The following is a 230,686-nucleotide window of genomic DNA, read 5'->3' as shown; positions in this document are numbered from 1 at the left end:
GCCCGTAGGTTTCTTCAACAATCTTACACCACACTTTTAAATCTTCCACCAGCTTATCACGGGTTTTCCGTCTTGGGATTTTTTCAATATCCAGGATAGGAGGGAGGTCTCCGCTCTCCAGCCTCACATTATCCAGGAAATTATTCGCCTGGATGACGGGATCTTCATCTGCACGGTAAAAATGATACGCTCCGCGGATCAGTTCATGTTTTTTGGCTTGTTGCCAGAATTCATCAAAATGCCGGTCTGCGCTGCGGTTTCCCATAGTGGCTCTCATGACGACAAATTCAAGCGGGATTGTCCTGTTTCCTATACTCAGGCTATCCCACTGGATGTCTTCTTTATTCTGGTAATGTGAAATATCGAAGCCGTATGTTTTGTCCAGGTTATCCGTGATGATCCTCTGTATTCTCAAGGATTCCGTTTCTGTGTTGTGCAGCTTCCTGTGCGTGAATTTATTAAAGTAGAGGGCGTAATAATAACTTACCGAATGCTTAAGATAAAATCCCGTTCCGATCAGGGCTAAAATAAGTACGACCAAAACCACCCCGCGACGGAACAAATAATTCTTCCGTCTGGCCTTATATCTTTTTCCGGCAGTGTTTTTGAAGGACTTTTTCCTGGGCATAAAGTTTTACAAAACTAATTCTTTCACCAGTAAAATGCTAAATAAAATCAGTAAATTTGTCTGCTATGGAAACACGCGAAAAAATCATCATTATCGGAGGAGGATTTGCGGGACTGCAACTTGCAAAGAAGCTTAATAACAAGAATAAAAAAGTGATCATCCTGGACCGGGTGAACCACCATATGTTTCAGCCGCTCTTTTATCAGGTTGCATGCGGAAGGATAGAGCCGTCCAATATTTCCTTTCCTTTCAGGAAGATTTTTCAGCGTTCCAGGAATACCCAGTTCCGCCTTACGGAAGTCAAGGAAATTGACACCGTTAATAATAAAGTAATTACCGATGAAGCAGAGTTCAGCTATGATAAAGTGATCATAGCTACCGGCTGTAAAACGAATTTTTTCGGTAACCGAGATTTGGAAAACCGGGCTTTCGGTATGAAGAATACCCAGGAAGCTATCAGCATCAGAAACCATGTGCTCATGACCTTTGAAAAGCTGATCCTGGAGAAGAGCCGCAGCGATGACGGAAACTGGAACATCGTTATTGTAGGCAGCGGACCTACCGGTGTTGAACTTGCCGGCGCTTTTGCTGAAATGAAAAAGGAAATTTTACCGAGAGACTATCCTTATATGAACTTTAAGCATCTGGATATCATTCTCATAAGTTCCACGGAAAAGCCTTTGGCCGTTATGAGCCAGGAAGCCCAGGACAAATCTGAACAATACCTGAAGGAATTGGGCGTAACTTTCATGAGCGGTGAATACGTAACGGATTACGACGGTGATAAAGTGATCATGAAAAGCGGAAAGGAAATCCCTTCCAATAATGTGATCTGGGCAGCGGGCGTTACCGGAAATGTAATTGACGGATTTCCTCTTGAAAAGCTGGTTAAAAACAGGTATATCGTAGACCGTTTCAATAAAGTGCAGGGATACGATAATGTTTATGCTATAGGAGATATTGCCTATATGGAAACGCCTAAATATCCGCAGGGGCATCCTCAGGTAGCCAATGTAGCCATTACACAGGCACGGAACCTGGGTAAAAACCTCCTGCGAAAAAGCAGGAATGAATGGAATGAGTATGAATATGAAGACAAAGGTTCCCTGGCAACCATAGGTAAGCACAGGGCGGTGGTAGATCTTCCGTTCATTAAGTTCCAAGGGTTGCTGGCCTGGTATTTCTGGATGTTTTTACACCTTATGCTTATCCTGAGCGTAAGAAATAAGCTTGCCATCTTCTTTAACTGGATGTGGAGCTACTTTAATAAGGATTCGTCCTTAAGACTGATTATTTTACCCAATAAGAAAAACGAAACGTTACAATGAGAATTGATATTATAAGTGTACTTCCGGAACTGATGGAAAGCCCGTTCAGGACATCTATTTTGAAAAGGGCAATGGATAAGGGGCTGGCAGAAGTACATTTTCATCATTTGAGAGACTGGGCTGTAAATAAGCATAAGCAGATCGATGATGAGCCTTATGGAGGCGGTGCGGGCATGGTGATGATGGTGGAGCCGCTGGATAAGTGTATTTCCGAACTCAAGTCCCAAAGGGAATATGATGAAGTGATTTACCTGACGCCTGACGGACTTACGTTAAACCAGAAAATAGCCAATTCTTTATCCATAAAAAATAATCTGATATTCATCTGCGGTCATTATAAAGGAATTGACCAGCGGGTGAGGGACCTTCATGTAACCAAAGAGATCTCCATAGGCGATTATGTACTTACAGGAGGCGAGCTGGCAGCATGTGTGCTGGCCGATTCTGTGATCCGCTTGCTGCCCGGTGTACTCAATGATGAACAAAGTGCCCTTACAGACAGTTTTCAGGATGATCTTTTGTCGCCGCCAATTTATACACGGCCTGAAGTATATAAAGGTCTTGAGGTTCCTAAAATCCTTCTCAGCGGGAATTTTCCTAAGATAGAAGAATGGAGGCATGATGAAGCGGTAAGGATAACCAAAGAGAAACGACCTGACTTATTATAAAAACAACCCCGTTGCATTAATCAACGGGTTTTTTTTATTTCGGAGAGATTAAATTTTTCGTATTAGAATAAAAATCGGATTTTTAGCCTGGATATATTGATTTTACCTGTTTATTTTAAAATTAAATAGATTATTATTCTTTAAATCTGTTTGTTTATATGTATTTTTTAATTTTAATTGTTTCAAAATATCATCGTGTGATAAATAAAATAAATTTTAAATCATTTTTTGATTGATATTATTCATTGGTATTCTATTTAAAACATATAAATTTAATATCAATATCTTGTAGATTAATAGAGTATATTAGAAAAAAAATAATAAATTTACATTCTGAAAATTAGTGTAAGTTTTAAGACATGCGTATTAATGCAGTTGTTCACTTTTTATAATGTAGAAAACTTATTTCTGCCTGATCCGAAACCTGTTCATCCGTCTGATCCTACTGCATCAGGATTGCGGAACTGGGATGAAAGGAAATATCAGAACAAGATTTTTAAGATTGCACACGTTTTTCAGATGATGCAGGAAAATTATGGCGAACTGCCCTTCATCGCGGCTCTTTCTGAAGTATCCGGAAAGAAAGTTTTAGAAGATCTTGTTTCAATGCAACCCTTCTACAACCGTTACGGGATTGTACATTACAATTCTAAGGATGAGCGGAAAGTGGATGTAGCCATGCTGTATAATAAAATTAAAGTCAGCGTAATCGATTCTGAAGCCATTACGTTTCTCTTTGATATTAAAAACAAAAACACAGGAAATTACGACACAACAAGGGATGTTCTTTACTGCAAAGTAAAATATGAAGAGGAGTTGATCAACATTTTTATTGTGCATCTCCCTTCACAGAGAGAAAAAAACATCAATAAGCCTAAAAGGAATGTCATCCTCAGGGAGATCCAAGACCGGATTTCAGGCAGGATAAAGGAAGGGGAAAAGGTGATTTTGTGTGGTGATTTTAACGAAAACCCGGATGATGAAAATTTAGTTAAGGTTCTCTACGGCAACAGCGGTGAAAAAATATTAGTCAATCCTTTTCAGGAGCTGTTTTACAAAAGAAATTATTCTACTTTTCATTACAAATCTGGATTGCTGTTTGACCAGATCCTGCTGTCGAAATCTTTTTTTGACGAAGATGGTCTGTGTTTTCAGGGCGCTGAGGTATTCAGGCCTGAAAAGATCAGCAGCCGGGACAAAAGGTTTCAGGGAAGACCTTTCCGGACGTATGCCGGTACCCGGTATCTGGGAGGATACAGTGATCATTTTCCGGTTTTGGTAACATTTAAATAAAATGGAATAAAGGTTTAAGCAAAAACATAAATAGCAAAAAGTAGAACAGATGAAAAATTCAGCTAACACTAGTTATCATTTAGATTCAATCGACAAAGAAATCATCTACATGTTGATGGACAACGCCAAAACTTCGCTGGCACACATTTCTAAGAACGTAGGTATTTCTACCACTGCAGTACACCAGAGGATTAAAAAACTGGAACAGGCAGGGGTGATTGAAAATTCAATTTCTTTCCTGAATCCAAAAAAAATAGGGTATAAGGTGACCTCATACATTGGTGTATTCCTGGATCAGCCAAGTCATTATCCGGACATGGTAAAATCCCTGAATGACATTAATGAAGTGGTGGAAGCCCATTATACCACCGGAAATTATACCATTTTCCTGAAAGTTTTGTGTAAGGATAACGATCACCTGATGCAGATCCTGAGCAAACTTCAGAAGCTGAAAGGAGTAACAAGAACGGAAACTTTCATATCTTTGGAGCAGGGTATTTACCGACAACTGAAAGTGTAATCGAAGACGTATGAACATCGCTCAATATTTGGATTCAACCTACCTGAAAACTCCGCAACAGTCGGGGATTTCTGAAGAAGAAACAGTACAGAAAGACAGGGAACTCGCACAGGAAGCCATAGACCATGGTATTTTTGCCGTGATGATCCGTCCGGACTATGTTTCGGAGATCAAAAAATACATTCAGGAAAGGAATTCCAATGTTGCAGTAGGAACGGTCATCGGTTTTCATGAGGGCACTTACAGCATTGAAGAGAAGCTTACCGAAGCCTCTAAAGCCATTGAAGACGGTGCGGATGAACTAGACTTTGTGATCAATTACAAAGCTTATCTTCAAGGGAATCACGAACTTGTAAAAGAGGAATTCCTTAAATGTACGGAACTTGGCCTCAGGCATCATAAAATCGTTAAGTGGATTATTGAAATAGCGGCTCTTACCGATACCCAGATTGCGGATCTTACCCAGAAAATTTCAGGCTGGGCGGAACATCATTTCGATGAGCAGGATTTGCCGCGTATTTTCGTGAAATCTTCAACAGGTTTCTATGAAACCCAGGGAGGAAAGCCTAATGGGGCTACTTTCGAGGGAATCCGGATTATGCTTGATCATGCAGGTAAACTTCCCGTAAAGGCAGCCGGAGGAGTCAGAACTCCTGAGGATGCTGAAAAAATGATCAGAATGGGCGTAAAAAGAATCGGTACTTCCTCTGCACTCGCATTAATGAAGGATCAATCTTCTGCAGAAGATTACTGACGGAAAGAAAAACTCACAAAACAAAACCCATCATGAAATGATGGGTTTTATATTTTATACCTGTTCCTGATAATGGGTGTAAAATTCCTGTGTTTCCGAGATTAATGCATCCATTTCTGCGAGGGTGAAAACCTCAAGGAATTTTTTCCTGAATTCTTTGAAATGAGGAACGCCACGGAAATAATTGCTGTAATGCTGTCTCATTTCTACAAGTCCCAACCGTTCTCCCTTCCATTCCACACTCCATTCCGCATGCTGCTTCACCGCAAGAAGACGGTCGGAAATGGTCGGCTCAGGCAGGTGTTCACCGGTCCTGAAGAAATGCTTGATTTCATTAAATATCCATGGATACCCTATGGCTGCACGGCCGATCATAATACCGTCGCATGCATATTTCTGTTTGTACTCCAACGCTTTTTCCGAGGAATCAATGTCACCGTTCCCGAAAATAGGAATTTCAATATTCGGATTCTGTTTAATTCTTGATATATGCTCCCAGTCTGCTTCACCCTTGTACATCTGAGCACGGGTCCTTGCGTGTATGGTCAGCGCTTTAATTCCGGTTTCCTGAAGACGTTCAGCAACTTCATCGATATTGATGGATGTACTGTCCCACCCCAGGCGTGTTTTTACGGTAACCGGAAGATGAGTAGAACGCACTACTGCCTTGGTAAGCCGGACCATCAGGTCGATATCTTTAAGCACACCCGCTCCTGCACCTTTGCAAACTACTTTCTTTACCGGACAACCGAAATTGATATCCACAAGATCAGGATTTACGGTTTCCACAATCCTTGCTGACATGGCCATGGCTTCTTCATCACCTCCGAAAATCTGTATCCCCACCGGTCTTTCATAATCAAAGATATCCAGTTTCTTGCGGCTTTTGATGGCGTCGCGAATCAGTCCTTCGGAAGAGATAAACTCTGAATACATCAGGTCTGCACCGTGCATTTTACACAGCCTTCTGAAAGGTGGGTCACTAACATCCTCCATCGGCGCCAGCAGAAGCGGGAATTCCGGAAGCTCTATATTGCCAATTTTTATCATGGTGCAAATTTACGAAACTTTCGGATAATGAAAAAAGTGATGATTATGTTAAATAATGGATCATACAGAAAGTCCTGTTTAGGCTTTCTTTGTATCGGACAAAATATCAGAAACTGGCCTTTACCTGCATGCTCCCGATATGAATGGTCCTGTCCCCAGAATTCCTGCCTTCATAATTCAGGTTCAGCTGTAGGAAAGAATTGATGGCCTGCTGAATGAATACACTCCATACTTCATTTCTTCCCGGTTTCAGGCCGTCCAGCATCTGGTTTCCAACAATGCTGAAGCTGTTTCCTGTAAAATCATTGTTGATGAATGAGAAATTTCCCCTTATTGAAGTTTTCCTTCTTTCCCATTGTATGGTTCCTGTAACATCAAAAGCTTTCAGGAATTCTTCCCCGTCAAGACGCTGCTTCTGGCGGTATCCTGAAGAAAGCTCAGCCTGAATGGCATCGGTGAATTTATAAGTGGCTTTTGGCTTGGTTTCAATATTGCTGAGCCTGAAATCCCGGGTAGCAAACAATTGAGATGAATTCTGTATTGCATGTACGGAGTTTTCCCAGTCGACCCTGAACTCTTTGTTGAACCAATACCCAATATTCAAGAACTGCGAGGTCTGCTGCCTTTCTTCATTGCTGAAGTTGGCGTTAATAAGGTTGTCATTGGCAATGAAGCGGTAATTTCCGTTCCATCCGGACTTATCCGTAGGACTGAACTGAACCGAGGCGAGGATATTCTGGTTTTTGAGGATCTGGTCCTGGTTTTTTTCAAAAGGATTCAGAACCAATACTTTATCCCTCTTGTAAAATGAATTTTGTGAATTCAGGGAAATATTGAAATTCCAGCGTTTTAAAAATGCATTTTCAGAATTAAATACTACCGACGGATTGACGAACAGGGCCAGCTGTATTTTGTTCTTGTTCGATGGAATGTACCGTACTGAATTCGTATAGATCCTTATGTATTGGGCGAGATCCGAATATTCAGCAATCTCGAATTCGTCCAGCTGCTGCACGCCGTCTCCGTTGTAATCCGTCCATTTATAGACTCCCTGTCCGTCTGTTACCTTGATGTACTGGAATTCCCGCTGTGCTTCCTGACCGTTTCCGAGTTCATAAAATGCCTGGAGGCGCATACCATTCCGGAAAAGCTGTTGGTTGTAAAGAATATTGCCGACAACAAAATCATTATTCCTTGAAAGGTCCACGTCCTGATTCTGGTAAAAGAACTTCCTGTAATGCAGTAAAGCATTCAGGGTGGTTTTCTGTGTTTTGATGATCTGGCTTTCCGCCATGAAGCCGAGAATGTTGTTCATATTCTGGAGCCTGTTGTCCCGTACGGAATCATTATCCCGCATATATACTTTGGCCAGGAGTTTTGTGCGGGTACTGTCACCGATTTTCTTCTGTACAAATACCTCTTTCCAGCTGAAACTGGTAACATCCATTAGTTGGGTGTCATTGTATTTCTTCTCATTGTGCTCCATGCTTCCCCCGATCGCCCAGCTTCCTTTTTTACCTCCATATTCCGTAGAGACGCCTCCTCTTATAAACTTGGTGTCCTGTACTATGGAATTTGTATTTAGGTAGGAGAGGCTTCCCTTGGTAAGGAACTTGCTTTTCAGCCAGCTGAAGTCCAGGTCGTTTTTGATTCCTTTATAAGAATCTTTTTCATCCAGGTAGTTGATCCTGTAATTAGCGGATGCAGTGGTGCCCCATTTATTCAGGAAACTGAAGATGAACCTGTTCTGAGTGATCTGGTTGAACTCCTGTGTTAAGTTGAAGTCTCTTGAGAATTCCACATCATTGATCCGGTCCAGGATGTGGAACTGATGATTGATATACTGATATTCAAAACTTGGGGTTCCCTTCCAGCTGTTCTTTTTGAATGTCTTATTCCCGAAGACCCGGTATGCATATCCTGTATTCTGGTCAGCATCTTTAGACGAGAAAAGGTTAATATCATAGTTGCTCAGTGAAATATCAGCGCCTACCTTCCCCTCTTTCAGCAGGTATTCCGTATTAAATGAATACACTTGTGACTTCTGAGGGGAAGGAAGTTTCCTTACTGCTTTATAGTCTCCTGCATTTGGCCCTGCATACTGAAATACCCTTCCGTTATTGGTGGTCTGCGTAATTTTATAGTCTCCCAGGTTGGCCCCGAAATAAGTAAAGGAAACCTGATACAAAGTTTCATTGGCATTGGTAGAGAATTCATAATAATTACCGTTTGGATCCTGGACAAGTCGGTAAAGGATTTTGTTGACATCATAAGGCGTTACCACACCCGAAGGAGCATACATCAGGTTCTGGTTGTTTCCTGCATTGGCCAGAATCTGTTCATCTTCTGAAGAAAGGTTCAGGGACAAAGGAGCATTTTTATTGTCATTTTCCATGAACCAGTTGAATCCCAGCCGCAGTTTTTCCCGCGTGTGTTCCACCTTTCCGGTAAAGAGGTACCTGGAATAATTCCTGTTGGTGTAATTATAGGAGATCGTAATGAAATTCTGCTGGAAAATTGGCCGGAAACTGGTGAAGGTGACCTCACCGGTATTGTAATTGATGACGTAATCCTGGTTTTCCCCGCGCTTCATAAGTATACCGTCAATAAATACCTGCTCGGAACCTGAAATCAGCGTAATGAATTGTTCGCCATTTTTTCCGGTAAGCCGGTAAGGACCCTGGTTACCCTCAACCCCCTGGAAACGGACTCTGTGAAATTCACTTCGGGCCACACCCATAGAGACGTCTACGAATGTTTTGTTTTCTTTCCCGAATTGAGTCTGAAATTCTAGGCCCATGCTCCGCCGCTGGTATTTGGCAAAATAATTTTTGGCTTCCACCAGATCCAGGTGCCCCGCTCTTAATATGGATTTGTCCTTGATATTAAGCTGCATGTAAATCTTGTCAAACTCTTCCAGCGTCTGGGTATACCCGTCTGCCTGGATGGGCAGGTTATGGTCTGAAATACTTGCCAGGATGGTCACATCTTTAGACAGGCGGCCGGAAATCTGGAGGTCCATGGAACTCTGTACCGACTGTCCCTGATTATTCCCGAATGTAATCCCACGGATAATAGATCCTTTGGAATTCAGCTCGCCGAGAAATCTTTTCTTATCATTTTTAGCCAGTACTGCTTCATCTACGACAATCCTGTTGCTCTTCTTTACAAAATCAAGGGTATCTTTGGAAAAAATATCCTGTTCAAGCCTTGCGGCAAGGATACTGTCTTGTTTCAGGGAGTCTTCCGGAAGGTTGGGGTTTTTCCATGAAAAGATCTGGGCATTACTGAAAAATATGCCTGTAAAGAAGAGAACGAATATCAGAATGTAACCCCGCAAGTCCTGTTAAAATAATTCGTAAAAATACTTAAAAAATCGTTGATATAAGGACATCAGTATTATTAACATAAAATTAATCTCTTTATTGTTTTGGCTTTAAAAAATGCCTTAATTTTGTTGTATAAATCATTAATAATTAAATAAATATACTATGAAAAAGATCTTTACATTATTGAGTATTGCAGGTTCATTGCTTTTTACCAATGCTCAGAACCTGGTTCAGAACCCAGGTTTTGAAACAGGGACATTAGCTCCTTGGGCAGCCGGCTGGAACACTTCTTATACTGCTCCTACAGTTGTATCTGATGCTCATACGGGTACTTATGGTGCCAACTACAATGCTACTGCAACAACTGGTTTTTTCCAGAATATTAATGTGACGGCAGGTGTACAATACACATTAAGTTTCTGGTTCAAAGTGAGTGGTTCCGGTACTGGGGCAAGGCTTTGGAGTAGTTTTTTGGATGCTTCTGATGGAGTTATCAATCTTGCTACAGATGCTTCTAGTGATCCGTTAAGAAATAATAATCAGTACCTTCCTAAAGACGGAACATGGCAACAGAAGGTAGTTACTTTTACGGTTCCTGCTAATGCTACCAGATTACAGCTTCATGTAAGAGCTTACAATAATTCCAATGCCACATTCGATGATTTTTCATTAACAACAGGAACTTTAGCTGTAGGAGAAGTTACGGAATCTAAATACAGATTAATTAAGAACACCTTTGTTAAGGATGAAACCCTTACTTTCGGCGCTCAGGCTAAAGATGTTAAGATTTTCAATATGTTCGGACAGGTGGTGAAGACAGCTTCGGTAAAAGAAAATCAGGCTTTAAGTATTGCCGGACTTGCAAAAGGAAACTATATTGTTACGGGTACTATAAATAACGAGCCGGTTTCTCAGAAAATTTTAGTAGACTAAAAGATCTGATATCAAACAGAGGATAAAAAATGGGAGCCGTTCTAAAGAATGGCTCTTTTCATTTGTTGTGAAAGAGTCTTAGTACCAGCCCCGCCTCGCGGCATTGATGACAGAGCCTAAGTTCAGCACCAGTGTATATCTGATTCTGCGTGCATAGTCTTTGAATGAAGGTTCAAAACCGAGGGATGACTGTACGGGAAAATAAATTTCTAGGAAGTCCGGAATGATACGTACTTTCACTCCGGTATCCCAGATGAACTTAGCCGGCTGGTTTTTGTTTTTATACATTCCAGCATCCGCATAGACATGGAATATTTTCCATACACTTGAATCCACGTTGAATGAAGTAATCCATTGGTTGACCGTGCTTGGAATAAATGATTTGAATCCCCCGTCGGCCAGGATGAACTGTTGGGAAAGGATTCCGCTTGTTGCACTTTCACCCAGTAAAGTATATGAAAATGCATAATTGGATACCCTGGATATTCCGTAGTTGAAAGTATTGTTTCGGGTTTCGTTTTTAATGAAGTATCCGGCAAACAGCCTCAGGCTCAGTTTTTGTCTCGGTGCAAATTCCCAGCGGTAGAATCCTTCTGCACTTACTTTGTGGAAATCTTCCATCCATTGTGTACTTACGCTCAGGCTTTTCTCATGGATCATCTGGTTGTCGGTATACGCATAACCGGCACTCCATAAGTTATATTTGCCGTAATCATTTCTCGCGATCATGGCAGGGCTCAGGTCCCTTTCAAGGTAATTGTATGAAATTCCAATGCCCCGGCTAACGGTACTTCTTGGGTTTTTCTGGAAATTAATACTTGAATAGACGGTTGCTTTACGGTATGCCAATTCATAGTCATAATGAAAATATGAACCCGAAACGCCAAACGTCAGACTGCGTATAGCACTTTCCGCTGGGAGGAAAGAATAAGACACCCCTCCTGATCCGGTAAGTTTCCCGGTTCCGGTACTGTAAGTTGGGGTAACGGAATACAGGAATTTCTGATCAAAAAGAGACTGGTTCTTAAAATTCATCCCGATCAGGAATTTGTCATAAGTATTGCTGAAACGAACCCTGGGACTAATATAAATTTCGTTGAATTCCGGATTGGGAATATCCTTTATGAATTTAATCTTGATCTTCCGGGTATTGGAAAAAATTCCTTTGGTGTACAGAAAATTATCTCTGAACGTGGATTCCGGGAAGATATAATCATCATTGAGGGTGATCTTGTATACGTCAGCAGAAGGTACGGAAGTCATCTTTACTCTGCCGTCACCTGTCTCCGTCCAGTATCCTTTTGTTTCTCCCGTACGGTTTTCGGTCTGTAGCTTTACCGGAATCGCTGCATCCGTATTTTTGGATATTTTGATCAGCAGGGAATCATCCTCTTTCCTGAATCTTTTCAACTTAAAATTAACCCGGTGCTTCCTATCCATGAAATCAGACAGGTAAGTGCTGGTTGGATCTTCCGCTGAAATTTGCTTCAGTAATTCTTCCGGGGCCGCCTGCCGGTCTGTATTGTCCCTGATATAATTCCTGACGATGGCATTGAATGTTTCATAGCCCATTTTATCTGCCGTATAGCTGAACAGTGTGCCGGTTTCGAAGCTGCTGATCGCCATATCATTGAAGTTGCTCAGTAAAGTGTATTCCTGCTTTATCTTCTGGTCCAGGTTCTGAGACATGATGTATTGGTAAGCGAGCCCGTAACGTTCTGTAAGCTTCACATGGGAGGCATGGAAAAGTTTTAAAGGCTTAAACCCTAAAATTTTAGTTTCCGGTAAGGCCCCCAGAATTTTGGTCTCCGGATAAAACTTTTTAAGATACTGCATTTCCAGGTAGGATTTCAGTCCGTTTTTAAGCCAGTGGTCTTTTTGTTTGTCGGTAATCACTGTTTCATCCAGGATTTTCTTAGCCATGATCCCAAAATAATCCTGGTCTGTTTTTTCTGCGTTGGTAAACAGCCTGAACTTGAATTTCCAGAAAGAAATATCATTATTGCCGAAAAAATCTTCTTTACTCCTGAATTTATCCGAAATAAAAAGTTTTTCAGGAATATTGCCTGTTCTTTCTTTAATGAAAGCAAGCTGTAAAGGAAGGAAAAATTCAAGGTTCTGCTTTTCTTCAGGTTTCAAAGGATATCCGAACTGAACTTCGGTGTGGATATCATCTTTACTGATGCTGATGGAAGGGTAGTCCTGATCTGAAATGAGAAACTCCGGATCTGAATCCAGATAGCCCCGGAATAAGTTGGCCGATGCTTCTGGGAGATTACTTTTGGCACGGTTGCCTGAGGGGAGCTCAAAACTTACGGTCCAGAAGGTATTGAAACTTACGGCCTCTTCAATGTCATAATAATCCCGTCTGAAATTATTGTCCGGATCAAAATGATCCGGGACAATAAAAAAATATTTTAAGGCAATATCATGATCTGAAGTTCCGTAGCCTGTGAATCGTCTATCAGGAAGCTGCAACTGATATTGCAGGTGTAATGTGATGGGTTTACCGGGCTCCAAAGGCTGGGGCAGCACGAGGAAAATATTTTCACCGGCAGGGCTGTTGACAGGAAGGGAATGACCTGAAGCTTCTGAAATGCTCAGATCTGAAACCTGTCCCAACTGTTCCTTGCGGGCAAAATGTAGGTCATTATTCCGGTCTTCCAGTTTACGGTATACCAAAGAAGTATTTCTCTTTTGGTATGCAGCGACCCAGTTCAGCAGCTTAACAGAATCCAATGGTTTTCCGGAATGATTGTAATAGACAATCTTCTGATCAATACTCATTGTTTTCCTGTCCGGAGCGAGCCTGGCTTCCACAGCAATGCTGTCTTTCTGTGCAGATACCTCTGCAACACCCAAAAGCAAAATAAGACTTATACTAACCTTTTTCAATATCCTGATAAAGTGTCAAATATAACTTATTTTAAAGAAATTAAGAAAAAAATTACACTTCTGCGGGATTTTTTTCCAATGACTGCAAATAGGCATTCCACCCTTCATTTTTATAGGTCAGGGCGGCTTTTTCGGCATCTTCAGCTTTATAAATACCTCTTCCTACAATAATGAAATCAGTGTGAAGTGTTTTGAATACATGCTGGGGAGTATTGTACTGTTGTCCCTTTCCGTCTCCGGAATCGGCAAGGTTAACTCCGGGTGTAAACAGAAGGATATCTTCCGGAACTTTGTGCTGGGAAACAGCACCGATAACATTTGGATGCGATAAGGCAATCTTCAGGGCTTCTTCACGGTAGCTGTTGGTGGTAAGCGTACCTTTGGATGACATTCCGACGATGGCTACAACGCCTACATTTCTGAAGCAGTCCAGGGACTCAAAGCCTCCGATTACCTGTGAAGTCACAAAGTCTGCCCAGTCCGTGATTTTAAAGACACCGCTGGTAAATTGAAGTTCCTGCGTGTTTCCGATATCTGCAAATTTACGGTCTTCCATCAGTAAGAACTGATGTTTAAGAGCAAGTTCCTTCAGTGGAAGGATAGTCTTTTCATAGTCGAAATCGGAGATGATATCGATATGGGTTTTAAGGGCGATAATGTGCGGCCCTGTTTTTTCAGCCAGGTCCAGCAATTCCTGTGTTGTGGTAACATCTGCCGAGGCAATCAGGTTGGATTTTTTGGCTAATGCAATTTCCAATAATTTTTTAGAAACGGAATGCTGTGCACATTTCAGTTTACTTTCATAAGACAGGCGGTGCTCTTCTTTGAACTGAACATGGTTACCTTTAAGGAAATCCTGTATCCTCTGCACCTCATCATCAGCAAGCTTGCCGGCATCCTTAAGGATAGAGCATACTTCTGATATGCTGAATAAGGTATGTACACGGTAACCCTTGCTTTCCAGAAGCTGCTTTCCACCCTGCTCACGGTCCAGAACCACTACGATATCCGCTACTTTAAGGTCTTCCTGCTCAATTTCCGCAATGGTTTCCAAAAGGGATTTTCCGGAAGTAATGACATCTTCTACCAACAGGCAGTTATGCCCTTTCTGATAAATGCCTTCGATCATCTTTTTAGTCCCGTATTCTTTAGCTTCCTTTCTCTTGATGATCAGCGGGATATAGCTTTCCAGTGACATCGCTGTTGCCATTGGAAGCGCCGCGTAAGGAACACCGCAGATCAGGTCGAAATTATCCAGCGGAAGCATGTCCAGAAGATAATTGGCCAGGTTTTTAAGGATTTTAGGATCAGAAGCAAGGGGTCTTAAATCCACATAAAACGGACTTTCTATACCGCTTTTAAGGGTGAATCTCCCAAACTTGATGATACCGAGTTTGTAGCATTCTAAAAAGAAATCTTTTTTACTTTCCATTATTTATTATTAGATGTTGCAAATTTAAGGATTTGAAAGTGAATAGGGAAATCTGCCCTAAAGGTTTGTGATGGTATATCCCACCTTACAAAAAACATTCAAACAATGTCAGTGTCCAAAAAAACCATTCCGTAAGGAATGGCTTTATAATGTCTGTCGCTTTATTTTATAATTTCGGCATCAATGACCTTGGTTGGGGAAGAGGAATATTTCTGCTCAGCTTCCCACAGCAAAAATTTATCGACTTCTTTAATGAGCTTAGGGATGGTGAGTGATAAAACGGCCAGGTCATCCATTACCCCAAGCACCGGTATTGCTACCTCCGGAAGAAGATCGATAGGAGAGATCACATACAATAATCCCAGCAGTGGCAGGATCATGTCTATGGATCTGATAGGATAAAGTCCTTTTCTCCACATATTGATCATTCTGAAAATGTCAGGTATCTTTCTGACAAATCCTTTATGGTTAATAGCCTCCTTAGCAAGGCTCAGTTTAGAATACTTCATTTTGTCTTTGGTTTAAAACGGATTTAGATTCAGAAATTTCGCAAATTCTGTACCAAATAAGTATAAAATTTAGTTAAATCTTATTGGGTTACCGTATCTATAAACCGGTGTACAGACTCTGTATTCCAGTCTTTTGAAGCATCTTCTTTCATCAGTATCCTGCCGTTTTTCCCCAGTAAGTACGTAGTAGGGAAAACCTTTGGCAACAGCTTTTCAGAGATCGGGCTCTGGGCAATATATACAGGAACAGAATAGTTGTTTTCCTTCAGGAATTTTTTTACGGCGTCTTCCTGATCATTCATCGCAATCAATACGAAGTCTACCTTGTCCTTTCTGCCTTCGTATAGCTTCTGGATGGTAGGCCACTCTTTCCGGCATGGCGGACACCATGTTCCCCAGAAATTGAGGAAAACCGTTTTATCTTTAAAGTTCTTAAGATTGCTGTCCGGCACATTGATGCCCTGCAGCTCTATATCATAGTCTTCGGCAGGAATGGTCACTGCATTTTCAATTGTTGCTACAGGAAAAAACTGTTCCTGAAGAAAGCTTTTCACTCCCGTTATCAGTACGATACCCGCAATCAGTAGTATAATGACAATATAGATGATTCCTTTTTTCATAGCAGTTCCAGAATTTCCTGCACCGCATCTTTGCCTCTGTTCTTAGCATAGTAGATCTGCAGGTCATTGTAAAAATGTTCTTTAGGATAGTTTTCAGGATCAGCTTTATGCTTCATCAGTAGCTCCCTTCCGTAAGCCGGTCTTGGACCCCAGGAAGCTTTTACTTCATCGTTTTCATTCAGGATGATCACTTTCGGGATAGATTCCGTACCATTGGTAAGGAACTGGTTGATCAGACTTTTATCGGAATCCCTGAGGAAAATTTTAACTTCATTATGGCCTTCAAAGAATTTTACCAGTGCGGGGACTGTGGCGCTGGCATCGCCGCACCATACTTCAGAGATAATCAGTATCTTTCCTTTAAACTGCTTGCCTTCAAGTTCAGCGATCTGGTCCGGGTCCGGAATGTATTTCTTTAGTGTCCTTTCAATCCTCTGAAGCCCCAATTCATAATACGGCTTATATTCCAGGTCTTTTTCATTGCCGGGATACTCCAGCCTCTGTTTTCCTATGGCCACATACTCTTCAAATGTAATGGCGCTGTCCCAGTAATTTTTCATTACCTAAAAAAATATTTAATAATGGTTGATATTTCTTGTTTTATCGATCAGGTACAGATCGGCAAGAACGAAAGCAGCAAGGCTTTCCACTACCGGTACAGCCCGTGGCAGGACACATGGGTCATGCCTTCCTTTACCTTCTACCGTTACAGCATTACCATCACGGTCAACACTTTCCTGGGGCCGGAGGATAGTAGCTACAGGTTTGAATGCTACCCGGAAATAAATGTCCATTCCATTTGAGATTCCGCCCTGGATTCCTCCTGAAAGGTTAGACTGAGTCGTAAAATCAGTATTGAAAAGGTCGTTATGCTCTTTTCCGGTCATTTTTGCGCCGCAGAATCCACTTCCGTATTCAAATCCTTTGCAGGCATTAATATTTAGCATGGCTTTGGCCAGTTCAGCCTGGAGTTTTGAGAAAACAGGTTCCCCAATGCCGGCAGGAACGTTTTTAATAACACAAGTAATTGTACCTCCGATGGTATTGCCCTCTTTTTTGATTTCCTTGATTCGGGCAATCATTTTTTCTGCAGTTTCCGCATCGGGGCAACGGACTTCATTGGTCTCCGTGAGAGAAAAGTCCAGAGCCTGGTAGGGCTTTTCACAGAAAATATCACCAACGGAAGAAACATAGGCATTGATTTCAACAGTCTTTAAAAGTTGTTTTGCCAATGCACCTGCTACTACCCAGTTTATGGTCTCGCGGGCAGAAGACTTTCCGCCACCTCGGTAATCCCTGATCCCGAATTTCCTGTCATAAGTGAAATCCGCATGGCTCGGGCGGTAGGACTGTGCAATATGATCGTAATCTTTTGATTTTTGATTTTCATTTTCGATGATAAACCCTATCGGGGTACCGGTGGTTTTTCCGTCAAATATACCGGAAAGAAACCTTACGGTATCACTTTCTTTTCTCTGGGTAACAATAGCAGACTGCCCTGGTTTTCTGCGGTCCAGCTCATACTGGATCTGATCCTGATCTATCTCCAGCCCGGCCGGGAAATTATTGATGATGCCGCCATAAGCCGGCCCATGACTTTCCCCAAATGTGGTAAGACTGAGAAGATTGCCTAAAGTATTCAACATAGGTACAAATTTACAGCTTTTTTTTAACGAAGCGAAAGGAGGTACCTACCGATAGCTTTTTTCGATGATGTGCATAACCTGCTTTACCTGAAGTTGTTCTTCTTCAGTGAGTTTTTGATGTGTAAATCCTTTCCGGATGTCTTTGCCATCTTTTAACTGAGGAAATACATCTGCCCGTGCATATTCAAAAATATAGCTTTCTGAAATGGCGGGAAGGGGAGTGTCGAAATTAAAAGGATATTTTTCAGATACATGAAAAGAGAGGTTGCCAACCTTAAAGGATCTGAACCTGTTGTAATGATAAACGGACGGACGATACAGCTGTTCTTTTTCAAAATTTCCCATAAAGCTTCCTGGCCTGAAACTGGGAACTACGGACTGAAGTGCCGACGGGAAAGTAAGACAACCCAATAAACCTATACTTAATAACAGACATATTCTGACAGAAGCTTTTTTGCTGACATATCCTCTGCACAGAATGAAAAATACGACAAAAAATACATCAATAAAAAAACGGTATTGTGCGGAAAATAAAATGATAAGAATACATTTGACAATAACAGCAATGCAGATCAGGGTGATCAAAATCTTTTTTCTGATTGCTGTATAAACTATAAGTAAGATCAGTGTCATCACGAACAAGATATGAATGACAGATTTGATCCCTTTAAGGAAAAGCCAGCGGCTTATGGATTCTGTCACTGAGAACTGCCGGATAGACCTGTAAGAATACTGCATGTCATAGGTTTTCTGCGTTGCATATTGTGAGGACAGTTTCAATACTTCAGGATCCGGCTTCCAGGCTGTTCCAAAATCTGCGAATGCAAGTGGAAATACAGGATATCCGAATGTCCAGATGTTTTTAACGAAAAACAGGACCATAATACCAATTCCGAAGATCAGTTTCCTGTAGGAGGCCTTGAGGATGAATACCGAATAAAGAAAAGTCAGTACCGGAAGCCAGATCATGGTTGGTTTTATGGTGAAAACCCATACCGAAAATCCGAAAAGGACTGCTAAATTTTTGTTTCCATTCAGGATTTCATTCAGGACAATCAGTGAAAATACCAGTACAGGCAGGTCCGGACTGGGAGATTGGATGAACAGCAGAAGAAACGGGATCAGGCAAAGCTGTATCCAGCTTTTCTTTTCGATACTATAAAGTGCATAGATAATAAGCAGTACCGAGTTCATTCTTAAAAATGGATCTGCAATCCCTGAAAAACCTGCCTGGAAGATATGCCAGACCGACATTTGACCAAGGATTAAATCCAGATTGGAAATTCCCTTAACGAGTCCGTAATTTTGAAGCCATTGAATTGTAGGGACATAATAGCCGAAATGATCAAGGATGAAAGGATAAAAGGAACTGCTGAACAGGATGATAAGCGTGATTATGCTTAAAAGAAGGCTATCTTTTTTGGGCAGGTGATACCATTCTATATAAAGCTTTTCTTTAAAGAAGAAAAACAATCCCAATGCGATAACCGGTATTTCAGTATAACTATTTAACGGAACAAAAAATGCGGCAACTGTCCATATCAAACTGATTCCTGCTATTCCCAAGCTTATTTTTGCTGCTATCCCTTGTGATAACGTGCATTGAAGATAATGTTGTATGGCGTGGCCAAGGCCCATAAGGACCGGGAGAATCAGCATGCAGGAAAGAATAAGTAGAGCCATAAAAAAAGATTGCTTAAAAATAAGCAATCTTTTAATGATTTATGTGAAATGTTAGTTTCTGGGTGTTACCCGTCCATCTTTTCTGTCCTGTGACCTACCGATAGTATATCCCGTAGCTCCACCCACGACTCCGCCAATTACAGCACCCAGACCTCTGTTCTTTCTGCTGATAAGGGCTCCGGCTGCTGCACCACCTACAGTACCGATGATGGTTCCTTTAGCCGCTTTACTCATCCCTCTCTTTTGCGTAGTTCCTTGGGAAGCACTGCTTCCGTTATTGGCATACGATCCATTTGATCCGGAATTGTAGTTTCTGTCACGGTAAACAGTTCTGGTTTCTCTGATGACTTTTGGAGAAGAAGTGGCTGCTGCAGCAGTTTTAGCTCTCTGAACTTCAGCAATACTGTCTACTTTTTTCTGCGTTTCATACGCCATTTTTTCTTTTTCTATCGCCAGTTTCTGTTTTTCTATTTCAAGCTGCCTCATCTGAAACTCAATTTTTTGCTGTTCCAGAGATTTTTCAGCAATCTGATCGTCTTTTTTACAGGCTGTCAGCAAAAATACTGATACTAGCCCTGTGAGCATTATACGTTTCATAATTCAAATTTTTTAAAAAGGAATAATTGCTAGCGCATATAGTCCATACTTAAGAATTTCAATAATGAAGCCAAACATGAGTTAATTAAATGTTAAATTGGATAAGATCATCTAAAGCAAATCATTATGATATTTCTCTGATTTCACCCTTTAGATCTATGGCTCACTAATATAACATTAAATTAAAGATTTATTTTAATCTGATATAGTGTAATTGATTATTTTTAAAAAACCAAAAAATAATATTATATGAAAAATCAAATTTTTAAATTTCTGGCTGTTGCCGGGATACTAGGTTGTATGGGAGAATGTACTTCCGATCGTGATTGGGCTGATCATCCTGTACATAAGCCTGCTCCAAAGCCTGCTAATACGTCTAAAACCAAAACTTATCAGATACGGTATGGCATGATGACGCAAAGTGGTGTCAAAACACTCTCAGGAAGCTATGATGTAGGAAGCTTTACTGCAACAAATATCCAAACAGCAGAATCTTATGATACCTATGCTGGTGGAGGATTACAGGCATTACCGGTTTATATGGACGGGATTCCGGCAGGTACCTATACTTTTACGGCCCAGCAGGGACAGGGCGGATGGGTAGGTTATGGCTCGGTAACAGGGACAGTATCCGATGAACAGGTAGATTCTGAAGGATATATCACCATTTACATTCCGATTGCCTGGGCAGAATAAGGCAATATGACAACAAATTGTTGATAAAATTTTTATATTAGCACTTTCGAATTAAAAAATATGGTCATCCTTCTGCCGGTGTCATTCTATATGTACGGCAGTCATCTTATACAACGGCTGCTAAGCCTTACAAGTTCTATTCAGGACTTCTGAATAGTTTTTTTTTCATCATTTGTGTTTTACGGTCTCCTGAAAATGGAGACCATTTTTATAATAACTCATTTTTTCATTCAGGCTTATGATTTCAAACATATTACGGTAAAATTATAGGTTATAATTTTGAAATAACGTTAAAAATCAAACAGTCAATAATCACTTAAAATTATTATATGAAAAAGTTAGTGTTAATAATGGCGGCAGCGGGTCTGTTTGCTGTAAGCTGCAAAAAGCAGGAAGTGGAGAATGATAACCATACAATTAGCGATTCTACGAGCACGGGAACAATGTCTGATTCCGCAGGAACAATGAATACTATGCCAATGGACACCACAGCAACAGTAAGGGATAGCAGTATGAATCAAAATAATACATCTCCTCAAGGTTCACAGGGTACTCAGGAGGGAACACAAGGACAAGGTGCACAGAACGGGAGAGCTACTCAAAACAGCACAACCAATGCTGCAAATTCTGCTCCTACTTCTTCAGAATCCGGTACAAGATAACATTTTTAGATTCCAACATATCCCTTATGATCAACTCCTCGAAAGAGGAGTTTCTGTTATTGTATATTCTGATATCAGGGCTGTAAAAATAAAAATTTTACACCGTTATGACCATGGTCATAAAATTGTGGTATCTTCTTTATTATCTTTGTTAAAGAATTAATTGATAGATAAATAGATAATTTACTTCTGTATAAAAAATTTTTTTTTCATCATTTGTGTTTTTGGGGTCTTCTTTATGAAGATCCTTTTTTTTGGTTGTAAGTAAAGATTATCAATAGGTATTTATTTTGCTTTTAGAGATGTTTTTGTCTGTTAATCAGCACACCATAAAGGCATTCTATGATTTGAATCATATGTTCAGTTTTATAGATGTAATATCTTTGATACAGAATCAATCCATTTATATTTTCATCTTTATTTTCTTAACAACAAAACTTCCCGCTCAGCGGGAAGTTTATTTTTGGCAGGTAAATCAGTTTTCAAAGATCAGCCTGCCGTCAAAAGGCTCACTCCATCGGATAAACATACTGTCATCAACTCTTGTCATTTCAGGTTGTATAACTTCATATTATCCTTGTTGATTTTTCTTTTCAACAATGAGATTGGCTCCTATACCTATTTCACCTATTCGATATTCAATCTAATATTCATTACTGTTATTCTTGATAAAGTCCTCTATAGTAAACGTCTTTTGTGACATATGATAGATTTTTATAATTATGTATCATTCTAAATAAAGCGTACGCAATTAATTTCTTTATCAGTGGGGCCTGAGGCACGATGTTTGCTAAAATCAGATCACACCAGATACTTTAATATAATTACTATTTTGTTAATCGACCTCCGATTAATTTGTCCCCGCAAATGCCGGGGATTGTTTTTTTATACTGTACAAACCTTTCTTTCAAGGGATTTATATCAAAAAGGTAAATCTCATATGATTCCTAGTTGGAATCTTCCGTTTCCTTTCTGAAACTTACTACCTCGTAATTATCATCTGTACAGTATTTTTTACAGCTTGCATCATCATACGCCTCAGGATTTTTTGAAAAATCTTCAATGTATTTCTTGCTCTCATCTGTATTGGCCGGAACAATAATAATATGATAATCTCTGATTATAGACTCATGCGCATTTTGTATGGATTCTTTTTTATGCGCTACTGCTTCATGATATTTCATAAAAAATATTTTAGTTATTGCTTTATTTAACCAAAATATATGCCTGTTTAACAATAAAATATTTATTTATTAATAGGATAATATATTATACCAATACGACTATTAAAATATGCAATACATATAATGGGTGTTATTTTTTAATATTATTCTTATATCATGTTTCAAAAGTTAATAATAATTATTTTTTTAGATAAGAATATTAGCTTACTTTTACACCAATTTTAACTCCTGTAAATAGTTCTGAATTTCGCCTATGTATAGACCGGTTAGAAAGATTTAACACTCATTTATCAGAATGAATATTACCAATTGCAATGAAATAGAAATTTATAACCCTGGCTTCATACAGGATTTCGGTTACCTGATCGGAATCAATTCAGAAAGCAAAATTATTGATTTTTACAGTGAAAACATATCGGAGCTTTTTCCGGTGGACAAAAGCGTTTTACAGAAGAATATTTATGACTTGGCCTGTTTCTCCTCTATTGTAAGCAGTCCGCAGTTTTATGATGTTGACCGAAACAGTAAGGAAGAAATTAAGAACAGCGACAAGATTGAAATTAGTGGCAGAGAATATCATATCAGTGTATATAAATATAAAGATACCATATTTATAGAGCTAGAAAAATGCCTCTTAAATGGTCTGTCCAACAGTTCCCTTCTTAAGGGGATTAAAAATCTGCCCTCTCTTAAAAAAGGCAAGGATATCTGGAGAGCACTGGTGAAAAATATCTGCCAGATCACCGATTACGACCGGGTGATGGTTTATAAATTTAACAGCGACGGCAGCGGGAAAGTAGTCGCTGAAGAGAAGCTTGCTGCAATGGAGAGCTATATGCACCTGCATTATCCTGAAAGTGATATTCCAAAACAAGCAAGGGCTTTATATCTGAAAAATCATAAGAGGATCCTCAGTGATATCAATGCTGAGCCGGTAAAGATTATCAGCCAGGTAAAAACCGTGGATCTTACCCTTTCCGGGATCAGGGCCATTTCTCCCATTCATATCGAATATCTTAAAAACGGAGGTATCTCTTCGAGCTTCAGTGTTTCTATTATTATCGATAATGAGTTATGGGGACTGGTTACCTGTCACAGCACACAACCGAAGCATATTGATTTAGACAATCGTATTCTTGCGGAGATTGCCACATTCATTGCTTCCAATGCCTATTCTTCTTACCAGGCAAAAAAAGCGTCCCGGTATGAATCCGCGCTGAATAAAATCTGTTATGACCTCAAGAAAGAACTTCTGAAATTCACGACTATTAAAGATTCACTCTTCAATAATGTGGGAAATATCCGTAATGTTTCAGAAACGGATGGATTTGCCATCATTGCGGATAATACAGTGAAATCTTATGGTAAAGTCCCGAATGACAATATCATTCTCAGAATCTACCAGTGGGCAGTACAGAATATTGAGGATAAGACTTACTTTGACGATTCATTTTATAAAACATACCACGACTCAATGGGTCTGGATAAAAACTGCTGTGGTGTAGCCTTATCTTTTATTAATAAGCAGAACGGACATCTTCTTCTGTGGTTCAGGCAGGAATTTAAAGATCATATTTCCTGGGCTGGCAAAGATAAAAAGGAAATCGAGACGCTAAATTTCTATAATGAACAGAAGCTGGTTTACTCACCCAGGAAATCATTTCAGGTATTTTACGAGGAGATATCGGATAAGTCTCATTACTGGTCCAGCAAAGATAGGCTGAGAATCAACAAAATCAGAGATCTGGTTAACCATACCATGCAGGAGCAGCTTCACAATATCAGCAGGATGAATGATGAGCTTACCAAGATTAATGCAGAACTGAACCGCATCAATGATGAGCTGGACAGCTATTCCCATACGATATCCCATGACCTGGCAACGCCCCTTACGGTGATGAAGCTGAATGTACAGATGATGGCCCGGTATAATACCGATGAATACAACATCAAAAAAATACAGAATGTCCTCAATGAGATTGATAATATGTCCGGAATGATGTCCAATGTCTTAAGACTGAGCCGGCTGAAACATTCTGAGTATATATTTGAGACAGTGGATCCTACAGAGATCATTGAAAAGGTCTGTACAGATGCTAAGCTTTCCTATAATGAGAAAGCAGCCATCAATGTCCTTAATATTTATCCGGTGACCGGGGAAAAAAGTCTGGTTGCACAGGTTTTCCAGAATATCATCACCAATGCGGTTAAGTATTCTTCTCAGAAAGATAATGCTGAAATCACTGTGGACTCGGTTCGTGACGGGAATCATATTTTATATACTGTATCTGATAATGGAATCGGAATTCCTTATCAGTCAAAAGAAGAAGTATTCAAAGTTTTCCAGAGGATGGGCAATACACGGTCTTTTCTCGGTAGTGGGGTTGGGCTTTCTATTGTGAAGAATATCATGAAAAAGCTCAGCGGAAATGTTGATTTTGAAAGTGTGGAAAATCAGGGGACTACTTTTTTCTTACGTTTCCCTGCTGACAAAAGCGCGTAACAGATGTAAGTTTATACAACCTTTCATAGGAATAAATAAAAACCTCAGTTTTGCTGAGGTTTTTTGGTACGGGAACAAAGACATCATTGTGTTACATCATTATTTAACTTTTCTTAAGTTCCGGGACATCTGGCCCGGATGCCTCATGTTGTTTCTTATAGGGGCAATCCCATGAAAAGTATTATATGTATGATAAAGATCGGTGAAATAATAATCGGCATCTATCCTCTGGTGGTCATACCATGAAACAGGATCAGATCCAATATAATCTTCTTCTGCTACTGAAGCTGAAGACGTAGTGATGGTATTTTTGTGGCACATGCAATACCTGTGGTCATTTTCTGTATGTTCCTGAAGACTGATTATTTTCACCTCGGTATCCTCCAGGTTTTTAAGGGCCTCAAATGTATCATGATCCAAAGTGAACCATGGCTCTCCGTGGTAAAAGAAATGATCGATGATATCAGGATGATTAATATATTTTTTTTCTGCCGGAGTTGCAGCAGAATACCCTTGACATTGTGTACAGAATGCGACTTTAATTTTCATATTCATAATTCATGATTTTAGGCGTGTGGTTTTATGTATATCAGAAGTTGTGCCAGAAATAGGGTATCTGGAGCGTATTTTTTATTATTTTCTTAAGAGTCGGGGAATCATAATCATAAAAAATTCATAAAACCTCTGTAAGGCCTGTTTCGCATAGGAAATAATCAATATCTTTGCCTCCGATTCTCATGTTTAATTGAGTTTTCATGGTTATTAGTTTTTGATCCCCGGAGATATCCGGGGATTTTGTTTTTTTATGGATTCGGTTAAACAGATGGTATTATTTGTGACAGATCTTCAGACATCAATACTTTGAATTACAACACATACTAAAATATGAAAATTGAAATCAAAACCCCTACAAAAAAATTTACCCTGAAATTCGAGAGTGAAGAAGCGTTAAAAAAATCCATACTGAAATTACAGAAGCCCTGACTGATGATATGAATATCAGAGGGAGGATGACGTATCGATGATGTTTCCTGCCTTATTGCTGAAAAACACTGTTATTATCATTCATAAAGAAACATCGGTAAGAACCTTATTTTCTTCGATTGCATCAATGATATGATACTTTTCCTTAAATTACTATGATAGCTTATCATAAATTTCTTTAGAAATGACTCATTATTTACGATCCTGCCTCCATGGCATAATAATTTCAAGCAATGTTGCTTAAACAAAGCATCATGAATGAAAAATTAATGCAGATTCTGGGCTGGATTGCCACGGTGACGGCAATGGCGATGTACTTTTCCTATATTCCGCAGATAAGCGGTAACCTTAAAGGTGACAAGGGGGACTGGCTTCAACCGCTGGTTGCCGGAATCAACTGTAGCCTTTGGGTGGTTTATGGACTTATCAAAAAGCCTAAAAAGGACTGGCCGATCGTTGTTGCGAACAGTCCTGGCGTATTTTTCGGGTTCTTTACGTTTGCAACCGCCATGTAGTAAGAAATCTCTGTAATCTGAAATTTAGATTATGCAAGAGATGTTGCTTTAATAAGGGATTATTGAATAATAAATAATATGTATTAGATTTATTGTAAGAAAATAGAAACAAAGAAATGTCAGATACATCTATGATCTGTGTATCTAATAATAAAACCGCTCTCAAAGAAAGCGGTTTTATATAAAGTAAAGTTAATGATTTATTGTCATTAAAGTTTCCTCAGAAACTTTATACTCGCCTTTTTGGTAAATATCTTTACTGGAAAGTAAAACTTCATAAGTATAGATTCCTTTTGGCAAATTGTACGTACACTCTTTTTCGTCTTTTTGGATGACGAATTCTTTTTTTATTTCTTCATCTTCTATTTTCCCATTGAAGTTTGTATTTTCCCAAAGTACAAAAGGCTTTCATATTCCTGACTCTTTAAAAAAACAAAAATTTCGAACAGCTAAAGAAGTCTTATGATAGAGTTTTTAAAATAGATAATAAAAAAGCCGGAAATCGATATTAAACCGATATTTTTGCGGTATTTTGTTCTAATTTCATTAATAATTTAGGTTGCAAAGATAGCCTAAAATAAATACCTCAACCGAGTTTCTCATCCTCTCAATGTGTTTGAGAGTTAAAGTAATAAAAAGGCTCTTCTTATTCAATTTTATTTTAGTAAATACAATTTTAAAATATTTGTATCTTAGCATCCAAGATTTTAACGAAAAAATATAAAGCATTAGCTTTCTTGTTCTGGAAAACTGGCACTTTTCAAAGACAAACAAGGTTAGACAATGCTCACGTTTTGGCGTGGGCGTGTTTATTTGTTTGTCGGGTATGCCAGTACCTCCGGAACAGTAGACATTGCTCCACGCTTTCTTATTTTTTACAATCCAACCAAAGTATATAAACATCTATAATTATAATACGACATAGTTTGTCGCTGTGTGATCGTAGTTTTGAATTATTGATTAAATATGATTAAACTAAAATATAACGCCTATGAAAAAGAAACCGCCTACATAATTACCGTAAAAATACCTAGATGATTAATGCATGATTTTATTTATAATTGTCGGAAAATCAAGAATTAATCTATGAAAAACAAAAGATATTCAGAAGACTGAAAATTATTAATAGTTTAATTAATTCAATTAATGATGAAAAAAAATATATTTAACAATCCAAAACAAACATTAAATGAAAAACAATTTTAATTCGAGGTTACTTTTACTCGTAACAATCTTTTTTGTTTTGTGTTCCTGTCGAAATGAACTCAATGAGCAAAATATATCCAATAATCTCAGTGCTTCAAAATTCAAATTTGTAACGCTGAAAGATATACCTGAAGTTGCAAGATATATTCATGCAAAAACAGGAAGGGAAGATTTTCAAATCCCAAACCATCACCAGAATACAGCAAAAACATTTGACTTTTCTACTGTTAACCTTTCTACTATTGTAAAGAAAACAGAAGGGGAGATAACTTATTATGTATTTGGTATTGATCCTGCTATACCAGATGAGAAAACAGTATACACCCTTGAAATAAAGGAATTAAGGGGGCAATTGGAAAGTATGAATATTATTACCTATCAATCTGCACACCCTTTGTCTGATGATCCGAAAACCAGATTTGATTATTTTACAGGGACAGTAAGCTCAACAGATATTGAAGGAAAAACAGGCTCAACCGTAGATTATTCCGATGGTGTTGGTGATTGTCCCGATGCTGGTGGAGACGGTGGAAATTCAGATTCAGGTAGTGGCGATATCGGATCAAGTGATATACCTCCCAATGGAGGTTGGTATGACGGGGGAGGTAGTGGTCATAATGGTGAAGAGCCGTGGAGTGAAGATCCTACTGGTTGTTGGGACATAATAACAGATCCTGTTAAACCGTGGATAACATTAGGTTGGTCTAATCATTGTAATGGACAGTACATTTCTAATGTAAATAAAATGGCATCAAGAGGAGGATTTGGAAAGCTAACTGCGGACTGTAGTGGTGATGGCTCTGGGGTTATTGTTATAAATCCTACAACACCTTGTGAGAAAATAAAAGCAGTGACAAATAATTCAACCTATAAAAGTAATATCTTGACTTTAGAGGGAAAAACGTCAGATGGCTATGAAAGTGGCTTTAGAATAAATTTACCAACACAGAATGGAAGTATTAATCAGATATTACAAAATAAACCTGGTACAAAAGAAGTTAATATAACTTTCTTTGCAAATACTGTTGGTGCAATGCATTCTCATTATGATGGTTTATATCCAATATTTTCGCCAGGAGACATCTATTTATTTAATCAATGGGTAACTATGGTTTATAATAATAATCAAGTCACAAATCCTAATGTTCCAATACCACCTTTAGAAGATATTTTCTTTACCTTAGTCACAAGCAATGGAAATTATATGCTGAAATTTGATACGAGTATGATGCCAAACCAGCTTCCAGTTTACACTCAACAACAATTTGATGATTTAAATAGGAAGTATATAGAAGATTATTTAGATAGTGCAGTAACTGTAGGAAATGTGAGTGGTAATATAAGTTATGATACACATAAATTGGAAAAAGAATTTCTTACATTCGTTAAAAAAGAAATGAATATGCCTGGACTAAAACTATATAGAACAACAGGAAGTGAAAATATAGAACTCAGCTTGGTTAATGGAAACCTAAAAGAAACTACATGTCCTTAATATTAAAACAAAAATTATGAAAAATATAATATTAATCATACTATCAATTATTACATTTTCATGTAATGCACAAATTTATCCACTAAATACTAGTCCAGGTGATATACCGGACAATGCTTATATAAAAGACATCAATAATGAATTAGATCAGTACGTAGGTTTATGGAAAGGAACGTGGGAAGGTAAAACTCTTTATCTTGAATTAAAAAAGGTGAAAACGTCTTCCATTTCTGGAAGCACACATCCATATTACAAAGATAGAATTTTAGGGGAACGAAAAGTTATAGCTTCAAACGGAACTGTAGAAATTGACAGAATTACAAACTTTGATACTCAATCACCTGAATTTAGTGGTATAAGTAAAAGTTTAAAAAATGGAAATTGGAAACGTATAACATTTTATCCTAAAGATATGTGTAAAAAAATGGCAACATTGGATATTACAAATTTTACAGGTAGTCAAATGACTTTACATTTGGAATATCTCCCAAGTTTTGTAGATTCTAATTGTCAGCATAATGCATATGTTAATCAATATGGAGATTTTCCAATCAATTTTCCAAAAGACATTGTTTTAACCAAACAATAAAGAAATTATAATGAATAATTTTTTCACTTTTCTTCTACTATTTTTGAATATATCTATATTTTCTCAATATAGAATTAAAGTTTATGATCATGATGAAAAAGATAGTATAATTTATATTTTAGAAAATGATAAAATATATGCTTGTCCCATAAAAAAGAATATAGGTAAGACTAACAAATGCGAAGCAAAAGAAGAGTTATCTTTTAATACAAATAAATATTTGATATTAAAAAACATATTCAAAAACAATCTTAAAGTTACGTCAATAATGCCGACTTTTAAAATATCCTCATATTCACCTAATGTATATTATGGTTATGATTTGCCTTATAAAAAAGGAGAACAATACAAAGTAACACAAGGATATAATGGTGATTATTCTCATATTGGTATAAATGCCCTAGATTTTGACATGCCAGAAGGAACAAAAGTAGTAGCTGTAAGGGATGGAGTTGTTATTGAAATGGTTGAGGATAATAATAAAGGATGTCCTACTGACAATTGTGCAAAATATGCAAATTATGTTAGCATATTGCATTCTGATCAGACAGTTGCAAAATACTCTCATTTGCAATATAAAGGGATAAAAGTAAAAATTGGAGATAAAGTTAAAAAAGGTGACTTAATAGGATTCAGTGGAAATACAGGAAAAAGCAATGGTTCTCATTTACATTTTTCTTGTCATCTAAATCCTGCTAGTAATGAAACTTTAAAAACTCTTTTTAAAACGGGCAAAGGAAATAGATTAGAGTATTTAAGAGAAGGAGAAACTTATTTAAAAAATTATTAAATTTAACTTTAAAATAATTATGAGCAGGTAAAATAATACCTGCTCGTTTTGTTTTAACTTATGTTGCCTTTACTAATAGTAAATATTATAACCATAAAATGGAAGAGTTTAATAATAAGTATAAATGATATGCTGAATGTTGAAAAAAGAAGATAAAATATTGTTGAAGTCAAATTATAGAAAGCAGGACATTTTGTTCCGCTTTATTTATTGTTAAAGTTTATAGTTTTTTAGATTATCGGGAAAATATCGGGAAAAATGGAAACTAAAAAACCCTAAACTACTAATAAATAGAATAGGGTTTTATCAAGAGGTACCTAGCGGATTCGAACCGCTGTAGATGGTGTTGCAGACCACTGCCTAGCCACTCGGCCAAAGTACCGTTTTGAGGTGTGCAAATATAGCGAATTTTCTTAATAAACAAAAAAAACTAGGCAATTTCTTTCTGCCCGATCCTGTTGATATCGTCTTTTGCCTGTTTTTCAGAGATATAATTTAGCCAGTTGACAACGCGTGTATCGCTGAAGCTGTCGTGCCACCCTTCCCGTCCGAAAAAAGAAAGAGGCTCAAAAGGAATCACCCTGTACAGACTTATGTATAAGATTTGTTTTCTGTCAGATTTTTTCCCATCAACACTGATTACCCTTGTTCCGGTAACATATTTTCCGGGTGTCATGCCCTGGGTATAATATTCCCAAATAAAAAAATAGATAAAGGCTACCACAGCGCCAATGAATATATCCCATAAAAAGCCGCCATCGTTATAGAAGTAAAAAAAACATATAGAGGTAAGGGCATACAGAAAGCCGGAAATAAAGGTTAAGATCACGTGGATGATCATTAACACAATCGTATCAATAAGGTTATTAACAAAACGTTTTCCTAGCGACGCTTTATTCCGGTCGATAATCAGTAAATATTTTCTCATGGTTATAGTTGAATATTTTATATTCCGTTGATCGTTAATTGTAAAGAAGCACTGATGTCAATCACAGCCGTCAGGCCCGAAGGACTCAGCAGGATTATTCCCGGCTGCAGGGTTATGACTTTTCCGGACATCTTTATCCCTTTGTAATATTCTGTATTAAAAGACTGCTCTATGCTTTTTCTTGCATTGGTTTCCATGTCCAGGGTAGGAATTCCATACTCATTTTCAATGGTTTTTATAATCTGTCCTTTGAACAGCAGGGTTGCCGTTTTCTGGAGGATATTGGAGGTCCTGAGATTAAACTTCGTTCCGGTTAAAATAATTTTATGTTTACCCGGATCATAAACGGGAATTCCGGAAATGAATACTTTCCCTTTGATATAGCCCTCTGTTTCCGCTTCTATCATCACCCGGTCTTCTGAATTATATACCTGTATATTCCTGACTTTTACAGAAGATCCCCTTATGTCATATTCTTTATTCAGAAAAAGGTTGCGGGCTATTTCCGTTGCAGAAGCATAGGGGATATTAGCCGTGGTCTGAAGCAGAAAACGGTCAGACAGCGAAGGAGCGGAATTGAAGTCCGGTACAGTTTTGATCAGGGATGTTGACTGAGGTTTTTCACCGGTAAACGTTTCGGAATAAACAGTCACTCCAATATTGGTATTGATCTGATTCGCGTAAAACTTCAGCGGAGTAGTGGTAATGCTTACCGGGCTAATCTTAAGCCAGGTATTATACTCTTCTGAAATATTGAACGGTTGCGAAAAAGCATTCCATGCCATCATGACGTATTGCTGGAAATTCAACTGGCCGGCAACCTGCTTGTCAATGGTTTCACAGAATTTTTCCTGTTGTTCCCTGAGGCTTTTTTCAACCAGTGATGTAATCGGAATCTTTATTCTTCCGTAGTCCAGTACAGGTTTCACCACCCACCGGAATCCGTTAGGCTGTGTTTTGGTTCCCAGTGTCCAGTTGTTTCTGAACTGCAGGTTCATATTAAAAGACATGACGGTTTCGAAAGTGGTATTCTGATAGGTGTATATACCCAGGGTTCCGATGCCTTTTTCAGCCCATATTTTCAGCGGGACTTCAATGAGGATGTTATTGCTCGTTCCGCCTACCAGCCGTATCGGCCGGGTTTTCCAGACTTTTACTTTGAACTGGTCATTCTCATTGTCCGTATAAGAATCATCTTCATAAATCAGGTCTTTTACTGAAGCGTTGATCATGTTGCTGATGCCGGCAAGCGGAATCGTAACAGGCATGGTAATGCCGGATTTGATCTTTGGAAATTGATAGGTGTCAAGCTGACGATCCAGATTGGTTTGTCCGGATGCATATAAAAAAGTAAAAAGAAATGCAAGTACAGTGAATTTCAGTCCTGATTTTTTAAAACAGATCTTCATTTTGATTATGGTTTGAACATCTTGTCAAGCTCTATGGATGCCCCCCTCATTTCTCCCTGCATCGGCGGGCTGGTCTTGGTGATTTTTATTTTAATATAGTCAATCTGGGAGAATTTTTCATGAATCCTGTTGATAATCCTGCCGGCAACATGTTCCATGAGTTTGGAAGGGATGCCCATTTCATCATGTATGATGCTGTTGATTTCGGCATAGCTCACTGTGTCATTCAGATCGTCCGATTCCGAAGCTTTCCACAGGTCCGTATGGAGTTCCGCATTCACGATATAATATGTCCCGACAAGATTTTCCTCAGGAAGGACGCCGTGGTAGGCGTATATTTTCACATCTTCAAGAAATATTCTGCTCATAGGTATGGTTGTGATTTACAAAAATACTATATTTATAAGGCAAACAAAAAAAATAAATCAGTATGAAAAATTTAAAAAAATTAAACAGAGTAGATCTGAAAAGCATTAATGGAGGCGACACATGTAATTTCGCTTGTCCTGCGGGTCCATACGGACCTGGATTCCCTAAATCCTGTGCCGATTTCAACGCATTGCCTGAGTGCTGCAAATCAAAAGTTTTGGTAAGTGCAGATTGTTTTGAGCAGTAAAAAATAAAACACTGACTCACTATTGAGTCGGTGCTTTTATCAGTAAGATTAATATTAATCGTTTTAATCAAAGGTTTCAAGGACTGTTAATTTTACTTTCCGCGCAGTAGAAACTTTTTCAGTGCTTTAAATTCCGGAGCTATTTCAAAGCTCTTTTTTTCTTTTTTCATCAGGTTTTCCAGGGCATCAGGCAGGGGTATTTTAGTTTTTACCGCCCTTTCAACGATGCCGGAAAATTTTACAGGATGTGCCGTCCCCAAAATTAATCCTTTTTTATCCAGATTTTCCGTAAGGTATTCTTCAAGCGCAGCATAGGCCACGGCACTGTGTGGTTCAAGCAGATAGCCGTAATTTTTATATACTTCCTGAATGGTCTGTAATGTCTTGTCATCATCGACAGAGGTTCCGGAGATGCTTTCTGTTAGATTTTCAAACCGATGGTCAAAAAGTTCCAGGATCCGCACAAAGTTGCTGGGATGGCTTACATCCATGGCATTGGAAAGGGTCGCAACAGTCTCTTTAGGTTTAAAATCCTGGGTCTTTAAATAATGGGGGATAACATCATTTTCATTGCAGGCAGCAATAAAGTGTTTAGCAGGCATTCCTCTTAGATGTGCCAGTAATCCTGCGCATAGGTTTCCAAAATTTCCACTGGGAACGCTGATAACCGGATCTGCCGCTTCAGTTTTCTGCCACTGTTTTAATGCCAGCAGATAATAGATCTGCTGGGGCAGCCATCTGGCCACATTGATGGAATTGGCAGAAGTCAGTAACAGCTCTGCATGAATCTCCTCGTCTGCAAAAGCCTGCTTTACCAGGGACTGGCAGTCATCGAAACTGCCGTTAACTTCCAATGCGTAAATATTTTCGCCGAGGGCAGTCAATTGTTTTTCCTGAACATCGCTCACCCTGTTTTTTGGATATAAAATGACTACTTCAATACCTTTTGTTTTTAAAAAACCGTTTGCCACAGCTCCTCCGGTATCTCCTGAAGTAGCCACCAACACGGTAACTTTTTTATTGTTATTATTCAGGAAATAAGATAGGCAGCGGCTCATAAACCTTGCTCCCACATCTTTAAACGCCAGGGTAGGACCATGAAAAAGTTCCAGGATATACATCTGGTCATTAATTTTCTTTAGGGGAATCTCAAAATTGATGGTTTCCGTAATGATTTGTCGCAGGATATCCGGCGGAATTTCTTCTCCTGTGAAATCTTTCATGCATTGAAATCCAATTTCCACATCTGTAAACTGGTCCAGGTTTTTAATGAATTCCGGATCGAACATCGGAATGCGTTCAGGAAAAAATAAACCTTTTTCTTTGCCCTGACTTCTGATCAGAGCGGTTCTAAAATCGACAACTTCTTTTTTATCTTTTAAATTATAGTAATTCATTGGTGCTTTTTTAATCTTTAACTATCCGGATTCCGGATGGATTTACTTTGGAAACATAAACAAGACTTTCAATGCCTGTACTGTCATAGGCGGACTTCATGATTCCGGCGATGGTACGGGAAGTTTCTTCTTCTTCTGAGAACATGAAAACAGAAGGCCCTGAACCTGAAATACCGCCGCCTAAGGCCCCAGCTTCTAAGCTTTCCCGCTTTATATGATCAAATTTTGGAATCAGGATGCTTCTTACGGGCTCGATGATGACGTCATTAAGGCTCCGCCCGATCAGTGCATGATCATTATTCTGAATCCCCGCTACCAATCCGGCAATATTTCCCCATTGCTGTATGGCATCCTTCAAAAGGATGTTTTTCCTTAAAATCTCCCGGGCGTCGGAAGTCTTTACTTCAACCTGCGGATGGACGGCAGTTACCCATAAGTCGGGTGCATTCAACGGAATGATATCTACCGGTTCGGAAGATTTTACCAAAGTGATTCCTCCGTAAATGCAAGGTGCAATGTTGTCTGCGTGACGGGCTCCAGAAGCCAGTTCTTCTCCAAACATGGCGTAATAGACCATTTCTTCCCTGGTGAAAATATTTCCCAGCAAAAGATGCGCTCCCAGGGCGGCTCCCGCGGCACTTGCCGCGCTGGAGCCGAGCCCGCTTCCCGGTTTGATGTTTTTATGGATGATCACCTCAAATCCATGCTTCAGTTTCAGGCGTTCCATAATTTTCAGCAGGACAACACCTGCAACATTTTCAGCCGGCTCTTCCGGCAACCCGAATCCATCGGTATGCCTGATGATGATTTCAGGAGTTTCCAGCAATCTCATTTCCATATCATCTGCGGGTTCATTAATGGCCATTCCCAAAATATCAAATCCGCATACCAGGTTGGCAATGGTTGCCGGAACTTTTAATGTAACTTTTTTCATATCCTATAGATTAAACGGAACGTACAATATCTGCAAAAACACCACTGGCCGTTACTTCTGCACCTGCTCCGGCCCCTTTGATCACCAATGGCTGATCAGAATACCTTAGGGTTTTAAAAATCACGATATTATCCTTGCCATACAAATGGAAAAGATCACTTTCAGGCGCAATATGGTGTAAGCCCACTTTAGCCTTTCCATCCCTGAATTCAGCTACATATTTTAAAATGTTTCCACTGTTTTTAGCATTGTCGAGCAAAGTTTTAAAATGACTTTCATATTTGGATAATGTCCTGTAGAAATCTTCTACATTGCCCTGCATGCATTCTTCCGGAAGGAAGCTTTCATTTTCAATATCGTCAAACTCAAGCGCATATCCCGCTTCTCTTGCCAGGATCAATATTTTCCGGGCTACATCTGTGCCTGCAAGATCCAGACGCGGGTCGGGTTCTGTATAGCCTTCTGCCTGAGCCTGGGCTACCGTCTCAGAGAATGTTCTGGTACCATCATAATGATTGAAAACAAAATTCAGTGTGCCGCTGAGCACGGCCTGGATCGAAAGAATTTTGTCCCCGCTCCTCATCAGGTCATTGATAGTGCCAATAACAGGAAGACCTGCCCCGACATTGGTTTCAAAAAAGAACCTGCAGCTGTGGTTCCTTGCCGTTAATTTCAACTGTCTGTAATGCTCGAGCGAAGAGGATGCGGCAATTTTATTGCACGCTACAATATTCACACTTTTTTTCAGGAGTTCTTCATAGATTTCCGGAACTTCTGAACTGGCTGTAACATCTACCAGGACAGAATTCCTCAGGTTACGGGAAACAATTTCAGCGGCAAATGTTCCGGCAGAAGCTTCTTGTCCGTTCTCATGCAACTGGGATAGCTCATGTTCTGAAATCCCTTTTTCCGAGAAGAGCATTTTGCGGCTGTTGCACACCCCGGCAATCCTCAGGTTCATAAGTAGATTTTCCTTAAGGTAATCATTTTGGGCATAGATTTGCCCGATGAGTTTTTTTCCTACATTCCCTGTCCCGCAGAGGTATAGGTGCACCTGCTTGATTGCAGATTCAAAAAATTCTTCGTGAAGGACGTTCACCGCTTTTTTAATGTCCGCTTCCGAAATAACGATGCTGATATTTTTCTCTGATGAGCCCTGTGCAATAGCCCTGATATTGATTCCGTTATTTCCCAGGCAACCAAACATTTTTGCACTCACACCACTTCTGCTTTTCATATTTTCTCCTACGAGGGCAACAATGGCAAGACCGGTTTCGATGATTACCGGTTCTACTTTTCCTAGCCTAAGATCATCTTCAAATGAAGAATGGATCGCATGCTGTGCATTGGCAGTATCTTTTTCACTGATGGCGAGGGTGATGGAATGTTCCGATGAACTCTGGGTAATGAGGATAACATTGATGCTTTCATTGCTTAAGCATTGAAACAGCTTGGCTGAAATTCCCGGAATACCAATCATTCCGCTTCCTTCAAGAGTTAATAATGCAATCCGGCTCATGTTCGAAATGCCTACGGCAAACTCCTGCTGTTCGGCGTCTGGTTTTTCCAAATGATTACCAACCAGCGTCCCGGCTGCTTCCGGGTCAAAAGTGTTTTTAATCCTGAGGCTGATTTTTTTTGCCATGACCGGCTGGAGCGTAGGCGGATACAGGACTTTTGCCCCAAAATGGGAAAGTTCCATTGCTTCTGCATATGAAATCTGAGGAATTGGTTTTGCCGCGGAAACCAGCCTGGGATCAGCAGTCATCATACCGCTCACGTCTGTCCAGATCTGAAGTTCTTCAGCATCCGCGGCGGCAGCAATAATAGAGGCTGTATAATCTGAACCGCCTCTTCCTAAAGTCGTAGGATTGCCTTTTTTGTCACTGGCCACAAATCCGGGAGCTATGACCACACGATGCTGATTTTTCTGAAAGAAGTCTTCCAGATTTTTTTCTGTGGCTTCAAAATCCACTTTGGCATTGGTGAAATTGCTGTTGGTGATCACATATCCGGCAGCATCCATCCAGATAACATCCAGTCCTTCCGATTTCAGCCGTGCAGCAATAATATTAGAAGAAAGGAATTCACCGTAAGAGGTGATTTTATCTTTAATCCTTCCGGTAAATTCTTCTAAGGCGTAAATTCCGTTACAGAGGTCTTCAATGGTGTTGAACTGTTTTTTAACAAAGCTAAGCAGCGAACTCTGTTCCAAGACCGGGATCAGTTCTCTAACAAGTTTCAGGTGCTTTTCTTCAAGTTCTTTGACGATACTCAGATAATTGGCGTCATTCCTGGATGCTGATTCCGCTGCCTGGATGAGTTGGTCTGTAACTCCATGGAGTGCTGAAACAATAACAGTCACCGGGTTTTTAATGGATTCTTCCTTTATGATATGCCCAACCTTTACGATATTTTCAGCATTGGCGACTGAAGTTCCGCCAAATTTTAAAACTTTCATGATGTGTAATTTAAATGGTAGAAAAATGAAATTTACTCTTAAAAAAAGAGTACATGCCTTTGGATGATATGTGAAAATTTACCCCGTTATGGGGTAGTAATAGTTGTTGTAGCAATAATAGAAACAGAAGATACTTCCGGAATAGAGAAATCCGGAGCAGAAATATCAGCTATGTTTCTTGAAAATTTCATACTTGCTTATGCAAATCTACAAATTATTTTGAAACAGCAATGGAAATCATTACGAATTATTACGCTTAGCTTATTTAAATTGAAAAAGAAAGCACTGATGAAATAGGCCGCATCTACTTTTTATTTTTATGATAATAACACTAGAAATTTATAAGCAAGCATTAAAATAAAATTCTGGTATTTATAAAGACATTTTGAGACAATAGATTTAATTTTTTAAATATCAGGTATTTGTACATAATAAATCTAATTTTTGATCAATAAAAAGATAAATTATGTAAATTTTAATTTTATCCCATTAAAAATATATATATTATGTTAAAAAATGATTAATTGATGCTTATTTTGATGAATAATTATATTTATGATAATTTTAATATAAAAAAGTTAAATTATTGTTAATTTTTCTTTGATATTTTAATAAAGTTTTACAATTTTGCATCAGCAAATTTAATAGATATGAAGAAACTCACAGTTGGAGTTCTATTACTCGTTATGTCTTCATCCCTAGCTGTTGCTAAGGCTCAGCAGAAGAAAGACACAGTAAAGACAAAAGAGATCGAAGGAGTAGTAATTACTGCATTAGGCATCAAAAGAGAAAAAAAATCTTTGGGATATGCCTCACAGGAAATTAAGGGAAGCGTACTTTCGGACGGTACTACGAATACCGGAAATATTGCTTCTCAATTATCAGGAAAGGTAGCAGGCCTCACTGTTACAACAAACAATAACTTTGGAGGATCCTCTAATTTATTAATTAGGGGAATAAAAACATTAGGAGGAGGAAATCCTTTAATTGTTATTGATGGTTCACCCGTTAACAATACTTATACCCAGGAGAAAAGTATCGATTATGGAAACGCTCTGTCTGATATTAATCAGGAAGATATAGAATCTATAAACGTTTTAAAAGGAGCTGCTGCATCAGCTTTGTATGGAGAAAGAGGATTAAACGGTGTTATTGTCATCACAACAAAGAACGGAAAGGGAAAAGATGATGGATCCTGGGGGGTAACGCTATCTTCCTCTATGCAAATCGGATTTATAGATAAATCCACTTTTCCGGAATACCAGACCAGATACGGAGCAGGTTATTCTCAAAAATTCGGAACACAAGCTGCTGATGGACTGAATAATGCCAACTTTGGAGCAGATGCCTCCTGGGGCCCAAAATTTGATCCGAATTTAATGGTATATCAATGGGATTCGTTTGATCCTACCTCTCCCAACTATAATAAAGCTACTCCCTGGGTAGCACCTAAAAATGGACCTATAAAGTTTTTTGATAATCCATCTACATTCAGTAATAGTGTTACCCTGGAAAAAGGGCAGAAGGGTAAGAATATCAGCTTTACCTATGAAAACATGATGTCGGACGGCTTGATGCCTAATTCACATCTTAATAAAAATAATTTCTCCTTAAAAATTAATTATGATCTGACCCCAAAACTTCATACCTCTTTTTATTCTACAATGACTCTACAGGATACAAAAGGGCGTAGTATTACAGGATATTCCAATAATATAGCCACAGGTTTCAGACAATGGTGGCAAACGAATGTTGATATAAAAGAACTGGAAAGAGCATATTTTGCTAATGTAGGGGCAGATGCTGCGAGTGCTGCAAATAATTATGGTAATGTAGTTTGGAACAGGAAATCTGCAACTAACGGATTGCCCGCATATTGGAACAATTCTTATTTTCAGGCTTACCAAAATTATACTTCAGACAACAGGTTTAGAAATTTTACCTATGCGCAAGCAACGTATGACATAATTAATAATATTTCAGTTACAGGTAAAGTTTCTTATGACAGATCTAACCTGTTGGCGGAAAGCAGACTGGCTGTAGGTTCTCTACCGCAGGCTTTTGGGCAGTCTAATAATGCTGTTACTTCAGGATATGCCAGACGTGATGTATTGAGGACGGAAACCAATTATGATTTAATGGTAAACTATAAGTTTGACATTACTGATGATATTAATATTTCCGGAGTCGTGGGTGGAAATATCCGTAGAAATTATTTTAATTCTGTCTATGCTTCCACAGAAGGAGGCTTGGTAATTGCCGGAATTTATGCATTGTCGAATACTAAAAAAGCACCGTTGGCCTCCGATGAAAACCAATTTACGACTCAGACAAATTCAGGGTACGTTACCGCTTCGTTCGATTTCTTTAAAAAATTCTATATAGACGGAACATGGAGAGTTGACCAAAGTTCTACATTGCCTGCCGGAAATAATGTATATAATTATCCTTCTGTAACGGGATCAGTAATCATGTCTGAAATCTTAAATACTAAAAGCTGGATGAATTTCTGGAAACTAAGAGCGAATTATGCAGAAGTTGGGGGAACGGCAGATCCTTACCAGCTAGCCAATAATTACAGATCTGCAGGAATTTTATCGACAATAGGAATATACAATTCAATTCTAAATCAGCCTAATCCTAATTTAAAGCCTCAGAGATCCAAGGAATTTGAAATAGGAACTGAAGCTCATTTTTTGAAAGACAGGGTTACAATTGACTTTGCTTATTATAAAACAAAGACAATAGATCAGATTATTCCTCTTCCGGTTTCTTCAGGAACAGGATTTACTGCAAAAGTGATTAATGCAGGTAGAATTGATAATACCGGTTATGAGGTACAGTTAGGTTTAGTACCACTAAAATCAAAAGATTTCTCTTGGAATATTGATGTCAACTGGTCTAAAAATGAAAATAAAGTAGTTGATCTGTATCCGGGAATTACCAACCTGTTACTGAATACTTTTCAGGGAGGCGTTTCTTTAAACGCAAGAGTAGGAGAAGCTTGGGGAACATTGGTTGGGGCTGATTATACTTATCTCAATGGAGAAAAAGTAATTAATCCAAAAACAGGTAAATATTTACAGAACCCAAACCAGATTATCGGAAATACTACACCTGACTGGATCGGTGGTATTAGAAACAGTTTGAGCTATAAAGCCTTTTCTTTAAGTTTCTTAATTGACATACGTAAAGGAGGCGATATATTCTCTACGGATATGTATTATGGTTTATCCTCTGGTCTGTACAAAGAAACAGCCATAGGAGATTACAGAGATAATAACGTTGTATTGCCGGGAGTTCTTCCTGATGGCACGCCTAATAATATTGCCTTATCCCAGTTTGATAACGGAAGCTCGATGGGGTATAAAACACAGCCTTCTCGTGAGTTTGTGTATGACGGTTCCTTTGTTAAACTTAGGGAAGCGAGCATCGGATATACCCTTCCTAAATCTTTACTTGCCGGAACTAAAATTTATGATGCCAAAATTTCACTTGTAGGACGAAATTTATGGATTATTCACAAAAACCTACCGTATGCAGATCCTGAAGCAGTAGTAGGTGGCGGACTGAATTCTTACGGGTGGTCTATCGGTTCAATGCCTACCACTAGAGATCTTGGCGTTAATGTAACATTTAAATTCTAAATTGATAAAAATGAAAAATAGTATAAAAATAAGTTTAGTTTCTTTGTGTATTGGATTAGGAGTAAGCTCATGCCAAAGCGATTTAACCTCGCTTAATGATGATCCTAAGCATCCATCGATTCTGCCATCAGAAAATTTGTTGGCCACCGCCTTATACCAATCTTCCTATTATATGGATAATCCAAGTGTGAATTTTAACAATTACAGGTTCTTCACACAACAAATGTCCGAAACTCAGTATCCGGATGAAACTCAATATAATTTAGTGACCCGTAACCAGCCGCGTAATCATTTCAACAGGATGTATGTATACAGTCTCAATAATATTAAGCAGGCAAAAACTAATTTGAAAAGTGAGGTAGAAGCAGACGAAAACGTGCGCAACAATAAACTGGCAACTCTAGAAATTGAAGAAATTTTTATCTGGGAGAATCTGGTGGATACTTATGGCGATATTCCTTATTATGATACATTTAAGCCTGACGAAAATTTGACGCCAAAATACGATGATGCCAAAACTATTTACCTTGACTTAATCAAGAGAATCGATCTTGCTGTTGCGCAGATAAAATCAGGAGTGAACGGCTATGCGCCGGTTTCCGGAAATTATTCTGGAGATCTGGTATATTCCGGAAATATGACTAAATGGAAAAAATTTGCTAATTCTATTAAGCTAAGGCTAGGAATGAATTTGGCAGATGTTGATCCTTCATTATCAAAAACTACTGTAGAAGCTGCTGTAGCCGCCGGAGTTATTTCTTCCGATGCTGAGGCATACAAATTTAATTATGACGGCAATACATTTTCAAACCCTGTTTTTGATAATTTAGTGGCATCCGGCAGAAATGACTTTTTACCAAGTGCCCTAACGATCAATACGATGACTTCTCTTTCAGATCCGAGGCTGGATGTTTGGTTTACTAAAGTATCAGGTGTTTATAAAGGAGGTGTTTTTGGGGAAATAAACGATCCGTATACTGGTTTTTCGCAATTGGGTTCTTATTTTAGAAGTGCTACAGCACCATCGAATCTACTGAGCTATGCAGAAGTAGCATTCTTAAAAGCTGAAGCTGCTGCAAGGGGATATTCTGTAGGAGATACAGCGCAGAACCTTTATAATGCAGCGGTAACTGAATCTATGAGAGAAAATGGAGTAAGTGCTGCTAATACCACAGTATATTTAGCCACAAATCCTTACAACGCTGCAAACTGGAAACAGTCTATCGGAGTACAGGCTTGGATTGCAATGTTCAATAAAGGATTTGCAAGCTGGAATTTTACACGACGTCTTGATTATCCTGTTCTGGTGAATCCTCCAAAATCCAATTTATCTTCTGTTCCTTATAGAATGCCATATTCGGATCAGGAATATGTACTGAATGGGGATAATGTAAAAGCTGCCGGAGATAAGATAGGTGGTGATAAAGCCACTACCAAATTATTTTGGGATAAGTTTTAAGAGACATTTCACTTAACAGATTCATATTTAAAAATTAGCTCTTAAGCTAACTATGGCCGGAAGACCTCTTCCGGCCTTTTATTTTGGAATAAAAAAAATGGTCAGAAATTGATTCCGACCATTTTTATTTTTGAATGATTTATCTTTTTAGAATATATCTTCGATAAGTTATGAAAAAATTACTTGATGCTTTTTGAAAGATCGAGCATAGCTTCAATCGGTTTCAGTGCTTTTAACCTGAGTTCTTCATCAATGATGATTTCAGGGAGCTCATATTTCATGCACAGATACAGCTTCTGCATCGTATTGCGTTTCATGTAGAAACATTCCGAGCAGTTGCAGCTTTCGTCAAATACCAGCGCAGGAATCAAGGTTTTATGCGGCGCGCGCTTTTTCATTTCGTGAAGGATGCCTTCTTCAGTAGCAATGATAAATTTCTGGCAGTCTTCTTTTTCCACATAATTCAGCAGGGCAGAGGTGGAACCGATGAAATGAGCCAGCTTTAATACGGCTTCTTCACTTTCCGGGTGGGCAATCAGCTTGGCATCCGGGTTGTCTGCTAACTGCTTTGCAATCCTTTCCATTGAAAATGCTTCGTGAACAATGCAGCTTCCGTCCCAAAGGATCATGTCACGGCCGGTTTTCTGGGAAAGGTATCTACCCAGGTTTTTATCCGGGGCAAAAATGATCGGACGATCCTTCGGCAGGGCTTCAATAACAGTTTCTGCGTTGGAGCTGGTTACTATAATATCGCTCTCAGCTTTGGTTTCCGCATTACAGTTGATGTAAGTGGCTACCAGGGCATCTGGATACTGTTCACGCATTTTCCTTAATCCTTCTCCCGAACATCCGTCTGCCAGTGAACATCCGGCCATGGTATCGGGAAGCACCACTTTTTTGGTGGGGTTGAGGATTTTAGCGGCTTCGGCCATAAAATGGACCCCACAGAATACAATCATGTCGGCATCCGTGTCTTTGGCCTGTCTGGCCAGCTGTAAGGAATCGCCAAGGAAGTCAGCGATATCCTGAATATCTCCCGGCTGATAATAATGGGCGAGGATCACAGCGTTCTTTTCCTTCTTAAGTTCCAGAATAGCTTTGACCAGCTCGTCTCCTTCCGGAATGACAAAATCTTTTATATCTAAAAATCCCTTTACAGGAATGGCAGATTTGGCTTTTTCTAATGTTTCGGTACTCATATCCACTTAATGTTTTGTTGATCAGAAGTTAGCAATTTGAATTGAGAAATGGTATTTTACCAGGTTAAATTTTGCCTCTCGGATTCTTTTTGAAGCTTGCTTTCTGACTATGCTATAAAATTCCTTATTAAAAGTTCTATTTCTTTTTTTGCTTTCTCCAGATCATCATTGACCACAATGGTATCAAACTGATCGGCGTAGGACATTTCCTCCTCGGATTTTTCAATCCGGATCCTTATGGTTTCCGCATCATCGGTATCTCTTGAAACCAGCCTTCTCTCAAGTTCTTCAATGCTTGGAGGCTTGATGAAAATGGACAATGCCTGTTCACCGAAATATTTTTTCAGGGAAACTCCGCCTTTTACATCTACATCGAAAATAACCACTTTGCCCAAGTTCCAGATTTTTTCGACTTCAGATTTCAGAGTTCCATAATACTTATCGGTGTATACCTCCTCATATTCTACGAAAGCATCTTCTGCGATCTTCTGCCTGAATTCATCCGGCGAAAGAAAATGATAATCTACGGCATGTACCTCGCTGCCTCTCGGCTGGCGTGTTGTGCATGAGATGGAAAACTGAAGTTCGGAAATGGTTTCCAGGGCATGTTTTACCAGTGTGGTTTTACCGCTTCCGGAGGGGGCTGAAAATATAATAACCTTATTCATGAATGATAAGAGATAATTGATTTACATAAAGTTTCACTTATTCGCTGATACGTGTCTTATAAAACGTTCAGGGTCTGCTCTTTAATTTTTTCAAGATCATCTTTCATCATCACCACCAGTTTCTGGATCGCCGCGTGATTAGCCTTTGATCCCAGGGTGTTGATCTCCCTGCCGATTTCCTGTGAAATGAATCCCAGCTTTTTACCGTTAAAATCTTCTTTGTCCATCACCTCCTGATAGTATTTAAGATGTTGTGCAAGGCGCACTTTCTCTTCGGAAATGTCCAGTTTTTCAGTAAAATAGGCCATCTCCTGATAAAAACGGGTCTCGTCTACATTTTCAAATTCTTTGAGGGACTTCTGGTATCGGTCTTTCACGCTCGCGATACGCTCTTCCTCAAAAGGAATCACCTCAGAAAGGTACCGGTCAATATTCTGCAAATTCCTTTCCAGTTCCTCATGCAGGATTTTACCTTCTGCTTTCCGGAATTCTTCGAATTTATCAACTGCATTATGAACAATACCGGCCAGATTTTCCCATTCACCTTCAGTAAGTTCATCAGGTCTTGAGGTAATGGCATCGGGAAAACGCACTGCCATTTTCAGGTATTCGAAATCGGGTCCGTCCGAAGCAATGGCACGCAGTTCCGTAATGTAAGAGTCAATAAGTGTCTTATTGATTTTCACATCCGTGGTTTCCTGAAGGTTTTCTACGGTAACATAGCAGTCTACCTTTCCGCGGATGATCCTGTCGTTAAGGATTTTCCTGATTTCAAATTCCTTTTCCTTATAGCGTAACGGAACTTTAATATTCAGGTCAAAACTTTTGCTGTTCAGGGATTTGATATCTACGGAGATTTTTTTTCCTTCAAAAACACCTTCGGCTCTACCAAAGCCGGTCATGGATAAAATCATACTTTTCTATTGTTGTACAAAGATAAACATTTAAATTAGCACTGTGAAATCTGTAAAGATTCTATCTGACAGATATAATAATGAGCGTGAACAGATGAAAAATTTGATTTCTGTAGTAGGCCCCACGGGAAGTGGTAAGACAAGACTGGCTATTGATCTGGCAAAATATTTAGGGACTGAGATTGTTTCCTGTGACTCCAGGCAGTTTTTCAGGGAAATGAAAATCGGTACGGCAGCTCCTTCTGAGCAGGAATTGGCAGAGGCAGTGCATCATTTTATAGGCAATCTTTCCATTCAGGAGTACTATTCCATCGGGCAGTATGAGCATGATGCTGTACAGAAACTTCAGGAACTTTTTCTCTCTCAAGATACCGTTATCCTGGTCGGCGGCAGCATGATGTATGAAAAAGCCGTACTGGAAGGGCTGAATGACCTTCCGGAAGCTAATGATGAAAACCAGAAAAAGCTCCAGGCTATTCTTGAAAACGAGGGTATCATAAAACTGCAGGAAATACTGAAAGATCTGGATCCTGTATATTTTGAAGTGGTAGACATCCATAACCACAGGAGGCTTTTGCGGGCCATTGATGTCATCTGGCAAACCCAAACCAAATACTCTGATCTTATTTCCGTTTCTCAGGGCTCCAGGGATTTTAATGTAATTCGGATCGGTATTGAAGCTCCCAGGGAAGCATTATATGAGAGGATCAACAAAAGAGTGGATATCATGATGGAAAACGGACTGCTGGAAGAAGCAAAGGGGCTGGAAGACTTCAGGCATCTGACCGCATTGAATACTGTAGGCTATTCCGAACTCTTTAAATACTTTGACGGTGAATGGGACCTGGATTTTGCTGTTTCTGAAATCAAGAAAAACAGTCGGAGGTATGCCAAACGCCAGCTAACCTGGTACCGGAAAGCAGATGATATCTATTACCTGCCTTTAGGATATGGGCCCAATGATTTTGAAAGCCTGATTTTGCATATCAAAAGCCTGATGAAGTGACATCATCATTAAAGCAGAAAGATTGATACAGATTATTAATCTGGAATTCAACGGCAGGAATCAACTGAAATAGTATTCTAAAAATAAAAATGCGGCCCCGGAGGGCCACACTTTCTAACAATATAATCAATAGTTTGGATGCGTTCGTGCACTACTTCCAGCCTCCGCCTAAGGCTCGGTAGAGATCTACGATGCTGCTCAGACGCTGTCTTTTTACGGATGCCAGATTCAGTTCGGCCTGTAGCGAATTTCCCTGTGCCGTAATGACCTCCAGGTAATTGGCCATTCCGCCTTTATAAAGCATTTCGGCGCTTTTGATCCCATCTTTGAGGGTATTCACCTGTTCAGATGCTTTCTGTTCCTGGACTTTCAGGCTTTCATTGGAAACCAGGGCATCAGAAACTTCACCCACAGCATTTAAAACCGACTGCCGGAAGGCCAGTACATTTTTCTCCCTTTGGATCTTAGCGACATTCAGGTCTGTTTTCAACTGCCTCTTTTGGAAAATGGGCTGGGTAAGCCCTCCCAGAACGGAGCCGAATAAGGATGCAGGCATCTGGAACCAATTATCAAATTTAAATGAATTGACGCCACCATTGGCAGTAATCCTCAGTGCAGGATACATATTGGCCTGGGCAATGCCTATCATAGCGTTGGATTCCAGAACGGCCAGTTCCTGACGGCGGACATCCGGGCGGCGGCTCACCATTGCAGCAGGTAGCCCTGCAGAAATATGCTGGGGCAGGGAAGTATCAGACATTTCAAGCGTCCTGTTTACCTTACCAGGATTTTCCCCTACCAGGATGCTCAGTGCATTTTCCTGGATGGCAATATTCTGCTCCAGCTGGGTAATCAGGAGTTCCGTAGATTGCTTCTGTGCAGTAGCCTGCTGAACACCCAGAGAGGTAGTGTCGCCGCTCTGCCACATTTTCTCCGTAATAGATAAGGTATTCCGGCTCAGTTCCAGATTCGATTGTGCGATCTGAAGCTGTTTATCCAGCATCAGCAGATTGTAATAGCCTTGGGCAATGGCCGCAACCACCTGCGTCTGGATGGCCTTGGTCGCTTCATATGTCTGAAGGTACTGCATCCTGGATACTTCCTGCTGGTTTTTGATCTTTCCCCATATGTCCGCTTCCCAGGAAAGGTTAAAGGCTGCGTTATAATCTTCCACATGGTTCTGACCGAGGAACAGATTCAGGCTCTGCCCGTTCATGCTGTTCTTTGAAGGCTTTGAAATCTGTGCGGCAACACCGAACCCGATGTCCGGATACTGGAGGTATTTGGCCTGCATCAGCCGCTCCTGTGAAGAAGCAACCTGCTGTAAGGCAATCTGCAGGTCGTAATTGTGCTGAATACCCTTTTCAATAAGTTTCTGGAGGACCGGATCACTGAAAAACTCTCTCCATTGGAGGTTGGCAATACTTGCGGTATCCGCTGTTGCCGTATACTGGAATTGTTCCGGTAGATTGGTTTCCGGCTCTTTAAAGGCCAGTTTAGACACACATGAAACAGACCCCAATGCCAGCGCAAATGTTATGATGATATTTTTTACTCTTTTCATAATGTTAAATAGTTTAGTATTGGTTTAATTCCGAAATACTCTGATGATGGCCGAAGGTTTAGTATGTTTATAAATAACTTTTTGATCAGCCATAATCAATCTCAGTGGGCTGCAGCCAATAATTTCTCTCTATGCAGCCTTTTCTTTTTTCTGCTCGGCATTTTCTCGTGCAGGTACTGAAAAATCACGTACATAACAGGAATAATGAAAATTCCCAGGACTACTCCGGTAAACATTCCGCCTACCGTACTGATCCCGATGGAATGATTTCCCTTGGCAGCAGCTCCCTGCGTCCATACGAGCGGAAGCATACCGATAATAAAGGCGAATGACGTCATCAGGATCGGTCTCAGACGAAGCCTGGAAGCCTGTAAAGCAGATTCAATCAACGTTTTGCCAGCCTTTCTCCTCTGGACGGCAAATTCTACGATCAGGATGGCATTTTTAGCCAGTAATCCTACAAGCATGATCAGTCCGACCTGAACGTAAATATTATTATCAATTCCTGCTAAGCCTGTAAAGGCGAAAACTCCGAAAATCCCTGTCGGAACGGTAAGGATCACAGCAAACGGAAGGATATAGCTTTCGTATTGTGCAGCCAGCAGGAAATAGACGAACATGATGCTCAGCAGAAATACAAAGGCTGTCTGGCCTCCGGTCTTGATTTCTTCGCGCGTAATACCTGTCCATTCGTAACCGTAACCTCTTGGCAAAGATTGCTGGGCCACTTCTTCTACGGCTTTAATGGCATCCCCGGTACTGTAACCAGGTTTAGGGGTTCCGTTGATGGTTACCGCATTGAACAAGTTGTTCCTGGTAACGGTTTCCGGCCCGAAAGTCCTTTTCAGGGTGACAAGCGTTTTTACCGGTACCATTTCTCCTAAATTGTTTTTTACATAAATGCCTTCCAGCGAATTCGCATCCGTACGGTAAGCAATATCCGCCTGAGCCATCACGCGGTAATATTTACCGAACCGGTTGAAGTCTGACACAAAGCTGCTTCCGTAATAGATCTGCATGGTCTGCATCAGTTCAGTTACCGAAACACCCAGCTGGTTGGCTTTGTCCGCATCTACATCAATGGTATACTGAGGATTTCCTGCGGCATATGTTGTGAAGGCAAATGCAATTTCCGGACGTTTCATCAGCTCGCCGATGAAAGCCTGCGTGGTTTTTCCCAGTTGTTCAAAAGATCCGTTTGTTTTATCCTGAAGCATGAACTCAAAACCGGAAACATTCCCGAATCCCTGCACTGTAGGGAAGTTGAAGAAGAATGCGCTGGCATCTTTTACCTGGCCTACCTTACCTGTCAATGCAGCGGCAATCTGGTCCGGATCTTTCATCTCGCCACGGTCTTTGTAATCTTTAAGTTTTATGAAACCTGCAGAATACGGAGATGCGTTGGCATTGCTGATAAAGTTGAGGCCGTCGGCAACCCAGAGGTGGTTTGTAGCCTTTTCCCCTTTTACAATGGCGTCGATCTGCTCCGTTGCCCTGTGGGTCCTTTCCAGTGAGCTTCCTGGAGGTGTATTCACCGCATACAGTACAAATCCCTGGTCTTCCGTAGGAATAAATCCTGAAGGTGCCTTCCTGATCAGGAATATACTGGCTAAGGTAATAACTGCAAGGCCTCCGACAGCTATCCATTTGTTTTTGATCAGGAATTTGAGGCTGTAGATGTATTTGCCGGTCATCTTATTAAAGCTGGTATTGAATGCCCTGAAAAACCTGGCTCCGAAACCTTTTTTATTTCCATGTCCTTCATGGCCGTCCTGTGGATCATTTAGAATCAGTGCACATAAAGCCGGGCTTAAGGTCAAAGCGTTAACCGCTGAAATCATAATCGCAATAACCAGGGTGAAAGCAAACTGCCTGTAGAAAACCCCTGCCGGGCCCTGCATGAATCCTACAGGAATAAATACGGCACACATCACTAGGGTGATTGAAATAATAGCCCCTGAAATTTCGCTCATGGAATGCGTGGTTGCATGGTCTACTGCCATTCCTGTATGTTCCATTTTTGAATGGACAGCCTCTACCACAACGATGGCATCATCTACAACGATACCGATCGCCAGAACCAGTGCAAACAGGGTTAACATATTAATGCTGAACCCAAACAGCTGAAGGAAGAAGAAAGTACCGATAATCGCTACCGGAACCGCAATCGCCGGGATTAAAGTGGATCTGAAATCCTGCAGGAAGATATACACCACAATAAATACCAGGATGAAGGCAATCACAAGTGTTTCCACAACCTGATGGATGGAAGCATCCAGGAAGTCTTTGGAATTATACATGATGATCGGTTTTACCCCTTTGGGCAGCGTGGTAGAAAACTGGTCCACCTGCTTTTCAATTTCAGTCAGGATATCATTGGCATTGGATCCTGCCGTCTGCAGTATGGCAAAACCGGATACAGGCTTCCCGTCTACTCTGTTGGCAGCAGTATAAGTGTAGGAACCGAATTCCACCCTGGCTACATCTTTCAGCCTCAGAAAAGATCCGTCATTATTCGCCTTAACGGCTATATTTTCATAATCTTCGTTTTTATTCAGTTTTCCCTTGTATTTAAGGATGTATTCATACGTTTCCTTACTTCCCTGCCCGAGGCGGCCGGGTGCAGCTTCCAGGTTATGATCTTTTACCGCAGCAAGGACTTCCTGAGGCGATAAGTTGTTGGCAGCCAGTCGGTCCGGCTTCAGCCAGATCCTCATGGAATAATCCCTCGTTCCGAATACCTGGGCCTGGGCTACACCGGGGATACGCTGTATCTGAGGAATAATGTTGATCTTCATATAGTTCTGAAGGAAGAGCTCATCATACTGTTTAGGGTCATCGCTGGTTAAACCCATAAACATGATCATACTGTTCTGTACCTTCTGGGTTGAAATTCCGGCCTGCACCACTTCCTGCGGGAGTTGGCTCATGGCTTTCGATACCCGGTTCTGCACATTTACGGCAGCATTGTCTGCGTCTGAACCCTGCTTAAAGAATACGCTGAGGGTCATGGTACCGTCGTTGCTGGAATTGGAGGTCATATATGTCATGTTCTCCACACCGTTTACCGCTTCTTCAATAGGCGTAGCCACAGAACGGGCCACAACTTCGGCATTGGCACCGGGGTAGAAGGCAGTTACCTGCACGCTTGGCGGGGCAATATCCGGAAACAGGGTAATCGGAAGATTGAATACCGACAAGGCTCCAAGCAGCAGCAGGATAATGGAGATGACGGTTGAAAGTACCGGCCTTTCTATAAATTGTTTTAACATGGGATGGTTTAATTTTTAATGTTGTTAAAGCTTAGGAATGCTTACAAAGGTTTAGCTTTCAGCAGGCTGTCTGAAGAAATAGGTTTTTGCTTGATCAAAACGCCGTCTTTCAGGTTGCCGATGCCGGTGAATACTATTTTATCCCCTTTGGCCAGTCCTTCTGAAATGAAATAATAGCTTTCCGTTTTGCCGGAAATTTTCACAGGCTTCCCGGTCACTTTCCCGTCTTTTCCTACAACGTAGACATAGGTTTTATCCTGGATTTCAAATGTAGATTCCTGAGGAATCACCATAGTGTTGGAAAACAGCTGAGGCATTCGGATTCTTCCGGTATTTCCTGTCCTGAGAACCCCGTTTGGATTAGGGAAAACAGCTCTTACGCTGATTGCTCCCGTAGATTTATCAAACTGCCCGTCCACAATCTTCATCACGCCTCGATGAGGATATATGCTATTGTCAGCAATAACAAGATCTACCATAGGCATTTTTTTCAACTTTTCCTCCAGGGTTGCTCCTTCATAAGTTTTCTGAAAACCAATGAAGTCCAGCTCGCTCAGTGAGAAATACGCGTAAATTTCACTGATGTCCGAAAGGAGTGTTAGCGGGTTAGCATCAGTTCTGGAAATCAGGCTTCCTTTTTTGTACTGGATTCTTCCGATGTATCCACTTACCGGAGCGGTAATGGTGGTGAATCCTACATTGATCCTCGCTCCGCCCACTGATGCTTTGGCCTGGGAGGCAGCGGCAACAGCAGCAGCGTAATTGGCTTTAGCCGTCCTCAGTTGGACATCAGAAACCACTTTGGCGGCAACCAAAGGTTCCAGGCGATCGACTTCCACTTTAGCTTTCTGGATGTTGGCATTGGCAACCTGAAGGTTAGCCTGTGCCATATGCATCTGTTCTCCGTAAGCTCTGGAATCTATTTTAAACAGGGGCTGTCCGGCTCTCACGTATGCGCCCTCTTCCACGTAAATTTTGTCAAGGTAACCGTCTACCTGAGACCTGATTTCAACATTGTTCTTTCCTTCAAGCGCAGTTGGAAACTCCTGGTAAACAGTAGCGGGAGAGGTAATGACAGTATATACGGGCAATTCAGGCGGAGGAGGCGCAACAGCAGTATTCTCTGCTGCTTTGGTGCAGCTCTGCAAAAGAATGATACCGGATAAGAGAAGGATGATCCTGGTTTTTACAGATTGTTTCATAATAAGTTCAGGTTTTTAATGTATGTTATGGATTATAATAGTGTACTGTATTAATCTAATGTTAATTTATCTAACAGTGTTAATTAATAACTAAAAAAATAATAATTAAGAAGATGATATCAATGACTTTTCATGGTTAAGTGGTAAATAAGTAATAATTATAAATAATATGGTTTAATATATAAATTGCGTGTTAATATTTCTAACAGTGTTAATTTAAACGTCAAAAAAATTTTATAATGACTTAATGAAAGCCGAAACGGTTTCATCAAGAGTGGTTTTATTCATAGTAGACGGAATATCGCTGTTACGCATCATCATAATGGATATCAGACCATGTACTGCTGAAAATAAGGCATGGGAAGAATGGCAGGCACTTTCGGGATTGGAACCTTTTTTCTTCACGATCTCAAAAGTACAGTCGTACAGCATATCCTGGAAAGAGGAAAATTCCTCCTTCATCTGGCCTTTACCACAGCATTGCATGCCTACACCAAACATCAGCTGGTAATATTCCTTATTTTTAAAGGCAAAATTCCAGTAAGCGTCTACAATGGCAGTCAGCTGATCTTCCGGAGTTTCAAATTGGTCTCTAGCATGCACCAGTTCCTTATGCAACAGATTGAACCCTTTCAGTGAGATGTCAAATAAAATCGCTTCTTTATTTTCAAAATAATCATAGACTACAGGTGCACTGTATTCAATAGCATCAGCAATCTTCCTGATGGATAAAGCGCCCCAGCCTTCCGTTTTAGCTAAAGAAAAAGCCGCATCCAGAATATTGGCGCGTATAGATTCTTTTTCCCGCTGACGACGTTCGTGTAAGCCCATAATAATTTTACTAACAGTGTTAGCAAAACTACGGACTTTTTACCATAGCCTCCAAATAAATTTTAAATTTTAACAATCCGGGATAAGTTGTAAACTCCTGCAAATGCAATTACTGAAAGAAATCTTTATCTTTGCTGATAAAATAAATTAAGATATGGACACGCCCTCAAATATGGTGGAATTAGGTACAAAAGCACCTTTTTTTGAACTTCCCAACCCATCTGCAACCAATGAAATACAGTCTCTGGATGATCTGAAAGGAGAAAAAGGGACTTTGGTGATCTTCATGTGTAACCACTGCCCGTTTGTTCTTCATGTGATCGACAAACTTAATGAACTGTATGAAGATTACCATGAAAGAGGAATCGAATTCATTGCCATCAATGCGAACGACGCAGAAAAATATCCTGCTGATTCCCCTGAAAAAATGATTGAGTTCCAGATCGAAAGAAGATTTGATTTCCCATACCTGTATGATGAAAGCCAGGCTGTGGCCAAAGCATATGATGCTGCCTGCACTCCTGATTTCTATTTCTTTGATGATAAACTGGACCTGATCTACAGAGGCCAGATGGATGATTCCAGACCGGGGAACCATAAAGAAGTAACCGGCGAAGACCTGATTATCGCTTTTGAAAACCTGCTGTCCGGAGAACCGCAGGAAGAAATCCAAAGGCCAAGCATGGGATGCAATATCAAGTGGAGGTAATGATTCTCACTTTTAAGCTTACAGGCTGTTCAGTTTTCTGAGCAGCCTTTTTTTAATCCATAATTTACCGGCACGTTGCCAACACTTATCCACACCCTTATCCACACCGGATTGTGGATAAATATTGGAAAAAATATTCTTGCTCTACAATATTTAAATGATTTGATAGTCAGTTGATTATTGCTGTTTTTTAATCGTTTTTCGTATAAATATGCCTATAAGCCTCATTCAGAGTTATCCACAATTGTTCACAAAATAATTTCTTCAGAAACCAACTCTGGCTTTCGCTTCTTTTTCAGGATTTAAGTCCATATTTATTTTGTTATGCGAAAAGTTTTTCATGAACTCTGAAGGGGTTTTCTCAGTATACTTTTTGAACATCCTGTTGAAATAGGTGACATTATTAAAACCGCAGCTGTAGCTGCATTCTGAAATCGTCTTATCCTGGGCCATCATCAGGCATGCCTTATTGATGCGGTAACGGTTTACGAATTCCGTAAATGTGATCTGTGTGGCTTTTTTGAAAAAATTACAAAAAGCCGGCAGGGTAAGGTTCGCCAGCATAGCTACTTCTTCGATATTGATTTCCTGGTCATAATGATGTTCAACGAAGGTGAAAATATTTTCCAGTCGGGTTTTGTTTTTGGAAATGATCGTGTAGGGCATGATTTCTTTGTTTAGGAGATCATAATCAGTACACTGTGAAAGCTCAAACAGAATTTCCAGCAGCATCAGATATCTTTTGTAGCCTTCTGTTTCCACCATCAGCTTCAGTTTGGGAAGGATGTCATTTTTGATATTCTGATGAAAAAGAATGCCGTATTTGGACAGTTCCAGAAGGTCTTTGATGGATCTGGATTCAACTTCCTGCGGGGGAAACTGGAGGATCTCTTCCTTGAACTGAAGCACAATTTCCTCGTGCGGATCAATCGAATTCAGTCCGAATCCGGAATGCGGGATATTAGAACCGATTAAAACCAGATCTCCGTCTGTATAATTGCTTTTATGGTATCCTACATGCCGGGTTCCGCTTCCGGCAACTACATAGACCAGTTCGATTTCAGGATGGTAATGGTATTCCCAACGGAATCCTGAAATAGGAACAGTATTGTGCAGCGTGCGGAAAGAGTTCTTTTCATCGGGAATAATTCGCTCAAAAGCAACTTTCATTATTTTAATCTTATTTGAGTGGCTAAAATAATAATTATATTAATATAGTTCAAATATTGATTTACTGTGTTAAATTAATGTTAAGTCAAATGCTTCTATCTTAGTCGGCAAGAAAGTACGTGAATGAAAAATTTCAACATCAAAGCCGTCTTATTTTTAAATTATTTTGTCTTTGCCATCCTTCTGAATTCGGTGGGAACTGTGATTTTGCAGGTGCAGCAGAACTTTGGAATTTCTAAGTCCCATGCAAGTGTGCTGGAGGGTTTCAAAGACCTGCCGATCGCTATCTGCTCATTCATCCTGGCGTCTTTTCTTCCGAAGATAGGAATCCGGAATTCCATGCTGGCTGCTTTGCTGATGGTCACATGCATGTGCTTCATCATGCCTTTTGCCAATGCCTTCTGGTTTTTTAAACTTTTATTTGCTGTGGTAGGAGTATCTTTCGCGTTGATCAAGATTTCAGTTTTCACATCTATCGGACTGGTAACCACTAATGATAAAGAACATGCCAGTTTCATGGGATATCTGGAAGGGTTTTTCATGATTGGCGTATTGATGGGAAATGTGGTATTTAGTCTGTTTACGGATGACCATGATCCCGGATCAACCCATTGGCTGAATGTATACTGGGTTCTGGGAGGGCTTTCCGCTTTATCATTCATATTCCTGTTTTTCTCAAAACTGGATGAGCATGAAGCAAAAAGTGAGAAAACCGATCTTATCGGAGATTTAAGGAACAGTGTAAGCTTGTTCAGTTATAAAAAAGTACTGTTTTTCCTGCTTTGTGCATTCCTTTTTGTTTTGGTGGAACAAAGCTTCCAGACCTGGACACCGACTTTTTACAAAGAGATTTTAAAGGTACCGACCTCCATGAGTATCCAGGCAGGAGCGGTTCTGGCAGGAGCCTTTGCATTGGGGAGGTTTCTCTCGGGATTTTTCTCTAAAAGATTCAGCTGGATCTATGTAGTTTCTTTCTGTGTGGTAGGGTTTGCGGTAAGCATCCTGCTGGTATTGCCTTTAACGCATCATGTGCATATCGATGCCGGGACAACATGGTTCAATGCTCCTGTGGTTGTGTACCTTTTTCCTTTGATGGGAGGTTTGCTGGCACCTATTTATCCGAGCATCAACTCTGTGATATTGGCTTCCATTCCTAAATACCTGCATAGTTCAATGTCCGGGCTGATCGTGGTTTTTTCTGCCATAGGAGGAACGATAGGATCTATGATCACCGGATTTGTATTTCAGGAATTCAGCGGACAGCAGGCTTTTTACCTTTCGCTAATCCCGCTTTCCCTTCTCATTTTTTCTGCCGTGATCATGAACAAATTAAAAATACAACCTAAAAATTAATAATGTATCAACCGCTATATATACACGAAATTCAGGACCTTTTTGATGATGTCCAGAGATCTGAGATTTTTGAAGACCAGAAAATGATGACCGATGCTGTTCCGCTGTTTCCGATTGCTGAGATCAATAAGAAATACCTTATGGAAAAGCAGCTGAAAGATTTCAACCTGAAAAAGTTTGTCCTTTCACATTTTGAATTCCTGGGGGCAAAAGTTTCCCTCCAGAAAGAGGATCACTTACCTATTAAAGACCATATCGAAAGGCTTTGGGATGAACTCACCAGGACTTCATATGAAGAAAAAGGAACTCTGCTTAAGCTTCCCAAGCCCTATATTGTGCCCGGAGGACGCTTCAACGAATTTTTTTACTGGGACAGTTACTTTATTATGCTGGGCCTGCAGATTTCAGGACGGGTGGAAATGATGGAGCATATTATTGAAAACTGTGCTTATCTCATTCAGACGTATGGTTTTGTGCCGAACGGAAGCCGCACGCATTTCCTGACCCGCTCTCAGCCGCCTTATTTCTCGCTCATGTTGGATCTGCTTTTTGAGACTACAGAAGATGAATCAGTATACATCAAATATTCCGATACGCTGGAAAAAGAATATGCTTTCTGGATGGATGGAGCGGTAAAGCTGAAAAACGGTTCGGCAATAAAACGGGTGGTGAAAACGGAAGCTGGTGATATCCTGAACAGGTATTATGACGCTGAGAACGAACCAAGGCCTGAAAGTTATCTTATCGATATCAAAGACAGCGAACATGCAGGAAAAGAATTTTACCGGAATATCAGGAGTGCCTGCGAATCAGGCTGGGACTTTTCCAGCAGATGGTTTGCAGACGGAGAACACATCCGGACAATTGAAACGCTGAATCTGGCGGAGGTTGATCTCAACTGTCTTTTGTGGCATCTGGAAAAAACGCTGGCCAGGTCTTCTGCGCTTCAGCAATGGACTGAGAAAGAAAAAGTATTTAATGAAAAAGCAGCTTTAAGGAAAAAGCTGATCGATGTTTATTTCTGGGACGGGAATTCAGGGACTTATAAAGATTATCACACAGAAAAAAACACAGTAACGCCGTCCGAGCATATTGCTGCACTCTATCCTCTTTTTCTGGGTCTGGCCAGCGAAGAACAGGCAGAATCGGTTGCTGAACATATCAGGAAGAATTTTCTTTACCATGGCGGGCTTGTAACTACCACTAAAAACAGTGGGCAGCAGTGGGACCTTCCGAATGCATGGGCACCGTATCAGTGGCTGGGTTTCAAATCAATGAAAAATTATGGGTTTGATGAACTGGCAGAACAGATCAAAAATCATTGGTGCGGAAATGTAGAGAGAATCTACCGGAATACAGGAAAACTGATGGAAAAATATAACGCTATGGACATGGAAAGCATTGCCGGAGGAGGGGAGTATCCTAACCAGGACGGTTTCGGGTGGACTAATGGCGTTTACCTCAAATTAAAAAACAGCTGATCAAATAACAAATATATAATATAGCTATGAGAAAAAAATCAATCCTATTGATTGCAGGGACTGCTACGCTTTATTTTAATAATGCTTACGCTCAGGAAGTCCCTAAGGATTCTACACGATCTGCATCCATTGAACAGGTGGTGATCACGGGAAATTCAAATCCCAAAAAGAAAATAGAATCCAGTACCGCGATTTCCACATTTACCGCAAAAGAAATCCAGAAACAGAACCCGATCAGTGCAGCCGCTCTGTTGCAGCGGGTCCCGGGGTTTGCTGTGGAGACATCAGGAGGTGAAGTAGGAAACAACCTTTTTGCCAGAGGGATTCCATCTGCCGGTGCTTATGAATTTGTACAGGTACAGGAAGACGGCCTTCCGGTTTTTGAAGATGGCGCTCTGCAGTTTGCTAATGCCGATAACTTTTTCCGGGTAGATAATTCGGTGAGCAGGCTTGAAGCCCTGAGAGGAGGTTCAGGATCTATTTTTGCCAACAATTCTCCGGGTGGGCTTATCAATTTCATTACGAAGGAAGGGAGTAATGACTTCAGAGGGACCGCAAAGCTGGAAACCAGTACCTACGGACTGATGCGTACGGATATTAATGTAGGCGGAGCTTTGGTTAAAGACAGACTGTTTTTCAATGTCGGAGGTTTTTACAGGACCGATGACGGAATCCGGAAAACAGGGTTTAAAGCCAACAACGGAGGTCAGATCAGAATGAACCTGAAATATGTTTTCGATAAAGGATATGCTAAGATTTACTATAAAAAGCTGGATGACCGAAATACTTTCTTCCTTCCGATTCCTCTGATGCAGGACGGGAATAATCTGAAAGAGTTTCCCGGCTTCGATGCGAATTACGGCACCTACAGCTACAGGAATATCAGCCAGCTGAACATCCCTCAGGCAGGCGGCGGTTTTTTCAGCAGGAACCTGGAGGACGGAATCCATCCTAAAGTAGATGTTCTGGGAGCGGAATTCAAATACGATCTTGGGAATAATTTCTCTGTGGTGAATAAAACCAGGTATACCAATATTAATATGAATTATACCGGGATTTTCCCTGCTGGCGGGCCACAGAGCGCTGCTGATTATGCACAGGCAAATGGGATCAGCGGAAATACATTTCAGTATTCCCTGGTAAGCAATGCAGCAATTGTAAACCCCACTTATGTTCAGAAACTGGGATTCTGGGCCATAGACAAGCAGATGAATAATTTTGTCAACGATGTGCAGTTTAACTATAAATTTGACCAGGGAAATGTGACGGCAGGATTTTATAAATCTAACTGGAGATCGCACCAATACTGGAACTGGAGCAATATTCTGACGACTGCCTCCGACAGACCTGAACTCCTGAATCTTGTAGATACCTCATTAACTCCGAACAGTACAGGATATTCAAAAACATACAATGGCGTGGCTAATATGTCATTTTTACTCAGGGATTCCCAGATCCAGGGAAGTCTGAATGACCTGTACCTGAACCTGGACTATAACATCACCGATGATTTAAGTTTTAACGGGGGAATCCGCTACAGCCGTGATTTTTATAAAGGCTATGGCGTCAATACAACCACCGGGAATCTGAATAATTCAGGACTGACTACCGATGGAACACACAGCTTTGCTACCACTACAGCGGATGATAATATGTCGGTACTGGGGAATAAATACACGTACTGGAATTATGATGTCGATAAGATCTCTTTTACTACAGCCCTGAATTATAAGATCAATACTGAAAATGCGGTTTATGCGAGGTTTTCCAATGGCTTCAGGTCCCCGAATGAAGAAGCGTATTATAATAATATGAACAGCTTGTCTGCTATCAAACCTGTAACGACCAATCAGGTGGAAGTGGGGTATAAATATTATTCCAGGACTTTTGATATTGCCGTGATTCCGTTTTATTCTGCCCTGAAGAACCTATCATTTACTGATGTCTACTCTGACGGGACTTCTGAAAATAAGTTTGCCAACACCACCAATATAGGAGTGGAGCTGGAAGGGTATGCAAGGTTGTTCAGCAATGTTCTTGAGGTAACATTCAACGGAACCGTGCAGAATCCGAAATACAAAGATTTTACAGGAAGAAATGCTGATGGAACGGCTTTTAATTATGACGGAAACACTGTACGGAGAATACCGAAGATCTACTTCAATATTGCTCCGGCTGTGAATATTACCAAATCCTGGAGAGCCTATGTGAGTATGAATTATTATGGGAAGCGCTTTCAGGACGAGGCTAACTCGGATAATAATACCCTTCCTTCTTTTTCAGAATTTGGGGCAGGGACATCCTATCAGTTAGGTAAAATCCGTTTTGCAGTTGATGGCACGAACATCTTCAATACAATCGGAATTACGGAGGGCGATCCGAGGTCACCGCTGACCGGAGCAGGAGATATCCGTATGGCAAGGCCGATCATGGGTGCTGCCGTACGGGCCTCCATTACCATGGATTTCTAATATAATCATCAATACCATAAACAAACCGCCGGAAATATCCCGGCGGTTTGTTTATGGTAACCATGATGGAGTTTCTGTATTTATTGTAGAAATGGATTGTACTGCTTTTCAAAACCAATGGTTGTGGGATTTCCGTGCCCTGAGAAAACCTGTGTTTCATCATCGAGAATAAAAAGTTTATTTTTGATCCCGCTGATCAGTTGTTCGTAATTTCCTTTGTACAGATCGGTCCTTCCTATGCTGCCCTCAAAAAGTACGTCACCGGAAATCATGAATTTCTGATTTTTATTATGGTAGACGATGCTACCGGGTGAATGTCCCGGAACATGATAGACTATAAATGCCTCACCGTCCAGGTCGAGTTCGTCACCTTCATTAATGTATTCAAGGTCTACCTTAATATGGTTAAGATTCATTCCGAACCTCATCCCGCTGATCTGGAACATATCAAGAATTTCTTTATCTTGCTGATGGATGACTACGGGAACTTTAAACGTATCAAAAGCCCATTGCAGCCCGAGTACATGATCAATATGGGCATGGGTAAGCAGGATTTTCCTGATTGTTAATCCGTTTTCACTGATGAAGTTTTCTATGGCTTTTGTCTCCTGCTCGTTGCTGTTTCCAGGGTCAATCAGCCAAGCATTCTTATGTTCGTTATAAAGGATATAGGTGTTTTCACCTGCGAAATTAAATACGAAGCCCTGAATCTGAAGCATGATCTAAAATTTTTGATAAAAATACGATATTATTAAGAAAATGCTGATTTTTCGTTATCTTCGTCATAATGAAAACTTTGCGATTACTTTTACTTTCTTTCAGTGGGTTGGTCTTCGGGCAGAATATCCAAAGCATCCAGCTTTTTAATCCGCAGACCAATGATGAGACACCGGTCGTAAATCTTGGACAGCAATTGGTGCTGAGCTTTGATGACCTGACCAATGCCAGTGAAATTTACCGATATACGCTTAAACATTATGACCGTAACTGGAATGAGGATAATCTCTTTTTTACAGAATTTGCCAACGGGAGCTTAAACGGGTTGCTGGATAAGTTTCAATATTCTTTCAATACCCTGCAGTCTTACACTCATTATACGCTTACCATACCCAATGATAAAATGCAGCCCAAGATTTCCGGGAATTTTGAGTTGGTAGTCTATAAAGATTCTGCGGACAGGCCGCTCTTTACAAGGAGGTTCTATGTTGTGGAAAATGCTGCCGTAATTGGCGTGAATGTTTCGCGTATTGCAGATGCCAAAAACCCGGATGTTAACCAGAGAGTAGAAGTGCAGGCTGTATCACAGGGTGGAGACCTGAATTCCAATGTGAATTCCATAAGCCTGAGTGTTATGCAAAACAATAACCCGAATATGATGATCGGAAACCTCAGACCAAGCTCGACTTTAGGCAATAAACTGCTTTTCCAGCAGATGAATCTGGTTTTCCCGGGAAATAATGAGTTTTATTATTTTGATAATAAAAATATAGATATGGCGGCCGATATGGTCCGTGCTACAGAAATTAAAGACGGCGTCAATCAGACTTATCTTCATCCGGTTTGGGCATTTCCGCTGAATTATCAGTATCAGCCTGATGTTAATGGTGCATGGTACTACAGGAGGAATGACCTGGGCATTGAAAGGAATGCTGAGCGTGAGGCAGATTATTCGTGGGTATATTTTTCCCTTGATTCAGATCCTGTAGATAAGGAAATTTATGTGTTGGGCGGTTTCAACAATTTTAAGCCCGGTAAAGAAAATATGATGCAGTATGATGCGGCAACCAAAAAATACGTTGCCAGAATTTATCTCAAACAGGGGTTTTATAATTATATCTTGGCAACCAGGTCTGCAGGCGGACCTCTGAATTTTGGCGAAATCAACGGTAATTTCTGGCAGACCGAGAATCTGTATCAGGCGTTCTTATATTATACTCCTTTCGGCAGGAACTATGACGGTTTAATGGGTTATGGAGAATTTAGGACACCGGTGAGATAGTGGATCTGGAGTTTTTATGGGTGAGACGTTGGAGAGTATGAGAGTCTAATTGAATATAAATCACTATCAGATGGATGGATGTAATTAACTCTAATCCAAATCAGGGCACTAATGCTACTGAAGCTCCGATAGCATGATTTTATAAAGCTTTATATTTTAAAAATGGCCGTGATCAGCATATGGTTTTCATCTTCCACAATATAATGAACTTTTACAGGGAATCTCTGCATGCTGACTGTAGAAATTTCCTGATAATTCTGGGTATGGCTTGAAGCGTTCTGCACAAGACAGCTGATCGATTCTTTCAGCTCTTCTAAAAAATCTGAACCATGATGTTCTTTTTCTGCATTAAAGACCCGCATAAGGAGCCTTATGTCGTTTTTTGCAATAGAAGAAAGCAGTACTTTCATTCAGGCATAGTACTTTTTGAGTTCAGAAATGTTTTCGTAGAAATCCAGCTTCGTATGAGGGTGTTCGTTATGAAACTGAATCCTGTATAAAATTTCGTCCCGGTGAAAAGATGGAATGGCGGGCCTGTTCTTGGCTTCAAGCTTTTCCACAACCTTTGCTAAAGTTTCCAGCATGTCCGGATGGAAACTGTCTATTTTCTTTTTAAGCATTTCAACAGTTGTATTCATCATTTCCTAATATTTTATGATAAACATGTATTTTGATGGGGTAAAGGTAGGGAAAATATTTAATTTTAAACAAGTAGTACTAAAATAAAAGGGGGTGTAATCTTAATTTTTATAATTTTTTATGATTTATATGTTTTTTAATGGGGGGGTAATAGTAATTTTAAAGAAATAACCTCCGGATCCGGAGGTTATACATTATACCAGGTAAAATTCGTTTAGTTTTTCGTCACAAAGAGTCTGAATCACATCAATCCACCGGTCTTCATCGTTGAGACAGGGGATATAATGGAAATGCTCTCCACCCGCATGAAGGAACTGTTCCTTACCCTCAACGGAAATCTCCTCCAGGGTTTCAAGACAGTCGGATACAAATGCTGGACAAACCACTGCTAAGGTTTTCACGCCTTTTTTAGGAATGGTTTCAAGAGTCTCATCTGTGTAGGGCTCGATCCATTTGTCTTTCCCGAGTCTTGACTGAAAGGAGACGATGGTTTTCTCTTTAGGAAGTCCCAGCTTTTCAATAACGTCATTGGTTGTTTTGTAGCACTGATGGCGATAGCAAAACTGGTGGCTCGGATTGCTATCTCTTGAACAGCAGTCGTTAAGGTTACAGGTCTTGGTAGGGTCAGTTTTGTAAATATGCCGTTCGGGAACGCCATGATAAGAAAACTGCAGCGCATCAAAATGTTCCGGCAGTTTTTCGCGGATGCTTTCCGCAAGGCAGCTGATGTAAATATCCCTGTTGTAAAACGGCTGGATATAGCTGATCTTCACTGTCGGAAAATTCTTTTTTCTTACTTCCTCCGCTTTTTCAATCACCGTTTCCGTAGTACTCATGGCATACTGAGGATATAACGGGAAAAGAACAATTTCCGAAACCCCCTGTTCCACAAGCTTGCGGATTCCGGCTTCAATGCTTGGCTGTGCATACCTCATCCCGATTTCTACCGGGATATCATAGCGTTCCTGAAGTTTTTTCTGAATTTTTTCTGTAATAACGATCAGTGGCGATCCCTGATCAGTCCAAACCGTTTTATATGCCGCAGCAGATTTGGCCGGCCTTGTATTTAGGATAATTCCTCTTACCAGAAGGGCGCGGAATATCCAGCGGTAATCAATAACCTTTTCATCCATGAGGAATTCATCAAGATATTCCCTTACATCATTAACAGCTGTAGATTTCGGTGAACCAAGGTTGACCAGTAAAATTCCTTTATTATTCAACATTTTAAATTTTAATTATGAAACAGAAGCTATAAAATCTGTTACTAATTTTGACACTTTGGCAAAGGTATCAGTTTCCAGTGAACCATTGATGTCAAATTTGCCTTTTATGCCTTTTATTAATGCCTGATGTTTATTATCTGTTATAGCACCAAGAGTTTTTAAAATCAACAATAACTCTTCATGTCCTTTTTCTCCGTTAGCAGAAGCGGTAATCACAGCAACCGGTTTTTCGGAAAAAACCGTTGTGGAAACACACCACTCCAATAGATTTTTTAATCCTGCCGGGATACTGAAAATATATTCCGGTGTGGAAAATATTATCCCTGCTGATCTGTTGATATCCTCCCTGATTGTCAGAACTTCTTCAGGAGTATGGTCATCCGTTAATGCCGTATCAAAATGAGGAAGGACAGAAAGGTCACTGTACATCAGGAAATCTGTATTGCCAGTTTTTTCCAGAATCTGCTCCATCAGTTTCAGATTGCTGGAATTCCTAGAAGCACTTCCAATAACAATCAGGATTTTAGTTCCGGAAGACATTTGCAGATATATTATCCGTTAACCGCTTCCACTTTTTCTACCAGATCCGGTACGAATTGTTTCAGGATATTTTCAATTCCGTTTTTGAGTGTTGCTGTAGAGCTTGGACATCCGGAACATGCGCCCTGTAAAAGCATTTTGGCTGTTTTGCTGTCCTGGTCGTATTCCATCAGCGAAATTTTTCCGCCGTCGTTTTCCACTGCAGGAGCAACATATTCATTCAGGATATCGGATATTTTCTGCTCGTTATCAGTATAATCCCTGTTAATGATTTTTTCTACAGGATTTTCGTGCTTCTGTGGCTCAAGACGGGAAATTTCACCCCCGTTCTGAAGGTATTCGGCAATCAGGGCGCGGACAGCCATCATTACCTCATGCCATTCCACGGAATTGTCTCGGGTTACCGCAACGAAATTATCAGAGATAAAAACTTCGGAAACAAAATCAAATTCTTTATATATCGCCTGGGCTAAAGGAACTCCCTCCGCTTCTTCTCTGGATTTCACTTCTGCAAAGCCGTCCAGCAAAAGCTTGTTGGAGACAAATTTCATCACATTAGGATTGGGCGTCATCTCCGCATAAATCTGGTACATTTCCTTTTTCTTCTGGAGGTATACCCTCGGATTGGCCAGCAACTCATCCTCGATAACATTTTTAAGGCTTTCCGCCACATGTTCCCATTCTATCGTATCCTGTTTGGCTACAGCTACAAAATTCGCCGTTATAAAAATCCTTTCCACAAAGGGATAGTTGAATAATTCCTGTGCCAGCGGTATTTCTGATATATCTGAATTCCTGTCGAGCTCAAGAGATCCCGGGATTAAAGTGTAATCCGCAACGAATTTCATCACTTTCGGGTTTTCGGTGGGCTCTATAATTATTGTACGCATTTTTTCGTTAAATTTGAATACAAAAATACGCAATTAGAACTAGGAGTCAGAGATTCGAAATTAGATTTTTGCTATCGCTGCCATTTAAAATGCACAAATACGGAATCTTGTTTCATAATCTGCTCATTATTAAACTTCAACTGAACTATGGCAATTATAAGAGAACTTTTAGGCAAAACTCCTCAGATAGGGGAAGATACTTTTCTGGCAGAAACAGCAACGGTGATCGGAGATGTTACAATGGGCAAGGAATGCAGCATCTGGTACAATGCCGTGATACGGGGCGATGTAAACTACATCAGGATGGGTGATAAAGTCAATGTGCAGGACAATGCCATGCTGCACTGTACCTATGAAAAACATCCCCTGAAAATCGGCAATAATGTTTCCATAGGCCATAATGCGATTGTACACGGCTGTACTATACAAGATAATGTACTGATTGGTATGGGTGCTATTGTGATGGATGAATGCCTGGTGGAAGAAAATTCCATTGTTGGAGCCGGTTCGGTTGTTACCCAGGGAACCCATATCAAATCCGGAGAAGTCTGGGGCGGTGTTCCGGCCAGGAAAATCAAAGATCTTTCTGCTGCATTGCTGGAGGGGGAAGTGAACAGGATTGCCGATAATTATGTGCTGTATTCTTCCTGGTATAAGGAGTGATGTTTAGAGCGTAGATACCAGATGTCAGATCTGAGATGTCAGTCTTTTAAATGTTTTAAGGGTTCTGAAGACTTCTGGACAACGGATTTCGATTGTAAATGATACAAATAAACAGGCTGTTTCCATTGGAAACAGCCTGTCCATTTATAAGAATTCGTGTGTTTGTAAGACCAATCTTAAGTGGATGGAACCAATTCCGGCTTTCCGTCAACACATTTTACTGATTTCGGAGGCATCACCATCATGCAGTCTGATATCAGTTTGTATTTTTCGTTGAATGCTTTCACCTTTTCCGTGTAATCATTAATCTTAGGTAAAATTTCATCCTCTATTTTTTTAGGATAAGCAATATAAGACTGGGGACCGCCGCATGCTTTTGCACCTATAGGGCTGAAGGTCCATTCATTGCTTCCTGTGCAATCCACTTTATTGATTTCATTCTGAATAGACGCCTTAAGTTTGTCCAGTTGAGCCTGGTCATACTTCTGGCTGTTCTCATCAACAGGGCGCTCAGAAATATCTTTAGGCAGGTTTGCATCTGTATTCTTTGTTGTGGTGCATGCTGTTAAGGCTAGTGCAGCACAAAGGATACAGGTTTTAAGATAGGTTAACTGATTTTTCATATTCATATTTTTTATCCACGGGATATTTTTCAAAACATATGCCAAGACAAAAAATCCAATTCATTTCCGTAAATTTGGCAGGCAATGAACAATTATTTTTTCGACTTAATAGAGCATACCAACAGAAGTGTCTTTCTTACAGGAAAAGCGGGGACAGGGAAAACCACTTTCCTGAATGATTTTGTGAAAAAGACACGGAAAAAGCATATCGTTGTGGCGCCCACAGGTATCGCAGCCATTAATGCGGGCGGAGTCACCATCCATTCCATGTTCGGCCTTCCGCTAAGGACATTTCTGCCGACCACAGATCGTATCGATGGCAGCATGGCCAACAATATTGCGGATCTTATGCCTCATTTTAAGTATCGGAAAGATAAGCTGAAGCTGCTGAGAGAAGTAGAGGTGATCATTATTGATGAAGTATCGATGTTGCGTGCGGATGTGCTTGACATGATGGATTTTTCACTGCGCTTCATCAGGAGGAATAACCAACGCTTCGGTGGCGTTCAGATGTTGTTTATAGGTGACCTGTATCAGTTGCCGCCTGTAGTGAGGGATGAGCATCTCCTCAGGCAATACTATCAGTCTCCTTTCTTTTTCGACAGTCATGCTATTAAGGAAATCCCACTGATTACGATAGAGCTGACAAAAGTCTACAGACAGTCTGATGAACAGTTCCTGGATATCCTGAATGCCATCCGGGACGGAGATGTTGCCAACATCGATTTCAGCCTCCTGAACCAAAGGTACGATCCTGATTTCAAAGCAGGAGAGGATTCATATGTATACCTTTGCTCACACAATAAAATGGCCGATGAAATCAATCAGGAAAAGCTTGCAGAAATCAAAGTGGAAGCTACTACCTATGAGGCTAAGCTGTTTGGTGAATTTAAGGAGAACCAGTTCCCGAATGATCAGTTTTTAGAACTGAAGCCCGGTGCACAGATCATGTTCATCCGTAATGATGTTTCTCCGGATAAAAGGTATTTCAATGGTAAGCTTGGTGAAATTTCCTCACTGGATGAGAATGAAATTAAAATAATCCTGGAAGGCAGCGAACGCGAAATTACCGTAAAAAGGGAAGTCTGGGAACAGAAAAAATACTTCCTGGATACCGATAAAAGCATTAAGGAAGAAGTTCTGGGAAGCTTTGAACAGTTTCCGGTTAAGCTGGCATGGGCGGTAACCATCCATAAAAGTCAGGGACTTACATTCGACAGGGTGATCATAGATGCCGGAAAAAGCTTTACAGCCGGCCAGGTATATGTGGCATTATCCCGTTGCAGGACGCTGGAAGGTATTGTACTGAAATCTGAAATTACCCCTGAAGTGATTTTTAAAGACAACAGGATTCTGCAGTTCCAGGGGGATACCCACGCCAATGATCATGTAGAATCAATTCTGAATAAAGAAAAATACGATTACAGCATCAGGAAAGTGTTACGCACACTGGATTGCCTGTGGTTCTTACAGGAAGCGGAGGAATGGAACAAACGTTCCATAGCGGCCAAAAGCATTGACCATGGCAAAGCCAATCAGTTGTACACGCAGATAAAACATGAAATCGTAGCCCTCGGAAAGGTTTTTGAGAAGCTTGAAAGGGTTATTTTCAAAAAAGTAGACCACTTCATCAGCCAACAGGAAGAATGGACAGAAATTGAAAGCAAGGCCAAAGGCGCCGTAAATTTCTTTTTTACCGAAATCAGGGATAAAATATTCAGCCCCTTAAAAGATTTTTATGCAGAAATCAAAGGCGTGAAGGGCCTTAAGCAATACAATGAAGATTTTAAAAGCTGGCTGGAAGACACCGAGGAATACCTGAACAGCCTTAAAGATATTCATCTGCTGGAAACCAAGCTTCTCGACGAGAAAAATGATAAGGAAGTCAGTATGAAAATCGCAAAAGTCCCGTCACAGGTCCTTACATTCCAGTTATTTGAGCAAGGGAAAACCATTTCTGAAATTGCGCTGGAAAGGGGATTGGTAAAGGAAACAGTTATCGGGCACCTGGCTAAGTTTGCAGAACAGGGATTGCTGGATATTTCGAGGGTAATTACTTCGGATAAGATTAAAACTTTTGAAGAACTGTTTAAGAAAGATCCTAAAGAAACCTTAACGGAATGGAAGAATGCGCTTCCGAGCCATTTTGAATTTAACGAAATAAGGATACTGATCAATCATTTTAATTATTTCAGAGAAAAGAGCAGGCAGGAATAATCAATTATAAATTCAATAGTTTTTCGCTAAAACACTCCATTAATCCTATCAATTACAAAAAGTAACTAATGCAGATTATAAGCTTTAGCTTTGCATTGTATTTTCTCTAAAAGAAAATTGAGTGTAACATGAAAAATTTTGAATTATCCGTGCTGGACCTTGCTCCTGTAAAACAGGGAAAAACCATCCATGATACTTTTCAGGACAGTTTATCGCTGGCCAACTTTGCGGAAAACCTTAACTATAAAAGATTCTGGCTTGCAGAACACCATAATATGGAAAGCATTGCCAGCTCTGCTACATCAGTCCTTATCGGCTTTATTGCTAATGGAACGAAGAAGATAAGGGTTGGTTCAGGAGGTATTATGCTTCCGAACCACAGTTCGCTGGTTATTGCTGAACAATTCGGTACTTTGGAATCGCTTTTCCCGGGAAGAATTGACCTGGGATTGGGACGTGCTCCGGGGACAGACGGATTAACAGCTCAGGCTCTGGGAAGAAATCCTATGACGATCAATGAACAGTTTCCCAGGCAGATCCTGGAATTGCAGACGTACTTTTCAAAGGAAAATTCAGATGCGATGGTCCGGGCTATTCCCGGCGAAGGCCTCGATATCCCGCTGTATATTTTAGGTTCCAGCACAGACAGTGCATGGCTTGCGGCTGAACTAGGACTTCCTTATGCTTTCGCAGGACATTTTGCCCCGGAGCAGATGGAAATGGCCTTTAAAATTTACAGGCAGCAATTCCGGCCATCCCGTCAGCTTAAACAGCCGTATGTAATTGCCTGTGTAAACGGAATTGCGGCATCTACGTCAGAAGAAGCCAGAGCCATTTCAACGACATTGTATCAGGCATTCATCAATATCATCAGAAATGACAGAAAGCCGTTTGCGCCACCGGTAAAGGATATGGATGATATCTGGTCGCCTATGGAGAAATCTATGGTTCTGCAGAAGCTGAAATATACACTGATCGGTGATCAGGCTGAAATTGAGGAACAGCTTCAGAGCTTTCAGGAAAAGTTTGAAGTGGATGAACTGATGGTGAATGCCCATATTTACGACCATCAGAAAAGACTGGAGTCTTATCATATTTTCAGTGAGGCAAAAAACTCTGTATTGGGCGTATAATAAACCGTTTATATTAATTGGGAGATGCATTTTTTTATAAGTATCTTTGCGAAAATTAAAAGTAAAAATGTCAGATATCAAATTGAATACGATTCCGGAGGCTATAGAAGATCTTAGAAACGGCAAAATAATCATTGTAGTGGATGATGAGGACAGAGAGAACGAAGGTGATTTTCTTTGTGCGGCTGAACTTACAACACCCGAAATCATCAACTTTATGGCACTTCACGGAAGAGGGCTGATCTGTATGCCGCTTCCTGAAAAACGATGCGATGAGCTGGGCCTTGAAGTAATGGTAAGCAGAAGCAGCGACCCGAAAGAAACCGCTTTCACGGTGTCTGTAGACCTTCTGGGTAACGGAACATCAACAGGAATTTCTGCCAGCGACAGGGCTAAAACCATTCTTGCACTGATGGATGAAAAGTCCAAACCGACCGATTTTATGAGGCCGGGACATATTTTTCCGCTTCGTGCCAGAAAAGGGGGTGTCCTTAAAAGAGCAGGACATACGGAAGCAGCGATCGATTTAACTTGTCTGGCAGGTTTGAAGGAAGGAGGAGTAATCTGTGAGATCATGAATGAAGACGGATCCATGTCACGTCTTCCGGAGCTATATGCTTTTGCCCAGAAACATGATATGAAAATCGTTTCTATCGAAGACCTGATCCATTATCAGCTTAAAAAAGGCAACCTGATTGAAAGAATTGAAGAAAGAAAGGTGAAGACCGCTTACGGCGATTTCGATTTCTATGCCTTTCGTGAAACTTCCAATGATCAGATCCATTTTGCTTTAACAAAAGGAAGCTGGACGGTAAATGAACCGGTATTGGTAAGGGTACAGTCTTCCGATTCGTATTTTGATGTACTGACCCGGCTGAATAATGGTGAAAAGCCTTTGCTTGAGAAAGTAACCAATATGGTAAATGAAGCCGGAAAAGGGGCTATTATCTTCATCAATAATGTTTCAAATTCTGAAAATACGCTGAAAAAATTACAGCAGTTCCTGAATTATCAGGATGGACAGCAGCAGCATCCGACCCTGGCGTTCAATTACAGGGACTACGGGATAGGGACACAGATCCTGAAAAATCTTGGGATCAATAAATTTAAGGTGATTACACAAAATCCGAATATCAGACCTCAGGTAGGAGGATATGATGTGGAGGTTACAGAAATGGTGCAGCTTTAGAAATGGATGGTGAATGGTCAATTCACTTTGTTTGTGAATTTTCCATTACACTAAAAATTGCCGGTCTATCTTTAAGATTCACCATTCACTTGCAAAGCAAATTCACTATTGACAACACATAACAATGGCTTGAGAATTTCTCAAGCCATTGTTATGTGTTCAAAGCTTTTGAATCCATTCAGAAAATCTTTGATGTTCATTCTTTTCTTTCCTTCCAGTTGCAGTTCTAAAGGAAAGTAAATTCCGTCTCCGGTATAGATTTTAAATTCATTTTTAGAAATGTCCAGGCTTCCGGTTGGTTTTCCATGTTCTGAAATCTCAAATTTGCCGCCAAAAATTTTTAATCCTTTTTCTTCTTCCCCAATCTTCAGGGTCGTAAAAGCTGCCGGGTAGGGCGACATTCCCAGGATAAACTGATGAACCTCTTTTGAATTTTTGGCCCAGTTGATTCTTGTATCTTCCTTGAAAATCTTATAGGCATTCTTAGGATGCTCAACCTGTGGCTGAGGTTTCTCTTTAATAGAACCATCTGCCAGCCCGTCCAGGGTCTTAACTACAAGTCCGGCTCCCATTTCCATCAGTCTGTCATGGAGGCTGCCTGCATTTTCATCGGGTAAGATATCAAGCTCTTCCTGCAGCAGAATATTTCCCTCATCAATTTTCTCATTGATAAAGAATGTGGTTGCACCGGTCTTCTCCTCTCCGTTAATAACTGCATAATTGATCGGGGCGGCTCCTCTGTAATCGGGAAGCAGGGAAGCATGGAGATTGAAGGTGCCCATTCTTGGCATTTCAAATAGAATCTTAGGCATCATTCTGAATGCTACTACCACAAAAATGTCGGCATTAAGCATTCTGAGCTCTTCCAGGAATTCCGGATTTCTCAGTTTTTCAGGCTGAAACACAGGGATGTTATGCTCCACAGCAAATATTTTTACAGGTGATTGGTTAACCTTTTGGCCCCTTCCGCTTGCTTTATCAGCTACTGTAACTACGCCTACTACTTCATGACGGGATTGATGAATGGCTTCCAAAGAAGTTTTGGCAAACTCCGGAGTGCCCAGGAAAACTACTTTTAATGATTTCATGGTGCAAAGATAAGAGGTTTTCAGTTATGAGTTAAGGATGATGAGTTAGGAAAGATACTTTATTATGATTCATGTTGGATCGTGAGAAAAGATCAGGCATAACAAATCTTATAGCATCAATCAGTACTAGGCAATTGTATAGGTTCTGAAGTTCAGCATTTTGATTTTACCGGAGTCAAGCAAGAAAATCAGGTTTTCCAGGATATTTTCTTTCGGATGGAAACTTAACCTTACTGAAAGCTCTTCTATGGTACAAGGCTGTTTGGTAAGGATGTCAACGATCTGTGCAGAAATATCTTTGCCGAAAACCGATTGTTTGTTTTTTTCGCATACCGAGCACCGGCCGCAGCTTTTTGAGTCTTTTTCACCAAAATAAGCCAGGATAAGCTTCATCTTACAGTGCTTTTTGTTTTCAAGGTAGAATTTCATCTCTTCCCATTTCTGCACTTTATTTTTCTGAATGTGCTGAAAAAGATTCCAATACATACTTCTGATAGCCCTTTCATCACGCGCTTTAAGGAATTTGATGCTGGACAAGGCTCCATCTACATATTCCAGGTAGTTTTTTTGCTGGAGCTCTTTCAGCCTATCCTTGATCAGCGGAATGCCCACTCCGATTTTATTGCTGACCTGCTGCTCACTGAACAGTACTTTATGGGTAGTAATTCCGGATACAGTACGCAACATCAGTTCAATAAAGTAAGCATCCTTTCTTGGCAAAAGCTCAATTTCTTCAGGTTTTATGAGCAATTGAAGCGAAGACAGGCTTTTGTGGTCATTATGATAAATCAGTTCCTGATTGTGCAGGAAATTCAATACATTTTTGATTTTTGCTGAAGATAGCCGTGTGAAATTCTGAATGCCCCGCATATTGAGCTGAAAAGATTTTTCGGGTAATTCATATTCTGCGACCTGAAAAATAGAGTAGAGGTAGGTAACAATCGTTATAAATTCATCTTTTCCCGGGATCTGATTTTTCAGGATCTGATCAAAGTTGGAAAGTTCCTGTTGATTCCACAACAGAAATGCAAAGCTGTTTTTCCCGTCCCTTCCGGATCTCCCGATTTCCTGGTAATAATTTTCAAGGGATGGCGATGGCGAATAATGGATCACAAAACGTACATTATCTTTATCGATTCCCATTCCGAACGCATTGGTTGAAATCAGGACATTGCGGTTGCTGGTATTCCATTCACTCTGCTTCCTGTTTTTTTCTTTTGCGGTAAGACCAGCATGAAAGAAATCAACATGGGTCATCTGGTTTTTGTGGAGGAATTCTGTCAGCAGTTCTGCTTCCTTTCTGGTACGAACATAGATTATCCCTGATTCCTGTGTGTATTTCAGGATGTCAAAAATCCTCTGAAACTTATCTGAAACTTCTTCGGTAAAGATTTTTATGTTGTCTCGTCTGAAACTTTTCTGAAATACCTGTGGGTTTCTAAGTTCAAGCTTGATCTTAATTTCTTCTAAAACTTTAGGCGTAGCTGTTGCCGTTAGTGCAATACATGGAATTTCCGGATTGTTTTTCCTGAAATTTTTTATATTCTGGTAGCTGGGTCTGAAGTCCTGCCCCCATTCTGAGATACAGTGGGCTTCATCTACGGCGATAAATGACAGGCTTATAATTTCTATATTCCGTAAAAACTGTGTATTGGTTAATCTTTCGGGAGAAATATACAGCAGTTTCGTTAATCCTTCCTTACACCGGTTATAAATTGCTTCAGCGTCATATTCATCCAATTCCGAAGATAAATATTCGGCCTCTATTCCACGGGATTTCAATTGGCTGACCTGATCTTTCATCAGGGCAAGAAGCGGAGAAACCACCAGGCAGGTCCCTTCTTTCAAAAGGGCAGGCAACTGGTAACACAGTGATTTTCCGGCCCCTGTAGGGAGCAGGACCAGGGTATCTTTTTCGTTGATAATAGAATCTATGATTTCTTCCTGTGAATCTCTGAAACCATCATGCCCCCAAAAATACTTCAGGGTTTCCGATTTTAATTTTTGAAAGTCTTGCTGAGAAATCATAGGGTAAAAATAAGCAAAGTATCACAACAAAAAAAGCCACGCAAGGCGTGGCTTCAATTTATTAACAAATTTAAATTATTTTGCTTCAAAATAAACTCTTCTGTTAGCTCTGTTTTTCCATTCAGGACATTTAGTAGCCGGATCACACTCAGGATATTTAAGGTCTTTTTTACCTCTACCTATAGCGTTTAATTTAGAAGATTCAACTCCGTTTTTGATTAGATAATCTTTTACGTTGTTTGCTCTTCTTTCAGAAAGTTTTTGGTTGTAAGCTTGTGAAGCTCTTGTATCTGTAGCACCAATTACATTGTAAGATCCGTTTGAAGAATTGATGTAACTTACAGCATTGTTCAGGATCGGTGTATTTGAAGGTAAGATTCTGTCTGAGTTCAGATCAAATTCAATTCCTTCTAATTTTGTTTCAGTTTCAACTACAGGACCATTGTTGGCAGCTGTAGTAGGACATCCGTTATTTTCAACAGGTCCTGGAACGGTTACACACTTATCGTAAAGGTCAATTACTCCATCTAAGTCAGTGTCTAGTGCAACACCGGCACCGTCAACTCTTGCTCCTGCAGGAGTATCAAGCTGTCTGTCCCAATCATCACAAACTCCGTCATTATCAGCATCTCCTTTCTTGCAAACTTCAATATCCTGGTTTTTATTAGCCAACACATCCAGTTTGTAATAGATTTCCTGCAATGGGTCATGCCACATCAGGTGAGATTCATGCTTCCCTAGCTTCAAAGAAATACCTAAAGTAGCATTGATGAAGTTGTCAGAAGTCTGCTCTTCACGTTGGTTGATGGCACTGTAGTTAGCACCTCCACCGTCAAATTCATCATCACCGGTTACCACGTACATTACTCTACCTTCGATGTCTAATCTTCTGTTTACTTTAAACTTCAGACCGGCACCTGCTTGTCCAAACATCGAACCAAATTTAAATGGTTTTACTTCTGTAGCAAGTCTTTGTCCGTTGATATCCTTCTGGTATGCTCTATAAGCAAGTGTTCCTACACCAGCATATCCGTGTAAAGCCCATCTATACGGAGAATGATTATCAACTCTTCTTAAGAGATTGGAAAAGTTGATGTCTCCCAAAATAGAAATCGCATCATACTGTGTTCTGGCAGCAACTTGCTCATAAGGAGAAACATTGGTTGGTACAGGATCTTTTGTATTGAACCATCCTTGTCTTGTCTCACCTCTGTCATACTGTAACTTTAGACCAAAAGCATGAGTGATAGCTTTGTCAATACTAACATACGCAGAATAACCGAATACATTTTTACCGTTACCGTTTTTGATAGATGTTAAATCTGCACCCTGTACTAAAGGTACACCAGCACCAATTGAAATTGACCAGTCATTGAATCTTTTCGATTGATTGGTAAATGGCGAAACATTGGCAGAACCGGATGTAAAAGTGTTAGGGTACTGTCCATTTGAAACTGCTGTTGAGTCTTGTGCGAAGCTTGCTGTAGGTACAGCCATTGCCAAAGCAACAATTGCTAAACTTAATTTCATAGTGTATTTTTTTATTTAGTTAATTATTTTATTATTTGATCCTAGTAATAGTAAAATTCAATTTTACATGTTCTGTGTGTAATTACAATAACCGGGCCAAATGTAGAATTAAACAGTTATTTGCTTGTAGGACATCCGTTATTTTCCACAGGACCTGGTACAGTAACACACTTATCATATAAGTCTATTACTCCGTCGAGGTCCATATCCAAAGCTACCCCTGCACCATCCACTCGTGCTCCGGCAGGCGTATTAAGCTCTCTGTCCCAATCATCGCAAACACCGTCATTATCATTATCTCCTTTTTCGCACACAACAAGATCAGTAGATTTTTCATCGAGAACCTGGGCTCTGTAATATGCTTCCTGTAAAGGATCATGCCATGCCAAATGAGTTTCATGCTTACCAAGTTTGAATGAAAGTCCAAGATTCACCGTCCACATATTGTCAGATCTTCTCGCACTGATCATATTGTATTTGGAAACTTTAGAATTCACGTCGTAATCAGCAGGACCTGCCCATCCGCCGCCATCAAATTCATCGTCACCGCTTATGATATACATTGTCCTTGCCTCAATGTCAATAAGTTTTGAAACATTGTATTTAAGACCGACACCGACTTGATAATAGAGCGAGCTGATATCAAAATCCTGCTTGATGAACAATGGGATTCTTGGAGGATTGCTACTCCATCTGAATTCATTATTATCGTGTAAAGAAGTTTTATAGCTCATAAGACCTACACCTCCGTATCCGTGGAATGCCCATCGATAAGGAGAGTGGTTGTCAACCCTTCTTAAAAGGTTTGAGAAATTAATATCTCCAAGCAATACTACCTGATTGTATTTTGTGTTGGCTTCTGCCACACCAGCCAGCTGACCTGGTACTCCGGCTAATTGTGCTCTCTGATTGGTTTCACCTCTCTGGTACGCAATACTTAATCCAAAAGTATGGGTGATTTGCTTATCAATACTTGCATAAGCATTATACCCCCAGTTGACTTTCTTGTCATAAATTGAAACAAGATCTGCATGTGCCATAAAAGCCGCACCACCACCAATGGAAATAGACCAGTCATTGAATCTTCTGGAACTGTTGGTAAATGGTTGAACATTGGCTGAGCCTGACGAAAAGGTATTAGGGTATTCAGTTGAATGTACTGCAATACTGTCTTGAGCATAAGTAGCTATTGGCAAGGCTGCCAAAATTAATAAACCTAATTTCATACAATATGTTTTATGTGTTAGATAAATGCATTTAATAATATCTTGGAAAAATCTCTTTCATAAAGGTTTTTCTGATGAGGGATTTCCAGCCTTTCTGATAAAAATTTTAATCCATTGAACTTAACGATATCAATGTCTATAATCCTGTCGCAATATGCTCCGGACGCTTTAGAATCGTTAGTTCTGCCCATCTCCACTTCAATATTTTTAACAAAATCAAGCAGTTGAATCGGTGAAAGGGCTGTAGATATTATTAGTGCAATATTACAAAAAATATTGGAACTAACAAATTCTACAGGTTCAGATGTAAGAAATTCACTTATATTTAATATTTCACATCGTCCTTTAATTTTTTCGATGGCGGTTTCTAAATTTTTTTTTTGATCCCCCAGGTTACTTCCGAGTAACAAAATGACCTTATGTTGCGACATATTGAAAAATGATTGATATTTATGAAAAGCTTCTTAAAGAATGTACTGGCAAATATAGTGGCAATTGTGCTCTTATGTGTCGTGTTTTTTTTCTTTTTCATTATTATACTGGTGGTCAGCTCAACGAGCGGTGATAAATCTGTGGTGGTGAAAAACAATTCTGTACTTACCATTAACCTTAAAACCAATATTATAGACAGTCCTACTGAAGAGCGTACAGGGCTTTTCAATATGGATAAAAAGAATAAAAATGTTTTAATCTACGAAGCACTTGAAGCTATTGACAAGGCGAAGACAGATGATAAGATCAGAGGAATTAGTATCGAGGTAGATAACCTGAATGCAGGTATTACTCAGATTGATGACCTCAGAAGTGCTCTGGAAGATTTCAAAAAGAGCGGAAAATTTGTTTATGCTTATGGAAATACCGTATCGCAGGCATCTTATTATTTGGGTTCAGTTGCGGATAAATATTACCTAAATCCTGCCGGAATGATCGAACTGAAAGGGTTGGCTACAGAAGTGGCCTTCTTCAAGGATTTTGCAGATAAATATGGTATTGGCATCCAGGTGATCCGACACGGGAAATTTAAATCTGCTGTTGAACCTTTTATAAGGAATGATATTTCGCCTGAGAACAGGGAACAGTTAAGTACATTGTTAAATGATATCTGGAGAAACACTTCTTCAAAAATAGCTGTGTCGAGAAAAATGGATACGGCGCAGTTCAGAACGGTTGTGGATAGCCTTTATGGGATGATTCCTGAACTGGGGCTTAAATACAAACTGGCTGATCAGCTGATTCAGAAAGGGGAGTACGACCAGATCATCAAATCCAAGCTTCATCTGAAAGAGGATGATAAGCTGAATAAAGTTTCTTTGGCAAAGTACATTGATTCCTATTCTGATGACGAAAAGTCTGGTGACAAGGTTGCGGTACTGTACGCCTCAGGTTCTATCAACAGTGGTGATGAATACAATGAAATTTATTCTGAAAAATACATTAAGTATATAAAAGATCTCCAAGAGAACGATAAAGTCAAAGCAGTGGTTTTCAGAATCAATTCTCCGGGAGGAAGTGCCAATGCATCTGATGAAATCCTGTTTGAACTCCAACAGTTGAAGAAGAAAAAGCCGCTTATTGTTTCCTTTGGGGATTATGCAGCCTCCGGCGGGTATTATATTGCTATGGCAGCAGATAAAATTTATTCAGAGCCTAATACGCTGACCGGATCTATTGGTGTTTTCGGCGTCATCCCTTATTTTAAGGAACTGGCCAATAAAAACGGAGTACGTTCAGATATTGTAGCTACCAATGCCAATTCGCAGTATTTTTCCACCCTGCATGGGGTAAGCCCGTATGGAGTAAATATGATTACCAGAAGTGTGGAGGGCACCTATAAAAGATTTGTGCATTTCGTAACCCAAAACAGAAAGCAGACTTTTGAGCAGATTGATCAGATAGGGGGCGGAAGAGTATGGAGCGGAGTAAGGGCTAAGCAAATCGGACTGGTTGATGACCTGGGTACCCTTAAAGATGCCATACGTTTTGCTGCACAGAAAGCTGGGCTGAAATCTTATGATGTAACTTCTTACCCTAAGAAGATGAGCACCTTTGAACAGATTTTCCAGAACCTTAATGGTGAGGATATCGAAGCAAGGGTTGTTAAAAGCAAAATAGGTAAAGCTAACTATGAAATCCTTCAGCAGATTACTTCGGAGAAGCTGCAGTCTGAGGTAAAGATGCAGATGCCATATCAGATTAAAATCAACTAAACTAAATTATATTGTAAACAAAACCCCGGATCTGATTGCAGATCCGGGGTTTTAATTTGTATTCTTTTTTATCCTAACTTTTTCTCGTAGCCATTCCGTAAATCCAGAGGACAATCAATGCACCTCCGATGGCCAGAATCCAGCTTCTTGGATTCCAGAAACTTTCTACATCACCCCAATGAAGGACGTATACTCCGATGGCTCCTCCTACAAATGCTCCTACAATTCCCAGAATAATGGTTAAAAGCCAGCCACCTCCCTGGTTGCCCGGCATAATCATTTTTGCAATTGCTCCTGCAATAAGACCGAATAAAATCCATGTTAAAAATCCCATAGTTGTAAACTTTTTTAATTGTTAATATTTGAATTGGTTGTTACTCAAGCGGATAATAGTATTACCGCTTTTTGAAAAAAGAGTCAACAAATTCTATACCATTAAACAACTGCAGGTCCTGCATCTTTTCACCGACGCCGATGTACTTAACAGGGATCTGGAACTGGTCGGAGATACCTATGACTACACCTCCTTTAGCAGTTCCGTCCAGTTTGGTTACGGCCAGCGCATTAACTTCCGTAGCCGCGGTAAACTGTTTTGCCTGCTCAAAAGCATTCTGGCCGGTAGAACCGTCAAGTACCAGGAGGATTTCATGAGGAGCGTCGGGAATGACTTTCTGCATCACACGTTTGATCTTGGAAAGCTCGTTCATCAGGTTGACTTTATTATGGAGCCTCCCTGCCGTATCAATAATAACAACATCAGCATCCTGCGCTACGGCACTTTGTACAGTATCAAAAGCTACCGAAGCAGGGTCGGAACCCATATTCTGCTTTACAATAGGAACACCAACTCTTTCACTCCATATCGTTAGCTGGTCTACAGCAGCGGCTCTGAAGGTATCCGCAGCACCAAGTACTACTTTCTTGCCTTCAGATTTGAACTGGTGTGCGAGCTTACCAATGGTAGTGGTTTTTCCCACACCATTCACCCCAACCACCATAATGACATATGGTTTCTTGGAGGAATCTATATTTCCTGTTGTGGCGTGAGGATTTTCCAGAAGCAGTCCTGAAATTTCTTCACGAAGGATTCTGTCAAGCTCACTTACACTTACATATTTATCTTTGGCAACACGTTCTTCTATTCTCTGGATAATTTTGATGGTAGTAGATGCGCCTACATCGGATGCAATAAGAATCTCTTCCAGATCGTCCAGAACTTCATCATCTACCTTGCTTTTCCCGACTACCGCTTTAGTCATTTTTTCAAAGAAACCCTGACTGGATTTTTCAAGGCCTTTGTCTAAAGTTTCTTTTTCTTCTTTTTTAAAAATGTTTTTAAACCAACTCATATCCGAATTCTGATTTTATAAGACGTGTTGTCTTAACAAAGATAACAAAAAAACTACCCAAAAGCTGAGTAGTTTTTATATTGTAAATAAAGCGTAGATTATTTTTTTAAATAACCGTCAACTTCGTCTGCATTCATTACTTTTTCTTCGAAAACGTAAGCTCCGGATTTGGAAGACTTCACCATTTTCACCACTTTGGTCATTTTCTTAGACTGACCGCTCTGTAGGGTTGCTACTACTTTTTTTGCCATGGTAAATTATATTTATAAATTACTTGATTTCTTTGTGAAGCGTATATTTCTTAAGAACCGGATTGTACTTTTTAAGCTCTAATCTCTCTGTTGTGTTCTTTTTATTTTTTGTAGAAATGTATCTTGACATTCCCGCCATTCCGCTTTCTTTGTGCTCTGTACATTCAAGGATTACTTGAACTCTGTTTCCTTTTTTTGCCATGATTTAGTTCTTTTTAATCAATCCGTTTCTAGTAGCTCTTTCAATAGCTTCTTCGATTCCAATCTTGTTAATCACTCTCAATCCATGAGCTGATACTTTCAGTGTTACGTGCTTATCTTGCTCCGGAAGGTAAAATTTCTTCTCTAATAAGTTAATTTCAAAACGACGCTTCGTTTTGTTATTAGCGTGAGAAACGTTGTTACCAACCATTGCACGCTTTCCTGTTATTTGGCAAATTCTTGACATATCTCGATGTTCTTATTTGTACTATAATATTTGAGAGTGCAAAATTACGAAGTTTTTTTTAGTTAGACAAGTTTTGAATATTTTTTTCTTATAATTATTCAACAGATTTACAGACTGAAAATGAATTAACAACCCTGAATGTCCTTTATAATTGGCCAGATGATAAATATCAGTCTAAAGTTAGTCAGGCATATATTATTTGATATTATCTTTGTTTTTAATTAATCTAAATAAAAACAAAGTGAAAAAATTTTATATTCCGATTCTTTTCGTTCCTATGATCTTCTCATCCCAGACTTTTTCTGAAGTTCAGACCAGCATTAAAAATTTCTATTACGGATCAAACGATATAGGGGATTTTGATAATGACGGAAAACCGGATGTGATCCACAACGGTGCCATAGACTATGATAATGATGGTACTGCCGATGCCACCTTCAATGAAATTTACATCAACAATAACGGCAGTTTTTCAGCGTACGGAAATTTAGGGACAGAGGCGACACATTTAGGGGATATCAGATTTATAGACTGTAATAATGACGGTTTGCTGGATATTGTTTCCACAGGGCTGAGCTATCAGGATATTGTCAACTATAAACACTACCGCTTTCTAAATAACGGAACAGGATTTTCAAAAGTAGAGGATACGGCCGGGAAAGTATACGGCTCCATAGAAGTTTTTGACCTTAATCACGATGGAAAGCAGGATTATGCGATTAACGGCACACAATACATCAACGGAACGGGTTTTGTCAATGATCTGAGCCTTTATCAGAATACGGGCAATGGTTTTCAGCTGACCCAATCCTGGCTTGAAGGAACTCAAAATGGCAGCTTTAAGGTAGCAGACCTGAATAACGACCAGCTTTTAGATGTTGTTATCTTCGGTTATGATGAAAATACGGCTCCGTTTTTTAAAGTATATCTGAATTCAGCTAACGGACTTCAGGTATCTCAGTCCCTTCTGCCTTTAGCCAACGGGAAATTAGCATGCGCGGATTTTAACGGTGACGGTTTCCTTGATTTTGCAGCCATCGGCCGCAATGAAAATGATGAAGAATACCTCGGTGTTTTTATGAATGACGGAACCGGACAATTCACTGCTCAGGAAATTCCGGGAGAAGGCCTTTCCGATTCCAGTATTGATGCAGGAGATCTTAATAATGACGGATATTATGATTTTATCGTCATTGGCAATACGGCAGGTTATGAAGGCACAGTCAATGTATTTTTATACAATCCTGCATTGCAGTCTTTTACAAAAGCAGGCAATACATCTCTGTATCATCTGGGCGGAGCTGGTAATATCAGGCTTTTTGATTATGATGGCGACCATCAGCTGGATGTCCTGATGACTGGTTTTGATTGGGAGGACCCGGATTTAAAATCATTCACCAAACTCTATCACAATACCTCCGGAGCTACAAATGCAAAACCCAATGCCCCGACCGGTTTACAGGTGATTAAAACCGGAAATACATTTAATTTTACATGGAGTGCTGCGTCGGATGACAAAACTCCGGCAAATGCATTACAATATCAAATTAAAGTCGGGACAACGCCCGGAGCACAGGATGTGGCAAAATATGTCGTTACGACCCCTGCATGGTTTCTAACATTAGATCCTGCAATTCAGAATGTGTACTGGAGTGTGCGGGCAATTGATGCCTCAAAAGTTTATTCTGATCCGTCGGCTGAAAGTACACTAAGTGTTAATGATTCCCTTGTGATGACGCAGCTGTCTGTATACCCAAACCCGGCATCTGAAAGCGTATTCATCATAGGTGAAAAAGTATATGATCTGGAGCTGTATTCGATGGATGGTAAAAAGCTGAATGTTACCCTTAACCATGATCAGTCAGTCAATGTTTCGGGTCTTTCAAGAGGCATGTATATTCTGAAGATCAAACTTAAGAATAATTGGGTGAGCAAAAAACTAATGATCAAATAACCGAAAATAGTTTGAATTTGATTTTTAAAACTCATTAAACTGAGAAAACCAGCCGGAAGGCTGGTTTTTGTTTATGATTAAATAATATTGAAAGCAATATTTACTTCATGAACCTTTTCTGAAAGCGTTTGATCAGATGGTAAAACAGTAAAAAGCCTAAGGCGAAAATACACAGTCTTGAAAGAAAATCTCCGGATCTTACATAGAATGTTTCTCCTTCATACAGGTTTACTTTCGCAAACAGAGCCGTCTGGTCGCCGTAAAAAGTATCGGCGGTAATTTCTCCTTTGGCATTGATATGGGCGGATATCCCGCTATTGGCGGCCCGGGCAATTTCCCTTCTGGTTTCAATAGCTCTTAATCTTGCGTAGGATAGCAGTTGCTTGTGGCCTTCCGTAACGCCCCACCAGGAATCGTTGGTCATAATCGCTAAGAAATTGGCGCCCTTTTTTACATAGTCGCCTACAAATTCGCCATAAATGCTTTCATAGCAGATGATCGGAGCCAGTTTGCCTTTGTTGTATGGGTTTGAAAAAGCAACCCTTTCTTTGTCTGTTCCCAGTGAAGCTACGGTACCGCCGAGGTTGAGCATGGCATTGCCTAACAATGGTTTGAGGACATTCATATACGGGAAAATCTCAACACCCGGAACCAGCTTGCCTTTGTGATATACCTCTACTTTCCGGCCGGGAACTACCTGGACAGCGGAATTATAACTTTCTACCCAAAGCCTTGGGTTAAGCTGGTAGGCATCCTTTGGCAGAAGATCCGTATTCGAATAAAAACGGTGGGAAGAAATTCCTGTTGCAAATACGGAACCCGGATGCTTGATGAGGAAATCTTTAATATTGTTCAGCATCAGGCTTTTATCAAAAGCTGTTTCTGAAATAGAGCCTCTGCCCGGAATGGCGGTTTCAGGAGCGATATAATAATCAATTTTTCCGGTGGAATTTTTTCCGGCCAGATTTAGGAGGTCATTTTCTATAGCTATGCTGTCTTTGGAGTATTTTTCTGCGTATGGATCAAGGTCGGGCTGGAGCATCAGCACATTCACCTGTCCCACAGGTTTTTCATCAAAGGTATTGTATCTGATAGCGGAAATGATCATAGGTAAAGCGATAAGGGCGGTTACCACAAGGGTATTGATGATCAGTCTTTTCCTTTTTCTTCCGGCTTCCCATATCCTTACCGTGTAAAAAATCATGATGTTTACGGCAAGGATCCAGAAGCTTCCGCCTGTAGCTCCCAGAGTATCATACCACTGGATCAGTTTCGGGTATTCCGAAAATGCATTGCCGAGGTTCAGCCAAGGCCAGGTGAGCTCCCAGCTGAGATGGAATTTTTCAAAGCCCATCCAGATAGCGATGAAAAAAGCCAGTCCCCAATAGGTCCCCTGGGCATTTTTATACCAGTGATAACACTGGAATACCAATGCATATAAGAAAGAATTAACAAGCACCGGAAACAGGACTGCCATCAGCGAATGGCTGCCGTCAGGGTTTTTAGACCCGTAAAGCCATCCAGTCGTTACTGCGTTCCAGATCACAAAGCATAAGTAGGACAGCCCGAAGACTACCCAGCTCTTCCTGTCGTAACCTGAAAATTTGGAAACACCATGCTCCATCATCAGAAGAGGCACCAGTGCAAAGAATATAAAGAACGGAACTCCATACGTCGGCCATGAAATAGATAAGAGCATGGCTGAAATAAGGGTGAGTAAAACGTATTTCATGAATATGATTTAAGATACAAATTTACTATTTTTGAAGCGAATACCCTTGTCCGTTGATGTTAAAGAAATTTTATCAGTTTATTATTTATCCGTATACGCTGTTGCTGCTGTACCTTATGCTTTTCGGTTTTGGTAGGATCGATGCCAGGTATCCTGATCCTACGCTGAGGCTTGAACCTGTTATCTCAACGGTTCAGTTCACAAAGTCCGGGCTTCCCTGGATCTATATTGTTAAGATTGTCTTGGGAAATATCATTATGTTTATTCCATTTGGATTTTTAGGATGGTCATTTCCAAAGCTCAGAACGCTTAAAAATCTTATGTTTAATTTTCTGTCGGCCATTATTATCGTGGAGGCTCTTCAGTATTTTACACGGCTTGGGATTTTTGAGGTTGATGATATTATTCTGAACACCTTCGGTGTTTTTCTGGGATGGAAAATATACCGGTACATCGAAACACATTACGGCCGGTTCGTTACTAAATAATCAGAATAATTTATGATGCTATAGCTTTGATATAGACTATTAAAACTATTCTACCGGGATTTCAGGTCTCCTCATTTTGTATCGGGTTCCTGACATGGACTTTAAAAAGGCAGCCAAAGCTTTCTTTTCATCCGGAGTAAGATGCAGCGGTTTCAGAAGAGAATCCGTTACAGGGTGAAGAGGATCATTCCGTTTTACTTCCGGAGCAGGGTCTATCTGATGCATTCCGCTGTTATAGATATTAATGACGCCTTCAAGCTCATTAAACAGGCCGTTGTGCATCCAGGGCTGGGTGAGCATAAGGTCCCTGAGCTGGGGCGTTTTAAATTTCCCCGCATCTTCCGGTTTTTTAGTGATGTTGTAAAGTCCCAGGTCTTCATATTTCCTTTTGTAATAGGTTAAGCCGATATTGTGAAAAGATTCATCGGTGAGATACTGCCCATAATGGCAGTTCATGCATCGGGCTTTTGTTCTGAAGATATGCATGCCGTAAATTTCCTCATCCGACAGGGCATTATACTTTCCTTCCAGGAATCTGTCGAAGCGGCTTGGCTGGCTTTTAATGGTCTTCTGGAAATCGGCAATGGCTTTTACAATTCTTTCATAAGTTACTTTTTCACTTCCATATGCATTTTTAAAAAGGGGGGCATAGCCTTTGATCGCCTGGATCTTTGCCGGTAAGGTTTTGATATCCATAGCCATTTCATGATGCGCTCCCAGCGGACCGGCTGCCTGTTCTTCAAGGGATTTTGCCCTGCCGTCCCAAAAAAAAGATTTCCTTTCCGAAACATTGAACAGTGAAAGGGTATTCCTGCCTCCCTGCAAATGATCATTGCCCAGAGCTACCCTTCTTTTGTCTGACCATCCGATTTCAGGATCATGGCAGCTGCTGCAGGATATCTGGTTGGATTTTGATAATTTAGGATCAAAGAACAGCATTTTGCCCAACAATATGTTCGGCTTATCTTGAGTGGTGAAATAGGCGGAGTCTGACTTGATGGGCATGAATTCTTTCCATTCCACACCTTTGTCAATGGTAGGTTTCGGCCATTCTGAAATAGCTTTTTTATAGCTTTTCACAATATCTTCAATAGTCGGGTCCTGAATCGCTGAAAGATCCCGGCTTACTTTAGGCGCAAAACTCCATAGTATGATCAGAATACAACCTAAACCCCAATATATACCTCGCTTCATATGCTAAAATGTTATTCCTAATCGAATGCTGATCAGGTGATTGTTTTTTTGCAGCATCTTTTGGGACTGATACTGGGTGCTGACAAAGAAGGCCGGAAGCTTTTCTAGTTTGACATCATATCTTAAAGACGCTCCGAAAGTAGAAATACCAGCTGCCTGAAAATAATAGTCCTGAAGTATCCAGTCATTGATGGCTGCATTAGCTGTGTAAGATAGTGCCGATATGGAACGGTTAACCATCCGCTTAATGAAATAAGGGCTAAAGCTCAAAACCTGGTTTTCATTAAGTCTTTGCTGTAAATCTGCACTGATTCCAAAATAATTATACACGAATTTCTGCCCGGATACCGGATATAATTTTCTTTCCTTGATGTCCTGGTGTCCAAAAAACGGAGTTGCATTCAGCGTTAAACGGTCTGTGGAGTATTGATACATCAGCTTTACCATAGAGGTGTAATCTTCTTTACGGTAAGCTTTCCGCCTGAAAACCTGCTCCGTAAATTGGGTGTTGACAGAATATCCGAATTCTGTACCTGTTTTTACAGAAGCGGTATAATTGGCAAAGATACCAAATCTGTGATGGGCATTCAGATTGAAGAATTTGGCGCCTTCAAAAATAAACTGTTCATTGGTGAGGTATGATGCTTCATAATAAGGATTGCTGATCTGGATATTTTTGGTGTTTTTGGAGTTTCCTGCTATGGCATGAAGGTAAAAAATCCCTTCCGTCTTTATTCATGATCTGCACACCAACCTGATAGCCCAGTTCCTCAAAGGCAACGGCATTTTTTCCTCCATTGAAGAAATTGTTGGAATATCCAAGTCCTGACATCTGGTATACGTAAGGATTTCCCAACAGGCTCACAAATGATATGGTGCTGTTTTGGGTATATTTATTGAGGCGGGTAAAAATACCGATTTTGTATTCCCTGAATGCTTTGTAGTTCACACCTGCATTCACCCAGAGGTCAGATGCGGAATTATTGATCCTGGGATCCCGAGACCGGTAACCAAGCTGTGCAGTGTAGCTGGCTTCAAGCCCAAGGGTAAAGCGATTCATTTCTTCAGAATAACCTCCTGCAAAGGAATACCGTTCAAGTTTCAGGTCTCCGCCTACGGAATCTGCTAAAACATAGGGAGCCACCCGGTTGAAATCAAGGTTTTCATTCCATTTGGGCTTCAGTTGCTTAAGGCTTTCATAGCTGGCCCTGCCCCAGACGGCTCTTCTGCTGTTCAGCTTCTGGAAAGAGCGGGCATCAATTTCCAATCCCCGCTCTCCCGCGCCCATTTGCTGCCGGTAGATGTCTTTATGTTCACTCCGATATCCTGTTCCGAATTCTGAAAAAGAGGCTGTACTATAATCCGACATTGAGGCCGGATTATAGTACAACTGGGATTTTAAAGTTCTTTCTGTGCTGTACTGATTTCGGTATTGATTAAAAAAATCAAGGCTGTCCTGGGCCTTCACCAAAGAACAGGCGATGATAAAAAGTACTGTGAAAGAAGTTTTATTACTGAACATAGGAAGGTTTTAATAATTTTAGGTCAGAATTAATGGGTAATTCCGTTTTTAAGGCTCGGCTGGGAGTCCTTTACAAAATCCAGGGTAGAATTGTTGGTGTCTTTATACACATTTTTCCCCTTTGAAGTCTGCCCGATCACTTTACGCCTTACTGATTTTCCATAGCGGGTGGCATCGTTGTTCATGGAACCTACCGAAGTCCAGCCTGCGTCAATGCTGGCTGACGTAAGCGTTTGTACGAAATCTGTCGGGATACTGTTGTTCACTCCGTCTACGATCCAAGAATTCGGGATCTTATAAGCACTTCTTGATACCGTATTTCCTGCGCTGTTCACGAATGTATAATTGTATTTCTGGTTCTGCAGGAATGTATTCTTATCTTCTCCTGCTGGAAAGCGGGCAATAACATAGCTTTCAAACCCTCTGTTGTGCAGGAAGAACATATTGTAGGTCATCTGAGTATAAATGACTTCCGCATTCGGCACACTCGGGTTGTCTACCTGTCCCAGAGCAGGATTGTTGGAAGGGAATTCCCAGTCCGCATTTTGCAGGTTGTAAGCGGTTGAAGTATTCTGTGAGTGATTGATCGCGTTATCAGCAACCACGATGAAGTCTCCCGGTTCCACAAGTTTGGGGGTTGTGCTGGTAAGGATCATCACGCCTTTCACAGGGAAATAGGTATTGGTGTCATAAGGAGTAGGATTATCGTTGGAAGTCGTAAGGAAGTTAGACTGGCCAATGATCAGGTTGGCTGCATCCAGCACCTTATCTGTGTTGTTGGTGATTTTAAAATACCTTCCTGAGTTATAGTTCTTGTTATCCGGTGTCCTTACGCCGGTAAAAAATACCTCCTCAATAATAAAGTCATGGCCAAACTGTTTTACCAAGAGAGGGATGGTGATGTTGGTAACATTTATTTTGATATCCGTATTGGCAGAAGCTCCAACATTTACCTCTTCTGAATCTGTTTTGATAACAGATCCGTTTACTGTAATAATATAAGATCCGAAAGGAAGCTCAACGGAATGGGCATTGGTGTTTTTGATCGTGAGCTGGGTAACCGTTCCGGTGTTGATCTCTTTAATTGAAATGTCCAGAGTCTGATAGGTTGCAATCTGGTCTCCGGTGAAATTCATGGTTAACACACCTGTCTGCGAAACGGAAGAGCCGAAATCATCATCGCTTGAGCAGGAGGTTACTGTAAATCCCGTGGCCAGAGCGACCGCAAGGCTTAATAATAAAACAGTTTTCTTCATGTGGGTTGTATTTATATGGATTATGTTAGAAATTATAGGTAAGTTCCATTCCGAAATAGGGTCTGTTGGCTGCTTTTCTTTCTATCAAAAGATTATTGAAATAATAAGGCGCACTGTAATTAAAAATCCTGGTGACGAACATGGAGGTTTTAATATCCCTGTAAATGCTTTTGGTTACTTTTAAATTAGCTGCAAAAGTGAAAGTGAGCTCAGTGGGCATATTATCTGTTACAGAAACATTTCTTACCAGCCATTGCTTATAAATGTCGGTTCTGTCGGCATCGGTAAAAGGATGCAATACACCATCAATGCCATAATAATACATCGGTTCTGCAATACGCTGGTCTTTTCTCATATAGTCGAAAAAACTGCCCTGGAATGAAGCAGAGATCGTAAGGTCCATTTTCGGAATATAAGTATCAACAAAAAGATTGTAATTCATATTGGAGTTTACATATCCTTCATCATTCTGATAAATTCCGTAATAAGGATATCCGTCCGGACCAACGGACAGAGCAGGGCTTTCGGTCACAGGCATGGAGTTCCTGTACTGGGTTTTGAAGTAAGCCCCGCTCAGGGTAAATCTTGTATTGATCGCTTTGAAACGTGGTGAAGTATATCCGAATTCAACACCGCTTTTTATGGTGCTGCTACCGTTTTCGGTAAGATAATAGCCTGCATTGGTCTTTTTTTCCACATAAGAGGTATTTGCGAGGTTAGGACCGTTATTCCATTGGGAAAGATCTACCTGTGAGGCATCATATTGTTTGTAAGTGTGCAGCACGGTATGGAGCATCTGACGGAAACCGTTGGCCATATCTTCCTTGAAATAGGTAACGAATACATTATGGTTGCGATAGGAGAGATCCAGCCTTATTTCTTTCTTGATGCTTTTGGCCGCAGTGAGCTCTTTGTTTTCCAGGTCCTGCACATAAGTCATGAAATTCACATACCGGTACCGTTCGTCATTATGGTAGTAATTGAGCTGGGTATAATCCCAGAATTTCCTGTTCGGATACAGCATTAAAAGCGTAGGCTGCTTATAAAACTGCCCGTATCCCAAAGTAATGTCTGCTTTTAGCGGGGCATCATGGATCATAATATGCGGAAGATTGTACTGAAGGTTGATCCTCGGTTCTGCAAATACTTTTTTGCTGATTGCGTACGAACGGTCCATCCCCAATTGTTTGGAAAATCTTACACCTGCATATAATGTGAAGATATGGCGGTCCACTGCATAGCTCATCCGGTCGCCCATAAAAGCTGCCATAAGATTAGATGCCGGAATATCATTAAAAGGTCTTGGCCTTGTGTTGCTTAATGCTGCTGAATAAGGTGAATTCATATCATAAACCAGCCCTTTTCCGTTATTTTTTGAATATCTCCAATCCAGTCCGGCTTCGTACTGATGCCTGATACCCCAGGTATTTCTTGTTTCCTGTGGTCTGTAAAAGCGCGGTAATATCCAGTGGTTTTCCGTCTGTAGAGAAATCACTTATGTATCTAAGGACAGGAAATACACCGATATTTTCGCCCTGTTCAGTAGCCAGCGAGAACGACCTCGGGCCGGATAGCTGGACAAGCTTGGTCTGGTCGATTTTTTCAAACCCCTGCCTGATAGCAGTATTGAGTATGACATTATTAAAGAAATAGGCTTTATCCAGGGTATAGATGAAGTTATTGGTCAGGCTGATCCTGGTCCGGGTCTGCCTATAACGGTCAATTTCAGGTGCTCCATTGTCGGGGTCGTTTTTCTTTGAATCAATATTGGTAGAAAAATCAATACTGGAACGCCATTCCAGAGGATTGGACCAAAGTGTGCCTTTTTTTCTCGATCGGACTGATGCCGTTATCCTTTGGTAATTTTCAAAGTCGTCTGTGGGGGTAGCCTTGGAATCAAGGAAATCTGCCCCGGCACTAATCTGCCAGTTATTATTGATTTTAAAGCCTTTTCCTACATAGTACTGTTTACTGAAACCGTCTGCTTTAAACCTTGCCTGCAAAGGCGACTGGCCAATCTTGCGCTCAATTTTGATCACTCCCGAAGTCAGGTCTCCGTAGGAGGCAGAGGGAATTCCTCGGATGATTTCCACTTTTTCGATATCATTGGTGGAAATGGTCCGCATATCCACACCCGTTGTTGCGGTCTCGCGGTCTCTGGGTCCTTCTGCAAATTGTTTATTGTCGAGTGAGACCTGCATGTCTGCATTGGTATTCAGTACATTTTCATCTACGATAAACTGCACTCCAAGAGAGGTGGTATTATATGCCGTGGTGGCTGCAGAGAAATTTCCTCTGTTTTCACGGAGCAGCGGCCGGTTATTGGCATTCAGGTCAGGGACTTTGGCCAATCCTCCCGGTAAGAGTTCCATCAGGTCTGTAAAGCTTGACGGCTGCAAGTGCTCCATAGCCTTTCGGTCAATAACGGTTTTCGTGGTCAACCCTTTACCTTCTTTGGAAAACATGACCACCTCTTCCAGCTTATCCACCGGCTGCAGCTGAATCGTAAGTGTTGTGGAAGTTTTTAACTCGATATCAGATTCTTTTTCCTGATAGCCGGAGTGGCTCAACTGTAAATGATGTCTGCCTGCTTTTAAATACAAAACAGCACGGCCGTTTTTATCTGTGATAGCAGAATGTTCTGCAGAATTAACCGTTACACCGGATGTTTTTTCACCTGCTTTCCCTGTAGTATACACAATGAGTTCTAATGGATCACTTTGGGCTAATAAAAGCTGAGAACTGGATAAAAGTAGGATCAATAATGTTAAAAGCCTGATCATCATTTATTTACTGTATTTAAAATAAGCAGAGCGCAAATCTATTAATTTAATTTGCACTGAGTAAATCTTATTTAGAATAAATTAAAATAAATGATAAATGTCAGATTTTTTAGATATGAATCTTTAGACCATATACTGACCTTCTTTATTAATATTTGGATTTTCTTACCTACTTATTGACCTCCGGAGGCTTTAATCAGCCATTCAGCTCTTTGGCGCGTTTTTCCGCATTCAGGATTCCGCTTTTCAGGATATCTTTCAGGTTGTTCTCATTAAAAGTGCTTAGGGCAGCTTCAGTGGTTCCGCCTTTTGATGCAACATCACTAATGAGTTCTTCCAGATTTTTGTCAGAATTGTTAATCAGATGATAAGCACCCAGCATGGTCTGTTTCACAAAAAGCCTGGACAGGTTTTCCTGGATTCCCATTTCAACGCCCGCCTTTATCATGGCATCGATGATGTAGTAAAAATAGGCGGGCCCGCTTCCGGAAAGCGCCGTCACTCCATCCAGCAGTCCTTCATCTTCCAGATACACTGATCTTCCGGTTGAATTCAGCAATCGCTCAATATTCATCAGCTGACTGAAGGAAATTCCTGCTGCGGCAGTATAACCCGTAATTCCCATGCCAAGAAGGGTGGGAGAGTTGGGCATGGCTCTGACCACCATTGGATGGTTCAGCAGATTCTGGATTTTTTCAATTTTAATTCCTGCCATAATGGATAATACCATCTGGTGTTTCTTCAGTGTAAACCGAAAGTTTTCAGCAACGTGAAGAAAGTCCTGAGGCTTTACTGCAATAATGATAATGTCAGCATCCAGTTCTGTAACCTGGTCGAAGGTAGAAATTTCCGATTTTGGAAATTCTTCGGCTATTTTAGGAAGCTTAGATACGTTCCTGGTGATTAAATGAAGATTTTCCGGTTTTATGAGTTCATATTTCAGGAACGATTTTGAAAATGATAGGCCCATATTTCCGGCTCCGAGAATCGCGATTTTCATATTTGTTGTTTTAATGGTGTAACCCGTTTGTCAGGTGCTAGTGCAGATAGAATAAATTCGGTCAGAGATTAGCCAGCCTTATAATCGGCAGTGTATGGCTGTTTCAGATAATATTGACTTCCCGTTCCAGCTCAATACCGAACTTTTCCCGTACAGAATCAATGATCAGGGTGGAAAAATCAAAAATTTCCCTGCCTGTTGCTTTTCCGGTTGCGTTGATGATGACCAGGGCCTGTAAAGGATGTGAAGCTACATTGCCGATCTGTTTGCCTTTCCATCCGCATTGCTCAATCAGCCATCCGGCAGGAACTTTTACGCTATCTCCATTGGGATACCCCTGAATATTGGGAAAGCGCATCTGCAGTTCCTCAAACTGCGGAAGAGGAATCGTAGGATTTTTGAAGAAACTTCCTGCATTTCCCGTCTCTTTCGGATCCGGCAACTTGCTTTTTCTTATGGTGATCACAGCCTGGGCAACATCACGGATGGTAGGGTCTGCTATACCAGCACTGTTCAACTCACTGCGGATGGCGCCATATTCTGTTTTGATGCTGTGATGCTTAGTTGTCAGCCTGAAGGTTACGTTCAGAATAATGTATTTTTCTTTTCCTTCCTGCTTGAATATCGAATCACGGTATCCGAAACGGCATTTTTCAAGATCAAAATTTTCCGTTTCCATGCTGCTGAGGTTCAAAACACGGCATCGTACAAAAACATCTTTGATTTCAGTTCCGTAGGCTCCTATATTCTGGATCGGGCACGTCCCAACATTGCCGGGGATCAGGGCAAGGTTTTCCAGTCCGCCGTAATTTTTTTCCAGGCAGTACATGACAAATTGATGCCAGTTTTCCCCTGCCTGTGCAGTAACCAGGATGTGGTTGTCACCATCCGGCTGTTCAGAAATTCCTTTCAGGTCCAGCCTGATCGCCAGTCCGTTAAAATCCCCGGTCAACAGGATGTTGCTGCCTCCTCCCAGCAATAAGGTTTTCAGGGAATGGGAAGAAGAGAAGTTAACGGCTGCCTTTAATTCTTCTGGTGTATGGACCTCAGTGAAATATCTGGCTTTAGCTTCAACACCGAAGGTATTGAACGGCTGTAAGGAAACGTTTTCTTGCATGGTTTAATAATGGTCTTTCGGAAGAATCTTTTTTAACTCAATTTTAAATTTTTCCAACTGTCTGTAATGAATTGTATCGGCATAAGCGTTTACATATACATGGACTTCGGCGGGAGTCCTGACCTGAAATGTTTCATCGGTGCGGTCTACAGATTGTTTGCTTGGGGAACTCCGGATCCTATTGAGCGTACGGATGTCGATAGGTTTGATGAGGCGTTGCCACGTTGCTTTACTGATGGCTACATTTTTCTCCGCATGCTTTTTGTTAATGGTATTGCCTTTTTCCACATGAAGAGAGTCAGGACTTACCTTAATGATGGTATAAAATCCCCGGTTCCCGCCGATATAAGACAGTACGATCTGGGTGATTTGGCCGGAGGAGATGTGCCTGGATTTTTCAGGTTCTTTTCTGCAGGAGAAAAACATCAGCAATACAATGATGGGGAAGATATGCTTCGTCCTTATAGCCTGTATTGCTGACATCTTAATTTATATCAATTAAAGACTGAATTTTACCTTGTATTTCTCAAGTGCATCCTTTAGGATCTCTACACTTCTCCTCAGATCTTCTTCTTTTAAAACGTAGGCAATTCTTACCTGTTTCTTGCCAAGTTCAGGATCGCTGTAGAATCCACCCGCCGGAGCAACCATAATGGTGTCTCGGTTGGTGTTGGAATAACTTTCCAAAAGCCACTGGGCAAATTTTTCTGTATCATCTACCGGAAGTTCTGCCACGCAGTAGAAAGCACCTTTCGGTTTCGGGCAGATGACACCAGGGATAGCATTAAGAAGGTCTACAAGTACATTTCTTCTATGGGTATATTCTTCTCTTACGGCTCTGATGTAAGCTCCGTCATTCTGATGGGCGGCTGTCGCTGCAATCTGACCTAAGAGTACAGGGCTTAATCTGGCTTGGGCAAACAGCATCGCAGCATCACGTATTTTTTTAGATCGGGTAATCATACTTCCGATCCTTACTCCACACATGGAGTATCGCTTGGATTCAGAGTCAATAATGATGCAGTTTTCGCTCAGTTCAGGGAAAGCCAGCATGGAAATCTGCTGCTTGCCGTCATATACATATTCCCTGTATACTTCATCCGAAATCACAACAATGTCATACTTCAAGGCAATTTCTGCCAGTTTCTGAAGTTCTTCACGGGTGTACAGGTAACCGGTAGGATTCCCTGGGTTACAGATCACGATGGCTCTTGTTCTTGCGGTGATCTTTTTCTCGAAATCTTCAATCGGAGGAAGGGCAAAACCTGTGTCGATGCTTGAAGGTACAGCTACCACATTTACATTGAATGTGCTGGTAAATCCGTTGTAATTGGCGTAATAGGGTTCAGGAATAATCACTTCATCCCCGTCATCGCATAACGTTGAGATCGCAAAATTCAGGGCCTCAGATCCACCATTGGTCACGATGAAATTGTCTGGCGTCAAATCTGTAAAACTCAATGAATGATAATATTCGGTAAGAGCTTTCCTGTATTCCAGATTTCCTTCGGACAATGCATATTCCAATACTTTTAAATCAATGTTCTTTAAAGCATTCAAAGCCGTTTCCGGAGTTTCAATATCGGGCTGACCGATGTTGAGGTGATATACTTTTATTCCTTTTTGCTTGGCCTGTAAAGCGAAGGGAACCAGTTTTCTTACCGGTGAAGGTGGCATGTGCAGTGCTCTGTTTGAAATGTTCGGCATTGTTTAAAATTTGTATGACAAAAATAAGATTTAATTTTCCAATAAGAAAATAATCCTGTTTTGAAATGAACTATCTGTAAATTTTAATAATTTTAGCCTTTTAAAAACGGCAATACATGCAGACTACAGCTTTATCGGCAGAAGAATACCTGTCACAGATCCCTGAAGAACGGCAGGACATCTTCAAAAAACTTTTTGATACGATCCATACCCACCTTCCTGAAGGATTCAAGTTCGGGATGGGTTATGGAATGCCGGGTTGGGGTGTCCAGCTGGAGCTATATCCTGCGGGTTACCATTGTAGTCCCGGTACGCCATTGCCGTTTATCAGTATTGCTTCACAGAAAAATTTCATTGCACTGTATCATATGGGAATGTATGCCCAGCCCGAGCTCCTGGAATGGTTCACCAACGAATATCCTAAATATTCAAAACGGAAGCTTGATATGGGGAAGTCCTGCGTCAGGTTTAAAAAGATGGATGATATTCCCATGGAACTGATTGCCGAACTCTGTAAGAAAGTCACCGTCCAGGACTGGATTGAATATTATGAGAAGAACTTTAAGAAAAAATAGCCTGCTGAGATTCTTCCTGACTGTCTGTATGACAGCGGCTTTGTACAGCTGCAGGAATTCGCGGGTTACGGACCTGAAAAACGGTGACTTGCTGTTTGTAACGGCAAAGCCGACCGGACTTTCCGGTGCCATCAATAATGTAACCCAAAAGCAGGAACAGGCTTCCTTTGACCATATCGGGATTCTTGCCTGGTACGGTCGCCACCCTTATGTACTGCATGCGGCACCAGAAGGCGGTTCCCAAAAACAGCCCCTGGAAGATTTCCTGAAGGACCAGTCTGATGAAGGGCAAAAAGTGGTGTTGTACCGATTAAAACCTCCATATCGTAAAGCCATACCTGCTGCACTGGAAAGAGCAGTTTCAATGACAGGCAAGCCTTATAATTTCAACTATATTCTTAATGAAAATTCCTACTACTGTTCAGATTTTGTTGAACGGGCATTCAGGAAGGATCATATCTTCAAACTGGAGCCAATGACTTTTATCGATCCAAAAACCGGAAAGACCAATGAATTCTGGCATAAATTCTATCAACAGCGGGGTGTGAAAGTTCCTGAGGGCCAGCCTGGCTGTAATCCAAACGGGTTGGCGGGTTCGGAAAAATTGGAAAGAATCCGGGAATTGTAGAAGACTTTTTTTAAAAAATCAGGAATAAAAATGTTAAAATTGAAAATTATTAGTCTACTATTTTTGTAGAGTAATAATTTTTTATATTTTTGTTACAGATTTATGACAGAAAAATAATGACCTAATAATGCTTTTACTATGATAAGATCTGACCGCGAACTGCATGTGCTGCAAAATCCGCCTCTACAGGAAACCAAAGAATTGATACTCGAAATCGAGCTGAACGGTAAAATGAAGCTGGAGCATCTGATGAATGCTATGTACCGTAAGTTCGGAATCTGCCACAGGGTCTTATCTGCGCAGATAGAGTATATGGATGGCCGTGATTTCGGATATGTGCAGCTGTACATCGATGTAAGTCCGGAAGATCATCGTCGGCTGGAGCATTATCTGGTACAGAACAGGTTGCTGAGTACTTCAGTAGAATATACCTGCCGGAAATATACCTGAGATTCATATTGGTTTTGATTATAATAGCCGTCCCAACATTGTGTGGGGCGGCTTTTTTATTACGATATTTTAGTCATGAATAAGTACTGAAATTGATTTAATTAAATAAGTAAGTTTATATTTAAGCCTTTGTTAGAGAAATGTATACTAGCTCTGACCAAATAATTGTATTATACTGGATTGAAAAATGGTTTAATGCTCAATGCAATGAAGATTGGAAGCACGGTAATGCTATTATTAGACGAACATGAATAACCAGAATTTAAAATAAACAAAATATTTTTGAGAGTAAAGACATCAATAGAAAATAAAGTTATCTAAATATCAATCAGGTTTTACAGTATTATGCACCCAGAATTCAAAGAAAGAGTATTAGAACTATCAGATATTGACATGCAGAAAAAGTTGTGGCTCAATATCAATAATGATTCAGGTCTGATTTCATCATATTCAGATTTGTACGACTCATTATATAATGAATTGGATTGTGAAATTCAAGAAGCTGAAGTCAGTGAGTTAAAAGAAGGATTATCTCAATTGAAGACAATGCTGGATACTTATCAGGAGCCCGAGCTATATAAAAATAAATATGATGATACTGTTATTCTTGATGATCCTAATTGGCAGGAAATAGTACGAAAGACTAAGGAATTAGTAGATCATTTGGATATAAAATAGAAAAACTATTCAGTAATTAATACGTTAAAACTTCAAATCAGAGCATTAGTGTGCTCTGATTTTTTTATTAGGAATTATGTATCAGAAGAAAATGAACTTCTCGGTATAGTATAACAAAAAAGGCTGCTCATGAAGCAGCCTCTATTTATAAAATGTAAATACCAATCAATTAAATCCGCTCAATATCTGCACCGATGGCTTTCAATCTGCCGTCGATATTTTCATAGCCGCGGTCGATCTGTTCGATATTGTGGATGATGGATTTGCCTTCTGCAGAAAGGGCAGCAATAAGAAGAGCATTTCCGGCACGGATGTCAGGGGAAACCATGGTGGTACCTCTGAGCGGAGCCTCCTGGTTGAGTCCGATTACCGTTGCCCGGTGCGGATCGCATAAAATGATCTGTGCGCCCATATCGATCAGTTTATCCACGAAAAATAGCCTAGATTCAAACATTTTCTGGTGGATAAGAAGGCTTCCTTTGGCCTGTGTGGCCACTACAAGCACAATAGATAATAGATCCGGTGTGAAGCCCGGCCATGGAGCATCCGAAACCGTAAGGATGGATCCGTCAATGAATTTCTGGATTTTATAGTTTTCCTGAGCAGGGATATAAATGTCGTCATTGCTCTGTTCAAGCTCGATGCCGAGTTTACGGAATGTATTCGGGATCACGCCCAGCTGATTCCAGTTGACGTTTTTAATCGTGATTTGAGATTTCGTCATGGCAGCAAGTCCGATCCACGAACCGATTTCCACCATATCCGGAAGCATGGTGTGCTCAGTTCCGTGAAGGTATTCAACACCTTCAATTGTAAGGAGGTTAGAACCGATACCGGAAATATTGGCGCCCATTCGGTTGAGCATTTTGCAAAGCTGCTGAAGGTAAGGCTCGCAGGCAGCATTGTAGATTCTGGTTTTCCCTTTCGCCAGGACGGCAGCCATTACAATATTGGCTGTTCCGGTTACTGAAGCTTCTTCCAGAAGGATGAACTTTCCTCTCAGCTCTTTGGCTTTCAGGGAATAATAGTATTCTTCCTCATCATAATGAAATTCAGCACCAAGTTCCACAAGGCCCTGGAAATGGGTGTCCAGCCTTCTTCGTCCGATTTTGTCTCCACCCGGAGTCGGCATATACGCCTCTCCGTAACGGGCAAGCATGGGACCCATCAGCATAATGGAACCGCGCAGTTTGGCACCGTCCTTTTTGAACTCATCGGACTTGATATAATTGAAGTCTACTTTATCTGATTTGAAGGTGTAATCGCCTTTTCCGTTCTGGGTAACGCGAACACCGAAGTCTCCCAGGATTTCAATCAGCCTGTTGACATCATGGATGTCCGGGATATTATTGATTCTTACTTCATCATCGGTCAGCAATACTGCACATAAAATCTGCAGGGCCTCATTTTTGGCCCCCTGTGGAGTGATTTCACCTTGCAGTCTTTTTCCTCCCCGTATTTGAAATGTCCCACTCATCTTATTTTCTGTTTTTATAATTGTGTCTTTTTTTATTGGGCTGATTTTTATTATTGTTGTTGTTTTTGTTGTTGTTATTGTTGTTCCTGTTGTTATTGCTGGTGTAATAGATCTTGCTCTTTTCCAGCGATTCTATTCCGGTCAGGTCCAGCCTGTTTTCAGAGAGTTCTTTCAGGTGACGGAAAATGACGTCATCCGTTACATGTTCTTTATTGTAAACATTATAGGACTTCTTCATATTGTTGGCGATCACTTCAATCAGGGCTTCCTTCTCATCGCCGGGTTCCAGCTCTATAGCCTTATCGATCAACTGTAGGATACTTTTCCCGTAGAATTTGAACTCTCCCTGAAGCTTGGGATATTCCATGCGCTTAGGTTTTTCGGCCAATTGTTCACGCGTAGGGAAAGGGTAAGGGGAGTCTACATCCAGGTCATAATCAGACAGGATGAAAAGATGGTCCCAAAGTTTATGATTGTAGTTTTCTTCGTCACGGAGCTGAGGGTTTCTCTGACCCATAAAATCGATGATAGCCGCCGCCATTTCATTCCTTTCCGTTTTGTCGGAAACTTCTTTGCAGCGCTCAACCAACTGTTGTATAATCCTGCCGTATTCCGGCATGTAAAGCTGAGTTTTTTGGGTGTTATATTCCATAATGTGCAAATATATGGATTAAAAGAAAACCTATCCTGAAAATCTTAAAAGTTTATCATTTCTTAATAAGAAAACAGACCGGATCATTCTATTATGATTGAATAAAAGTTGTTTTTTTTCATTCCGGTCAGCATTTGTTTCAATAAAATTGTAATTTAGGTATAGGCTTAATAATTAAATCAGCTTATGAAAAAATCAACTTTACTGTATTACTGCCTGGCCTTTGGATCCGTGATTTCCTGCCGGAGCAACGATGAAATATTACCTGCTTCACAGGCAGAGGTGCACAATAAGACCGTGGATGTCACCCATCATGACGGGCGGCCTTTCAGTACGGGAAATGGATCTTCAACAGCAAAATTTGTTGCCGGACCTGGCGGCGGAGTACTGATGCAGGGCTTCTATTGGGATGTGCCTGCAGGCGGAACCTGGTGGGACACGGTGAGAGGTAAATTAACCGACTGGTCCAATGCCGGAATCGGTGCCGTATGGCTGCCACCGGCCTCAAAAGCTCAGAACGGGCCTTATTCCATGGGATATGATCCTACAGATTATTACGATTTCGGAAACTTTAACCAGAACGGAACTGTGGAAACCCGTTTCGGGTCTAGGACCGAACTGGAAGCACTTATTACCAAAGCCCACGAGGAAAATATGCAGGTGTATGCAGATATTGTCATCAACCACAACAGCGGCGGGCAGTCTGAATACAATCCGTACACCGGAAGCAATACATGGACTAATTTTTCAGGCGTAGCCTCCGGAAAATTCACCAGGAATTATAACGATTTTTACAAAAATTCTTATGGCAACAATGATGAAGGCTCCTTTGGAGATTTTCCGGATCTGTGCCATGCCAATCCTTACGTACAGGACTGGCTTTGGGGAAGGGATGATTCGGTGGCAAAATACTATAAGAATGTCATGAAGTTTGACGGATGGAGGTTTGATTATGTAAAAGGTTTCGGACCTTGGGTAGTTAACAACTGGAATTCCAGCGTTGGCGGATTTTCTGTTGGTGAGTTATGGGACTCCAATGTCAATACCCTTGAATCATGGGCGAATAATGCCAACAGTTCTGTATTTGATTTTGCGGCCTACTATAAAATGGATGAAGCTTTTGACAATAATAACCTGAATGCACTGAATGATGATATGATGTGGAAAAGGAATCCCTACAAGGCAGTGACCTTTGTGACTAACCATGATACGGACATCATCTACAATAAAATGCTCGCTTATGCATATATCCTGACCCATGAAGGGTATCCTACCATTTTCTACCGTGATTATGAAGAGTGGCTGAATAAAGAACGCATGAACAACCTGATCTGGATTCATAATAACAAAGCAACGGGAACCACTTCCATCCTGTATACGGATAATGATGAATATATTGCCAGACGGAACGGGTATAACGGAAATCCGGGACTTGTAGTATACATCAATAATTCCTCATCCTGGCAGGAACGATGGATCCAGACCAACTGGGCCGGGAAGCAGATCAAGGATTTTACAGGAAACTCGAGTTGGTATCCTACCACACAGGGAGATCAGTGGGTGAAAATCCAGAGCCCTCCCAACAGTTATTCCGTATGGTCCCTGAATCAATAAACCAAAGGCTGCTTTTTAGGAAGCAGCCTTTATTTTGATGTTAATTTTATTTAAACTTCGATAAATTTTTTCCTCTGATGAGGAGTAGGAAGGTAGCACTTCTGGTTGGCCAGTTTCATCCGGTTTTTAGAAACCACATCATACAGTTTGTCTCTTAAAAACTGAGGAATAATTTTTCCGATGGCTGAAAGCTGATAAATCCCACCCAACAATCGGGCAATCTCCAGGACAGCAGAAGACTTGATCAGATAATATGAATTCGGTTTCCAAAGATACATCGTATTGAAAACCTGGGTGTCAAGACCTCTTTCAGATAAGAATTTCTGCCCGAAATCAGATTGCAGGGAAGCAAACATAAATTGATCTTTAGTATCCCTTTCCAGGATCCATTGCACCCAGAAATTGCATACTCCGCATTCGCCGTCGAAAAAGACAATATATGTATTGGTGAATTCCTCCTGCATGGCCATTATTTTAAAAGCATTATTTTCCTTTCGGTATCATCCTTCATTTTTCTGAAGTATGCCGCAAGTCTGTTGCGCTGCTCATCCGTGAGTTTGGCTTCCTGATGACCAACGATATAACTTTCCAAAGGCATCTCTTTGTTGGTTACCACCTCTATGCATTCCTGCAATTTGTGTGCCTGCACCTTAGCCGGATATGATGAAAAGGTTGAAAAATTAAGTTCTTTACGGCCTTCATCAATATGGTTTTTAAGGAACCATGAAGCAGGAGCTATATTTGCATACCAAGGGTAACGTGTTTCATTGGAATGACAGTCATAACATGTTGTTTTGATCATTTTTGCCGTTTCAGCCGGTGTTTTTTTGATGTTGATAAAATCCATTCCCTTATTGATCGGCGGATTTGTTTTATCAATCGGGAAAAACTGCATCATGATAAAGGCAACCAAAATAATAGTTAATATTTTTTTCATACTTAATGTTTTGACATGATATAAAAATACTTAAATTTATTTGTACGGAAAAATATTGAATTGAATTTATACTTTTAGGTCACTATACAATCCTTATACCGACAGAATGAAGGAGTTTAATTATAGTTTTTGGCTATTGTTGATATTAAAATTAATAGATTGTATTTATGATTAAACTGATGTATGTTTGCGACATCAATAATGATATCTGAACAATATAAACAAGAACTATAATGGAAGGAAAAGATTTGAATGACATCAGCAAATGCCCGTTTCATAACGGGACCATGAAAAAAGAGAACGTAGCCGGCGGCGGTACCCAGAACAAAGACTGGTGGCCGGATCAGCTTAGGGTGGATATCCTGAGGCAGCACTCATCAAAATCCAATCCGATGGATGAGGATTTCGATTATGCGGAAGCATTTAAAAGCCTTGATCTCGAAGCTGTTAAAAAGGATCTTCACGAACTCATGACAGATTCACAGGACTGGTGGCCGGCAGATTTCGGGCATTATGGTCCTTTGTTCATCCGTATGGCTTGGCATAGTGCAGGAACCTACCGTGTAGGCGACGGAAGGGGAGGAGCCGGAGCAGGCCAGCAGAGGTTTGCCCCGCTGAACAGCTGGCCGGACAACGTAAGCCTTGATAAGGCAAGGCGTCTGTTGTGGCCGATCAAGCAGAAATACGGCAAAAAAATATCATGGGCTGATCTTCTTATCCTTACCGGAAATATTGCACTGGAATCGATGGGCTTTAAAACTTTCGGGTTTGCAGGAGGCCGTGCAGATGTGTGGGAGCCGGATCAGGATGTATACTGGGAGAGCAGAAAAAACCTGGCTGGGCGGTGATTTAAGGTATTCTCACGGATCGGAAGGAGTAGAGGGCCACGGCGTATTGTCAGCAGATGATGATGCGGACGGAAAGATCCACTCCAGAGACCTTGAAAAGCCATTGGCGGCGGTGCAAATGGGACTTATCTATGTAAATCCGGAAGGACCGGACGGAAATCCGGATCCTATCGCCGCGGCAAAAGACATCCGCGATACGTTCGGCCGCATGGCTATGAATGATGAAGAAACCGTAGCGCTGATTGCAGGAGGCCATACATTCGGGAAAACACACGGTGCCGGACCGGCAGATCATGTAGGAAAGGAACCTGAAGCAGCTGGTATAGAATCACAGGGGCTTGGATGGGAAAATACCTATAAATCTGGAAAAGGCCCGGATACGATTACCAGTGGACTGGAAGTGATCTGGACGGAAACCCCTACCCAATGGAGCAATTATTTCTTCAAAAACCTTTTTGAGAATGAATGGGAACTTACGAAGAGCCCTGCAGGAGCCCATCAGTGGGTAGCAAAAAATGCAGAAGAAATTATCCCCGATGCCTTCGACCCTTCTAAAAAACACAGGCCAACGATGCTTACGACAGACCTTTCGCTAAGGATGGACCCTGAGTACGAAAAGATTTCAAGACGTTTTTATGAAAATCCGGATGCTTTTGCTGATGCCTTTGCGAGAGCATGGTTCAAGCTTACCCACAGGGATATGGGACCCAAGGCAAGATATTTAGGACCGGATGTTCCTCAGGAAGAATTGATCTGGCAGGACCCTGTTCCGGCTGTAGATCATGAGTTGGTGGATGAATCTGATGTAAAAACCCTGAAAGAAAAAATCCTTAATTCCGGATTGAGTATTTCAGAACTGGTTTCTGTAGCATGGGCCTCCGCTTCAACATTCAGGGGAAGCGATAAGCGCGGTGGCGCCAACGGGGCAAGAATCCGTCTTGAACCTCAGAAAAACTGGCAAGTGAATAATCCGGCACAGCTGCAGAAAGTATTGGGCGTGCTGGAATATATCAGGAAAGAATTTAATGGTGCACAAAGCGGAAACAAAAAAATATCCATTGCCGACCTGATCGTGCTGGCAGGAAGTGCAGCTGTTGAAAAGGCCGCCGCCGAAGCGGGTCATTCTGTAGAAGTTCCTTTCACGGCAGGGCGTACCGATGCTTCCCAGGAACAGACGGATGTAGAATCTATGGGATACCTTGAGCCTGTTGCAGACGGATTCAGGAATTATCTGAAAAAGAAATATTCCGTATCTACGGAATCCCTTCTCATTGATAAAGCGCAGCTTTTAACCCTTACCGCACCGGAATTAACCGTGCTGATTGGTGGAATGCGTGCATTGGGTGCTAATTACGACGGTTCTTCACATGGTATTTTCACACAGAAGAAAGAAGTATTAACCAATGATTTCTTTATCAACCTGCTGGATATGAATACCCAATGGAAATCCGCTTCGCAGGACAATGAAGTCTATGAAGGAAGAGACCGCAAAACCGGTGAACTGAAATGGACCGCTACGCGTGCAGATCTGGTATTCGGTTCCAATGCGGAACTAAGGGCTGTAGCAGAAGTGTATGCCGCTTCAGACGCCCAGGAAAAATTCATAAAAGACTTCGTTTCGGCATGGGTTAAAGTGATGAATCTAGACCGATTTGATTTAATCTGATTTGATAAAATTTTAATTATTTAACATAATCAATGAAAGGCAGTTTAAACAACTGTCTTTTTTTTATGGTATTTTTAATTTTAACAGTTAAAAATTGGAATCTATTTAAATATGAAATAGTTTTGTGCATAAAAACAATTTTATGACAAAAAAACTATTACCTTTTTTAGTGTTAGGATCTTTTACATTTGCACAAGTAGGAATAAACACCCAAAATCCAAAGGCAACATTAGAAGTATTAGGAAATCCATCTGACACAAACAAGTTTGACGGAATTATTGCTCCGAGAATTACCGGAAATCAATTAAGATCCAAAACTTATACAGATCTTCAGACTGGGGCTTTGGTGTATGTAACAACTGCCGATTCTGCTCCTGCCGGTCAGACTATTGATGTAACTTCTGTAGGATATTATTATTTTAACGGAGATTTAAGTAAATGGATAAAAATCTCGTCCGGAAATTTGTCGGAGCCCTGGAAAGTTCAGGGATCCAATGCGGTTTCCACTCAGAATACGGAGAACATCTATCAACAGGGGAAAGTAGCGGTTGGCACAAATTCTTCATCAGCAGTCAGTACAAAACAGTTGGATGTTGCCGGTGATTTCAGGGCAAAATATTCAGACGGAACAAATTATTATGGTCTTGAGACCAACTCTTCAGATGTTGGAATTCCTGTTAATATGATGTATTACTCCAATAATGCAGATTTGAACTCTGCTACAGAAAGCAGCTCTGTTTTGGTATATTCCGGAACAAGTGCTTTGCAATCATCTAGCGGTTCCGGAGCAGTAACTGCAGGTGTTTTTTCCAGTTCTACAGGAAGCAATTTCGCATTGGTTGCCAATAATCAGAATCAAAGTATATCATCATCAATTTGGGGGCATAATGATGCTAATGAAAGCAATTTATATTTAAGTCACAGCAGGACAAATGGTGAATCTGCCAGTATGACCATCGATAAAACTAATGGCGTTACTTTTAACTTTTCAAATTCTGCAGGCAATGCTCAGGGAGCTTATACTTTTCCGAGAACAAACGGTTCTGCAGATCAGGTGTTAGTGACTAACGGTGGGTCAGGAAGTGCCAACCTGGCCTGGAAAAGTGTTTCATCGATTACTCAAAAAATAAGGACTCTGGCTTCCGGAACTGTTGCTGCCGATGATTTTACTATTCTTGTAACGGGAAACATAATGCTTCCCGCTGCAAATAGCTCTAATTTAGGTAAAGTGTACAACCTGATCAATGATACAACCGGAAATGTTACTGTAAGCGGAACATTCAGGATTAATGGCGGAAATTTTTCCAACTACGGACTGACTGCCAGTGATTCAGGAAGAGGAGTCGTTGTGCAAAGCACCGGGGCTGCCTGGGTACTTATATCCAGGTATTAATCATTGGTACTTCATCTGCAATACATTATTTTTAAATAATCTAAAGATCAACGGATTAAAATGTAAAGCGTTTAGACCTGAAGCTTTCTATTGCCACAGTAATCAAGTGAAATAAAAAAACTATCTTTGCAAAAAAATTGGGCTCCAAAAGTTGGAGAAACCCATTAATAATCTTATCCTGAGCTTTGTCGAAGGATTATTAAACATTTTTTATGTCGAATATTGTCGCAATCGTTGGGCGTCCCAACGTAGGAAAATCAACACTTTTTAATCGTTTACTGGAAAGAAGGGAGGCCATCGTAGATGCTACTGCCGGGGTAACCCGTGACCGTCATTACGGAAAGTCTGACTGGAACGGCGTAGATTTCACGGTGATTGATACCGGAGGGTATGACGTGAATAACGATGATGTTTTCCAGGGAGAAATATCAAAGCAGGTTCAGCTTGCTGTAGATGAGGCTACTTCAATCATTTTCATGCTGAATGTGGAAGAAGGCCTTACTGATACCGATTATGAAATCTATGAGATGCTCAGAAGATCGAATAAGCCGGTGTATATTGTCGTGAACAAAGTAGATTCGGCGAAAGAAGAATTGGCCGCAACAGAATTTTACCAGCTGGGTATCGAAAAATATTATACGCTGTCTTCTGCAACAGGTTCAGGAACAGGGGATTTGCTGGATGATATCGTTAATGATTTCCCAACTACAGAATATAAGGATCCGTTTGAAGGACTGCCTAAAATCACCATTGCCGGCCGGCCGAATGTGGGAAAATCCACGCTTACCAATGCTTTGCTGGATACAGACCGGAATATTGTAACCGATGTTGCAGGAACTACTCGGGACAGTATTCAGACCTTATATAACAAATTCGGACATGAATTTGTACTGGTGGATACGGCAGGGATGAGACGAAAATCAAAGGTTTCTGAAGACCTGGAGTTTTATTCCGTGATGCGTTCCATCCGTTCCATTGAGTTTTCTGATGTGGTGATCATCATGGTGGATGCCACTCTGGGCTGGGAATCCCAGGATATGAATATTTTCGGGCTCGCTCAGAAAAACAGGAAAGGAATCGTGATTGTGGTGAATAAATGGGACCTTATTGAAGATAAGCATACCAATACCGTAAGGGATTTCGAAAAATCCATCAGAGATAAGATCGGCCAGTTCAGCGATATTCCGATCCTTTTTGTTTCAGCGTTAACGAAACAGAGAATCCTGAAAGTGGTGGAAACTGCAATGACGGTTTATGAAGACCGCAAGAAGAAAATTAAAACTTCAAAATTAAACGAAGTGATGCTTCCTATTTTTGAAGGGACACCGCCGCCGGCCAACAAAGGGAAATACATCAAGATCAAATATTGTGTACAGCTGCCTACGCCTTCTCCGCAGTTTGTGTTTTTCTGCAACCTTCCGCAGTATGTGAAAGAGCCTTATAAAAGGTTTACAGAAAACCAGCTGAGAAAAGAATTCGGGTTTACCGGAGTTCCGATTGAAGTGTATTTCAGGCAAAAGTAAAAAGCCGGTTATGGAAATTTGGGTCGCATACAGTTTTCCTGATCGAAATGATGAAGAACGGCTGGAAGCGCTTTTCGCCCAACTTCCTGCTCCTATTACGGAGCCGGTGAACAGATATAGAAATCCTGCTGACAGGAAAGGCAGGATAATCTCAAAATTATTATTAGAAACCCTGGTAAGGAAACATTTTCCTCACCAGGGTTTTTCATGGGACCGTTACCGGAAAGATGCCTTATCAAAACCTTATATGCAAGGATTAGACATCTGTTTCAGTACTTCCCATCATGATGCGCTAAGTATTGTATGCATAACCTCAGGAAAAGCATGCGGAGTGGATTCAGAACTCGCGAGACCTGTAGACCCTGAGCTTTACCATGATTTTCTCCATCCTCATGAAAAAGATCTTATCGCAAGCAATACAGATCAGGCAACATCTTTTTATAAGATCTGGACCCGGAAAGAAGCAATTCTGAAAGCTTTAGGTGTTGGGATATCGTATGAAATGAATTCCATAGATGCACACAAGGATATTGTTATGGCAGGAAATCATTCATATGTTACCACACCCTTATTTTTATCTGCAAGCATAGTAACTCATCTGGCTACACCTGAAGCCATCAGTACACTACATCTCGAGGAAATATCCTTCTGAGATTCAGAGCCACTTTTCATACAGCAACCTTACCGGACTGTAACCCTGTTTCGAGAGCCAGCTCTGCATGATATGGTTGCTGCATGAGGTGAAACGGTAAATCCTTCTGATAGAATATTCTTTATAAGCTTCTTCAAAGGCTGCGTTCAGCGCAGAGTAAATTCCCTGTTTACGATATTCCGGTTTTACATAACCATCCGAAACATAAAGGTCATCCTGATCGCCCAGTTCGAAATTGCTGTCATCCTTTTCCTCCATATATCCGAATATAAATCCGATAGCTTTGCCTTCAGTTTCGGCAATCATGAATGTTCCGTTATTTTCTTCCTCACATTCAGCCATAAACCGGAGATAATTCTTCCGGATCAACGGCCAGTCAGCTGTATTGGGATTCATTTCCTTTTCAGAAAGATGCAGTTCGCCTACCAGTTCATCTACAACCTGGAGGTTTTCATTAATAAGTATTTTCCGGATCGTGTACTCCATTATTTAAATTTTAAATAGTTCACCAATTGACATTTTAAACTAACCCGCACTCAGTTAACTCCATTATTTAATCGATAAATAAGAATAAAATCAATCATCAATCATCATCCATTACTCACTGCCCATACCTCACTTCCCCCGCACCGGGCTTCCATACCAGGAAGTATTATCGGACAATACCTCTCCCTTCATCACCAGGGATAAGGCATCCACGGTAACATGGTCACCGATTTCAGTATCATACAGGATGATCGTTCTTGTATTGATGGTGGTCTGCTTTCCGATCTTAACGGGACCTACTTTCATGATCCGGTCTTCAAAAAGGTGCGTTTGCGGGCCGCAGTCTTCATTCAGCATGGCTTCGTCGCCAATGGAAACCATATCATATTCTGTAATATCGGTGGTGTTCAGCCATACTCTTTTACCGATCTTCACACCCAGGAATCTCATAAAGAACGGCAGCCATAAAGTTCCGCGGAGGAAATCAAGGAAAAACTGAACGGGAAGCGCCTCGTATAAGGTGGTAATTCCCTCGCTAAGCCATACTTTAAGACTGTACATAGGCATTTCCGATTTTTTATATTTCCCTACGAAAATCCACTTCAGCAAAGCAGTGAAGAAGAAACACGGAAGTGCAACGATTCCCAGATAATAAAAAGGAGAAAACAGCAGCAGGTGATGGATCCTTCCTTCCATATATGTACTGGTATATGCCACGAACAGTACGCTGCAGATGATCACCACGGTTTGTGGCAGGATGATTCTGATGCCTTCTACCAAAGCTCTTGCGATTTTCAATCGTACAGGCGGATTATAGGTAAGGTTGTCCTGGAATACATCCGATTTCTGCCTGGAGGGCAGTCCGATCGGAGGAGAGCCGAACCAGTCTTTTTCCTGGGAGTTTTGAAGCTGTTCTTCTGTGGGAGCTTTGCTCAGCACGCCGATCAGCATGTTGTCTCCCAACTCATAACCTTGGGGAATCAGTCCGCTATTGCCCACAAAACTGTTGTTGCCAATTTTTGTTTTTTCCAGGATCAGTTTCTCATTCCGCACATCATGTTCGCCAAGGATCACTGCATCGGCAATGAATGAACCTTCACCGATTTCCAGCAGGTTATGGGAAACATCGCTGGCGGTAGAAATTTCTGAATTCCGGCCTACTTTTGCTCCCATCATCCTGTAGAATTTGCTGATGTATACCGAAGCGAAAAGAGGATGGATGACAATTAGGGAGAGATTGAAAATCTGGTCTTTCACCCACTTTCTGTAATACGTAAAACTATATACAGGATAAATCCCCGGCTCCATCTTATATTGAAGTACCCTGGTCACCAGGCTTACGATCAGAATGAAGAGCAGGATATACACGGCTGACAGCAGCGGGGCCTGCCAGAGATAGTAAAAGCTGTAATCCGGTGACTGTTCGTCAAGATAGTACAATGTATACAGGGTAGGGGCCAGCGGTAAAACGATGAGCAGCGGGAAGAAAAATAATGAGCATGCATATAAAAAAGCAAACCTGTTTCTTTTTCCTGCTGAGGAAAGTTTTGGAATATCCAGCTCTTCACCCGATTTTATTCTCAGCTTTTCAGCCGGGCTTCCGTTCCAGATTTCACCGTAACCGATTTTTTGCCCTTCATTAAGGCAGCTCAGGTCCTGGAGCTCTCCAAACTCTTCAATAACCGTATCTCCGCATAGGATGGCTGAGGAACCAAGGTATGCGTGGGCTTTGATATGCACTTTCCTGATCCTTAATATTCCGTTTTCCACAGAAGCATTGTCTATACTGCATCCGGAACTGGTGTTGACGTTGGCATCAATCGTTACCAGGTCTTCCGCCGCTATCGGAAGCAAGCTCAGCTGTGCGCTGGGATGTACTTTTACGCCCAGCAATCTCAGGTATTTAGGGTATAAAGGTGTTTCAACAATGAATTCCGAAGGCATCAGCCTTTTAACGGTTTTCCACAGCCACCACCTGAAATAATACCAGCCCCAAAGCGGATAGTCACCTTCTTTAATTTTTCCTATGACCAGCCATTTAACAATGATGATCACCAAAGAATATACGGGCGGAATAAGCGTGTACAGCAATATGGCGCTGAGCAGTGCAAAACCGGTCCCATAGTCATTCAGCTGAAAATAATAATAACTTAGGTAAGGGAAAAATATCTGGAAGCTCAGCAAAGAAAATATCGCGAACAGGCAAACCGTCTGCGCAGCATTGCATAGGTAATATTGTAGCGTGGAAACCCTCGTAAAAGGCTCCTGGTGCTGATTTTCAGCGGGCTGTTTGTGGCTGAGGCACTCTGCGAAGGCAGAAAGAGGCCGGTTTTCATAAATATCTTTAAGAGAAGCGTAAGGTATGCCTGCTTTTTGCCTGAGATGGGATACCAGTGTCGCTGCCAGCAGGGAATGTCCGCCCAGATCTGTAAAGAAATCCTGTCCCAGGCTGATCGGCTTACCCGGAAATACCCATTGCAGGGTCTGGATCAGTTTATCTTCCAGGGAAGCTCCGGGATCAATGGAAATCTCTTCACTTTTTTCATGGACGGTAAAACTTTCGGGAAGCGGAAGTTTCTTGCGGTCTATTTTTCCGCTCGGCATCCTCGGCATTTCTTTCATGCTGATGATGGCAATCGGCACCATATAGGGGGCCAGGAATTTTGCAATTTCCTTCCGCATTTCGTGTTCATCAAATGCGGCATTATGATTCATTACCGTATAGCCTACAAGCTGCCCCTGCCCGTTGGCGTCTTCCTTTACGGCCACGGCGGCAGAGGAAACTCCGGGAAGCTGGTTCAGCCTGGATTCTATTTCGCCCAGCTCGATCCTGTAGCCGCGGAGTTTGATCTGATCATCGATCCTTCCCTGGAAATCGATGAATCCATCTTCACGGAAGATAACAGCGTCCCCGGTTTTATAAATCGTATCACCCGGCATTTCGGGAAAAGGATTGGGGAGGAATTTCTGTTCGGTAAGCTCAGGAAGGTTAAAATATCCCTTGCTTACGCCCGGGCCGGAAATGATCATTTCTCCGCGCTCTCCACGGGGAACAATATTAAGCTGTTCATCAACGATCGCGATATGGTAATTCGGTAAAGGGCCTCCGATAGTCAGTTCCTGGTCACGGTTCAGAATCGCCATATTGGAAGAAACCGTAGTTTCCGTAGGTCCATAACTGTTGATGAATATCCGGTAGGGTTGTGCCCATTTTTCCTGTACCTGCTTAGTGCAGGCTTCACCCCCGGTATTGATAAGACGGATGGAAGGCACTTCATCAATGATGGCCAAGATACTCGGTACAGCATGAAGAACCGTGATTTTATTTTCGGTTAGCACCTTGCTTAATTCATCAATGGCCTTTACTGTTGTGGCATCGGCCACCCAGATGGTTGCTCCGGAAAAAAGACTGATCCATACTTCTTCGCACCACATGTCAAAGGAAACCGAAAATCCCTGGTATACCACATCCGTATCTTTGATCCCGATGAAATCCTCTTCGGAACGGATGAGGTGGCAGATATTACGGTGGGAAATGGGGATCCCTTTTGGGTTTCCGGTACTCCCTGAAGTAAATAGGACATACGCCCAGCGATCCGGATCGCTATCCACCGGTAAAGGAGGAACGTCTTCCTGTGGCTGTGGAGCAATGGGTATCGGTTGGCAATGGATGTCGGCATCTGTATCAGAAAAATAGGCCTTGACATCAATGTCCGTAAAAACTTTTTTGATGCGGTCTTCCGGCATTTCCCGGTCAAGAGGAACGTAAGTGGCACCTGCTTTCAAAATCCCCAGAATGCAAACGGGGAGTTCAAGGCTCCTGGGATACCAGACGCCAACACGGTCGCCGGGCACCACACCTTCCTGATGGAGCTGCCGGGCAATAGCATTGCTCCAGCTGTCAAGCTCGCCGTAAGTAAGCTTTTTATCCTTGTAAATAAAAGCAGTTTTATGCCTGTACCGTTCAAATACAGGGCTTAATAGATGAGGGAGGGTTTCGTCTTTAATAAATTCCGGACAGATTTTTCCTAAAATTAAACTGTTCATTATTTGTGGGTCTCTGTTTGAGTCTTTTTAATGTTTAATCGATTGCTAAATATACTGCATTTGTGTTTACATTCCGTAAGTAAATTTTGTAGTTTTGCAGAATCAAACAGAGATATTCATGCGTACGATTTTATCACAAGAATTTTCATTAGTAAATCAGTGGATCAATGAACTCAGGAACGTTAAAATACAGCATGACCGGCTGCGTTTCAGGAGAAACATGGAGCGCATCGGGGAGATTGCCGCTTTTGAAATCAGCAGGACACTTGAATACAGGGAAGTGGAAATTCAGACGCCTCTTGATACTGTTACCGTAAAAGAAATTGCTGTACAGCCTGTTATTACAACGATCCTGCGGGCAGGTGTTCCTTTGTTCCAGGGCCTTCTTAGTTATTTTGACCAGGCAGACTGTGGTTTTGTAGCTGCATACCGTAAGCATGACGCCAATGATTATTTTTCCATCAAGCAGGATTATCTGACGTGCCCGAGCATTGAAGGAAGGCCGCTTATTGTGGCAGATCCTATGCTGGCGACCGGTGCTTCTCTTATTGAAGCCATAAAAGACCTTCTAACCCATGGCACGCCTACAGAACTGCATATCGTTGCAGCAATTGCATCCAGGCAGGGCGTTGAAACCATAGAAAAGCAATATCCGCAAGCTAAAATATGGATAGGTGCCATTGATGAAAACCTGACTTCCAAAGGATATATTACTCCTGGATTGGGCGATGCCGGAGACTTGAGCTACGGCGAAAAACTTCAGCGCTAAACTCTAAGTAAAGATCTGTAATATCATCAAGGCTGCATTTTCAAGGATACAGCCTTTACTATTTCGAAAAATCTATCTCGTCCTCCCCAACACTCTCACTCTCCCACTCTAAAAACCCTCCAACCCAAAACCCTCATTCATCCATCGCCATCACCAGCACACTCACCGTATTGCCGGGCCTGTTTAAGATTTCCCAGGCAATAGTGGCCAGCGTATTTCCGGTGGTGAATACATCATCAATAAGAAGGATGTGTTGCCCGGTAATGTTCCGGGTCAAAGAAAAAGTATTTTCTGCCTGCAGGCGGTGCTGTTTGTCTTTCAGGGCCTGTGCCTTTGAATAATGGTTCCTTTTAATAAGGCTGTGATCGGCGGGGATACCGTAGAATTTAGACAAAGCATCAGTAAATGTATGGAGCTGGTTGTAGCCTCTTTCCCTCTGTTTCCTGGGATGGAGCGGCACGCTTACCAGCAGGTCGGGCTTTTTGTTTTTAAAGTCGAGGTGTTGTGGGATCCATCCTGCAATGATTTTCCCTGTCTTTTCCCGGTTCCTGTATTTGAGCTCGTGAACGATTTTACGGCTTAGATTTTCTTTTTCAAATTGCATAAGGGCAAAGGCGTGCTCAACCGGAAAAAGCAGCCGGCACCTTTCCTTGAGGAGATTATGCCCAAAATAGTCGAAATGGGTAAAGTGAATCTGGCTGAAACATAGATTGCATACCAGAAGATCGGCTTCGATAATCCTGTTGCATTCCAGGCAGCGGTTAGGAAATAAGAGGTCTAGCATCATTTGTGTGTGATATATTTAGATGCTAAAATACTAAATTGGATCGAAATAAGGAATTCGTAATCAATGCTTTTGTGGTTGATTACCCGATTATGATTCGGGAATCTTTATCAAAAAACGACGATCAGTCATTCTACCAGGATGTTCATGTTAAACTAGAAATCTTTTCGGATTTTTTCAATTGCATTTTTCATATTAGAGTTGAAGTATTCCTTTTCAAGCCGGATGGGAGGGGCCTGTCTCACTTGGCAATCTGCGACGCTGCAGGATTCACAGGTTACGCCCACATTAATGGTTTTCAAGGTGGGCGATTTGATGAAGTTAATCTTTCTGATCGTTTGTGTATTCAATAAAATCCCCAGGCAATAACTTCTGTTGCTTCCATCGGAGAACGGATTCTTTTGAGATGTCGAAATCACCAGGTAGCTTGTGCCCTGGTCTTTGTAATGGGAAATCTGCGCGTCTGTCAGCGTTTCATTTTCTTTCAGGTGGTGCAGGTTTTTAACGGCAATCCATCTTCGGCAGTAATGTTCGTTGGTGGCATTGGCATGCGGAGCTTGCTGATGGTTCAGATGCAGCTCCTTTAGGATCTGGATTTTATCTGAATGGTTCTTTTTAACCAGGCACAGGTAAAACAAATCCTTAATTCCCAATTCGGAAGAAAGTATATTGGTAAGGCGGTAATAAAAGGTTTCGGGAGATTGGGTGAAATGTTCGGTTAACCGTTCAAAACCAGACGGATTCCATATGTTTTGCAGAAAAAATTCTGCCGTCCTTTCCTTAATTTTTTCTTTGGATATTAATAAAGCACCGGCAAAGTAAGATGCATAAAAATTGTTTAAAATTTCCTCAAAACTTCCAAAATCCAGCCATGAATAGGTATTGGGACGATTTTTTAGTTCCAGGACATTAAATCCGACTTCCTTAGCGAGGATGAAGGTCTTCTGGTCTTTTTCCAATTTTCGGTTCAGGAGCAACAGCATTTTTTCAGGAATAAACAGGGACCGGAGATGATCCAGTGTTCCGTATCGTTCAAAATCTTCAGACCGGATGGTATAATTAAACTTTCCGGTCAAAATGTTTTCTAAAACTTCAGATTGCAGGTTTTTACTGATTTCCATCTGGTTTTCCTGTGCAAACTGTATTGCTTTTTCTTCGATTTCAGGGAAATAATTATCATAAAGTTCCTGAAACGAACGTAGAACTGCAAAATAAAACCGTTCTTTCCCCAGGTTGTAATTCTGAGAAATTTCAATCAGGGCATTGATGAATGCCGTTACTTTTTTCGGGGCATCACTGATGATGCTGATGAGGTTGTTTTTGTTGATTCCGAAAAGTTCAAGAGGAATTTCCTTAAAAAAATCTGATTGCAGGATTTCATTGAACGGCATCAGGCTTTTGTCGAGCTTCGTAGAGACCAGATCATCGAAGGTGCAGTTCAGCGCTTCCGAAATCTGAATGATTTTGTCATGCTTAGGATATTTTTTACCATTCTCAATTTCATTAAGATAGGATTTTGACATACCGGTCTTCACGGCAAGATCCTGGAGAGACCAGTTTTTCTTTTGCCTCTGCTGCTTTAGTTTAAGCCCGAAAACCGTCTTGATATAGTCACTTTCATGATTCATGAATCAAAGATAGAAATTAACTGCGATTTTTCGCATAATAATTTTTTAAATATTTTAGCGAACGTTCGCTGTATGTGAAAATTTTTATTTATGTTTGTCAGGTGCAATTACAAAATCAATGCTTATGGAAACCAAGACTCAGTTAAAAATAAAAGCTCAGGAAAAGTTTGAGGAGGTATTTACAAATGATTTGACAGATTTTCTGGTAGAACTCCATCGAAATTTCAATCAGAAAAGACTGGAACTCTTAAAATATAGAGAAAAAGCTCAAAATGAGTTTGATGCCGGCGTCCTTCCCGGATTTTTGCCCGAAACCGAAGAAATCCGAGACGGAAGCTGGATCTGTGCACCTCTTCCCGAAGATCTTTTGGACAGGAGAGTGGAAATTACCGGGCCTGTTGACCGCAAAATGATTATCAATGCCCTTAACTCGGGTGCGCTGACCTTTATGGCAGATTTTGAAGACAGCAATTCTCCTACCTGGAAAAACTGCATGGAAGGGCAGCTTAATCTCTCCGATGCGGTTAACCGATGCATTGATTTTAATAACGAACAGGGTAAATCTTATCAGCTTGGTAAAAACACCGCTGTCTTAATGGTCCGTCCGCGGGGCCTGCATTTAAATGAAAAGCATATTGAGATTAATGGTGAGCAGGCTTCAGCCTCTTTAATTGATTTCGGAATTTATTTTTTCAGGAATGCTGAGCAGTTGCTGAAGAACGGAAGCGGTCCCTATTTTTATCTTCCAAAACTGGAGCATTATAAAGAAGCCCGGTGGTGGAATGATGTTTTCGTCTTTGCCCAGGATTACCTCGGGATTCCGAAGGGAACTGTAAAAGCGACGGTTTTGATTGAAACCATAACCGCTTCTTTTCAGATCGACGAAATTCTGTTTGAATTGAAAGACCACAGTGCCGGCCTGAATTGCGGGCGATGGGATTACATTTTTTCATTCATTAAAAAATTCAGGAATCTTCCCGGATATATGGTGCCGGACCGAGATCAGGTAACCATGGCTTCACCTTTTATGAGTGCTTATTCAAAAAGGGTGATTGAGATCTGCCATAAGAGGAATGTTCATGCTATCGGCGGAATGGCAGCACAGATTCCTATTAAAAATGATTACGAAGCGAACAGCATTGCTTTTGGGAAGGTGCGCGCAGACAAGGAGCGGGAAGTGAAGAACGGGCATGACGGAACCTGGGTAGCCCATCCGGCTTTGGTATCTGTGGCCAAAGATATTTTCGACCAATTCATGCCGTTGAAAAACCAGATCCATAACAAATTTGATTATCAGATCATCGAAAAAGACCTGCTTGAGGTCCCTAAAGGTGAAATCACGGAAAAAGGAGTTCGTAAGAACATTAATGTAGGAATTCTTTATCTGGAATCCTGGTTGATGGGAGTGGGGGCTGCGGCAATTTATAATTTGATGGAAGATGCGGCAACCGCTGAAATTTCAAGAACACAGCTATGGCAATGGCTGAAAAACGATGCGATTTTGGATGATGACCGCAAGCTGACCAGGGCAATGGTCCTTCAGTGGGAATTCGAGGAGCTGGAACGAATCGAAAAGTATGTGGGGGAGGAACGTTTCAGAAACGGAAAATTCAACCTCGCCAAAGAGCTCTTCAATGAACTGATCTTCTGCGAAAAATTTGAGGAGTTTTTAACATTGAAGGCTTATCCGTTTATTTAAGCCGAAGTAATAGTGTCAGAGGAGATAAGAGAAATGTAGTAAAGCAGATAAAAATAATCACAAATCAAAATAACCTAAACAAAAATAGTATGAAAACAAGACAAGATCAAATCCTGGAAATAGAAAAGGACTGGCTTGAAAATCCTCGCTGGAGCGGGATAAAAAGGCCGTATACAGCTGAAGATGTTCTGAAACTTCGGGGGTCCTATAAATTAGATTATACCATTGCGACTGAAATGGCCGGGAAATTTTGGAACCAACTGAATCAACAGGAGTATGTGGCAGGATTGGGAGCTCTAACAGGAAATCAGGCTGTTCAGGAGGTAGATGCCGGCCTGGAAGCCATTTACCTTTCGGGATGGCAGGTGGCTGCGGATGCCAATTTATCCGGTGAGATGTATCCCGACCAGTCTCTGTATCCTGCCAACTCAGTGCCTTCTGTGGTCAAGAAAATTAATAATGCTTTATTGAGGGCAGACCAGATCCAATCCGTAAATGGGGGAGGAGAGAAAGAATATCTGGTTCCGATCGTGGCAGATGCAGAAGCCGGATTTGGCGGAAACCTCAATGCGTATGAATTAATGAAACAGATGATTGAAGCCGGAGCTGCGGCCGTGCATTTTGAAGACCAGCTGTCTTCTGCCAAAAAATGCGGCCATCTGGGAGGGAAAGTGCTGGTACCGACTCAGGAAGCGGTCAATAAGCTGATTTCTGCCCGTTTAGCGGCGGATGTCCTGGGCGTGCCGACCCTGATTATCGCACGAACGGATGCGGATGCCGCAGATTTGTTAACGTCTGATATTGATGAAAGGGATAAGAAATTTCTGACAGGGGAAAGAACTTTCGAAGGCTTTTTTGTAGTGAGAAACGGATTGGAGCAGGGAATTGACCGGGGCCTGTCTTACGCTCCGTACGCAGACCTGATCTGGATGGAAACCTCAAACCCGGATCTGGAACAGGCCAGAAGATTTGCAGAAGGAATTCATGCGAAATTTCCCGGAAAAATGCTGGCATATAACTGTTCGCCTTCTTTTAACTGGGCGGCAAGGCTTTCTGAAGAGGAGATGCTCAATTTCCGTGAAGAGCTGGCAAAAATGGGGTATAAATTCCAGTTTATAACCCTGGCCGGTTTCCATGCTCTGAATACGGCTATGTTTGAGCTTGCTCTGGCATACAAAGAAAAAGGAATGGCCGGTTATTCTGAACTGCAGGAACGTGAGTTTGCTTTGCAGCAGAGAGGATTCAGGGCGGTGAAGCATCAGTCTTTCGTGGGTACAGGATATTTTGATGAGATCCAGAATATCGTTACGAGCGGTTCTTCAGCAACCGTCGCGATGAAAGATTCTACAGAGACGGCGCAATTTCATTAGCAGAATCCATTGTAAGTTAATTATATTGTTATAACCTTCCTGGTTTTGGGAAGGTTTTTTATTCTTATAACTTACTTTTGTATAAATATTTGAGAAGATGAGCCTCATTTTTGAAAAGCAGATCACAGTAACGCAAGCCCATATCGATGGAAATAATCATGTTAACAACGTTCAGTATGTACATTGGGTAGCAGAAATTGCCGGGGAGCACTGGGACTTGGTCAAACATGCAACAGCATATCCTGATGACGTCTGGATGCTTCTCGATCATCATATAAGTTACAAAAAGCAGGTGTATCATGGTGATGTGATTACCGTGAGAACCTATCCCAAGCCTCCGGAAGGAGTCAGGCAGCCCAGGAAAGTGGAATTTTACTGCAATGATCAGCTTGTTGTTGATTCTGAAACGTGGTGGGTTCTCATCAATAAGGAGACCCAGAGAATCAGGAGGCTGGAAAATGACTGGCTCGAAAAGCTGTAATACATTTGTTGTTTTGTCATATCTTTGCACCATGATACGTATTACAAAAATTTTTACATTTGAAACCGCCCATGTATTGTACAATTACGACGGTAAATGTAAAAATATGCACGGGCACTCCTATAAACTGTTCGTAACGGTGAAGGGAAGGCCTATCAATGATCTGGAGAACCCCAAAAACGGGATGGTAGTGGATTTCGGTGATATTAAAAGCATCGTAAAATCTGAAATAGTGGATGTGTGGGATCATGCGGTTCTTGTCAATGCGCTTTCCCCTCACAAAGAACTCGGGAACAACCTTGAAGAACAGGGGCATAAAGTGATCTACTGCACCTTCCAGCCTACCTGTGAAAATATGCTGTATGCCATTGCAGCCAAGATAAAATCAAAACTTCCGGCCGGTATCAGCCTGGCATACCTTAAGCTTCACGAAACGGAAAACTCCTACGGCGAGTGGTTTGCAGAGGATAATCAGTAATTTATTCAAAACGTCAATCGGTGTTAAAGACCATCATCAATTTAGAACCCGGGAAAAAGGTTTATTTTGCATCAGACCAGCATTTCGGAGCTCCGGATCCTAAATCAAGCAAGGTACGGGAAGAGAAGTTCATCCGGTGGATGGATGGGATCAAGAAGGATGCGCAGATTCTTTTCCTTATGGGTGATCTGTTTGATTTCTGGCATGAATGGACGTACGTAATTCCGAAAGGATATGTAAGGGTCCTGGGAAAAATCGCGGAACTGAAGGACAGCGGCGTACAGATTTACTTTTTTGTTGGCAACCATGACCTGTGGATGAAGGATTACCTGGAAGAAGAGATCGGATGTACCGTATTCTATCAGAAACAGTATTTTGAAATCAGCGGGAAGCAGTTCCTGCTGGCGCATGGTGACGGGCTCGGTCCCGGTGATAAAGGGTATAAGCGGATGAAGAAATTATTCACGAATCCCCTGGCCCAGTGGGCATTCAAATGGCTGCACCCGGATATTGCCATGAAGATTGCATTGTATATGTCCCAGAAGAATAAAATGATTTCAGGGGAAGAGGATAAAGAGTTTCTGGGTGAGGATAAAGAATTCCTGGTCATATATTCCAAGGAAAAGCTGAAAACAATGCAGATTGATTATTTTATCTATGGGCACCGGCATCTTCCTATGGTCCTTACCCTGCAGGATAAAGCAAAATACATTAATCTGGGCGATTGGATCTCATACTATACGTATGGGGTTTTTGAACAGGAGTTTGAGCTGAAAACTTTTGATGAAGCATAAAAAAAATTACCCCTTTCGGGGTAATCTTCGGATAAAAAAAAATTACCCTTGTTTTTAATCCATATTCCGCATTGATTGTTGCAAGAAGCTTACCAAAAACTAAATTCTGAAGTAAAAAATCAATAAAAAACAATACCTTTATGATAACTTATTCATACTGAGTATTAAATATCATATTTCTATGTTGATGAACCAGATATTCGATATCAGAACAGAACAGGAATTTTTAAATGCCGCACTGGAAATTTTTCGTTATCAATATGACCATGTTGATGTATACAGGAAATTTGTGGACTACCTGAAGATCAACCCGGATGACGTAACAGAGCTGTCAAAAATACCTTTTCTGCCGATAGAAATGTTCAAGAATCATTTTGTTTCAGACCAGCAGGTATTGCCGGAACTGTATTTCCAGAGTTCTGGTACAACCCGGATGAATCTTTCTAAACATTATATTGCAGATGAAAACCTGTACCGGGAAAGCATTGAGAAAAGTTTTGGGCAATTCATAGGGCCGCCCGAAGACTACATTTTCCTCGGATTGCTTCCCAGCTATCTCGAACGGCAAAACTCGTCGCTGATCTATATGGTGGATTATCTGATGACAAAGTCAGACAAGCCTGAAAACGGGTATTTTCTATACAACCATTCCGAACTTCTGGATCTGCTGAATACACTCACTGATAGGAAGGTCATTCTTTTTGGAGTTTCCTTTGCGCTGCTCGATTTTCTGGATTATTGTGCTGCTCATCCGGAAGACAAGATCTTAAAGCCATCCGAACAGCTGATCGTGATCGAAACCGGAGGTATGAAGGGCAGAAAAGAAGAAATGACCAAGGATGAGCTCCTCAGCATATTGCAGCAGGGCTTTAAAACAGATAGGATTTATTCTGAATATTCCATGACGGAACTGCTTTCCCAAGCCTATTCACTGGGAAAGAATGAATACCGCTGCCCCAATTGGATGAAAATCCTGATCCGGAATGCCGAAGACCCTTTCGCTTACGAAAAGGAGGGGAGGACAGGGGCTATTAACATCATTGACCTGGCTAATATCCACTCCTGTGCTTTTATTGCCACCCAGGATCTTGGAAAGGCCGAAGAAGACCGTTTTCAGGTATTGGGAAGGATAGACCATTCTGATATCAGAGGGTGTAGTTTGCTGGTGAGCGGGCAGTAAGTGGGAGAGTAGGAGAGTAGGAGAGTAGAGAGTGAGAGAGTAAGAGAGTTGGTGTATGTGAGAGGATAGTGAGTGTTGGGATGAAATGTTTAGTTATTATTATTTAGGTTAGAGATTATTATGTTGAAGATTGAAGAGCTTGTACATGCTTTTATCCACAGCCATTGCAATTTTGAAAAGGAAATCGTGCTGACGAATCATTTTCAGGCAGACTGGGAAGCGGATATACTGATTATTGATAAGGAAGGCTACAGCCATGAAATTGAGATCAAGCTGTCAAAAAGCGATTTTAAAAATGATTTTAAAAAATCCTATACCCATGCGGTTACCGGAGAAAAATTTCTGAAGCACGATAAGATTTCCTGCGGGGACTATGTCTGTAATGCATTCAGTTTCTTGCTTCCCATGGGAATGGTAGACCATGCGCTGATCCCTGCCCATTGTGGGATCATTGAATTTTATCATAATGTGGACAGCTGGGACACAGAATTCTATATGATCCGTCAGCCTAAAAAGGTGCATGAGGACTCATACTGGAAGCTGAATGATAAAGATCTTTTCCTCCGTAAAATGGCCCAGAGCCTGCTGTACAGGAAAATGGAGATCAAAGGTAAGCATGAAGAGCTTATCTTCAGAAACCCTTTTGAAATCAGAAAAACAAAATAAATCCTGCATAAAGCAGGATTTTTTTCGGACTAAACTTTTTCTTCGGCATGGTTCTGAATCAGGTACCTGTAAACAAGTCCTCCTGTAATTCCTCCTGCAATCGGAGCTACCCAGAACAGCCATAACTGGGAAATGGCCTCTCCGCCCACAAATATTGCCTGCGAAAGGGACCGTGCCGGATTCACCGATGTATTGGTAATCGGAATAGAAATCAGATGGATCAGGGTTAATGCCAGCCCTATGGCTATTCCGGCAAATTTTCCGTTGGCCCAGCGGTCCGTAGATCCCATGATAATGATAAGGAAGAAAGCAGTCAGAAGGAATTCAGCCAGAAAGGCGGCTCCCATACTAAACGCCTTACCATTGTAAACAGCTTCGCCATAAAAATTAGTAGCAAAATCGCCCGGTTTGGTAAAATGGGTGGGACCTGCTCCGTTCAGGATGATGTACAGGCATCCTGCAGCGGCAATAGCACCGATACACTGCGCAATAATGTAAGGAATGAGCTCCTTAGCCGGAAACCTTCCTCCGAAGAGTAAACCAAAAGAAACTGCAGGATTGAAATGTCCGCCGGAGATATGCCCAACGGCATAAGCCATTGTAAGTACACTAAGCCCGAAAGCAAGAGCAACACCCAAAAGGCCGATTCCCAGATCAGGAACACCGGCAGCAAAAACGGCGCTGCCACAACCTCCGAATACCAGCCAGAACGTGCCGAAGAATTCGGCAAATAATTTTTTTGTCATTTAATGTGCTTTTTTAATTAGGATAAATTTAAAATTTTATATTCAGATTTAAACAGCTTATTTGTTGGAAATTTATTATGTTAAATGAGTTTAGAATTAGTTCATTGATAATTTTTGTTGCCTATTTTTATATTTAATGTTATATTGATTTCAGTTTTGTTTTTGACTCGTATGGCATAAATGTTTATTTTTATTTTAAAATTAAAGGGTAATTCATGAAAAAAGTCTTGTTTGCTGTCCTGTTATCCGGTTTTGGCAGCCTTTCAGATGCTCAGGTATCTAAAAAAAAGCTCCCATGTTACGATCTGAAGCAAATAATGAAAGTGGAAGTTACTCCGCTGTACAAACCGCATCTGGATGCGGCAAGAAGTTTTGGCGTCAAGCTGCTGGAAGATGCATCCATGGTTCAGAAATATATTGCCAACGGAAAGCTGAAGAAGATAAAGAAAACGGGGAAGGGGTACAGGATACAGAAACTGGATTACAGCAGGCCCTACATGGTGAGCAAGGCTAAAAGCATGCTGGAAAAGATGGGAGCCAGGTTCAGTAAAGAAACCGGTGGCCATACTTTTACCGTTTCTTCCCTGACACGGACACTGGAAGACCAGTGCCGGCTGAGGCGGGTTAATGCCAATGCAGCTATCGGCATCAGTTCGCACAACTACGGAAACTCATTTGATATTTCCTATATACGGTTCAATGATGTGCTGAAGTACAATCCCAAAATGGAAATTGCCCTGGAAAAAGTTCTTCAATATTACCTCAAAAAAGGGATGATCCTGTACATCAAGGAAAAGCAGCAAAGCTGCTACCATATTACAATAAGAAATTATTAATTGTTTTTTCAATACAGTATGAATATTTGCAGGGGTAATTTACTTTACATAATTTTGTAGGAATCAATTTAACCATGAGCTTATGACAACTTTAGACAACAGACAGTACGAACTCGCCTTAGAAGCCTGGATTACCAGCTGCAAAGATTTTTCATCGCTTCAGAGACTCATCCCTACAAATTATGTTTTCAACCTTTCTGCGGAGCAGATTGAATGGCTGAGACAAAATAATGCCAATAGTCAATTTTCCGTTGAAATCGGAGTATACAACAATCAACTGATTATGATCCTCTGCCCTCTGGACCAAAGAGGACAGAAAGTATTCACCAGTGATTATCCGTATAGCGTTTTGTCTGCGCTAAGTCAGGATATTACACTCACACAGACCCAGCAGTACGTGGTAGTGAACAATGCCGTTATTTCTACTGACCTGCGCAGGATAGATAATACCGCAGATACATCTTTTCCCGTATACAGTATGCCTATGATGGCTCAGGATAAAGCGGTGGATGCTATAGAAAAGTGGAGGGATCAAGGATCCAACTGGTTCTATTATGAATGCACCGAGCAGGGAGGAAGCCGGATCTTCAACAAGTTTTATGTACCTTCCAGCAACATTAACCCACCTGAACACGACAAATCTCCTACCAGTATTGTATGTGCATTCGGGCTTAAATATTCCGATATTTACCAGAGAATGATGGTAACACTTATTTTTATTTCATTTTATGGAGACAGGCAGGATAATGGAAGCATCACTACCATTTCCAATACCTATGACTGGTCACAACCGAGCCCTCCGTTCCTAATAGCCATATCTGATGCTACTGGGATTTAAAATAATACTCTACTTAAATAACAGTCTGTTATTGCTGTGCTTTATATTGGGTATAAGCAGGCTCAGACTATTAAATAATAAAGAAAAATGGTATGTTTTCTATATCATTTTTCTTTTTTTCATTGAGGCATCAACCAAGGTTATTCTCTATTATTTCAGGTTACCTGATGCCAATTTTCTGTACCCCCTTTATATCGCGGGAGATTTTTTTATCCTGAATTACCTTTTTTTGAGGAAAAACAGTCTTACATCCGTTCCTGTTTTACTCATATTGGTATCGGTACTTACCTTTATTTTAGTCAACGGATACTTACGGCCGATGGTTGATAATGATGATGTAAAGGTTATTTCCAATATCATCATCATCTGCCTTGCCGGATATACTTTGATCCGGGAAATAAAGGAAAAGCATTTTGAGAACCGTTTCCTGTTTGCAGATGCCTGTATATTCCTGTATTATTCCGTATCTGTATTCACATTTATCATACAGCAGCAGTTAAGCTCTATTTCACAGCTTAATGCCAGCCTAATCTGGGGAGCGAATAACCTCCTGTCCAGTGTGATGTACGGATCATTAATTTATACCTTTTTAAAATTAAAGAAGTAACCTTAAATATCAGCTCCCTCCTGCTTATAATTGTTGCCGTAACAGTTATAATCGTTTTTGGCTTGCTGGCCTACCGTGCTTTCATCAACAGGATTATCGAAGAAAAGAATACCCAGTATGAGGCGGAAGTTCAGCATCAAAAAAATCTGGTGCTGGAAAATATAAGGGCACAGGAAGAAGAACGTAAAAGAATTGCGGTCATGATTCATGATGATATTGGAAACCGGCTCAACATCCTTTCCCTGTGGCTCAATAACCTGGATACCAAAGGAGATGAACTGATCAGGAAAAATATAGCCGCGCAGATGTCTTCCCTCATCGATGCAGCCAGGACCATTTCCCATTCATTATATCCGGTGAACCTGGATTCTGTTGGCCTGGTCCTGTATATAGAGGAACTTATAGCCAATTTGTCCAACAGGATTAATATTTCACTCAATGTTGGGCCTAAATACAAAAAAAAGAATATCTTTATAGAGGTGCAATTATACCGGATTATTCAGGAGTTTACCACAAATGTCCTGAAACATTCCGAAGCGACAAGAGTCTGGATCTACATCAAGGATAACCCCGGTAACCTATCTGTGGTGATTTCGGATAACGGACAGAGTTTTGAATACGAAGCCGTAAAAAAAGGCATGGGTATCAAAAATATCGAATCCCGCATCAAGTCTATGAATGCATTACACAAATGGAAAAATATTATGAATAAAGGAAGCCGTTTAATCATTAAAATTCCATATGCTAATGAATCCTCCTATCAAGATAGCCCTGATTGATGACGAACAACTGATCCTTGAAGGCGTAAAAATGTTGCTGTCTACGGAACAAAATATCTCAGTATGCCTTACCTCCAACAGCGGACCCGATTTTATCGAGCGCCTTGCAGGCCTGGAAGCCGGCGACTTTCCGGATATAGCCCTGGTGGATGTCCAGATGAAGCCGATGAACGGGTTTGAGCTGGTAGCCCTCCTCAAAGAAAACTATCCTGACCTGAAGATTATTATTCTTTCTTCACATTACAAAACCTCAATCCTGGGGTATATGGTTAAATTGGGCGTATCTGCATTCCTGCCTAAGAATTCAGACCGGAAAACCTTTATAGAAGCCATCACCATGGTGCATAAAAACGGAGTGTTTTTTACACCAGGAGACCATCAGATGCTGCTTTCCTACATGAACAGCACGACCAAAAAGAAAAGCCTTTTTGAAATGGATGACGAACTCTCCGAACGTGAAAAAGATGTAGTTAAGCTGATCTGCCAGGAATTTACCAACCATGAAATTGCTGACAAGCTTTTCATCAGTCCCCGGACTGTAGAAAGCCACCGCCAAAGGATTGTTGAAAAAATAGGTGCTAAAAATACGGTAGGTATTGTTATCTATGCCATCATCAACAACATTCACCCGCTAGAAAGAATATAATTCCGTAGAAGTACGGATTTTTTTATTTGGTATTTTTTACGGTATCAATCCGTTTTTTTTCATTGTTATTTTGTTCATTCCCATAAAGTTCAGGCAACAATTGTCCCGACTTAAAAGGGTAGAGTTATAAGAATGAAGAACAATATTATTTCTATCGGTATTTTTTTCGACGGGACAGGAAACAACGGAATCAATGCCGGCTCCCCGGTAAAGCCGGCTAAAAACAATGAAAGCTATTACGGCTGTCCTACAAATATTTACAAACTTTTCGGGCTGTTCCAGGGTGATGAAAAAATATATGTTGAAGGAATCGGAACCGTAACCGGTGCTGAAGACAGTGATTTTGCCATGGCCATCTGTAAAAACCCGAAAGGTTTCCAGGGCTATTCCTGCGATGACAAACTCGCGGCAGCCTCGGCTTTTGTAACAGAAAAACTCCATGGACTTTCTCAGGAATACCATTTTTACATTTACGGATTCAGCCGAGGTGCCATGCTTGCCAGGACTTTCTGTAACCAATTGATGCAGTCGGCTCCACAGTATGGAAAAACAATCCGGACTAAATTTTTAGGAGTTTTCGATACGGTGGAATCAGCTCCGTTCAATACTTATGATGTCACGGTAAATGAAGCTGTTGAGGCCGGATTGCACATCTGTGCAGTAAACGAATGCAGATACTTTTTCCCACTTACAGGCTTTTTTGAAGATTCAAAAGATAAAGCAGATTCTGAATTCCGTGCCACGCAGGGTGTTCTCAGGGAGATTTTTGTTCCAGGCGTACATGCCGATATTGGAGGAGGCTATCTTGAGGGGTCGCAGTCCGTTTATATTTCAGGAGAACATATCACCAGTAATGATGTGGTGTATTACGTGGAAAACATCAGGAATACCGCTAAAGACTCATCCGGGAATAAATTATGGAACTATTCGCTGAAAAATTATGAAATTGATGAAGGTACCTTTTTTTCACAGGCTTACATCATTAAAAACAAGGTATATAACGACCTCTCAAAAATATACGGTCTGCTGATGCTGGAAGAGACCAATAATATTACTGCGGTTTTCAGCACCGGTTTCAGCGATTCCGATTTTGCCATTGATGGCATGAGGCACCCTTACTTGTCTGAACTGTCCGAAGAATTGCGCCGGTACATGAAGCTTTTTCCTTCCGGTCCTAAACCAGTATATGACTTTCAGAAATTAACCGGTTACCTGCATGTTTCTGCCAACTTTGGCCTTTACAAAAGCATGTCAGCAGAAAATACAGAAGTGGATGCAGAACTCATCAACAATGGGCTCAACATGCCGAGCAATGCCAAAGGCTACCATGTGGATTCGGTAGATTCGGTAATACATTCAGATCTCCTGCTATCGGAAGATTCTGTCATAGATTATGCATTAGGTACCAATATCCCGAACAACAGCGATTGGAACCGTACGATATTGATAAAGGAAAATTTCTATAACAAATGTTAGTCCTTTTCAGTTTTAATTTAGGTGTGAGCTGCCCTTAGCGGGCAGCTCTTTTTTATTTCTCTGTAATTCGTTTCTTTTTCCGTATTTTTGCCCCCGGAAATTTTAATCATTATTTACAATGCTTTCGGTTCAAGGTTTAGGATTACATCATTCGGGAAACTATCTGTTTCAAAATGTGAATTTCACCATCAAAAAAGATGATAAAGTAGGATTGGTCGGTAAAAACGGGGCCGGTAAATCCACATTGCTCAAAATGCTCTCCGGAGAAATCAGCTTTTACGAAGGGAATGTTGTTCCGGAAGGGAATGTTACCATCGGTTTCCTGAAGCAGGACCTTGATTTTGTGAAAGGAAGAACGGTTTGGGCTGAAACCATGCAGGCTTTTGAGCAGATCAATGCCTGGAAGAACGAATTGGAAGAAGTGAACCACCAGATGGTGACCAGGACCGATTACGAAAGCGATTCCTATACGGACCTGATCAACAGGATGACAGAACTGAATGATCTTCTGATGAACCATGATGCTTACAACCTGGAGGGCGATATGGAAAAAGTACTCTTCGGTCTTGGTTTCAAAGCAGATGATTTCCAGAAAATCACAGATGAATTTTCCGGAGGCTGGAGGATGAGGATCGAGCTGGCCAAGCTGCTGCTTCAGAAAAATGATATCATGCTTCTCGATGAGCCTACCAACCACCTTGATATGGAATCTATCATCTGGCTTGAAAACTTCCTGAAAGATTATCCCGGTGCCATCGTACTGGTAAGTCACGATAAGCAGTTCATGACGGCCGTATGCAACCGTACCTTTGATATCAACAATAAAAAGGTGGATGATTATAAGGCTAATTATTCCAAATATCTCATCATGCGTGAGGACCGCCGTGAAAAGCTGATTCAGGCCAAAAAGAATCAGGATGCGGAAATCAAGCAGATGGAGGACAACATCAATAAATTCCGTGCAAGCGCAACCAAAGCTTCATTCGCTCAGTCATTGATCAAGAAGCTGGATAAGATCGAGCGTATCGAGGTGGATAACGAAGACGTTTCCAAATTCAACATCCGTTTTGTACAGTCGGTAGTTCCGGGGAAGGTCATCTTTGAAGCTGAAAACTTAGGGAAGGCCTATGGTGAAAAACAGATTTTTGATAATGTGGATTTTATGGTCCAGCGAGGAGACAGGATTGCACTCCTGGGACAGAACGGGCAGGGGAAAACAACGCTGGCTAAAATCCTTGCAGGAGACATTAAAGATTATTCAGGTTCATGGAACCTTGGCCATAATGTAAATATCGGGTATTTTGCCCAGAACCAGGAAGAAGTTTTAACTCCGAATAAAACCGTTCAGGAAGAAGCGGAAGATGCTGCAACGGAAGAAACAAGGCCTAGAGTACGGGATTTATTAGGATCTTTCCTGTTCCAGGGTGAAGCGGTCAATAAAAAGACGAAAGTGCTTTCCGGAGGAGAAAGAAACCGTCTGGCACTTTGTAAACTGCTGTTGCGTCCTTTCAATACGTTGATCATGGACGAACCTACCAACCACCTGGATATCCAGTCCAAAGAAATCATCAAGCTGGCTTTACAGAAATTTGAAGGGACACTCATCGTGATTTCTCACGACAGGGAATTCCTGCAAGGGCTTTGTGACAAGATTTATGAGTTCCGTGACGGAAAGATGAAGGAATTCTTAGGGGATATCAATGAATACCTTGAATTCAGGCAGAAGGAATCGATCCGCGAAATTTCGGCGGAAAAAGCAAAGCTTCACAATGAAGTTGCTAAACCGGAGGCTAAAAAAGCGGAAGAGAAGCCTGAACCGGTTTCCGGTCAGCAATCAGCTATAGTCAGTAAAGAACAGAAGAACATTCAGAATAAAATTAAAAAAGTAGAAGAGAAAATTTCTGAACTTGAAACAAAAGTGGAAGAGTTTGAAGCGTCTTTTACCAAAGAAAACCCTTCTGAAGATACGCTGGAAAAATATAATAAGACAAAAGAAGAGCTTGAACTGGCTTTACAGGAGTGGGAATACCTCGGCTCGCAGCTGGATTAAACTTTCTTGTTCGCATTGACCCGGTTTTAAAGATATAATCAATAACGTTGTCAGGGTGAAACCCTGGCAAGGCTGATCAGTCAAAATTTTAAGGTCGGAATAAATGAGTAATAAAGGTTACATATCTTCAAAATTCTGAAGCGTTATGATTGTGTTAGTACGGCCATTTATTTTCTTTTGAGCATCAATATTTATATACGTTACCTGTCTGCAAAGCATTTTAAGGAAACTTTAATAGGGTTTTCTGATTTATTTTTATACTTTTGAGGCATGATTTTTAGAGAAAACAGAAATCTGAAGAATTTTATTTCCAAATTGCTATTTGGGATCTATTTTCTTGCGCTGTTTTCCCAAAGCTTTCATCATCATGATCGGTCTGATATTTTTAAGGGATTCAATCTTAAAAATAAGGAGAACACCATGGCGAAGACTGGTGCTAAAGCTAAATCCGGCGACTGTCTTGCGTGTCATTTCCTTGCTACCGGAAATACCCTTATCCCTGAAGAATTCAGTTTAACTTTTGAGCACGCTTCTCATGAAGCGGAACAGATGATAGCTGTTCAGGAAAAATTATGGGATCAGATCAAATTTAATTTCAGGCTACGCGGCCCGCCCTCAGTTTCTTAAACTACATTTTATTTTTAACGGTTTTAATGGATTTGACTTTCAATGTCCGTATGTACACCTATCTGATAGATGCACATGATCCCGCGACTGCTGTGAATCAGAATATCTGATGTTTTTCTGAACGACGGTCAACCATTAATCTCAAAATTTTTACGTCAATGTACTGTAAACAGTACACAATCAATTTATTGTATAATGAAACTGATATACGGTTTATTGCTGGTCTGCTTCGGATTGGTATTCATAAACGCACAAAAAACATACAGTGTGGAAGGGACGGTCAAAGATATGCACGATAAGACCCCCCTTGTTAATGCTGAAATCATTCTTGGCAAATACAGTTCGAAAACCGATGCTAAAGGAAGGTTTTCGTTCGGTGCAATTCCTGCCGGGACCTATACTTTGCTGGCGAAACATCCGGACTGCCATGATTACACTGAAAATGTAAATGTAAACGGAAACCTCCAGCTTGCCATAACACTTGAACATCATATTGAGGAAATCGAAACGGTGACCGTGCATGGCAGCCATAAGAATAATGGCAGCATGGTAGTGAAAACGCTCGACAAAACGGATATATCCAGGAATATTACGGAAAACCTCGGTAATATGCTTACCAATATATCCGGCGTCAATGCCCTTAAAACAGGGAATAATATTTCCAAGCCCATTATCCATGGCCTTTATGGCAGTAGGGTATCCATCATTAATGATGGCGTAAGGCTTGCTGAGCAGGAATGGGGTGTGGAGCATGCTCCCAATGTAGACGTCAACAACTTTGAGCATATTGATGTGATCAAAGGGGCATCTGCACTTAAATACGGCAGCGGTGCTGTGGGTGGAGTAGTCGTACTTCAGCCTCAGATCCTTCCCCGTAAAGATACCATTATGGGTGCGGTCTCGTTATCGGGAATCAGCAATGGGCGCGGTGCCAGTCTTAATGTGAAACTGGCTAAAACATGGAAAGATGGCTGGGCAGTGAAAACCAACGGAAGCTTTAAAAAACTGGGCGACCTCCAGACGGCCGATTACGGCCTGATGAATACGGGAGTACAGAACTATGGGTTTAATTTTGGGGTACAGAAGATGAACTTTGATAGAGGATTTTCTTTCGACTATTACCTCACAGATAATTCCATCGGGATTTTAAGGAGCTCACATGTAGGGTCTGCAGAAGACCTGTATGAAGCCTTATCTTCGCAGCAGCCTATTTACAAAAGGAAATTTTCCTATGATATCGATAATCCAAGACAGGAGATCGAACATCATATCGCTAAGATTTCCGTGTATCAGAGATTCGGGGATTTCGGAAAACTGACCGCTACCTATAGTTTCCAGTACAACCACAGGAAAGAATATGATATCCGTCGTACGGAAGCCTTAAGCAAAAAACCTGGCCTGGACCTGGAGCTGATTACAAATGACCTTAACATCAACCACCTTATAGAAAGAGAAAAATGGAGCCTTGAAACAGGAATTGATGCAGGGTACCAGAATAATTACTCCAATCCGCAGACTGAAGCACGAAGGCTAATTCCTAATTACGACAGGTATTATGCAGGCATTTATTCTGTCTACAAGTACAAGATATTGCCTAAACTGGAGGTAGAAGTTGGCGGAAGATATGATTTCGACCGTTACGATGTGACCAAATGGTATGACCTGTCAGACTGGAATAAGCTGTATGCGAATGATTACAAGGATTTTGTAGTGCGGATCAACCAGAACAGGATTCTGACCAGGCCGCAGCTGAATTATAACAATATTTCAGCGAATGCAGGGATCGTTTACCGCCCGGCAGATAACTTCAGCCTTAAATTCAATTATGCAAGAGTGGCAAGGTCTCCGAATATTGCAGAACTTTTTGCAGACGGGCTTCACCATTCCGCAGCAATCATAGAGAAAGGGGATATGCGGATGAAAAATGAGATGGGAGATCAGTTCAACCTTATTGCAGATGCAAGGATCAATCTTCTGCAGGGGCTGAATATCTCCGTAAACCCTTATTTCTTTCATACTAAAAACTTCATCAATCAGATTCCTACGGGGTACCAGAATACCCAATGGGGAGGGGATTTTGTCGTTTACTCATATCAGCAGATCGACGCGAAGATGTACGGGATTGATGTGGATGCACAGCTGAAGATCTCGGATCATCTTACTTATAAAGGAAATGCCTCGTATGTATACGGACAGGACCTTACCCATCAGGTTCCTCTTATTCTTATGATGCCTCCCAACATTAACAATACCCTGGAGTATCATAACGAAAAATGGAAGAACTTTTATTTCAATGTGAGCAACAATACGCTCCTGAAACAGACCAGGTTTCCGGTCTACAACATCCTGATCACAAGGTATGATTCAGACGGGAACTCGTTCAAGCAGAGTGTGGATATTTCCACTCCTCCGGACGGATATTCGCTCTGGAACCTCCAGACAGGGGTCAATCTGTCTAAAAATTTCGGGATTGATTTTTCAGTCCGCAATGTTTTCAACAAAACCTATAGAGACTATCTCAATAGGTTACGGTTCTTCTCCGACGAAATGGGGAGAAATTTTATTTTAACGCTTAAATATCAATTTTAACAAATTTAAATCTCAGTTATGAAAAATACATTTAAAAATACAGCATTCATTTTAGGCCTTTTAGCCATCGTTTTTTCCTTAGGATTGGTTTCGTGTAACCGAAGCGATGATGAAGCGGATGACCTTCCACAGGAAGAACTTTCTGATGTCCTTCTTAAAGTAACCGACGATGGTACAGGAGCATCGGTAGTATATGATTATCAGGTGAACAGCACATCTAATCCTAATGTAAAACTTACAGATGGACATACTTATAGTGTAGAAGTGATCTTTAAAAACGGGGATGAAGATGCCACACAGGAAATCCGGGATGCAAAAGACGAACACTTCCTGGTGTACAACTTCCCGAATTCTGATATTACACTTACCCGTACCGATGATGCTTCTTCTACCAGAGCAGACGGTAAACATGTAGGGTTAAAAACAAAATGGGTGGTTAATAAAGCCATAAAAAATGCGTCTGCTCAAAGCCAGCTTATTCTAACCTTATTCCATGAGCCGGTTACAGTTTCCGAAGCTTCATCTGTAAGCGGAAACGGAGTGGTATACGGAAGTCATACAGGAGGTGAAACAGATGCTCAGGCTACTTACAATATCATTAACTAATGCACAAATGATGATGATAAAAACCACCGGAACTCCCGGTGGTTTTTTGCTGATAAATATTTGATGCTTAAGAATTTATTTGAAATGAGTTATTTTGATAAAAAATTCATATTTTTGCAACCTAAAATTTTAATCAATAATGAAGGTTACCGCACAAAACCATGATGACGTAAGTGCATTGCTTACCGTAACATTGGAAAAATCTGACTACAAAGAAAAAGTAGAAAAGCAGTTGATTAATTATGCTAAAAATGCGCAAGTTCCTGGTTTCAGAAAAGGGAAAGTGCCTTTAAGTATGGTTAGAAGACAATATGAAGCAGGGATTGCATTCGAAGAAATCAACAAGCAGGTTTCCGATGCCCTGAATGGCTATGTAAACGAAAACAAACTGAGACTTGTAGGGCAGCCGGTTCCTCAGCCAGTCAATGAATTCGATTACAATGCAGATCAGCTGGAAGTAGCTTTTGAAGTAGGGTATGAGCCTGAATTCACCATAGATCTTTCTAAATATGAAGCGCCTCACTACAAAGTGGAAGCTTCTGAAAAAGAGATCAACAAGAGCATTGAGAACATGCAGAAGCGTTTCGCAGAGCAGGAGCCTCAGGAAAAAATCAATAAAGATTCCTATATCGCACTGGAAATCTCTCAGGTAGTTGAGGAGGGTGCGGAAGGTGAACACCACCACCAGCCGAAAAGTACTGTGATTACCGCAGAAAACAAGGAGGCTTTCAAATTGGTAAAGTCCCTTAAAATGGACGGAACCGTAAAAGTTTCCAAAGAAACTCTTGCGGGTAATGAAGAGCTGGCTAAAGAATTAGGATTCAGCAAAGACGAAGTGGAGCACCTGCACCATGACGAAGTTGAAGTAAAAGTAAAAGACTTCTACAGCCTTAAATTAGCCGAACTGAACCAGGAACTTTTTGATAAAGTATACGGAGAAGGAAACATCACTTCCGAAGAAGCTCTTAAAGAAAAAGTAAAGTCTGAACTGGACGAATATTTCCAGCAGAATGCTGACGTTCATTTCGTAAACAAAGTATTGGAGCAGGTAACGGAGAAAGAAGAAGTAAAACTTCCGGAAGCGTTCCTGGTAAAATGGTTGGTATTCTCTAACCAGAACATCCAGTCTGAAGAGCAGGCTAAAGAAATCCTTGAAGCAGAGAAAAACCAGTTGAAATATCAGATCATCGAAGGTAAACTGATGACGGATAACGATGTGAAAATTGACTACGCTGATGTATTGGCTCAGGCTGAACAATTGGTAAGAAACCAGTTGGCTATCTACGGAATCCACCACTTAGGGGATGAAGAGATCCAGAGCTATGCTGTTGAAATGCTGAAAGACCAGGAACAGGTAAGACAGATTTCTTCTGAAGTAGCCATGGCTAAACTTAAAGATGTAATCCTTGAGAAAGCAGACAAGAAAGAAACTGTGATCTCTCACGATGAATTCTTGGAAGAACTTAAAAAATAATCATCCTTACAGAGGAGAAGAGCCACCGGAATTCCGGTGGCTTTTTATTTGTAGGTAAGATGTCCTTAATTCACACAATATTGCTATATTTACGTCCTAAACTAACTTTATGAAAAAGATGATCATTCCGTTTGTATGTGCCGCACTTTTTGCTACTCCTTTAGCCGCACAGCAAACAACTGCTGCAGCTTCAGTAAAAACGGAGGCGAAAGTATCTAAATTAACCCCTAAAGAAGTTATTGATAATTATCTGAAGGCTCTGGGCGGAAAAGAGAAGCTTGAATCCGTAAAATCTGTGATTATGGATAATACACTGAGTGTACAGGGAATGGAAATTTCCATGGTCACTAAGAAGATGGGCAATAAATTCAGGTCTGAGCAGTCTGTAATGGGACAGAAAATAGTTCAGGTGTTTGACGGTGAGAAAGGTTACATTGACCAGATGGGGCAGAAAACCGATATTCCTGCTGATAAAATTGCAGAACTTAAAAAAAGCAAAGTTATCGATGCTCTAGGATATGATGCTTCCAGCTTTAAAGAGGTAACAGTAGAAAAGATTGATGGAAAAGATTATAATGTCCTGACTTCCAATAAAGGTAAATTCTATTTCGATGCTGCTACCGGCCTGCTTTACAAATCCGGCACAGCTGAAGGTAGTGCTGTAATGAAAAGCTATATGACAGTAGACGGCATTAAATTTCCCGAAGTGATCGAAGCCGAAGGCAGAGGCCAACAGGTGATGATTAAAACGACTAAAGTAACGGTCAATTCAGGAGTTACCGATGCAGATTTCAAATAAGATATTCTGATCAAGTATATAATAAAGCCGGACATTGTCCGGCTTTATTCTTTGATCTAAATACAAGTTTTCATCAGGAACCGTATTCTTTTTTCCATTCTTCAGCAGCTTCGCTTAACACCGTATAAAATTCTTCACCGTACTTACGGGTCAGCGGGGTCTTAAGGAATTTGTAAACAGGCACCTGAAGTTCTCTTCCCAGGGTGCATGCATCACTGCATACGCTCCATTCATGATAATTTAGGGCTGTAAATGTAGAGTATTCTGTAATCCGGATAGGGTACAGGTGGCAGGAAATCGGCTTCTGCCAGTCTATGGCTCCGTCTTCATAGGCTTTTTCAATACCGCATTTTGTAATACCGTTCGCATCAAAAGTAACATAGGCACATTCACGGTCTTCCACCATTGGGGTTACATACATGCCATCCATTGGGTCTGTGGTCCATGTTCCCTGTTCTTCCAGGGCCTTGATGCCTTCTTGGGTAAGGTAAGGTTTGATCTTGTCAAAAATATTGTTGAGGATTTCCAGCTCATCTTTGTCGAGCGGGGCTCCTACATCACCTTCTACGCAACATGCACCTTTACATTTCGTAAGGTTACAGACAAATTCTTCGGAAAATATATCCTCTGAAATCAATTTATCGTCAATCTGAATCATAATCTTTTAAAATAATTGGAAATAATTGCCGGCTTTGAAAGTCACCAGGCTGATAATAATAGCCCACAGGCTTATTTCCTGCATCCAGTATTTAGGCATGAACCTCAGCATGCGGCTCAGGATAATGCTGGACGGGAAGGCCAGGAGCAGTAAATACTCATAACTTTTGTTCATATACAGAACAATGGAGATCAGCTGTGCCAGTGAAAACACCAGCAGGAAAGTATATTTATACCGGCTTACCGGGCTTTTTTTGTTGTAGTTTCTGAAGTGGTCATAAACAGCGTAGATCAGCAGCAAAGCAATAGGAATCAATGGGAACAGCTCGGTATAATCTGTAACGATCTTCATCGCTCCGAAGGGGAAATAATCCAGGTTCCATGACCTGAAATTGAAGAAGAACATCACAGAAAAATAACTGAAGGCAATCAGCATGATTCCCAGCAGAAACCTGAAAAGGTTCAGTCCGATCCTTTCCGAGGTGGCTATGAGGTGGATAATGACAAAAAACGCCATAGGCCAGGTAGTAGGTAAAAATATAAAATTAAGGGCGATAATAGACCCTACCAGAACATAGGATTTCTTCCTGATGTCCTCATCGGTACTCGTAAGCAAAAGCAGGAGGAAGGAGTTCGTGAGCAGTGCTACGGCAATCCCTATATCCAGGCTACCGGGATAAAGGCTGAAGATAAAAAATGTATAAAGAAACAGCGGCAGATGCGTCTGGTAATTCAGGGCAATGGTATGGAAGCAAAAATATGCCAAGGCAATCCCGAGAAAGGTAATTGCTTCAATAATTGCTTCGTAAGTGTTGAAATTCAGGATGTTAAATATAATAACTACCAAAAGAAGAAAACCAATATAAACAGGGATTGAAAAAATATTGCTTTCTTTTGAAAGTAATTTAAACATTTTTTATAAATTTGTACAAAGTTAATTTAAAAAAGGAAAATAATGACGTCTTTCTTTCTATTCTTAAGCAAAGTTTTCAAATGGACATTCGGTTTCTTTGATGCGTTTGGCAATGTTTTAAACTGGATTCTTTTTATTGTTTGCTGCACATTGTTCACATACTGGTGCTATGTATTGGTATCGAGACTGGGGAACAACAAAGACAAAGACTACCATTCTCCTACTGAAGGGAAACACCCTTATTATGATCCTGAGATCTATAAAAAAGAAGGTTAATTAATTGGTTATATAATAAAAAACCGATCAGTACAGCAATGTGTGATCGGTTTTTTTATGTTTGATGGTTGAGAAACTGATGTTTATCTGTGCTTGCAGGGAAATAATCAATAAATCAGGCAGGCCATTAAAACAAAACTCAAATATTAATCAACGCAATTTGTGAAAATCCGTAACCTTTACGGGACAGCTAAAACTACTGTTTTCAGGTATTGAATCAGCTGTTTATTCCTGGATAGGCAGTACCAGCAGAGGGATATCTGAACTTTTCGTCAGGCCTTTGGTAAGGCTTCCTACAAAAACATCATACAGTTCGCTTCTTCCGTGCGAGCCTACCACGATGTAGTCTGCGTTTTTATCATGCGCATACTCCAGAATCAGATCCTTAGCGATTCCCTGTTTCAGGAGATGCTCGCTTTCAACTCCCTGGGCAATAATTTTCTGCTGGATCTTATTCAGCTGAACCAGTTCTTCCCTGATTTCATTTTCTTCTACTTCCGGAAAATACTGAAAACCCATATCACCGATCGCAAAACCGATATCTGAAGGTGCAACATGGATCAGGTAAATCTTTCCGTTAACATCTTTGGCAAATTTTACAGCACCATTAATGAGCTGTTCTGTTTTATCACCAAAATCTACGGGCACTACAATATTAATCATAACCTTGGTTTTGCTATTAAAGATAAGAAAAAATGATGAAATTATATAAATCTCATCACAACACACGTATATCAATCACCTTCTGGTCTTCCAGAAATGCTTCCAAAACATCATTTTCCTCCACTTTGCCAACGCCTTTAGGAGTTCCGGTAAAGATGAGGTCGCCTACCCGTAATGTGAAATACTGGGATACGAAAGCGATAATGTCATCGAAAGTGAACATCATATCTTTCGTATTCCCATCCTGTACCTTTTCTTTGTTTTTAAGCAATGAAAACTGAAGGGTATTCAGGTCATAGGATGCTTTCTTAAAAAAGCTTCCAACTACGGCAGAACCGTCAAATCCTTTGGCCAGTTCCCATGGAAGCCCCTTGGATTTTAGTTCGCTCTGGAGATCTCGTGCCGTAAAATCAATACCCAGCCCGATTTCTTCATAATGCTTGTGTGCTGCTTCCTTCTGGATGTACTTTCCGCCTTTCGAAATCTTAAGCACAACTTCCAGTTCGTAATGCACATCATCTGAAAATTCAGGGATGTAAAAGTCATTTCCCTTTAGGACGGCAGTATCCGGTTTCATAAAGATGACCGGCTTCTCGGGAATGTCGTTGCCCAGTTCTTTGGCGTGTTCACTGTAGTTTCTTCCTATACAGATGATCTTCATATCAGTGGTTTTATATTGGATTAATGATGGGTTGCGTAAAATGGTTTAGTCAGGCATGAGAAAACTCATTGCCGCAATAATAGCAGATGAATGTATGGCTGGTCAGGATAGAGATGCCGAAAAAGCTGGTTGCGCTGTCGTCCCGGTAGATATGGTTAGAGCCGCATTTCGGACAGGTAAAATCATAATCCGGATTCTCAATGGTATGTTCTACCTCCAGGGAAAACTGTTCGTTTTCCTGATAATCCTGTAAGGCCTTCTGCGCTTTTTCAAGATCTTCATCAAAGACCTGCAACTGAATGCCTCCAACGGCCTGCGACAGCAGCCAGTCCGACTGGATAAGCTGTTCGTTCGCAATAAAGCTGTTAATGCCTGCATCGGCAAGGATTTGCTTGTCCCTGTTGGCAGCAAGGGCATTTTCATAAAACTTAAAACGAACTAATTCTGACATATATTAAAATTTACTTGATAACTGTATTTTGGTAAATACCTTTTTCGTGTACAACGGAAAATCTGCATTCTGAAGCCACCCGAAATAACCGAGATCCTTCTGGAAAATTACTTTTACACACTGTCCTTTATATTTTCCGAAATTGAAGACCTCTTCCAGCTTTTCATTATATCCGATAAATCCGGCCAGATCAGCATGCCTGTTATGGAAGGTGAACTCACTTAAAGGAGCAATCTCATTAGGAATATCTTCATATTTTCCCACCTGCGCATCCAATACCTCAAAAGTAGCCATCACATCGGCCTCTGCAGAATGGGCATTTTCAAGGGTCTTACCACAATAAAACTGATAGGCTGCACTCAGGTTCCTGGGTTCCTTTTTATGGTAAATCGTTTGGGCATCCACGAGTTTGAATTTGCTTAGATCAAAATCCATACCTACCCTCAGCAGTTCCTCTGCCAAAAGCGGAACATCGAAACGGTTGGAGTTGAAGCCGCCGAGATCAGAGCCTGAAAGCATTTCCATTACTTTCGGAGCAATTTCTTTAAAGGTAGGGCTGTCTTTAATGTCCTCGTCATAGATGCCGTGGATTTCACTGCATTCCTTTGGTATTGGCATTTCAGGATTGACACGCCAGGTCCGGCTTTCACGGGAAGCATCCGGATATACCTTAAGGATGCAGATCTCTACTATGCGGTCTTTGCCAATATTGGTTCCCGTAGTTTCTAGATCGAAGACACAAAGCGGTTTATGGAGTTTTAAATTCATTATTTTAGGTTGATAATTTAACAATAGATTTATTTGAATAGATGTTCTCTGCTTCTGCTGAAGGTCAGGATGTAAGCTGTTTCCGGAATATAACAGAAACCAGCATATAATAGATCACCACCATCGGTATGCCTGCGACTCTGAAGATGGCTACAATAATCAGTGCACCGATCACCAGAACCAGCTTCGGATAGTTGTCTTTTAGCTTCATCGATTTGAACTTCATGGCGATCATCTTGACAGGACTGATCAGCAGCCAGGACAAAATGAACGTAAGGAGGATTAAAATACCGGCATTGCCGAATAAAAACCCAAAGCTCTGATGCTCCTGATCTGCGTAGTACAACCCGAAAACAAGGACCGTATTGGATGGTGTATTTAATCCTTTGAAGTAATATTTCTGTTCCTCATCAATATTAAAAATAGCCAGGCGCAGACAGGAAAAAAGAGTGATAATCAGTCCGATGTATTTTATCTCAAAAGGAAAATGAATGCCTGCCAGTATATTTCCGAACGGTTCCAGTGCTTTGAACATCGTCAGTCCGGGAAGCAGCCCAAAGCTCACCATATCAGCAAGCGAATCCAGCTGGACACCCAGGCTGGAGTTGGCCTTCAGGGCGCGGGCAACGAATCCGTCGAAAAAATCGAGGACCAGTGAAAATATGAGGCACAGCGCTGTAACGGCATAATCCCCTGTAATAAGATGGATGGCTCCCACACATCCGGAAAACAGGTTTCCGAGCGTCAAAACATTGGCCAGGTTATTTTTTATAAAATTCATATCAGTTTTCTTTAAGGTGTAAATGAAGCTTTCTCAGCTGGAAGAAGACTCCGAAGAATGAGAAAAATGCGGTAATAACCGTAAAAAGCAGTGAAGCAGATACAGATACCGCCGGATCGAAATCAAAATACTTCGACGCCTGCAGGAACAGGACTTCCCGCACCCCGATTCCCGCAAAGGAAATCAGGCTTAATATGGAGCTTCCCAGAAACGTCACGGTATAGATGGCAAAATGTCCGTCTACTCCCAGGCTTTTCAGCAACAGTACAAAACAGATCACCTGAAGCCCCTGAATCGCTATGGAACAGGCAAGGGTAGTATAAAATACAGATTGGTAGGCAGGAAACCACTTTTTGGTAATCATCAGCGTTAGGAAGACTCCTGAAATAATCGCAATAACAATCACTGGAAGCCATTTCAGGTCAAACAAAAAGCCGGACGATAACAGGATCAGCACACAGATCGCCAGTAAGCCGCTCAGCCTGTCGTTAAAAAGGGCAGAAGTGATCTTTTTGACGCTCCATCCGAATTTCTTGTTTAGCAGGTATACCTTATAAGCATCCCCTCCAATACCGCCGGGAATAAAAAAATTATAGAACATTCCCAGGAAGTACAGTTCCAGATTGCTCCTGAAGCTTAATCGGAAGTGGTTGGCTTCCAGGTAAAATTCCAGTCGTTTTGTCGAAAGGACCTGCGAAGCCAGAAAGAAAACCGCTGCCGCCAGGACATAGGGTATGCTGACGGTAGACCAGAGCCCGGCCACCTCCCGGAAGGGAATTTTTTTAAAGACAAAATACAGTAATCCAATGCTGATAATAATTTTTACTGCATTGATCAGTACTTTTTTAAGATTGGTTCTCTCCAAAACTGGTTATTTTTCTGATGTTGAAAGGACGCTTGCTCTGAGATTCATAGTACGTCTTCATCAGCATATCGATAATGATCCCCGTTGTGAAAAACTGGATTCCGATGAAAACAAGCAATACCCCTAAAATAAGCAAAGGCCGTCCTCCGATATCATGCCCCATTAATTTGACGATCAGCAGATACACATTGATCAGCATTCCAAGAATAAATGCCACAAGACCGATATTTCCGAAAAGGTAAATAGGCTTGGAAAGGTATTTTTGGTTGAATAGCACCAGCAGAAGGTCATTGATGACCTTAAAAGTCCTGTTCATCCCATACTTGCTCACTCCAAACTGTCGTGCGTGATGCTTGACAGGCATTTCTGCAATCCTGGCGCCGTTCAGGTGGGCCATTAAGCTGATGAACCGATGGTTCTCACCATACAGGTTCAGGTCTTTTGCCGTGTCCTTGGTGAATACTTTCAGGGCACAGCCCTGGTCGGAGATGTTAAGCTTTGTTGTTCTCTTGATGATGAAGTTGGCAATCCTGGAAGGAATGGTGCGTACTGAAGAATCTTTCCTTTTCTGGCGCTTTCCTACCACAAGGTCATAATCTCCGCTTTCAAGGAGGTTTACCATAGCCGGAATATCGCTGGGATCATTCTGAAGGTCTCCGTCAAGGGTAATGATGTAATCCCCGGAAGCATAATCAAAGCCCGCCATCATGGCAGAGCTTTGCCCGTAATTCTTTTTCAGCTGGATCAGCACGACATTAGGATCGTTTTTTTCGATGATTTCTTTTACCGTTCCGTCTTTCGAATGGTCGTCGATAAGGATAAGCTCGTAGCGGTATCCTGCCATAGCCTCCCGGATACGGTCTATGAGAAGTCCTGCGTTGCCCTGTTCATTATACATGGGGATGACCAGAGAGTAAAACTGATTATGATTCATTTGTTGATCCTGATTTATTACATTTGCATGGCAAACTTTTGCAAAAATACTAAAAAACTATTCTTCCGGATGAATCAAAATCAACTGCTGACGTCCCGCCAGATCATCATGCTCTATATAGGCTTTTCAATCGTCTATATTTCAGGGCTTTTTATCCCGCTGATGGAAAATGATTCTGCGCAGCATGCTTCCATGGCCATGAGGATGGCCCTGAATAATGATTTCCTCCATATCTTTAAAGGAGAAAACCCTTACCTGGATAAACCGCATATGCACTTCTGGCTGGCTGCGCTGTCCATGAAAATTTTTGGTATCAACCACATTGCCTACAGGATTCCGGCACTCCTGTGCCTTGCCCTGGGAGTATTTTCCACTAAGAAGCTTGCTGAAATCCTGTACGACAATAAAAATACGGGGTACTTGGCTTCACTGATTTTCCTTTCGGCACAAACAATCATCCTTTCTGCCCATGATGTAAGGACCGACGCTGTACTGACAGGCTTTATTATCTTTTCAATCTGGCAGTTTGTGCGCTTTATTAAAACGCAGAATATTTTTAGTGCGGTTCTTGCAGGACTGGGAACAGCCCTTGCTTTTTCCTCAAAAGGGCTTATGGCCATTGTGATCATCGGCTTCTGTATTTTTGCTTATCTGCTGTATTCAAGGGAGTGGAAAAAGTTTTTTAACTTTAAAATCGTGATTGCGGCATTGAGTTTTGCTACCGGAATTGTACCGGTCCTGTACGCCTACCATGTTCAGTTCGGGGAAGAGGGAATACGGTTCATTCTATTCAATCAAAGTGTCAACAGGTTGACTGCAAGCGGTTTTGAAGAGACCAGCCCCGATTATTTGTTCTTTTTCCATACCCTGCTATGGGCATTCCTTCCGTTTTCCCTGGCTTTTTATTTCGGCGTGTTTGAAAAGACGGCGTTTTTCATTAAAACCAGGTTCAGGAAAACTGAAGGTTACGAATTCCTCACATTAGGAGGATTCTGGTTGGTTATGCTGGTTTTCTCGGCCTCAAAATTCAAGCTGCCGCATTATCTCAATGGTCTTATAGCGGTCTTATCTGTCTTAACAGCGGCATATCTCTTTGAAATGTACAGGAAAAACAGTATTAAAAAAATAAAGATCCTATATGGTATCCAGCTGTTTGTGATCTTTGCCGTGCTTATCGGTATCGTTCTTCTTACGGTGTATTTTACGGGAATTCCCCATATCATCATGTATCTTGTTGCAGCAGCAGTTTATGGATGCCTGATCAAGGTTATTTTTTCAAAAACAGACTATTTCAGAAAGTATGTTTCTGCATCGTTGATATTTGCCATTGCAGTCAACATATACCTGAATACCCAGTTTTATCCTGTCCTCACCCAATATCAGGGAAGCCTGAAGCTGGCTCAGTTTGTCAACAAAAATCATATTAAAAAAGACAGAATCTTCATGCTTAAAGGCTATGAACCCTGGGCATTTGATTTCTATACCAAAAGAAATACACCCAGGGTAGATGCGGGTACTTTAAAAAAAGGAGATTATCTTGTTGTGTATGACGAGCATCTGAACCAGGTTGGCAGAAAATATAAAGTTGTTGATCAGGAAAACCATTACCGGATCACCAGATTGTCTTTGAAATTTCTGAATCCCAAGACCCGGGAACAGCAGTATGAAAAGATGTCTTTACTAGAGATTGCAGAATAACTGAATTGACTGTACTGCTATGTACAAGAGTATTAATATGTGCCGGATAACAAATGTTTTGTTTATATGAAATTAATTTATATTTTTAACGATACGATTAAATTAAATAATTGATAATTAAATCAGCCATTATATGAAAAAATTATTAGCAGCCTTTATCTTTTCTTTGTTCAGTGTGATGTCTTTTGCACAGATCGAAGGAAAATGGAAAACGATAGACGATGAAACCAAACAGGCCAAGTCTATTGTAGAGATCTATAAGAAATCAGACGGTAAATATTACGGGAAAGTTTCCCAGCTTTTGATTAAGCCGGCCAATGCGAACTGTGTGGAATGTAAAGATGACCGTAAAAACAAACCGATTCTCGGGATGGAAATTATCCGCGGCCTTAAAAAGGACGGTAATGAATTTACCGGGGGATCCATTACAGATCCTAAAACCGGAAAAACCTATAAATGTACTATTACAAGAAGCGGAGACCAGCTGAATGTAAGAGGATATTTCGGGCTTTCCATTATCGGGCGGACCCAGACCTGGACAAAAGTGAATTAATCTTTGTTAAAATACGTATCGCAGACGGCATTTCATTAAATTGAGATGCCGTTTGTGATGTGTTAACAAAAAAACACTATTTTTGTACTTTAATTTTTCTAAAACATATGGCAGAATATACTTTTCGTGAGGTAATTGCACAGGCAATGAGCGAGGAAATGCGTAAAGACGAATCCATTTATCTTATGGGTGAGGAGGTTGCAGAATATAATGGTGCATACAAGGCTTCAAAAGGGATGCTGGACGAGTTCGGCCCTAAAAGAATAATCGATACCCCTATTGCGGAGCTTGGCTTTACCGGTATTTCCGTAGGTGCTGCAATGAACGGCAACAGGCCGATCGTGGAGTTCATGACGTTCAATTTCTCTTTGGTAGGAATAGACCAGATCATCAACAACGCTGCGAAGATCCGCCAGATGAGCGGTGGTCAGTGGAACTGCCCGATCGTTTTCCGTGGGCCTACAGCTTCTGCAGGGCAATTGGGAGCAACCCACTCACAGGCTTTTGAAAACTGGTTTGCCAATTGTCCGGGCCTTAAAGTAGTGGTTCCTTCCAATCCTTACGATGCAAAAGGATTGCTGAAAACAGCTATTCAGGATAATGACCCGGTAATTTTCATGGAATCTGAACAGATGTACGGAGACAAAATGGAAATTCCTGAAGAAGAATATTACATCCCGATCGGGAAAGCTGATATCAAGAGAGAAGGTACCGATGTTACGCTGGTTTCTTTCGGTAAAATCATGAAGCTGGCCATACAGGCTGCTGAAGATCTCGCTAAAGAAGGGATCTCTGTTGAGGTAATTGACCTGAGAACCGTACGTCCTCTGGATTATGATACTGTTTTAGGATCTGTGAAAAAAACCAACCGTTTAGTCGTGCTTGAAGAAGCCTGGCCGTTTGGTTCCGTAGCTTCAGAAATTACCTATATGGTACAGCAGAAAGCATTTGATTACCTGGATGCACCTATTAAGAGAATTACAACTCCGGATGCTCCTGCACCGTATTCATCAGCATTGTTCGCAGAATGGTTCCCGAAACTGGATAAAGTGAAAGAGGAAATTAAAAAAGCGATGTACGTTAAATAATAGAAAAAAACTTCCGAAAGGAAGTTTTTTCATTTATTATATTCATGAAGAAAAATTCATGGGGTTGTAAATTTCATTTAAATTTGCGCTTTTAAATAAATTGGCTGATATGGCAGAACTTACAGAAAGCGGTCATCATTTTGACATTAAGAAGCTTTCTTTCATTGGGGTACTGGTTTCTTTAGGAATTGTTTTCGGAGATATTGGTACTTCACCGCTTTACGTAATGAAAGCGATCGTAAACGCAAGAGGAGCGGGTAATACCATGCCTTTCAACGAATACATCGAAGGAGCACTCTCCTGCATCATCTGGACGCTGACGCTCCAAACCACCATCAAATATGTAGTCATTGCCTTAAGAGCCGATAATAAAGGCGAGGGAGGCATCCTGGCTCTTTTCTCACTGGTGAAAAACCTCAAAAAAGGCTGGCTGTACCTTATTGCCATCGTAGGAGCGGCAGCGCTTATTGCAGACGGCGTTATTACACCTTCTTTAACAGTGATGTCAGCGATAGAAGGTCTCCAGATCTATAATCCTGATACACCTGTAGTACCTATAACCATTGGGATTCTTATCGTCATATTTGTAGTGCAGCAATTCGGGACCAGCTTCATCGGGAAATTCTTCGGACCCGTAATGGTGATCTGGTTTCTTGTACTGGGTGGCTTGGGACTGTCCCATCTGAGCGAAAATTTCGAGATACTGCGGTCTTTCAATCCGTATTATGCATATAAGCTTATCGTTGATTCACCTAGCGCAATTATTATTTTAGGTGCAGTTTTCCTGTGTACTACCGGAGCTGAAGCATTGTATTCCGATCTTGGGCACTGTGGGGCGAAAAATATCCGCGTTAGCTGGGGATTTGTAAAAATCATGCTGATTCTGAACTACCTTGGGCAGGGCGCATGGCTGCTGAGCAACTACGGCAAGGCAGGATTTTCAGTGATGAACCCGTTTTTCGGGATCATGCATGAATGGATGATCGTACCGGGAGTTATCCTGGCGACGGCTGCGGCTATCATTGCGAGCCAGGCTTTGATTACAGGGTCATTCACTATTTTCTCCGAGGCCATGTCACTTAATTTATGGCCTAACCAGAAGATCGATTACCCTTCAGGGGTTAAAGGGCAGATGTATATCCCAAGGATCAACTGGGGTCTTCTGTTCTTCTGCATTATTGTGGTACTCCACTTCAGGGAATCCGGAAAAATGGAAGCAGCATACGGTCTTTCCATTACGGTAACCATGCTCATGACGACCATACTCCTTGTATTCTGGTTGCTTAAAAAACGCATCAATAAAGTATTCGTCCTGGTTTTTGCCCTGATGTATATGGCGATTGAGCTGGGATTCTTCAGTGCGAATGTCATTAAATTCATGGAAGGAGGCTGGATTACGGTAGTCCTGGCCGGTTCCATCGGTGTATGCATGTATGCATGGTATAACGGCCGTCAGATCAAGACCAAATTCATCAAATTTGTTAAGCTGGATAATTACATCCCGATCATTAAGGATATGAAGCTGGATGAAACCATTCCTAAATACGCGACTAACCTTGCTTATCTGAGCCGCGCAAAACGCTACGGGGAAGTAGAGTCTAAAATTATCTATTCCATCATCAAAAAACAGCCTAAAAGAGCAGACCATTACTTTATCCTGAATATTGTCAACCAGGAAGATCCGTATACTTTTAAATATATTGTTGATGAAGTTCTCCCGGGGACTATTTATAAGATTAATTTCCTTTTAGGGTTCAAGATCGACAGAAGGATCAATGACTATTTCGATATGGTATTAAGGGACCTGATGGCGGACGGAACTATTCCTTCCAGAAGCAGCCATCCCTCCCTCAGAGCTCATAACGTTCCGCCGGATTTAAAATATGTTATCATAGATAATACCTATATCAATGATATTTTATTAACGGTAAAGGAAAAGATTATCCTCAATATTTACAATTTCGTAAAGTATATCGGAAGTGACGATTTTAAGGCCTGGGGCGTAACTTCGCACAATGTTGTCGTAGAATCCGCACCTATGACAGAAGAGTGTGTTGCAGGCTCAAGAATAGAACAGGCAGAGTTTTTAAGGCACAATAGTTAAATTCTTTAACACAATACATCTTCGTCTAATTCAATAAATTTCAATAAATTTGTAGATAATTTTTTTGATGGATACTTTACAAAAAGAGAAAAATATTGCTTTAATCAAAGATGTTTTACGAAACTATTTATTGGAGAAAGGTTTCAGAAACACCCCCGAACGATATACGATACTGGAGGAGATCTATAATATGGATCACCACTTCAATGTGGATGACCTGTATCTGTTAATGATGCAGAAGAAATACCATGTTTCCAAGGCAACGATTTACAACACGATTGAAATTTTCCTGGATGCCGGGCTGATCAGGAAACACCAGTTCGGAGAAAAAACCCTGACTTCTTCATCTTATGAAAAGTCTTATTTCGATAAACAGCACGACCACCTGGTGATCTATAAAAAAGATTCTGATAAGGAGATCGAAGAAATCATAGAATTCTGTGATCCAAGGATCCAGGGAATAAAAGAAGCCATAGAAGATGCTTTCGGCGTCAAAATCGATTCCCATTCGCTGTATTTTTACGGTACTAAGAATGACTGATCAATGAGATTTTTATTTGTTCTGTTATTTTTTATATCAATGTCAGTCTTTGCACAGGATCAATTAAAACCTGCGCAGAGAGATCCTTATCTCCAGAATCCCGTAAAGAATGCTCCCCCGCCACAACTGAATCCTCAGGACCGGGTTCATATCATCAACGCTGATAAGATCATTAAAGATCCAGCCAAATATGATGGCAACAGGTATCTCACCGGGAATGTGAAAATAGAACATCAGGGTTCGATACTTACGGCAGATGAGGTGGTGATTTATGATGAAGAAAACTTCGTTAAAGCCATCGGGAATACCAGGCTTCAGAATACCGACGGGTCTGTAATTACAGCCGGTGAAATGGAATATGATGCCAATACCCAGAAAGGGGTAGCCCGTAAAAATGTGGTTCTTACCGACCCTAAACAGACCATCAAAACAGACATCCTGTATTATGACCGTCTGTCCAGCCAGGCATATTTCAATACCGGAGGTACGATTACTGACGGGCAGAATGTGATGTACACGAAATCGGCCACGTATTTCCTGAATACCAAAATGATTGATTTTGTCGGCAATGTAAAGATCGACAGCCCCGATTATATTATTGAGGGACCGAATATCAAACAGGACCAGAATACTAAAATTGCCGAATTTTTTGGTCCTACCACCATTACAAGCCGTAAGAATCCCAGGAACCGGGTTTATACAGAAAGGGGAACCTACCGGATGAATACCAAGGAAGCTTTTCTGAAAAAGAATTCAAAGATTTTTTACAATGATAAGATCCTTACCGGGGATGATATGTACTATAATCAGATTACCGGTTTCGGAACGGCTACCGGAAACGTAACCCTGGATGATCCGAATGAAAAACGGTATATCAAAGGAGGCTACGGTGAAATCTTCGAGGTTAAGGATTCCGCGATGATGACCAAAAACCCATATGCGGTAAAAATATTTGAGAAAGATTCACTGTACTTTGCATCGGAGAAAATTATTTCATTTCAAAGACCGGATTCCCTGGATGCTACAGTGAAGAAAAGCTTTCTGAGAGCATTCAGGAAAGCACGTTTTTATAAGTCCAATGCTCAGGGTAGGGCAGATTCTATTGCTTTTAACGAAACTGACGGTGTAATGCATATGTACAGGGAGCCATATTTATGGAGTGGCGAAAAGCAGGTGACCGGAGATAAGGTAGAAGCCTATTTCAATACCAAGACCGAGAATATAGATTCCCTGAAAGTTCTGGGGAATGCATTTGCCATCAGCAAAGTAGACTCCTTAAGCCTTAAGGACGAATTTAACCAGGTAAAAGGTAAGCTCATGACTGTCTATTACCAGAACAATAATATCAAAGAAGCCAAAGTTATCGGGAATGCCCAGTCCATCGTATATGTAGACGACGAAAATCAGCAGACAAAAAAGCCGGAACGGGTGGGTATAACCCTGTCAACTTGTGGCATTATCGGGGCTTTGTTTGAAGAAAAGGCCCTTCAGATTATCTCTTGTAGCGTTGGCGCCAATTCAGATACTTATCCGATGAGCATGATAGAACCGGCTAAGAGGAAATTTCCCGATTTTAACTGGAATACAAAAGACCGGATCAGGAAATGGCAGGATATCCTGGTCGATTCGCCGAACTATGAAGAGATAAAATATCAGGCGGATACTTCCCTCTACGACCAGGTTCAGGAAAATATTGAAAAAGAAAAAGCCAAAGAAGAAGCTAAGAAACCTAAGCGAACCCGCAGGTGATAATAAGCTGCTGTACCATATGATTAATCCGTTACTTTTTAGTGACGGATTTTTTATTTATTGTTAATCAGTCTTTTATATATTAATTATATTTTAACGATAAATCCGAAAAATATTTTAAAATTTAAATTTGATTGGCTTATCATGATGATATGATTTGATCTTCAAAAAATAATTTCAGAAAAATTGTTAAATTTTTATCAGAGTCATATTTTTATTCAGGAATTTGTTTATATTTGAATCATGAAGGGGTGAAAACATGAGGTGAATTTATATTAATATTTTGTGATTTGGTGTATCACCCTTATTCGTAAGGGTGATTTTTTATGGGGGCATCCATACAAAATCGAGTAGTATTAACCGTCATTGGAAATAATTGGTCCCTGAGCTGGTTTTATCTTTGGTATATGCAAAGAATGTCTTCATGGACTGTTTATTTCAGGGGGCAGACTTTCAAAAATCTTTACTAGCTTTGCTTAAATTTTAACGAATGGAAATGCAAAAAGATTTCTTTGCCTACCAGGCACAGACAACCCCATATGCAGCAGGTTTTGAAGTGGAAAAGGCTGAAGGAAGTTATATTTACGGAAAGGACGGGAAAAAATACCTTGACTTTGTAGCAGGTGTTTCTGCAAATACATTAGGGCATTCGCATCCTAAGGTTGTTCAGGCTATTAAAAACCAGGCAGACAAATACCTGCATGTAATGGTATATGGTGAATATGCACAGGAGCAACCCGTAGCGCTGTGCAGGCTGCTTGCAGAAGCTACGCCGGATCCTTTGGAAATTACCTATCTGGTCAACAGTGGTGCAGAGGCCATCGACGGAAGCCTGAAACTGGCCAAACGATATACCGGAAGAGAAGAGATTATATCCTTTAAAAATTCCTATCACGGCAATACCCACGGAGCACTGAGTGTTTCCGGAAATGAGGTCCATAAGCGCGAATTCAGGCCATTGCTGCCTATGGTAACCTTTATCGGTTTCAATGAAGAACGGGACCTGGAAAGGATTACTGAAAAAACAGCCTGCGTGATCATGGAAACCATACAGGGAGCTGCAGGTTTCCTTGTGCCGGATGGGGATTACCTTAAGAAGCTCAAAAGAAGATGCGAAGAGGTGGGGGCACTTCTGATCCTGGATGAAATCCAGCCGGGTTTCGGGAGGACCGGCAAACTGTTCTCATTTGAGCATTTCGGGATTGTTCCTGATATTCTGGTCATGGGAAAAGGAATGGGAGGCGGAGTGCCAGTAGGTGCTTTTATGAGCTCCCGTAAAATCATGGAGACTTTATCTCATTCCCCGAAACTTGGCCACATCACCACCTTCGGCGGAAACCCGCTGATTGCCGCCGCAAGCCATGCTACTTTAAAGGAGGTGCTGGAAAGCGGGCTCATGAATGAAGTAGACGAAAAAGAAGCATTATTCAGGGAATTGCTGGTGCATCCGAAAATTAAAAATATCAATGGTAAAGGTCTGATGCTGGCAGTGAACCTAGGCTCTCCGGAATATACCCTTGAAGTGGCTAAAAAATGCATGGAAAAAGGCCTGATTGTTTTCTGGCAGCTCTACAGGAATGAATACATGAGGATTTCCCCGCCGCTGACCATCTCAATGGATGAGATCCGTGAAGGATGTACGGTAATCCTTGATGTTTTAAATGAAAACTAAACGATATAACCCTTCATTTTTTGAAGGGTTTTCTTTTAAAAATAGGATTAAACACCTATTTAAAAATCTCTGATAAATATCATATCGATTGTATAAAAAAATAAATACAAGCTTGCGTAATAAAAAAATTAATTTATATATTGCGGGACGATAAAACAAAGATTATATGTCGAAACATAAAGTCCATTACGAATTCCCAATGCACTGTCTATCAGAGATTTTATATGAATATCTGGCGACTGCTGAAGGGTTATCTGAATGGTTTGCGGATGAAGTTACGGAAAAAGGTGATGATTTCTTTTTTAGCTGGGGCGGAGGTCCTGCCGAGAAAGCAACATTGATAAGATATAAGCCTGAAGGTTTTGTTCGTTTCAGATGGGAAGAGGATGAGGGCACCAAGAACTTTTTTGAAATGACGATTACGGTAGATGATATTACAGAGGATCTGGCACTGAATATTACTGATTTCTGCGAAGAAGGAGATGAGGAGGAAAATGCCATGTACTGGGAAAACCTTATAGAAAACCTTAGAATAAAATTAGGAGCGGCTTAAGACGATTGAATGCGCTCTGATTACTGATGAACGATTTATCGTTCATTATTTTTTTATCAATAAATCAGCAAAATTGGACAATCAATATTTTACATCCGGAGAGTTGAAAACCAGAAACAGGGCCTTTCTGATGGGGGATGCCGTTAAGGTTTCATTTTTTATCCGAAATGCACAGCTCATTATGGATGAAGAGTGCTATTTCTTCCTGATGGCTTCCATGAGAAAAATGCGGATGAATATTCCGTTAACCTATACGCTGGAATTCTTTCAGAACCTTTTCCGAAACGAGGTGATTGAAGGAAAAGGAATTCATAACGGAATTATTAATTTCCAGGTATTCAGGAACCAGGATGAAACGATGCTGGCGAACGCATCCGTATCCTATTTCTATGAAGCAGAACAGAAAGATGCAGTTTCTATCCAGCCGAGATTGCTGGAACTGGACCTGATCAAGGAAATTAATGTCAATAACAACCTGTTGAGCAATATCCGGGTTCACTGCCCCGAAAATATTTACGGTGAGATTTACGCGCAGGAAAATGACCTTGATGACGTTATCCTGCTCAATCCTAATAAAAGAATCGCACGCACCACTTCCGGAAACCTGCTCTTTCTGGAAGGTGATAGCATAAAAATACCGAAACACTCGGAAGGAGCTTATATTTCTCCTCTGCTGGAAAATCTGGTTACCTTTTTACATAAGAATAACCTGGCGGATATCCAGGAGCATGAGATCATTGCATTTGAATCCCAGAAGGCGGAAGAAATCCTTTTGGTGTCAGACGAAAAAGGCCTGTTTTCCGTAGGAAAGATCAGGAATAAAACCTTCGGGAACGAGCGGTTTACCGATATGGTAGAACGTTGGAAAAACCACTTTTAACTTTTAAATTGGCAAACCCGGTAAACAACAAAATTTTCAAATTGTCCTTTACCGGGTTTTATTCTGATAAATCAGAAATATGATAATTAAATGCAGGATATTCATCCTGCAATTTTTATTTTCTAATATTAGTCTTTATAACAACAGGTTTTAGCTCTAAAGATGAATATTGGAAACGCTTCAGGATAAGTCTTATCAATCCTCTCATAATGTTGAAATTTTAGTTAAACAAATAACGGCATTTATTGCGAAATTATTATATAACATACTCTTAAAGTTATGTTAATATAAGTCGGTGAAAATCTGAGGATTAATTCAGGGAAATGTCTTCCGGTGAATTGGCCCATAACAGGAATTCACCGCCAAGGTTTTGCATGATGGATTTCCAAAGCGTCTGGTCGTTCGGTAAGGTATAATCAAGATTATAGACATCTACAACAGTCCAGACTTTCTTCTGGATCTCATTATCCAGCTGCATCGGTGACCAGCCGGAATAGCCTGAAAAGATCTTTACGTCATGAATGCTCAGCTCACCGTTCAGCACGGCACTGATGATATTTTCGATATCTTCGGTCAGATAAAATTCATGGGTAATTTCTGTATATATTTCGGTAACCTTTTTACCTTTTACAATAAAAAGGATTTTGTCATTCTCTACAGGGCCGCCGTCATATACCTCAATTTTAAAATCGAAGTATTCTTTGAACCTGTTACTCATCTGGCCGTTCTTCTTATTTAATATTAAGCCAAATGCACCCTGGTCATTATGTTCGATGACCAATATTACGGATCTTGAAAAAATATCTCCGGAAATATCAGGTGTGGAAATTAATATTTTACCTTTGTATGAGTAATTCATACTCAAATTTAATAAAAAATATTTATGGAAAACCTGCACGATAAAAGAAAAGTGTATGATAAGTCCCAACTTATTGAAAGTGAGATAAAACAGAATCCCATTGAGCAGTTCAGGGACTGGTATTCTGAAGCAGGTGCAAATCCGGGTATTTCCGAGGCCAATGCCATGGCTGTTTCTACCCTGGAAGACGACGGATGTCCCCGAACGAGGATGGTCCTACTGAAATCCTATACTTACGAAGGATTTATTTTTTATACGAACTACAGCAGCAGAAAAGGAAGGTCCATAGAAAAGAATCATAAAGCGTGCCTGCATTTTTTCTGGCCCGGCCTGGAGAGGCAGGTCATTATTAAAGCCCATCTGGAGAAAATCGCTGAGAATCTGAGTGACGGCTATTTTCATTCCAGGCCAAAAGGCAGCCAGCTGGGTGCAGTGGTTTCACCGCAAAGCGAAGTCATTCCGGATCGCGCTTTTCTTGAACAAAAACTTAAGGATCTTGAAGAAAAGTATGAAAATACTGAAGTTCCGAGGCCGGAAAATTGGGGCGGTTACCTTGCAAGGCCCTATGAAATAGAATTCTGGCAGGGAAGACCAAACCGTCTTCATGACCGTATCCTGTATACTTTAGAGGGGCTCGACTGGAAAATTGCACGCCTCGCACCATAATGGTGTTCAAAACTATGCCGGTAAATAATATCAAAAATAAAGGCTGCTTCTTAAGAAGCAGCCTTTATTTGTATTGGCTAACATGCATTATTTTTTCTTAGCTCCTGAAACCGCATGTGAAAGATCGGCTCCTGCTTTGAATTTTGCTACTTTTTTAGCGGCAATTTTAATCGGCTTTTTAGTAGCTGGGTTAATTCCTTGTCTAGCTGCACGCTCAGATACTGAGAAAGTACCGAATCCTACCAAAGAAACTTTTCCGTCTTTTTTCTTTAAAGTAGAAGTTACATTAGTAATGAAAGATTCCAAAGCTGCTTTTGCAGCTACTTTAGTAATACCCGCATCCTTAGCGATAGCGTCGATTAATTCAGACTTGTTCATAATTTTTTAATATTAATGTTAATTCGTAGTTAAAGCAAATATAAAACAATTTTTCATATGTGCAATTTTTCAAATAAAATTTATATAATTTTTTTGTATTTAACTGAAATTAATTAAAATATCATAATTTTAAATTTTACAGAAAACCTGCATTATACGTTGCTAAAATTATGCCAAATGCTTATCTGTATTGACTTTAGGTAATTATTCATTTTGTTTTTTAATTTTATGAAATCCTAAATATTTATATCAAGTATTAATGGTTTATTGTTTATTGATGAGAATTAAGTAAATAAAATCACAAACATTTACATTTATTAAAATTAAGAAGCTGGAAATCTGGCAGTTTTAAATTTATGATGAAATTCCTATTTGTAAATTATTATTAATAAATTTGCAGCATGTTAATCGAAGTTTTCAAGTCTAAAATTCACAGGGTAAGGGTTACGGCTTCAGACCTGAATTATATAGGAAGTATTACCATAGACGAAGAGCTGATAGAGGCGGCGGGTCTGGTAGTGGGAGAGAGGGTTTATATTGTTAATGTAAACAACGGAGAACGGTTTGACACGTATGTGATCAAAGGTAAAAGGAAGTCAGGAGAAGTTTGTCTTAATGGCCCTGCTGCAAGAAAGGTACAGAGAGATGATATCATCATTATTATTGCCTACGCTCAGATGACTCCGGAAGAAGCACAGGCCTTTCAGCCGAAAATTGTTTTCCCGGATGAAAAAACCAACCTTCTAACCTGATCTATGGAAAAAAGCTTTGCAAAACCTTTAAAATCCGTACTTACGGTAGTTATTTCGCTTGCTTTTGCAGGCTTTTTTTTATGGCTTGCGCTCAGGGGGCTTGATTTTAAAGTGATTCAGAAATCGCTGGCCAAAGCCAATTATCTTTGGGTGCTGTTTGCTGCATGCTTCGGGATTGCGGCCTACTGGCTGCGTGCCATACGGTGGAACCTCCTCCTGGAGCCTATGGGGCATAGAATTTCCAACTCCAATTCGCTATGGTCCATTTCTTTCGGCTATCTGATGAATCTTACCATTCCAAGAAGCGGCGAAGTTGCCCGGGCAACAGCCTTGTATAGTGTGGAAAAAGTTCCTGTGGACCAGTCATTCGGTACCATTATCCTGGAAAGGGTGGTGGATCTTATCTGTATGATGGGGTTTCTTGGGCTTACTTTTATTTTTAAATATGATGCTATCCTGTCTTTCTATCATCAGTCAGGCATTAAGATAGAACCCAGTAAAATTATGATCGGACTGATCATACTGGTTATCGGGACCATACTTTTTTTTGCTTTCAGGAAAAGGCTGGCTACCGTTCCTGTTTTGGATAAAATCATCAATTTCATTAACGGGATTTTTCAGGGCCTCACATCCATCTTCAGACTGAGGCAAAAAGGAAAATTTATTCTGTATACGGCTGGCATCTGGATCTCTTATTACTTTGCAGCCTATTTGGTATGCTTTGCCCTGCCTGAAACTTCAGATTTTACTTTTGCAGACGGATTCTTCATTATTGTGGTCGGCACATTGGGGATGATTGTTCCTGCCAGCGGTGGCATCGGGGCTTTTAACCTGGCCATGAAATACGGCTTTATGGCTCTGTTTATAGCGATGGGCAGAAGTGCGGAATGGGGCGGAGAAATGGGTCTTACGTATTCTTTCATTTCATTGCCTTTGCAGATTGCCATTATGCTTGTAATGGGGCTTATTTCCATCCCAATGCTTGCCAAAGCCAGGAACAGGATGGTTTTTTCAGAAACCAAAGACTAAATTATTTTATTGAACTGTCAGAATATTTCAGAAGGATTATATTATCCTTAGAAAACCTGATGTAATCATACAGGGCCATCAGGTGAGCTTTGAGTGCCGAAAAATCTTTCCCGGGCTCTGTTTGCTGGTGCAGGTGATATTGCTTTTCAGCTATAGTATACAGGTTTTCGAATTCCTTTTTCAGATAATGAAATACCTCGTTGTGTTCATCATGCTGGACCATGCCGGTGAAAAAAATCCCGTAAATCAGGAAGTGGCTGAACTGATCCGGCTTCATGTGAACGTCAAAATATGTACACCGGAAATTTCCTGATATTCTGAAAACATATTTATCAATTGATCCGCTGCAGTGTGATCGGTTATTTCATAAAAAATATCGATTCCGTTAATAAATAGACGGGTTTGCAAATCTTCCTTATTTGCATTGGATAAAGCCCTGGCCCATGCAAAAATCCATGACAGCTCCTCAGCACGTAAATCGTCTATATTTTCTTTTACTTTAAGTTTGATATGTTCCAGATTGGCATTCTGATCTTTGGGAAGAAACGGAAGCATCGTTTCCGGATTGCGGCAGATCGCATTATATAGATTGATTCTGGCAATAACAGGATTAAGTTTGATAAAATAAAGTTCTGCCATAATCTGAATTCACTTATAAAATTGATGATAAATAAGTTTCGTAAACTAAGATAAAGAAAAAAACTTGATTATATGTACATTTTACATAGTCTTACATGGGATTTTAATATGCATTTCATGTTACATTGCTAAAATTGACGTTCTGGACAAAAATATCCGTTTTAGTATTTATATTTTTAACTTTAGGGTAATAAGCTTCCGGGAAATCATTTAATTGTAGCTTTATTGTTTAAAATATCATCTCAAAATAAGTATTTTTGTGTATTAAATCCGGATTATGAGCAATATTGGAATTATAGGCTGTGGCTGGCTCGGGAGCAGAATTGCTGAAAAACTTTCAGACGGGCATACTCTTTACTGTACAACGACTTCTCCGGATAAAGTGGAAGGGTTTAATGCTAAAGGCTATCATCCAGCAATCATAGATTTCGACAAAGAAGATAAAACTCAGGATCAGTCTGTATGGAATGCTCCCGATAGCCTGGAGATCCTTATTGTTACGGTAACATTATCCGGAAAAAGAATGGATGATGCTATTCTTGAAAAAAGGTTCCGGAACCTTTCCTCTTTTATCGGCGATTTTAAAGGACAGCTGTTTTTTATGAGCTCTACAGGGGTTTATCCCGACCTTTCTGAGGTGTTTACTGAAGATGATCTCCAGCCGGAACAGGTGCCGGGAGAAAACATGATCCGGGCAAGGTATCCCAAAGCGAATGTTCTCAGGCTGGGGGGATTGATGGGCGATAGCAGGCTTTTAAGCCGTTACCGCATTTCCGCTACGGAATTGCCGGTGAACCATATCCATTACGCTGATATTGCAGCCGTGGTCGAAAAGATGATCAGCCTGCATTCGGAGGGGAAATTATATAATGTAGTGGCGCCGCTGCATCCCTCAAAAGCTGCGGTAATTTCTGCGCAGCAAAACGGTCCTGATCAGGAACTTCATGAACCTAAAGGCCGGACAATTTCTTCTTCCAGACTAATTGAAGATCTTAACTACCAGTTTATTTTCCCGGATCCCAGGTTTTTCCATGTATGAAACCTTTGCATGTTTCGCCTGAAAACTAGGTATGAACGGTATGCGATGAAAGGAAATCTACTAAGCGATAGTGTTTAAGCTCTTTATTTACTATTTTCCTTTATCGCCCGGATCAGTTTCTCGTTCCGTTTTTCAGCTCTTGCATTCTGTAGCGATAAAGCAGCCCAGATTGCGGCCGGCAGCCAGCCTATCAATGTAAACTGAAGAATCAGGCATATGATTCCAGTGATGATTTTTCCTCGGATCATAAAAGAAAGAAACGGTAGTAGTATAGCTAATAGCATAGGGAATACGTATTTAATGGTTATTATAAGCTAAAAATACAAAAAAGAACAGCACCGGGCTGTCCTTTTTTGCGTTGAATCTGTTTTATGATCCGAAGGCCCTTTTCAGGAGGCTTTCTACTTTAGGCTCGCTTCCTCTGAAGGCTTTATATAATTCCATCGGATCTTTGGTGCCGCCCGAAGAGAGCAGTATTTTATATCTTGCCGCAACCTCAGGATTGAAGATGCCATTTTCCTTAAAGTACTGGAAAGCATCTGCATCAAGCACTTCCGCCCATTTATAGGAATAATACCCGGCAGAATATCCGCCCTGGAAAATATGGGAGAAACTAGGGCTCATAGCAGTGTCAGGATTGGAAGGATACAATTGTGTTGCCTGGGTGTATTCATCTTCAAATTCCTTTACACTTTTATTTTCCAGCTCCTTGGGCCTTGTATGGTAATTCATATCCAGCATCCCGAATCCGATCTGTCTTAAAGTCTGGTAGCCTTCCATAAAATTCTTGGACTGTTCTATTTTCTTGATCTTGTCATCCGGAAGCACAGATCCTGTCTGGTAATGGCGGGCAAAAGTTTTCAGGAATTCAGGTTCGTAACAGAAATTTTCCAGAAACTGCGAAGGAAGTTCCACAAAATCCCATTTTACCGAAGTTCCGGATAGGTTTGGATATTGGGTATCAGCCAGCATCCCGTGCAGGGCGTGGCCGAATTCATGGAAGAGCGTAGTTACCTCCTGGAAAGTCAGCAGACTTGGCGTATCCTTCGTCGGCTTTGTAAAATTGCACACGATTGAAATATGAGGTCTTGAATTTTCCCCGTTTTTCCTGTATTGGTTTTTGTAGCTGGTCATCCAGGCTCCGGCTCTTTTGCCTTTTCTCGGGAAATAGTCGACGTACAACAGCGCTTTATACACCCCGTTTTCCTGTACTTCGTATGTTTTTACATCTTCGTGGTATTTCGGAATATCCGTCCGTTCCGTGAAAGTCAGCCCGAAAAGTCTTTCCGATAACCTGAAAACAGCTTCCTGCACCTGTTCAAGAGGGAAGTAAGGCTTCAGCTCTTCATCATTAAGGTCAAACCTCTGCTTGCGGAGTTTCTCAGCGTAATAGGCATGGTCATAGCTTTGTATAGCTTCAATTCCATCTGCCTGGGCAAGGTTTTCCAGTTCTTTGATTTCCTGTTCAGCATATGGTCTTGCTTTGGTTAAAAGCTCATTCAGAAAATTCAGGACAGAATCCGGAGATTTAGCCATCCTTTCTTCCAGGACGTATTCTGCATAATTCTTATATCCCAGAAGCTCTGCTTTTTTCTGTTTCAGCTGAAGGAGTTCTTTAATAAGTCCCTGATTGTCAAATTCACCCCCATCAAATGATTTTTTTCCATTGGCCAAAGCCAGTTCCCGTCTCAGTTCCCGGTTTTCAGCATACGTCATGAGGGGAATATAGCTTGGATACTGGAGTGTAATTACCCATCCTTCCAGGCCTCTTTCCTTTGCTTCTTCCGCGTACTGTTCCAGAATTGCATCCGGAATACCGGCAAGGTCTTCTTTACGGGTAACCTGCTTATAATAGGCATTGGTAGAAGCCAGTACATTCTGCCCGAACTGAAGGGACTTTAAAGAAAGGTCCATATTGATTTGCTTCAGCTGTTCCTTATCTTTCTCATTCAGAAGTGCGCCGCTCCGTACAAAACCTTTATAGGTCTCTTCCAGAAGCATATTCTTTTCATCATTGAGCGGATATATTTCCCTGTCATCATATACTTTTTTAATCTTATCGAATAGCGCTTCATTCTGAGAGATTCTGGACGAATATTCCGTTAAGATGGGAGAAATCTCCTGAGCCAGTTGCTGGAGTTCATCACTGGTTTCTGCAGAATTGAGATTAAAAAATATGTGCGAAGCGGTATCCAGCTGTTCACCGGAATAGGCTAAAGCTTCAATGACATTTTCAAAGGACGGGGCTTCCGGATTGCTCACAATACGGTCGATTTCCTCTTCCGATTTGCGGATCAGTTCCCGGAATGCCGGAAGGTAATCTTCGTTTTTAATACTGTTGAACGGTGCTGAATGGTATGGAGTGTTAAATTTTTCAGTTAAGATATTCATTGTTTAGCTTTTATAGTCATAATAAAGGAGGACTTGCGCAAAAATAATGCCTTACTCCTTTTTTATCCGAAGACTGACAAATATAAATATCTTTTGACAGAAACCGACTAATTAGTGAGGACAATGATTCGTTTTTGATGCATTTCTGGCAGGTTATTGGTAGCAGGATATTCCAGGAGTAACGGGTTTGATTTCATTCACTACAGAAGACGGTAACATCATCTTTTACAGGCAGCAGGATCTCATTGCCGGTACTTTTTCCGAATGCCCAGAAAATACATTTATAATATAAAGTTTTTATTATCTTTATTCTAAAAAGCATTCAGGTACTGCCTAGACCATGATGAATTTTATTTTATCTTTATAATCAAGAATAGAAATATGGAGAAGATAGTGTATGAAAAAAATGACATAAGGGATTATGTGAAAAAAGTAATAGCAGAGAAAATAGAAAAGCTGAAAAATTTTATAGAATTCACGCTGGAAGCAAGCCGCGATATAAAGAAGACACCTAAATACGACAGTATGCGGGAAGAGATGCAGGAAGAAATTTACCAGATGCAGAAGCAGCTGGGAGCTTTAAACGACCTGAAGAGGAATATGGCCAAAGTCCTGACTAATGCCCACGGACGGGTACAGCTGGGTTCCCTTGTGATCACCAATAAAGCAAGGTTCTATATTTCGGTTTCTCTGGGCGAATTCTTTTTTGAAGGCGACCGTTTCTATGCCATATCACCCGAAAGCCCTATGGCCAGGAAGATGATGGGCATGGTTCCCGGGGACGCCTTTACCCTCAATAACATCCACCAGAAAATTATGGAAGTGCTGTAATAGCATCCGTAACAAAGATTTCAATCTGAACTCCGGACTTTCCCGGAGTTTTTTATTTGTATGATTATTCTGCTTACATTTGTATCTGTCAATGAAATCATACCCACCAGGCTCAATCGAAAAGCAGTCTGTGCGGTCAAACTTTCACCAATATAAACAGTACATTACGTATATGAACAAAGCAGAAATTTTAAAAGAAATAATAGAACAGCGTAGAAGCATTTTTCCAAAAGACTATACAGATACAGAAATTCCTAAGGGAATACTTGATGAAATCCTGAATTCAGCAACATTGGCTCCCAACCATAAACGTACAAAACCGTGGCGTTTTAAAACTTTCAGGGGAGAAGAAAAGGCTAAGCTGGCTTCGGAAATGCAGGCCATCTACAAATCCAGTCAGCCCGAACATCAGTTTTTGGAAAAGAAATATAATGATATAGGCTTTAAGATCAATAAGGCGGACGTTGTGGTTTCCATTGTAGTCAACTTCAGCGGTATGGTACCGGAATGGGAAGAAATCGCTGCGGTTTCCATGGCGGTCCAGAATATGTACCTTACCTGTACGGCCAACGGGATCGGCTGTTACTGGAGCTCGCCTAAAATAGTGGACCATCTGAAAGAGTCTCTCACCATTGAGGAAAACCAGAAATGCCTGGGATTATTCTACATGGGTGAATTGAATCATGATTTTTGGCTGTGATTAATTTCCTGCCAATACTTTCAATATTGTTGCTATTTCTTCAACAGTTATCATTTCGGTATTTAATTCAACAGAGATGTTCTTTTTGAGTAGCGGTTGGATGTTTTCAAAATTCCAGCTAATCTCATTGCGTTCATGGACAGTTTTCCCATAAGGATTTGAAGTTCGGCCGGTAACTCTTCTAAGGATTTTTTCAAGAGATGCAGAAAGCAAAACAACGTGATCAAAAAGAGGATATACATAGGTTTGATTAGAATAGCAACCTGATATAAAAATGGGAGTGGCAAGAGGCCCGGTAAGCAGTTGCTTCAGTTGATCTGTTTTTAATATCCATTCTGGAGCGCCTTCATGAGATAAAATCTCTGTCCAGCCTCCATAATCGGTATCGATAGCTGTAAAACCCTTATTCTGAAGATTATTGATGACTGAGGATTTTCCTGTTCCAGACATTCCTGTTATATAAATGCGTTTCATTAGCCACTGATTTCTTAAATATAAATATAAGAATAATTGTAAAAATGAGATTGCATACCTTTACTGAAATGTTTAAAGCATTGATACATGCTTTAATACAAGAAATATATTATATTTTGTATTTATAGATTGAAAATTTTATTTATCTTTGCACTCTTAAATATTTAACTGGGACGAGTTCCCGTAAAATTCAAACATTATGTCAGTAAAAATCAGATTACAGAGACACGGTAAAAAAGGAAAGCCTTTCTTCCACATCGTGGTTGCAGATTCCAGAGCTAGAAGAGACGGTAGATTCATCGAGAAACTGGGAACTTACAATCCAATCACTAACCCGGCAACGATTGAGTTGAACGTTGATTCTGCTGTACAGTGGTTAAACAACGGTGCTCAGCCAACTGATACGGCCAGAGCTATCCTTTCTTACAAAGGTGCCCTTTACAAAAAACACCTGCAGGGTGGAGTAGCAAAAGGTGCTTTTGATGAAGCTGAAGCAGAGAAGAGATTCAATGCATGGTTAGAGGCTAAAGAATCTAAAGTACAAGGAAAAGTAGAAGGTCTTGCTCAGTCTAAGGCTGATGCCAAGAAAGCTGCTTTTGACGCTGAAGCTAAAGTAAACGAAGCAAGAATTGCTGCAGCTGCAAAAGCTGAAGCTGAAGCAAAAGCGGCAGAAGAAGCGGCTAATGCTCCTGCTGAGGAAGTTGCTGAAGATGAAGCACCTGCTGCTGAAGCAGAAGGTACTGAAGAAACTCAGGCTTAATTCCTTTAAGAAAATACAATATAAAGGCACGATTATTTCGTGTCTTTATTGTTTAAAAGCTTTATGGTGGCTTTCTACAACATCATCAATATTTAGGATTAATATGTTCGGAATATGAAAAAAGAAGACTGTTATTTATTGGGTAAAATCACACGGAGACATGGCCTTGCCGGAAATGTGATCCTTAAACTGGATACCGACCAGCCGGAGCTGTATACCAAACTGGATTCCATCTTTGTTGAAATCAATGGTTTGCTCGTGCCTTTTTTTGTTGCCAAAACCGCGTGGAGCAAGTCTGATTCACTGAATATTGCCTTTAAAAATTCTACCGAAGCATTAGTAGACCAGTCTTTGGGCAAAAATGTATACCTGCCTTTATCTACCCTGCCTAAACTTACCGGGAAGCAGTTCTATTACCATGAGATCATCGGTTATACCATCCTTGATGAGAACAACAACGATTGCGGGGTCATCCGATCCGTCAATGACCAGACTGCCCAGACCTACTTTATTACCAATTTAGATGGAAAAGAAGTGGTTATTCCTATGATCAAAGACTGGATCGTGGAAGTAAACCGCGAAGAACGATTCATCAAAATGCAGCTTCCTGAAGGGCTGATTGATGTTTTCCTGGTCCCTTCCAAGAAAGACGAATAATTTTCATCCATACCATTACCGGTTATTTTTCGCCGGATATGTTCCGCTTTAAAGCTGCAATCTGCTGATATATTCTGTTGAAGAATATTTTACGGTCGCGGTTTCCGGAAGTATTCAGCGACTTTGAGTTTTTGATCTGATGTTCAAAATAATTCTGTGTTTCATGGCAGGTTTTGGCATCGTTGATCAATATATAGCCAAACATATTGGTTGGAATGGCAAAAAGGGACTGCTGAGGATGGTGGAAGAAGATGTCATTGGAAAGATGCATCAGTTCATTTTCATACAGGTGAAACCTGGGATTGTTTTCTGTTTTCTGCTCAATATATATAATCAGCTCCTTTAATTCATCCAGGATGATATAAGCTTCCTGTTTCTGTAAAAGTCCGGTATCATGATAATATGAAATCTGTTGCAGGATGCTGGAAGCCGTCATGTCATTCCATAGTTCAATAACCTGCTGTTCCTCATATTTCTTTCTTAATTCTTTAGTATCCGGTGCGAAATCCGGCGGTGAAAACTGCATGAACGGAATGAAAACCTGTTTTGCATTCAGCAGATTCATCCAGACATAAATTTTAAAACGCGAAAGCAGTGTATCAGACAGCGTGTAAAAAAAAGGAATGTCTTTCGCCGAATAATAAATCGTCATCGCTTCTGAAAGAGGCAGGTTTTCAAAAACATGGAGGTTGTGTTTAAAAAATGATTGTAAATCTCCTGTTTCGGTAACCGCTTTTGTTTTCCGCACTAAAATCTGGTGATCTGAAGTCAGGAAACCGTCTAGTGAGATCTGATAGTATTGGGCCAGTTCCAGGGCCTCTTCAAAACTGAATTTCGCCTTGAGAGAAGTTCTTCGGTGGGCTGCATCGTAACTGATGTTGAGGATATTCGCTACCTCATCATTCAATGATTTATTGCCGATTTTATTTCTGATCTGTTTCAGTAAAAGCTCCTGGTACATATTTTTGCGATTTTCACAAATGTAGATAATTAATTTAATTTTTTTCCACATTTTAAATAGGAGCTTTTGCAGATACCTTTGATTATACCTTTAAAATTATGAATCATGAGGAAATTACTGTATCCCTTTCTGGTTTTGACATTAATGAGCTGTGCAGGATTTAAAAATGTTAACAGCAACAGTGGAGGATTTCATACCGACAATCTGGATAGGATAAACGGATCTTATAAGAATTATCCCGCTGGAGGACAATTGGGTTACATCGACGGTCTTGCTGATATTTTTGACAGAAATACCAATATGTTTATTTTCAAACACAAGTATGACGGAAGAGCAGTACATCTGAACCTGACCATGATCAATGAAAGAAAAATAAATGTAAAAATCTTTAAACAAACAGAACTCTTATTTGATAAAGATCTGAAAGTCGAATTAAAAGATGACGGTTATCTGTATTTGAAAGAAAAAAGGTTTATGATGCAAGGTATTCCATTAGTCTTAGGGGGATGGAATATTCAAAAATCCCGTTTTACTGTTGATCAAGATAACCATCTTCGGGTGCAAACCAATTATTTTTTCTGCAACGGAGCATTTATCGTGATGAGCGACTGGAAGACATTCCATTACGATTTTAAATTTGAAAAATTAAATCCATGAAAACAATACCTTATCTCTTAATTGCTACACGGTTTATTCTTGCACCCGTCTTTCTTTTTTTAGCCTGTTTTAAAGCTAATGACTCCCGGCTTTTATTAGTAATCCTGATGTACTTCGGGTTGTTAACAGATATTTTCGATGGGATCATTGCCCGTAAAGTGGGTGTTTCTTCAGAAAAATTGCGGAGACTGGACAGTCAGACCGATTTGATTTTCTGGCTTTCCCTGGGAGGGGCGGCTTATCTTTTAAACCCTGAATTAATAAAAAACGAATGGAAAGGAATAATCCTGCTCTTTGCTATGGAAGCATTGTGTTATATCATCAGTTGGCTCAGATTCGGAAAAGAAACCTGTACGCATGCATGGCTTTCAAAATTATGGGGGCTAAGCCTTCTTCTGGCATTAACCTATGTAATAGGTTTTCAGAAAACAGGCTGGGCATTTGATCTTACTGTCATCCTGGGCCTTATTTCGCATGTTGATGTTATTCTGATCATACTATTGCTCCCCAAATGGCAGTATGATGTTCCCAGCGCCTATCATGCCTGGAAAATCAGGAAAGGCAAGCATATTAGAAAAACGGTTTTATTCAATTGAAATAATAAGTACACCATTTAAAAATAAAATAAGCATGGAAACTCTTAAACTAAAAGTGAGTATTTTTTTATTATGTATTATCTCCGCTGTGCATATTAATGGGCAGTTTAAAACTGTTGAGGACAGCTTGGATTATGACATGCATTACAAGAAATATTATGATTGCAAATACGAACCAGGATATGTCCTGATAATCCGGAAGAAGGGAACATCCATTGATCCGGCAAAGAGTTGGAAGCCGTCAAAAGAAGGTTTCGTAATAAGGATGGAAGGCATATATGATCTGGAATTTAGTAATGGAAAGCGGTACCGATCTGGAGTTATTAAGAACATCACGAAAGATTCTCTCACCATTTCCTCTACCATGAATGAAAACTGCGCGAAATACGAAGGTATACCCTATGAATTTTTTACCTATTCCTTAAAAGACATCCGGACAGCAAGATTTATAAATGATAGGTCTTTAGGGATCTTCAGCCGGAAGAAAATAAGCGATTACGAAGTTTTTGCGGCAATGGTGGATAAAGCAAAGCTGTGCCCCGCAGTACTTACATTTCCAAAACGGAATAATGAAGTTAAAGTCTGTCATTATTATTTAACGGCACAGGGATACGATATACTGTATGAGACCAACGGATTCTTGGATTATATGGAGTACCCGGTTTACTGGCAATAATATTCTGTGGAAGAAAAAATTAAACGAATGGAAGTATTCAAGTCTTGAAACGTTTTTTGTACCTTTGCACTCATTAATTTTGATACAAAAATTTATCATCAACACATGAAAAAGCAAACGATTAAAGAAATCCTACAGGATTACAGGAAAGTATTACATCATGACATTACGGTTTACGGATGGGTAAGAGCATTCCGCTCTAACCGATTTATTGCCCTTAATGATGGTTCTACAATCAATAATTTGCAAATTGTTGTTGATTTTGAAAATTTTGATGAAGAGGTAATCAGTAAAATAAGTACTGCTGCTTCTTTAAAAGTAGTGGGAGAAGTGGTGGAAAGCCAGGGTGCCGGACAGAGCGTGGAGATCATTGCCAAGAAAATTATTGTTTTAGGTGATAATTTTACCGAAGAAAGAGATAAAACGATTCTTCAGCCGAAAAAACATTCCCTGGAAGTTCTGAGGGAGCAGGCACACCTGAGGTTCAGGACGAATCTATTCGGTGCTGTTTTCAGAGTGCGTCACGCCATCAGCTTCGCCATTCATTCATTCTTCAATCAGAACCAGTTCTTTTACATCAATACACCGGTCATTACCGGAGCAGATGCGGAAGGAGCAGGAGAAATGTTCGGGGTGACCAATTTTGACCTGAATAACATCCCGAGAGACGAACAGGGAGACATTGATTTCGCTCAGGATTTCTTCGGAAAAAAAACGAATCTTACCGTTTCCGGACAGCTTGAAGGAGAAACCGCAGCTATGGGACTGGGAAGGATTTATACATTCGGTCCTACATTCCGTGCCGAGAATTCCAATACAACGAGGCATCTTGCTGAATTCTGGATGATTGAGCCGGAAGTAGCCTTTAACAACCTTGAAGATAATATCGACCTCGCGGAGGATTTTCTGAAATATGTAATCCAGTATGCCTTAGACCATTGCAAAGATGACCTGGAATTCCTGGATAAGCGTTTTGCCGAAGAACAGAAGTCTAAACCGGAAAAGGAAAGAGCTAAGGAAGGGCTTATTGAAAAGCTGGAAAATGTAGTATCCAAGAGATTCAAAAGGGTTTCTTATACAGAAGCGATTGAGATTTTATTGAACTCGAAAGAAAATAAGAAAGGCAAATTCCAATACCCGGTAGAAAGCTGGGGTGCAGACCTTCAGTCTGAACACGAAAGATACCTGGTGGAAAAACATTTTGAAAGCCCGGTGGTATTGTTTGATTATCCGAAAGAAATCAAGGCGTTCTACATGAAGCTGAATGATGATAATAAGACCGTTGCGGCGATGGACGTCCTGTTCCCGGGAATCGGTGAAATCATCGGCGGATCAGAACGGGAAGCCAGGCTGGATGTCCTGAAACAGAAAATGACAGAAATGCATGTGGATGAACATGAGCTGTGGTGGGTATATGGACACCAGGAAATTCGGTTCCGTTCCGCACGCAGGATTTGGACTCGGCCTGGAAAGATTAGTATTGTTCATTACAGGAATGACCAACATCCGGGATGTGATTCCTTTTCCGAGAACACCGAAAAATGCAGAGTTTTAACCATAAAAAAGCCTTGAAGTTACATCTTCAAGGCTTTTTATTTTTTAATACCTTATTATATGCGGTCTATACAGCAAAAATCGTGCTAAAATATAGTATGTGTGAAAAAAAAGTATTAATTTCGTACGGTACGTTATACAAAAACCAAATATTAGTATGCTCAAACAACATTTACAACTTAAGTTAGGACAAAAATTAGCCCCACAGCAGATTCAGCTGATGAAGCTGATCCAGCTTCATACCCTGGAGTTTGAAGAAGAGCTGGAACGGGAGCTGGAAGAAAACCCTGCTTTGGAAATTGTAAAGGAAGAAGGTAAGGAAGATGAATTTTCATCGCTGGAAGATGCTTATCAGGACGAAGGCACGGAAAGCATTGAAACTGATTTTGATGTAGACCAATACCTATATGATGATGAGCCCAGCTATAAAACAGCTTCCAGCAACTACTCCCCGGATGATGAAGAATTTGACAATGAAAGCCTTCTGACGGAAGGACAGTCCCTGTACGATTATCTCATGGAGCAGATCCACCTGATCAATATCGGGGATGAGGACCTTAAAATTGCAGAATACATCATAGGAAACCTGGATACAGACGGATACCTGAGAAGGGAAATCAAATCCCTTGTGGATGACCTGGCATTTTCCCAGGGGGTATATACCACTAAGGAAAGAGTGGAAGATATCCTGGAAAATTATATTCAGAAGCTGGATCCGCCTGGAGTGGGTGCCCGTGGGCTTCAGGAATGCCTCCTGTTGCAGATAGAGAAAAAGGTAAGCTCTGATAAAGCCGTTTCGCTGGCTGCCAATATATTGAGGTATCAGTTCGATGCCTTAACGAATAAGCATTACAACAAAATCATCCAGAAGTATGATATCGAAGAGGAAGACCTTAAAGATGCCCTGGAGGAGATCTCAAAGCTGTCCCCTAAAGTAGGAGGGAACTTCGATACCCAGACGATTACCATCAACCAGGAGATCATCCCGGATTTTGTGATCCAGGTAAAGGATGGGCAGGTAATCCCGATGCTCAACAGTAAAAATGCACCTACACTGAGGGTTTCAGAAGAATACAAGGATATTTTAACGACCTATTCACACGATAAGAATTCTGCCGAACACAAACAGGCGGCATTGTTCATCAAACAGAAACTGGATGCAGCCAAATGGTATATTGATGCGATTAACCAGCGCCAGAATACCTTGCTTCAGACCATCACGGCAATTGTGAAATTCCAAAAGGACTATTTCATTACCGGTGACGAGAAGTCTCTGAGGCCAATGATTCTTAAGGATATTGCTGATATCACAGGATTCGACATTTCTACCATTTCAAGGGTAGTAAAAAGCAAATATGCAGATACCCCGAACGGGATCATCTATCTTAAAGACCTGTTCTCTGACAGTCTTACCAATGATGACGGTGAAGAGGTTTCTACCAAAGAAATCAAGACCCATCTTCAGGAAGTCATCAGCAAAGAGAATAAAAGGAAACCGCTTACCGATGATGCGCTTGTGGTTATCCTGAAACAGCAGGGATACAATATTGCCCGCAGAACTATCGCCAAATACCGTGAACAGCTTAATATTCCGGTAGCGCGCCTTAGAAAAGAACTTTAATAAAGAATATACATAGATAGTAAATCCCTGCTTTGAGCAGGGATTTTTTTGCATCAGCTAGAAAGTAGCTGCCGGAGCGGTACTGTTGTTGAGATTACGGTTGATTTCATTCTTTTTCCCTTTGGAAAAATCATAGCTTATGCCGAGAACCAGCATAGATTTATTGTCCCAGATCTGATTATGCCGGGAATAATTAACCAGGCTTTCAGGGAGGCTTTTCGTTTTATAATCTGAAGGAGTGCCGATCCAGTACATGCCGGCAGTAAACGTCCAGTCTTTCTGTTTATAGTTTGCAAAAACATGGTTCTGGTTCTCATTGGTTTTCAGGAAGGCGCCGTCCAGGCTGTATACCGGGATATTGAGCATGTACTGTATACTGAATGATTTGTATTCTGATGAAACAACAATATTATTTCCCAGATAGCTGTTTCTGATCAGTATTCCGCTTCCGGTTTTTACCGTTTCAGCGGTAGGGGTCAGGGAAGCTTTAATCACCAGCAGGCTGTTGCCGAATGGTTTATAGGAGCCCGAAAGCTGAATGCCATACTGCTGGGCATTCCTGGCATTTTCATAGGTTAGGGCATATCCCCCGAATGTACCGTCCAGAACATAATACTGATTTACGGCGTGATTGTTATACCAATAGAAAAGATTGGTATTGAAGTCGAAGTATTTGTTGTTGTAGGAATAGATCAGGTTATTTCCGAATCTTTGGGAAGCCTTTAAATACGGGTTTTCCACGCTGGACAATATTCGGGGCCATCTGAACAATATTACTGCTCAGTGCATTGCTGCCCGGGCTTTGAGGCCTGTAGCTGCTCGTAAAGCGTAAGGTCTGATTATTTGTAAACTGATAGCTGAGGATGACTTTGGGGGTGAATGTCCACTCGTCAAAAGTATTTTCTGCACTTTTATTATGGATATTGGTGAGCCCTGCACCCAATCGATAGGAGAATTTATCTTTCTTTCCGGAGTATTCGGTGTAGAAATACTGCTCCAGGTAATTCACGCTGTATTCGGAAAAGCCTGCAAGGTTTTCCAGGTCATTGGAAATGGAAGTATTGGAAATCCTGTATCCCGAAGACAGTTTACCCTTTCCGAATTCATATACATGGGCAAGCTCGCCTACAATACCCGTTTGCCGTGCATCAAGCTGCATATCGTTGTCGTAGACAGAATTCCCTGAAGCGATGACCCATTCGCGTGCCAGTTCCGATGATTCAGTGGTATAGTGGGAACCTACCAGGTTAACGCTTAATTCATTTTTCTTATTGAGTTTTTTAGAAAAATAGAGGTCAATGGTAGGTGCGGTATACCCTGAGGAGGTATTTTTGAACATCGCATGGTCTTCCGGACTGCCGTCCTTCAAAAAAGTGCTGTATCCGTTGCCTTTCGCGAAGTTGCTTAAAAGCTGTGCCTCCAGTTTGGCCTGAAATATATAATTATCAGGCAACGACCGGGTATACCGGAGAGCGATATGCTGATCCGTATAGCCAAAATGTTCTTTCCGGTTTTCTTCGGAACGGTAGTGGGAGTTGTTCAGGGTATAATCATAAATGCTTTCTACATTCCTTTTATGGTAATCCCGGAGGTTGATTGAATATTCCAGTCCGAAGTCATTCTTTCCTTTAGTGTAGCCTGCGTATGCCGAACCGTTGATGAATCCGGTATTGAGCGCAGAGGTGAGATCTGTCCCGAAAACCAATCCTGTTTCGGGATTCCTCGTCAGGATATTGACGACGATATCTGCCCGAGTGGCCCATCGGGCAGGCGGATTATCATAATATTCCACTTTAAGAACCTCTGCGGGCTGTATGCTGCGTATCTGCATGTCGGTAGCCTCGATTCCGTTGATGAGAAATAGTGTTGCGCCTCCTTTGGTGCTGATGATGGTGTTGGACACCGGATCCAATTGCAGTTCAGGAAGCGTTTTCAAAAGGTCTTTTGCATACCGTGCCTTTTTAAGGGCCTCCTGATCGAATGTATAGACGGCTTTATCTGCATATTGCTTTTTATGCTGTGATTTAATAATCACCTGTTCGATATCTTTTGTTTTTATTCCGGCAGTATCAGTGCTTTTGTCTTGTGCAGAAATGATGACTACGGATAAAGTACATACAGAAAGAAATATCTTCCTCATAATAATTGTCGTTTTATATTTAGACAATCCGGAGAAAATAAGTATTACATTAAAATTGGATAAGTAGCGCATGAACAGTATAAATAATCCCCCTGAAGCATAGCTTCAGAGGGATTAGATTGAAATCAGTTTTTTATGATTGATTAAGCTTATTTACTCTGCACCGGATTTGCAGAACGCATCCCATACCGTCCAGAAATGAGCGTTAATAGCTCCTGGGGCCGGACTGGTACTGTCAGCAACAATACCTACCATAGCCGCACAGTTGGAATTGCATCCGATCTGATTTTTGCTTCCGTCTTTAGGCGGAATGGCGCGCCATGTTCCTGTGGACCCGCTCAGTGTTTCTATTTTGATGTCAAAGATACCGGAAAGGCCAGGAGTTTTGAGCTGTTTTGTCGGATTTTCATTGGAGATACTGTCGCTCCAGTTTCCCTGTGAGAATGTTACTTTCCACTGGGTGATCATTTTTGAAGTGTCATTTTCCGGTGAAAGATATGCCCAGAACTGGGCTCCTCCTCCTACTACCAATTGGCCTGATGAATTGGCGTTGTAATTTTGATTGGATTCATTCATGATAGATTGTTTTTTGGGTTATTTTGTACTTCAAAGTAACGGAGAAAAAAAGGTGCAGGCTAGCGTATAAAGTACCAATTACTATTTAAGTATAAGTACTATAATCATATAAATAGACGTCAGTCGATTTAATTCTTTCACTATTAATCCCGAAAACACCATGAGTAACAAAATCAGTAAAGTACTCGTTTATCCTTTTTACAATCCATTCAGATGACGAATATGTTGTTAATAAAAAATGTCTGAATTATCGATTTATTTTAGAATTTTGTAAGAAGTATAATCCTTGATAGTTTTCAGTTCATAAAATTCCTGTTTGTCGGCATCTATAATTCTAATGTTGTCTAAAGGAACGTTTTGACAGTGGATGAAATTGATAAATTGATGAGCATTGAACCAACCTTTTACAATAATATCAAATCCTTTCTCTATTTCTAAGGAACTATACCATTCCCAATCTTTTATATCTTGAAATTTGTATACACTAGTACTTAATCTGTATAAAAGCTCATCATATTTAAAAATCATCATTATCTAATTGCTTGATCTTATTAACAATTCCTTGTGGTAATAATTTCTCCCATTTAGGATCCTCATCACTTAAGGCCTTATTTTTTAAGATTGTTAGGACTGCATTCTTAAAATTGTCTAATACTTCTTTTGAGTGGGCCACATTTCTCACTCTAACTATCTGATAGCCCTTTAAAGGTTTTTCTCCTCTTATATTGTATTTTATGTTTCCTGATTCTGTCATTACTTTTATTTTTTAATAATTACTGCCCTTTCTTTAAATATTCTTTTAAAATCTTCAATATTCATTTTATATGAAGCTCCATGATTCATGGGTAATGGATCCCGTAAAAATACTTCACCATTTTCCACTTTCTCCAGTACTACTGCATGCCCTTTAAAATGCTCTGTACCAATACTTACAATTGCTTTATCTCCATCTTCTAATTTTTCTAATAACTTTGATAACCTAATATCTTCTTCAGCAATAGCTGTGACCTGATCTTCCAATCTTTTGAAATATAGAACCTCAGGGATATCTAAAATTGAAGCCCCATTAGTATCAGTTTTTAATGTCCTTGCCAATTCATCTTCTAAAAGTAAAATACCTTTGTCATCCAACACCATTCTCAAAGAAGTAGCAGCACAAGTATAATCTGTGGATTGTCCAAAAATCTTTGCTGTTGTTATCCACTTGTCGATCTTAATGCCGGCATTTTCAGCAAATGATTTTGTCGCATCACCACCACCTTTTTGAAGCTTTCTTCCTTTTATTATTATTTCTTCTAAATCATGGATTTCATCAGCTAAGTCTTCAGCTTTAGCACCATTCTTAGCTCCCTGTAATAATTCTTCTATGAATCTGGCAAAGCCAGCAAATCCCTTAGCACAAGCTTTCCCAAATCTAACAATAAATCTTGAAAGAAAAGCCAGTAAATCTGTAATTCCTAATGTGGCTACAGAAACAGTTTCTCTTGCCAAAACCTTTAGTAAACTTGCTGCTTTTTGTACATAAGTAGTTCCTTTTACAACATTACCTGCACCCTCTGTAAAAATAAGCAACAGAATATTAATTAATAGTTCAAAGGCAAAAATACCTACATAGAAAGCCACTGTATACCTTGAAATATCCCCAAAGTACTCTTTCATCTTATCAAATATTCCTTGCATATCAGACTGAGAAATACTTCCACTTGCTTTGAAAAGGTCTTTAACTCCCTGTAAGAATTTAGGGACATTCGCTGTTACCCAGTCAACTACATCTTCTGCTTTTTCCATTAAGTCTCTTCTTTCAAGATACTGTTTATAAGAAAAAGTATTTGTCGGTTGTAAAAGGAATTCTAAGATATAAAGCAAGCACTGTATAAGACTGATAAATCCACTGTTAATACCGCAATAAAATGCATTGGCCAGCTTAAGGATTTCTATTCCTTGCTTAGCCATTTCACCGATGTCATCCATTACACTGTTAAGAAAAGACTTAATAGCATTAATAACACCTGTAATTTTATTAATTAGCTTCCTAAAAGCATCAGGAAGGTGATCTATAGAAGCATCTTTAACTCTGCTTGCAGCCTGTTTTACCAATGACCATACTTTTGAAAAAGCAGCTTCTGTCCCCTGAACAAAAGGGTTTTCTCCTAGGTCCTCAAAAAATTGTGCAGCCTTATTTAGGTTAACAGCTCCTATGATAGGAATTAATGGAGAATAATCTTTAGCCTTAGGATTGTAATTCTTTTCTGTGGGTTTAAAATCTTCTAACTTTTCAGCACACCAGCCAATGGCATCAGCAGGAATAGAAGAAATGTTGCCAATAATCTCTTCAAATCTCCTGTCTCCTGTATAAAACTGATACTCCCTCATTAATGCATCACGTACTAAAGTTGCATTAATTTTATCATTTTCAAAGGTATAAGCCAACTGTGAGAGATAAGCAGCTTCATCTTCCATAGAGGTAATATTCCTGAAGGACTGACCATTGATACTGGACGATAATGGTTCTGGAAACCTTTTAAAGAGCTGTACAAAATAATCTCCCATTTTGGCAATATAAAAGTCACCAGAGAAATTTGATTTGTTGGGATTGGGTTTCTCATAAAACAGGAATAAAGCCTGTTTCTTTCTTGCATTAGCCTGATAGCTTCCATATACCTGTGAGCCTGTTTCACAAGGCAGAACTTGTGCATAATATTCATATCCCTTTTCTCCTTTTTCATCTGATCCTGTAGAAGGAAAAATTGATGATACCGGATTATCCGTAAGATAAGAATGTCCCAAGGGTGTATTTCTGTAATCATGAAACGGGCTCCTGTAATCAGGGGAATTATCCTTATCGACTATTGTATTGGCAAAAGCACTGTATTGTTTAAATCCTTGATTGACCTCTTCAAAAGACAGTGTTTTGAACTGGGATAGGTCACCCAATTTGTCATCAAATTCTTCCATGAGCTTTGTTTTAGCAATTAAAATTTTATTTAATATTTCTAAAACAAAGCTAAATTAAGGCTGCGCCCAAAACTTGACGTATTATATTATTTATAGAGAATCATCACAATTAGGTATTTGTTATCATATAGCAAACAGGGGATTATTTAAATTATAATTTTTCATTTTGTGGTATTTCTGTAAAATAATAATGTAAAATACTGGTGCTCAGATAACAGAAAACAAAAAAAGTCTTAAGTAATACACTTAAGACTTTTTGCAGAAAGGAAGGGATTCGAACCCTCGATACAGTTACCCGTATACTACCTTTCCAGGGTAGCTCCTTCAACCACTCGGACACCTTTCTATTGAGATGGCAAAAATAGCATAAATTCCCGAACTGGCAAACTTTTCCTGCAATTAATTTGTGATTTCTCCGCAAAGACTTTTAGAGAAGTAATCTGAGAACTTTCCCGGGTACCTCGGATTATCAATCAGGTGCATGGCTTTGGTGATAGCACTCTCTGCAGTCATGTCTTTTCCGCTGATGGCTCCGATTTTTGCAAAGACATTGCTGTTTTCATATTTGCCGAATGAGATGCCTCCGGATATGCATTGGCTTACCACAATGATTTCAGTGCCGTTGTTCCGGATCTCCTGAAGAATCTCCTGGGTGCCTTCGCTGCTGAATATCGTTCCTGAGCCGAACACCTGCAGGATCAATACTTTCATTTTAGGGATATCCCGGAAGTGATTGAAGTTCATGCCCGGAAAGATCCGCCAGAACAGTACATCACCGGAAATATGTTCATCAATATGGAAATCTTCCTGCATTTTACAGCGGAACAGGTTTTCCTTGATGATATTCAGATGTACGCCGGACTGGCCCAGTATAGGGTAGTTCGGGCTGGCATAGGCATCAAAATATTCTGCTGAATATTTCAGCGTCCTGTTGCCCCTCAGCAATTTGTATTCAAAATAAATGGCTACTTCCTGGATTACGGCTTCATCGCCTTCATAGAGGCTGGCATAATAGAGGCTGGTGAGCAGGTTTTCTTTGGCATCCGTACGGAGGTCGCCAATCGGCAACTGGGAACCCGTCATGATTACTGGTTTTTTAAGGCCTTTCAGCATGAAGCTTAAAGCAGAAGCTGTATAGGACATCGTGTCGGTGCCGTGAAGGATCAGGAATCCGTCGTATTCATGGTAATTTTTATGGATATAACGGGCAATGATTTTCCACTCTTCCGGACCCATATCTGAAGAATCCAGTGGTTTGGCAAAAGGATGGACGAAAACTTTACACTCCATAAGCTTCATCTCGGGCATCTTTTCAAAGATATTCCCGAAATCAAATGCTCTGAGGCTTCCGGTTTCATAATCTTTTTCCATACCAATCGTTCCTCCGGTATAGATCAGCAGCACTTTTCGTTTCATACGGTAATTTTTATGAGAATTTTGACCTGCTTCAGGTTCGTACGCTCAAAAATACGTTAATTTGCAAAAATTTGAAAATGAATGAAACGTTTATGGCAAATTTTCTCAGGTAAAGTTTCCGCCCTAAACATTATTCATAACTTAGAAAATGATATATAGTTCACGATGAAGGACCTGGCACAAACTTTCGAATATTTAAAACGTTTTTTAACAGAAGAGCGTCTGGCTAAAATTGAACATTTTTCACCGGAAAGTTCAGATTTTGTGCTTCCTGTACTGGAAGATGTGTATCAGTTCAGAAATGCAGCAGCAATTGTGCGGTCCGTGGAAGCCTGCGGATTTCATAAGGTGGTGGCTTTACAGGAGGAAAATAATTTTGAGCCCAACCTGCGGGTAACCAAAGGAGCGGATACCTGGGTGGAGGTGGAAAAGCTTCCTAGGACCATCGATTCTTTGCAGGAAATTAAAAACAGAGGCTATAAAATCGTTGCGGTCTCTCTGGAAAATAATGCAAAGATGCTTCCCGAGTATGAAGTTACAGAACCCATGGCCCTCGTGTTTGGGACTGAAATGGAAGGTGTTTCCCAGGAAATCCTGGATTTTGCCGATGAGACACTGGCTATTCCCATGTACGGTTTTACCAGAAGCTTCAACGTTTCTGTAGCGGCCTCGATCTGCATGTATGAGCTGAAACAGAAGCTTATAAAATCGGACATCGATTATAAACTGAGCGAAGAAAAAAGGCTGAGAATGAAGATCCGATGGGCGGTAAACTCAATCCGGAGCGGAGAAGAGATCCTGAATCATTACCTGACCAAAACCGAATAAAACATGCAGAAATATACCCGGATATTGTACTTTTTATCATTGGTTCTATCCCTGACCTCCCTGTATATCCTTGAAAAAGGAGGTAAGGAAATCTATCCTTTTTTCAGCTGGAAGCTTTTTACGAATCCCAGCGGAAGTGAAAATTTTGAAGAGCAGTACAGGGTTTATACGGTAAAAGGCAAGGATACAATAAGAATTCCCTGCCAGCCCACCCCAATATATGACGAAAACAATGTTGCGCTGATCATTGGATTCTATGGAAGGAAAATCGATAAAAATGAAGACCGCGAAGCCAGCATCAGAAAACTGAATACCTTCATGAGAAGTTACAGGCCTGCAGACCGCCATCTAATTTTATATAAAGAAAGTTACAGGCCCTGGGATTTAGGGCAGCCTAGTTTTTCCATTCAAAAAACATTCATCAGTACATTATGAATTACAAACAGCTTACAGTGTTTAATTATAAAATCGCCTATTATGCCATGCGTGTTTTCGGGTTATACTGGCTGTTCAGGCAATATCTGGATTACCTCAGGATCAGCAGGTGGCCTAAAGAAATTTATGAGCCATTCCTGGAGGTCCAAAGGATGATTTTTTCAGAGTACCCGAGCCATTTCCTGTATGCATCCATTTTAATACTCTGCGCCGTGCTTCTGGTGATTACCATATTCAGGCAGAGCTGGATGCTGAATCTCTGTATTTTTCTGCTGATGGCGGTGATCAATTTCCCAATATCGCTCAACTTCAGCGTAGGGCACAACAACCACCTGGTTATTTTAGGTTATTTTATGGCGATATTTTTACTGCCTGCGAAGATGAAGAGTGAGAATGATTATCAATGGGTGCAGTACTTTTACCTTGGGCTTCTGACGACCTACAGCCTGGCAGGGATGTTCAAATTCCTGGGAATTACCAAAAATATAGCCCTTCATTCGGGAAAAATTACCTGGATTGAACGGAATGCCGCGAAAATCAACAGCCTTGATAATTATTGGATGGCAGATGTAAACGTTCCTGAATGGATGCTGCACCTTTACGCATATGAAAACCTCTGGGTAATAGTGACCGTAATGGCAATTATTTTTCAGGCAATCAGCTTTCTAGGGGCTTTCAACAGGACATTCCTTACTGTGATCATGGTTTTCCTGTATACCTTTCACTGGTACACCGATTTTTTCGTCCTGGCAGATTTTAAGGATGCCAAAAATTTCGTGCTGATCGCCTTATTTCCTTACCATGTTTTTTATCCTCTGCTAAGAAACAGAAAAATTAAGATGCTGAATCCTGGAACCAGCTAAATCCCTCTGAAATAGTTCCAGGCTGCTATGAAAACGCCTGCCGTTTCCGTCCTGAGCCTCTGGTTCCCCAGAGAAACTGCCCGGATGTTATGCTGGGATAAAAAAGCAATCTCCTTTTCTGAAAAATCTCCTTCAGGACCAATCAGGAAAGTGATGCTTTCCATGACAGGAATGGCTTTGAGTTCCTGCCGCTCAAGGTTTTCATGGCAATGCGCCACAAAGGTAGTTTCAGGATGGGTATGCTTTAGAAAATCCTGAATTTTAGTCAGGTCATTAATTACAGGAAAGTGAAACCTCAGGCTCTGCTTGGAAGCGGCTACAGCCTGTTTCCTGAGCTTATCAATATTCACATTTTTCCGTTCGGTTTTTTCCGTTTGTAGTAAAGTAATTTCGGAAATTCCCATTTCCACGGATTTTTCAACAAAGAATTCAATGCGGTCTATATTTTTAGTTGGTGCAATAGCGATATGCAGCCGCGGACTGAACCCAGGAAGATCAGTAGAAAGCTGATCTACTTCCAAAGAGGCCTTCTTTCCTTCAATCAGCAGCCTTCCCGAAGCAAGGTTTCCTTTTCCATCCGTGATATGGATTTCTTCTCCGTCCTTCATCCGGAGAACCTTTACGATATGCTGCTGTTCTTCCTCGTTGATCAATGCCTGATTTCCATTGATCTCTCCGTAAAAAAGTTTCATAGAAAAATGTATTCGTTTTAAAATGTAACCTCGTTCTCGCTCAGAAAGGCAACTCCGGTTTTTATTGTTGTATAGATATCACCTTCGCAGTCTCTGTACGAACATGCGTAAATTTCTTCAATCCACTTATTATTCATGAAAATTAAATTCAGGTATTCGTTTTTTCTTAAATTATTTTTGATGGATAAATAATCTCCTTCTTTCGGTTCGTAAGTAAAACTAAATACATTTTCTGAATTGATTTTTTCCAGGATCTCTTCCTTTATATTTTGAATGTATCCGGTTTCTGAGCTTACCATTGCATAATCTCCATCTTCGGATTTTTCTGTTAATTCTACTTTTCCTGTAATGGTTTCTAATACCCAATAATATTTTGAGCTTTTCTTAGAATGAGTTCCAAGTACTTTTTCTTCCAATAATAGTTTCATAAATCGTATTTCGCTGTTGCCGTTGTCCTCAAATCTGTGAATTCACCGCGTTCAAATTTTAGTTGCGCAACCATGGCAATCATGGCGGCATTATCCGTGGTATACTCAAATTTTGGGATGTAAATATTCCAGCCCAGCCTTTCCCGGTTATTTTCCATTGCCTTTCGTAAAGCGGAATTGGCCGATACTCCGCCGGCAATAGCCACTTCGTTGACGTTAAGGTCTTTGGCTGCTTTTTCAAGTTTGTTCATCAGGATCTCGATAATGGATTTCTGTACGGAGGCACAGAGATCATTGAGATTTTCTTTGATGAAATCAGGATTTTTCCTTACTTCTTTCTGTATGAAGTATAATACGGAAGTTTTGATACCGCTGAAAGAATAGTCATACTGGTCCAGCTTCGGTTTATTGAATGTAAAGGCATCCGGGTTGCCCTCTTTGGCCAGCCGGTCAATGATAGGCCCAGCGGGATAATCAAGATCAAAAATTTTACCGATTTTATCAAAGGCTTCCCCTGCGGCATCATCTGTGGTTTTACCGATGATCTCCATGTCGAAATAGTCTTTTACCAGGACAATCATAGTGTGCCCGCCGCTTACTGTAAGGCATAAAAACGGAAATTTGGGCGGCATGGGATTTGCATCTTCAATGAAATGCGCTAAAATATGTGCCTGAAGATGGTTAACCTCAATAAGCGGAACATCCAGGCTCATTGCCAGAGACTTAGCAAAAGAGGTTCCTACAAGGAGTGAACCTAAAAGTCCCGGTCCGCGTGTAAATCCTATCGCAGAAATTGCATTTTGTTGTATATTTGCTTTGGTCAGAGATTTTTCAACAACGGGGATGATATTTTGCTGATGCGCGCGTGATGCCAGTTCCGGAACAACACCTCCATATTCTTTATGGATTTCCTGATTTGCAGCGATATTGGACAAAATTGAATTTCCCCTGATGATGGCTGCTGATGTGTCGTCACAAGACGATTCAATACCTAAAATTATAGAGTCGCTCATAATAATGGCAAATTTAGAGAATAATAACGAGAATGAGAATAAAAAATCAGTAGCTGAAAACCTGGGCGACCAGGTGCAAAAGACTGTCGAAAATGTAGAGGATAAAGTAAAAGAGACAGTAAAAGAAGCTTCTGAGTTGGCTTCAGACGCCATTCATCACCCTGTGGAAACTGCCCAGGAGTTCGGGAAGCAGGCGGCAAAGGATGTCACCAGCTATTCCTGGTGGGCAAAACTTCTCCTCATTCTGTTCTGGCTTATTCTCGGTATTGTGGCTACCGTACTTATTGGGATCAACCTTCCGGTCACGAAACGCTGGGCAGCAAACCAGGCATTACAGATCGTTAACAGGGATTTTAAGGCAGAAATGTCCACGGAAAGCGTAGAAGTGGATTATTTCGGTGATGTTACCATCAAAGGACTAAAGATCAAGGACTACAAAGGATATGACTTCATTAAGGCAAGGGAATTCCGGGCCAACTCCGACTGGTTTTCACTGGCGACCAATATCGGAAAGAACAATTCACTGAGCTTCAATTCACTTACTCTTGTGAATGCAGATGTAAAAGTGATTACCTATAAAGGAGACAGCATTTCCAATTTCATCCGGTTCACGAAACTGTTCGACAGCGGCGATAAAAAAAGAGATCCTAATAAGCCACCTTTCCAATTGAATTCTAGGGTTCAGATGATTGATTCCAAAGTTTCTATCGTCAATCTTAATTCACCGGGTGAAAAAGGCAGATGGCTTACCGCTCAGCATGTTAATCTTAAAGCACCCAACGTTAAAGTAAATGGAGGCGATGTGTCTGCGCTGATCAATAACTTTTCTTTTGTCACTACACGATGGGGGAAATCCCATCTCGTTGATACTTTTTCCACGGAATTTTCCATGACAAAAGACTATCTCCTGCTGAAAGACCTGACCCTGAATACCGATCATTCGCTTTTGCAGGGCAGTATAAAATTCAATCTCCATGACGGTTCATGGGCAGATTTTGCAGATAAGGTGCGATGGGATATGAATATCAAGCAGGGAAGCCAGATCAGTGGGTACGATATCAGTTATTTTGTAACCAACTGGGATAATGCAAAGCCCGTAAATCTTGCAGGATCAATGACCGGTCCGCTGAACAGGTTCCATCTGGATAATTTTGTTATTTCCAATTCAAACGTGAATATTGCGACACGTACCATGAAGGTCAATAATATTCTCAAAGGAAATTTCCTGATCGAAACCAATAATCTTTCCACTGATCTTACCTATAAAGATCTTAAAGCCATGTTGCCTACCTTTATCTCTACAAAAATGAAAAATTTTGCGGATGATTTCGGAAGGCTTAAATACAATGGAGCGGCGAGGGTAACACCCGAGCAGGTATATATTCCCAACGGAAATCTTATTACCGGAATCGGGCAGGCCAAAATCAGCCGGTTTTCTCTGACCGGTTACAGTACGCCGGTGCCTAAATATTCTGGCTATGCTGAAGTAAAAGATCTTAATACTTCAGTGATTACCAAAAGCAAAGCCGTAGGGCTTATTTCAGGAAAATTTGATCTCAATGGACAGAGTTTCGATGTCAATACCATGCGACTGACTACAAAATCCCAGATTTCAAGTATAGAAATTATGGATAAGGTGATCAATAACCTTTATCTTGATGGTCTGCTGGACCATAAAAAATACAATGGTCTTATTACCGTTAATGATGAACAGGCTAAAGCTACCGTAAAAGGCCTGATTGATTTCAGCACAAAGAGGATCAATATGGATGTTAATGCCGATGTTGATTATTTGAATATGAATTATTTTACTGGCAAAGCTGGAAATCAGGTCGTAAGCGGACAGGTGAATGGTAAAATGGCAATGTCTTCGCTGAATGACCTTACCCTGGATGTGGAAGCCAATAATATCAATTTTGCAACAGCCGCCCAAAAGTACAGCATTCCGAATGCAAAAATCAAAACCTTTTTGGAAGGCGGAAGCAGGGTGATTGATGTAGATGCGCCGGGAGCGGTGAACGGTAAAATTTCAGGAAGATACAACCTGGCAGATCTTGCCGGAATGGTGGAAAACGGATTGGGGAAAATCCTGGTCGGTCCGCCGCCGAGAAAATTATACCGGGGCCAGAGTTTTGCCATGGATTTTAATGTCCAGCAGGGATTGGTCAGCTATTTCCTTCCGGATCTTAAGCTGCCTCAGGGAGCCAAAGTGGAAGGCCAGTATGACGGTAATTCCAATAACCTGATCCTGAATCTGGACGCTGCAGCCTTGCAGTATATCATGACTAAAAAAGAAGAGATTACGGAAGCTGACAAAGCACTGGCAGCGGCAAATCCCGATTACAAGATCAACAGCAGGGAAGTGACCAGGGATAGTGCGATGATAGACAGTGTTATGGTAAGGATCAATACCGCAAACCTTGACGAACAGATTTATGCCAAGGTCAGCAGGGTACTGTATAACAAAAATGTTATCAAAGACCTTACGCTCAGTGGAAGGAATGACAATAATACCGTGCTGCATCTGGCTGCGAAATTTAAACATGGAAGCCCCGAAGACGAACAGGATGATAACCTGAAGGAGTATGCGGTAAATGTTAACCAGTCAGCGAATGAAGCCGGAGATTTTGTATTCAGGTTTGAACCTACTGAAGTCAAATTCAATGCTGTCGTCTGGGCTATTGATACGAGTCCGGAACTGAACCATTCCATAACCTACAGGAAAAAAGACGGTGATTTTGATATCCGGAACCTAAGGATTTATTCCGATAAAAGTGCATTGTTCATCAGGGAAGCGCAGTTTAAATCCGCCAAAGATTTTTATGTTGATGCAGACATCGACGACTTTGCTATTGAAAAACTCCTGGAAATGCAGTCCGGAGGTAATACAATGGATATTAAAGGACTTGCCAACGGAACGGTTAAGATCAAAATGGATAAAAGTACCATACAGCCCCTGGTAGATGTCACTATTGACGATATCATGATGAACGGCAATGATATGGGCGATATAACGATTACTGCGACCAACGGATTCTCCCTGAATGTATATGATGTTGATATCAAAGTGGCTTCTGCAGGTGTAATCGGAAATAATAACCTGCATGTAACAGGTACCGTTAACAACAATACACCTTCACCAACCCTTGATTTTACGGCTGAAATGCGTGACTTCGACGTGGCTTTTGCCCAACAGTTCGTTCAGACCATTTTCGGCAACCTGCGCGGGAAAGCTACCGGTGACCTCAAAATTGCAGGAACGCTCAGCAATTTGGATTACAGCGGGGATATTGCCCTGAAAGGCTTTGGTCTTAAGCTGCTGTTCACTGGGGTGGATTATTCATTCCAGGATACCGTAATTCCTTTATCGAAAGGACTTGCTATCCTCAATAATATTGAAGTCCGTGACGGAAGAACCAATTCCAAAGGAACAATTTCTGGGGCGATCCAGTTTGAAACGCTTTCATCGATGGGGGTCAACCTGGTCATGAGAGCTGACAATCTGATGGTGCTGAACACTACTCAGAAAGATTATGACCTTTTCTGGGGAAGGGTGTACGGACAGGGGGATTTATACGTAGACGGCCCGGTTTCCGGTCTCAGCCTCTCTACTCCTAATATGAAAGCGCTGAACGGAAGTACCTTTACTTTTAACTCCGGATCTACCTCAAATGTTGAAGAATTTAAAATGTTGCGGTTCTTAAAAGAAGGCAAGAACGGGCTGGTCACACTTGAAGAAAAGAAAAAAACCGGCGGCAATATGAATATCGACTTCAATCTTGATGTTGATAAAGGTACAACGGTAAATGTGCTGATAGGAGATGATGTAGGAAATATCACGGTAAAAGGTGCTGCCAATAACCTTAGATTCCAAATGAGCAGGCAGGGCAGCATTGCAATGAATGGTACCTACAGAGTAGATAATGGTACTTTTGTTTCGCGTGCGATCCTGAATAAAACCTTCCAGATTGAAAAAGGCAGCAGCATACGCTGGGACGGAGATGCAATGAAACCGGCGCTCGATATTACCGCTAATTACGTAAGAATGGTTTCCAATGCAGGGGAATACCTCAACCTGGGAAGGCTGCAGCCGATCAGTATATTGTTGCAGGCTAATATTACCCAAACGCTTACCGAGCCTAAAATTGATCTGAATGTTTCCGCAATGGATGTTTCCAGCCAGGTAAAAGAGACCCTTGCAGCCAAAATGAGCCAGGAAGGAGAAAAAGTCTTGCAGTTCGGATCCGTATTATTGTTAAATAGTTTTAACGTTTCCAATAGCGGAGGAGTAGAAGTAGACGTTGCCGGTGTCGCCGAATCATCAGGATACAATATCCTTTTAAAACAGCTTGGATCTGTGCTGAATACCATGAGTAATGAGTTTCAGATTGACCTGAATTATGTAAAGGGAGATCAGTACTCCAATACCGGAGACCGCGCCAATGCAGGGGTAAGCTTTGCATTGTCCCCAAGGATCAATGTGAAGACGGGATTGGGTATTCCGTTAACCAATACCGGAAATACGGAGGTTAATTACCTTTCCGGTGAAGGAACCATTGAATATGACCTGTCCAAGAAAAATGACGGTAGCTTAATCCTGAGAGGGTACTCCAAGCCATCCAACATCGGTATGGTGGCCGGTGCAGGGACCAACGGTTCTGCTAATCAGGCCTATGGCGGCGGTATTGTATGGAGTAAAAGCTTCAATTCTTTGTTTAAAAAGAAGAAAAAAGATAAAAAAACACCAGATGCAAAAGCAGGGATAAAAACAGATTCTGTAAAATCAGGTACTAAATAGTTATATATATTTAATGATTTTTATCATATGTGTTAATTATTGTTAATGTTTGATATAATTTTTTTAGTTTAATTATTTATTCTAAATTTGCAAAAAATACATTGATTTTTTAAGAAAATTGTAATTTAACTAATATGAACTATCAACTGGACGAAATAGACAAGAAAATTCTTGATTTCTTAGTAGAAAACACAAGAATGCCCTTTACTGAAATTGCCAAGCAGATGGATGTTTCTGCAGGTACTATTCACGTAAGAGTAAAAAAGATGGAAGATGCAGGCATTATTTTGGGATCATCTCTTAATATTGATTACGGTAAATTAGACTATCATTTTACCGCTTTTATAGGAATTCTCCTTACTAAATCCAACCGTACACAGGAAGTTTTAAAAGAACTTTCCACCATTCCTAACGTTATCGAGGCTAGCGTAATCTCAGGAAAATACAATATTTTCTGCAAGGTGAGAGCCAAGAATACAGAGGATGCCAAGAGAATCATTTATCAGATCGATGATATTCAGGATGTGATGAGGACGGAAAGTATGATTTCAATGGAAGAATACTTAAGCGACAAAAACAGACTGATTGATGCGATCTCCGTATAATCAAATGATAAACAAATAAATTTTAATGAGGAACTTATGAACATGATCATAAGTTCTTTATTTTTGTACCTATGGAAGAATACAGTTACTTTGACGAAGACCCGAAGAAAGGCTGGGGATTTATTTTAGCTTTTGCTGCGCTGCTGCTGTTTACGGTGATGGGATTTGGGATCGATCTTGATGAATATCTTCAGCATGAATACCTGAATATTCCAGGAGCTTATTTTTACATTATTTTTACCATTGATGCGCTCATGGTCATCAGTCTGGTTCTGATGTTTTTTTACCGTAAAATCGGGATCTTTTCATTTCCCGCGCTCCTGGTACTCCATTTCTTTATGCATAATTATTATCTGTCTACCTTTCTATATACGGATGTTACGAACCTTTTTCTGTTTACTGGGTTCGGAATGCTGGCCATTATCCCTAAATGGAAATTTTTCAGATGGTAATCCGTCCGGAGGTATGAATCATGCCAACAATCGGTTCGTCTTCGATATAGCAAATAATCATTAACAATAAAAAAGTCCTCAATTCTGAGGACTTTCTTGTATATAAAAACTTTTTGTTAGGCTAAAATTCTCTTCACGGCTTCTTTTACCGCTTCAGCATCAATTTTATACTTCTTCATCAGCTCTGCCGGTGTGGCGGATTCTCCGAAGGTATCGTTCACTGCAACAAATTCCTGTCTTGTAGGTCTTTTTCTGGCCAGCATTCCGGCAACAGATTCACCAAGTCCACCAAGGTAGTTGTGCTCTTCTGCCGTTACGATCTTACCTGTTTTTTCAACTGATTTAAGGATGATTTCCTCATCAAGCGGTTTGATGGTGTGGATGTTGATCACCTCACATGAAATTCCTTCTTTTTCCAGCTCGTCTGCCGCTACCAGGGATTCCCAAACCAGGTGTCCTGTAGCAACAATCGTTACATCCGTTCCTTCCTGCAATAGAATTCCTTTCCCGATCTCAAAAGGCATGTCTTCCGGAATGAAAACCGGAACTGTAGGCCTTCCGAATCTTAAATATACTGGTCCTTCATGGTCTGCAATAGCCAGGGTAGCTGCTTTAGTCTGGTTATAGTCGCAAGGATTGATCACCGTCATGCCCGGAAGCATCTTCATCATCCCGATATCTTCCAGTACCTGGTGAGTAGCACCGTCTTCCCCTAATGTAAGGCCTGCATGCGAAGCACAGATCTTAACGTTCTTATCTGAATAGGCGATCGACTGACGGATCTGGTCATATACTCTTGATGTGGAGAAATTGGCAAAGGTTCCGGTAAAAGGAATTTTACCTGTAATGCTAAGCCCTGCAGCAATGCCCATCATGTTCGCTTCTGCAATCCCGATCTGGAAAAAACGCTCAGGAGCTTTTTCAATAAATTTCTCCATTTTCAGGGAACCGATGAGGTCTGCACAAAGCGCAACCACATTAGGGTTCTTGTCTGCAAGCTCCGCCAATCCGGCTCCGAAGCCTGAACGGGTATCCTTTTTTTCTGTATATGTATATTTCATTTTTTTCTTGATTTATTAATTGCCGATTACTTTGGGGTCGTTCTGTGGATTAGTAATCTGCCGGAGCTTCTAAATATAGCTGTTTGAAGGCAGTATCCAGCTGCTCATCATTAGGCGCTTTTCCGTGCCATGAGTGGCTTCCCATCATATAGTCTACACCAAATCCCATTTCAGTATGAAGGATGATGGCTACAGGCTTGTCTTTTCCGGTTTCGGTTTTCGCTTTTTCAAGGATTCCGATTACCGCTTCCAGATCGTTACCGTTTTTCTCTTCCAGAACAGTCCATCCGAAAGCTTCCAGCTTGGCATGAAGGTTACCCAGGCTCAATACATCATCTGTATCCCCGTCAATCTGGCGTCCATTATAATCGATCGTAGCAATAACGTTGTCTACTTTTTTGGCTGCTGCAAACATCAGGGCTTCCCAGATCTGGCCTTCCTGAAGTTCACCGTCACCGTGAAGTGTGTATACCAAAGAATCATCTCCGTCCAGTTTTTTGCCTAACGCCACACCCAGAGCAACAGAAAGCCCCTGACCTAAAGATCCTGAAGCAATCCTTACGCCTGGTAAACCTTCATGAGTAGTCGGGTGGCCCTGAAGCCTTGAGTCCAGCTTCCTGAATGTTCTCAGTTCATCTACCGGAAAAAAGCCGAATCTTGCCAGAGTAGAATAGAATACCGGTGAAATGTGACCGTTGGAAAGATAAAAATGGTCTTCATTTTTGCCTTCCATCGTAAAAGGAAGGTTGTACTGCATTACTTTTCCGTAAAGTGCCGTAAAATATTCCGTACAGCCTAAGCTTCCCCCAGGGTGCCCGGAATTCACAGCGTGAACCATTCTTAAAATGTCCCTTCTGATTTGTGTAGTAAGAGATTTTAACTCTTCGATACTTTTACTCATATATATGATTTATTTGCCTTGCGAATTTACAATTTTTTAGTGGCTTAACGAAATTTTAAAGTGATATCCGTAAGTTCTGCCGTCTTTATTGTGTCTGATTATCATCTTATTATCCTTTAAACTGATCGTGTTATCCAGCATAGTTTCTGTCCGGAATATGATAAGCTTTTTTCTGATTTGCCTTAGTCAACCACTCTCAGATATGACCTGCTTTTAACCATCCATAATCCAATGAAGGTCAGCAACCCGTTCAGGATGATCAGTTCCACACCGATACGGTAATCGGTATATGCGGTTACTGTAGTATTGATCAGATACGTAACTATAGGAGCTGCAATGGTTACGGCAAGAATAGCATATTTTCTTGAAATCTGGAATCTGGTAAAGATACCGAATGCGAAAAGACCCAATAACGGACCATATGTGTAGCCTGCAATTTCCATGATAAGATAAACGATGGATTTGTCATTCATCGCTTTAAAAACCATGATAAGGATAAAGAAAACCACCGTGAATGTAAGATGTACTTTCATGCGGAGATGTTTCTTTTCTTTTTCGGTCTTGGTTTTATCTTCATTAAGGTTCAGGAGGTCAACACAATAAGAACTGGTGACAGCAGTTAAGGCTCCGTCCGCAGAAGGAAAAAGTGCCGAGATCAGTCCGATGATAAAAATGACCGAAAGGGCCATCGGGAAATAACCCTGAAGCGAAAGTGCAGGGAAGAGGTCGTCCCCCATAATGTTTTTGACATTCCCTGAAGCATCCCTGAATCCGAAAACATCAGAAAAAACCTGCTTGCCTTCAACCAGAGTGGGAACCTTTGAATAGTCTGCCCCGTTCTGCAGTGCAAAAAGGTACAACAGCCCTCCTAAAAACAGGAAAGCAAGGTTTACCACAAGTAATGTTCCTGCAAACGTCAGCATATTTTTTTTGGAATTGTGGAGGTTGTCCACGGAAATATTTTTCTGCATCATTTCCTGATCCAGTCCCGTCATGGCTATCGTGATGAAGATACCGCCCAGAATGGTTTTAAGGAAGAACGTTTTGGAGTTGGGATCAGAATTGATAAAATGGGTGTAATTTTTCTGTTCCAGGATCGTGTAAGCTTCCCCGAATGATAAATTCAGATTGGAAAGGATATAAACGATACAGGCTACAAGGCTGATGATCATAAATGAGGTTTGCAGTGTATCCGTAATGACAATCGTTTTAACGCCACCTTCAAAAGTATACAGTAAAACCATCAGCAGCAAAACCATAGCCGTAACCCAGAACGGTACGCCTAAGCCTTCCAGGAGGAAGATCTGCAGCACGTTTACTACCAGGTACAATCTGGCTGTTGCACCGATCGCTCTCGAAATAATAAAGAATATGGAACCTATTTTATGGGCTTCCACATTGAACCTTCTTCCCAGATAAGTGTAAATGGAGGTGAGATTCATTTTGTAATACAGCGGAAGGAGGATGGCAGCCACGATAAAATACCCGATAAAGAAACCGATCACCATCATATAGTATTCAAAGCCCCCGAAGATATATTCGGTCCCTGTGATTTTCCCTACGGTTCCCGGAACTGAAATGAAGGTCACCCCGCTGAGGCTGGTACCGATCATCCCGAAGGCAACGAGCCACCACTTGCTTTTTTTGTTTCCAATGAAAAACGATTGGTTATCGGAATTCCGGCTTGTAAAATAAGAAATCACCAACAATCCGATGAAATAAATAAAAACAAATAGCAAGAGAGTAGTTCCTGGATTCATGCTGAAAAAATAATTTCAGCAAATATAGTTTTTTTCTTTTCTGCTGAAAAAGAAAAAACCTTTCAGTACTTTGTTCTGAAAGGTTAATATAGTATAGAGCTGCCGGATCAGGCCTGGCTGGCCATGACATCCTGGAGTTCTTCATGTTTCTGGAAGTTGGCTTTGGCAAAAGGACAGAGCGGAATGATTTTTTTTCCGTTTTCGCGGGCATAGCTTACGGCTGCATACAGCATTTCTTTTCCTACTCCTTTTCCGTTATAGGCTTTCTCCACTTCGGTATGGTCAATAATAAAGCGTGTATCTCCTGCCCAGGTATAGGTCATAAGTCCGGCCTGCTCACCATCTACATAGGCTGCAAAGCTTCCTCGTTTTTCGTCGTTGTTGTGTTGTATTTCAATCATATTATGAGAATTGAGTTAATATTTCGATATCATTTGTCAGGATCTTATGAACGGGACAGGCCTCGGCAATGGTCCGCAGCCTTTTCACCTGATCTGTATCAAGTTCCGAGCCATCAAAACTGATCCCGCGCTTGAAGATCGTTCTTTTGGTGAGAGGAAAATGTTCAAGATCTACGGTGACATTAATTTTTTCCGCCTGCCAGCCTTTCCTGTCAAGGTACATTCTCAGGGTAGCGGCGGTACAGCTGGCCAGAGATGCGGCCAGGATTTCAAAGGGGTTTGGTCCTTTGTTCTGCCCGCCCTTATCTACAGGTTCATCGGTGATGAACTTATTGTCACCGGCAGTTACTTCCGTATAATATTGTGTTGTTCCAAGGCTTGCCGTTACGGTTACATTCATAATTGTTCAGGATAAATAGGCCTTATGATGGCTGGTGAATTTCTTTTCTAAATGCTTCTGTCTTATCTTTGAGTTCTTTCAGCAGGTCCGGATTGATAATTCCGTTTTCTGCATCAAAATTTTCGTAGAATTTCGGTAATGAAAACGTCTGTCTGATGTCTGCCCCGAATTGAGGAAAAAACGTTTTGGCAGTATTCATCACATTCCCTCCGCCGTAGCCGCCCGGAGACGTACTCATCAGCAGCATTGGTTTGTTCTGGAAAACTTTTACATTGATTCTTGAAGCCCAGTCGAAAATATTTTTGAAGGCAGCACTGTAAGATCGGTTATGCTCTGCCAGGGAACAGATGATTGCATCACATGCTCCTATTGCACTGAGGAAAAGGTGGGCTTCATCCGGAAATCCTTTCTTTTCGAGGTCCACGGAAAAAACAGGCATGGCAAAATCATTCAGGTCTATAAGATCTGTTTCTTCATCCCGGAAATCCTTTAGTACGAATTTTACCAGTTCTCGGTTAATGGAAGTGGAAGACGTACTTCCTGCAAAGGCCAGTATTTTCATGTAGTAAAGCGTAAATTACTTTCTGTTTAAAATAGATTTCGGGAGCGGTACATATTCCTCTTCGTCGCCGGGTACCAAAGGGAAAGCATCGTGGTTCTGGTCGTGCCAGTTCACTTTAGCTTCTTCAAGGCGTTCTTTGTCTGAATTCACAAAATTCCAGAATATAAAACGTTCTTCCTCAAAAGGCTCTCCGCCGAATAAGTACACTGTTGCATTTTCGCTCATCCCGAACTCGCATAATTTTGTGTCTTTAGCAATGAGAAGCTGTCTTGAACCATAATGGTTGCCTTCAATATCTACCGTCCCGTCAAGGACATACATGGCAGCTTCACCGTAAAGGTCTTTTCCGATACTGATGTTTTGCGCATCCTTGGTTTTAATTTCGATAAAGAATAATTTACTGTGTACGGGAACCGGAGATTTTTTTCCGAAAGCTTCACCCGCGATCAGTTTATAATGCACCCCGTTTTCTTCCCATTCCGGCAGGTCCTCAGCTTCGGTATGATGAAAAGTAGGCTCACTTTGTTCAAGGTGCTTCGGCAGTCCTACCCAAATCTGGAACCCGTGGAGTTTCTTATCGGTTTCTCTTAAATACTCAGGGGTCCTTTCAGAATGCACAACCCCTTTTCCTGCGGTCATCCAGTTGACTGCCCCAGGCTGGATTTCAATGGCATTGCCGATGCTGTCCCGGTGAAAAATAGACCCTTCCAAAAGGTACGTCAGCGTTGATAGTCCGATATGCGGATGGGGCGGGACATCCAGGTTCTGGTAGTCTTTCAGTTCAGCAGGGCCCATATGGTCAATAAACACAAAAGGTCCTACAGCTCTCTTTTCGCGGAAAGGAAGAAGTCTTCCAACCAGAAAGTTTCCTATATCTGCCGCTTTTTCTTCAATGATAAGTCCGATATTTGACATAATAATTTATATTTTTCTTGGTTCTGTTAATTTAATCATTCTTTTTGAAATGAATCATCCGGAAGTGAATTTAGTAAATCCATACCCTATGATTATTTAAAGAGTGAATATTTTTCCAGCATCAGTCAATTCGTCCGGGTTTGTCACCAATACTGTAACAACTGTTACAATTCCGGTTAACAATTGTTTTGATGTCTGTTATACAGCAAATATATAACGGAATATCATCCTATACATTGATGTGTGTTAAGTAGGATTTTCTGCTTAAATGGTAAGTCATGAAATTTCTGAACGGAATTTCGGGAATGAAAAAAGAAAACGGCAGCTTTTTATTTTGATTGCATGTTTTTACCGTCTGAGATATGAAGCCTCCTGAATACAAGTCCGGATAAGATCGTCAGGATACCTATCGTAAGAAAAGTATACCGGAATGCATTGTGGATCTCTCCGCCAATGAGGTCTGAACTCTGGAAGATCTTCAGGACAATCAACCCGAATGCAATCCCGAATCCAATGGCGAGCTGCTGGTTGACTGAAAGGAGTGAGTTCCCGCTGCTGGTCTGGAAATTTCTCAGGTCAGCAATGGAAATGGTGTTCATAGAAGTAAACTGAATGGAATTGAAAAATCCTAAAACAGCAATAATCGGTATAAACCAGTACAGTGAACTGTGGATGTTCGGAATGGCAAGCAGGCATATCAGAGTCCCAATAATGAATGTATTAACCATCAAGGTTTGCCGGTACCCATATTTTTGAAGGATTTTAATGACAGAAGATTTTCCGAAAATAGCCGTTAATGCCATCGGGGCAACAATCCACCCTGAAGTTACAGCAGACTGCCCGTAAGCAATCTGTATCATCAGCGGTAAGAGTAACGGCACGGAACTGATTCCCAACCTTGTGGCGAGATTTCCTACTACGCCTACACGAAACGTACGTACCTGAAATAGGTTCAGTGGGAAAATAGGGCTTTCATCCTTTTTAGCATGTTTATAATAGTAGTAAAGGAACAGGAATCCAAGAATAAAGATCAACAGGACCGGAGTAATATTCTGGATGTCCCCGAAAAGTTCCAGTGAAACCGAAAGCAGGAGGGAAGCCGCAGCAAAGATAAGGAAGCCTTTCAGGTCAAAATCAACATCTTTTGATCTGTAATCCGGCATGTATTTCGCCCCGAGGATCATTCCGATGGCACCGATAGGAATGTTGATCAGGAATATCCAGTGCCATGAAAGGTAATCTACCATATAACCGCCTACCAAAGGACCCAGAACAGGACCGATCAGTGCAGGGATAATGGCAAAATTCATGGCTTTCAGCAATTCATTTTTATCAAAAGTTTTAATAAGGGCCAGCTTACCTACAGGTGTCATAAGGCTGCCTCCCACACCCTGAAGGACACGGGAAATTACCAGGTGGGTAAGATTCTGGGAAAGGGCACAGAATAATGAGCCCAGACTGAACAGTACCAATGATACGATAAACACTTTCCTCGTTCCGAAGCGGTCTGCTAGGAATCCGCTGGCAGGCATGAATACAGCCAGCGTCAGTACATAACTGATGATGGCATTCTGCATATTGAGCGGTGACTCATGTAAATCCTTGGCAATAGAAGGCAGGGATGTATTGAGGATAGTAGAATCCAGCATCTGCATGAATATGGCAGTGGCCAGAATAAGGGGAAGAATTTTTTTTACGGAATTGGGTTGTTGTATTACCTCTGACATTGTTAACCGGCTTGGAAATCTGGTTACAGATTGATTGCTCATAACGCTTCAAGAATGATACCATACTTGATCTGAAACATATTAAAATACGTTAAAAAAAATCCTGCGGAATTTCCGCAGGACCTCAATTTATTTTCTTGGCTTTTCAACTCCTTTCCATTCTTCGCCGGCTTTTCTGTACTGGCTAAGGAAAAAAGTTTTAAAGTCTTTCGTTTTGTACTCAATGTTGTCTGTATTCTGTTCAAACGGCATGATGTAGTAATAGTCTGCATCAGTTTTATCCGTTTTATTCCCTTTTTTTACAGTAGGTACGTATTTTGAGAACTTGTAATTCGGAAGGTATTGTTTCAGCCTCGCGTAGAAAGCTTTGTTTTCTTTCTCTTCTGGGATAATGTCTACAATATTGAAATCATCCTTTTTCTTATCGATCCACAGGTAGTAGGTTTTTTCTTCCTGTGTTTTTCTGTTGAGTGAATTGAAGGCAAACAGTTCTTTGGGAACCAGCTCCTTGATTCTTTCGGGATCTACTTTAGTAAAATATTCTCCCTGGGAAGGATCTACATAGGTTTCCAGATTGTGCATCAGCACACTGTTGTTCTCGAAATTTTTATTTTTGAAATACTGGTTCAGGGAAAGTTCTGCCGTTTCTCTGAGTTCTTTTCCTCTTGCATCCAGTTTTTTAGTAGGATTCTGTGGGTTTACTTTTTTTACGAATTCGTAAAGAACTACCGGTTTTATATCTTTTAAATGCGGATATGTTTTCAGCTGTTCAGCTTTAACGAGCCAGTAGTACTGCTGGTAATAATCCTCTTTGTCATTATCCTTCACACTTTTATAGGTTAAAGCAAGCTTTTTTGAGTTAAGGTATCTGCCGTATTTTCCCTGTGCAAAAGCAAAGCTCATTGATAATAAAGCAAACAAGACGGTAATGTTTCTTCTCATTTTTTATAATTGATATTTTCGTTTTCCAAATATAATTATTTATTAGATATTATTTTTTATTAACGGTTAAATTCTGACAATATTATTAACGTTAATGCAAAAGAAAATCCTGTATGACTACAGGATTAATAAATTAAATGTTTATATCTCGATAAAAGCCGGCAGATGCAGGGTTTAAATATATAGCATTAACGTCTTTTACACAGGATGGCATTAATAAGAAGTCTGATGGATATTCACGGCTCTTCCGCTTGGGTCATTCATTTTTTTGAAAGCCTCATCCCATTCCAGGGCGATAGGAGTGGAGCAGGCAACCGAAGGTACGGAAGGTACGGTGGCTGCAGCGGTTTCACTTGGGAAATGCTCTTCGAAGATTGTTCTGTATCTGTACTCTTCCTTGTTTTGAGGCGTATTCAGCGGGAACCTGAAGCGTGCATTGGCCATCATTTCATCGGTGACTTCCTTTTCTGCGACTTCCTTTAGGCTGTCGATCCAGGAATAACCTACACCGTCCGAAAACTGTTCTTTCTGTCTCCATACGATGGATTCCGGAAGGATGTCTTCAAAGGCGTTCCTTAAAACCCATTTTTCAATTTTACCCTCAGCAGTGCTGATCATCTTGTCTTTAGGATTAATGTTCATGGCAATATCCATAAATTCTTTATCCAAAAACGGCACCCTGCCTTCAATTCCCCAGCTCATGAGCGCTTTATTGGCTCTGAGGCAGTCATACAAATGCAGTTTTCCAAGTTTTCTTACCGTTTCATCATGGAATTCCTTGGCATTGGGTGCTTTGTGGAAATACAGGTAACCTCCGAAGAGTTCGTCTGAACCCTCACCGGAAAGAACCATTTTGATTCCCATGGATTTAATGACGCGGGCCAGAAGGTACATCGGTGTAGAAGCCCTTACCGTGGTTACATCATACGTTTCCAGGTGGTAAATGACATCCCGTATAGCATCCAGTCCTTCCTGAACGGTGAAATTCACTTCATGATGTACTGATCCGATATGGTCTGCCGCTTTCCTGGCGGCCTCAAGATCAGGAGAACCCACGAGGCCTACGGCAAAACTATGCAGTCTCGGGTACCAGGCTTCCTGGGTATCGCCGCTTTCTATTCTCTGGCGGGCAAATTTTGCCGTAACTGCAGAGATCACGGAAGAATCAAGGCCGCCTGAAAGAAGGACTCCGTATGGTACATCGCTCATCAGCTGGCGGTGAACAGCTTCTTCCAAGCCTTTTCTCAGCAAATCTATATCTGTCTCGTTGTCTTTAACCTTGTCGAAGGATTCCCAGTCCCTTTTGTACCATTGTTGAAGGGCACTCCCGTCTGCACTGTATACTAAATGTCCCGGTAAAAAGGTTTCAATGGTTTTGCAGATGCCTTCCAGGGCTTTCAGTTCAGAGGCTACATAATAATTTCCGCTTCTGTCCCATCCGTGATAGAGGGGGCAGATGCCCATATGGTCGCGTGCGATCAAATACGCGCCTTTATCCATATCATACAGGGAAAAAGCAAAGATCCCGTTCAGTTTTTCAAGGAAGTTTTTTCCGTATTTTTCATATAAGGCCAGAATGACCTCGCAATCCGACTGGGTTTGGAATTCATATTCGGGAAATTCTTCTTTCAGTTCCCGGTGATTGTAGATTTCACCATTAACGGCCAAAACAATACGGCCATCTTTGCTGAACAGCGGCTGTTTTCCTGATGTAGGATCCACAATAGCCAGGCGTTCATGGGAAAAAACTACTTTATCATCCTGGAAGACTCCGCTCCAGTCCGGACCTCTGTGCCGGATCTTTTTAGACATTTCCAGTACCTGAGGTCTCAATATTTCAGTTTTCTGTTTGGCATCAAACAGGCATACAATTCCACACATTTTATTGTTATTTATAAATCAAAATTAGAATTACAATTTAAAAATAACAATATAATTTTTCATAAAGTTTAAAATTTTAATTAAAAAATTTATTTTGTAGAATTTATTTAATTTTTTGAATTAAAATGGGGCGTACAAATTGATTTTTTTCTTTACAATCGAACTGCTTATGGTTCATACGAAATAAAAATTAAAAAAACGTTGCTAAATGGTAATTTTTTATAAGAATTTTAATCGTTATTTTGTGACTCGAAATAATTTTTTTTCATCATTTGTGTTTTTACCTTCTTGTAATTCTATTACGAGAAGGTTTTTTTTATTCATTTCCGAGCAATGCTCCTGATACGTTCCATGAGCTGAAACTGTTTCCTTCACGAGGTCCCTGAGGAATTTTTATCTGTATAACATGCTTTCCTGCTTTAAGGTTTCCCAGTGAAATAAAGTCTGGATTAGTTACTGTTCCGGGACACCAGTTGGATCTGCTGAGGTCTGAAGACGATAGCCCGTCCGGAAAATTTCCTGAAGCCGGGTTATACAGGCGGTATGAACCACAGTCGGTTCTCCACGGAATAAAGGAAAATACCATTTTACCGTCAAGGAGTATGGTGTTGGTCTTCGGGATGAACTCATCTCCGTTTTCCCATCCGCCATGTCCGGTGGTTACGTATTTCAGCTGTGCATTATTAAGGTCTTTCTTTAAATTGAATTCTACCAGCAGGCCTTTGTCCTGGTCAAACATGGTGGAATATTCCTGGCCTGCCATTTCCATAATGTTCAGGGTATTGAAAAGAGGAATTACTGTATTGTTTTTGTAGATATTCTGGTCGCTTTTATGAATGGTGATTTCCAGGCTTACCTTATGGCCGCCTTTGTCATAATTCCCGATGAAAGTGCCGATCCATAATTCCTTTCCCGATAGAGCCGGTTTAAGATCTGTAATATCTTCACGGTAAGGGCTTACCGTCTGCCAGTCTTTTCCTTTCAGCTGGATGTGGTTGAATTTCTGTATGCCGAAAGCGGTGAAAAATCGCATCATCTCTACAGGAGCCAGATATTTTTCATCGGATACAACCCCGAAATATTGCTTTCCGTTCCCGTTTTCATATGCCGGAAGCGTCTTTACTCCTTTTTCAAGGCCGTCCAGGAAAGACAAAGGCCGATCCTGAGGAATGAAGAATACAGTTCCGGTTCTGTCATAGGCGTCACCGTTCGACTGCTGCTTGAGGTCTACAAAAATATTTTCGCCTTCACTTATGGCCGGGAACTTTATTTTTTTAAGGATAACCGTTCCATTAGCAAATCTTTTTACCAGAGCATCCGATTGAGAAGCATCGGAGAAATTAATGGTTTCATTGTCAAAAACTTTTAAAGTGGTAAAGCGGCTTTTCCAGAGCAGGTCCCTGTATCCCAACTGATCGGTTGGTGTTACCGTTCCTTTCATGAGGCTTTCCATAGATGTCTTTTTAACCTTTTTAATGGATTGGGCTGTAAGCAGGCTGTTTTTATTGCGTTCGATTTCCAGTACCAGACCGAGGTTCTGCCCAAGTACTGAAGGTCCGCCGTTCATCTTCAGATCATTGGTGTACCACACTTCTATGGTATTGGAGTTGATTTTGGTGACTGCCTTCTTACAGGTATAGCCCAGAATTTTTTTTGTTTCTGAAGTGATTTCAAAAGTCTGTTTCCCCACAGATTCGGTATCTGAAGCGGAAATGATTTCCCCGGGCTTTAAAAAAGCATAAGATACTACCGTATTGGAAGGCTTTTCAACTTTGGTGATTTCGAAAGGGTATTCGCTTTTCTGCTCCCGGATGGTATTGCTGAGTATGAGATTCTCCTTGTCACTGACCCATACTAATGTAGGAGACTGGCCGGGAGATACCTTGCCGTTGTAAGAACTGATGTACTGTATTTCGTATGTCTGCGCATAGCTCGTACTGAACAGGGCAGTAAAAAGGAAGAAAAATAAGAATCTTGTCAGCATAAAAATAGATTTCAAATGAACCGTAAAAATTAAAGTTAAAAATAATTCTTTAGAATGACCGGGCAAATTAAAAGCTACCCGTTCAGAGTAGCTGTATATTATAGGCGGTTTATTTAAGCAATACGCTCGATTAAAGCCATGTAAAACCCGTCATATCCCTGACTTGGCATTACTTTTTCGTCTTTAATCATTTTGTAGTCCGGATTGTTTTTGAGGAATTCCTCCACCTGCTCATTATTTTCAGATGGAAGGATAGAACAGGTAGCATAGACCATTTTTCCTCCCTTTTTCAGGATTTTGGAATAGTCCTGAAGAATCTGCTGTTGTTCTGCTTTTATACGGTCTATAAATTCCTGGTCAATTTTCCATTTGCTGTCAGGGTTTCTTTTTAAAACGCCCAGCCCGGAACATGGTGCATCGATCAGGAGCCTATCTGCTTTTTCGTGGAGCCTCTTGATGACTTTATTGTCAGAGATCAGCCGCGTTTCTATATTATGTGCTCCGGCTCTCTTGGCACGGCGCTTCAGCTCTGCCAGTTTCCATTCAAAAATATCAAGCGCGATGATCTGGCCTTTGTTTTTCATTAAAGCAGCAAGGTGGAGTGTCTTTCCACCGGCACCGGCACATGCGTCTACCACACGATGTCCTTCCTGTACATCCAGGAAATACCCAATTTTCTGTGAAGAAGCATCCTGAACTTCAAACAGCCCGTCTTTAAAGGCGGTTGTCAGGAATACATTTTTCTTTTCTTCCAGCTGTACTGCGTCAGGAAAGTTTTTTATAGGAAAGGAAACCACATTTTCATCCGAAAGGTCGGAGATGAGTTCCTTAGTGGACGTTTTCAGGGAATTCGTTCTCAGTACCGTAGGCGCCTGTTCATTCAGTGCCTGCATTTCTTTTTCCCATTTAGGGCCAAGTTCCTTTTCCAACGTTTCTGCCAGCCACTCCGGGATAGAGTATTCAATGGCTTTGGTAGGAACGGTTCCTTTTTTCAGTTTGGTAATGATATCGGCGATTTTTATACCGTCGAATTCCTCAAATTTTTTATAGTTGGTTTTGCTCCACAACAGGTAAGCAAGGATCAGTTTATAAATATTATTGGGTTTTACGCCTTCTCCCATATAGTATTCCAGGCGTTTTTTCCAGCGGATGATATTGTAAAAAATTTCAGAAACAACAGCCCTGTCCTGGCTTCCCCATTTCCTGTTGGCTTTTAACAGCCTTTCGATCACTTTATCGGCATATTTATTTTTTTCGAAAAAAGTTTCCTGTAAAGCATCGTGAATTCCGATTGCTAAGTTTCTGTGAATAAGTTCCATTTGGGACATTTTAAAATTGAGCTTTAGACTGTAAAAAGCTAAAGTCCTGCAAAAATACGGTTTTTTATTTGAACACGGACAGTATAAAGTTTTGGTATTGAGGTCCTGAAAGGTTGCCGGGGGAATTTTAGACCGTAATGATGATGTGATTTTAGGCAACGGGCTTTTATACAGCAGGAAAACCTGGATTCAAAACCTTATCTTTGCAAAAACTGAAAAATATGAGTAATCCTGTACTTTGCCCGAAATGTGGCTCTGAATTTACCTATCCAAGCGATACTATGATGGTATGTTCCCAATGTTTTTATGAGTGGAATCCTGAAGAGGCTGCTTCTGAAGCTTCGGATGCCGGCAAAATATTCGATTCCAACGGAAATGAGCTTCAGGATGGGGACTCTGTAGTGGTGATCAAGGACTTGCCTGTTAAAGGTGCTCCGAAACCTGTAAAAGCAGGTACTAAAGTTAAAAATATCAGATTGAGACCGGACAGCGACCATAATATCGACTGCAAGATCGACGGATTCGGATCCATGGCCCTGAAATCTGAATTTGTAAAGAAAGCATAATAAAGAACATTTTCGTCTTTATTATAAGGTATCAAGAATGATGAGTATTCAAAACAGCCCACAGATTACAACCGGCGAGAGGATAAAAGCTATTATAGGCGGCTCAATAGGGAATCTGGTGGAATGGTATGACTGGTATGCCTATGCGGCATTTGCCATCTATTTTTCAAAATCGTTTTTTCCGGATTCCGATATGACAGCCCAGCTCCTGAACACCGCAGGAATATTTGCTGTCGGTTTTCTGATGCGACCTGTGGGAGGATGGATGTTCGGAAGCATTGCCGATAAAGTAGGCCGGAAAAGGGCAATGACGCTTTCCGTATTGCTTATGTCTTTCGGGTCCCTGCTGATTGCCCTGACACCTGCTTATAAGACGATAGGTATTCTGGCGCCGGCGCTGCTGCTGCTTGCACGGTTGTTGCAGGGATTGAGCGTGGGTGGAGAATATGGTGTCTCAGCGACTTATCTCAGTGAAATGGCTACGGAAGACCGGAGAGGATTCTATTCCAGTTTCCAGTATGTGACCCTCATCGGAGGTCAGCTGATTGCCTTGGGAATCCAGCTGATCCTGCAGAAACTTCTGCTCAGCGAGGCACAGCTTGAAACCTGGGGCTGGAGGATTCCTTTTGTCATTGGTGCTGTTTTGTCTGTGGTAGCCTTATACTTAAGATCAAATCTTCATGAAACGGAAGCTTTTGAAAAGAAAAAAGATCAGATCCAGGATAAAAAGGGCACTGTAAAGGAACTTCTTAAGCACCCTCAGGAACTTCTGACTGTTGTTGGATTAACTCTGGGCGGTACACTTGCGTTCTATACCTATACGACCTACATGCAGAAATTCCTGGTGAATACGGTCCACTTAAGCAAGGAGGAATCCACACTTGTTTCTTTTGTATCCCTGTTTCTGTTTGCATGCTTACAGCCGGTTTTCGGTGCACTTTCTGATAAGATCGGAAGACGTCCTCTGTTGCTGGCATTCGGTATATTGGGCACCGTTTGTACGGTTCCGCTGCTTACAGCCCTCAGTCATACCACTTCTATGGGAATGTCTTTCCTCTGGATCATGATTTCATTGGTTATCGTCAGTGGATATACTTCTATCAATGCTGTCGTGAAAGCAGAACTGTTTCCTTCTGAGGTTAGGGCATTGGGAGTTGGTTTGCCTTATGCACTTACCGTTGCTGTTTTTGGAGGCACAGCGGAATATATTGCCTTATGGTTCAAAAAGGCAGGAGTAGAGCACTACTTTTACTGGTATATCACTCTGTGTATTTTCTTTTCACTCATCGTATATTTCAGAATGAAAGATACCGTTAAAATGTCTCAACTGAATAAAGATATCCAATAAAAAAACCGCTGCCTGAGAATCTCAAAGCCAGCGGTTTTTTAATTTTTGAGCATAAAAAAAGGAAAGAATTGGACAGTGTTATCTTTCAAAAGACTAGATTGCGTGCTGCTAATGTTCGTCTTCAGGGGCAGAAAGAGAATTAACCAAAAATTTCCTTATGCTGTGAGAAGCAAATGTAAGATATTTTTTTAAAAGAAATAACATCAGTACAAAAAAATTATCTGCTGAATCAGGAAACCTGAAGAAATATTCTGTATTTCCCTGCTCATGCAGTTTTTAAGCCTGCTGCATTTATTTTTGGAACGATACTGATATATGGCTTTCCTGAACTTTACCTTCTGTTTCCACTATCATTTCTTTATCGTTGATCCTTATAATAGTGCGGTAATGGTTTCCGGCAAACCTGCTTTCCAGTACTTCTGCTTCCTGTCCTTCATTTGAGATAACGATTTCATGGGGATAATAAAAAAACTCAGGAATCCCTAAAGTTTCTTTCTCCTGTTCGCTAAATATATTGACCTCACCAAAGAGCCTTGCTACATAGGGATTGTAAGGGTGTCTGTAGATCTCTTCAGGGTGGTCATTCTGTATAAGCCTTCCTTCCTGAAGGATAATAATGCGGTCCAGCCAAGGCATGACATCCTGAAGTTCATGCGTGGAGATCACCAATGAAATGCCATGCTGCTTCACATATCTGAACAGCCGTTCACGAAGTTCAATCTTCCGGGGAAAATCAAGGTTGCTGAACGGTTCATCCAGGATAAGGAGCTTGGGAAGCACAGAAAGTGCCCTTGCAATAGCTACTCTTTGCTGCTGTCCTCCACTCAGGTATTTCGGAAGAGTTGCTGCATAGTCTTCAAGACCTACCACTTCAAGCAGTTCGCTAACGGTGGCTTTTTTTCTGGCCAGATTGATGTTAGAGATAAATTTGCCGACATTTTCAGCTACAGTAGCATAAGGCATCAGGTCAAAGTTCTGGGCCACCAGCTTCATTTCCGCTTCACCGGGAACCAGATTCCCTTTCGGGCCAAGGAGCTTCCGGCCGTCAAAAATAATATCACCGCTTTCCCAGTCCAGTTTCCCGTAGATTAAATTTAATAAAGTGGACTTTCCGCAGCCGCTTTCCCCGGCAAGCGCAACAATCTTTCCCTCTTCCAGTTTCAGGTTGAGGTTCCGGAAAAGAGGTCTCTCTTTAGAGTAAGAAAAATTAAGGTGGCTGATCTCTAGTAACATACTGCAAAGGTAAGGTTTTTAGGAAAGAATTATTTTTTTTATTATCTTAGCAGGGATAATAAAATCATGACAAAAATGAGAAAAAAACTGCTTACATGGGTTATTCCTGTTTTTTTTGCGGCTACAGCAGTAGTTTCGTGTAAAAAAGAAAAACCCGTTACCAGCGAAAGCAGTGAAGTAACCACCACTAAAAATGGCAGCCAGTATACCCTGGATACCCTGAACAGCAGGGTAGAATGGAAAGGATATAAGATTTTTAAGTCTGAAAGTACCAGCCATTTCGGGACGATCAGGTTTGAAAGCGGTGACGTTACGGTAAAGGATGGCAAGCTGGAAAGCGGAAAGTTCGTGGCCGATATGAATTCGCTTACCTCCGTAGACCTCAAGGATGACCAGGAGCAGATGGGGAAACTTAATTCACATCTGAAAAGCGGAGACTTTTTTGAAGTTGATAAATTCCCTACCGCTTCTTACGAAATTACCAAAGTAACCTCTGTTTCAGAAGGGGATTATAATACGCTTTTAGACGGTAACCTTACGATTAAAGGCATTACCAGGCCGGTTCAGTTCAAAGCCAATGTATCCGTAAAGCAGGGAGGGGAAGTAAGCATTGCCACGGAGCCTAAGGATATCAGCAGGGAAGAGTTCGGGGTAAAATTCCAGGCACCTGTACAGAATGGAGTGATTAAAAATGAGGTGACGTTACAGATCAATGTTAAGGCTTTAGAAAAAAAATAATTTTTTTATTTAAGTGAAATAAATAAGTGATTGAAGTCTGCCTCTCCGCAAAAGAGGCAGATTTTTTATGTTGATTGGGAAACTTATTCAACGGAAAAACGTATTTTTGCAAAACATTTTGAAAGGGCAAGATAATGATAGAAAAGATAGAAGAACTGCTTCTTGAGGTAAACAGCTTTAATTCCGCTTCTAAAGAGGAAATTGAAAACTTCCGGATTAAATATAATGGTAAAAAGGGGATACTGAACGATTTTTTTGAAAAGTTCAAGGAAGTTCCGAATGACCAGAAGAAAGAGTTCGGGCTTAAACTGAATTCCCTGAAAGATGCTGTTAAAATAAAGCTTGAAGACCTTAAAAACGCTACGGCTTCTTCCGTAGTTGCAGAGAAAGAAGACCTTACCAGGCCTGCTTTCCCGTTAGAACTGGGATCAAGGCATCCTATCAACCTGGTGAAAAACAGGATCATCGAAATTTTCAAATCTATAGGCTTTGCTGTAGCAGATGGCCCTGAGATTGAGGACGACTGGCATAACTTTACCGCCCTGAACCTTCCTGAATACCATCCGGCTAGAGACATGCAGGATACTTTCTTTATCGAGCAGAATCCTGATATCCTTCTGCGGACACATACATCATCAGTACAGATCCGTTATATGGAGCAGAACCAGCCCCCAATCAGGATCTTATCTCCGGGAAGGGTATTCAGAAATGAGGCCGTATCATCGCGTTCCCACTGTATTTTCCATCAGATCGAAGGTTTATACATAGATGAGAATGTAAGCTTTGCCGATCTTAAGCAGACTATCCAGTTCTTTACCACCGAATTATTCGGAAAATCAAAGATCAGGATGAGGCCGTCCTATTTCCCTTTTACCGAGCCAAGTGCCGAGATTGATGTGTACTGGGGGCTGAATTCTGAAACGGACTACCGTATTACCAAGGGAACAGGCTGGCTGGAAATCATGGGCTGCGGAATGGTGGATCCTGCCGTTCTTAAGAATGTGAATATAGACGCTGAAAAGTATTCCGGTTATGCTTTCGGGATGGGAATTGAAAGGATTGTCATGCTGCTGTACCAGATGAGCGATATCAGAATGTTCTTTGAAAATGATATCCGAACCCTGGAACAGTTTAAAACTTTGTAATTTATTTAGACACTATATAAAATCCTGTGAAATCCATCACGGGATTTTTATTTTCATAGAATAATTTTCATGGTAAACCCGTGCTAAAGGCCTTCCTACTGATCTGTGGAGCTTTTTTTGATAGCCTAAAGAAAATTATTATCTGAATATTGTGAAATACTATCCAATAATTATTTAAATTTAAAAATTATATGATAAGTCTTCATATCAGCAACAGTTGATATCCGATTTGCTGTTTTTATCTGGCTTTTTCGGGACTTTGGGAAGTGATGATTAATAAGGATTGAATGGATAGCCGGATTGTAGACAGGGTTGTCCGGATAAAAAAACTACACAAATTATGGAACAAAGATATAATCATTCCAAAACATTGAGTTTCAGATGGCGTAAAATAGTGCATTATTCGCTGATCTTCTGTATTTTGCTGATCCAACTTACCATTGCGGGATTTTTCTATAATGAAATGGTCAACAGGAAAAACCTTGCCCTGATTGAAAAGCAGCTGAAGATTGTTGAGTCATTGGGGAATTTAACAGATACTTCCAAAAAAGAACTTTTAACCGCGCAGGATTATTTCCAGAAATATCTCGTAAGCCAGGATGAAAAATACCTGCAGTCTTATTTCGGTGCGGTAAGCCGGCTCGGCAACAATGTAGACCGCATCAACCGGTATGGCAATCAGTTCCCGGAAATCAAAGATATTGTGACGAAGCAGCGTAAAGATTCTGCGCAGGTTCACCAATTCAAAGTGCTGAGCGATTCTGCCTATCAGTATTCAGCGGGATCCGGGTTAAAATTACAGACTAAGCTGCCCGAAATCCAGAAATATAAACTGGATTATAATTTTGATAAATTTGACGTGCAAACCAAAACGTATTCCGATACCATTAAGAAGAAGGGGTTTTTCGGGCGTCTGGGAGATGCCATATCCGGAAAAGTCAATGTACGGAAAGATAGTACCGTCGTGATGGTAAAACAGCGTAAAATGCAGAATGCAGCCAATATAAAAGCGGATTTTGACAGCATCCTGAATCTGGTTAATAACCATTATACCGAACAGGTGAGGAAAATTCAGGTTAACCTAAATACCAGCAGGCAGGATAACGGGAAATTCTTTAAAGTATTCGACCATCTTTTTGTTAGCGCCAGCGGCCTTATGAATATGTATGATAAAGCTGTTAAAAATTCTAAATCAGAGCTGCAGAAGGAATATGAAAGACAGAATTCTTCCAGCAACCGGATCAGGAATTATCTGGTATTGGGATTAATGGTGCTGATGTTCATCGTTTCCATACTTATTATGTACCTTACCAGGATTGCCTTTATTTACGAACACCGTCTGAATGCCGCAAATAACCAGATTCAGGAACACCTGAACTTTAAGAACAGGATTCTGGGCATGCTGAGCCATGAACTGAGGTCGCCTCTGAAAATCATCGGGATTTTTATCAACAGGATTCACAAAAAAACCAATGATGACAGCATCAAGGAGTATCTCAAATCCGTGAGTTTTACCAATAATACCCTGCTGATGCAGGCTAACCAGATCCTGGAATATACCAAAAACCATCAGGTGGAAAATAAGTTGATCCCTGTTGTTTTTAACCTTAAAAATGAGGTTACCTCCATCCTGAATTCCATAGAACCTTATATTGAAACCAGAAATAACCGGTTTATCATTGATGAGAGGATCGCTCCGGATCTTGTTGTTTTTTCAGATAATACCAAAATCAACCAGATCTACATGAATATCCTCGGAAATGCCAATAAATTTACGGAGAATGGTGAGATTAAAGTTACGGTATATACAGAGCCTGTAGATGAAGCAACCATATCTATGCATACCATAATCAGTGATACAGGAGTCGGCATCTCAGAATCGGATCTTGAGAAGATTTTCGAGCCTTATTATCAGGGAATACTTTCTGATGAGGTGGAAAACCTGGGAGCCGGTCTTGGGCTGAGCCTCTGTAAGCAGCTTATTGCATTATACCCCGGCAGCATATCGGTAACCAGCGAACGTAATAAAGGAACCACCGTGTCTTTCTATATCCACTTAACCTTACATCATGAATCACCAAAATCATAAGCCCATTACTTTTCTGCTTGCGGACGATCACAGTCTTATCCGGCAGGGAATTCTATTTATACTGGAAGAAATCGCCTCTGATTTTAACGTGCACCAGGCTTCCACATTGCAGCAAATCACAGAAACCGTTAAGAACCATCCTATTGATATTGCCGTCATAGATGTATGCTTCCCCGACGGGAATTTTCTGCCTGTATTACCGGAAGTGAAAAAGATAAGACCGGACATCAAAATTCTGATTTATACAGGTACCGATGAGCATAGGCAGTCGCTTAAATTCATCAATGCCGGAGCAGACGGCTTCCTCAGCAAAATGAGTGAAGAGGAAGAAGTAAAAGAAGCAGTCCTCAAAATGATTACCTGCGGAGAATATATTTCTCAGGATACACAAAGGCTGCTGATGAACTCGCTGCGCCATCCTGATCTGATCGATCCCCTGTTATGCCTTACCGAAAGGGAAAAAGAAATTGCCGAGATGTATGCTTCAGGATATGGCAATCTGGAAATCGCAAATCTGCTCGATGTCAAGCAAAATACTGTTAGCACGATGAAGAAAAGAATATTTGATAAGCTGAAGATCGACAATCTGGTCGAACTGATTGAAATGGTCAGGCATCACTGATAGCTTTAGTAAACTTAATAAAAGAGTAGTTCTGTAGAATTATATCTACAACCTCAGCGATATGTATCTAAGCCTTTTTGTAGTTTTTTCACCTGATATGTTCCTATCTTTGAATTATCAAAAGAGCAGACGAATAGATGAAGAGGACAATGATGTTTGAAAGAGAAATTTTGATTTAAACATAAAGGTAGTAGAAATTTGGTGGTAAAAACACAAGTGGTGCAATTGTATTCTTACAGGGTGTAAAAACCCTGTAGGGATTTTTCTAAAAAAACACATCTATCACGGAAAAAAAAGCCAATATCAATCCAATCCTTAGGTATCTTTACAGAGCTGAAAAGCTCTGTAAATGGTACTTTTAAAACGAATTTAACTTTGTTGTCACAAATCACAATAGTAACTATTAAAAGAGTAATCTTGACTTCAACCTCCGGGGATTCCCCGGAGGTTTGTTTTTTGGCACCTGGGAAAGGATATCTGTAGCAGATTAATCCAATAGAATTTATCATGAATGCTAAAAGAAAGATGTGTGCAGATGTTTAAATTTCATTTAAAACTTAGGCCTGTCATGACATGAAACGTCGTTTACGATTGAAACCAATAAAAATGCCTGTCATTAGAACAGGCATCATTATAATAAGCTAACGTTGTTTCAGTTCGAAAACCTCAACGGATATTTTACATTTTTATAATCGTCAATGCTTGCTTTGAGAGACCCTACAGCCAGCTCGGCTTTCAGCAGCATAGGAACATGATTGGCATCATTGGATACCCACATGGTTACACCTTCTTCCTCTTTAAACACCCTTCCGCTTTTAACTGAAGGAATAATTTTCAGGCAGTTGATCGTACCGAATTTGGTCTTCAGGTTTTCCGTTCCTGTCACTTTTAACTGGAAAGGAAACATTTCGTCATCAATCCATACATTCATATTAATTACGGTTCCTACTTTCAGCTGGGCAGGCGTTTTACTTCTGAGGTAGTAGAAGCAGGAAAGCATGTCCTGTACGCCTTTTACGGATTTAATGACTCGTGAGCCGTTGGCGGGATTCTTTTTATCGGTGAGGATCAGCGTCTGGTTGTCGTGGTTGAAAGCCGTTTCAAAGTGTTGCGTATAACCGCCCTCGCGTACATTCCTTACGTAAAAACTCGGCAGTTCCGTGCTGGTATTAATGAAGCTTTCATATAGATCTTCCACTTTAAAAAAGGCTTTCACGGCTCCTGTGGTTTGTCCGGTACCTTTTACATATAGATGAGGTATACCCCTGTACATGGTTTTTTGGGTGGTGAGGTTAGCCGTTCCGGCATTCAGAATACCATAATGGATTCTGTACGTTAATGATTCGCCATCTGCAATATTGGTTATCTGGCCAGATCCCAGAAACCATGCAAATAATGCAAAGCATATTAATAATTTCTTCATAATTAGAATTTTACAAAAACACTGCCAAATCCTGGTGCTGCTGTAAGCCCTTTTATTTGACAAATCTCATTTATTTATTTAGACTGAGTTAAATCAGCTTCGCATTAAAATTAGTAAATTTGCAGCTAACGTATAATTAAATTATCCTATTGTTATGATAACAACCGATATATTGATCATAGGAGCCGGCCCAACCGGCCTTTTTGCCGTATTTGAAGCAGGCCTGCTGAAAATGAAATGCCATATCATCGATGCACTTCCTCAACCTGGAGGTCAGCTGGCAGAACTTTATCCTAAGAAACCTATTTTCGATATTCCGGGGTATCCGTCAGTCAATGCAGGGGATCTAGTAGATAATTTAATGGAACAGATCAGACAGTTCCAGCCTGGCTTTACACTGGGGGAAACGGCCGTTACCCTCAATAAAATAGATGACGAATGGTTTGAAGTAGTAACCAATAAAGGTACGGTTCACCGTGCAAAAGCCGTAGCTATTGCCGGAGGACTGGGTACTTTTGAGCCGAGAAAGCCTGCATTGGAGAATATAGCAGATTATGAAGAAAAAGGACTTGAGTACTTTGTAAAAGAACCTGAACATTTCAGGAATAAAAAGGTAGTGATTGCCGGTGGAGGAGACTCTGCCCTGGACTGGAGCATTTTCCTTTCCAACGTGGCCAGCGAAGTAACCCTTATTCACAGAAGAAATGAGTTCAGAGGAGCCCTTGATTCAGTGGAAAAGGTACAGGAACTTAAAAATCAGGGTAAAATCAAGCTGATTACCCCGGCTGAAGTTACAGCTATCAAAGGATCCGGCAAAGTAGAAGCCATCACCGTACAACTGGATGGCGAAGAAGCCTATGATATTGATACGGATTATTTCATCCCTTTGTTCGGGTTAACTCCGAAATTGGGAGAGATCGGAAACTGGGGACTGAATATAGAAAAAAATGCTATTGTCGTAAACAATGCATTGGATTACCAGACCAATATTGACGGTATATATGCTATCGGGGACATCAATACCTATCCGGGAAAACTGAAACTGATCCTTTGCGGATTCCATGAGGCTACCCTCATGTGCCAGAGCGTTTACAACCGCCTGAACCCGGGTAAAAAATATGTACTGAAATATACAACTGTAAGTGGTGTGGACGGATTCGACGGAACCCGTAAAGAAGCTGAAAAGGCAGTGGTGAAAAAAATAGATTAAAATGAGCATCTGGTGAGATGTTATTAATCAATACTGTAATCAATGAGTGATATCAATATAAAAATTACCGATAGGGAAGGCGTTACACATGATGTAGTTGCTCCTACGGATATGTCCATGAACCTTATGGAAATCATCCGTTCATACGAACTGGCTGAAGAGGGTACTATCGGCGTATGCGGAGGGATGGCTATGTGTGCATCCTGTCAGGTTTACGTGATCAGCGACCCGGGACTGGAACCTATGGGTGATGAGGAAGATGCCATGCTGGCTGAGGCTTTCCATGTGAAAGACAACAGCCGTTTGGGCTGTCAGCTTCATATAGCAGATGCTATGGAAGGGCTGGAAGTGGAAATCGCTCCTTATCCTTAAAAAGGGTTTCTTTAAAATACATCACTCCCGGGAAATATTTCCGGGAGTTTTTGTTATTATATCAGATTATCATTGCTTTGAAGGTAATGGATCAGCCAGAGTATGGGAGCTCCCTGTGGGATGGCAAATTTAATGCTTCGGTCCGTAAGGTTTTGATTGACAGATCTTAAATAACTGATTTCACTGATGATGATTTCGTCCTTGTGGCGCAAAAGCTGTTCCTCAAGCTGGATAAGGTTCAGGATGCCAAGATCCTTCAGCTGTGCCGGAAAATGATTGGCAGAGATATAGGCTGAATCAAACTTAGAGTTGCCGGGCGTTTTCAGTGCTTTTCTTACGGCGCTTTCAATCTCCCGGAGCAGCGGGTTCTTTTTTACAAACGCAATAATAGTTGATTCATTAATGTTAATCAGCTCCCGCTTATTCTTAAGGTTCTTATTCACCGAATTCTCAAACTCATGGATCTCTTTTTTCAGTTTGGTAAATTCAATATCCGCCTGTTCCAGCAAAGCGGCAACCCGATAGAATGTACGTTGGGCCTTTTGAGGAATATCAACAAAAGATTTATAGCCCAGATCATGTTCAATCTCTGCCCACGAATGCTGAAGAATGCTCCTGATCTGAATCTCGAACCGGATATTTTTATAGTCTGCATATTCTTTCGTCTGTGCTTTACGTTCACTGATTTGCAGAATAAAGTGGATGCTTCTGTATCCGAACTTATCAATCTCTATGTTCCCTTTATCAACGGAATTGCTCCAGTCAACAGTGAATTCCCGGTTAAGAATTTCCTCAATTTTTGAAATGTCATCTTCAAAATACGTGATGATTCTCAGCCCCAGAATATCGGTGATATCATCCAGATTCCTGTATTTATCTTTCTTGATGATTTTCTGGGCCAGGCTTGCCCTGGTCTTAACCCTGCTGGTGATTTGATGGATAGGGATATTTTTGCATAATCTCCTTACCGTATGTTCCACTTTAGAACCTAAAGCGGAATATGCGGCATAGCATTCTTTATATTCTGCCAGAATTTTATTCAGATAATCATCTGTCATAATACTAAACTTATCATTTAAATGTACAAACTTTTGAGGAATCAGATTTCTCCAAAATGTACAATTTTCTGTTAAAAAATAAAAACCCTTTCAGAATTAAGGCCTGAAAGGGCAGGTATATTTCATTAAAAATTCATGCATTCATAAATGGGCACTTTATCAATTTGCAGGCTGAAAATCAGGATGTCCTGCCTGCCATAAAGCAAAAGCATATATATCTGCATACTCTTTGAAAACGACATTCAGGTCATTGGTGAAGTGGCCGTTATCATAATTGGCATATAGTAAAACCGGTTTTCCGGAAGAGGAGCTGTTTTGCAATACCGCAGCAAACTTTCCGGGCATCCACGGGACCACTCTGGAATCGTTCATTCCTACCCGTATGATTACGGCAGGATAGGATACTCCTTTCTTCACTTTACTTTGTGCGTCCATTTCAATAAGGTTTTTAGCATCTTCCTCATTTTTTATGGATCCGATTTCGGGGATTTGGTTAGGTCCGTTGGCAGTCGTTTCAGATCGTAAAGTATTGGTCATGCCTACCTCAGCAATGGCAACGGCAAAGAGGTCGGGCCTTTCAGTGATCGCCCTTCCGATCAGTACACCACCCATACTTACTCCGTTACCGATTAATCTGGAAGGCGATGTATATTTCTGCTGTACGAGATATTCCGAGCAGGCAATAAAATCTTTCCAGGTGTTGGGCTTCGTTGCCTTCATTCCTGCCTTATGCCATTCCTCACCTTTTTCTCCGCCGCCTCTTACATGGGCTACCGCAATCACAACACCTTGTTCCAGCAGTGCAGATAATCTGGCGGAAAAACGAGGTTCATAAGAAAACCCGTACCCTCCGTATCCTGTGATATAAGCAGGGCTGCTGCCGTCCATAGGCATATTTTTCGGATAAATAACAGAGAGCGGAACCAGAGTGCCGTCATGGCTTTTTACTTCAACCTCTTGTACAGCATATCTGGCACTGTAGTCAGGATACTTTGTTTCTGAGTTGAGGAACCTGCTTTTTACCGGGACACCCTGATCGGGGTTATATTCATAGACAGTAAGGGGAGCCAGCCAATTCACGTTGTTACAGTAGATATTGTCGTTCTCCTTGGGATTAAGGGATAGTGAAGAGTTCACCCCGGTCGGAAAATCAATTTTTTTCCCTGCCAGTGTCTTCAGGCTGACCTGGTATTTATCTCTGGTAATCCCATTGCCGAGTGAATAATAAAGGTAATTTTTGGAGTTGTGGATGCTGATGATTACTCCGTCCTTACTCTCAGGAACAATTACTTTTGCATTATTCAAATCAGGTTTGGAAAGGCTGGTGAGCGTAATTTTATAATTGGGCGCATCTTTATGGGTGAGCAGGAAAAGCTGGTCGCCGGAAATAAAAATATCCGTAATGTCATCTGATGGTTTGACTATTTGCCTCCAGCTGATTTTTTTATTTTTTCAATTCTGAATACGGTGCAACAAAAATCGGCATTTCAGATTTTACAGAACTTAGCGTAAGCACAAGATATTGATTGTCATCTGTAATATACACTCTTGTAAACTGTTCTGTTAAGGCGTTCAGTTCCGGATATTCATCCCTGGAGGCCAGTAATTTATCGTTTTTTACATCCGTTCCTAAGACATGCAGCATGGATTTCATGTTTTTTAAAAGCATATTGCTGTTCGGGTCTGCCGTGCTCATCCGGGTATATATAATGGCCTTGTCATCGGGCGTAAACTCAAAAGGAAATTCACTCCAGATGGGACCGATTTCATCATTCATTAACTTTAGTGAACTAAGGTCCAGGATCCTGAGCATACAAATTTCACCTCCTGATTTAGACAGTAGGATGGCAGCTCTTTTTGCTTTGGAATCAAGATTAAAATTTACAATCTGGGTATTTTTACCGAGTATTTCAGGATCAAAAATCAGTTTTTCCTCTCCTGTAGAAAGATTTCTTGAATACAGTTTAGACAGGTTTTCGCTTTTTTTCGTTTTTGTATAGAAATAGAAATTTTGTCTTTGCAGGACAACATGAAAGGAATCCCCGTTCATCTGCTGCATTTCTTTCATGCGTTTGTACAGATCTTCCCGGTGCGGGATTTTGTCAATAATGCTGTGGCTGAACTCCGACCGCGCTCTGAACCATTGGTCGGTTTCAGGATTAGTGAGGTCTTCCAGCCATCTGTAATTATCGGTCACCTGGATGCCGAAATAATCATCAACTACTGGTTTTTCAAGTGTTTTAGGATAGTTGTATTGTGCTGTAATGATTTGACTCAGGAATAAAACTGCGGACAGGAAGATATTTTTCATGGATATATATTTCTCTTTTAGGTGTGTTTTGCAAATATACTAAACTTATCCTTTACAACTATTTCAAGGATTTTTAGACGAAATTATTCTCCAAATCAGTGTGGTATGGCAGAAAATAGAAACCCTTTCAGAGCTTCAGTCTGAAAGGATGATACATTGGATAGAATTTGCTACATTTCATCTTTTGAAATCCATTTTCCAACCGTCGGAGCCTGATAATTCTGCATCATTTCCAACAGCCCGTCTATCGAATCGCTGATCAGCAGCATGTCATGATTAATCTGCTTTAAAAAGCCTTTAGCCACCATAGTTTCAACCATCCTGATGAGATCATCGTAAAACCCATCAATGTTCAGAATTCCTATAGGTTTTTTGTGAAGGCCGAGCTGTGCCCAGGTAATCATTTCAAAAAATTCCTCCAGAGTTCCGTAACCACCGGGAAGAACGATCACGCCATCGCAGAGTTCATTCATCCTGGTCTTTCTTTCGTGCATGCTTTCCACCAGAATGAGGTCTGTCAACCGCTTGTGGGCAATTTCTTTGGTCTGTAAAAAATGAGGTAAAACGCCAATGACTTTTCCGCCGGCATTCAGTGCACCGTCTGCCACAGCACCCATCAACCCTACATTGGCGCCGCCGTATACCAATTGTATCTGGTGTTGGGCCAATGTCTGCCCAAGCATAGCAGCCTTCGCTCTATAAATATCCTCTGAACCGAAACTCGATCCGCAAAATACTGTGATGCTTTTCATAATTTTTTACATTTTTAAAATTGTATGATTCTTTATGCAATCTTTCATTATTAGTTATATCGACTTGCATACGTAATCAATAAAGGAAAATATCCAAAATCAATCGATTTTGGATATTCAATATAGCAATTGCAACATGTTACTTTTGAGGAATATTCGCCAGAATCTCTTTGGTGAATGCCCAGAATTTCTGGGTAGAAGGGATATTGGCCCTTTCATCCGGGGAGTGGGCACCGCGGATCGTAGGCCCGAAGCTCACCATTTCCATGTCCGGATAATTCGCTCCTATGATTCCACATTCCAGGCCTGCATGGCAGGCTACCACATGGGGCTTCTCAGTAAATTTTTCCGTATAAATTTTTTCCATCAGCTGAACGATCTCAGAGCCCGGCTTTGGCTTCCATCCGGGATAAGAACCGCTGAATTCCGTATTCATGCCTGCCAGGTCTGCTACAGACTTCAGCTGTTCCGCTACAGAATCTTTAGATGATTCAACCGATGACCTGGAAAGGTTTAAAATTTTTAAAGCCCCTTCTTTGAGCTCAACTCTGGCCACATTGTTTGAAGATTCTACGAGGTCCTGTACATCAGGGCTCATTCGGTATACTCCATTATGCAGGGATTTTAAAGTCAGGATGATTTTTCTTGAATCTTCCTCTGAAACCGCTTTATCAGAAGTAGTGGCATTTTCGATATTAATCTGAAGGCCTGGTTCTATACCGGCAAATTCTTCCAGGATTTCTTTTTTAAGGCCTGCTGTTATTTCTTCAATAAATTCACCGGCGTTTCTTACTGATGCCAAAGCTACGGCTTCTCTCGGGATGGCATTTCTAAGCCCGCCTCCGTCTACAGAGATCAGTTGGATGTTCTGTTTTTCCAGGGCTTTATATAAAAGGCGTCCCAGGATAATATTGGCATTTCCAAGTCCCTTGTGGATATCCATTCCGGAATGGCCGCCCTGCAACCCTTTTACTTCAAATCGTATAATTTGTCCTTTTGCAGCTTCGGTTTGATAGTTTTGGGTGATTGTGACATCCATTCCGCCTGCGCAGCCGATGTCAATTTCATCATCTTCTTCAGTATCAAGGTTCAGAAGAATATCACCTGTGAGTTGTCCCGGTTTTAACCCTAATGCTCCGGTCATTCCCGTCTCTTCATCAATAGTGAAAAGAGCTTCCAGGGCAGGATGTGGAATGTCATTGCTTTCAAGGATAGACATGATGGTCGCTACACCAAGCCCGTTATCAGCGCCCAGTGTTGTCCCTTTTGCTTTTACCCAGTCGCCTTCTATTTCCATTCTGATCCCTTCCGTTTCAAAATCGAAGTTAACATCATTGTTTTTCTGGCAGACCATGTCCAGGTGAGACTGTAGGACAACAGATTTTCGGTTTTCCATTCCCGGAGTCGCCGGCTTTCTGATGATGACATTCCCCACCTCATCCACAGTAGTGTCCAATCCCAGGTTTTCACCGAATTCTCTGATGAAGGCAATTACCTTTTCCTCTTTTTTCGATGGTCGCGGAACAGCATTCAGCCTGGAAAAGTTCTTCCAGATGATCTGCGGTTCTATATTCGTTAGTTCCATAACATTTATTTTCTTCAAAATTACGAAATAATAAAAAGGCACAAAAATAGTGGACAAAAGTCCTGCCCGCTATCTTGATTCCGGTAAAGGCTCATAAATACATTGATTGAGTCATGATGCATTCTTGTCCTGCACAACTACCTTTATTATCTGCTGTTGTTTTAGCAACCGCATTCCCCGTAAATAGGAGTGGTTACTACTGTTCCATCCGGCTTTTCAATCCGCATGGTGCCTTCAAACAGCAACGCTTCCTCTCCTTTAATTTTTTTACCTTTTATTGAGATTTTATAGTCATCGCTTTCTATTTCCTTGCTGAGTTCTTCATCCACTTCCATATCGCTGGAAGAGATCAGGTTCATCACGAGCCTGCTGCCGTTGAGTTTTACATAAGCGGTTTTGCCTGCGTCATCCGCATAAATGTACCGTTCAGCCTCAAAATCAGCTTTATTTTTGGCAAAGTAACAGGAGCATTCCTTGATTTCCTTCGGGAAAGGGAAAGTGCCTATTTCGATAGTACCCGCAGAAGGCTTAGATATTGAGGTGCTGTCCTGTACTATATTTAAAGAATCCTGCACAGAACCGGTTGTATGAGCCGGCTGATCTTTTTTACAGGAAGTTAACGCCAGTGCTGCGGCGAAAACCATTGCATATTTCATCATACTATTTATAATGTTTTATTTATCCTCTTGCACGTTCCAGGAGTACCATCATCAGTAAAGAAAGCACAACAAGGCTCTCATCTTCATCATCTATATCGATCAGCCGGTCCAGCTGAAACCTTCTTCCGAAAAAAGAAGGCATCTTCTTCAGCCTGAAATATTCTTTGCCGTCCATACCTTTTACCGTGTAGGAAGGATTCAGAAAATATCCGGTGAAAGCCCCGATCAGAGGTATTTCACCTACCATGCCGTCGAAAAATTTTACCCAGGCATTATCCTCGGTGACGGTAAATTTCTGCTGGTCGTTTTCATCCAGGATATTATAGGTAGATTTCCAGATGGAGCGCATTCCTTTTCTGGCCAATCTCCCGAAGTTTTTGTTGTTCACCAGGTCTTTTAATGAATACGAAGCATTGAAGTCAATCCACTTGTTGGCCTGGATTCTGAAAAGTTCCTTTGATTTGTTTTCGTCATTAAAGATAATCACATCTTCTTTAAGTTTGAACATTTTCTGCCTTATATAAGCGACATAATTGCCGTTTCTGTCCGTGATATTGAAGTCACTGGCCAGAGTGGTGATCTTGAATGTGAAATCAAGCGGATAATTTAGGTTGTTAAGTACCATTGCGTTTACTATTTTCAGATTAATATTGGTTACCAAAGATAAAGGTTTTTGAATTAAAAAGGAAAGGAGAGGAAGGTAGAATAAGTGATGGGTAATAGGTAATGAGCAATGGGTAACGGGTAATAAGTAATTGGTGCCAATTTATAAGTTTTGATTTATGATGAAGAAGAGCTTATTCTTTAGTGACAGGTTATCGGATGGTGCTGAAAAATCTTTCTGTTAAAGCATTAAAATCATGCTCCCGGCAGTAATGGACATCCATAAAATTCAACTATAATTCTTATTTTTGTAAGATGGATTATCCAAGTAAAGTTTTGGCAAAAGCCGTGGATGAAATTTCCGGATTACCCGGTATCGGCAGAAAGACTGCTTTGCGTCTTGCACTGCATTTACTGAAGCAGCCGAACTCCAGGGCAATGGGTCTTGGGAACTCTCTGATCAGCCTTGTGAATGATATCAAATACTGCAAGGAATGCCATAACTTTTCCGATTTCGAAATCTGTGACATCTGCAGCAACAGCAAAAGAAGCGATGAGCTGATCTGTATCGTAGAAGACGTACGCGATGTGATAGCCATTGAAAATACAGGCAAGTATAAAGGCAAATATTTGATTCTTGGCGGTAAGATTTCTCCGATGGAAGGAGTTGGGCCCAACCAGCTGAATATCTCCAGCATTGAGAAAAAACTGAACGATGGAAAAGTAAGGGAATTTATCTTTGCCCTTAGTGCCACTATGGAAGGAGATACCACAGCCTATTACATCTATAAGAAATTCAAAAATTCCGGGGTTACATTTTCCAGTATTGCCAGGGGAATCGCAGTAGGGGATGAGCTTGAATATGCCGATGAGATTTCTTTAGGAAGGTCCATAGTCAATAGGTTGCCTTACAACGAAAAGGACTAACGGAGATGAAGCTCAGCATAGTTATTGTCAATTACAACGTTACCCGACTCCTGAAAAACTGTCTTCAGTCTATTCAGAAATACCTTATCGATACTCCCTATGAAGTAATTGTTGTGGATAATGCATCAACAGATTCTTCATGGAGGCAGCTGATGGATGAATTTACGCGCTTCCGGTTTATAGCTTCAGAAAGCAATGAAGGTTTTGCCCGAGCTAACAATAAGGCCATCAGGAAAGCAGACGGAGAATACCTGCTGATCCTGAATCCTGATACGGAACTTGAAGGATTTTATATGCAGGATATCCTTGACTTTGCGGACTCAAAAGCGGATTTCGGATGTCTTGGTGTGCGTATGCACGACGCAGCCGGGAATTTTCTCCCGGAAAGCAAGCGTTCGGTACCCGACATGATTAATTCTTTTGAGAAATTGTTTGTAGGCTTTAGGAAGAATGAAACCAAATCGTATTACCGCAACGACATCGGTGAATATGAAAATGCCGAAGTGGAAGTGATAACCGGTGCATTTATGCTCATCAGGAAAGAAGTATATGAACAAGTGGGAGGTCTGGATGAAGCTTATTTTATGTACGGAGAGGACATTGATTTGTGCTATACGCTGCTACAGAAAGGATACAGGAATTACTATTACGGTCAGGCATCCATTCTTCATCATAAAGGAGAAAGCACGGTAAAAGATGAAGTATATCTCAACAGGTTTTACGGTGCCATGCAGATTTTCATCCATAAATACTATAAGACTTCAAAGCCCATGCAGTACTCATTCCTAAAAGCCGGGCTCCGGCTGCGGCATACCATTGAAAAAATAAAGTTAAAATAAGAAAGCAGCCCAATTCAATTGAGCTGCTTTTATGTATAGGAAATAATTTCTTATTATTTGGTAGGTGCCGCAGGAGTTTTCGCCGGCATATTCTGTGAAGCAGGGGCCGTTTGTGCAGGGGCTTCTTTTTTCACCGGCTGGCTTGTATTGGGCAGTGCCTGTGTCGGCTTACCTGTAATCACCACGCTGATCAGGATGAGAACGATGATCACCGCACCCAGCGTCCAGGTAGCTTTTTCCATAAAGTCATTGGTTCTTTGTACTCCGAACTGTGCGGAAGATGCACCTCCGAAAGTACTGGAAAGGCCTCCTCCTTTAGGATTCTGAGCCATAATGATGATAACCAGCAAAATACTAGCAATCATGATAAGAACCATTAATAGTGTAAATATAGTATCCATTAATTCTGATATCTTTTTGAATGGGCAAATTTAATCTTTTTTTACCGAATCACAAAATAAGATTTGTAAAAATAGAAAGCGGCGCCCCAGGGCGCCGCTTTGCCTGTATGATTGAGCTTCTTATTTGAAATCAGCATCTTTAGCCTGGTTCACCTGGTATGACTTTACTGTCATATTGATGTCCATTCCGCCCATATTCTGTACCATGGTGTAAGGAAGCTTTACTCCTGCTACTTCCTTATAATCAGAATAGCTGGTTGGCATAGAACCGCCTTCCCCGGATTCTATTTCTCCGGTTTTCAGACCTGTTTTTACGCTGTAATAATAAGTTCCTTTACCTCCTTTGATTACGTAAGAGTCTTCGTTATTGTATTTTTCAATACCGGTCAGCTTATATTCAGGAGATTTTGCAAACATCAGTTCAGGGAAAAGCTCCTGATCCTTGATCATTTCAGCTTTCTGCTTGTCGTTTAAAGGGGCTTTATTACCTTGTGCCTCCATGTATCCCTCCTTTCCGTCGAAAACCATTTTTTGTACAGTATTCCCCATCATGCTGACGTTCATTGCCTTTTTTCCGCCTTTAGCCTCGGTCATTTTTATGCTCATGTCCATTCCCTGTACTTTGGCGTTAGCATCCATCGTAATGGAGTTGATTTTCTGAACAGCAGCTATCCCTCCGATAGCATTGATGTATTTATCCGCTACAGACGCAGTCGTTACTCCGGCATCCACTTTTTGGGCAGAAGGTTTCCCTACGGGATTGGCATCCTTGTCAAAATATTTTACAGGATAACCCAGTTTCTCCAGGTTTTCTGAAATATCTGAAGCTTTACCTGCTACGAAAATTCTGCTCTGGTTCGGCAGGATATTGGTTTTTACTGCATTGGTTACATCGGCAGCGGTTACTTTATCAATGGATTTCAGGTAATTGGTGTAGAAATCAGCCGGTAAATCATAGATTTTCTGATTCAGGGCAAACCTTGCAATGGTTTCAGGTCTTTCCAGGGACATGATGAAGTTACCCTTTAGCTTTGCTTTTGCGTTTTCCAACTCATCCGGTTTTACAGTAGAGATCGCGTTCAGCTCATTCATGAATTCTTTCACGGCTTTGTCGGTTACTTCATTTCTTACGCTGGCTTCTGCAGAAAACTCAGGTGAGTATTTGCTGGTGCTCATGCTGGAATAGGCCCCGTAAGTGAATCCGTTCTTTTCACGCAGATTCATGAAAAGCCTTGCTTCGCCGCCGCCGCCTAAAATGTAGTTGGCAATAGTGGCAGGGAAATAATCCGGATTTTTCATTTTCAGAGTAGTAATATTCCCTACAGATACTACAGACTGTACTGCAGAAGGAACATCCACTATATCAATCTCGGTTTTAGGCAGGTTTTCAGCCGGCTCAAGAGGGGTAACAGGCGTATTGGCTTTTTTCCAGCCACTGAATGCCTTCTCCACCATCGGTTTTACCTTGTCATATTTTACATCTCCTACAATCACCAGGTACGCATTGTCCGGAGCATAGTATTTTTTATAAATATTCTGAACATCTGCAAGCTGGATCCTGTTGATGCTTTCCACGGTTTCAAATTCTCCTCTTGCTGTATTTTTTCCATACGTAAGCGCATTGGAAACTCTTGAGGCAATAGAAGAAGCATTTTTTTCATCGGACTTCAGCGCTTCGATAGTCCTATCTTTGGAATTCTGAATTTCTTCAGTAGAAAATTTAGGATTCACGATGGCATCAGCCATTAGTCCCATTACTTCAGGGAAATATTTAGAAAGGGTATTAGCAGAAGCACCTCCGGAAGAGAAATTCAGTCGGGCTCCCAGATAATCAATCTTTTTGTTGAACTCATCCTTGCTGATGTTCATCGTACCGTTTTCCAGCTGCTCAGCCATAATTTCGCTTACACCGGTGATGTTCCCTTCATAGTACGGAGGCCTGTCCATGGTAAGATTTACGCTCACCCTTGGAAGCTTGTTGTTTTCCACTACCATTACGGTAAGTCCGTTTTTAAGCTGGAAGGTTTTTGGCTTGGCAATATTGATGGCAGGAGTTGGTCCCGGCTTCGGCATTGCATTGATATCTATTTTCTGTGCAGAAAGCATTCCTGTGAATAAAAATGCTACCGCTATATAGGTTAATTGCTTTTTCATTTGTAAAAAATTGTTTTAATAATCACTATTGAATAGGTATTCTCCGTGAGATTACTTTTTTTCTGGAAGGTAATTAATGATTATTCTCTGGTTAGGATTAAGATACTTCTTGGCAGCATTCTGAAGATCCTGTCTGGTGATGGATCTGTAGATATCAATTTCCTTATTGATCAGGTTCGTGTCCCCCATCAGCACATGATTGGTGGCCAGTGAAGCCGCAATACCCTGAATACTTGAATTCTGATTGACAAACTGGTTCTCGTACTGGTTCTGAAGTTTCTGATAGTCATCCTGGGAAATAAGCGTAGTCTGCAGCTTTTTGATTTCAGCATCAATATCAGATTGAAGAACCTGTTTTGTAGTCTGTCCCATAGGAATCGCAAAGAACGCAAAAATGCTGTAGTCTTCAAGGCCCTGATTGAACGCGGCTACTTGAAGGGCCTTTTTATCCTGGTCTACCAGTTTTTTATATAAAACAGAAGATTTACCGTTGCTAAGATATGAGGAAAGCATATCTAAAACATAAGCATCCTTTTCTTTATTGGCAGGTGTTCTGTATGCAAAAACATATGCCGGAAGCTGAATATTTGCATCATATGCTGTTACTTCTTTTTCCTGGGTTATCGGAGCATCCTTCGGGAAATTCTTAGGATACAGTGTTCCTTTCGGAATACCACCGTAATATTCTTGGATCCATTTTTTAGTCTCTTCAGGCTTAATGTCTCCGGCCACAACCAATGTAGCGTTGTTAGGAACATAGTATTTTTTATAGAAAGCCTGGAACTCATCCAGCTTTGCCGCATTCAGGTCTTCCATAGAGCCAATCGTTGGCCAGTTGTATGGGTGATTGGTAAAAAGGTTTTTCTGAATGGTTGTAAAAAGATTTCCATACGGTCTGTTATCCATATTTAATCTTTTCTCTTCCTTAACTACTTCTCGCTGCGTATCTACTCCAACTTGGTTAATGACGGCATGACGCATCCTTTCAGCTTCCATCCAAAGACCCAGCTGTTCGTTATTGGATGGGAAAGTCTCATAATAGTAGGTTCTGTCGTTGGTTGTATTGGCATTATTCTGTCCTCCGTTAGAGGAAACAATTTTGAACCATTCTCCTCGTTTGATGTTCGGAGTTCCTTCAAACAGAAGGTGCTCAAAGAAATGGGCAAATCCTGTTCTTCCCTTTAACTCGTCTTTTGCTCCCACGTGGTACATTACTCCTGTAGTCACTACCGGAGCAGAATTGTCCTGATGAAGAATTACATGAAGACCGTTAGGCAGATCATACTCTTCGAATTTGATTTGCTGTGCATTAAGCATCATTCCGAAGAAGGCTGCAGCAGCAACAGAAAGAAGTCGTTTTTTCATAAATTAGAAATTGTTTGTCAATGAGTTTCAAAAATACATTAAATGTTACAAATTTTTGTTAAAATGGAGCAAAGTTTGCATGCTAAGAAAATGATTTCAGAATAAGCATCAATTTTGCTTATCTTGAACATAGTTAATTTTGTGATTTTAAAAAAAATATTCCGATGAAAAGCTTCTTGGGAGAAAATATATCTCAGGATTCTCTGGTCACGTTGTTCAGCCAGGCTCCTGTGGCCATGTCTCTTTTGATAGGTGATGATTTTATCATTCAAAATGCCAATCCGCAGATGCTGGAACTTTGGGGAAGGGATGTTACCGTAATTGGACAGTCAATATTCGATGCTCTTCCGGAAATACAATCTCAGGGATTTGTTGAAATCTTGCATAATGTATATCATAAAGGTGAGGTATTTAAAGGCAATAAATGGCCGGTTTTCTTAGAAAAGTATGGAGAATGTGCAGAACATTTCTTCAATTTTATCTATGCGCCGATTTATAACAATCAGCAACAGATTATCGGAGTAAGCATCGTTGCTACCGAAATAACAGACCAGGTAATTTCTGAACGTAAACTCAAAGAAAGCGAATACCGCTTTGAAGACCTGATTCAGAAATCTGAATATTCCATCGCTATTTACCGTTCAGAAGAACTTTATATAGAACTGGCTAACGAACCGATGCTTAAAACATGGGGTAAGGACGCTTCAGTTATCGGTATGAAACTGGAAGATGCCCTCCCCGAGCTTGAAGGCCAGCCGTTCATTGGCCTTTTAAAGGATATATTCAAAACAGGGAAAACCTATACGGCTACTGAGGACCGTGCAGACCTTGTGGTAGACGGGAAACTGCAGACCTTTTATTATAATTTCTCCTATAAGCCACTGAAAAACTCAGACGGGGAAGTCTATGCCATACATAATGTGGCTGTTGACGTAACGGATCTGGTCCGGGCCCGGACAGAAATCCAGGAAAGTGAAAAAAAATATAAGGATCTTGCCGATTCCATGCCTCAGTTCGTGTGGACCAGTGATAAAGATGGCAGCATCAGCTATATGAATGACAGCTGGTATAAATACACCGGTTTCGATAAGAATGAAAATCTTTCTGAATCCTTAAAAAAAATAGTCAAGCCGGAAAATTATGATAAAGTAAGGGAAATCTGGCAGGAAAGCGTTAAAACAGGAAAACCTTTTGAGGTAGAATACGAATTCTCTGACCCCGGTAATCCCGGAGCATACCGCTGGTTCTTGGGAAGGGCAATTCCCGCTTACGATGAAAATAAAAAATATAAAGCAGTGGATTGGTACTTTCACGGATATTGATGATTTCAAGCAGCTTCAGGCGCAGAAGGACCACTTTCTGGGTATTGCCAGCCATGAACTGAAAACGCCTCTTACCAGCCTTAAATTGTATACCCAGTTCATAGAAATGAATCTTCAGAAACAGGGAGACCTGAGGAATGCCGAAGTGGCTAAGCGTATGGACGTTCAGATCGACCGTCTTACAGAACTGGTGAATGACCTGCTGGATGTTACCAAAATCCAGAACGGTAAAATCCAGCTTAATGAATCTTATTTCGATTTTGACCAGCTGATCGACGAAGTAATAAAAGAACAGCAGATGACTTCACGGCATAAAATTATTGCAAACAGGTCTTTTATAGGCGAAGTATATGCAGACCGTCACCGTATTTCCCAGGTCATGAGCAATCTCATCAGCAATGCCATAAAATATTCTCCTGATGCAGATGAGGTGCTTGTTTCTGCAAAGGAAGAAAATGATCTCATCAGCTTTAGTGTAAAGGATTTCGGGATAGGAATTCCTTCAGACAAGCAGACGAAGGTTTTTGAGCAATATTACCGCGTTAGCGGATCAAAGGAACATACCTTCCCGGGCCTTGGGTTAGGACTGTATATTTCATCTGAGATTATAAAAAGGACAGGCGGCAGGATTTATGTGCATTCAACAGAAGGAAAAGGGTCCGATTTTTGCTTCGAAATCCCCAAGAATAAAAATATAGACGATCATGCCTAGTGCTTCAAAAATAATGGTGGTGGATGACAGTCCCGCAATTGTTGATTCTATTGAAATGATGCTGGATTTTGAAGGTTTTGAAATTGAGAAATTTTATAGGGGTTCAGATATGCTGAATGCTTTGGAAGCATCAGAAAAACCTAATGTCATCTTAATGGATATGTGGCTTTCCGGTGAAGACGGCAGGGATATATGCAGGATTATAAAGGCAGATGAAAAGCTCCGTGATATTCCCGTACTGATTATGTCTGCCAGCAGAGGTTTAGAGCAATCTGCACTGGACGCAGGGGCTAACGAATTCATAGCTAAGCCGTTTGACCTGGGAGAGATGATAGAGCGCATCAGGTCTTATATGAATAATTAAGAATCTGCTTATCAAAATATAACATCATAAGCCGGCTAAC

Annotated in this window: 212 protein-coding genes, 2 tRNA genes and 2 pseudogenes (1 of these 216 cut by a window edge); 101 read left to right on the top strand and 115 right to left on the bottom strand. The window is 40.9% G+C overall.

Going from position 1 to position 230,686, the window contains the following annotated elements:
- Positions 1–628 carry the 5' portion of a glycoside hydrolase family 25 protein gene (locus QE404_RS12845; protein WP_307451040.1) on the bottom strand. The gene continues 236 nt to the left of window position 1, outside the view, so 628 of the gene's 864 nt are visible here — the first part of the coding sequence; it begins with the start codon at positions 626–628; the stop codon falls past the left edge of the window.
- Positions 629–693: 65 nt separating this feature from the next.
- Between QE404_RS12845 and QE404_RS12840 the strand changes: the two genes are divergently transcribed.
- The 5 genes from QE404_RS12840 to deoC all read left to right on the top strand — a co-directional run bounded on the left by QE404_RS12840 (position 694) and on the right by deoC (position 5,191).
- Positions 694–1,956 (top strand): NAD(P)/FAD-dependent oxidoreductase, encoded by a 1,263-nt coding sequence (locus tag QE404_RS12840; RefSeq protein WP_307451037.1) that lies wholly within the window; start codon positions 694–696, stop codon positions 1,954–1,956.
- A complete protein-coding gene (gene trmD, locus QE404_RS12835) occupies positions 1,953–2,624 on the top strand; it encodes a tRNA (guanosine(37)-N1)-methyltransferase TrmD (RefSeq protein ID WP_307451035.1) in 672 nt (223 codons plus the stop codon). The genes QE404_RS12840 and trmD overlap by 4 nt, the downstream gene beginning before the upstream one ends.
- A 369-nt stretch (positions 2,625–2,993) precedes the next feature.
- Positions 2,994–3,917, top strand: coding sequence for an endonuclease/exonuclease/phosphatase family protein (locus QE404_RS12830; RefSeq protein ID WP_307451033.1), 924 nt, complete (start codon positions 2,994–2,996; stop codon positions 3,915–3,917).
- Between the two features lie 49 nt (positions 3,918–3,966).
- Positions 3,967–4,437 (top strand): Lrp/AsnC ligand binding domain-containing protein, encoded by a 471-nt coding sequence (locus QE404_RS12825; RefSeq protein WP_100075499.1) that lies wholly within the window; start codon positions 3,967–3,969, stop codon positions 4,435–4,437.
- Positions 4,438–4,447: 10 nt separating this feature from the next.
- A complete protein-coding gene (gene deoC, locus QE404_RS12820; RefSeq protein ID WP_307451031.1) occupies positions 4,448–5,191 on the top strand; it encodes a deoxyribose-phosphate aldolase in 744 nt (247 codons plus the stop codon).
- A gap of 54 nt (positions 5,192–5,245) precedes the next feature.
- Here deoC and dusB read toward each other — a convergent pair whose 3' ends face one another.
- Complete coding sequence (dusB, locus tag QE404_RS12815) at positions 5,246–6,241, bottom strand: tRNA dihydrouridine synthase DusB (RefSeq protein WP_307451029.1); 996 nt, start codon at positions 6,239–6,241, stop codon at positions 5,246–5,248.
- A 106-nt stretch (positions 6,242–6,347) separates the two neighbouring features.
- Positions 6,348–9,581, bottom strand: coding sequence for a hypothetical protein (locus QE404_RS12810; protein ID WP_307451027.1), 3,234 nt, complete (start codon positions 9,579–9,581; stop codon positions 6,348–6,350).
- A 151-nt stretch (positions 9,582–9,732) separates the two neighbouring features.
- Between QE404_RS12810 and QE404_RS12805 the strand changes: the two genes are divergently transcribed.
- A complete protein-coding gene (locus QE404_RS12805; protein WP_307451026.1) occupies positions 9,733–10,503 on the top strand; it encodes a carbohydrate binding domain-containing protein in 771 nt (256 codons plus the stop codon).
- A 78-nt stretch (positions 10,504–10,581) separates the two neighbouring features.
- Here QE404_RS12805 and QE404_RS12800 read toward each other — a convergent pair whose 3' ends face one another.
- The 8 genes from QE404_RS12800 to QE404_RS12765 form a co-directional block, all read right to left on the bottom strand.
- Positions 10,582–13,398: an aminopeptidase gene (locus QE404_RS12800; protein WP_307453928.1), complete on the bottom strand. Its 2,817-nt coding sequence runs from the start codon at positions 13,396–13,398 to the stop codon at positions 10,582–10,584.
- 52 nt (positions 13,399–13,450) lie between these two features.
- On the bottom strand, positions 13,451–14,830 hold the full coding sequence (pyrF, locus tag QE404_RS12795; protein ID WP_307451023.1) for an orotidine-5'-phosphate decarboxylase: 1,380 nt from the start codon (positions 14,828–14,830) through the stop codon (positions 13,451–13,453).
- A gap of 161 nt (positions 14,831–14,991) precedes the next feature.
- The gene (locus QE404_RS12790; protein WP_307451020.1) at positions 14,992–15,339 is read right to left on the bottom strand and encodes a YkvA family protein; all 348 of its coding nucleotides are present in this window, start codon (positions 15,337–15,339) and stop codon (positions 14,992–14,994) included.
- A gap of 80 nt (positions 15,340–15,419) precedes the next feature.
- Positions 15,420–15,959: a TlpA family protein disulfide reductase gene (locus QE404_RS12785; protein ID WP_307451019.1), complete on the bottom strand. Its 540-nt coding sequence runs from the start codon at positions 15,957–15,959 to the stop codon at positions 15,420–15,422.
- Positions 15,956–16,519 (bottom strand): thioredoxin family protein, encoded by a 564-nt coding sequence (locus tag QE404_RS12780; protein WP_307451017.1) that lies wholly within the window; start codon positions 16,517–16,519, stop codon positions 15,956–15,958. The genes QE404_RS12785 and QE404_RS12780 overlap by 4 nt, the downstream gene beginning before the upstream one ends.
- Before the next feature lie 15 nt (positions 16,520–16,534).
- Positions 16,535–17,605: a chorismate synthase gene (gene aroC, locus QE404_RS12775; RefSeq protein ID WP_307451016.1), complete on the bottom strand. Its 1,071-nt coding sequence runs from the start codon at positions 17,603–17,605 to the stop codon at positions 16,535–16,537.
- Between the two features lie 45 nt (positions 17,606–17,650).
- Positions 17,651–19,288: an LIC_10190 family membrane protein gene (locus tag QE404_RS12770; protein ID WP_307451014.1), complete on the bottom strand. Its 1,638-nt coding sequence runs from the start codon at positions 19,286–19,288 to the stop codon at positions 17,651–17,653.
- A gap of 51 nt (positions 19,289–19,339) precedes the next feature.
- Positions 19,340–19,885, bottom strand: coding sequence for a YMGG-like glycine zipper-containing protein (locus tag QE404_RS12765; protein WP_307451012.1), 546 nt, complete (start codon positions 19,883–19,885; stop codon positions 19,340–19,342).
- A 249-nt stretch (positions 19,886–20,134) separates the two neighbouring features.
- On the opposite strand from QE404_RS12765, the gene QE404_RS12760 reads away from it, so the two are divergent.
- Together QE404_RS12760 and QE404_RS12755 are read left to right on the top strand one after the other, a co-directional pair.
- Positions 20,135–20,581 (top strand): hypothetical protein, encoded by a 447-nt coding sequence (locus QE404_RS12760; RefSeq protein ID WP_307451009.1) that lies wholly within the window; start codon positions 20,135–20,137, stop codon positions 20,579–20,581.
- 329 nt (positions 20,582–20,910) lie between these two features.
- Positions 20,911–21,243 carry a hypothetical protein gene (locus QE404_RS12755; protein WP_307451007.1) on the top strand — a complete coding sequence of 111 codons (333 nt, stop codon included), beginning with the start codon at positions 20,911–20,913 and terminating at the stop codon, positions 21,241–21,243.
- A gap of 947 nt (positions 21,244–22,190) precedes the next feature.
- Here QE404_RS12755 and QE404_RS12750 read toward each other — a convergent pair.
- Positions 22,191–22,427, bottom strand: a complete 237-nt coding sequence (locus tag QE404_RS12750) for a hypothetical protein (RefSeq protein ID WP_307451005.1) — start codon at positions 22,425–22,427, stop codon at positions 22,191–22,193.
- Between the two features lie 295 nt (positions 22,428–22,722).
- Between QE404_RS12750 and QE404_RS12745 the strand changes: the two genes are divergently transcribed.
- Complete coding sequence (locus QE404_RS12745) at positions 22,723–24,930, top strand: ATP-binding protein (RefSeq protein ID WP_307451004.1); 2,208 nt, start codon at positions 22,723–22,725, stop codon at positions 24,928–24,930.
- 99 nt (positions 24,931–25,029) lie between these two features.
- On the opposite strand, the gene QE404_RS12740 is transcribed toward QE404_RS12745, so the two are convergent.
- The gene (locus tag QE404_RS12740) at positions 25,030–25,485 is read right to left on the bottom strand and encodes a hypothetical protein (protein ID WP_307451002.1); all 456 of its coding nucleotides are present in this window, start codon (positions 25,483–25,485) and stop codon (positions 25,030–25,032) included.
- 680 nt (positions 25,486–26,165) lie between these two features.
- On the opposite strand from QE404_RS12740, the gene QE404_RS12735 reads away from it, so the two are divergent.
- The 4 genes from QE404_RS12735 to QE404_RS12720 all read left to right on the top strand — a co-directional run bounded on the left by QE404_RS12735 (position 26,166) and on the right by QE404_RS12720 (position 30,509).
- Positions 26,166–26,429 (top strand): SemiSWEET family transporter, encoded by a 264-nt coding sequence (locus QE404_RS12735; protein ID WP_307453398.1) that lies wholly within the window; start codon positions 26,166–26,168, stop codon positions 26,427–26,429.
- A 1,189-nt stretch (positions 26,430–27,618) separates the two neighbouring features.
- Positions 27,619–29,130 carry a hypothetical protein gene (locus QE404_RS12730; protein WP_307450999.1) on the top strand — a complete coding sequence of 504 codons (1,512 nt, stop codon included), beginning with the start codon at positions 27,619–27,621 and terminating at the stop codon, positions 29,128–29,130.
- Positions 29,131–29,146: 16 nt separating this feature from the next.
- On the top strand, positions 29,147–29,719 hold the full coding sequence (locus tag QE404_RS12725; protein WP_307450997.1) for a DUF6705 family protein: 573 nt from the start codon (positions 29,147–29,149) through the stop codon (positions 29,717–29,719).
- Positions 29,720–29,729: 10 nt separating this feature from the next.
- Entirely contained in the window at positions 29,730–30,509 is a 780-nt protein-coding gene (locus QE404_RS12720; protein WP_307450995.1) for a M23 family metallopeptidase, read from the top strand.
- A 311-nt stretch (positions 30,510–30,820) separates the two neighbouring features.
- Here QE404_RS12720 and QE404_RS12715 read toward each other — a convergent pair.
- From QE404_RS12715 to folB, 4 genes are all read right to left on the bottom strand, one after another.
- Positions 30,821–30,891 (bottom strand) — tRNA-Cys (locus tag QE404_RS12715).
- A gap of 48 nt (positions 30,892–30,939) precedes the next feature.
- The gene (locus tag QE404_RS12710; protein ID WP_307450993.1) at positions 30,940–31,437 is read right to left on the bottom strand and encodes an RDD family protein; all 498 of its coding nucleotides are present in this window, start codon (positions 31,435–31,437) and stop codon (positions 30,940–30,942) included.
- 17 nt (positions 31,438–31,454) lie between these two features.
- On the bottom strand, positions 31,455–32,846 hold the full coding sequence (locus QE404_RS12705; RefSeq protein ID WP_307450991.1) for a DUF4403 family protein: 1,392 nt from the start codon (positions 32,844–32,846) through the stop codon (positions 31,455–31,457).
- 5 nt (positions 32,847–32,851) lie between these two features.
- On the bottom strand, positions 32,852–33,214 hold the full coding sequence (gene folB, locus QE404_RS12700) for a dihydroneopterin aldolase (RefSeq protein ID WP_307450989.1): 363 nt from the start codon (positions 33,212–33,214) through the stop codon (positions 32,852–32,854).
- Between the two features lie 62 nt (positions 33,215–33,276).
- Here folB and QE404_RS12695 point away from each other — a divergent pair, with 62 nt between their 5' ends.
- The gene (locus tag QE404_RS12695; protein ID WP_307450987.1) at positions 33,277–33,462 is read left to right on the top strand and encodes a bacteriocin-like protein; all 186 of its coding nucleotides are present in this window, start codon (positions 33,277–33,279) and stop codon (positions 33,460–33,462) included.
- 92 nt (positions 33,463–33,554) lie between these two features.
- On the opposite strand, the gene thrC is transcribed toward QE404_RS12695, so the two are convergent.
- From thrC to thrA, 3 genes are read right to left on the bottom strand one after another with little or no spacing between them, the layout of a single operon-like run.
- Positions 33,555–34,859, bottom strand: coding sequence for a threonine synthase (thrC, locus tag QE404_RS12690; RefSeq protein ID WP_307450984.1), 1,305 nt, complete (start codon positions 34,857–34,859; stop codon positions 33,555–33,557).
- A gap of 10 nt (positions 34,860–34,869) precedes the next feature.
- The gene (locus QE404_RS12685) at positions 34,870–35,793 is read right to left on the bottom strand and encodes a homoserine kinase (protein ID WP_307450982.1); all 924 of its coding nucleotides are present in this window, start codon (positions 35,791–35,793) and stop codon (positions 34,870–34,872) included.
- Between the two features lie 10 nt (positions 35,794–35,803).
- Entirely contained in the window at positions 35,804–38,254 is a 2,451-nt protein-coding gene (gene thrA, locus QE404_RS12680; RefSeq protein ID WP_307450980.1) for a bifunctional aspartate kinase/homoserine dehydrogenase I, read from the bottom strand.
- Positions 38,255–38,317: 63 nt separating this feature from the next.
- Between thrA and QE404_RS12675 the strand changes: the two genes are divergently transcribed.
- The 3 genes from QE404_RS12675 to QE404_RS12665 all read left to right on the top strand — a co-directional run bounded on the left by QE404_RS12675 (position 38,318) and on the right by QE404_RS12665 (position 43,360).
- The gene (locus tag QE404_RS12675) at positions 38,318–38,551 is read left to right on the top strand and encodes a hypothetical protein (protein WP_307450978.1); all 234 of its coding nucleotides are present in this window, start codon (positions 38,318–38,320) and stop codon (positions 38,549–38,551) included.
- A 353-nt stretch (positions 38,552–38,904) separates the two neighbouring features.
- Complete coding sequence (locus QE404_RS12670) at positions 38,905–41,901, top strand: SusC/RagA family TonB-linked outer membrane protein (RefSeq protein WP_307450976.1); 2,997 nt, start codon at positions 38,905–38,907, stop codon at positions 41,899–41,901.
- Between the two features lie 10 nt (positions 41,902–41,911).
- A complete protein-coding gene (locus tag QE404_RS12665) occupies positions 41,912–43,360 on the top strand; it encodes a SusD/RagB family nutrient-binding outer membrane lipoprotein (protein ID WP_307450975.1) in 1,449 nt (482 codons plus the stop codon).
- A gap of 179 nt (positions 43,361–43,539) precedes the next feature.
- Here the strand turns inward: QE404_RS12665 and nadA are convergent, their stop codons facing one another.
- From nadA to QE404_RS12650, 3 genes are all read right to left on the bottom strand, one after another.
- The gene (gene nadA, locus QE404_RS12660; RefSeq protein WP_294210524.1) at positions 43,540–44,559 is read right to left on the bottom strand and encodes a quinolinate synthase NadA; all 1,020 of its coding nucleotides are present in this window, start codon (positions 44,557–44,559) and stop codon (positions 43,540–43,542) included.
- Positions 44,560–44,666: 107 nt separating this feature from the next.
- Positions 44,667–45,227, bottom strand: coding sequence for a guanylate kinase (gene gmk, locus QE404_RS12655; protein WP_307450972.1), 561 nt, complete (start codon positions 45,225–45,227; stop codon positions 44,667–44,669).
- A 56-nt stretch (positions 45,228–45,283) separates the two neighbouring features.
- Entirely contained in the window at positions 45,284–46,141 is an 858-nt protein-coding gene (locus QE404_RS12650) for a YicC/YloC family endoribonuclease (RefSeq protein WP_307450971.1), read from the bottom strand.
- Between the two features lie 94 nt (positions 46,142–46,235).
- On the opposite strand from QE404_RS12650, the gene miaA reads away from it, so the two are divergent.
- Positions 46,236–47,147, top strand: coding sequence for a tRNA (adenosine(37)-N6)-dimethylallyltransferase MiaA (gene miaA / locus QE404_RS12645; protein ID WP_307450969.1), 912 nt, complete (start codon positions 46,236–46,238; stop codon positions 47,145–47,147).
- A gap of 151 nt (positions 47,148–47,298) precedes the next feature.
- Here the strand turns inward: miaA and QE404_RS12640 are convergent, their stop codons facing one another.
- From QE404_RS12640 to QE404_RS12625, 4 genes are all read right to left on the bottom strand, one after another.
- Positions 47,299–48,711, bottom strand: coding sequence for an efflux transporter outer membrane subunit (locus QE404_RS12640; protein WP_307450968.1), 1,413 nt, complete (start codon positions 48,709–48,711; stop codon positions 47,299–47,301).
- A 101-nt stretch (positions 48,712–48,812) separates the two neighbouring features.
- Positions 48,813–51,983, bottom strand: a complete 3,171-nt coding sequence (locus QE404_RS12635; protein ID WP_307450966.1) for an efflux RND transporter permease subunit — start codon at positions 51,981–51,983, stop codon at positions 48,813–48,815.
- Positions 51,984–52,024: 41 nt separating this feature from the next.
- Positions 52,025–53,185, bottom strand: a complete 1,161-nt coding sequence (locus QE404_RS12630; protein ID WP_307450965.1) for an efflux RND transporter periplasmic adaptor subunit — start codon at positions 53,183–53,185, stop codon at positions 52,025–52,027.
- 234 nt (positions 53,186–53,419) lie between these two features.
- Positions 53,420–54,016: a TetR/AcrR family transcriptional regulator gene (locus QE404_RS12625; RefSeq protein ID WP_307450964.1), complete on the bottom strand. Its 597-nt coding sequence runs from the start codon at positions 54,014–54,016 to the stop codon at positions 53,420–53,422.
- A gap of 154 nt (positions 54,017–54,170) precedes the next feature.
- Between QE404_RS12625 and QE404_RS12620 the strand changes: the two genes are divergently transcribed.
- Complete coding sequence (locus QE404_RS12620) at positions 54,171–54,725, top strand: thioredoxin family protein (RefSeq protein ID WP_307450962.1); 555 nt, start codon at positions 54,171–54,173, stop codon at positions 54,723–54,725.
- A 264-nt stretch (positions 54,726–54,989) separates the two neighbouring features.
- On the opposite strand, the gene QE404_RS12615 is transcribed toward QE404_RS12620, so the two are convergent.
- Positions 54,990–55,895 carry an AraC family transcriptional regulator gene (locus tag QE404_RS12615; RefSeq protein ID WP_307450960.1) on the bottom strand — a complete coding sequence of 302 codons (906 nt, stop codon included), beginning with the start codon at positions 55,893–55,895 and terminating at the stop codon, positions 54,990–54,992.
- A gap of 123 nt (positions 55,896–56,018) precedes the next feature.
- Here QE404_RS12615 and QE404_RS12610 point away from each other — a divergent pair, with 123 nt between their 5' ends.
- From QE404_RS12610 to QE404_RS12600, 3 genes are read left to right on the top strand one after another with little or no spacing between them, the layout of a single operon-like run.
- On the top strand, positions 56,019–57,248 hold the full coding sequence (locus QE404_RS12610) for an MFS transporter (protein ID WP_307453926.1): 1,230 nt from the start codon (positions 56,019–56,021) through the stop codon (positions 57,246–57,248).
- 2 nt (positions 57,249–57,250) lie between these two features.
- Complete coding sequence (locus QE404_RS12605) at positions 57,251–58,729, top strand: trehalase family glycosidase (protein ID WP_307450955.1); 1,479 nt, start codon at positions 57,251–57,253, stop codon at positions 58,727–58,729.
- Between the two features lie 26 nt (positions 58,730–58,755).
- A complete protein-coding gene (locus QE404_RS12600; RefSeq protein WP_307450953.1) occupies positions 58,756–61,200 on the top strand; it encodes a TonB-dependent receptor in 2,445 nt (814 codons plus the stop codon).
- 80 nt (positions 61,201–61,280) lie between these two features.
- Here QE404_RS12600 and QE404_RS12595 read toward each other — a convergent pair whose 3' ends face one another.
- Positions 61,281–61,919 (bottom strand): MBL fold metallo-hydrolase, encoded by a 639-nt coding sequence (locus tag QE404_RS12595; RefSeq protein WP_307450952.1) that lies wholly within the window; start codon positions 61,917–61,919, stop codon positions 61,281–61,283.
- Between the two features lie 68 nt (positions 61,920–61,987).
- Here QE404_RS12595 and QE404_RS12590 point away from each other — a divergent pair, with 68 nt between their 5' ends.
- On the top strand, positions 61,988–63,199 hold the full coding sequence (locus tag QE404_RS12590; RefSeq protein WP_307450950.1) for a type IX secretion system plug protein: 1,212 nt from the start codon (positions 61,988–61,990) through the stop codon (positions 63,197–63,199).
- 149 nt (positions 63,200–63,348) lie between these two features.
- Here QE404_RS12590 and QE404_RS12585 read toward each other — a convergent pair whose 3' ends face one another.
- The 5 genes from QE404_RS12585 to QE404_RS12565 form a co-directional block, all read right to left on the bottom strand.
- Entirely contained in the window at positions 63,349–63,609 is a 261-nt protein-coding gene (locus QE404_RS12585; RefSeq protein WP_307450947.1) for a hypothetical protein, read from the bottom strand.
- The gene (locus QE404_RS12580) at positions 63,610–63,840 is read right to left on the bottom strand and encodes a hypothetical protein (RefSeq protein WP_307450946.1); all 231 of its coding nucleotides are present in this window, start codon (positions 63,838–63,840) and stop codon (positions 63,610–63,612) included.
- Positions 63,841–64,032: 192 nt separating this feature from the next.
- Positions 64,033–65,061 (bottom strand): ferrochelatase, encoded by a 1,029-nt coding sequence (gene hemH, locus QE404_RS12575; RefSeq protein WP_307453397.1) that lies wholly within the window; start codon positions 65,059–65,061, stop codon positions 64,033–64,035.
- A 15-nt stretch (positions 65,062–65,076) separates the two neighbouring features.
- The gene (locus QE404_RS12570; RefSeq protein WP_307450944.1) at positions 65,077–65,604 is read right to left on the bottom strand and encodes an NADPH-dependent FMN reductase; all 528 of its coding nucleotides are present in this window, start codon (positions 65,602–65,604) and stop codon (positions 65,077–65,079) included.
- 11 nt (positions 65,605–65,615) lie between these two features.
- Complete coding sequence (locus QE404_RS12565; protein WP_307450941.1) at positions 65,616–66,494, bottom strand: NifU family protein; 879 nt, start codon at positions 66,492–66,494, stop codon at positions 65,616–65,618.
- A gap of 147 nt (positions 66,495–66,641) precedes the next feature.
- Between QE404_RS12565 and QE404_RS12560 the strand changes: the two genes are divergently transcribed.
- On the top strand, positions 66,642–67,157 hold the full coding sequence (locus QE404_RS12560; RefSeq protein ID WP_307450940.1) for a gamma carbonic anhydrase family protein: 516 nt from the start codon (positions 66,642–66,644) through the stop codon (positions 67,155–67,157).
- 176 nt (positions 67,158–67,333) lie between these two features.
- Here the strand turns inward: QE404_RS12560 and QE404_RS12555 are convergent, their stop codons facing one another.
- Positions 67,334–67,780, bottom strand: a complete 447-nt coding sequence (locus QE404_RS12555) for a hypothetical protein (RefSeq protein WP_307450938.1) — start codon at positions 67,778–67,780, stop codon at positions 67,334–67,336.
- Positions 67,781–67,864: 84 nt separating this feature from the next.
- Between QE404_RS12555 and QE404_RS12550 the strand changes: the two genes are divergently transcribed.
- The 3 genes from QE404_RS12550 (at position 67,865) to ribB (ending at position 72,319) form a co-directional block, all read left to right on the top strand.
- Positions 67,865–69,997 (top strand): helix-turn-helix domain-containing protein, encoded by a 2,133-nt coding sequence (locus QE404_RS12550; RefSeq protein ID WP_307450936.1) that lies wholly within the window; start codon positions 67,865–67,867, stop codon positions 69,995–69,997.
- 128 nt (positions 69,998–70,125) lie between these two features.
- Complete coding sequence (locus QE404_RS12545) at positions 70,126–71,130, top strand: LLM class flavin-dependent oxidoreductase (RefSeq protein ID WP_307450934.1); 1,005 nt, start codon at positions 70,126–70,128, stop codon at positions 71,128–71,130.
- Between the two features lie 67 nt (positions 71,131–71,197).
- On the top strand, positions 71,198–72,319 hold the full coding sequence (gene ribB, locus QE404_RS12540) for a 3,4-dihydroxy-2-butanone-4-phosphate synthase (protein ID WP_307450932.1): 1,122 nt from the start codon (positions 71,198–71,200) through the stop codon (positions 72,317–72,319).
- Between the two features lie 140 nt (positions 72,320–72,459).
- On the opposite strand, the gene fmt is transcribed toward ribB, so the two are convergent.
- The 5 genes from fmt to folK form a co-directional block, all read right to left on the bottom strand.
- Positions 72,460–73,407, bottom strand: a complete 948-nt coding sequence (gene fmt, locus QE404_RS12535) for a methionyl-tRNA formyltransferase (protein ID WP_307450930.1) — start codon at positions 73,405–73,407, stop codon at positions 72,460–72,462.
- Positions 73,408–73,533: 126 nt separating this feature from the next.
- Entirely contained in the window at positions 73,534–75,435 is a 1,902-nt protein-coding gene (locus QE404_RS12530) for a RecQ family ATP-dependent DNA helicase (protein ID WP_307450928.1), read from the bottom strand.
- 75 nt (positions 75,436–75,510) lie between these two features.
- Complete coding sequence (locus QE404_RS12525; protein WP_307450926.1) at positions 75,511–76,965, bottom strand: OmpA family protein; 1,455 nt, start codon at positions 76,963–76,965, stop codon at positions 75,511–75,513.
- A gap of 116 nt (positions 76,966–77,081) precedes the next feature.
- Entirely contained in the window at positions 77,082–78,191 is a 1,110-nt protein-coding gene (locus tag QE404_RS12520) for an OmpA family protein (protein WP_307450925.1), read from the bottom strand.
- 17 nt (positions 78,192–78,208) lie between these two features.
- Positions 78,209–78,622, bottom strand: coding sequence for a 2-amino-4-hydroxy-6-hydroxymethyldihydropteridine diphosphokinase (gene folK, locus QE404_RS12515; protein WP_307450923.1), 414 nt, complete (start codon positions 78,620–78,622; stop codon positions 78,209–78,211).
- Positions 78,623–78,643: 21 nt separating this feature from the next.
- Here folK and sppA point away from each other — a divergent pair, with 21 nt between their 5' ends.
- On the top strand, positions 78,644–80,398 hold the full coding sequence (sppA, locus tag QE404_RS12510) for a signal peptide peptidase SppA (protein ID WP_307450921.1): 1,755 nt from the start codon (positions 78,644–78,646) through the stop codon (positions 80,396–80,398).
- 73 nt (positions 80,399–80,471) lie between these two features.
- On the opposite strand, the gene QE404_RS12505 is transcribed toward sppA, so the two are convergent.
- The 5 genes from QE404_RS12505 to rpmB all read right to left on the bottom strand — a co-directional run bounded on the left by QE404_RS12505 (position 80,472) and on the right by rpmB (position 82,446).
- Entirely contained in the window at positions 80,472–80,732 is a 261-nt protein-coding gene (locus tag QE404_RS12505) for a GlsB/YeaQ/YmgE family stress response membrane protein (RefSeq protein ID WP_307450919.1), read from the bottom strand.
- Between the two features lie 61 nt (positions 80,733–80,793).
- Positions 80,794–81,747, bottom strand: a complete 954-nt coding sequence (gene ftsY, locus QE404_RS12500) for a signal recognition particle-docking protein FtsY (RefSeq protein WP_307450917.1) — start codon at positions 81,745–81,747, stop codon at positions 80,794–80,796.
- A gap of 98 nt (positions 81,748–81,845) precedes the next feature.
- Positions 81,846–81,998 carry a DUF4295 domain-containing protein gene (locus QE404_RS12495; RefSeq protein WP_002976755.1) on the bottom strand — a complete coding sequence of 51 codons (153 nt, stop codon included), beginning with the start codon at positions 81,996–81,998 and terminating at the stop codon, positions 81,846–81,848.
- A 19-nt stretch (positions 81,999–82,017) separates the two neighbouring features.
- Positions 82,018–82,200 carry a 50S ribosomal protein L33 gene (gene rpmG, locus QE404_RS12490; RefSeq protein WP_034683820.1) on the bottom strand — a complete coding sequence of 61 codons (183 nt, stop codon included), beginning with the start codon at positions 82,198–82,200 and terminating at the stop codon, positions 82,018–82,020.
- A 3-nt stretch (positions 82,201–82,203) separates the two neighbouring features.
- A complete protein-coding gene (gene rpmB / locus QE404_RS12485) occupies positions 82,204–82,446 on the bottom strand; it encodes a 50S ribosomal protein L28 (protein ID WP_002976757.1) in 243 nt (80 codons plus the stop codon).
- Positions 82,447–82,687: 241 nt separating this feature from the next.
- Here rpmB and QE404_RS12480 point away from each other — a divergent pair, with 241 nt between their 5' ends.
- Positions 82,688–84,400 (top strand): T9SS type A sorting domain-containing protein, encoded by a 1,713-nt coding sequence (locus QE404_RS12480; RefSeq protein WP_307450914.1) that lies wholly within the window; start codon positions 82,688–82,690, stop codon positions 84,398–84,400.
- A gap of 100 nt (positions 84,401–84,500) precedes the next feature.
- Here QE404_RS12480 and lnt read toward each other — a convergent pair whose 3' ends face one another.
- Positions 84,501–86,132, bottom strand: a complete 1,632-nt coding sequence (gene lnt, locus QE404_RS12475) for an apolipoprotein N-acyltransferase (RefSeq protein WP_307450912.1) — start codon at positions 86,130–86,132, stop codon at positions 84,501–84,503.
- A gap of 56 nt (positions 86,133–86,188) precedes the next feature.
- Between lnt and QE404_RS12470 the strand changes: the two genes are divergently transcribed.
- A complete protein-coding gene (locus tag QE404_RS12470; protein WP_307450910.1) occupies positions 86,189–86,620 on the top strand; it encodes a VanZ family protein in 432 nt (143 codons plus the stop codon).
- Between the two features lie 45 nt (positions 86,621–86,665).
- On the opposite strand, the gene QE404_RS12465 is transcribed toward QE404_RS12470, so the two are convergent.
- From QE404_RS12465 to QE404_RS12425, 9 genes are all read right to left on the bottom strand, one after another.
- On the bottom strand, positions 86,666–87,814 hold the full coding sequence (locus QE404_RS12465; RefSeq protein ID WP_307450905.1) for a cytochrome-c peroxidase: 1,149 nt from the start codon (positions 87,812–87,814) through the stop codon (positions 86,666–86,668).
- Positions 87,815–87,817: 3 nt separating this feature from the next.
- Positions 87,818–88,480, bottom strand: coding sequence for a DUF6850 family outer membrane beta-barrel protein (locus QE404_RS12460; RefSeq protein WP_373463150.1), 663 nt, complete (start codon positions 88,478–88,480; stop codon positions 87,818–87,820).
- Positions 88,461–89,336, bottom strand: coding sequence for a DUF6850 family outer membrane beta-barrel protein (locus tag QE404_RS12455; RefSeq protein ID WP_307453922.1), 876 nt, complete (start codon positions 89,334–89,336; stop codon positions 88,461–88,463). Before QE404_RS12455 ends, QE404_RS12460 begins: the two co-directional genes overlap by 20 nt.
- 29 nt (positions 89,337–89,365) lie before the next feature.
- On the bottom strand, positions 89,366–90,592 hold the full coding sequence (locus QE404_RS12450; protein WP_307450901.1) for a DUF4876 domain-containing protein: 1,227 nt from the start codon (positions 90,590–90,592) through the stop codon (positions 89,366–89,368).
- Positions 90,593–91,959: 1,367 nt separating this feature from the next.
- On the bottom strand, positions 91,960–93,378 hold the full coding sequence (locus QE404_RS12445; protein ID WP_307453920.1) for a TonB-dependent receptor plug domain-containing protein: 1,419 nt from the start codon (positions 93,376–93,378) through the stop codon (positions 91,960–91,962).
- 193 nt (positions 93,379–93,571) lie between these two features.
- Positions 93,572–94,375 (bottom strand): pyrroline-5-carboxylate reductase, encoded by an 804-nt coding sequence (gene proC, locus QE404_RS12440; protein WP_307450898.1) that lies wholly within the window; start codon positions 94,373–94,375, stop codon positions 93,572–93,574.
- 103 nt (positions 94,376–94,478) lie between these two features.
- On the bottom strand, positions 94,479–95,492 hold the full coding sequence (gene murB / locus QE404_RS12435; protein WP_307450896.1) for a UDP-N-acetylmuramate dehydrogenase: 1,014 nt from the start codon (positions 95,490–95,492) through the stop codon (positions 94,479–94,481).
- 3 nt (positions 95,493–95,495) lie between these two features.
- Positions 95,496–95,975, bottom strand: a complete 480-nt coding sequence (locus QE404_RS12430; RefSeq protein WP_307450894.1) for a hypothetical protein — start codon at positions 95,973–95,975, stop codon at positions 95,496–95,498.
- A gap of 15 nt (positions 95,976–95,990) precedes the next feature.
- Positions 95,991–97,199, bottom strand: coding sequence for a pyridoxal phosphate-dependent aminotransferase (locus tag QE404_RS12425; protein ID WP_307450892.1), 1,209 nt, complete (start codon positions 97,197–97,199; stop codon positions 95,991–95,993).
- 116 nt (positions 97,200–97,315) lie between these two features.
- On the opposite strand from QE404_RS12425, the gene QE404_RS12420 reads away from it, so the two are divergent.
- The 4 genes from QE404_RS12420 to QE404_RS12405 all read left to right on the top strand — a co-directional run bounded on the left by QE404_RS12420 (position 97,316) and on the right by QE404_RS12405 (position 99,530).
- Entirely contained in the window at positions 97,316–97,774 is a 459-nt protein-coding gene (locus QE404_RS12420; RefSeq protein ID WP_307450890.1) for a DUF1801 domain-containing protein, read from the top strand.
- On the top strand, positions 97,749–98,402 hold the full coding sequence (locus QE404_RS12415) for a YiiX/YebB-like N1pC/P60 family cysteine hydrolase (protein WP_307450887.1): 654 nt from the start codon (positions 97,749–97,751) through the stop codon (positions 98,400–98,402). Before QE404_RS12420 ends, QE404_RS12415 begins: the two co-directional genes overlap by 26 nt.
- Positions 98,403–98,540: 138 nt before the next feature.
- On the top strand, positions 98,541–98,852 hold the full coding sequence (locus QE404_RS12410) for an NIL domain-containing protein (RefSeq protein ID WP_307450885.1): 312 nt from the start codon (positions 98,541–98,543) through the stop codon (positions 98,850–98,852).
- A 345-nt stretch (positions 98,853–99,197) separates the two neighbouring features.
- Entirely contained in the window at positions 99,198–99,530 is a 333-nt protein-coding gene (locus tag QE404_RS12405) for a hypothetical protein (RefSeq protein ID WP_294273479.1), read from the top strand.
- Positions 99,531–99,699: 169 nt separating this feature from the next.
- Here QE404_RS12405 and murA read toward each other — a convergent pair whose 3' ends face one another.
- Entirely contained in the window at positions 99,700–101,007 is a 1,308-nt protein-coding gene (murA, locus tag QE404_RS12400; protein ID WP_307450883.1) for a UDP-N-acetylglucosamine 1-carboxyvinyltransferase, read from the bottom strand.
- Position 101,008: 1 nt separating this feature from the next.
- Entirely contained in the window at positions 101,009–101,659 is a 651-nt protein-coding gene (locus QE404_RS12395; RefSeq protein ID WP_294217554.1) for a DUF4290 domain-containing protein, read from the bottom strand.
- Positions 101,660–101,845: 186 nt separating this feature from the next.
- Here QE404_RS12395 and QE404_RS12390 point away from each other — a divergent pair, with 186 nt between their 5' ends.
- A complete protein-coding gene (locus tag QE404_RS12390; RefSeq protein ID WP_307450881.1) occupies positions 101,846–103,273 on the top strand; it encodes an alpha-amylase in 1,428 nt (475 codons plus the stop codon).
- 50 nt (positions 103,274–103,323) lie between these two features.
- Here the strand turns inward: QE404_RS12390 and QE404_RS12385 are convergent, their stop codons facing one another.
- Together QE404_RS12385 and QE404_RS12380 are read right to left on the bottom strand one after the other, a co-directional pair.
- The gene (locus QE404_RS12385) at positions 103,324–103,737 is read right to left on the bottom strand and encodes a thiol-disulfide oxidoreductase DCC family protein (protein ID WP_294217561.1); all 414 of its coding nucleotides are present in this window, start codon (positions 103,735–103,737) and stop codon (positions 103,324–103,326) included.
- A gap of 5 nt (positions 103,738–103,742) precedes the next feature.
- Entirely contained in the window at positions 103,743–104,210 is a 468-nt protein-coding gene (locus QE404_RS12380) for a heme-binding domain-containing protein (protein ID WP_307450878.1), read from the bottom strand.
- Between the two features lie 233 nt (positions 104,211–104,443).
- Between QE404_RS12380 and katG the strand changes: the two are divergent.
- The 4 genes and pseudogenes from katG to QE404_RS12360 all read left to right on the top strand — a co-directional run bounded on the left by katG (position 104,444) and on the right by QE404_RS12360 (position 110,292).
- Positions 104,444–106,724 (top strand): annotated as a pseudogene (gene katG / locus QE404_RS12375) (catalase/peroxidase HPI).
- Positions 106,725–106,866: 142 nt separating this feature from the next.
- Positions 106,867–108,117, top strand: coding sequence for a hypothetical protein (locus QE404_RS12370; protein WP_307450873.1), 1,251 nt, complete (start codon positions 106,867–106,869; stop codon positions 108,115–108,117).
- Positions 108,118–108,329: 212 nt separating this feature from the next.
- Positions 108,330–109,640, top strand: coding sequence for a ribosome biogenesis GTPase Der (gene der, locus QE404_RS12365; RefSeq protein ID WP_307450871.1), 1,311 nt, complete (start codon positions 108,330–108,332; stop codon positions 109,638–109,640).
- A gap of 10 nt (positions 109,641–109,650) precedes the next feature.
- The gene (locus QE404_RS12360) at positions 109,651–110,292 is read left to right on the top strand and encodes a 4'-phosphopantetheinyl transferase family protein (protein WP_307450869.1); all 642 of its coding nucleotides are present in this window, start codon (positions 109,651–109,653) and stop codon (positions 110,290–110,292) included.
- 3 nt (positions 110,293–110,295) lie between these two features.
- Here QE404_RS12360 and QE404_RS12355 read toward each other — a convergent pair whose 3' ends face one another.
- Positions 110,296–110,778 (bottom strand): GNAT family N-acetyltransferase, encoded by a 483-nt coding sequence (locus tag QE404_RS12355; protein ID WP_307450867.1) that lies wholly within the window; start codon positions 110,776–110,778, stop codon positions 110,296–110,298.
- A 129-nt stretch (positions 110,779–110,907) separates the two neighbouring features.
- Positions 110,908–114,825 (bottom strand): Pls/PosA family non-ribosomal peptide synthetase, encoded by a 3,918-nt coding sequence (locus QE404_RS12350; protein ID WP_307450865.1) that lies wholly within the window; start codon positions 114,823–114,825, stop codon positions 110,908–110,910.
- Positions 114,826–114,943: 118 nt separating this feature from the next.
- Here QE404_RS12350 and upp point away from each other — a divergent pair, with 118 nt between their 5' ends.
- Positions 114,944–115,594, top strand: coding sequence for a uracil phosphoribosyltransferase (gene upp / locus QE404_RS12345; protein WP_307450863.1), 651 nt, complete (start codon positions 114,944–114,946; stop codon positions 115,592–115,594).
- A 133-nt stretch (positions 115,595–115,727) separates the two neighbouring features.
- On the opposite strand, the gene QE404_RS12340 is transcribed toward upp, so the two are convergent.
- Positions 115,728–116,381 carry a ComF family protein gene (locus tag QE404_RS12340; RefSeq protein WP_307450861.1) on the bottom strand — a complete coding sequence of 218 codons (654 nt, stop codon included), beginning with the start codon at positions 116,379–116,381 and terminating at the stop codon, positions 115,728–115,730.
- A gap of 152 nt (positions 116,382–116,533) precedes the next feature.
- Positions 116,534–118,006: a helix-turn-helix domain-containing protein gene (locus tag QE404_RS12335; protein WP_307450859.1), complete on the bottom strand. Its 1,473-nt coding sequence runs from the start codon at positions 118,004–118,006 to the stop codon at positions 116,534–116,536.
- 124 nt (positions 118,007–118,130) lie between these two features.
- Between QE404_RS12335 and aceB the strand changes: the two genes are divergently transcribed.
- From aceB to QE404_RS12300, 7 genes are all read left to right on the top strand, one after another.
- Complete coding sequence (aceB, locus tag QE404_RS12330; protein ID WP_307450857.1) at positions 118,131–119,705, top strand: malate synthase A; 1,575 nt, start codon at positions 118,131–118,133, stop codon at positions 119,703–119,705.
- Positions 119,706–119,794: 89 nt separating this feature from the next.
- Positions 119,795–121,075, top strand: a complete 1,281-nt coding sequence (aceA, locus tag QE404_RS12325) for an isocitrate lyase (protein WP_307450855.1) — start codon at positions 119,795–119,797, stop codon at positions 121,073–121,075.
- Positions 121,076–121,172: 97 nt separating this feature from the next.
- A complete protein-coding gene (locus QE404_RS12320; RefSeq protein ID WP_307450853.1) occupies positions 121,173–121,556 on the top strand; it encodes an acyl-CoA thioesterase in 384 nt (127 codons plus the stop codon).
- Positions 121,557–121,587: 31 nt separating this feature from the next.
- Positions 121,588–122,034, top strand: coding sequence for a 6-pyruvoyl trahydropterin synthase family protein (locus QE404_RS12315; RefSeq protein ID WP_307450851.1), 447 nt, complete (start codon positions 121,588–121,590; stop codon positions 122,032–122,034).
- A gap of 20 nt (positions 122,035–122,054) precedes the next feature.
- On the top strand, positions 122,055–122,828 hold the full coding sequence (locus QE404_RS12310) for a UDP-2,3-diacylglucosamine diphosphatase (RefSeq protein WP_307450849.1): 774 nt from the start codon (positions 122,055–122,057) through the stop codon (positions 122,826–122,828).
- Between the two features lie 187 nt (positions 122,829–123,015).
- Positions 123,016–124,008, top strand: a complete 993-nt coding sequence (locus tag QE404_RS12305) for a LuxE/PaaK family acyltransferase (protein WP_307450847.1) — start codon at positions 123,016–123,018, stop codon at positions 124,006–124,008.
- 120 nt (positions 124,009–124,128) lie between these two features.
- Entirely contained in the window at positions 124,129–124,674 is a 546-nt protein-coding gene (locus QE404_RS12300; RefSeq protein ID WP_307450846.1) for a hypothetical protein, read from the top strand.
- A 29-nt stretch (positions 124,675–124,703) separates the two neighbouring features.
- Here QE404_RS12300 and aqpZ read toward each other — a convergent pair whose 3' ends face one another.
- A complete protein-coding gene (gene aqpZ, locus QE404_RS12295) occupies positions 124,704–125,420 on the bottom strand; it encodes an aquaporin Z (RefSeq protein WP_307450844.1) in 717 nt (238 codons plus the stop codon).
- A gap of 215 nt (positions 125,421–125,635) precedes the next feature.
- On the opposite strand from aqpZ, the gene QE404_RS12290 reads away from it, so the two are divergent.
- From QE404_RS12290 to QE404_RS12235, 12 genes are all read left to right on the top strand, one after another.
- Complete coding sequence (locus QE404_RS12290; RefSeq protein ID WP_307450842.1) at positions 125,636–126,256, top strand: DUF5715 family protein; 621 nt, start codon at positions 125,636–125,638, stop codon at positions 126,254–126,256.
- 82 nt (positions 126,257–126,338) lie between these two features.
- Positions 126,339–127,094, top strand: coding sequence for a hypothetical protein (locus QE404_RS12285; protein ID WP_307450840.1), 756 nt, complete (start codon positions 126,339–126,341; stop codon positions 127,092–127,094).
- A gap of 229 nt (positions 127,095–127,323) precedes the next feature.
- Positions 127,324–127,701 carry a hypothetical protein gene (locus tag QE404_RS12280; RefSeq protein ID WP_307450838.1) on the top strand — a complete coding sequence of 126 codons (378 nt, stop codon included), beginning with the start codon at positions 127,324–127,326 and terminating at the stop codon, positions 127,699–127,701.
- A 62-nt stretch (positions 127,702–127,763) separates the two neighbouring features.
- A complete protein-coding gene (locus tag QE404_RS12275) occupies positions 127,764–128,480 on the top strand; it encodes a sensor histidine kinase (RefSeq protein WP_307450837.1) in 717 nt (238 codons plus the stop codon).
- On the top strand, positions 128,449–129,126 hold the full coding sequence (locus tag QE404_RS12270; RefSeq protein WP_307450835.1) for a response regulator transcription factor: 678 nt from the start codon (positions 128,449–128,451) through the stop codon (positions 129,124–129,126). The genes QE404_RS12275 and QE404_RS12270 overlap by 32 nt, the downstream gene beginning before the upstream one ends.
- 132 nt (positions 129,127–129,258) lie before the next feature.
- Positions 129,259–130,602 carry a T6SS phospholipase effector Tle1-like catalytic domain-containing protein gene (locus QE404_RS12265; protein WP_307450833.1) on the top strand — a complete coding sequence of 448 codons (1,344 nt, stop codon included), beginning with the start codon at positions 129,259–129,261 and terminating at the stop codon, positions 130,600–130,602.
- Between the two features lie 118 nt (positions 130,603–130,720).
- Positions 130,721–132,652 (top strand): ABC-F family ATP-binding cassette domain-containing protein, encoded by a 1,932-nt coding sequence (locus QE404_RS12260; RefSeq protein ID WP_307450832.1) that lies wholly within the window; start codon positions 130,721–130,723, stop codon positions 132,650–132,652.
- Between the two features lie 270 nt (positions 132,653–132,922).
- Entirely contained in the window at positions 132,923–133,279 is a 357-nt protein-coding gene (locus tag QE404_RS12255; protein WP_307450831.1) for a hypothetical protein, read from the top strand.
- 195 nt (positions 133,280–133,474) lie between these two features.
- Entirely contained in the window at positions 133,475–135,868 is a 2,394-nt protein-coding gene (locus tag QE404_RS12250; protein WP_307450829.1) for a TonB-dependent receptor, read from the top strand.
- An 18-nt stretch (positions 135,869–135,886) separates the two neighbouring features.
- A complete protein-coding gene (locus QE404_RS12245) occupies positions 135,887–136,474 on the top strand; it encodes a hypothetical protein (RefSeq protein WP_307450827.1) in 588 nt (195 codons plus the stop codon).
- Positions 136,475–136,613: 139 nt separating this feature from the next.
- Positions 136,614–137,948: a trigger factor gene (locus tag QE404_RS12240; RefSeq protein ID WP_307450825.1), complete on the top strand. Its 1,335-nt coding sequence runs from the start codon at positions 136,614–136,616 to the stop codon at positions 137,946–137,948.
- A 109-nt stretch (positions 137,949–138,057) separates the two neighbouring features.
- A complete protein-coding gene (locus tag QE404_RS12235; RefSeq protein ID WP_307450824.1) occupies positions 138,058–138,747 on the top strand; it encodes a hypothetical protein in 690 nt (229 codons plus the stop codon).
- A gap of 73 nt (positions 138,748–138,820) precedes the next feature.
- On the opposite strand, the gene QE404_RS12230 is transcribed toward QE404_RS12235, so the two are convergent.
- Complete coding sequence (locus tag QE404_RS12230) at positions 138,821–139,405, bottom strand: DUF3109 family protein (RefSeq protein ID WP_307450822.1); 585 nt, start codon at positions 139,403–139,405, stop codon at positions 138,821–138,823.
- 6 nt (positions 139,406–139,411) lie between these two features.
- Entirely contained in the window at positions 139,412–140,317 is a 906-nt protein-coding gene (locus tag QE404_RS12225; RefSeq protein WP_307450820.1) for a DUF6427 family protein, read from the bottom strand.
- Positions 140,318–140,359: 42 nt separating this feature from the next.
- On the opposite strand from QE404_RS12225, the gene QE404_RS12220 reads away from it, so the two are divergent.
- Positions 140,360–140,593, top strand: coding sequence for a DUF6341 family protein (locus QE404_RS12220; RefSeq protein ID WP_100075395.1), 234 nt, complete (start codon positions 140,360–140,362; stop codon positions 140,591–140,593).
- Between the two features lie 225 nt (positions 140,594–140,818).
- Here the strand turns inward: QE404_RS12220 and QE404_RS12215 are convergent, their stop codons facing one another.
- The 7 genes from QE404_RS12215 to QE404_RS12185 all read right to left on the bottom strand — a co-directional run bounded on the left by QE404_RS12215 (position 140,819) and on the right by QE404_RS12185 (position 145,716).
- Positions 140,819–141,256, bottom strand: coding sequence for a universal stress protein (locus QE404_RS12215; protein WP_307450816.1), 438 nt, complete (start codon positions 141,254–141,256; stop codon positions 140,819–140,821).
- A 55-nt stretch (positions 141,257–141,311) separates the two neighbouring features.
- Complete coding sequence (locus QE404_RS12210; protein WP_307450814.1) at positions 141,312–141,917, bottom strand: fumarylacetoacetate hydrolase family protein; 606 nt, start codon at positions 141,915–141,917, stop codon at positions 141,312–141,314.
- Positions 141,918–141,966: 49 nt separating this feature from the next.
- A complete protein-coding gene (locus tag QE404_RS12205) occupies positions 141,967–142,368 on the bottom strand; it encodes a putative signal transducing protein (protein ID WP_307450812.1) in 402 nt (133 codons plus the stop codon).
- Positions 142,369–142,371: 3 nt separating this feature from the next.
- Positions 142,372–143,136: a 3'-5' exonuclease gene (locus tag QE404_RS12200; RefSeq protein ID WP_307450810.1), complete on the bottom strand. Its 765-nt coding sequence runs from the start codon at positions 143,134–143,136 to the stop codon at positions 142,372–142,374.
- 64 nt (positions 143,137–143,200) lie between these two features.
- Positions 143,201–143,917, bottom strand: a complete 717-nt coding sequence (locus tag QE404_RS12195; protein WP_307450808.1) for a CDP-alcohol phosphatidyltransferase family protein — start codon at positions 143,915–143,917, stop codon at positions 143,201–143,203.
- Position 143,918: 1 nt separating this feature from the next.
- On the bottom strand, positions 143,919–144,782 hold the full coding sequence (locus QE404_RS12190) for a lysylphosphatidylglycerol synthase transmembrane domain-containing protein (protein WP_307450806.1): 864 nt from the start codon (positions 144,780–144,782) through the stop codon (positions 143,919–143,921).
- Positions 144,763–145,716: a glycosyltransferase family 2 protein gene (locus QE404_RS12185; RefSeq protein WP_307450804.1), complete on the bottom strand. Its 954-nt coding sequence runs from the start codon at positions 145,714–145,716 to the stop codon at positions 144,763–144,765. Before QE404_RS12185 ends, QE404_RS12190 begins: the two co-directional genes overlap by 20 nt.
- A 69-nt stretch (positions 145,717–145,785) precedes the next feature.
- On the opposite strand from QE404_RS12185, the gene QE404_RS12180 reads away from it, so the two are divergent.
- From QE404_RS12180 to QE404_RS12140, 9 genes are all read left to right on the top strand, one after another.
- Complete coding sequence (locus QE404_RS12180) at positions 145,786–147,414, top strand: ArnT family glycosyltransferase (protein WP_307450802.1); 1,629 nt, start codon at positions 145,786–145,788, stop codon at positions 147,412–147,414.
- Positions 147,415–147,547: 133 nt separating this feature from the next.
- Positions 147,548–147,967, top strand: a complete 420-nt coding sequence (locus tag QE404_RS12175) for a DUF2147 domain-containing protein (RefSeq protein ID WP_307450800.1) — start codon at positions 147,548–147,550, stop codon at positions 147,965–147,967.
- 107 nt (positions 147,968–148,074) lie between these two features.
- The gene (locus QE404_RS12170; protein WP_307450797.1) at positions 148,075–149,055 is read left to right on the top strand and encodes a pyruvate dehydrogenase complex E1 component subunit beta; all 981 of its coding nucleotides are present in this window, start codon (positions 148,075–148,077) and stop codon (positions 149,053–149,055) included.
- Positions 149,056–149,164: 109 nt separating this feature from the next.
- The gene (locus QE404_RS12165) at positions 149,165–151,159 is read left to right on the top strand and encodes a KUP/HAK/KT family potassium transporter (protein WP_307450796.1); all 1,995 of its coding nucleotides are present in this window, start codon (positions 149,165–149,167) and stop codon (positions 151,157–151,159) included.
- A 67-nt stretch (positions 151,160–151,226) separates the two neighbouring features.
- On the top strand, positions 151,227–151,700 hold the full coding sequence (locus tag QE404_RS12160) for a Fur family transcriptional regulator (protein ID WP_048511068.1): 474 nt from the start codon (positions 151,227–151,229) through the stop codon (positions 151,698–151,700).
- A 3-nt stretch (positions 151,701–151,703) separates the two neighbouring features.
- A complete protein-coding gene (locus tag QE404_RS12155) occupies positions 151,704–153,449 on the top strand; it encodes an OstA-like protein (RefSeq protein WP_371935201.1) in 1,746 nt (581 codons plus the stop codon).
- A gap of 496 nt (positions 153,450–153,945) precedes the next feature.
- Entirely contained in the window at positions 153,946–155,121 is a 1,176-nt protein-coding gene (locus tag QE404_RS12150) for an aspartate aminotransferase family protein (protein WP_307454113.1), read from the top strand.
- Between the two features lie 166 nt (positions 155,122–155,287).
- A complete protein-coding gene (locus QE404_RS12145) occupies positions 155,288–155,674 on the top strand; it encodes an START-like domain-containing protein (protein ID WP_307450792.1) in 387 nt (128 codons plus the stop codon).
- 73 nt (positions 155,675–155,747) lie between these two features.
- Positions 155,748–156,554, top strand: a complete 807-nt coding sequence (locus tag QE404_RS12140; protein ID WP_307450791.1) for an aminotransferase class IV — start codon at positions 155,748–155,750, stop codon at positions 156,552–156,554.
- A gap of 310 nt (positions 156,555–156,864) precedes the next feature.
- Here QE404_RS12140 and QE404_RS12135 read toward each other — a convergent pair whose 3' ends face one another.
- The gene (locus tag QE404_RS12135; protein ID WP_307450789.1) at positions 156,865–157,413 is read right to left on the bottom strand and encodes a YqgE/AlgH family protein; all 549 of its coding nucleotides are present in this window, start codon (positions 157,411–157,413) and stop codon (positions 156,865–156,867) included.
- A 24-nt stretch (positions 157,414–157,437) separates the two neighbouring features.
- On the opposite strand from QE404_RS12135, the gene pdxH reads away from it, so the two are divergent.
- Positions 157,438–158,079, top strand: a complete 642-nt coding sequence (gene pdxH / locus QE404_RS12130) for a pyridoxamine 5'-phosphate oxidase (RefSeq protein WP_307450787.1) — start codon at positions 157,438–157,440, stop codon at positions 158,077–158,079.
- An 87-nt stretch (positions 158,080–158,166) separates the two neighbouring features.
- On the opposite strand, the gene QE404_RS12125 is transcribed toward pdxH, so the two are convergent.
- Positions 158,167–158,457, bottom strand: coding sequence for an HU family DNA-binding protein (locus tag QE404_RS12125; RefSeq protein WP_100075379.1), 291 nt, complete (start codon positions 158,455–158,457; stop codon positions 158,167–158,169).
- 401 nt (positions 158,458–158,858) lie between these two features.
- Between QE404_RS12125 and panD the strand changes: the two genes are divergently transcribed.
- Positions 158,859–159,209, top strand: a complete 351-nt coding sequence (gene panD, locus QE404_RS12120; protein WP_100075378.1) for an aspartate 1-decarboxylase — start codon at positions 158,859–158,861, stop codon at positions 159,207–159,209.
- 3 nt (positions 159,210–159,212) lie between these two features.
- Complete coding sequence (locus QE404_RS12115; protein ID WP_307450783.1) at positions 159,213–160,238, top strand: lysylphosphatidylglycerol synthase transmembrane domain-containing protein; 1,026 nt, start codon at positions 159,213–159,215, stop codon at positions 160,236–160,238.
- A 1-nt stretch (position 160,239) separates the two neighbouring features.
- Here QE404_RS12115 and QE404_RS12110 read toward each other — a convergent pair whose 3' ends face one another.
- Together QE404_RS12110 and QE404_RS12105 are read right to left on the bottom strand one after the other, a co-directional pair.
- Positions 160,240–160,515: a hypothetical protein gene (locus tag QE404_RS12110; protein ID WP_307453918.1), complete on the bottom strand. Its 276-nt coding sequence runs from the start codon at positions 160,513–160,515 to the stop codon at positions 160,240–160,242.
- Positions 160,512–160,877 carry a hypothetical protein gene (locus QE404_RS12105; RefSeq protein ID WP_307453916.1) on the bottom strand — a complete coding sequence of 122 codons (366 nt, stop codon included), beginning with the start codon at positions 160,875–160,877 and terminating at the stop codon, positions 160,512–160,514. The genes QE404_RS12110 and QE404_RS12105 overlap by 4 nt, the downstream gene beginning before the upstream one ends.
- Before the next feature lie 277 nt (positions 160,878–161,154).
- Here QE404_RS12105 and QE404_RS12100 point away from each other — a divergent pair, with 277 nt between their 5' ends.
- Positions 161,155–161,916, top strand: coding sequence for a hypothetical protein (locus tag QE404_RS12100; protein WP_307450780.1), 762 nt, complete (start codon positions 161,155–161,157; stop codon positions 161,914–161,916).
- An 83-nt stretch (positions 161,917–161,999) separates the two neighbouring features.
- Here the strand turns inward: QE404_RS12100 and QE404_RS12095 are convergent, their stop codons facing one another.
- Both QE404_RS12095 and QE404_RS12090 read right to left on the bottom strand, forming a co-directional pair.
- Complete coding sequence (locus tag QE404_RS12095) at positions 162,000–162,200, bottom strand: YqaE/Pmp3 family membrane protein (RefSeq protein ID WP_307450778.1); 201 nt, start codon at positions 162,198–162,200, stop codon at positions 162,000–162,002.
- Between the two features lie 85 nt (positions 162,201–162,285).
- Entirely contained in the window at positions 162,286–164,307 is a 2,022-nt protein-coding gene (locus tag QE404_RS12090) for a M3 family metallopeptidase (RefSeq protein ID WP_307450777.1), read from the bottom strand.
- A gap of 381 nt (positions 164,308–164,688) precedes the next feature.
- Between QE404_RS12090 and QE404_RS12085 the strand changes: the two genes are divergently transcribed.
- The gene (locus tag QE404_RS12085; protein ID WP_307450775.1) at positions 164,689–165,138 is read left to right on the top strand and encodes a hypothetical protein; all 450 of its coding nucleotides are present in this window, start codon (positions 164,689–164,691) and stop codon (positions 165,136–165,138) included.
- A gap of 172 nt (positions 165,139–165,310) precedes the next feature.
- Complete coding sequence (locus QE404_RS12080) at positions 165,311–165,838, top strand: nitroreductase family protein (RefSeq protein ID WP_307450773.1); 528 nt, start codon at positions 165,311–165,313, stop codon at positions 165,836–165,838.
- Here the strand turns inward: QE404_RS12080 and QE404_RS12075 are convergent, their stop codons facing one another.
- On the bottom strand, positions 165,839–166,312 hold the full coding sequence (locus QE404_RS12075; protein ID WP_307450771.1) for an AAA family ATPase: 474 nt from the start codon (positions 166,310–166,312) through the stop codon (positions 165,839–165,841).
- Positions 166,313–166,511: 199 nt separating this feature from the next.
- Between QE404_RS12075 and QE404_RS12070 the strand changes: the two genes are divergently transcribed.
- Both QE404_RS12070 and rimM read left to right on the top strand, forming a co-directional pair.
- Positions 166,512–167,072: a 30S ribosomal protein S16 gene (locus QE404_RS12070; protein WP_307450769.1), complete on the top strand. Its 561-nt coding sequence runs from the start codon at positions 166,512–166,514 to the stop codon at positions 167,070–167,072.
- 114 nt (positions 167,073–167,186) lie between these two features.
- Positions 167,187–167,729 carry a ribosome maturation factor RimM gene (rimM, locus tag QE404_RS12065; RefSeq protein WP_307450767.1) on the top strand — a complete coding sequence of 181 codons (543 nt, stop codon included), beginning with the start codon at positions 167,187–167,189 and terminating at the stop codon, positions 167,727–167,729.
- A gap of 22 nt (positions 167,730–167,751) precedes the next feature.
- On the opposite strand, the gene QE404_RS12060 is transcribed toward rimM, so the two are convergent.
- The gene (locus tag QE404_RS12060; protein WP_307450765.1) at positions 167,752–168,690 is read right to left on the bottom strand and encodes an XRE family transcriptional regulator; all 939 of its coding nucleotides are present in this window, start codon (positions 168,688–168,690) and stop codon (positions 167,752–167,754) included.
- A gap of 105 nt (positions 168,691–168,795) precedes the next feature.
- Between QE404_RS12060 and QE404_RS12055 the strand changes: the two genes are divergently transcribed.
- The 5 genes and pseudogenes from QE404_RS12055 (at position 168,796) to rpoN (ending at position 173,794) form a co-directional block, all read left to right on the top strand.
- Positions 168,796–169,347 (top strand): hypothetical protein, encoded by a 552-nt coding sequence (locus QE404_RS12055; RefSeq protein ID WP_307450763.1) that lies wholly within the window; start codon positions 168,796–168,798, stop codon positions 169,345–169,347.
- Positions 169,344–169,943, top strand: a complete 600-nt coding sequence (locus QE404_RS12050) for a CDP-alcohol phosphatidyltransferase family protein (RefSeq protein WP_307450762.1) — start codon at positions 169,344–169,346, stop codon at positions 169,941–169,943. The genes QE404_RS12055 and QE404_RS12050 overlap by 4 nt, the downstream gene beginning before the upstream one ends.
- Positions 169,867–170,619 (top strand): hypothetical protein, encoded by a 753-nt coding sequence (locus QE404_RS12045; protein WP_307450760.1) that lies wholly within the window; start codon positions 169,867–169,869, stop codon positions 170,617–170,619. The genes QE404_RS12050 and QE404_RS12045 overlap by 77 nt, the downstream gene beginning before the upstream one ends.
- A gap of 105 nt (positions 170,620–170,724) precedes the next feature.
- Positions 170,725–172,174: pseudogene (asnS, locus tag QE404_RS12040) on the top strand (asparagine--tRNA ligase).
- Between the two features lie 156 nt (positions 172,175–172,330).
- The gene (gene rpoN, locus QE404_RS12035) at positions 172,331–173,794 is read left to right on the top strand and encodes an RNA polymerase factor sigma-54 (RefSeq protein WP_307450756.1); all 1,464 of its coding nucleotides are present in this window, start codon (positions 172,331–172,333) and stop codon (positions 173,792–173,794) included.
- A 57-nt stretch (positions 173,795–173,851) separates the two neighbouring features.
- Here the strand turns inward: rpoN and QE404_RS12030 are convergent, their stop codons facing one another.
- The 7 genes from QE404_RS12030 to QE404_RS12000 form a co-directional block, all read right to left on the bottom strand.
- A complete protein-coding gene (locus QE404_RS12030; protein WP_307453914.1) occupies positions 173,852–174,535 on the bottom strand; it encodes a hypothetical protein in 684 nt (227 codons plus the stop codon).
- Complete coding sequence (locus QE404_RS12025) at positions 174,492–175,934, bottom strand: hypothetical protein (protein ID WP_307453913.1); 1,443 nt, start codon at positions 175,932–175,934, stop codon at positions 174,492–174,494. The genes QE404_RS12030 and QE404_RS12025 overlap by 44 nt, the downstream gene beginning before the upstream one ends.
- 153 nt (positions 175,935–176,087) lie before the next feature.
- Entirely contained in the window at positions 176,088–176,510 is a 423-nt protein-coding gene (locus QE404_RS12020; protein ID WP_307450753.1) for a hypothetical protein, read from the bottom strand.
- Between the two features lie 517 nt (positions 176,511–177,027).
- The gene (locus QE404_RS12015) at positions 177,028–177,264 is read right to left on the bottom strand and encodes a hypothetical protein (RefSeq protein ID WP_307453910.1); all 237 of its coding nucleotides are present in this window, start codon (positions 177,262–177,264) and stop codon (positions 177,028–177,030) included.
- 5 nt (positions 177,265–177,269) lie between these two features.
- Complete coding sequence (locus QE404_RS12010; RefSeq protein WP_307450751.1) at positions 177,270–179,465, bottom strand: cysteine peptidase family C39 domain-containing protein; 2,196 nt, start codon at positions 179,463–179,465, stop codon at positions 177,270–177,272.
- A 259-nt stretch (positions 179,466–179,724) separates the two neighbouring features.
- Positions 179,725–179,811, bottom strand: a tRNA-Ser gene (locus tag QE404_RS12005).
- A 53-nt stretch (positions 179,812–179,864) separates the two neighbouring features.
- Entirely contained in the window at positions 179,865–180,881 is a 1,017-nt protein-coding gene (locus QE404_RS12000; RefSeq protein WP_307450749.1) for an asparaginase, read from the bottom strand.
- A gap of 165 nt (positions 180,882–181,046) precedes the next feature.
- On the opposite strand from QE404_RS12000, the gene QE404_RS11995 reads away from it, so the two are divergent.
- The 3 genes from QE404_RS11995 to QE404_RS11985 are packed head-to-tail and all read left to right on the top strand — an operon-like array spanning position 181,047 to position 183,007.
- A complete protein-coding gene (locus QE404_RS11995) occupies positions 181,047–181,709 on the top strand; it encodes a TrmH family RNA methyltransferase (protein WP_307450747.1) in 663 nt (220 codons plus the stop codon).
- Between the two features lie 3 nt (positions 181,710–181,712).
- Positions 181,713–182,144, top strand: a complete 432-nt coding sequence (locus tag QE404_RS11990; protein ID WP_307450745.1) for a hypothetical protein — start codon at positions 181,713–181,715, stop codon at positions 182,142–182,144.
- Positions 182,141–183,007, top strand: a complete 867-nt coding sequence (locus tag QE404_RS11985; protein ID WP_307450743.1) for a hypothetical protein — start codon at positions 182,141–182,143, stop codon at positions 183,005–183,007. The genes QE404_RS11990 and QE404_RS11985 overlap by 4 nt, the downstream gene beginning before the upstream one ends.
- Here the strand turns inward: QE404_RS11985 and QE404_RS11980 are convergent.
- From QE404_RS11980 to tsaD, 3 genes are read right to left on the bottom strand one after another with little or no spacing between them, the layout of a single operon-like run.
- A complete protein-coding gene (locus QE404_RS11980) occupies positions 183,004–183,699 on the bottom strand; it encodes an RsmE family RNA methyltransferase (protein ID WP_307450741.1) in 696 nt (231 codons plus the stop codon). The two genes, QE404_RS11985 and QE404_RS11980, sit on opposite strands and share 4 nt — an antisense overlap.
- Before the next feature lie 17 nt (positions 183,700–183,716).
- Positions 183,717–184,127, bottom strand: a complete 411-nt coding sequence (locus QE404_RS11975) for a hypothetical protein (protein ID WP_307450739.1) — start codon at positions 184,125–184,127, stop codon at positions 183,717–183,719.
- Positions 184,124–185,140, bottom strand: coding sequence for a tRNA (adenosine(37)-N6)-threonylcarbamoyltransferase complex transferase subunit TsaD (tsaD, locus tag QE404_RS11970; protein ID WP_307450737.1), 1,017 nt, complete (start codon positions 185,138–185,140; stop codon positions 184,124–184,126). Before tsaD ends, QE404_RS11975 begins: the two co-directional genes overlap by 4 nt.
- A 4-nt stretch (positions 185,141–185,144) precedes the next feature.
- Between tsaD and QE404_RS11965 the strand changes: the two genes are divergently transcribed.
- The 3 genes from QE404_RS11965 to QE404_RS11955 all read left to right on the top strand — a co-directional run bounded on the left by QE404_RS11965 (position 185,145) and on the right by QE404_RS11955 (position 190,995).
- Positions 185,145–189,938, top strand: coding sequence for a translocation/assembly module TamB domain-containing protein (locus QE404_RS11965; RefSeq protein ID WP_307450735.1), 4,794 nt, complete (start codon positions 185,145–185,147; stop codon positions 189,936–189,938).
- A 134-nt stretch (positions 189,939–190,072) separates the two neighbouring features.
- Positions 190,073–190,543: an Lrp/AsnC family transcriptional regulator gene (locus QE404_RS11960; RefSeq protein ID WP_307450733.1), complete on the top strand. Its 471-nt coding sequence runs from the start codon at positions 190,073–190,075 to the stop codon at positions 190,541–190,543.
- A 71-nt stretch (positions 190,544–190,614) separates the two neighbouring features.
- A complete protein-coding gene (locus QE404_RS11955) occupies positions 190,615–190,995 on the top strand; it encodes a hypothetical protein (RefSeq protein WP_307450731.1) in 381 nt (126 codons plus the stop codon).
- Positions 190,996–191,111: 116 nt separating this feature from the next.
- Here QE404_RS11955 and QE404_RS11950 read toward each other — a convergent pair whose 3' ends face one another.
- From QE404_RS11950 to QE404_RS11895, 12 genes are all read right to left on the bottom strand, one after another.
- On the bottom strand, positions 191,112–192,056 hold the full coding sequence (locus tag QE404_RS11950; protein ID WP_307450730.1) for a transketolase family protein: 945 nt from the start codon (positions 192,054–192,056) through the stop codon (positions 191,112–191,114).
- A 49-nt stretch (positions 192,057–192,105) separates the two neighbouring features.
- The gene (locus QE404_RS11945) at positions 192,106–192,957 is read right to left on the bottom strand and encodes a transketolase (RefSeq protein WP_307453909.1); all 852 of its coding nucleotides are present in this window, start codon (positions 192,955–192,957) and stop codon (positions 192,106–192,108) included.
- A gap of 182 nt (positions 192,958–193,139) precedes the next feature.
- Positions 193,140–194,717 (bottom strand): sodium:solute symporter, encoded by a 1,578-nt coding sequence (locus tag QE404_RS11940; RefSeq protein ID WP_307450728.1) that lies wholly within the window; start codon positions 194,715–194,717, stop codon positions 193,140–193,142.
- A gap of 107 nt (positions 194,718–194,824) precedes the next feature.
- Positions 194,825–195,118 (bottom strand): GNAT family N-acetyltransferase, encoded by a 294-nt coding sequence (locus QE404_RS11935; protein WP_307450726.1) that lies wholly within the window; start codon positions 195,116–195,118, stop codon positions 194,825–194,827.
- A gap of 1 nt (position 195,119) precedes the next feature.
- Positions 195,120–195,518: an OsmC family protein gene (locus tag QE404_RS11930; RefSeq protein ID WP_307450724.1), complete on the bottom strand. Its 399-nt coding sequence runs from the start codon at positions 195,516–195,518 to the stop codon at positions 195,120–195,122.
- 22 nt (positions 195,519–195,540) lie between these two features.
- Positions 195,541–196,080, bottom strand: a complete 540-nt coding sequence (locus tag QE404_RS11925; RefSeq protein WP_307450723.1) for an NADPH-dependent FMN reductase — start codon at positions 196,078–196,080, stop codon at positions 195,541–195,543.
- A gap of 15 nt (positions 196,081–196,095) precedes the next feature.
- Complete coding sequence (locus QE404_RS11920) at positions 196,096–196,995, bottom strand: pirin family protein (RefSeq protein WP_307450721.1); 900 nt, start codon at positions 196,993–196,995, stop codon at positions 196,096–196,098.
- A 329-nt stretch (positions 196,996–197,324) separates the two neighbouring features.
- Positions 197,325–198,722 (bottom strand): MFS transporter, encoded by a 1,398-nt coding sequence (locus QE404_RS11915; RefSeq protein WP_307450719.1) that lies wholly within the window; start codon positions 198,720–198,722, stop codon positions 197,325–197,327.
- A gap of 129 nt (positions 198,723–198,851) precedes the next feature.
- Positions 198,852–199,664: a hypothetical protein gene (locus QE404_RS11910; protein WP_307450718.1), complete on the bottom strand. Its 813-nt coding sequence runs from the start codon at positions 199,662–199,664 to the stop codon at positions 198,852–198,854.
- Positions 199,665–199,877: 213 nt separating this feature from the next.
- Positions 199,878–201,545, bottom strand: a complete 1,668-nt coding sequence (gene asnB / locus QE404_RS11905) for an asparagine synthase B (RefSeq protein WP_307450716.1) — start codon at positions 201,543–201,545, stop codon at positions 199,878–199,880.
- A 316-nt stretch (positions 201,546–201,861) separates the two neighbouring features.
- A complete protein-coding gene (locus QE404_RS11900; protein WP_307450715.1) occupies positions 201,862–203,529 on the bottom strand; it encodes a GLPGLI family protein in 1,668 nt (555 codons plus the stop codon).
- Positions 203,530–203,642: 113 nt separating this feature from the next.
- Positions 203,643–204,848, bottom strand: a complete 1,206-nt coding sequence (locus QE404_RS11895; protein WP_307450713.1) for an RsmB/NOP family class I SAM-dependent RNA methyltransferase — start codon at positions 204,846–204,848, stop codon at positions 203,643–203,645.
- 221 nt (positions 204,849–205,069) lie between these two features.
- Here QE404_RS11895 and QE404_RS11890 point away from each other — a divergent pair, with 221 nt between their 5' ends.
- Together QE404_RS11890 and QE404_RS11885 are read left to right on the top strand one after the other, a co-directional pair.
- Positions 205,070–205,414 (top strand): zinc ribbon domain-containing protein YjdM, encoded by a 345-nt coding sequence (locus QE404_RS11890; RefSeq protein ID WP_307450710.1) that lies wholly within the window; start codon positions 205,070–205,072, stop codon positions 205,412–205,414.
- 37 nt (positions 205,415–205,451) lie between these two features.
- The gene (locus QE404_RS11885; protein WP_307450709.1) at positions 205,452–206,762 is read left to right on the top strand and encodes an MFS transporter; all 1,311 of its coding nucleotides are present in this window, start codon (positions 205,452–205,454) and stop codon (positions 206,760–206,762) included.
- Between the two features lie 291 nt (positions 206,763–207,053).
- On the opposite strand, the gene QE404_RS11880 is transcribed toward QE404_RS11885, so the two are convergent.
- The gene (locus tag QE404_RS11880) at positions 207,054–207,995 is read right to left on the bottom strand and encodes an ABC transporter ATP-binding protein (RefSeq protein WP_307450707.1); all 942 of its coding nucleotides are present in this window, start codon (positions 207,993–207,995) and stop codon (positions 207,054–207,056) included.
- Between the two features lie 75 nt (positions 207,996–208,070).
- Here QE404_RS11880 and QE404_RS11875 point away from each other — a divergent pair, with 75 nt between their 5' ends.
- The 4 genes from QE404_RS11875 (at position 208,071) to QE404_RS11860 (ending at position 212,589) form a co-directional block, all read left to right on the top strand.
- The gene (locus QE404_RS11875) at positions 208,071–208,733 is read left to right on the top strand and encodes a YceI family protein (RefSeq protein WP_307450705.1); all 663 of its coding nucleotides are present in this window, start codon (positions 208,071–208,073) and stop codon (positions 208,731–208,733) included.
- A gap of 134 nt (positions 208,734–208,867) precedes the next feature.
- A complete protein-coding gene (gene pheS / locus QE404_RS11870) occupies positions 208,868–209,878 on the top strand; it encodes a phenylalanine--tRNA ligase subunit alpha (RefSeq protein ID WP_307450703.1) in 1,011 nt (336 codons plus the stop codon).
- 340 nt (positions 209,879–210,218) lie between these two features.
- Positions 210,219–211,967 (top strand): sensor histidine kinase, encoded by a 1,749-nt coding sequence (locus tag QE404_RS11865; RefSeq protein WP_307450701.1) that lies wholly within the window; start codon positions 210,219–210,221, stop codon positions 211,965–211,967.
- A complete protein-coding gene (locus QE404_RS11860) occupies positions 211,948–212,589 on the top strand; it encodes a response regulator (protein ID WP_307450699.1) in 642 nt (213 codons plus the stop codon). Before QE404_RS11865 ends, QE404_RS11860 begins: the two co-directional genes overlap by 20 nt.
- Positions 212,590–213,241: 652 nt before the next feature.
- On the opposite strand, the gene QE404_RS11855 is transcribed toward QE404_RS11860, so the two are convergent.
- The gene (locus QE404_RS11855) at positions 213,242–214,012 is read right to left on the bottom strand and encodes a DUF3108 domain-containing protein (RefSeq protein ID WP_307450697.1); all 771 of its coding nucleotides are present in this window, start codon (positions 214,010–214,012) and stop codon (positions 213,242–213,244) included.
- Between the two features lie 154 nt (positions 214,013–214,166).
- On the opposite strand from QE404_RS11855, the gene QE404_RS11850 reads away from it, so the two are divergent.
- Complete coding sequence (locus QE404_RS11850) at positions 214,167–215,222, top strand: NAD(P)/FAD-dependent oxidoreductase (protein WP_307450695.1); 1,056 nt, start codon at positions 214,167–214,169, stop codon at positions 215,220–215,222.
- A 42-nt stretch (positions 215,223–215,264) separates the two neighbouring features.
- Positions 215,265–215,594, top strand: coding sequence for a 2Fe-2S iron-sulfur cluster-binding protein (locus QE404_RS11845; protein ID WP_100075341.1), 330 nt, complete (start codon positions 215,265–215,267; stop codon positions 215,592–215,594).
- 56 nt (positions 215,595–215,650) lie between these two features.
- Here the strand turns inward: QE404_RS11845 and QE404_RS11840 are convergent, their stop codons facing one another.
- The 7 genes from QE404_RS11840 to QE404_RS11810 form a co-directional block, all read right to left on the bottom strand.
- Positions 215,651–216,652 (bottom strand): GTP pyrophosphokinase, encoded by a 1,002-nt coding sequence (locus QE404_RS11840; RefSeq protein WP_307450693.1) that lies wholly within the window; start codon positions 216,650–216,652, stop codon positions 215,651–215,653.
- Between the two features lie 159 nt (positions 216,653–216,811).
- Positions 216,812–218,041, bottom strand: a complete 1,230-nt coding sequence (locus QE404_RS11835; RefSeq protein ID WP_307453395.1) for a prolyl oligopeptidase family serine peptidase — start codon at positions 218,039–218,041, stop codon at positions 216,812–216,814.
- A 55-nt stretch (positions 218,042–218,096) separates the two neighbouring features.
- Positions 218,097–218,963: a hypothetical protein gene (locus QE404_RS11830; protein WP_307450691.1), complete on the bottom strand. Its 867-nt coding sequence runs from the start codon at positions 218,961–218,963 to the stop codon at positions 218,097–218,099.
- Positions 218,964–219,133: 170 nt separating this feature from the next.
- On the bottom strand, positions 219,134–219,715 hold the full coding sequence (locus QE404_RS11825; RefSeq protein WP_307450690.1) for an LOG family protein: 582 nt from the start codon (positions 219,713–219,715) through the stop codon (positions 219,134–219,136).
- Positions 219,716–219,854: 139 nt separating this feature from the next.
- Positions 219,855–221,300: an aminoacyl-histidine dipeptidase gene (locus QE404_RS11820; protein ID WP_307450688.1), complete on the bottom strand. Its 1,446-nt coding sequence runs from the start codon at positions 221,298–221,300 to the stop codon at positions 219,855–219,857.
- Between the two features lie 161 nt (positions 221,301–221,461).
- Positions 221,462–221,959 carry a hypothetical protein gene (locus tag QE404_RS11815; protein WP_307450686.1) on the bottom strand — a complete coding sequence of 166 codons (498 nt, stop codon included), beginning with the start codon at positions 221,957–221,959 and terminating at the stop codon, positions 221,462–221,464.
- A 19-nt stretch (positions 221,960–221,978) separates the two neighbouring features.
- Positions 221,979–222,584 (bottom strand): hypothetical protein, encoded by a 606-nt coding sequence (locus QE404_RS11810; protein ID WP_307450685.1) that lies wholly within the window; start codon positions 222,582–222,584, stop codon positions 221,979–221,981.
- A 293-nt stretch (positions 222,585–222,877) separates the two neighbouring features.
- On the opposite strand from QE404_RS11810, the gene recR reads away from it, so the two are divergent.
- Together recR and QE404_RS11800 are read left to right on the top strand one after the other, a co-directional pair.
- Entirely contained in the window at positions 222,878–223,489 is a 612-nt protein-coding gene (recR, locus tag QE404_RS11805; RefSeq protein WP_307450683.1) for a recombination mediator RecR, read from the top strand.
- Positions 223,490–223,494: 5 nt separating this feature from the next.
- Entirely contained in the window at positions 223,495–224,328 is an 834-nt protein-coding gene (locus QE404_RS11800; protein ID WP_307450681.1) for a glycosyltransferase family 2 protein, read from the top strand.
- A 53-nt stretch (positions 224,329–224,381) separates the two neighbouring features.
- Here QE404_RS11800 and secG read toward each other — a convergent pair whose 3' ends face one another.
- The 3 genes from secG to QE404_RS11785 all read right to left on the bottom strand — a co-directional run bounded on the left by secG (position 224,382) and on the right by QE404_RS11785 (position 228,248).
- A complete protein-coding gene (gene secG / locus QE404_RS11795) occupies positions 224,382–224,729 on the bottom strand; it encodes a preprotein translocase subunit SecG (RefSeq protein ID WP_307450679.1) in 348 nt (115 codons plus the stop codon).
- Positions 224,730–224,849: 120 nt separating this feature from the next.
- Positions 224,850–226,883 carry a M16 family metallopeptidase gene (locus QE404_RS11790; RefSeq protein ID WP_307450677.1) on the bottom strand — a complete coding sequence of 678 codons (2,034 nt, stop codon included), beginning with the start codon at positions 226,881–226,883 and terminating at the stop codon, positions 224,850–224,852.
- Between the two features lie 51 nt (positions 226,884–226,934).
- Positions 226,935–228,248, bottom strand: a complete 1,314-nt coding sequence (locus tag QE404_RS11785; protein ID WP_307450674.1) for a M16 family metallopeptidase — start codon at positions 228,246–228,248, stop codon at positions 226,935–226,937.
- A 164-nt stretch (positions 228,249–228,412) separates the two neighbouring features.
- On the opposite strand from QE404_RS11785, the gene QE404_RS11780 reads away from it, so the two are divergent.
- Genes QE404_RS11780 through QE404_RS11770 form a run of 3 tightly spaced genes read left to right on the top strand, consistent with a single transcriptional unit; the run spans position 228,413 to position 230,646 of the window.
- Positions 228,413–229,570, top strand: a complete 1,158-nt coding sequence (locus tag QE404_RS11780; RefSeq protein ID WP_307453907.1) for a PAS domain-containing protein — start codon at positions 228,413–228,415, stop codon at positions 229,568–229,570.
- A complete protein-coding gene (locus tag QE404_RS11775) occupies positions 229,521–230,282 on the top strand; it encodes a sensor histidine kinase (RefSeq protein WP_307453906.1) in 762 nt (253 codons plus the stop codon). The genes QE404_RS11780 and QE404_RS11775 overlap by 50 nt, the downstream gene beginning before the upstream one ends.
- Positions 230,275–230,646: a response regulator transcription factor gene (locus QE404_RS11770; RefSeq protein ID WP_307450670.1), complete on the top strand. Its 372-nt coding sequence runs from the start codon at positions 230,275–230,277 to the stop codon at positions 230,644–230,646. The genes QE404_RS11775 and QE404_RS11770 overlap by 8 nt, the downstream gene beginning before the upstream one ends.
- Positions 230,647–230,686 lie beyond the last annotated feature (40 nt).

Origin of the sequence: Chryseobacterium camelliae, from assembly GCF_030818575.1 — a bacterium.
Taxonomy (GTDB): domain Bacteria; phylum Bacteroidota; class Bacteroidia; order Flavobacteriales; family Weeksellaceae; genus Chryseobacterium; species Chryseobacterium camelliae_A.
This window is presented reverse-complemented; position numbering and strand designations above follow the sequence as displayed.

Excerpts from the sequence above, each read along its gene's own strand:
- QE404_RS12840 (WP_307451037.1), top strand. The coding sequence starts at position 694 with ATGGAAACACGCGAAAAAATCATCATTATCGGAGGAGGATTTGCGGGA.
- trmD (WP_307451035.1), top strand. The coding sequence starts at position 1,953 with ATGAGAATTGATATTATAAGTGTACTTCCGGAACTGATGGAAAGCCCG.
- QE404_RS12830 (WP_307451033.1), top strand. The coding sequence starts at position 2,994 with ATGCAGTTGTTCACTTTTTATAATGTAGAAAACTTATTTCTGCCTGAT.
- QE404_RS12825 (WP_100075499.1), top strand. The coding sequence starts at position 3,967 with ATGAAAAATTCAGCTAACACTAGTTATCATTTAGATTCAATCGACAAA.
- deoC (WP_307451031.1), top strand. The coding sequence starts at position 4,448 with ATGAACATCGCTCAATATTTGGATTCAACCTACCTGAAAACTCCGCAA.
- dusB (WP_307451029.1), bottom strand. The coding sequence starts at position 6,241 with ATGATAAAAATTGGCAATATAGAGCTTCCGGAATTCCCGCTTCTGCTG.
- QE404_RS12805 (WP_307451026.1), top strand. The coding sequence starts at position 9,733 with ATGAAAAAGATCTTTACATTATTGAGTATTGCAGGTTCATTGCTTTTT.
- pyrF (WP_307451023.1), bottom strand. The coding sequence starts at position 14,830 with ATGGAAAGTAAAAAAGATTTCTTTTTAGAATGCTACAAACTCGGTATC.
- QE404_RS12790 (WP_307451020.1), bottom strand. The coding sequence starts at position 15,339 with ATGAAGTATTCTAAACTGAGCCTTGCTAAGGAGGCTATTAACCATAAA.
- QE404_RS12785 (WP_307451019.1), bottom strand. The coding sequence starts at position 15,959 with ATGAAAAAAGGAATCATCTATATTGTCATTATACTACTGATTGCGGGT.
- QE404_RS12780 (WP_307451017.1), bottom strand. The coding sequence starts at position 16,519 with ATGAAAAATTACTGGGACAGCGCCATTACATTTGAAGAGTATGTGGCC.
- aroC (WP_307451016.1), bottom strand. The coding sequence starts at position 17,605 with ATGTTGAATACTTTAGGCAATCTTCTCAGTCTTACCACATTTGGGGAA.
- QE404_RS12770 (WP_307451014.1), bottom strand. The coding sequence starts at position 19,288 with ATGGCTCTACTTATTCTTTCCTGCATGCTGATTCTCCCGGTCCTTATG.
- QE404_RS12765 (WP_307451012.1), bottom strand. The coding sequence starts at position 19,885 with ATGAAACGTATAATGCTCACAGGGCTAGTATCAGTATTTTTGCTGACA.
- QE404_RS12760 (WP_307451009.1), top strand. The coding sequence starts at position 20,135 with ATGAAAAATCAAATTTTTAAATTTCTGGCTGTTGCCGGGATACTAGGT.
- QE404_RS12755 (WP_307451007.1), top strand. The coding sequence starts at position 20,911 with ATGAAAAAGTTAGTGTTAATAATGGCGGCAGCGGGTCTGTTTGCTGTA.
- QE404_RS12750 (WP_307451005.1), bottom strand. The coding sequence starts at position 22,427 with ATGAAATATCATGAAGCAGTAGCGCATAAAAAAGAATCCATACAAAAT.
- QE404_RS12745 (WP_307451004.1), top strand. The coding sequence starts at position 22,723 with ATGAATATTACCAATTGCAATGAAATAGAAATTTATAACCCTGGCTTC.
- QE404_RS12740 (WP_307451002.1), bottom strand. The coding sequence starts at position 25,485 with ATGAATATGAAAATTAAAGTCGCATTCTGTACACAATGTCAAGGGTAT.
- QE404_RS12730 (WP_307450999.1), top strand. The coding sequence starts at position 27,619 with ATGAAAAACAATTTTAATTCGAGGTTACTTTTACTCGTAACAATCTTT.
- QE404_RS12725 (WP_307450997.1), top strand. The coding sequence starts at position 29,147 with ATGAAAAATATAATATTAATCATACTATCAATTATTACATTTTCATGT.
- QE404_RS12720 (WP_307450995.1), top strand. The coding sequence starts at position 29,730 with ATGAATAATTTTTTCACTTTTCTTCTACTATTTTTGAATATATCTATA.
- QE404_RS12710 (WP_307450993.1), bottom strand. The coding sequence starts at position 31,437 with ATGAGAAAATATTTACTGATTATCGACCGGAATAAAGCGTCGCTAGGA.
- QE404_RS12705 (WP_307450991.1), bottom strand. The coding sequence starts at position 32,846 with ATGAAGATCTGTTTTAAAAAATCAGGACTGAAATTCACTGTACTTGCA.
- folB (WP_307450989.1), bottom strand. The coding sequence starts at position 33,214 with ATGAGCAGAATATTTCTTGAAGATGTGAAAATATACGCCTACCACGGC.
- QE404_RS12695 (WP_307450987.1), top strand. The coding sequence starts at position 33,277 with ATGAAAAATTTAAAAAAATTAAACAGAGTAGATCTGAAAAGCATTAAT.
- thrC (WP_307450984.1), bottom strand. The coding sequence starts at position 34,859 with ATGAATTACTATAATTTAAAAGATAAAAAAGAAGTTGTCGATTTTAGA.
- QE404_RS12685 (WP_307450982.1), bottom strand. The coding sequence starts at position 35,793 with ATGAAAAAAGTTACATTAAAAGTTCCGGCAACCATTGCCAACCTGGTA.
- thrA (WP_307450980.1), bottom strand. The coding sequence starts at position 38,254 with ATGAAAGTTTTAAAATTTGGCGGAACTTCAGTCGCCAATGCTGAAAAT.
- QE404_RS12675 (WP_307450978.1), top strand. The coding sequence starts at position 38,318 with ATGATATGTGAAAATTTACCCCGTTATGGGGTAGTAATAGTTGTTGTA.
- QE404_RS12670 (WP_307450976.1), top strand. The coding sequence starts at position 38,905 with ATGAAGAAACTCACAGTTGGAGTTCTATTACTCGTTATGTCTTCATCC.
- QE404_RS12665 (WP_307450975.1), top strand. The coding sequence starts at position 41,912 with ATGAAAAATAGTATAAAAATAAGTTTAGTTTCTTTGTGTATTGGATTA.
- nadA (WP_294210524.1), bottom strand. The coding sequence starts at position 44,559 with ATGAGTACCGAAACATTAGAAAAAGCCAAATCTGCCATTCCTGTAAAG.
- gmk (WP_307450972.1), bottom strand. The coding sequence starts at position 45,227 with ATGAATAAGGTTATTATATTTTCAGCCCCCTCCGGAAGCGGTAAAACC.
- QE404_RS12650 (WP_307450971.1), bottom strand. The coding sequence starts at position 46,141 with ATGATTTTATCCATGACCGGCTTTGGTAGAGCCGAAGGTGTTTTTGAA.
- miaA (WP_307450969.1), top strand. The coding sequence starts at position 46,236 with ATGAAAAATTTGATTTCTGTAGTAGGCCCCACGGGAAGTGGTAAGACA.
- QE404_RS12640 (WP_307450968.1), bottom strand. The coding sequence starts at position 48,711 with ATGAAAAGAGTAAAAAATATCATCATAACATTTGCGCTGGCATTGGGG.
- QE404_RS12635 (WP_307450966.1), bottom strand. The coding sequence starts at position 51,983 with ATGTTAAAACAATTTATAGAAAGGCCGGTACTTTCAACCGTCATCTCC.
- QE404_RS12630 (WP_307450965.1), bottom strand. The coding sequence starts at position 53,185 with ATGAAACAATCTGTAAAAACCAGGATCATCCTTCTCTTATCCGGTATC.
- QE404_RS12625 (WP_307450964.1), bottom strand. The coding sequence starts at position 54,016 with ATGGGCTTACACGAACGTCGTCAGCGGGAAAAAGAATCTATACGCGCC.
- QE404_RS12620 (WP_307450962.1), top strand. The coding sequence starts at position 54,171 with ATGGACACGCCCTCAAATATGGTGGAATTAGGTACAAAAGCACCTTTT.
- QE404_RS12615 (WP_307450960.1), bottom strand. The coding sequence starts at position 55,895 with ATGAAAGTTGCTTTTGAGCGAATTATTCCCGATGAAAAGAACTCTTTC.
- QE404_RS12610 (WP_307453926.1), top strand. The coding sequence starts at position 56,019 with ATGAAAAATTTCAACATCAAAGCCGTCTTATTTTTAAATTATTTTGTC.
- QE404_RS12605 (WP_307450955.1), top strand. The coding sequence starts at position 57,251 with ATGTATCAACCGCTATATATACACGAAATTCAGGACCTTTTTGATGAT.
- QE404_RS12600 (WP_307450953.1), top strand. The coding sequence starts at position 58,756 with ATGAGAAAAAAATCAATCCTATTGATTGCAGGGACTGCTACGCTTTAT.
- QE404_RS12595 (WP_307450952.1), bottom strand. The coding sequence starts at position 61,919 with ATGCTTCAGATTCAGGGCTTCGTATTTAATTTCGCAGGTGAAAACACC.
- QE404_RS12590 (WP_307450950.1), top strand. The coding sequence starts at position 61,988 with ATGAAAACTTTGCGATTACTTTTACTTTCTTTCAGTGGGTTGGTCTTC.
- QE404_RS12585 (WP_307450947.1), bottom strand. The coding sequence starts at position 63,609 with ATGAAAGTACTGCTTTCTTCTATTGCAAAAAACGACATAAGGCTCCTT.
- QE404_RS12580 (WP_307450946.1), bottom strand. The coding sequence starts at position 63,840 with ATGATGAATACAACTGTTGAAATGCTTAAAAAGAAAATAGACAGTTTC.
- QE404_RS12570 (WP_307450944.1), bottom strand. The coding sequence starts at position 65,604 with ATGTCTTCCGGAACTAAAATCCTGATTGTTATTGGAAGTGCTTCTAGG.
- QE404_RS12565 (WP_307450941.1), bottom strand. The coding sequence starts at position 66,494 with ATGCGTACAATAATTATAGAGCCCACCGAAAACCCGAAAGTGATGAAA.
- QE404_RS12560 (WP_307450940.1), top strand. The coding sequence starts at position 66,642 with ATGGCAATTATAAGAGAACTTTTAGGCAAAACTCCTCAGATAGGGGAA.
- QE404_RS12555 (WP_307450938.1), bottom strand. The coding sequence starts at position 67,780 with ATGAAAAATCAGTTAACCTATCTTAAAACCTGTATCCTTTGTGCTGCA.
- QE404_RS12550 (WP_307450936.1), top strand. The coding sequence starts at position 67,865 with ATGAACAATTATTTTTTCGACTTAATAGAGCATACCAACAGAAGTGTC.
- QE404_RS12545 (WP_307450934.1), top strand. The coding sequence starts at position 70,126 with ATGAAAAATTTTGAATTATCCGTGCTGGACCTTGCTCCTGTAAAACAG.
- ribB (WP_307450932.1), top strand. The coding sequence starts at position 71,198 with ATGTCAGATATCAAATTGAATACGATTCCGGAGGCTATAGAAGATCTT.
- fmt (WP_307450930.1), bottom strand. The coding sequence starts at position 73,407 with ATGAAATCATTAAAAGTAGTTTTCCTGGGCACTCCGGAGTTTGCCAAA.
- QE404_RS12530 (WP_307450928.1), bottom strand. The coding sequence starts at position 75,435 with ATGATTTCTCAGCAAGACTTTCAAAAATTAAAATCGGAAACCCTGAAG.
- QE404_RS12525 (WP_307450926.1), bottom strand. The coding sequence starts at position 76,965 with ATGAAATTAAGTTTAGCAATTGTTGCTTTGGCAATGGCTGTACCTACA.
- QE404_RS12520 (WP_307450925.1), bottom strand. The coding sequence starts at position 78,191 with ATGAAATTAGGTTTATTAATTTTGGCAGCCTTGCCAATAGCTACTTAT.
- folK (WP_307450923.1), bottom strand. The coding sequence starts at position 78,622 with ATGTCGCAACATAAGGTCATTTTGTTACTCGGAAGTAACCTGGGGGAT.
- sppA (WP_307450921.1), top strand. The coding sequence starts at position 78,644 with ATGAAAAGCTTCTTAAAGAATGTACTGGCAAATATAGTGGCAATTGTG.
- QE404_RS12505 (WP_307450919.1), bottom strand. The coding sequence starts at position 80,732 with ATGGGATTTTTAACATGGATTTTATTCGGTCTTATTGCAGGAGCAATT.
- ftsY (WP_307450917.1), bottom strand. The coding sequence starts at position 81,747 with ATGAGTTGGTTTAAAAACATTTTTAAAAAAGAAGAAAAAGAAACTTTA.
- QE404_RS12495 (WP_002976755.1), bottom strand. The coding sequence starts at position 81,998 with ATGGCAAAAAAAGTAGTAGCAACCCTACAGAGCGGTCAGTCTAAGAAA.
- rpmG (WP_034683820.1), bottom strand. The coding sequence starts at position 82,200 with ATGGCAAAAAAAGGAAACAGAGTTCAAGTAATCCTTGAATGTACAGAG.
- rpmB (WP_002976757.1), bottom strand. The coding sequence starts at position 82,446 with ATGTCAAGAATTTGCCAAATAACAGGAAAGCGTGCAATGGTTGGTAAC.
- lnt (WP_307450912.1), bottom strand. The coding sequence starts at position 86,132 with ATGAAATACGTTTTACTCACCCTTATTTCAGCCATGCTCTTATCTATT.
- QE404_RS12470 (WP_307450910.1), top strand. The coding sequence starts at position 86,189 with ATGTTAAAGAAATTTTATCAGTTTATTATTTATCCGTATACGCTGTTG.
- QE404_RS12465 (WP_307450905.1), bottom strand. The coding sequence starts at position 87,814 with ATGAAGCGAGGTATATATTGGGGTTTAGGTTGTATTCTGATCATACTA.
- QE404_RS12455 (WP_307453922.1), bottom strand. The coding sequence starts at position 89,336 with ATGTTCAGTAATAAAACTTCTTTCACAGTACTTTTTATCATCGCCTGT.
- QE404_RS12450 (WP_307450901.1), bottom strand. The coding sequence starts at position 90,592 with ATGAAGAAAACTGTTTTATTATTAAGCCTTGCGGTCGCTCTGGCCACG.
- QE404_RS12445 (WP_307453920.1), bottom strand. The coding sequence starts at position 93,378 with ATGATGATCAGGCTTTTAACATTATTGATCCTACTTTTATCCAGTTCT.
- proC (WP_307450898.1), bottom strand. The coding sequence starts at position 94,375 with ATGAAAATCGCGATTCTCGGAGCCGGAAATATGGGCCTATCATTTTCA.
- murB (WP_307450896.1), bottom strand. The coding sequence starts at position 95,492 with ATGCAAGAAAACGTTTCCTTACAGCCGTTCAATACCTTCGGTGTTGAA.
- QE404_RS12430 (WP_307450894.1), bottom strand. The coding sequence starts at position 95,975 with ATGTCAGCAATACAGGCTATAAGGACGAAGCATATCTTCCCCATCATT.
- QE404_RS12425 (WP_307450892.1), bottom strand. The coding sequence starts at position 97,199 with ATGCCGAACATTTCAAACAGAGCACTGCACATGCCACCTTCACCGGTA.
- QE404_RS12420 (WP_307450890.1), top strand. The coding sequence starts at position 97,316 with ATGCAGACTACAGCTTTATCGGCAGAAGAATACCTGTCACAGATCCCT.
- QE404_RS12415 (WP_307450887.1), top strand. The coding sequence starts at position 97,749 with ATGAGAAGAACTTTAAGAAAAAATAGCCTGCTGAGATTCTTCCTGACT.
- QE404_RS12410 (WP_307450885.1), top strand. The coding sequence starts at position 98,541 with ATGATAAGATCTGACCGCGAACTGCATGTGCTGCAAAATCCGCCTCTA.
- QE404_RS12405 (WP_294273479.1), top strand. The coding sequence starts at position 99,198 with ATGCACCCAGAATTCAAAGAAAGAGTATTAGAACTATCAGATATTGAC.
- murA (WP_307450883.1), bottom strand. The coding sequence starts at position 101,007 with ATGAGTGGGACATTTCAAATACGGGGAGGAAAAAGACTGCAAGGTGAA.
- QE404_RS12395 (WP_294217554.1), bottom strand. The coding sequence starts at position 101,659 with ATGGAATATAACACCCAAAAAACTCAGCTTTACATGCCGGAATACGGC.
- QE404_RS12390 (WP_307450881.1), top strand. The coding sequence starts at position 101,846 with ATGAAAAAATCAACTTTACTGTATTACTGCCTGGCCTTTGGATCCGTG.
- QE404_RS12385 (WP_294217561.1), bottom strand. The coding sequence starts at position 103,737 with ATGCAGGAGGAATTCACCAATACATATATTGTCTTTTTCGACGGCGAA.
- QE404_RS12380 (WP_307450878.1), bottom strand. The coding sequence starts at position 104,210 with ATGAAAAAAATATTAACTATTATTTTGGTTGCCTTTATCATGATGCAG.
- QE404_RS12370 (WP_307450873.1), top strand. The coding sequence starts at position 106,867 with ATGACAAAAAAACTATTACCTTTTTTAGTGTTAGGATCTTTTACATTT.
- der (WP_307450871.1), top strand. The coding sequence starts at position 108,330 with ATGTCGAATATTGTCGCAATCGTTGGGCGTCCCAACGTAGGAAAATCA.
- QE404_RS12360 (WP_307450869.1), top strand. The coding sequence starts at position 109,651 with ATGGAAATTTGGGTCGCATACAGTTTTCCTGATCGAAATGATGAAGAA.
- QE404_RS12355 (WP_307450867.1), bottom strand. The coding sequence starts at position 110,778 with ATGGAGTACACGATCCGGAAAATACTTATTAATGAAAACCTCCAGGTT.
- QE404_RS12350 (WP_307450865.1), bottom strand. The coding sequence starts at position 114,825 with ATGAACAGTTTAATTTTAGGAAAAATCTGTCCGGAATTTATTAAAGAC.
- upp (WP_307450863.1), top strand. The coding sequence starts at position 114,944 with ATGCGTACGATTTTATCACAAGAATTTTCATTAGTAAATCAGTGGATC.
- QE404_RS12340 (WP_307450861.1), bottom strand. The coding sequence starts at position 116,381 with ATGATGCTAGACCTCTTATTTCCTAACCGCTGCCTGGAATGCAACAGG.
- QE404_RS12335 (WP_307450859.1), bottom strand. The coding sequence starts at position 118,006 with ATGAATCATGAAAGTGACTATATCAAGACGGTTTTCGGGCTTAAACTA.
- aceB (WP_307450857.1), top strand. The coding sequence starts at position 118,131 with ATGGAAACCAAGACTCAGTTAAAAATAAAAGCTCAGGAAAAGTTTGAG.
- aceA (WP_307450855.1), top strand. The coding sequence starts at position 119,795 with ATGAAAACAAGACAAGATCAAATCCTGGAAATAGAAAAGGACTGGCTT.
- QE404_RS12320 (WP_307450853.1), top strand. The coding sequence starts at position 121,173 with ATGAGCCTCATTTTTGAAAAGCAGATCACAGTAACGCAAGCCCATATC.
- QE404_RS12315 (WP_307450851.1), top strand. The coding sequence starts at position 121,588 with ATGATACGTATTACAAAAATTTTTACATTTGAAACCGCCCATGTATTG.
- QE404_RS12305 (WP_307450847.1), top strand. The coding sequence starts at position 123,016 with ATGAACCAGATATTCGATATCAGAACAGAACAGGAATTTTTAAATGCC.
- QE404_RS12300 (WP_307450846.1), top strand. The coding sequence starts at position 124,129 with ATGTTGAAGATTGAAGAGCTTGTACATGCTTTTATCCACAGCCATTGC.
- aqpZ (WP_307450844.1), bottom strand. The coding sequence starts at position 125,420 with ATGACAAAAAAATTATTTGCCGAATTCTTCGGCACGTTCTGGCTGGTA.
- QE404_RS12290 (WP_307450842.1), top strand. The coding sequence starts at position 125,636 with ATGAAAAAAGTCTTGTTTGCTGTCCTGTTATCCGGTTTTGGCAGCCTT.
- QE404_RS12285 (WP_307450840.1), top strand. The coding sequence starts at position 126,339 with ATGACAACTTTAGACAACAGACAGTACGAACTCGCCTTAGAAGCCTGG.
- QE404_RS12270 (WP_307450835.1), top strand. The coding sequence starts at position 128,449 with ATGAATCCTCCTATCAAGATAGCCCTGATTGATGACGAACAACTGATC.
- QE404_RS12265 (WP_307450833.1), top strand. The coding sequence starts at position 129,259 with ATGAAGAACAATATTATTTCTATCGGTATTTTTTTCGACGGGACAGGA.
- QE404_RS12260 (WP_307450832.1), top strand. The coding sequence starts at position 130,721 with ATGCTTTCGGTTCAAGGTTTAGGATTACATCATTCGGGAAACTATCTG.
- QE404_RS12255 (WP_307450831.1), top strand. The coding sequence starts at position 132,923 with ATGATTTTTAGAGAAAACAGAAATCTGAAGAATTTTATTTCCAAATTG.
- QE404_RS12250 (WP_307450829.1), top strand. The coding sequence starts at position 133,475 with ATGAAACTGATATACGGTTTATTGCTGGTCTGCTTCGGATTGGTATTC.
- QE404_RS12245 (WP_307450827.1), top strand. The coding sequence starts at position 135,887 with ATGAAAAATACATTTAAAAATACAGCATTCATTTTAGGCCTTTTAGCC.
- QE404_RS12240 (WP_307450825.1), top strand. The coding sequence starts at position 136,614 with ATGAAGGTTACCGCACAAAACCATGATGACGTAAGTGCATTGCTTACC.
- QE404_RS12235 (WP_307450824.1), top strand. The coding sequence starts at position 138,058 with ATGAAAAAGATGATCATTCCGTTTGTATGTGCCGCACTTTTTGCTACT.
- QE404_RS12230 (WP_307450822.1), bottom strand. The coding sequence starts at position 139,405 with ATGATTCAGATTGACGATAAATTGATTTCAGAGGATATATTTTCCGAA.
- QE404_RS12225 (WP_307450820.1), bottom strand. The coding sequence starts at position 140,317 with ATGTTTAAATTACTTTCAAAAGAAAGCAATATTTTTTCAATCCCTGTT.
- QE404_RS12220 (WP_100075395.1), top strand. The coding sequence starts at position 140,360 with ATGACGTCTTTCTTTCTATTCTTAAGCAAAGTTTTCAAATGGACATTC.
- QE404_RS12215 (WP_307450816.1), bottom strand. The coding sequence starts at position 141,256 with ATGATTAATATTGTAGTGCCCGTAGATTTTGGTGATAAAACAGAACAG.
- QE404_RS12210 (WP_307450814.1), bottom strand. The coding sequence starts at position 141,917 with ATGAAGATCATCTGTATAGGAAGAAACTACAGTGAACACGCCAAAGAA.
- QE404_RS12205 (WP_307450812.1), bottom strand. The coding sequence starts at position 142,368 with ATGTCAGAATTAGTTCGTTTTAAGTTTTATGAAAATGCCCTTGCTGCC.
- QE404_RS12200 (WP_307450810.1), bottom strand. The coding sequence starts at position 143,136 with ATGAATTTAAAACTCCATAAACCGCTTTGTGTCTTCGATCTAGAAACT.
- QE404_RS12195 (WP_307450808.1), bottom strand. The coding sequence starts at position 143,917 with ATGAATTTTATAAAAAATAACCTGGCCAATGTTTTGACGCTCGGAAAC.
- QE404_RS12185 (WP_307450804.1), bottom strand. The coding sequence starts at position 145,716 with ATGAATCATAATCAGTTTTACTCTCTGGTCATCCCCATGTATAATGAA.
- QE404_RS12180 (WP_307450802.1), top strand. The coding sequence starts at position 145,786 with ATGAATCAAAATCAACTGCTGACGTCCCGCCAGATCATCATGCTCTAT.
- QE404_RS12175 (WP_307450800.1), top strand. The coding sequence starts at position 147,548 with ATGAAAAAATTATTAGCAGCCTTTATCTTTTCTTTGTTCAGTGTGATG.
- QE404_RS12170 (WP_307450797.1), top strand. The coding sequence starts at position 148,075 with ATGGCAGAATATACTTTTCGTGAGGTAATTGCACAGGCAATGAGCGAG.
- QE404_RS12165 (WP_307450796.1), top strand. The coding sequence starts at position 149,165 with ATGGCAGAACTTACAGAAAGCGGTCATCATTTTGACATTAAGAAGCTT.
- QE404_RS12160 (WP_048511068.1), top strand. The coding sequence starts at position 151,227 with ATGGATACTTTACAAAAAGAGAAAAATATTGCTTTAATCAAAGATGTT.
- QE404_RS12155 (WP_371935201.1), top strand. The coding sequence starts at position 151,704 with ATGAGATTTTTATTTGTTCTGTTATTTTTTATATCAATGTCAGTCTTT.
- QE404_RS12150 (WP_307454113.1), top strand. The coding sequence starts at position 153,946 with ATGCAAAAAGATTTCTTTGCCTACCAGGCACAGACAACCCCATATGCA.
- QE404_RS12145 (WP_307450792.1), top strand. The coding sequence starts at position 155,288 with ATGTCGAAACATAAAGTCCATTACGAATTCCCAATGCACTGTCTATCA.
- QE404_RS12135 (WP_307450789.1), bottom strand. The coding sequence starts at position 157,413 with ATGAATTACTCATACAAAGGTAAAATATTAATTTCCACACCTGATATT.
- pdxH (WP_307450787.1), top strand. The coding sequence starts at position 157,438 with ATGGAAAACCTGCACGATAAAAGAAAAGTGTATGATAAGTCCCAACTT.
- QE404_RS12125 (WP_100075379.1), bottom strand. The coding sequence starts at position 158,457 with ATGAACAAGTCTGAATTAATCGACGCTATCGCTAAGGATGCGGGTATT.
- panD (WP_100075378.1), top strand. The coding sequence starts at position 158,859 with ATGTTAATCGAAGTTTTCAAGTCTAAAATTCACAGGGTAAGGGTTACG.
- QE404_RS12115 (WP_307450783.1), top strand. The coding sequence starts at position 159,213 with ATGGAAAAAAGCTTTGCAAAACCTTTAAAATCCGTACTTACGGTAGTT.
- QE404_RS12110 (WP_307453918.1), bottom strand. The coding sequence starts at position 160,515 with ATGAAGCCGGATCAGTTCAGCCACTTCCTGATTTACGGGATTTTTTTC.
- QE404_RS12105 (WP_307453916.1), bottom strand. The coding sequence starts at position 160,877 with ATGGCAGAACTTTATTTTATCAAACTTAATCCTGTTATTGCCAGAATC.
- QE404_RS12100 (WP_307450780.1), top strand. The coding sequence starts at position 161,155 with ATGAGCAATATTGGAATTATAGGCTGTGGCTGGCTCGGGAGCAGAATT.
- QE404_RS12095 (WP_307450778.1), bottom strand. The coding sequence starts at position 162,200 with ATGCTATTAGCTATACTACTACCGTTTCTTTCTTTTATGATCCGAGGA.
- QE404_RS12090 (WP_307450777.1), bottom strand. The coding sequence starts at position 164,307 with ATGAATATCTTAACTGAAAAATTTAACACTCCATACCATTCAGCACCG.
- QE404_RS12085 (WP_307450775.1), top strand. The coding sequence starts at position 164,689 with ATGGAGAAGATAGTGTATGAAAAAAATGACATAAGGGATTATGTGAAA.
- QE404_RS12080 (WP_307450773.1), top strand. The coding sequence starts at position 165,311 with ATGAACAAAGCAGAAATTTTAAAAGAAATAATAGAACAGCGTAGAAGC.
- QE404_RS12075 (WP_307450771.1), bottom strand. The coding sequence starts at position 166,312 with ATGAAACGCATTTATATAACAGGAATGTCTGGAACAGGAAAATCCTCA.
- QE404_RS12070 (WP_307450769.1), top strand. The coding sequence starts at position 166,512 with ATGTCAGTAAAAATCAGATTACAGAGACACGGTAAAAAAGGAAAGCCT.
- rimM (WP_307450767.1), top strand. The coding sequence starts at position 167,187 with ATGAAAAAAGAAGACTGTTATTTATTGGGTAAAATCACACGGAGACAT.
- QE404_RS12060 (WP_307450765.1), bottom strand. The coding sequence starts at position 168,690 with ATGTACCAGGAGCTTTTACTGAAACAGATCAGAAATAAAATCGGCAAT.
- QE404_RS12055 (WP_307450763.1), top strand. The coding sequence starts at position 168,796 with ATGAGGAAATTACTGTATCCCTTTCTGGTTTTGACATTAATGAGCTGT.
- QE404_RS12050 (WP_307450762.1), top strand. The coding sequence starts at position 169,344 with ATGAAAACAATACCTTATCTCTTAATTGCTACACGGTTTATTCTTGCA.
- QE404_RS12045 (WP_307450760.1), top strand. The coding sequence starts at position 169,867 with ATGATGTTCCCAGCGCCTATCATGCCTGGAAAATCAGGAAAGGCAAGC.
- rpoN (WP_307450756.1), top strand. The coding sequence starts at position 172,331 with ATGCTCAAACAACATTTACAACTTAAGTTAGGACAAAAATTAGCCCCA.
- QE404_RS12025 (WP_307453913.1), bottom strand. The coding sequence starts at position 175,934 with ATGAGGAAGATATTTCTTTCTGTATGTACTTTATCCGTAGTCATCATT.
- QE404_RS12020 (WP_307450753.1), bottom strand. The coding sequence starts at position 176,510 with ATGAATGAATCCAATCAAAATTACAACGCCAATTCATCAGGCCAATTG.
- QE404_RS12015 (WP_307453910.1), bottom strand. The coding sequence starts at position 177,264 with ATGACAGAATCAGGAAACATAAAATACAATATAAGAGGAGAAAAACCT.
- QE404_RS12010 (WP_307450751.1), bottom strand. The coding sequence starts at position 179,465 with ATGGAAGAATTTGATGACAAATTGGGTGACCTATCCCAGTTCAAAACA.
- QE404_RS12000 (WP_307450749.1), bottom strand. The coding sequence starts at position 180,881 with ATGAAACGAAAAGTGCTGCTGATCTATACCGGAGGAACGATTGGTATG.
- QE404_RS11995 (WP_307450747.1), top strand. The coding sequence starts at position 181,047 with ATGAAGGACCTGGCACAAACTTTCGAATATTTAAAACGTTTTTTAACA.
- QE404_RS11990 (WP_307450745.1), top strand. The coding sequence starts at position 181,713 with ATGCAGAAATATACCCGGATATTGTACTTTTTATCATTGGTTCTATCC.
- QE404_RS11985 (WP_307450743.1), top strand. The coding sequence starts at position 182,141 with ATGAATTACAAACAGCTTACAGTGTTTAATTATAAAATCGCCTATTAT.
- QE404_RS11980 (WP_307450741.1), bottom strand. The coding sequence starts at position 183,699 with ATGAAACTTTTTTACGGAGAGATCAATGGAAATCAGGCATTGATCAAC.
- QE404_RS11975 (WP_307450739.1), bottom strand. The coding sequence starts at position 184,127 with ATGAAACTATTATTGGAAGAAAAAGTACTTGGAACTCATTCTAAGAAA.
- tsaD (WP_307450737.1), bottom strand. The coding sequence starts at position 185,140 with ATGAGCGACTCTATAATTTTAGGTATTGAATCGTCTTGTGACGACACA.
- QE404_RS11965 (WP_307450735.1), top strand. The coding sequence starts at position 185,145 with ATGGCAAATTTAGAGAATAATAACGAGAATGAGAATAAAAAATCAGTA.
- QE404_RS11960 (WP_307450733.1), top strand. The coding sequence starts at position 190,073 with ATGAACTATCAACTGGACGAAATAGACAAGAAAATTCTTGATTTCTTA.
- QE404_RS11955 (WP_307450731.1), top strand. The coding sequence starts at position 190,615 with ATGGAAGAATACAGTTACTTTGACGAAGACCCGAAGAAAGGCTGGGGA.
- QE404_RS11950 (WP_307450730.1), bottom strand. The coding sequence starts at position 192,056 with ATGAAATATACATATACAGAAAAAAAGGATACCCGTTCAGGCTTCGGA.
- QE404_RS11945 (WP_307453909.1), bottom strand. The coding sequence starts at position 192,957 with ATGAGTAAAAGTATCGAAGAGTTAAAATCTCTTACTACACAAATCAGA.
- QE404_RS11940 (WP_307450728.1), bottom strand. The coding sequence starts at position 194,717 with ATGAATCCAGGAACTACTCTCTTGCTATTTGTTTTTATTTATTTCATC.
- QE404_RS11935 (WP_307450726.1), bottom strand. The coding sequence starts at position 195,118 with ATGATTGAAATACAACACAACAACGACGAAAAACGAGGAAGCTTTGCA.
- QE404_RS11930 (WP_307450724.1), bottom strand. The coding sequence starts at position 195,518 with ATGAATGTAACCGTAACGGCAAGCCTTGGAACAACACAATATTATACG.
- QE404_RS11925 (WP_307450723.1), bottom strand. The coding sequence starts at position 196,080 with ATGAAAATACTGGCCTTTGCAGGAAGTACGTCTTCCACTTCCATTAAC.
- QE404_RS11920 (WP_307450721.1), bottom strand. The coding sequence starts at position 196,995 with ATGTCAAATATCGGACTTATCATTGAAGAAAAAGCGGCAGATATAGGA.
- QE404_RS11915 (WP_307450719.1), bottom strand. The coding sequence starts at position 198,722 with ATGTCAGAGGTAATACAACAACCCAATTCCGTAAAAAAAATTCTTCCC.
- QE404_RS11910 (WP_307450718.1), bottom strand. The coding sequence starts at position 199,664 with ATGAGAAGAAACATTACCGTCTTGTTTGCTTTATTATCAATGAGCTTT.
- asnB (WP_307450716.1), bottom strand. The coding sequence starts at position 201,545 with ATGTGTGGAATTGTATGCCTGTTTGATGCCAAACAGAAAACTGAAATA.
- QE404_RS11900 (WP_307450715.1), bottom strand. The coding sequence starts at position 203,529 with ATGCTGACAAGATTCTTATTTTTCTTCCTTTTTACTGCCCTGTTCAGT.
- QE404_RS11895 (WP_307450713.1), bottom strand. The coding sequence starts at position 204,848 with ATGGAACTTATTCACAGAAACTTAGCAATCGGAATTCACGATGCTTTA.
- QE404_RS11890 (WP_307450710.1), top strand. The coding sequence starts at position 205,070 with ATGAGTAATCCTGTACTTTGCCCGAAATGTGGCTCTGAATTTACCTAT.
- QE404_RS11885 (WP_307450709.1), top strand. The coding sequence starts at position 205,452 with ATGATGAGTATTCAAAACAGCCCACAGATTACAACCGGCGAGAGGATA.
- QE404_RS11880 (WP_307450707.1), bottom strand. The coding sequence starts at position 207,995 with ATGTTACTAGAGATCAGCCACCTTAATTTTTCTTACTCTAAAGAGAGA.
- QE404_RS11875 (WP_307450705.1), top strand. The coding sequence starts at position 208,071 with ATGAGAAAAAAACTGCTTACATGGGTTATTCCTGTTTTTTTTGCGGCT.
- pheS (WP_307450703.1), top strand. The coding sequence starts at position 208,868 with ATGATAGAAAAGATAGAAGAACTGCTTCTTGAGGTAAACAGCTTTAAT.
- QE404_RS11865 (WP_307450701.1), top strand. The coding sequence starts at position 210,219 with ATGGAACAAAGATATAATCATTCCAAAACATTGAGTTTCAGATGGCGT.
- QE404_RS11860 (WP_307450699.1), top strand. The coding sequence starts at position 211,948 with ATGAATCACCAAAATCATAAGCCCATTACTTTTCTGCTTGCGGACGAT.
- QE404_RS11855 (WP_307450697.1), bottom strand. The coding sequence starts at position 214,012 with ATGAAGAAATTATTAATATGCTTTGCATTATTTGCATGGTTTCTGGGA.
- QE404_RS11850 (WP_307450695.1), top strand. The coding sequence starts at position 214,167 with ATGATAACAACCGATATATTGATCATAGGAGCCGGCCCAACCGGCCTT.
- QE404_RS11845 (WP_100075341.1), top strand. The coding sequence starts at position 215,265 with ATGAGTGATATCAATATAAAAATTACCGATAGGGAAGGCGTTACACAT.
- QE404_RS11840 (WP_307450693.1), bottom strand. The coding sequence starts at position 216,652 with ATGACAGATGATTATCTGAATAAAATTCTGGCAGAATATAAAGAATGC.
- QE404_RS11830 (WP_307450691.1), bottom strand. The coding sequence starts at position 218,963 with ATGAAAAATATCTTCCTGTCCGCAGTTTTATTCCTGAGTCAAATCATT.
- QE404_RS11825 (WP_307450690.1), bottom strand. The coding sequence starts at position 219,715 with ATGAAAAGCATCACAGTATTTTGCGGATCGAGTTTCGGTTCAGAGGAT.
- QE404_RS11820 (WP_307450688.1), bottom strand. The coding sequence starts at position 221,300 with ATGGAACTAACGAATATAGAACCGCAGATCATCTGGAAGAACTTTTCC.
- QE404_RS11815 (WP_307450686.1), bottom strand. The coding sequence starts at position 221,959 with ATGATGAAATATGCAATGGTTTTCGCCGCAGCACTGGCGTTAACTTCC.
- QE404_RS11810 (WP_307450685.1), bottom strand. The coding sequence starts at position 222,584 with ATGGTACTTAACAACCTAAATTATCCGCTTGATTTCACATTCAAGATC.
- recR (WP_307450683.1), top strand. The coding sequence starts at position 222,878 with ATGGATTATCCAAGTAAAGTTTTGGCAAAAGCCGTGGATGAAATTTCC.
- QE404_RS11800 (WP_307450681.1), top strand. The coding sequence starts at position 223,495 with ATGAAGCTCAGCATAGTTATTGTCAATTACAACGTTACCCGACTCCTG.
- secG (WP_307450679.1), bottom strand. The coding sequence starts at position 224,729 with ATGGATACTATATTTACACTATTAATGGTTCTTATCATGATTGCTAGT.
- QE404_RS11790 (WP_307450677.1), bottom strand. The coding sequence starts at position 226,883 with ATGAAAAAGCAATTAACCTATATAGCGGTAGCATTTTTATTCACAGGA.
- QE404_RS11785 (WP_307450674.1), bottom strand. The coding sequence starts at position 228,248 with ATGAAAAAACGACTTCTTTCTGTTGCTGCTGCAGCCTTCTTCGGAATG.
- QE404_RS11780 (WP_307453907.1), top strand. The coding sequence starts at position 228,413 with ATGAAAAGCTTCTTGGGAGAAAATATATCTCAGGATTCTCTGGTCACG.
- QE404_RS11775 (WP_307453906.1), top strand. The coding sequence starts at position 229,521 with ATGAAAATAAAAAATATAAAGCAGTGGATTGGTACTTTCACGGATATT.
- QE404_RS11770 (WP_307450670.1), top strand. The coding sequence starts at position 230,275 with ATGCCTAGTGCTTCAAAAATAATGGTGGTGGATGACAGTCCCGCAATT.